Below are 161935 nucleotides of genomic sequence, written 5' to 3'. Positions count from 1 at the left end.
TTCTCGCGCAGTTCCCCGCGCCCCTAAGGATTCAGGCCCCTGCGGGCCTGAAAGGCACGGGGCGCAGCCCCTGCCTTTCAGGGGCGCGGGGAACTGCGCGACCAGCCCCCACCGAACCCGCGCTGGGGTCGAAGGGGCACCGCCCCTTGAGGATGGGACGGGTAGGGGCGGCGGGGGCGAAGGAAAGGCGCCAAGGCACCGCGGGGCCACCCCACGAACCCCTTGGTGAAGCCCCTGCTCCCCATTTGCAGTCGGCCGAATCGCGCTCCGATCACCCCTCGGTAAGCTGACGGCATGACAGGACAAGTGCGTACCGTCGACGGCCGCGTGGCCGGCCGACGAGGGCAGGCGACCCGGCAGAAGCTGCTCGACTGCCTCAGCGAGATGCTCAGCTCGTCGCCCTACCGGGACGTCAAAGTCATTGATGTCGCCCGGAAGGCGGGCACTTCACCCGCGACCTTCTACCAGTACTTCCCGGACGTCGAGGGCGCCGTCCTGGAGATCGCCGAGCAAATGGCCGCCGAGGGCGCCACGTTGACCAGCCTCCTCGAAGGCCGCTCCTGGGTCGGCAAGGCCGGCTGGCAGACCGCCCAGGAACTCGTCGACGGTTTCCTGGAGTTCTGGCGCAGGAACGACGCCATCCTCCGCGTCGTCGACCTGGGCGCGGCCGAGGGCGACAAACGCTTCTACAAGATCCGGATGAAGATCCTGAACTCGGTCACCAACTCCCTCTCGGAGACGGTCGCCGACCTCCAGTCCAAGGGCCGCGTCGACAAGGACGTGAACCCGGCGGCCCTCGCCGGCTCCCTCGTCGCCATGCTCGCCTCGGTCTCCGGACACCAGAAGGGTTTCCAGACCTGGGGCGTCAAGCAGGCCGAACTGAAGCCCAACCTGGCCCTGTTGGTGCACCTGGGCATCACCGGCAAGAAACCCACGAAGTAACGCAGGAGCCCCCGGGCACGCCCCCGGACGCGATTCCTGTCACGCAGACGGCACCCTCACCCGAGGAGTGCCGCCTGCCGCGTTCCGGAGGACACAGACGCCACAGGGGACTCGGGGGCTCCAGCGGGGCTCGGAGGCTTCAGCGGGGCTCGGACGCGCCCTCACCGCCGTACGATCCGAAACACCCGTATCTCCCGGTCCACCCGGGCCTGATACGTCGAGTACGGCGGCCAGAACCTCAGCAACTCCTCCCACGCCGCCACCCGTTCCTCACCGGCCAGCAGATGCGCGGTGACGGGGATGTCCCGCCCCTTCCAGTTGATCTCGGCGTCGGGGTGGGCCAGCAGATTGGCGCTCCAGGCGGGGTGCCCGGGGCGGCCGAAGTTCGACCCGACGAGCACCCAGCTTCCCCGCCCCTCCTCGGGCATACAGGCCAGCGGCGTACGCCGGGGCACCCCGCTCCGCGCCCCGGTCGCGGTCAGGACGACGCCGGGCAGCAGCTGCGCGCTGAGCAGCACCCGGCCCCGGGTGACCCGGTGGACGGCCCGGTCCAGCGCGGGTATGACATGCGGCGCGACCCGGGCGAACGCCGGAGCCGACGACACCTTCTGCACCAGCCGTACGCCCACGCTCTTCACCCCGTCCACCATCCCCACCACGCCCCTCCTCCCACTCCCGCCCCTGCTTCCACTCCCGCTCCCGCCCCCGCTCCCGCCATCAGTCCGACTTCCGCTCCTCGAAGCCATCAGCTCCGCACCTCCCTCTGTCCCCTCTGTTCCCTCGGTTCCCTCTGTTCCTTCTGCTCCCGCCGCGCGCCCGACGCGTCGGCCGTGAACACCCCGGCCACGTCCGCCGCCCGCCCCCGCAGCCGATGCACCGGCCCGAAGAGCGCCTCGTCCCCCGCCGCCCTCTTGAAGTACAGCTGCGCCTCGTGCTCCCAGGTGAACCCGATCCCCCCGTGCAACTGGATCCCCTCCCCAGCGGCGACCCGCAACGCCTCCAGCGCCTGCGCGAGCGCCAGCCCCCCGACCCGCTCATCGCCCCGACCGCCCGCACCACCTACTCCATCGTCGGCACGCCCTCCACCGTCGCCGCCGGGCCTCGCGGCAGCCGCCCAGGCCGCGTAGTACGCCGCCGACCGGGCCGCCCGCACCCCCACATACACATCCGCGAGCCGGTGCTTCACCGCCTGGAACGACCCGATCGGCCGCCCGAACTGCTCCCGCTGCCGCACATACGCGACCGTCCGCTCCAACGCCCGGTCGGCGGCGCCCACGGCCTCCGCCGCGAGCACGGCGGCGGCAGCGTCCCCGACCCCGGACAGGGCCGGCAGCACATCCGAGTCGGTACCGTCCCCCAGCAACTCCCCCTCCACATCCCGGAGTTCGAGTCGAGCGATCGGCCGCGTCTCGTCGAGGGAGGTCTGCCGCACCCGTACCAGGCCCCCACCTCCACCCGTACCCTCCCGCACGAGGAACAACAGCGTCCGCGAGCGGGCGTACCCCCCGGCGTGCGCGGCCACCAGCAGCAGCCCCGCGCTGTGTCCGTCGAGAACCTGCCCGGCCTCCCCGTAGAGCCGCCACCCGTCCCCGACGCGTCGCGCCTGGACACCCCCGGCCCGGCCGCCACCGGCCCAGCCGCCCGCGTTGTCCCCGGTCAGCGCCAGCGCGGTGCCGAGGGCGGCGCCCGGTACGGCGAGGGCCGCGGTGAGGCGTCCCGAGGCGAGGCGGGGCAGCAGTGCGGCGCGCTGCCGCTCGGTGCCGAGGGCCAGGATCAAGGGGGCGACGAGCACGGAGGTGGACAGCAGCGGCGAGGGTGCGAGCGTGCGCCCCAACTCCTCCCCCGCCAGGGCAAGTTCGGTCACCGAGCAGCCGACACCGCCGTATGCCTCGGGGAGGGCGAGCCCCGGCAGCCCGAGCTGTTCGGAGAGGGCGGTCCACAGTCCGCCGTCGTACCCCTCCCCGGCCCGTACGGCGGACCGGACCTCCTCCGGGCCGCAGCGCTTGATCAGCAACTCCCGTACCGTGCGCCGGATTTCCTCCTGCTCGGTGGTGAAGCGGGCATCCATGGGCGGTCCCCCTTCTGCTCCCCCAGTTGCGTCCATCTCGACATCTGACGGTCCGTCATATTAGGCCGGAAGAAACCCGAAGCACAGGGTTACCGGCCCCCGGAACTGATGTACCGTCAGATTCATGACCGCTGCGCCCGCCATGCCCGCCGCACCCGGACCCCGTGGCCGTCATGACGACGTGGCGCACCGCTCAGGCGGCCGAAAGGTCGCGATCGTCGGGGCGGCGCTCTCGGACTGCGGCCGGGTGGACGACGCGACCCCGTACGCGCTCCACGCGCAGGCCGCGCGCCGGGCCCTGGCCGACGCGGGGCTGGAACGCACCGCCATCGACGGCCTGGCCTCGGCCGGCCTGGGCACCCTGGCGCCGGTGGAGGTGGCCGAGTATCTGGGCCTGCGGCCCACCTGGGTGGACTCCACCTCGGTCGGGGGCTCGACCTGGGAGGTCATGGCGGCGCACGCGGCGGACGCGATCGCCGCCGGGCACGCGAACGTCGTCCTCCTCGTCTACGGCTCCACGGCCCGCGCGGACATCAAGGCGGGCCGCCGCACCGGCAACCTCTCCTTCGGGGCGCGCGGCCCCCTCCAGTTCGAGGTCCCCTACGGGCACACCCTGATCGCCAAGTACGCCATGGCCGCGCGCCGCCATATGCACGAGTACGGCACGACCCTGGAGCAGCTGGCCTCCGTCGCCGTACAGGCCCGTGCCAACGCGGCGGCGAACCCGGAGGCGATGTTCCGCACCCCGATCACCGTCGACGACGTGCTCTCCTCCCCGCCGATCGCCGACCCGTTCACCAAGCTCCACTGCTGCATACGCTCCGACGGCGGCGCGGCGGTCCTGCTGGCGGCCGAGGAGTACGTACGGGACTGCCGGCCGGCGACGCCCGTCTGGATCCTCGGCACCGGCGAGTACACCTCCCACACGACCATGTCCGAGTGGCCCGACTTCACGGTCTCCCCGGCGGCGGTCAGCGGGCGCCTGGCCTTCGAACGCGCCGGCGTGCGCCCCTCCGAGATCGACTTCGCGGAGATCTACGACGCCTTCACCTACATGACCCTCGTGACCCTGGAGGACCTCGGCTTCTGCGCGAAGGGCGAGGGCGGCGCGTTCGTCGAGAAGAACCGCCTCACCCTCACCGGCGACCTCCCCGTCAACACCGACGGCGGCGGCCTCTCCGCCCAGCACCCGGGCATGCGCGGCCTCTTCCTCCTCGTCGAGGCCGTACGCCAACTACGCGGCGAGGCGGGCGCCCACCAGATCCACACCCCCACCGGCCACCTGCCCCGCCTGGCGGTCGCCTCGGGCACGGGCGGCTGGTTCTGCTCCTCGGGAACGGTGGTGCTGGGCCGGGGGTGACCTTCCCCGACTACCCGTTCGGGTGAATCGGGCCTGATCAGATCCCCTGGATTAACGCTTGCATTAATTTCCTGCGCATGGCTCAATGGGAAGTGATTCTCGTCGCGGAAGTGGCGACATGGTTCGGTGATCTGATCGAAGCCGACGTTGGCAGCGCAGATCAGGTGGAGGACGCCATCGATGCTCTGGCGCTGCTCGGCCCCACACTCGGCCGCCCGCTCGTCGACCGGATCAAAGGTGCGGAACAGCATCACCTGAAGGAGCTGAGGCCCGGTTCATCCGGCAAGAGCGAGATCCGGATCCTGTTCGCCTTCGACCCGGCACGTCGGGCCGTCCTGTTGGTCGCAGGTGACAAGACCGGTAACTGGCGCGGCTGGTACGACACCAACATCCCGATCGCCGAGAAGCGGTACCAGGATCACATCGCCGAACTGGATACGAGGGAGTACGAATGAGCACCGTCCGCTGGGAGGAAGTCAAGCGCCGAGCCGACGAACGGCGGCGGGCTGCCGGGCTCCCGATGCGATCGGACGAGCAGAAGCGGGCCGACATGGACCAGCTCCTCGCCGAAGTCCGCGCCTACCGGCTCGCCGAAGTCCGACGCGAGCAGGACCTCACGCAGCGCGACATCGCCGATTCCATGGGGGTCTCGACTCCTCGGATCTCCGCGATCGAGAACGGCGAGATCGACCGTACCGAGGTGGCGACCCTGCGGGCCTACGTCCGCGCGCTGGGCGGGGAGCTGCGGGTGGTCGCGGACTTCGGGGACGCCGCGTACACCGTCGGCTGACCCGTGCCCGGTCGGCGTCGGGTTCCGGGTAGGGGCGAGACGGCCGGAATACGAGGCGGGGCGGGAGCGCTGAACCGGGTCGGCAGACGAAGGCGTCCCCGAAGCAGTTCGGAGGAATGGCATGGCACTGTCCCGCAAGGAGCGCGAGGAGTTTCTGGCCGAGGCCCATGTGGCCGCGCTGGCGGTGGACGCCGGCGAGGGGAGGGCGCCGCTGACGGTGCCGATCTGGTACCAGTACGCACCCGGGGGCGACCTCTGGATCATGACCGGATCGGACACCCGCAAGAACCGGCTGATCCAGGCCGCCGGACGTTTCTCCCTGATGATCGACCGGCTCGAACCCACCATCCGCTACGTCTCCGTCGAGGGCCCCGTCACCGACACCTCCCCCGCGACCCTCGACGACCTCCGCGAGATCTCCGCCCGCTACCTCCCGGCCGAAAAGGTCGACGGCTACGTCGACTTCGCCTCCAAGAACCACGGCGAGCAGGTCATCATCCGTATGCGCCCGGAGCGGTGGGTCTCGTCCGATCTGGGCACGGTATGAGACCGTCCCACCCATGCCCATGCCCATGATCGATCCCTCTTCCCGGCCGCAGTCACCCTCCCCTTCCCCCTCCTCCCCTTCGCCGGCGCCCGCCGAGCCGTCCGGGTTCGTGCGGGCCCTGCGCGGGCTGCGGGTCTGGGATCCGCAGGTCAGCGCCCTGCCGCTGTTCGACCCGGCCACGGCTCCCGACGAGCCGGTGTCGCTCTTCGCCGCCTGGTTCGGGGAGGTCGTGGCGGCCGGGGAGGTGGAGCCGCACACGATGTCGCTGGCCACGGCGGACGCGGAGGGCCGGCCGGACGTCCGTACGGTGATGCTGCACGACGTGGACGCGCGGGGCTGGCACTTCGCCTCCCACGCCGGCAGCCGCAAGGGCCGGCAGCTCGCGGCCCGCCCCTACGCCTCCCTCGGCTTCTACTGGCCCCTCCTCGGCCGCCAGGTCCGGGTGCGGGGCCGGGTCACGGTCGAGCCCGCCGAGGTCGCCCACGCCGATCTGCACGCCCGCTCGACGGGTGCGCTGGCCGCGGCCCTCGTGGGCCACCAGAGCGAAGTCCTCTCCTCCTACGAGGAGTTGGAGCGCGCGTCGGAGGCCGCCTGGGAGCGGGCCGAGCGCGAGCCGGACGTGGCTGTGCCGTCGTGGACGGCGTACGTCGTGGAGCCGGAGGAAGTGGAGTTCTTCCAGGGGGACGCGCGACGGCGGCATGTGCGGCTCGACTACCGGCGGGAAGGGGATGGGGAGGGGGAGCGTTGGGTCAGGGAGTTGCTGTGGCCCTGATGGACGTTCGGGAGATCTGAGCGGGTGGTTCGTCAGGCCCGCGGTGGCCCGGTCGCGGGGATCCGGCTGCGGGCTGCGGAGCTACCGCGCGGACGGACATGACGGTGAGTCCGACACGGCACGCGTCGGCTCCGCATCCCAACGCCGTCCCACGGCTTCCCTGTTTCCGCAGGTCGACAGGGGTGGGATGTCCCGCTGTCCCAGGTATGGCGGCAGCTGTTGTCGTCGGGGCCCGAGCGCCCTGGAATCTGTGGACGTCGCGACGTCATCAGGTGAAACGGACGGCGACGCACCTCATTCGACGCACCTCATTCAGCGGGTCTCGGCCTGTCCGGCACAGCGCTGCCCCACCCGCACATGTCACCCGAAACGGCACTCGCAAAGGAACCCATGTGAAGAAGCCCCGTACGGGCCGCGTGATCGCGGCCTCGGCCGTGATGGTCAGCACCGGCGCCCTGCTCCTCGTCCCCGCGTCCGCGGCCTCGGCCACCGAGGACGACTGCGACGGCATCGCCGTCGTCGGTGTCTTCCGAGCTGTCGAGTCCGGAGCCTCGTTCACCTTCAGGGACCGCCGCGTCGAGCTGCAGAACGAGTCGGCGCTCGACCGCTACAGCCGCGCGGAGATCAAGTCCGGGCGCAGGGCCGGCGACCGGCTGTGGGTCGACCGCAGCTTCCGCTCGTTCCCCGACTTCAAGGGCGTCGTCACCGACCAGCAGGCGAAGCGGGACGGCTGGAAGATGTGCGGCCCCTACACCGGCAGCCGCACGCAGTCCGTCTTCAACGCCAACTACGCCGCGCGTGCCTGCGGGGAGTTCGACGGCATCACCAAGTGCGGCAAGTGGTGGGTGGACTGACCTGACCCGGCGTCGGGGCACCGCTGCGGTGCCCCGCCGTGTGACCAGGTCACGCGAGGCCGCCACCCCGTCCCACGTGGACCGGGCGGCGGCCTCGCGGGTCGTGCCGGCACGTTCGTGACGGCCGGTCCCCCGCCCTGGCCGACGGCCGGTCCTCCGCCGTGGCCGACGGCCGGACACCCGGCCCAGACCTCACGCCTTCTCCCACACGGACACATGCTTGGTGCTGTCGTTCGTGAACGGCTCCCCGTTCCACCCCGCCCACCGGTCCCGCAGCCGCATCCCGGCCAGCCGGGCCATCAGATCCAGCTCGGCCGGCCAGACGTACCGGAACGGGATCGACCGGTACACCGGCCGCCCCTCGACGACCGTCAGATGGTGCGACCGCATCCCCTGCGTCGCCACCTCGTACGTGTCGAACCCCAGCCGCGTGGGCCCGACATGGAACGGCACCGCGTTCTGCCCCGGCGGCAGCCTCCGCAGGTCCGGCACCCCGACCTCGATGACGAAACAGCCGCCGGGCACGAGGTGCGCGGCGGCGTTGCGGAAGCAGTCGACCTGGGCGTCCTGCGTGGTCAGGTTGTTGATCGTGTTGAAGACGAGGTAGGCGACGGTGAAGCCGGGTCCGTCCACCCGGGCCGTGGCGAAGTCCCCGATGGTGACCCCGATGTCCGTGCCGCCCGGCTTGGCCCGCATCCGTTCCACCATGGCCCGCGACAGATCGATGCCGTGCACCGGCACACCCCGCCGGGCGAGCGGCAGCGCGATCCGCCCCGTACCGACCCCGAACTCCAGCGCCCGCGCGTCCCCTTCGGCTCCGGGCCCGCCCGCGAGACCGGCGATGAGATCGACAACGGGCTCCACGGCCGCCGGGCCGAACACCTCGTCGGAGGGATCACCGGAGGGGTCGTCGTAGTGCGCGGCGACGGCTTCCCCGAAGTACCCATCCGGATCGTCGACGACCTCGTACCCGTTTCCGTCATCCGTGCCGTTCATCAGATCCCTTCCGGTGCGGGGTCGTCGGCCAGCCGCGCGTGCAAGTGGGCGTCCCTGAAGGCGTCATGGCGCCCCTCGTCGAAGGCCGCCCCGCGCATGATTCCCTCGGCCGGGAACCCGCACAGCTCGGCGATACGGCAGGACGCCGCGTGCCCCACGACATGGTCGAGTTCGAGCCGGTGGATGCCGAGTTCGGTGAAGGTCCAGCGGGCGGCGAGGTCGAGGGCGCGGGTGGCGACCCGGCGGCCACGGGCCTCGGGCAGCACCCAGTAGCCGACGACCGCCCTGCGCATATACGCGTCGATGCCGCTCAGCCCGACCTGCCCGAGGGTCAGCCCGCTCTCCGCGTCCGTGATCCGGAAGGCCACGGTCTTCCCCTCCGCGTCGGACTCGGCCCGCCGCCGCAGCGACTCCCGGGCGCCCTCGAAGCTCTCGTCCCACGGCATGGGCGTGTTCCACCGCCGGAACTCCGGGTCGCCGCGCCCCCGCAACCACGCCTCGACATCCGCGCCGGAGTCGGCGTCCCAGGTACACAGCCGCAGGCCGTGACCGTGCGGCTCGGCGGCGGGTCGCTCATCAGTACGGCTCACGCCCCCATTGAAACGCGCACCCCCTCACGAGCGCGCGCGAAATACGGGCACCACGAAGCCCCCGCTCTCCCGGAACACGACCTCAAGCCCCATCCCCGCCCACAACTCCCCGTCCCCGTCCCCGTCCCCGTCTCCCTCCTCCCACTCCACGACCTCGGTCATCATCCGCGGCCCCTCGACGAGATCGACGACGGCGGCGACGTACGGTGTCCGCTCCCCGAAGGGCGGCAGGTCGTTGCGGTGGACGACGGACCAGGTGTAGAGCGTGGCGTGCCCGGAGGCCTCCTCCCAGCGCACGTCCTCGCTCCAGCAGTACGGGCAGAACTCCCGCGGATAGTGATGCGCGCGCCCGCACCCCGCGGCCCCGCAGCGCCGCAGCAGCAGCCGCCCGTCGGCGGCGGCCTCCCAGTACGTACGGGTGAACCCGTCGGCCTCCGGCAGATCGAACCGCGCGGCACCACCACCGACACCGCTCATGGGAACAGCCCCAGCGCGCTGTCGAGGGACCACGTCTGCCAGGACATCCCGAACAACGCCACCACCGAGATCAGCGCCATCATCGAGTTCTGCCCCTGCTCGGCCCAGTCGTGGATCATCAGCACGAGGTAGAGGAGGTTGAGCAGCAGCCCGCCCACGAGTGCGACCGGGGTGAGAAAGCCGAGGATCAGCCCGAGTCCGAGGGCGAGTTCGGCGTAGACGACGACATGGGCCATCGCCTTGGGCCGGGGCCTGACGACCACGTCGAACCCACTGCGCACCGCCGCCCACCGGTGCTTCTCCGCCACCCCCGCCGCCCACGCGATCCCGGAACCCTCCCGGAACCAGGCCTTCTTGTCCTTGTGCCGCCAACTCTCCAGCCACCACAGCCCGAGCCCGATACGGAGGACGGCCAGCCATTCGGCACCATCGAGCCAGATCGTGTCCATGGACATCGCCCTTCCGCGTCCGCGCGGGTTTCTGACGGTACGTCAGTTCAGCGGATGGGGAGTGCGTACGCAAGGGGGCGGAGCAGCCGACAGGGCCTACGGCACAAACCCGGTCGGCACGGCCCGCCCGTAGAGCTCGTCCAGTCCGACCAGCAGAACCCCGCCCCGCTCCGCCGCGGTGCGCAGCGAGTCGCTGAAGCCCGCGGCGCTGAAGAACGCCGGCCCGCAGTGTTCGGTGTCGAACCCCCGCGCGGTGAGCAACTCACGGGCCCGCCCGAGTCGCTCCAGATGACCGGCTCCCATCACAGTGCCCCACTTCGCTTCTCCCAGGAGGGCGACGGAGGGCCGGCGCCCGCCGGAGCCCGGCTCGACCACGGCCACGTCGACCTGGATCTGCCTTCGGGCGGCCGAGTCGGTCACGATCCCACTGCCGACCTCGCCCCGGGACGCGCTGAGCGACGACCGCCCCGGCCCGATCACGTACTCCCGGCACACAGCCTCGAAATGCGGGCCGGCCACCTGCGCCGCGAACCGCTCGGCCGACTGTCCCCACACCTCCGTGGCCTGACCGCTCTCCAGCCGGGCCCAGGCGGGCCGCATGACGGCCTCATAGAAGTTGATCAGCGGTTCGGTGATGCGGTACTGCGACTTGCCCGTCCGGAAGACGTCGGACTCCCGCGCCAGGAGGTGGCTGTCCTCCAGGACGTTCAGCGGGTGCGAGATGTCCACGGACTTGCGACCGATGTATCCGGCGATGCCACCACGCGTCGAATTGCCCTGCGCCACAGCGGCCAGGACCGAGTGGTACAGGGCGGTGTCCCGGATGTCGGCCTCCTCGGCGAGCAGGTAGCGCGCCTCACGGAAGAGCGGGCTGAACGGCGAGAGGACCGTACGGCAGATCCAGTCGTCGAACGCGCGCAGGCTTTCGGGCACGTCGTCCGCCAGGAACTGTCGGCGGTACGCGGGGGTACCGCCGACGACGGCGTGCAGTCGGGCCGCGAGGGCGGGGTCCTCGGCCACGCCCCAGAACTCCGCGGCGGCTCGGTACCCGAAAGGTCTTACGACAAGTTCGAGCTGAGCCCGGCCTCGGAGGGGGGCCGTGTTCGCCAGCAGTCCGCCCATGACCGACATCGCGGAACCGCAGAGGAGCAGCCGCATACCGCTCGGCCGCGTCTGATGACGATCGATCTCGCGCTGGATGAGGGAGGGGAGCTCGGGGGCGACCTTCACCAGGTAGGGGAACTCGTCGATGACGACGAGACTGAGGGCGCCTCACCCCCTTCTTCTTCGTTCGGGGATGCGAGGCTGAAGAGATAGGAGATGGCGTCGTCCCAGGTCGCGAAGGAGAAGGACGCCGGGGAACCCACGTGCTCGGCCAGGGCGGCGCTGAACTGGCGAAGCGACTCCGTGGCGGTTCCCGCCGTGGCCCCGAAGTAGAAGCCCCCGTGCTCTTCGACAAGGGCCCGCAGCAGATACGTCTTCCCCATCCGGCGCCGACCGCTGACCACCCCGAGCATGGCCTGCGGCAGGGGCCGGTCCACGAAGGCGGCGAGCGCCGCCCACTCGGGCCCACGATCGAACACGTGGGGAGGCTTGACCGACCCGGCTTGACCCTTCACGCCCAGTCCTTAGGAACACACTCCTAAGGACTGCACTCCTTACTGGCCGGGCCATGAGGAGTCCTCTGACCGCGAGTCGCCGACCACCGGACCCTCGCGCGACGCCGAGTGGCTGCCACCCCACACCACACCCCTCCTCCACGTTCCAAGAGACCTACGCCACACACCCCACCCACACCTCCTACAGCCGTGATCAATCCGCAACCAATTCCGGGCTTGACCGAGACCCATCAAGTGAGCGCGCGCATACGCTCAGGCACATGGCCGACTCCAGAGCATCCGAAGGACCCGCGGAATCCGCGGGGTCCGCGGGGTCCCCGGGACCCACGCCCCCCGCCGCCGACCGCCCCGTCTACGTGATCGGCGGCGGCCCCGGTGGACTGGCCGTCGCGTACGCGCTGCGGGCCCAGGGGGTACGGGCCGTGGTGCTGGAGAAGGCGGACGGGGTCGGGGCGTCCTGGCGGCGGCACTACGACCGGCTGCGCCTGCACACGACCCGGCGGCTGTCGGGCCTGCCCGGACTGCCCATGCCACGCCGCTTCGGCCGGTGGGTGTCACGGGACAACGTGGTGCGCTACCTGGAGAAGTACGCCGAGGTGCACCAGCTGGAGATCGTGACCGGCGTCGAGGTGTCCCGTGTCGAGCGGAGCGCCGACGGCACCGGCTGGCTGCTGCGCGCCACCGGCGGCCGTGAGCTGACCGGCGGCGCGGTCGTCGTCGCCACCGGCTACAACCACACGCCCCACATCCCCGACTGGCCCGGCCGGGACTCCTACACCGGGAACCTCACCCACGCCTCGCAGTACCGCAACCCCGAGCCCCACGCCGGCCGTGACGTCCTCGTCGTCGGCATCGGCAACACCGGCGCCGAGATCGCCGTCGACCTCGTCGAGGGCGGGGCCCGGCGCGTACGGCTCGCGGTGCGGACGGCCCCGCACATCGTGCGCCGGTCGACCGCCGGGTGGGCGGCCCAGTACACGGCCGTCCTCGTACGGCGGCTGCCGGTCGCCCTCGTGGACCGGCTCGCCAAGCCGGTGGCGAAGCTCAGCGTGCCGGACCTGTCGGCACACGGCCTGGCCCGGCCCGACACCGGCCTCTACTCCCGGGTGAACGAGGGCTCCATCCCCGTGCAGGACGTCGGGCTCATCGACGCCGTACGCAAGGGGAAGGTCGAGATCGTCGGCCCGGTCGAGGGGTTCGAGGACGGCAAGGTCGTCCTCGGCGACGGCAGCCGGATCGAGGCGGACGCCGTGATCGCCGCCACCGGCTACCGGCGCGCCCTCGAAGGGCTCGTCGGACACCTCGACGTACTCGACGAGCGGGGCAAGCCGGTCGTCCACGGGCCCCGCTCCCCCAAGAACGCCCCCGGTCTGTACTTCACCGGCTTCACCAACCCCATCAGCGGCATGTTCCGCGAACTCGCCCTCGACGCCGAGAAGATCGCCAAGGCGGTCGCCAAGGCGGGCGGGGTCGCCACCCGCGACGCGGTCACGGTACGCATCCGCACGACGCGCTGACCGTACACATCCGTACGGCGCACGCACGCCTGGGCCCGCGGTCGGGCCCAGGCACCACTGTGGGCCGACACCGCAGACCGGCACGGCAGACCGACACCGCCGTACACGTCTGACCGCTCCCCCGCGCGGGTACAACCTCCTTACCGCCGCGTAACTTTGCTCGCACACCCATTCCTGACACAGCGTCAGTTCAGTAGTCTGAAATCTGACGTGTCGTCAGAAACGTGAATGTGTCATCGCACCTGCCATCGCGCCACCGCGTCACGTCACTGAATTGGCTGTCACACAGGAGCGGGCGGACCGATGCTTGGATCAACCCACGGCACCCTCACCACCGACTCCCGCCGGGCCCGGGCCATCGCGTGCGGCGAGCACCCCGCGCAGGTCGTGCACGGCAGGCCCGCCGAGGCCGGCGACCTGGACGTCAGCGGGCGCCCGCTGTATGCCGACGTCCCCGATCTGGACCGGTTCTTCCGCCCGGAGTCCGTGGCGGTCGTCGGCGCCTCGGACGCGGAGGGCCGGCCCAACACCGGGATCACCCGGCAACTGCTCGCCTGGTCGGAACGGGTCGGCGCCCGGCTGCACCCCGTGCACCCCACGCGTGAGTCGGTCTTCGGCCTCCCCTGCGCCCCTTCCGTCGCCGATCTGCCCGAACAGGTCGATCTCGCCGTCCTGCTCGTCTCCGATCCCCTCCCCCTGATCGACGAACTGGCCGAGGCCAAGGTGAAGTTCGCCGTCGCCTTCGCCTCCGGGTTCGCCGAGACCGGTGCGGAGGGCGCCGCCGCGCAGGAGCGGCTGGCCGCCGCCGTGGCCCGCTCCGACGGGCTGCGGCTGCTCGGCCCCAACACCAACCTCAACGCCTTCGAGCGGTTCAGGGAGGACCTCGACGGGCCGGCCATCGCGCTCATCACCCAGTCCGGCCACCAGGGCCGCCCGGTCTTCGCCCTCCAGGAACTCGGCATCCGCCTCTCCCACTGGGCCCCCACCGGCAACGAGGCCGATCTGGAGACCGCCGACTTCATCTCCTACTTCGCCGAACGCCCCGAGGTGGGCGCCATCGCCGCCTATGTCGAGGGCCTCAAGGACGGCCGCGCCTTCCTCCTGGCCGCCGACCGGGCCGCCCGGCGCGGGGTCCCCGTCGTCGCCGTCAAGGTCGGCCGCACCGAGACCGGGGCCCGCACCGCCGCCTCCCACACCGGCAAGCTGACCGGCGCGGACGCGGTCGTCGACGCGGCGATGCGGCAGTTCGGCGTGATCCGCGTCGACGGGCTCGACGAACTCCAGGACACGGCCACCCTGCTGGCCCGCTCCCGCCGCCCCCGCACCACCCCGGGGGCGGGTGAGCCGAGGCCCGAGGGAGTGGTCGTCTATTCGATCTCGGGCGGCACGGGCGCGCACTTCGCCGACCTCGCCACCGAGGCCGGACTGCCCCTGCCCACGCTCTCCGAGGCCAAGCAGACCGAGCTGCACCAGTGGATCCCCGACTACCTGAACGTGGCCAACCCAGTCGACAACGGCGGCCACCCCGTGGGCGACTGGCGCGGCCCCCGCATCCTCGACGCGATCCTCGACGACCCGGCGGTGGGGGTGCTGATCTGTCCCATCACCGGCCCCTTCCCACCCATGAGCGACAAGCTCGCCCAGGACCTGGTGGCCGCGGCGGAGCGGACGGACAAGCTGGTGTGCGTGGTGTGGGGGTCGCCGGTGGGCACCGAGGCCGCCTACCGCGAGACCCTCCTCGGATCGTCCAGGGTGGCGACCTTCCGCACCTTCGCCAACTGCATCACGGCCGTCCGCGCCCACCTCGACCACACCCGCTTCACCAGCGCCTACCGCTCCCCCTTCGACGAGGCACCGCGCTCCCCCTCGCCCTCCTTCCGCAAGGCGAAGGCACTGATGCGGCCGGGGCAACAGCTGAGCGAGCACGCGGCCAAGCAACTGCTGCGCGCGTACGGGATACGCGTGCCGCGCGAGCAGTTGGTGACCAGCGCGGCGGCGGCCGTACGCGCGGCGAGCCTCGTCGGCTACCCGGTCGTCATGAAGGCGTCCGGCGCCCGCATCGCCCACAAGACGGAACTGGGCCTGGTGAAGGTCGGCCTGACCTCCGCGAGCCAGATCCGCGACGCCTATCGCGAGCTGACCGACATCGCCCGCTACGAGGATGTCTCCCTCGACGGGGTGCTGGTGTGCCAGATGGTCGAGCGGGGCGTGGAGATGGTCGTGGGCGTCACGCACGACGACCTCTTCGGGCCCACGGTCACGGTCGGCCTCGGCGGTGTCCTCGTGGAGGTCCTCCGCGACTCCGCCGTACGCGTGCCCCCCTTCGCCGAGGACCAGGCCCACGCCATGCTCGCCGAACTGCGCGGGCGGGCCCTGCTGGACGGCGTGCGCGGGGCTCCCCCGGCCGACGTGGACGCCCTCGTGGAGGTCGTGCTCCGGGTGCAGCGCATGGCGCTCGAACTCGGGGACGAGATCGCGGAGCTGGACATCAATCCGCTGATGGTGCTGCCGAGGGGACAGGGGGCGGTGGCCCTGGACGCGCTGGCGGTGTGCCGCTGAGCGCCACCAAGCCCCCAGCACCGCCTTCACTCCGCGTAAGAAAAGGAGCACCCACATGTCCGCTTCCCCCCTCGAACATCCCGAACATCCAGAAAAATCCCGTAACTCATTGATACTGCACGCCACTGACAACGCCGTCTCGTGGATCACCCTCAACCGCCCCGAGGCGATGAACGCCATCACCCCCGACCAGCGCGAACACCTCATCCAACTCCTCTCCGACGCCTCCGCAGACCCGGCCGTGCGCGCCGTCGTCCTCACCGCGACGGGCCGAGGCTTCTGCGCGGGGGCGGACTTACGGGGCGCGGCGGGTGGTGGCGCATCGGCGAGCGACGGCGGATCGGCGGGCGCCAGTACGGCCGGCGGAGGCAGTTCGACCGGCGCAGGCAGTTCGACCGGCGACGGCGATGGTGGTGGCGGCGATGGTGGTGGTGGGGCGCGGGTGGCCGGTGACGTGGCGCGTCTGATCCGTCTCGGCGCCCAGCGACTCATCGCCGCCGTGCTCGACTGCGAGAAACCGGTGATCGCGGCGGTGAACGGCACGGCGGCCGGTCTCGGCGCGCATCTCGCCCTCGCCTGCGATCTCGTCCTGGCGGCCGAAGAGGCGCGTTTCATCGAGGTGTTCGTGCGGCGCGGCCTCGTCCCCGACGGCGGCGGCGCGTATCTGCTCCCCCGTCTCGTCGGCCCCCACCGGGCGAAGGAGCTGATGTTCTTCGGCGACGCCCTGTCCGCCGCCGACGCGGAGCGCCTCGGCCTCGTCAACCGTGTCGTGCCGGCCCAGGACCTGGAGAAGACGGCCCGCGAGTGGGCCGAACGTCTCGCCGCCGGGCCGACCCGGGCCCTGGCGTTGACCAAACACCTGGTCAACACCTCCCTCGACACCGACCGCGCCACCGCCTTCGCCGCCGAGGCCGCCGCCCAGGAGATCAACATGACGACGGCGGACGCCCAGGAGGGCGTGGCGAGCTTCGTGGAACGACGCGCACCGCGCTACGAGGGCCGCTGACGGCCTCCGGAGAAGCGATGCACGAGGGCCTCTGACGGCCACCACGGGGGAACCGTTACGGGACCGGGCTTCACTTCTGACGGTCCGTCAGTTCCAATGGTGAGGTGATGGGACACGCTGGAATGGCAGCCGCCGCCGTCCGCTATCTGAGGGCGGACCCGGCGGACAGAAGCCGTAGGACGACGCACCCGGAACCGGTCGTCGAAGCGCTGCCGCGCCCCGAGCTGCGCTGCGTCGGCGAGGACGAGCGCGCGCCGGTGGAGCAGGCCGAATTCCGGCGCGTACTGGGCAACTTCGCGACAGGGATCACGGTGATCACCGCACCGCCGTCACCCTCACCGACCGACGGCCCCGACGGCCCCGCCGGCTTCGCCTGCCAGTCGTTCTCGTCCCTCTCGCTCGATCCGCCGCTGGTCGCGTTCATGGTCGGCCGTACGTCGACGACCTGGCCCCGGATCGCCCGCGCGGGCGTGTTCTGCGTGAACGTACTCGGCGCGGACCAGGGCGAGTTGTGCCGGCGCTTCGCGGTGAGCGGCGCGGACAAGTTCGCCGGTGTCGCCCACACCCCGTCCCCCGCCACGGGCTCCCCTCGCCTCACCGGCGCCGCCGCCTGGATCGACTGCGCGATCCACGCCGTACACACCGGCGGCGACCACCTCATCGTGGTGGGCCGGGTGAAGGCACTGGGCACGGACGACGAGGCGACAGGACCGCTGCTGTTCCACAGGGGGCGGTTCGGCGGCTTCACGACCGACTGACCAGGCCGGCATCGACGCGGAGACGCCGCATCGACGCGGAGACGCCGCACCCACGGCTACCCCAGCACCACCCCACCCACGACCACCACGCACAGCACGGCCAGCGCGCCCCACGTCAGGATGGCCGCGCAGGGCTGTACGGGGCGGCCGGCGTCGGCGCGTACCAGGGTGTGGTGGGCCGCCAGGGCCGGGGGCAAGGCCGCCGCGTAGAGCGCGAGGCCGGTGAGGTGCCAGGACGGAACGGCCAGGGCGGGGAGCACCCACAGGGTGCAGGCGGGCGGGATCCACCACCAGGCGGTGCGGCCGGTCAGCTGCCGTGCGGTCCAGTGGGCGAGGTGGAGGGCCGGGAGGACGTACGCCACGGTCAGCACGGTGGCGGCGAACAGGAGGAGCAGGAGCAGCAGCGGGGCGACGGCGAACGCCGTGAAAGCCGCTCCGCCCCCGGGTCCCGCTGCCGTACCCAGGCCCACCAGGAACAGCACGGGCGCACAGCAGCGCGCCCTCCACACCGAGCACCGCCATGGACACCGCCGACGGCGCGGCCCCTTTCCGGACCGCGCCCTCCCCCGTCACCCCGGCCGTTGCCATGTACATCACCAGCACCCCTCCCGCCTACAGGGAGTGTGCCCGGGCCGAAACGGTTGCTCCGCACGGGGTCCCCGCCGCCGAAGCCGCAGGGCGGGGTGAGGTGGGACGGTACGTGGCGGGCCGGGGCGGAGCGGGGTGGGGCGGATCAGGCCACCGCCACCCCCGCCTTCCCCGTCGTCCCCGCCCGTCCCACCGGCCGCCTCCGTATCACCAGAGCCATCAGGGCCGCCGCCGCGCACAGCGCGCCCGAGGCGTACCAGACGACGTCGTACGAGCCGAAGGTGTCGCGGGCGAGGCCGCCGAGGAAGGCGACGAGGGCGGCGCCGACCTGGTGGGAGGCGAGGACCCAGCCGAAGACGATGGCGCTGTCCTCGCCGTAGTGCTCACGGCACAGGGCCATGGTGGGCGGGACGGTGGCGACCCAGTCGAGGCCGTAGAAGACGATGAAGAAGATCATCGGGAGATGGACGGCGGGGGCCAGCAGCATCGGCAGGAAGAGGAGCGAGATGCCCCGGAACGCGTAGTACACCGCCAGTAGCCGTCGCGAGTCGTAGCGGTCCGTGAACCAGCCCGAGGCGATCGTGCCGAGGACGTCGAAGATCCCGATGACCGCCAGCAGCGAGGCCGCCGCCGTGATGGGCATGTGCGCGTCGTGGGCGGCGGGGATGAAGTGGGTCTGGATGAGGCCGTTGGTGGAGGCGCCGCAGATCGCGAACGTGCCGGCGAGCAGCCAGAACGGCCCGGTCCGCATCGCCGAGAACAGCACCCGCACCGCCCGCCGCGCGGCCCCCGGCACCGGCCCCGGCTTCGGCACGAACTCCTTCGCCCCGTACGGCTTCAGCCCCACGTCCGCCGGGTGGTCCCGCAGCAGCAGCCAGACGAAGGGGACGACGGCCAGCGCGGCGAGGGCGACGGTGACGGAGGCGGGCCGCCAGCCGCGCTCCGAGACGATCCACGACAGCAACGGCAGGAAGATCAGCTGCCCGGACGCGGAGGCGGCGGTCAGGATGCCCGAGACCAGGCCCCGCCGTTCGGTGAACCAGCGGTCGGTGACGGTCGCCGCGAAGGCCAGCGCCATCGAACCGGAGCCGAGCCCCACCAGCAGGCCCCAGCAGAGCATCAGCTGCCAGGCCGAGGTCATCCACACCGTCGCACCGGCCCCGACCGAGATCACCGTCAACGCGACCGCGACGACCCGGCGGATGCCGAACCGGTCCATCAGCGCGGCGGCGAAGGGGGCCGTGAGCCCGTACAGCGCGAGATTGATCGAAACCGCCGACGCGATCGTGCCGCGCGACCACTGGAACTCCTGGTGCAGCGGATCGATCAGCAGCCCCGGCAGCGAACGGAAGGCCGCCGCCCCGATGATCGTCACGAAGGTGACGGCGGCGACGAACCAGGCGCGGTGGATACGCCGGGTACGGCGGCCGGACGCAAGGGGGTCGAGGTCGGCGGAGGGGTCGTGGTCGGCGGCGGCACGGGCGTCGTCGGCTGTCTGCGGCATGCCATCAAGAGTCGGACCTGCGCCCCTTCCGAACGAGTGGCCGGAAGGTCAGCATTCGCTAGGATCGGGCCATGCCCGCCGAGCCCAGCGCCGAGCCCACGACCGAGCCCACCACGGAGGCGGGTGCCGAGCCCACGACCGGGGCCGGTGCCGAGCCCACAACCGAGGCCGGTGCCAAGCCGCCCGCCGAAGTCGCCGAGGCCGCCGGTGCCAAGCCCGCTGCCGAGCCGAGTGCCGCTGCCGAAGCGGGCGCCCAGCCTCACCCCCATCCCCATCCCCATCGCCACCGCGTCGTCGTCCTCGCCCTAGACGGCCTGCTCCCCTTCGAGCTGGGCATCCCGCAGCGCATCTTCGGCAAGGCGCGGGACGCGGCGGGGCGGTCGTTGTACGACATCGTCACGTGCTCGATCCGGCCGCCCGGCCCGGTGGAGACGGACGCCGACTTCGCGATCCTCGTCGAGAACGGCCCGGAGACCCTCGCCACCGCCGACACGGTCGTCGTCCCCGCCTCGTACGAGCTGGGCCCGGTCTACGAGGAAGGCGTCCTCACCCCCGAACTGACCGCCGCCCTCGCCCACATCCGCCCCGGCACCCGGCTGGTCTCCATCTGCACCGGCGGCTACGTCCTGGCCGCCGCCGGCCATCTCGACGGCCGCCCGGCGACCACGCACTGGTACCACGCCGAGCACTTCCAGCGGCTCTTCCCGAAGGTCCGGGTCGACGCGGACGTCCTCTTCGTCGACGACGGTGACGTCCTCACCTCGGCGGGCGTGGCGGCCGGCATCGACCTGTGCCTGCATCTCGTACGACGCGACCACGGCACCGGCGTCGCCAACGACGTGGCCCGGCGTACGGTCGTACCGCCGCACCGGGACGGCGGACAGGCCCAGTACATCCAGCGGCCCGTGCCGGAGCCGCAGAGCGCGACCACGACCGCCGCCCGCGCCTGGGCCCTGGCCCGTCTCCACGAACCGATCCAGCTGCGCGACATGGCCGAGCGGGAGTCCATGTCCGTGCGCACCTTCACCCGCCGCTTCCGCGAGGAGGCCGGCGTCAGCCCCGGCCAGTGGCTCACCCAACAACGCGTCGAACGAGCCCGCCACCTCCTCGAATCCACCGACCTCACCATCGACCAGATCGCCCACACCACAGGCTTCGGCACGGCCCAGTCCATGCGCCAACACCTACAGGGCGCCCTGGGAGTGACCCCGACGGCATACCGCCGCACGTTCAGGGCCGCCGGGGCCGCTGCTCCCCCGCTGTCCTGACCGCGCCCCAAAGACAAAGACCACCCGCACCCCGGCGCTCAAAACGTCAGCACCGCCCGAGCCACCCTCCCCTCCCCCGCGTCCTGCGCCGCCTTCGCGAAGTCCTCCACCGGATACGTGGCCGTGACCAGCTCGTCCAGGAGCAGCCGGCCCTGGCGGTACAGGTCGGCGTAGAGCGCGATGTCCCGCTGGGGGCGGGAGGATCCGTACCGGCAGCCCAGGATGGACTTGTCCAGGTAGAGGGAGGAGACGAGGAAGGACGCCTCGGCGGTGGCGGCCGGGACGCCCAGCAGGATCGCCTGTCCGTGCCGGTCGAGCAGGTCGATGGCCTGGCGGATGAGTTCGACACGGCCGACGCACTCGAAGGCATGGTCGGCGCCCGTGGGGAGGATGTCCCGTACGCCCTCCACGGACGGCAGGAAGTGCGTGGCCCCGAACTCCCGCGCCACCCCCTCCTTCTCCGGATTCGCGTCCACGGCGACGATCCGCGTGGCCCCCGCGATCCGCGCCCCCTGCACCACATTGAGCCCGATCCCCCCGGCCCCGATCACGACGACGCTCTCCCCCCGGTCGACGCGCGCCCGGTTGAGCACCGCCCCCACCCCGGTCAGCACCCCACACCCGATCAGCGCGGCGGAGGTCAGCGGAATGTCGTCCGGTATCCGTACCGCCTGCACGGCCTTGACGACCGTCCGCTCCACGAAGGCGGAGTTCGCGGCGAACTGGAACACCTCCCGCCCGCGCCGCGTGAACGGCCGTGTGGGCCGCCCGATGGCCCGGCGGCACATGGTCGGCCGACCCCGGTCGCAGTCGGCGCAGGCCCCGCAGTTGGCGAGGGTGGACAGGGCGACATGGTCCCCGGGCCGGACATGCCGGACCCCCGCGCCCACCGCCTCGACGACCCCCGCGCCCTCATGCCCCAGCACCACCGGGACGGGGAAGGGGATCGTCCCGTCCACCACCGACAGATCGCTGTGGCAGAGCCCGGCCGCCGACACGGCCACCAGCACCTCGCCCGGCCCGGGATCCCGTACGTCCAAGTCGTCGACGACCTCGGCCCGTTCGCCGTCGAACACCACTCCGCGCATGGCTCCACCCCTCAGCTCAGCCTCTCGGCTCCTTCGGCAGACCGAGCACCCGCTCGGCGATGATCGTGCGCTGCACCTCGTCCGAACCGCCGTAGATGGTGTCGGCCCGGCTGAACAGGAACAGATGCTGGAACGGGTCCAGTGCGTACGGCTCCCGCGCCGACCACTCCCGCGGCCCGACCGCCGCCCCCGCGCCCCGCACCTCCATCGCCAGCTCCCCGAGCCGCCGATGCCACCGCCCCCACAGCAACTTGGCCACACTCGGCGCACCCGGTTCCGCGCCCGCTTCCGCCCCGCCGAGGGTCCGCAGGGCGTTCCACCGCATGACCTTCAACTCCGCCCACTGCCGTACGAGCCGGTCGCGTACGACGGGGTCGTCCGCGGCCCCGCTGTCCACGGCGGCCCGTACGACGTCCCCCAACTCCGCCTCGAACCCGATCTGCTGGGCGAGGGTCGACACCCCGCGCTCGAAGCCGAGCAGCCCCATGGCCACCCGCCAGCCGTTGCCCTCGCCCCCGACGACATGCTCCGCGCGGGCGTGCGCCCCGTCGAAGAACACCTCGTTGAACTCGCTGGTCCCGGTCATCTGCCGGATCGGCCGCACCTCGATCCGCCCCGGCTGGTCCATGGGCACGAGCAGCAGCGACAGGCCGTGGTGGCGGCTGGACCCCGCCTCGGTACGGGCCAGCACGAAGCACCAGTCGGCCTCATGGGCGAGCGAGGTCCAGATCTTCTGTCCGGTGATCCGGTACGACGCCCCGTCGTCCGTCCGCTCCGCCTTCGTCCGCACCCCGGCGAGGTCCGACCCGGCGCCGGGTTCGCTGTACCCCTGGCACCACAGTTCGTCCCCGCGTGCGATGGCCGGCAGGAACCGTTGCTTCTGCTCCGCGCTCCCGAACGCGATCAGTGTCGGTGCGAGCAGCTTCTCCCCGATGTGCCCCGAGCGGGTGGGGACGTCGGCCCGCGCGTACTCCTCCGCCCACACGACCTGCTGGGTGAGCGTGGCCGTCCGGTTCCCGTACCCGCCCTCCCCCCACCCGAGCCCGATCCACCCGGCGGCGCCGAGCGTCCGCTCCCAGCGGCGCCGCTCCGCGTGTGCTCCGGCGTGCGCCCCCAGCCAGGCCTTGACCTCCACCCGGAACGCCTCGTCCTCGTCCCCGAACCCGAAGTCCATGCCACCTCCAAGATGACCGCCGTGGTGATGGTGGTGCGTTGCCGAGCGCGGGCCCGGTGGGGCTTCTCGCGCGGTTCCCCGCGCCCCTTAAGGGCCTACGGCCCTTCCGGGCCGAAAAAGCAGGGCTCAGCCCGCTTTTTCAGGGGCGCGGGGAACCGCGCGAGCAACCACGAACCCACCCGCACCCGCCAACGCACCCCAACCCCCCACCCCGTCACGCGTTCGGCCGTTCCCCGGCCGCCGCCGCCCGCGCCATCCCCTCCACCCGCTCCAACATCGGCATCGGATCCACCCCCACGGCCCCCGGCAACACCTCCGCGACCCTCTCCGGCGTCCACCCCCCGTCCGCGTAGGCCGAGCGCAGCTCACGCGGTTGCGCCCACACCGCGATCTTCGGCCCGGCCACCGTGTACACCTGCCCGGTGATCCGCTCCTCCCGGGCCCGGTCCGACAGCAGGTACACCACGAACGCCGCCACGTCCTCCGGCTCACCGATCTCGGTCAGCTCCGTCGGAACCCCGGCGGACATCCGCGTACGGGCGACCGGCGCGACCGCGTTGGCGGTCACCCCGTACCGGTGCAGGCCGAGCGCCGCGCTGCGCACCAGCGAGATGATCCCGCCCTTGGCCGCGCTGTAGTTGGCCTGCGACACGGACCCCTGGTGGTTGCCGCTCGTGAACCCGATCAGGGTCCCGGCGCGCTGCTTGCGCATGACGGCGGACGCGGCGCGGAACACCGTGAACGTGCCCTTCAGATGAGTGGCGATCACCGGATCCCACTCCTCCTCCGTCATGTTGAACAGCATCCGCTCCCGCAGGATCCCGGCGACGCACACGACCCCGTCGATCCGCCCGTACGTCTCGACCGCCGTGTCCACGACCCGCTGTCCGCCCGCCATCGTGGAGATGTCGTCGGCGACGGCGACCGCCTCGCCCCCGGCGGCCTCGATCTCCTTGACGACGGTCTCGGCGACGGAGCTGGTGGGCTCGGAGCCGTCGACGGAGACGCCGTAGTCGTTGACGACGACCCGCGCGCCCTCGGCGGCGGCGCCGAGGGCGACCGCCCGGCCGATCCCCCGCCCCGCACCCGTGACGGCGACGACCTTGCCTGCCAAGAAGTTTCCCACCCCGGCCCCTTCCCCTCACCGCAGTTTCTGACGGACCGTTAGATTCACTCACCGCGATTCTACGACCCGTCAGATACGCCACCACAAGCCCCGGGGAGGCCCGATGTCATCGCCCACGGAGTTCGCCGCGTTCACGGACATCGCCAAGCGTGTGAACAACTGGGGGCGTTGGGGGCCCGACGACGAGATCGGCACCCTCAACCTGATCACCGACGAGGTCGTACGGGAGGCCGCCGCCTCGGTCCGTTCCGGCCGCCGCGTACCGCTCGCGCTGCCCCTCCAGCAGGACGGTGTGCAGACGGGGATGATGCCGGGCCGGGTGAACCCGTTGCACGCGATGGTGCAGATCAACCAGGAGATCTTCGGCCCGGGCACGGTCGCGTGCAGCGACGACGCCGTGACCATGGGGCTCCAGGCGGCGACCCACTGGGACGCGCTCACCCATGTCTCGCACTCGGGCCGGATCTACAACGGCCGCCCGGCGGACACCATCACCCCGCACGGCGGCGCGGCCTTCGCCGGCATCGACAAGGCACGGCACATCGTCTCGCGCGGAGTGCTCCTGGACATCCCGCGCGCCCTGGGCTCCAGCGACGACCGCCTCCCCGGGAATCACGCGGTCACCCCCGAAGACCTGGACGCGGCCGAGGAGTTGGCGGGCACCCGGGTCCGCGCGGGCGACATCGTCCTCGTGCGCACCGGGCAGATCCGGACCTACCTCACGGGCGACAAGCACGCGTACGCGTTCCCGTCGCCGGGGCTCTCGCTCCGGACCCCGGAGTGGTTCCACGCGCGCAATGTGGCGGCCGTCGCCAATGACACCCTGACATTCGAGATCTTCCCGCCGGAGGTCGAGGACCTGTGGCTGCCGGTGCACGCGCTCGACCTGGTCGAGATGGGCATGCCGCAGGGGCAGAACTGGAATCTCGAAGAGTTGTCCACAGCCTGTGGACAACTTGGGCGGTACGACTTCCTGCTCTCGGCGATGCCCGAGCCGTTCGTCGGCGCCACGGGGACGCCGGTGGCACCGATCGCCATCCTGTAGGCCCCCGCCCCGGGGCGGCGAAAGCCCGGGCCGCGGCCGGGCGTTCGGCTGGCGGCGCGCCGCTGCCCGCCCCGAGCACGGCACCGCGCGCCGCCATCCGATCTCGGCGTACCCGCCCCGCCCACCCCCGGGCCCTGTCGGGAGCCGACGCCGAAACACGACCCACGCTCGTCGAGGGCCTCCGGTCCGTCACCGAAACCCTCGTCGTCCCCTCGCGGCGAATCGCTGACCACAAGCGTGATCAAACGGACAGGGCACGTCAACACCCGTTCGGGGATCAGCCAGGCAAAACCGGCGTCGTGGCGGTGCGTACGGAAGCGTGGCCCGGCGCACGGTGCGGGTGTCGCCGGGGGGCGGTACGGCGCCGTGCGCCTGCGCGCAGGCGTGTGCGGCGCGTTCGTTCGTGACCGCGTGCGCCCGATAGCTCGGGGGTGCGGGTCTGTCGTGCGACCGCAGGCCGTACGTGGCTGATCGCGCAGTTCCCCGCGCCCCTGAAGGGGCGCGCCCCCCACTCCGCCCCAACTGTGCGGGCAATCGTGCCGCCAAGGGCGGCACGGGTGGGCGCAGCGGCACCTCGTCACCGCCGAGCAGCGGAACCGACCCCGGCCCACCGCACCTCCGGCCACCAGGAACCCCGGCTAGACCACCTCGTACGCCAGGCTCTCCCGGGTCACCGCCGCGACACCCGTCACCGCGCTGCACGCCGGGTAGACCGCCGGCGCGACGGCGCCGACAGTCGCACCCGGCGCACCACCCGACGCACCGGAGACGCCCACCGCCCCGGCGACCCCCGGCACCACCCGGTCCAGTTCGCACCAGATGCGCTTGCCGACGCCCTCGTAGGACCAGCCCCAGCGGTCCGCGAGGACCTCGACGAGGGCGAGGCCGCGCCCGCCCGTCTCGTCGCCGTCGGCACACCTCGGCGCCGGCGGACACGCGCTGGTGTCGGCGACCTCCAGGCGGACCTTGCCGATCGCGCCGTCACGGAGACCGGACAGCAGCAGCCGCAGCACCGCCGGACGGCCGGTGTGCACGACCGCGTTGGTGACCAGCTCGGAGACGAGGAGGATCAGCGTCTCGGCGAGTGGTTCGTCGTCTCCTATCCCGGACCCGGCGAGCCGTGAACGGGCCCATCTCCGTGCGCGACCCACCTCTGCGGGGTCGGGCCGGATCTCCAGCTGCACTTGAAGCACCTGCACCGCTCACACCATCCGAACCGGCGGACACATCGCCGCACGCCCCTCAGGGGCCACGATCGTGGTCATCTGCTGCCTGGCCGACGCCACCGCCATCGACACCATCGGCACCGGGATCACGGAACGTGATCCCCTTACAGGACAGCATGGTTGACGTACAGTCACCCCAACAAGCGCTTCGGGCATATTCCAGCGCGAAGGAGTACGCATACGGCATACTGTGCGACGCTCATCGCGGGGAGTCGAACAGACCGGGGCGACGAGACTCCGGCCCACTTCACGAGCGCCGCGCACCGCCTCACCCGGGGCCGCCACAGGGGCAACACCGGCTCGGCTCGACCTCGGAACCACTCGCATCCACCAGAAGGTACCGGAGCGGGACACCGACTCCAGGCCGTGACAAGTCACGCCTAGGACACAACACGGTATCAACGCTCGGTAATTCCGGTATGCCACGTTCCGCGACATTCGGCCGGGGCTCTGCCACACATTCTCGTTCCCACCCTGGTCAGCGCGATCAGCCCGCCTCGATCAGCAGTTCCCCCGCCAACAACTCCTCACTCTCCGTGATCGATCCGCCACGTTCCGCCCGCACCCACGCCCGCTTCAGACACAGGTGTACGTCGGCCTCCCAGGTGAACCCCATGCCGCCGTACACCTGGAGACAGTCGCGGGCGCCACGCACCGCCGCCTCGTCGGCCAGCAGCCGGGCCGCCGCGATGTCCACCGGATCGACGGTCACGGCCGCCGCGTACACCGCCGCCCGCGCCATCTCCACCCGCACCAGCAGCTCGGCACAGAGATGCTTGACCGCCTGGAACGCCCCGACCGGCCGCCCGAACTGCTCCCGCGTCCGGGCGTGTTGCACCGCCGCCTCACAGGCCCGGACCGCCGTCCCCAGCTGCTCGGCCGCGGTGAGCAGCACGTAGAGATCATCGGGCCGCACGGAGGAATCGGCCTCCGGCACCCGGTGCAGCGGCGTCAACGGATCGACGGACCGCAGCGCGACGGCCCCGCCCACCTCCCCGACCACCACATCCGCCTCCGCCAGCCACTCGACCAGCCCCCCGCCCCCCACGGCGGTCACGACGACCTCCCCGCTCGCCGCCCCCGGCACCACCCCCGCCGCGAGATGGGTGGCCACCAGCGGCCCGGGCAGCAGCACCCGCCCCGCCTCCTCGAACACCAACACCGCCTCAGGCACCCCGAGTCCGACCCCGCCCTCCCCCTCGGCCACCCGCAGCGAAAAGAACCCCGCCGCCCCCAACTCCCGCCACAACCCCCGGTCCAGCCCACCACCCCCGTCAACAGCGGCCCACAACGCCTCCGCCCCGAAGACCCGCGCCAACACCTCCCGCACGCCGCTCCGCAACACCCGCTGATCCTCAGTGAGTTGAAACCGCACCAGCCATCAGCCCCTTAAAGACCCCGAGCACGACAACGCGCCCTGAAGGGGCGCGGGGAACTGCGCGATCAGCCACGACGCACCCGCACCCGCACCCTCAACAGCACACCCCGAGCTATTAGGCGCCCCAGCCCCCGCCTCACCCCTTCGGCAACCCCAGAATCCGCTCACCCACGATGTTCCGCTGAATCTCCGACGTCCCCGCGGCGATCGTGTACGACAACGAACTCAGCCGATCAAGAACCCAAGGCCGCCCCAGATCAAGCGCCCCCGCCCCCAGAACCTCCGCGGCCACCTCGTACAACTCCTGCCGCACCCGCGAATACCGCAACTTGAAAACCGACCCGCCCACCCCGGGCACCCCACCCGAGACCTCCGCCGCGCTCACATTCCACTGCGTGAGCCGCCACAACGCCCGGAACTCCGCGTTCAGCCGCCCCAGCCGCCGCCGTACGCCGGGGTCGTCCCAGCGCCCGTTCGCCCGCGCCTCCCGCGCGATCTCCCCCAACACCCGTCGGCAGGCGACCACTTCACCCACGAAGGCGGTGCCGCGCTCGAACGACAGGGTCACCATGGTCACGCGCCAGCCGTCGTTCTCCTCCCCCACCCGGTTGGCGACCGGCACCCGTACGTCGTCGAGGAAGACCTCGGCGAACTCGGTGGAGCCGGCGAGGGTGCGCAGGGGCCGTACGGTCACGCCGGGCGCGTCCATGGGCATCGCCAGCCAGGAGATCCCGCGGTGCTTGGGCGCCGAGGCGTCCGTCCGTACCAACAGCTCGCACCAGTCGGCGACTTCGGCGTGCGAGGTCCAGATCTTGGACCCGCTCACCACGTACTCGTCGCCGTCCCGACGCGCGCGCGTCCGCAGCGACGCGAGGTCGGACCCGGCGTCCGGCTCGCTGAAGCCCTGGCACCAGACCTCCTCGCCGCGCAGGATCGGCGGCAGCCAGCGCTCCCGCTGTGCGGCGGTGCCCTCGGCGGCGATCGTGGGCCCGGCGTGCAGCAGCCCGACGAAACCCGCGCCCACGTACGGGGCGCCCGCCTTCTCGGTCTCCTCCAGGAAGATCAGCCGCGTGGTCGGCGAGGCGTCCCAGTGGACGTCGGCGTACCCGGCGTCGTACAGCGTCCGCTGCCAGCCGAGGTCGTACGCGCGCCGCCCCGGCCAGTCGTCCGGCGACGGCTGCGGCGGCAGCGAGGGCAGCGTCTTCGCCAGCCACTCCCGCAGCCGCGCCCGGAACGCCTCCTCCTCCGGTGTGCAGGAGAGATCCATGACCCCGCCCCCCGCCCGGCTACTTGCGAAGGTCGCGGTCGAAGTCCAGGTCGAGCATGCGGATCGCGTTGCCGCGCATCAGCTTGTAGACCGTCTCGTCGTCGAGGCCCTTCACATGGTCGAGGGCGACCTCCTTGGTGTGCGGGAAGGTCGAGTCGACGTGCGGGTAGTCGGTCTCGAAGGTCGCGTTGTCCCGCCCCACGACATCCAGCGAGGCGACCCCGTGCTTGTCGCGGAAGAAGCAGCAGAACATCTGCCGGTAGTAGTACGTCGACGGCGGCTCCGGGATCAGGTCCCGCACCCCGCCCCACGCCCGGTGCTCCTCCCACACGTCGTCCGCGCGCTCCAGGGCGTACGGGATCCAGCCCATCTGCCCCTCGCTGTACGCGAGTTTGAGCGTCGGGAACTTCACCAGCACCCCGCTGAAGAGGAAGTCCATCATCGAGGCCATCGCGTTGTTGAAGGAGAGCGAGGCCTGGACGGCGGGGGGTGCGTCGGGGGAGGCGGCCGGCATCTGGGAGCTGGAGCCGATGTGCATGTTGACGACCGTGCCCGTCTCCTGGCAGACCGCGAAGAAGGGGTCCCAGTAGCCGGAGTGGATGGAGGGCAGGCCGAGATAGGTGGGGATCTCGGAGAAGGTGACGGCCCGGACGCCCCGGGCGGCGTTCCGCCTGATCTCCTCGACGGCGAGGTCGATGTCCCAGAGCGGGATCAGACAGAGCGGGATCAGCCGGCCGCCGCTGTCACCGCACCACTCCTCGACCATCCAGTCGTTGTAGGCGCGTACGCAGGCGAGGGCCACTTCCTTGTCGTGGGCCTCGGCGAAGGTCTGCCCGCAGAAGCGCGGGAAGGTCGGGAAGCAGAGCGAGGCCTCGACATGGTTGAGGTCCATGTCCGCGAGCCGCGCCTTCGGGTCCCAGCAGCCGCGCCGCATCTGCTCCCGGGTGATCCCCTCCAGCGTCATCTCGTCCCGGTCGAAGCCGACGGCCGCGATGTTCCGCTTGTACGGGAACTTCAGGTCCTCGTAGATCCACCAGTCCGTCTGCTGCCCGTCCGGGTCCATCGTGATCTGGTACTTGCCCGCCACGTAGGCGAGTTCGCCGATCCCGGCGGTGAGGGGTTTCGGACCCCGGTCGCGGTACTTCTCCGGCAGCCAGGTGTCGAAGAGGTGCGCGGGTTCGATCACATGGTCGTCGACGCTGATGATGCGGGGCAGTTCGGCCATGGTTCCCCACTCCGTTGCCACTGTTGTCCGATGAGATGAATCTGATGGACCGTCAGATCCTTGCTGAGCAGGTTAGTGGCACACCCCTGGACCGACAAGGCGCTCCGGCCTACGCTCTGGCCGTGATCTGACAGTTCGTCAGCTTCTCTGGCAGGGGGCCGCGCTGTGAACGACACCGCCCACGCACTCGGCACGTCCCGCACCCTCTGGGAACTCCTCACCCGCCGCGCCGACCTCACCCCCGACCGGCCCGTCCTCCTCCAGGACGACCGCACGCTGAGCTTCGGCGAACTGCGCGCCCGGGCCGAGCGGGTGGCGGCCGGGCTGTACGACAGGGGCGTACGCCCGGGCACGGTCGTCGCCTGGCAGCTGCCCACCCGGATCGAGACGGCCCTGCTCTCCTTCGCCCTGGCCCGTCTCGGCGCCGTCCAGTCGCCGGTCATCCCCTTCTACCGCGACCGCGAGGTCGGCTTCGCGCTCCGGGAGTCCAAGGCGGAGTTCTTCGCGGTGCCGGGCGAGTGGCGGGGCTTCGACCACACCGGGATGGCACGCCGGCTGGAGGCGCGGGGCGTCTTCGAGGCGTACGACCGCCTCCCGGACGGCGAGCCCTCGGCACTCCCCGCCCCGCCCGCCGACGGCACCTCCGTCCGCTGGATCTACTGGACCTCGGGCACGACCTCCGACCCCAAGGGCGTCCTCCACACGGACCGTTCGCTGATCGCGGGCGGCTCCTGCCTCGCCCACGCGCTCCGGCTCACCGAGGACGACGTCGGCTCGATCGCCTTCCCGTACGCCCACATAGGCGGCCCCGACTACATGGTGATGCTCCTGCTGTACGGCTTCCCGGCGGTGATGTTCGAGCACTTCGCGCTGCCGGCCGCACTGGAGGGCTACCGCAAGCACGGGGTGACGGTGGCGGGCGGGTCGACGGCGTTCTACTCGATGTTCCTGGCCGAGCAGCGCAAACAGCCGGACGTGCCCGTCATTCCCACCCTGCGCCTGCTCGCGGGCGGCGGGGCCCCGAAGCCGCCCGAGGTCTACCACTCCGTCGTACGGGAGATGGGCGTCCAGCTCACCCACGGGTACGGCATGACGGAGGTCCCGATGATCACGATGGGGGCGCCGGACGACACCGTGGAGAACCTGGCGACGACGGAGGGGCGGCCGCCGGCGGGGATGGAGATACGGATCGCGGACGACGGGGAGGTGCGGCTGCGCGGGGAGGCCGTCTGCCAGGGGTATCTGGATCCGGCGCAGTCGGCGGCGGCCTTCGACGCGGACGGGTTCTTCCGCACGGGCGACCTCGGGCAGGTCACCGACAGCGGGCATCTGGTGCTGACCGGACGGCTCAAGGACGTCATCATCCGCAAGGGCGAGAACATCTCGGCGAAGGAGATCGAGGACCTGCTGCACCGGCATCCGGCCGTCCAGGACGCGGCGGTGATCGGGCTGCCGGACGCGGAACGGGGCGAGCGGGTCTGCGCGGTGCTCGAACAGCCGCCGGGGGCCGGTCCCCTGGCCCTGGCGGACGTCACCGACTGGCTGCGCGCGGAAGGGCTGTCCGTCCACAAGCTGCCGGAGCAGGTGGAGGTGGTGGACGCCCTTCCGCGCAACGAGACCCTGCGGAAGGTGCTCAAGTACAAGCTGCGCGAACGCTATTCATGAGCCATACCCGATCGATGAACCGTCCCCGGTTCATGAGCCGTGGCCGGTTCACGAGCCGTGCCCGATCAGCCGCTCATGGCTACTCGGGGACGGTGAAATAGCGCGCGAACGCCGTCACGACCTCGACCTCGTCCACCTTGCCGTCGGCGTCGCTGTCGAGGGTGGCGGCCGCCGCGGTGGCGACCTCCTCGGGAGCGCCGAGGGCCTTGAGGACCCGGGCGGTCTCCTCGACCGTGGCCCTTCCGTCCCCGTCGGTGTCCGCGACGGCGAGGGCCGCGTGCAGGAAGGGGCGGGCGATCTCGGCGAAACGGTCGGGGTTGTCGCGCAGCCGCTTGACCGCGCCGTTCACGAACTCTTCCCGGGTGATGCGCTGGTCGCCGTCCCGGTCCGCTATTCCGGCCATACCCTGCCAGAAGGCTTCGGCGCCGCCGTACAGGGCCTGGCCCTTGTCCGAGCGGGCGGTGGTGCCGAACTCGTTGAGAACCGCCTTGCTCGCCGCGCTGAAGTCCTCGCGGTCGATCCAGCCGTTGCCGTCCTGGTCGAAGGTGGCGAACCGGGCGGCGATCCTGCGCTCGTACTCGCTGCTGACCATGTCTCCTCGGGCCCGCCTTACGTGATCGTGGGGTGCTTCTCGGACGGAGCGTACGACGTCAGAGGCCCGGGTGGAGCGGGAAAGCGGCGCTTGTACCAAGACTGCGGGAATTCTGGGACAACTGTGTGGCCACTGGTACGCCACCGCGCGGGACGACTCACACACGCGTACTGCTCGTGGGAAGGGTGCCGGGGGGTCACGCCGACAGGGGGTCGGCCTCGTCGTCGGACTCCGGCGCGACCGCCGAGGGGACGTCCGGGTGGACGTCGAAGAGGCGGCGTACGCCGAGGGCGGCGAGGACACGGCTGACGTGCGCGCCCTCGGCGGGGCCGCCGCCCGCGTGGCCGTCGGCGGGGAGGATCAGCCGGAGCCGTCCCCGGCAGGACCGCATCAGACGGCGGGTGGCGACGAGGACGCCCACACCGCTGGAGTCGCAGAAGACGACGCCGGAGAGGTCGAGGACGAGACTTCGGCGGCCGTCGGCCACCGCGTCGTGCACCCGCTGACGGAGCACGGGCGACGTGACCAGGTCCATCTCCCCGGACACGTGCAGCACGGCCCACTCACCGTGCCCGCTCTGCCCACCTTGCCCGTCCTGCTCCCCGTCGGTCACTTCGAACGCCACCGCGATGCCTCTCAGTCGCCGAACCGGAAGCCAATGCACCGCTTCCTGCTTGCGCGGCTGCCCCGCCGTCGTTCCATGAAACACCCGTGGCCCACCGAAAGCGCGTGGTAAGCGAGCCATTTCCGGGGCCTTTTCGGTGCGATTTCCATCGAGTACGGTCACAGGTGATCGACTATTGATCGTGAATGGATCCAACCCGGCCCTGAGCGGTCGGATTCGCACAGATCAGGGCCCTTACGGGGTCGCACAGACATACGAAAGGCGGGCAGACGCCCACGTGGGCGGCATGGAAACGGCTTGCGCCCGAGGTTCATACCACCTCCGGCGTCGCAAGGGGCGCACATTGCCATAAAGGGGCGTGCGCGGTCAGCGGTGCCGACTACATTCGGGGCGGCAGTGCACACAGGCTGGAATCGGGCCGGACCGACAACGGGTCGACGACCCCCCGGTCATCAGGAACGGCGCAGGTACGAGCAGGTGAGGGGGCCGTATGGCGGCGAACGACGCACCGCCCCGCTGGGACCGCAGGATGCAGCAGCGGCTGGCGCGCGGCGAGGCGGCGGCGCTCGGTGAGCTGTACGACCGGTTCGCGTCCCTCGTGCACGGGCTCGCCCACCGCGTCCTCGGCGACGAGCGGGGCGCCGACGGCATCACCCGCGAGGTGTTCCTCCACCTCTGGGAGAACCCCGAGGCGTACGACCCCAAGCACGGCCCCCTGCGTTCCTGGGTGGCGGCGCTGACCCACCGCCTGGCGGTGCAGCGGCTGCGCGCCACCGAGACCGCCGCGCTCGCCCGGGGCGGCGAGGGCACCGCGGAGGAGCTGGAGCGCAAGGTCCACCACGCGTCGGTCGCGGCCCGCGCCGACTACATAGTGCAGGCGATGCCGACCCCGCTGCGGGCCGCCCTGGAGCTGGCCTATTTCCAGCGCCGCGACTACCGCCAGACCGCCACCGACCTCGGCGTCACCGAGGACGAGGCCCGCCGCCGCCTCCGCCTCGGCCTCCAGCTCCTCTCCACCGCCCACGACACCCGCCCCTCCGGCACCCCGCCCGAACCCGGAACCACGACATGACCGACGGCCCGAGCCCGTCCGGGGCATACGACGACGAGCCGGAAGGCCAGACGTCCCACGAGGGGACCGACCGCCCCTCCGCGCCGCCGGGCATGGGCGGGATGCCGGCGACGAACAACGGCGTCGGCGCCGCGGACGGTGGTGGACCTGGGAACGGCCCCGGTGGGCCGTCCGGTGCCGGGCCCGACGGCCCCCGGGGCGGTGACGGCGACGGCGACGGCGACGAACCGGTCGGGCCGCCGCGCATACCGCCGCCGCGTACCTCCGTGGAGGACACCGGGCTGCCGTTGCCGGATCCCGCGCCGAATCCCTCACCGAGTACCTCACCAAATCCCGCGCCGGAGGCGGCAGCACCGTCGGCGCGCCCCGAACCGGTACCGGCTGCCGCTCCCGTCCCTCCCTCTCCCCTCGTCCTGGAGCACCGCGTGCTGAAGGCGCTGCTCGGGGCGTGGGCGTTGGCGGTGTGTTCGGCGGAGGAGGCGTTGGCCGTCGAGGAGCATCTCGGGGTGTGCGGGGGGTGCGCGGACGAGGCGCGGCGGTTGCGGGAGGCCGTGGGCCTGCTGCATCCGCCGGAGAGCCTCGACCTGGACCCGGCCCTGCGCACCCAGGTGCTGGACATCTGTCTGGGCCGCCGCCCGCCGCGCATCCCCGTACCGCGCTGGGCCGCCCCGTACGACGCCGAGACGGCCCGGCTGGACGCGCTGCTGCAGGACATCGGGACCGCCGACTGGCACACGCCCGTACGGCTGCGTTGGTTCGAGGGCGAGGGTCCGGTGAGCCGTCGCACGACCGTCGCCGGGGTCATCGCCCATCTGCTCACCGTCGACGGGCTCGTCGCGGTGGCGCTCGGGCTGGACGACCCGATCGGCCGGCTGAAGCCGGAACCGGAGAGCGGTACGCCCGCCGCGCGCACCGAGGCGTACTGGAAGGCGTCCCACTTCCCGCCCACCCGCGCCCTCCGCGCGCCCTGGCGGCAGCAGAGCCACGACATCGTCCGCACGACGTCCTTCACGGGCGGCGGCCCGGACGACTCCGCCGCCTCGGGTCGCCTCGCGGTCTCGTACGGCGCCTTCGAGCTGCCCCTGCGGGACGCGATGCTCGACCGGGCGTTCGAGTGCTGGATCCACGCGGAGGACATCGCGGAGGCCGTGGACTACCCGTACGAGCCGCCCTCCGGCCGCCATCTGCACGGCATGATCGACCTGGCGGCCCGCATGCTGCCGGTGTCCCTGGCCGAGCGCCGCCGGACCGGGCTCGCGTCCCCGCCCCCGGCCGGCCGCCACCTCGTCCCCGCCGGCGCCCCCGGCCGCAGTCTCCGCCTGGAGATCGAGGGCTCCGGCGGCGGTGAGTGGCTCATCCCCCTGGATTCCCCCGCCGCCCTCGGCTCCGCCGACCACGAGGTGGCCCATGTCGCCCTGGACGGCGTCGAGTTCTGCCGCCTCGCCGCCGGCCACGTACCCCCGGAGGAGGCCGCCGCGGGCCAGGGCGGCGACCGGAAGGCGATCAGGGACGTCCTGTTCGCGGCGGCGGCCCTGAGCCGTATGTAGCCGCCCCCGGAGCGCGGGCCGAGCGGGACTGCCCGCACTGGGAACCACCGGCTCACCCAGGGGCGCGGGGAACTGCGCGATCAACCACGACCGCCCCGCACCCGCCACACAACAGACGCCCCCGAGCTCTCAGGCACCCGAAGGCACCCGAAGGCACCGACTACGCGAACACGACCGTCCGCCGCCCGTTCATCAGAATCCGCCGCTCCGCATGCCACTTCACGGCCCGCGCCAGCGCCTGGCACTCCACGTCCCGCCCGACCGCGACCAGCCCCTCGGGCGTCACCCCGTGCCCCACCCGCTCGACCTCCTGCTCGATGATCGGCCCCTCGTCGAGGTCGGCGGTGACATAGTGCGCCGTCGCCCCGATCAGCTTCACACCCCGCGCGTGCGCCTGGTGATACGGCTTCGCGCCCTTGAAGCTCGGCAGGAAGGAGTGGTGGATGTTGATGATGCGCCCGTTGAGCTGCTTGCAGAAGTCGTCGGAGAGGACCTGCATATAGCGGGCCAGCACGACCAGCTCGACATTCTCCTCGCGCACGATCTCCAGCACCCGCGCCTCGGCCTCGGCCTTGGTCTCCTTGGTCACCGGGATGTGGTGGAAGGGGATGTCGTACGACCCCACCAGCTCGGCGAAGTCGGTGTGGTTGGAGACCACCGCCGCGATCTCCACCGGCAGCGCCCCGATGCTCGCCCGGAACAGCAGGTCGTTCAGGCAGTGCCCGAACCTGCTGACCATCAGGACGATCCGCATCTTCTCGTCGGCCCGGTTGATCTGCCAGTCCATCTGGAAGGAGTCACCGATCGCCGCGAAGCTGGCCCGCAGCTTCTCCACGCTCACCGGCGCCTCCGCCGAGAAGTGGACGCGCATGAAGAACAGACCCGTGTCGTGGTCGCCGAACTGCTGACTGTCCTCGATGTTGCAGCCGGTCATGAAGAGGTAGCTCGACACGGCGTGCACGATGCCCTGCTTGTCCGGGCAGGCGAGGGTGAGGACGTACTGGTCGGCGGGCGCCGCGGCTCGGGTGGACTGCTCGTTCATGCCCGACAGGGTCCCATATGGCGTACCCATGTCGGCAATCGTCCCGAACCCCGGACCACCACCGCCCGCCCGCTCACCCCGGCAGCCGGGCCCTACGCCGCCCGCGTCATGATCCGCAGCACCTCAAGGGTGCGCGGCGGCACGTCCGGGTCCTCCCCGTCACTCACCGAGAGGCGTACGTGGGCCTCGCGCGCGGCCCGGACGGCCTCCGGCCAGGCCTCGTGGTCGACGTACGCGGAGACGGGCGCGTCCGGACCGACCTGGTGCATGATCCGCAGTACGCGCAGCACGGCGGTGTCGACGAGGGCCGCCTCCTGGGCGTCACGGAAGATCGTGCCCACGTACTTCTCGGCGGACCAGTTGTCCAGCCAGGTGTCCTCGACCAGGCGGTACACGGCGTCGGTGACGTCCCCGTACCCGTCGACACCGGCCAGCCAGACGTTCTGCTGGAACGCGGGGTCGGAGAGCATGTGCAGCGCGGAGCGCACATTGCTGCGCCAGCGCCACCACGGCATGTCATTCAGTGGCATGTCGCCCATGGTGGATGAGCGACGCCCGCGACGGGAAGGGGTCTCCGGACCTTGGACGGTCATCGATCGTGCGTTCCTCTCTGAAACCACTCGAAAATACGATCGTAGCTCTTCGCAATTCACCTCCCGGTCACCTCACGTTGACCATCCGTCACGCCCGGGTTGGTGATGTGGCGGAATCGTGCGGAGCCATGACTGGCTTCCAGGCACGACGGACACCTCTGACCACAGGCCTCGCCAAAGGCCTCACCAAAGGCCTGGTCAGAGCCACCACACTGGCGGCGTGTGCGTCTCTGGTCGCCGGTTGCGGGGTCATCCCTGGAGCCACGGGGGGTTCCGGGGACGGCCCCGTCACCATCATGACCTGGGCGCCGGAGAAGACTGCCGCCACCAACAAGCCCGGCATGCCCGCCATGGCGAAGGCGTACGCCCGCTGGGTCAACGCCAACGGCGGCATCAACGGCCGCGAGCTCAAGATCCTCACCTGCAACGACCGCAACGAGACCGTGGCCGCCGCGAAGTGCGCCCGCCGGGCCGCCGACGAGAACGTGATCGCCGTCGTCGGGTCCTACAGCCAGCACGGCCGTTCCTACCTCGCCCCGCTGGAGTCCGCCGGCATCCCCTACATCGGCGGCTACGGCGTCACCGACGACGAGTTCGCCAGCGCGCTGTCCTACCCGGTCAACGGCGGTCAGGCCTCCCTCATGGCCGGCCTCGGCGAGCAGCTCGCCAAGGTCTGCGGGCCGGTCGCCCTCGTACGCCCCGACTCGATAGCCGGAGACCAGCTGCCGCTGCTGCTGGACTCGGGGCTGCGCGCCGGGGGCCACGACAAGTCCGAGGACCAGTTGGCGGCCGAGGACGCGACCGAGTACGGCGGGCACTCCCGGGAGGCGCTGCGGCGGGCCGGCGCCGACCCGGCCGCGCGGGGGTGCGTCGTCCCCGCGCTCGGCGACCGCACCTTCACCTTCATGGACTCCTTCCGCCGGGACCGCGGCGACTACCCGGACGTCCGCACCGGCACCGTCCTCGGCAGCGTCGACCAGACGGTGATCGACGCGACCGGCGGCAAGTCGGGACCGTACGAGGGGTCGTACGTCACCGGCTGGTACCCGGTGGAGACCGACAAGCGGTGGGATCAGATGAAGAAGGTGATCAAGGAGCACGCGTTCGGCGACAACCGGATCGACCCGGCGGACCCGGGCGTGCAGACCACGTGGATCGCGTACACGGTCCTCAAGGCCGCCATCGAGGACCTCGGCGACGGCGAGGTGACCTCCCAGGCGATCCGCCGCGTCCTCGACAACGGCCTGAAGGTCACCACGGGCGGCCTGACCCCGCCCCTCAGCTGGCGCTTCGAAGACCTCATCGCCTCCGCCGGCTTCCCCCGTCTCATCAACCCCGAAGTCACCTTCCAGGTCGTCCGCAAGGGCCAACTGGTCGCCGCGCGGCGGGGGTTCGTGAACGTGGAGAAGACGCTGGTGGAGGCGGACAGCTGAGACGCCGCTCCGCAGCCCGGCGGGACCGTCCCTGAGGAGCGCCGGGGCCACCTTGAGAGCCGCGCGCGGGGGCCGTTCTTGGAGGCGCCGGGGCCGCCGTGAGAGGTGCAGGGCCGTCCCTGAGAGGGCTCGGGGCCGTCCTTGAGGGGCGCCGGGGCCGCCGTGACAGGCGCCGGGTCGTCCTGAGGGGCGCGGGGAACTGCGCGATCAGCCCCCGCCCACCCGCGGACGACCCATCAGGCCGTTACAGCTGAACCGCCTGGCGCTCCGTCAGCCCGTACGTGCCGGCGATCTTGTTCCAGAGTGCGGCGGCCTTGTTCTTCTCGGCGCTGGCGGTGCCGCTGGCCTGGTTGCCGGCCTGGGTCTGGCCGGTGGAGCGGGCCTGGCCCTTCCGGCAGCCCTTCTTGCCGGCCGTCTGGTCGGCCCAGGCGGCGTAGTGGTTGTCGGCGGAGGCGGAGGCCTGCCAGGCCTTGGTGAGCGAGGTGGTGAGGGCCTCGTGGTCCGGCAGCTTGTCGACGGACAGTTCGCCGAGCCGGGTGACCAGGTCCTCGCGCTGCCGCGCCGCGTCCCGCAGATCGGTGGCGGCCTGGCCCAGATTGGTACAGGTCTTGATGTTCGCGACCGCCTTGATCACGCTGCTGCGGCTGTCACCGCTGTCCGCCAGCAGCTTGTCCAGCGCGACCGCCTGCTCCTTCGCCGGGTCGGCCGCCGCGGACTCCGACTCCTCGGGCCCCCCGGTCGCCGCCACGGGCTTGTTCTCGGACGGCGCCTTGTCGTCCCCCGACCCGGCCATCAGGGCACCCGCCCCGATCCCGAGCCCGGCGATCACCACCCCGACGAGCGCGATGAGCGGCACGCGGGATCTCTTGCCACCGCCACCGCCACCGCCCCCGCTCTCCCGTCTCGCGGAGGCCCGGCCGCTGTGCCCGCCGTGCCCGCCATGGCCACCGTGACCGCCATGGCCACCGTGACCACCGGGCCCCTGCGGGGGCTGCGGGGCGGACGCGTCGATCTTCGGCATCTGCCGCGTGGCCCCGGCGGCGGCGTCCGCCCCCGGCCCGTCCCGGAAGAGACTGTCGAACACGTCCGGCTGTTGCTGCTGCGCCCGCTGCTGCCCCGGCGCACCGTACGGCTGCGGCTGGGACCCCGCCTGCGCGGCCACCGGCGGTATGTACTGCGTGGCCTCGGCGTCCGGGTTCCCGACGGGCGCCCCGTGCGGGGGCTGTGCGGGGTTCACGGTGGGCGGCAGGGGTCCGGCGCCGTGGTCCGGCACCCGCCCCAGATACGTCGTCGCGTCGGCCGACGCCTCGGGCGGCAGCGCGCCCGGCCCGACCGGCGGCAGGAACTGTGTGGCGGCCTCCGCGGCGTGCGCCTGCGGAGCCACCGGCGGTATGTACTGCGTCGCCCCCTCGTCCGCCGGCATGGCCGCGGCCGGCGGCACGAACGGGATGTACTGGGTGGCCCCCTCGTCCACGGGCGGCGCCGGTGGCGTGGCGGCCGTCGGCAGCGCCACCTCCCCCGCGACCGGCGGCAACGGCACACCGGAGCCGGCCCCGCCGCCATACCCCTCGCCCCCGTACGACGCCCCCTGAGCACCCTCGGGCGGCAACGGCAGCCCACCCTGGGCGCCGCCGTACTCGCCCTGGCCGCTTTGGGTGCCGTACTCGCCCTGGCCGCCTTGGGTGCCGTACTCGCCCTGGCCACCTTGGGTGCCCTGGACGCCGTACTCGCCCTGACCGCCTTGGCCGCTCTGGGCGCCGTACTCGGCCTGGCTTCCCTGGCCGCTCTGGGTGCCGTACGCCCCCTGGCCGCCCTGAGCGCCGTATCCACCCGGACCGCTCGGGGTGCCGTACGCACCCTGATCACTCTGGGCGCCGTATCCACCCTGCTCGCCCTGGGCGGCGCCGTACCCGGCCTGACCGCCCTGAGCCCCGTACCCGGCCTGCCCACCCGGTGTGCCGTACGCGTCCTGCGTCCCCTGGCCGCCGCCCCACTCCGGCGCGGCCTGCCGCGGGCTGTTCCACTGGTCGGCGGGCGGCTGGGCGGGCGCCGTGGCGTCCTCCTCGGAGCCCCACGGCCGCTGCTGGTCCCACGGCTGGGCCGGGGCCGGCGGCAGCGGTGCCGGCGGCAGGTCGCCCGGATGGAGGGGTGCCCCACCGTCCGAGGGCAGCACGATGCCTTCGCGCGCTTGCCGCGAGGGCTCCTCGCCCTGTCCACTCCGCGTCACCGAGACTCCTACGAATGGGGGACTTCCGGAATCATCGCCTCACGCTACCGGGTCCGAACGACAGCCCGAGCACCACCCGCGCCCGTAGGGGCGCGGGGAACTGCGCGACCAGCCACGACCCACCCGCAGCCGCGAGACAACCGGAGTACCCCACCCGAAGCGCCCTACGCCCCCCGGCGCGGAGCGTTACGCCGCCTGCAAGTCCATCCGCGCCCCGAACTCCCTGACCACCGCCTCCTCCCGGAACGGCTCCAACCGCTGCTGGAAGTCCTCCAGATACTCGGCCCCGCGATTCGACCGCAGCGACCCCAGCAGCTCCACGGCCTTGGTGCCCGTGTGGCAGGCCTGTTCGACCTCCCGCTGCTGCACCTGCGCCGTGGCGAGGAGCACATACCCGATCGCCCGCCGCCGCGCCCGCGACTCGGGATGCTTGGCCAGCGACTCCTCCGCCCGCCGGGCGGCGGCCTCCGCCTGCCCCAGATCCCGGTGGCAGTGCGCCAACTCGTCCGCGAGATAGGCCTCGTCGAAGTGCTTGATCCACGCCGGGTCGTCCCCGGACAACGGGTCCGCCGCCTCCAGCGCCTCCACGGCCCGCCCCGCCGCCGCCTGCGCGGCGCGCGCGTCGCCCATCAGCGCGTGCCCGCGCGCCTCCGCCGCGTGGAACATCGACTCCGCACGCGGTGTGGCCCGCCCCCGCGCCCCTTCCTGCGCCGCGCGCGCCAACTGCGCGATCTCCCGCGGGTTCCCGAGCTGCGCGGCGAGGTGGCTCATGGACGCGGCGAGGACGTAACCGCCGTACGCGCGGTCGCCCGCGGCCTGGGCGAGGCGGAGCGCCTGGATGTAGTACCGCTGGGCGAGGCCGGGCTGCCCGGTGTCGACGGCCATGTACCCGGCGAGTTCGGTCAGCCGGGCGACCGCCGCGAACAGCTCCCGCCCCACCGCCTCCCGGTAGGAGCCCGCCAGCAGCCCCGAGACGACGCTGTTGAGGTAGTGCACGACGACCGGCCGCACATGTCCGCTGCCGTACTGGTGGTCGAGATCGACGAGCGCCTGCGTCATGGCGCGCACGGCGTCCACGTCGGCGAGCCCCACCCGGGGTCCCGCCGAGCGCGCCACCTGGGAGTCGGGGGCGGAGATCAGCCAGTCGCGGCTGGGCTCGACGAGCGCGGAGGCGGCGACGGACGAGCCGGAGAGGAAGTCCCGCCGGCCCACGTCGCTGCGCCACAGCTCGCAGACCTGCTCGATGGCGCCCAGGACGGTCGGCGAGAACTGCAGGCCGACGCCGGACGCGAGGTTCTTGCCGTTGGCCATGCCGATCTCGTCGATCGTGACCGTACGGCCCAGCTTGCGGCCGAGGGCCTCGGCGATGATCGCGGGCGCCCGGCCCCGCGGCTGCTGGCCCCGCAGCCAGCGCGCGACGGAGGTCTTGTCGTAACGCAGGTCTAGTCCGTGCTCCGCGCCGCACATGTTGACCCGTCGGGCGAGCCCCGCGTTGGAGCAGCCCGCTTCCTGGATGAGCGCCTGCAGTCGTTCGTTCGGCTGCCTGGCGACGAGCGGCCTTGCGGCCATGGCGTACCCCCTGTGGCTGTGGTGCCTTGCCCACGCACCGAGTTGACGTGTCCTCAGTGACCGAACCTCATCGCATACGTGTACCCATGTATCGAAAAGATCCGGCCTCGAAGATCAATGCCCCGCCGACATACCGAAGATGCGAGACATGCCAGGATTGCCGGGGTAAACACGGATGCTGTACCCCACACGTGGCTACCCGGCTCACTCCGTGATCCCTCTCGCGCGCCCCCGGCCGTGCACCCATGCGCCCCGGCCCCGTTGACGATGCTCTCCCCCGCGCATGCGACTTCCGTAACCCCTGATGACCGCTAGAGTTGTGTTCATCGTGGAAGAGACCATCGCGGGCCCTGAAGCTGCCCAAATCCCGAAGCAGCGTGGTGAATCGCTGCTGGACACCGCCGTTCGATACGCCGAAGAGCGCCACTGGGACGTGTTCCCGGGGACATGGCTGGAAGCCGTCGACGGGGTGCAGCACTGCTCATGCGGCAACGCGGCGTGCGCGACCCCCGGCGCGCACCCGGCGCGCGAGGACTGGGCGACCCAGGCGACAGGCAGTGCGACCGTCGCACGCCGCCTGTGGTCGAAGCAGCCCACCGCGTCGATCCTGCTGCCGACCGGCCGTACGTTCGACACGATCGACGTTCCCGAGACCTCGGGGCTCCTCGCCCTCGCCCGGATGGAGCGCATGGAGCTGACGCTCGGTCCGGTGACCTGGACGCCGGACCGCCGTATGCAGTTCTTCGTGCTGCCGGGCGCCTCGGCCAAGGTCCCCGATCTCGTACGGAAGTTGGGCTGGTCGCCGCTCGCGCTCGACCTCAAGGCGCTGGGCGAGGGCGAGTACGTGGCGGCTCCGCCGACGCGGTACGGGTCGCGGGGGGCCGTGCAGTGGGCCCGGCGGCCCACGCCTGCGAACCGGTGGCTGCCGGACGCGGAGGAACTGATCTCGCCGCTCGCTTACGCGTGCGGTAGGGATGGGCGGCGGTAGCGCTCCGGACGGCGGTAGCGCTCCGGACGGGGGCTGCGGGTCGGTTTCGCGGCTGCGGGTAGGTCGTGGTTGCTCGCGCAGTTCCCCGCGCCCCTAGAAGCAAAGGACCTGGGGGCGCCGTCTACCGGAAGGAGCACCGGTGTGACTGACGCCGTCGCTGTACGCGTGCAGGGGCTCTGGAAGCGGTTCGGGGCCCAGGTCGCCGTCGCCGGGATCGATCTGGAGCTGCCCGCCGGGCGGTTCATCGGGCTGGTCGGGCCGAACGGCGCGGGGAAGACCACCACCCTGTCGATGGTCACCGGACTGCTCCGCCCCGACCAGGGGTCCGTGGAGGTCGTCGGGCACGACGTGTGGCGGGACCCGGTCGAGGTGAAGGCCCGCATCGGTGTCCTGCCGGAGGGCCTGCGCCTCTTCGATCGCCTCACCGGGCGTGAACTCCTCTCCTACACAGGCCGGTTGCGCGGGCTGCCCGGCACCGAGGTCGACAAGCGGGCTACGCAACTGCTGGACGTCCTCGACCTCGCGGGCGCCCGGCACAAGCTCGTCGTCGACTACTCGACGGGCATGCGCAAGAAGATCGGGCTCGCCGCGGCCCTGCTTCACAACCCCGAAGTCCTGTTCCTGGACGAGCCGTTCGAGGGTGTCGACCCCGTCTCCGCCCAGATCATCCGGGGCGTCCTGGAGCGCTACACCGCCTCCGGCGCCACCGTCGTCTTCTCCTCCCACGTCATGGAACTGGTCGAGTCCCTCTGCGACTGGGTGGCCGTCCTGGTCGCCGGCCGCATCCGCGCCCACGGCCCGCTCGCCGACGTACGGGGTGACGCGCCCTCGCTGCAACGGGCGTTCCTGGAACTGGTGGGCGCGCGTGACCGGGACACCGGCTCGGACCTGGACTGGCTGGGCGGCGGGGCGGCCGGCCGATGAGCGCGCCGGACCCGGCGGGCGCCGCGGACGCCTACGGTGCCGCGGAAAGCTCCGGTGCCGCGGCAAGCTCCGGCGGCGCAGACGGCTCCGGTGCCGCGGACGCTTCGGGTGCCGCAGACGGCTCCGGTGCCGCAGACGGCTCCGGTGCCGCAGACGGCTCCGGTGCCGCGTCGGTGACCTCCGTCCTCGTACGGCTGAAGCTGTCCCTCCTGCGCAACGGACTGCGGCAGTCGGCCGGGCGGCGGGCCGCGTACGTCTTCTCCGCCGTCTTCGTGCTGCTGTTCGCGGCGCTCCAGCTGATCGGGCTGATCGCGCTGCGCGGCGACGAGCACGCGGCGGCCGTGACCGTACCGCTGGTGGCGCTGCTGGCGCTCGGGTGGGCGGTGATGCCGCTGTTCTTCCCCAGCGGGGACGAGACGCTAGACCCGACGCGGCTGGTGATGCTGCCGCTGCGCCCGCGCCCGCTCGTACGGGCGCTGCTCGCGGCCTCCCTGGTGGGCATCGGCCCGCTGTTCACGCTGTGCGTGCTCGTCGGCTCGGTCGTCGCGGTGGCCCGGGGCACGGCCGCGTACGTCACCGCTGCCGTCGCCGCCCCCCTCACCCTCCTGTGCTGCGTCGCGCTCGCCCGGGCGGTGGCTGCCGCCAACATCCGCCTCCTGACCAGCCGTCGGGGCCGCGACCTCGCCGTCCTGAGCGGTCTGCTGATCGCGATCGGCGCCCAGGTCGTCAACTTCGGTGCCCAGCGCCTGGGTTCGTCCGGCCTCGGCCAGCTGCGGCCGGTGGCGGACGTCCTGAGCTGGATCCCACCGTCGTCGGCGCTCGCGGCGGTGCGGGCGGCGAGCGAGGGTTCGTACGGCGTAGCGCTGGCCCAACTCACCCTCTCCGTAATCGCGTTGACGATGCTGCTACGCCTGTGGGCGGGGACGCTCACCCGGCTGATGACCTCCCCGGACGGCTCCACACTCCAGCCCGCCGGTGCGGAGCGGGAGCGGACGCGGTCCACCGGTCTGAGCCGGCTCCTCCCCGCCGGCCGCACCGGCACGATCATGGAACGCAGCCTGCGCTACATCTGGCGGGACCCGAAGACGAAGGCGGCGTGGGTGACCTCGCTCGCCATCGGCCTGATCGTCCCCGTCTTCAACGCCCTCCAGGGCACCGGCTCGATCTACTTCGCCTGCTTCGCGGCGGGGATGCTCGGCATCCTGATGTACAACCAGTTCGGACAGGACACCTCGGCGTTCTGGACGGTCGCCCTGACGATTTCCTCCACCCGGGACGCGTACATCGAACTACGCGGCCGCGCCATGGCGTTGCTGGCCATCACCCTGCCGTACGCCACCTTCGTCACCGTCCTGACCACCGCGCTCCTCGGCGACTGGCCCGCCCTCCCCGAAGCCCTCGGCCTCTCCTTCGCCCTGCTCGGCGCGATGCTCGCCACCGGCGCCTGGTCCTCCGCCCGCTTCCCCTACTCCATCCCCCAGGAGGGCTACAAGAGCGCCGCCCCCGGCCAGGCCGGCCTCGCCTGGCTCTCCATCTTCGGCGGCATGATCGCCGCCGCCCTCCTCTGCCTCCCGGTCATCGCCCTCACCATCTGGCTCCACGCCTCCCCGAACGGCACCTCCTGGACGTGGCTGCTCCTGCCGGTGGGAACGGCATACGGAGCGGTCCTCGCGGAACTGGGACTACGGCTGTCGGCACCTCGGACGGCGGCACGGCTGCCGGAGATCCTCACGGCGGTGAGCAAGGCGTAGCTTGTCGCGCAACGGCCGACCTCGACCCCAATCGGCTGGTCCGGCATCGACGGCACTGACATCATGTACATGCCCTCACAGGTGTGCCCGACCTGCCCATCCCTGTGACGCTTCCACCGCCCACCCGTCAGGAGAACTCTCGTGAAGAAGGACCGCATGACCCCCGGCACACCGCTCGTCATCGGGGCCCCGATCGCCGCCGTCAGCATCCTCCAGGACAACTACGGCGGCGCCGTCTTCGCCGCCGCGTTCTGCGCGGCCGTCTCGCTCGTCCTGCACATCAGGTCCAGCCGCGCCCAGGGGCGTTGAGCGCGGCCCTCGTTTCCGCGCAGTTCCCCCGCATCTCCGACACTCCCCCTCTCTAGGGTGACCGTCATGACTGAGGACACCTTCTGGAATGTCGACGAGGATCACGAGGTGGTCCGGTACGGGGAGTTCGCTCTGACCGTGGTCCGGGCGCCGTTTCCCGGTGGGGCGGGGGTGTTGGCCGCTCATGATCCGGAGCGGGCTCGGGAGTTCGTGGCGGCGTTCGGGACCGTCGACGCCGTGCTTGAGGAGCTCGCTCCCGTGGGTGCGACCGAGGGGGTGGAGTTGGCGACTCGGGCGGATCTGGATGTCGTACGGGTCGGGTGCTGGGGTGGGGTGACCGAGATCGTCGACGCGGCGCTGGGGAACGTCGGGGACGACTTTCCGGTGTGGGAGCAGGCGCGGGCGCTGGCGAAACGGTATCCGGACGCGGTGGTGATCGGGGCGGCCACGGTGGAGCACGGGTCGACGTACGGGGCGTGGGCGGTGCTGCATCCGGACGGGGCGGGTGTGTTCGCCGCCGGGTGGCACGGGGAGGGGGACTGGGACGTCGAAGGGGATGTGCGGGCCGTCGTCGAGGCCTTCGGGATCGACGAGGAGGAGCTCGCGGAGGAGGGTGTCGATCTCGACGACGACGCCGAGGTGTTCGACTGGGACGGGTTCGCGCAGTTCGCGCTCGGGCAGGTGGCGCCGCTGAACCAGGAGGGCCGGACCGTGTCCGTGTTCCGGGTGCGGCACACCGAGGACACCACCTTCGACATGGAGGAAACCTGGCTCGAAGAGTGAAGATCGTCTGCGCGAAGAGTAAGAATCCCGCCGCGAAGGGCTGTTGGGACGTTTCGGGGGCCAAATCGCCTATGTAAAAGGGCCGTTAGGTCACTACGGTGCATGGCTTGGTGGAGGCGCCGCACAGAGCACGGGGGCCCCTGGCGTCCCACCGAGCACAGCACCGGACCAACCCTCCGGGGCCCTCAGGGGGACTACCCAAGTGACTCACCCGATACCCCGCGCCGGGCGGCGCCTGTGGGGCAGGATCGCGCTGGCCCTCACCGCCGCGAGCGTCCTGACCCTGACCGGGCTGCCCGGTCTCCAGCAGGAGGCGGAGGCGGCGCCGAAGCCGGGCAAGCGCTGCGACGAGCTGTTCCTGGGCAAGAAGTACCCGAGGACACCGGCGAACTCCGGGCCGCCCAGCAGCTCCAACCCGTACGACGCGGCGCCGAACGACGAGAACTACACCTTCGACAACCCGGACAAGGCGTTCGACGGCCTCCGGCCGCCCACCGACGCCCAGTTGAAGAAGGCGGGCAAGTCCAGGAAGGCCATCGCGAAGTGGAAGGCCGCCTACGCCGCCTCGGGCAAGCCGGCCGACCGGGCGATGGAGATCTACGCCCGCTACAACGCGCAGCTCAATAAGGCCACCGGGTACAAGGACTTCAACGACTACCTGCGGATCCGGATCATCGGGAACACGGGCAACCGGGTCAAGGGCGACACGTTCGAGGCCCGGATGGTGAAGAAGTACAACATGGTCGGGCCGGACTGGTGGTGCCAGGACCCGGTCCCGTACAAGGACCCGAAGACCGGCAAGACCAAGTACCGGATCGTGGACTTCCGCAACCGGCCCCGGGACTGGAACGTCGAGGGCAAGTCCAACGGCGAGATCCGCAACAACCAGCACCAGGCCGACCGGATCATCGCGCGTCAGCCGGGCAACAAGACCACCTTCAGCACCATCACCGGCGCCAAGACCACGAAGCCGACCATCGACAAGATCAAGGCGTTCGACGACGAGCTGAAGCAGCTCAGGAACACCAACCGCACCCAGGCACGCATCTGGGAGCAGCGCTCCAACGGCATCGAGCGCACCAGCAACCCGAACAACTACACGAACTACGACAAGCGCTTCAACGCCGACCCCCTCAAGGGCGGGCGCGGCCCGATCATCGACGAGGCCCTGCGGTCCGGCAAGACGCCGGAGGAGGCCAAGCGGCTGCAGAAGATGTACGACGCCAACAACGGCAAGGGGTACTTCGGGCGGCCCGGCGGCATCGACTTCTCCTCGCTGGAGATGAACTACGTCGGTGAGCCCGTCAAAGGCAAGGGCCTCGACTACTCGATGAAGGCCGAGTACGTGGCGGACCCGGAGAACAACCCGGGCTGGGGCGGCGACGCCAAGCTGACCATGGCCTCGGACTCCCTCTTCACCTGGCTGGCGCTGACCCCGGACAAGTTCTGGGTCAACCTCAACCCGGACCAGCCGGACACGATCATGGACTCCAAGTTCGCGTCCACCGACGCCGGCCGGGTGCTCCTGGAGGCCGACCTCCAGCTCAAGCACGACTTCTTCAAGGCCCTGGACCCCAAGACCGACCTCGGCAAGCGGGCCTGGGACGGTTTCGCCAAGCGCGACGGCTGGCCCTGCCTGCACTCCCTGCGCAACTGGATCGAGCCCGGCACCGCGAAGGTCCGTGAGCAGGACGGCGGTATCTACATCCTCGACGCCCCGCTGAAGCTCCAGACCGAGCCGATGGACATCAGCACCCCCGGCCCCGGCGGCGCGGGCTGCGACCTGACCAAGGCCGAGACCGACCAGAACGACCGCGTCCTGAAGAACACGATCGTCCCGCTCGTCGAGAAGTGGATCAACACCGGCCCGGACTACGCCGACCTGCGCCGCGTCTACACCTCCCGCGTCGCCGCCGAGTGGATCCGGCAGAAGGACCAGCAGCAGGCCACCGACTACCGGAAGATCATCAACAGCGACGACGTGAGCCGCTGGCCGCTGCGCGCCCCGAACCAGAACTGGAAGAAGACCGACGTCTACGACCGGTACGTCAAGGTCTTCAAGGAGGGCGAGTTCAAGTACGAGATCAGCAACGGGCAGGACGTCTACGTCTACACCGTGGGCGGCGTCGACTTCTCCAAGTCGCCCAAGCGGAACGTCACCCGGGTGCAGTTCGACCTGGAGAACCCCGGCCTGGACGAGACGACGAAGACCAGCGTCCGGACCGTGACGACCTACCGGGACACCGACACGGTCTTCATGGGCGGCAACAGCAACGGCACCCAGCCCGGCCCGGGCGACGAGGACCCGGCACCCGAGCCGACGCCCACCGACTCGGACAAGCCGCGACCCAGCGACACACCACGGCCGAGCGACACCCCGTCGACCCCGGCGCCCGACCCCTCCACCCCCGGCGGCGGTGACCAGCAGTCCCCGCCGGCCAACCGGCCCGACCCGGACGGCGGCCTCGCCGACACCGGCTCCGGCCTGCCCGTCGGTCTGCTCTCGGGCATCGCCGCGGCGGTCGTCGCGGCGGGCGGCGCTCTCGTGTGGTGGATGCGGCGGCGGAGGACCGCGGAGGGCTGAGCGACAACACCGAACAGCAACGAGCAGCAACAAGCAGCAACAACGCCGAGGGGGCCCCGGAGCGATTCGGGGCCCTTTCGCTCGGCCGGAGAAGCTGTCTCGGTCCGAGAACGGTCAGTGAGACTGGTTCAGGCCGAGCAGGGTCGGTGAAACCGGCTCGGTCGGCTCAGTCGGCGAAGCTGTCGAGGAACGGTTCTATCGCCGCGCGCCACGCGTCCGGCTGGTCGTAGTGGACGAGGTGGCCGGCGTCGGCGACCTCGGCGTACTGGCCGTGGGGCAGGACGCGGACCATCTCCTGGGACTCGGCGCGGCCCAGCTCGCCGTCGAGGCCGCGGACGACGAGGGCGGGGCAGCGGACCTGGGTCAGCTCCTCCCAGTGCGCGTCGTACACCCAGGTCTCGCGGGTCTTCAGCATCTGCTCGGGGTCGAAGACGGGCCGCCAGCCGTCGGGGCCCTCGTGCATGGCCTCGGCGTAGAACTCGCCGCGGGACGGGCTGGGGCGCTCCACCCAGGGGTCGTCCTCGCCGAACCACTTGCGGACGTCGGCCAGGGTGGCGAAGGGCAGCGGCCAGGCCTTGAACCAGTTCTCCCACTCGCGCTGCGAGGCGGCGCCGAGCGCGGAGGCCCGCATGTCGCAGATGATCAGGCCGCGCACCAGGTCGGGGCGGCGGGCGGCCAGCTGCCAGGCGGTCAGGGCGCCCATGGCGTGGCCGATGAGGACGACCGGGGCGAGGCCCAGCTGTTCGACGGCGGCTTCGGCGTCCTCGACGTAGGCCTCACGGGTGTACGCGGCCTGCTCGGGCTTGGCGCTCTGGCCGTGGCCGCGCTGGTCGAGTGCGACGGCGCGATGCCGTTCGGAGAGCCAGCGGGCGGTGGGGGCCCAGTGCGAGGCGCGGCCCATGAGGCCGTGCAGTAACAGCACTCCGGGCCGGGGCTCGTGCTCGCCGGTCTTGGGCGGGTCGTCGAACTCCCAGGCGGCGAGACTCACGCCGCCCGCTCCCGTCACGTCGATGCGCCGCACCATTGGCACCCCCCAGACTCCCGCCCGGACCGCTCGCTCCCGCCTCTCGCTCCCGCTTCGAGCCGGCCGGTCCACTCGTCCCAACTGCTGTCGTACCGCTGTTCCGCTGCTGCTTTCGCGTCGCATCTTCTGTCGCTTCCGCTGTCGCTTCCGCGGTGCCCGCGCCCGTACGCTCCGGCCGCCGTCACCGCCGTCACCGCCGTGCGCGCCGCTCGGACGGCGAGCACTTGTGTTACAGCGTGCATATCGGCTGACACGTTACGTGTGGGGTGTGCGCGTCAGTCATGGAACGGGGCACACGACGCCACACCGCACACGTTATCGAATACACATTCGAAGATGCCGCTCTTGGCGGCAACACCCCTCATTCGAGTGACCCCCCTCAAGGATTGCCCACCGCCGCCGAGGGGAGATCTTCAACGGGAGGCGGACCGCTCGGGGAAAACGGTCCGAGGGGAATGACCCTGGGAGCTCGGGGCTCCGGGTCAGCACAGGGGAGGACAGGCCCCGGCGCCACACGGCGCCGGGGCCCTCCTCATGTTCACGGCACATCCGCCCCGCCCCCTCCTCTGCCACCGGAGATCGCCGTCCCGGGCGGCCAAGAGCCCCTCAGGTCATATGCCTCACGCGCAAGCCTCGCACGCGAACGGCCCGCGCGCTGCCATTCGGCGCAGTGAATCTCGGATTCGACGGGATCCCGGACATGGACCCCAATACGTCACAACTTCCCCTCCCACACCGGGAGTTGGCGGGCGATACGGACACCCCTCGACAGGCGCCGATCAGCCGCCGACAGGGGGTGTCATTGGCCGATAACAGGCGGTCGAAATCGGTCGGCCGGTGGGGGGCGACGAGTGCGGATCGGTCGGCGGGCGAGATCGGTCGGTGGGCGAGATCGGTCGGTCGGTGAGGATCGACGGACGGGGTCAGCGCTTGGCGACGAACACGTGCGAGGCCACGTCCGCGTCCAGCTCCGCCGCCTCGCCGCCGCTGCCCACGAGGACACCGCCGGCCGCCTCCGTCACGCTCACCACGGAACCGGGCTGCACGCCCGCGCGGCGCAGTGTGTACATCAGCTGGGCGTCCGTCTGGATGGGCTCGCCGATCCGGCGTACGACGACGGTCTTGCCCTCCGTGCCCGGGTCGAGGTCCGCGAGCGACACCATGCCCTCGTCCAGGAAGGGGTCGGCGCCGTCCTTCTCGCCCAGCTCCTCCAGGCCCGGGATGGGGTTGCCGTACGGCGACTCGGTGGGGTGGCGCAGCAGCTCCAGGACGCGGCGCTCGACCGCCTCGCTCATCACGTGCTCCCAGCGACACGCCTCGGCGTGCACCTGCTCCCACTCCAGGCCGATCACGTCGACGAGCAGGCACTCCGCGAGGCGGTGCTTGCGCATCACGCGGGTCGCCAGGCGGCGGCCCTCCTCGGTGAGCTCCAGGTGACGGTCCGCGGCGACGGACACCAGGCCGTCGCGCTCCATGCGGGCGACCGTCTGGCTCACCGTGGGGCCGCTCTGGTCGAGCCGCTCGGCGATCCGGGCGCGCATGGGGACCACACCTTCCTCCTCCAGCTCGAGGATGGTGCGGAGATACATCTCCGTCGTATCGATCAGTCCGGACATACGTGCCCCTCGATGAGATTCAGCCGGAGGCTTCGACGGCCGTACCGGCTTGCTGCGGCTTGCTGCGCTGGCCCTGGACTCAATTCTTACGCATCCGACTGACAACCGGGTGGTGCCGGGGGAACGACAGCGGTACGACTCCCGCCGGGTGACCGATTTGTGACCTGATGCCCCATTCTTGTCGCCTCTTGTCGCCTCTTGTCGTCGGTGGACTTCGCGGGAGAGCTCGGGGGTTCGGGTGCGTGGGCGGGTGCGGGTCGTTCGTGGCTGGTCGCGCAGTTCCCCGCGCCCCTTAAAAGCAATGGGTCGCGCCCGGAGTCTTTTAGGGGCGCGGGGAACTGCGCGAGAAGCCCCACACACCCGCGGCCGAAAACGCAAAGCCCCCCGGACACCCTCCGCCCATATTGACACCCCAGTGGTCCAGACCTCTAACGTGATCCGCGACACTGCGGGTCGGCGAGAGGGCTGAGGGGTTCACGCATGGACGACGGCACGCTGGGCGGACGATTCCTCGACGCGGCCATCGGCCTCCTGGAGCGCGTGCGGAACGAGGAGAGCGAGACGATCACCGCGGCCGGCGAACTGATCGCGGACACGGTCGCGGACGGCGGCCGGCTCTTCGCGTACGGCGCCGGCCACTCCTCCCTCCCCGCCCAGGACCTCGTCTACCGCGCCGGCGGCCTGGCTCTGATGAACCTGCTGGCCGTCCCCGGCGCCGTAGGCGTCGACGTACGGCCCGCCACCCTCGGCTCGGCACTGGAACGGATCGACGGCCTCGCGACCGCCGTCCTCGACACCAGCCCCCTCCGCGCCGGCGACCTGCTCGTGATCATCTCGCTCTCCGGCCGCAACGCCCTCCCCGTCGAGATGGCCACGCACGCCCGGGAACTGGGCGTGAAGGTCATCGGCGTCACCTCCGTCGCGTACGCCACGCAGACCGCGTCGCGCCACTCCTCCGGCACCTTCCTCAAGGACCAGTGCGACCTCGTCCTCGACTCGAAGATCGCGGTCGGCGACGCGGAACTCACCCTCGACAGCATCCCCGCCCCCTTCGCCCCCGCCTCCACCGTCGTCACCTCCGCGATCCTCCAGTCGGTCATGGCCACCGCCGCCGCCTGCCTCGCGGACCGGGGCATCGAGCCGCCCCTGCTGCGCTCCGGGAACGTCGACGGCGGGCTCGACTGGAACGACCGGGTGATGCGGGAGTACGGCGATCGGATCTTCTACCTGCGCTGACTGAGCCCCGGGATCGTGGGAACGTTGAGAAGGGTGAGGAAGGGTGAGGAGGAAATCCTGCGTACAACGATTTCGTCCAAATCTTGCGTGAACCAGATGTGGGCTGGGTCACGTTCGAGTTGAATGATGGCCAGTGAGCGAACCGACGCGCCGTAGCAGCCGTACATGCGGACGCAACGCAGCCTGCAGGGGGTTCAGGTGAGTGCTTCCCGGCGTAGTGGGACCACCGACGAGCTGGGGCCCGACGAGCCCGAGCGGAACGGTCCGACGGACGAGGACACCAAGGACATCGAGGGCACGGTGAACACCGAGGACACCGAAGGCACCGAAGGCTCCATGGACGTTGGTGGCTCGGATCTCCTCGCCGCCCTGCTGGACGGGATGGACGCGGCCCTGTGCGCCTTCGACGCCGACGGCGTCGTCACCCACTGGAACCGCGAGGCCGAACGGATCCTGGGCTGGAGCGCGGAGGAGGCCGTGGGCCGCCGCGGATTCGCCGGGTGGGCCGTCCGTACCGCCGACGCCGAGGAGGTCGAGGGGCGGCTGATGGCCGCCATGCACGCGGCCGGCCGGCAGGTGCACGAGTTCGCCCTGGTCACCAAGGACGGCGGACGGGTCCTCGTGCGCACCCAGTCCGCCGCCGTCCGCGGACCCGACGGCAAGCCCGCCGGGCTGTACTGCGCCTTCAGCGAGGTCCACGCGCAGATCGACCTCGAACGGTCCATCGCCCTCAGCGAAGCCCTCTTCGAGGACGCGTCCTGGGGTGTCGTCCTCGTCGACGCCGACCTGCGCCCCGCCGTCGTCAACGCCCACGCCGCCCGCGCCCTCGGCATCGGCCGTACGGCGGTCCTCGGGCGCCCCATCGGCGAACTGCTCGCCCAGGGCGTCGAGGAGCTGGAGAGCGCCCTCACCCATGTCCTCGCCGAGGGCGCGCCGCCCGCGCCCGCCGAGATCTGGGTCGGGGTGCGTACCCCCGAGGGCGAGAAGCGGCGCTGCTGGCGCAGTGGCTTCCTCCGCCTCGCCTCGCCGCTCGCCGAGGAACCGGTTCCCCTCGGCGTCGGCTGGCTCTTCCAGGACATCACCGAGTCCAAACAGGGCGAGCAGGAGGCCGCCCTGCTCCGCTTCCGCGTCAACCAGCTCCACCGGGCCGCGCGGGCCGCCGCCGAGTGCGAGGACCCCGGGGAGGCCGCCACGGTCCACCTCGACTTCGCCCTCGCCGGCTTCGCCGACCACGCCCTCATCGACCGCGTCGCCGGCGGCTCCCTCGCCGACGGCGAAGGTCCCGCCCGGCTCGTCCGCGCCGCCGCCACCCCGTCCGGGCGGCCCGGGCCCAGCCAGCTCGCCGGGCACGCCGGCATTCCCGTCCGCTACGGCCATGGCCATCCCGCCCTCCAGTGCGTCGACCGGGCGGGATCGGTGCGCGCGAGCGCCGGTACGGCCACGCCGGAGACGGCTCGCGACTGGGCCACCGGGCGGCAGTGGCCCCCGGACACGGTCCACGCCCTCTGCGCCGTCCTCCGCAGCCGGGGCCGCACGCTCGGCGTCGTCACGTTCCTGCGCAGCGCCGGCCGCACGCCGTTCGAACGCGGCGACGCGCTCTACGCCGAGGATGTCGCCGTCCGTATCGCCGCGGCGCTGGATCTGGAGGCGTTGGAGAGGTCGTCGGAGTAGGGGCGGGGGCGGGATCTCGGGGCGCCCAGGAGCTCGGGGGTGCCTGTTCGTTCGCGGGTGCGGGCTGAGTGTGGCTGGTCGCGCAGTTCCCCGCGCCCCTGATGGGGCGCTCGCTGTACGCGGGCTGCGGATAGGAGGCTCGGCGGAGGGTGCTGGGGCGCCTAGGAGCTCGGGAGTGCTTGTGGGTTCGCGGGTGCGGGTTGAGTGTGGCTGGTCGCGCAGTTCCCCGCGCCCCTGATGGGGCGCTCTCTGCACGCGGGCTGCGGATGAGGTGCGGGCTCGGCGGAGGGCGAGGTGTGGGGCTCGGCGGGCAGCGTTGTGCGGGGCTTGTGGTGGCCGGGAGAAAGGGTTCGCGTCCGTTCTGTGGGGCGGCGGAGAATTCGGGGTATGGCTCTCATCCATCGCACCACCCTGACGCCGACCAAGCTCGAACTGCTGGCCGTCTGGCTGCCCACTCGCCCCTGGTATGTCGGCGGCACCGCCGCACCCGCGCTGACCAAGGCCGGTGGCTTTCGGCTCGACGATCCGGAGGGTGAGGTCGGCATCGAGTTCATGGTGGCCACCGATGCCTCCGGGTCCGCCCCGGTGCACTACCTGGTCCCCCTCACCTACCGGGGCGCCCCGCTCCCCGGCGCCGAGCACGCCCTCGTCGGCACCACGCAGCACGGCGTCCTGGGCGAGCGCTGGGTCTACGACGGCTGCCACGACCCCGTCCTGGTCACCCAGCTCCTGGCCCTCTTCGAGGGCAAGGCCGAGCCCCAGGCCCAGAGCCTCACGGACACCCCGGACCACGAGGTCACGTGGTCGTACGAGGGAGACGGTCCTGTGTCCGTGACCGCCCCCGGTCCCGTCGACACCCCCGAGACCACCGAGCTGCCCCTCCTGCCCACCCCCACCGTCCTCCACCTGAACCGCACCCTCCGGCCCGGCCCCGCCGGCCTCCCCGAGGGCGCGAAGGGGCACGTCACCGGCCACTGGAGCCTTCCGGACGAGACCCGGGTACGGGCGGTGTTCGCCGTGCTGCGGTAATACCTCGGCAATTCCCGCGGAAAATCGCTTGAGCGCCGTCGCCTCGGTTCCTAATGTGGGGCGCACGCCGAAAGGAGGTGATCGGGTACATGTATGAAACCCGGACGCGCGAGGTGGCTGCGGGCTAGCGCCCGTCACCATACTCAGTGCGGTGTCGGACAGCGTGTGATCTGAGCACGCCAGCCGGCCCAATCTCAAGCAGTCACCCGACCCGCAGGCTCGCCGGTACGTCCGGCCGGCTTCTCCGTCCTTGTGGCGGGGGGACCCAGAGTCTGCGGGTCGTCTGCGTTTCCAAGGGCGGAGTATCCTTTCGGCATGCTTCCGATACTCGTTCGACGCCGGCACGTGGACTTCGTGCGCGTCACGAGCATGGGCTGTCGGGCCGACGTCTGAACCCCGGTCACCAGCCCCGTTCCAGCTCACCACCCACGGACGCATCCCATGATCAACATCGCGACGGCCTCGTCGTACCCGCAGTTGCCCATCATCGATCTCTCCGCCGCCGATCGCGGGCCTGCGGCGCGGGCGCTGTTGCACGCGCAGTTGCACAGTGCGGCGCATGACGTGGGGTTCTTCCAGCTCGTCGGGCATGGGGTGAGTGACGAAGAGACCAGGCGGCTCACCGGCGCCATGCGGGAGTTCTTCGCGTTGCCCGAGGCCGAGCGGCTCGCTCTCGACAACGTCAACTCGCCGCATTTCCGGGGGTATACGCGGACCGGGGACGAGCGGACGGGTGGGAGCCGGGACTGGCGGGATCAGTTGGACATCGGGGCGGAGCGGGCGGCGCGGACACCGGGGGCCGGTGAGCCCGCGTACTGGTGGCTGGAGGGGCCCAACCAGTGGCCCGAGTCCCTGCCGGGGCTGCGGACCGCAGCTCTCGCGTGGATCGACCGGCTCGGTTCCGTCGCTCAGCGGCTGCTGCGTGAGCTGCTCGTCTCCATCGGGGCGCCCGCCGATTTCTACGACCCGATCTTCGGGGAGCGGGCCCATCCGCATCTGAAGCTCGTGCGCTATCCCGGGAGTGCCGGGGACGGGGGCGATCAGGGGGTGGGGGCCCACAAGGACTACGGGTTCCTGACCTTGCTGCTCCAGGACCAGGTCGGTGGGCTTCAGGTGGAGCGGGCCGACGGGCTGTTCCATGAGGTGCCGCCCGTTCCGGGGGCCTTCGTGGTCAATCTCGGGGAGTTGCTGGAGGTGGCGACCAACGGGTATCTGCTGGCCACCCGGCACCGGGTCGTGTCACCGCCCGGGGCCACCGAGCGGTTCTCCGTGCCCTTCTTCTACAACCCCCGGCTGGACGCGCGGGTCGAGCCGCTGGTCTTCCCGTACGCCGCCACCGCGCCCGGCGTCACCGACGATCCGGGGAATCCGCTCTTCGCCGAGTACGGGTTCAACGAGCTGAAGGGGAAGCTGCGGGCGCATCCGCTGGTCGCCGAGCGGCATCACGCGGGGCTGCTCAGCCCCGCGTGACCTCCGCCGGGAACGGCTAGCGCGCGATGTCCCCGTAGCCCTCGATCTCCTGGGGGCTCCGGGCGCTCGGGCCCACGTAGCGGGCGGAGGGGCGTACGAGGCGGCCGGTGCGCTTCTGTTCCAGGATGTGCGCCGACCAGCCGGCCGTGCGGGCGCAGGTGAACATCGAGGTGAACATGTGCGCCGGGACCTCGGCGAAGTCCAGGACGATGGCCGCCCAGAACTCGACGTTCGTGGCGAGGACGCGGTCGGGGCGGCGGGCGTGGAGTTCCGCGAGGGCCGCCTTCTCCAGGGCCTCGGCGATTTCGAAGCGGGGGGCGCCGAGGTCGCGGGCGGTGCGGCGGAGGACGCGGGCGCGGGGGTCCTCGGCGCGGTAGACGCGGTGGCCGAAGCCCATGAGGCGTTCGCCCTTGTCGAGGGCCTGTTTGACGTAGGCGTCGGCGTCGCCTGTTCGTTCGATCTCTTCGATCATGCCGAGGACTCGGGAGGGGGCGCCGCCGTGGAGCGGGCCGGACATGGCTCCCACGGCGCCGGAGAGGGCCGCCGCCACGTCCGCGCCCGTGGACGCGATGACCCGCGCCGTGAAGGTGGAGGCGTTCATGCCGTGCTCGGCCGCCGAAGTCCAGTACGCGTCCACGGCCGCCACATGCTTGGGGTCGGGCTCGCCGCGCCAGCGGATCATGAAGCGTTCGACGACGGACTGGGCCTTGTCGATCTCGCGCTGCGGGACCATGGGGTGGCCCTGGCCCCGGGCGGACTGGGCGACGTAGGAAAGGGCCATGACGGCGGCGCGGGCGAGGTCGGCGCGGGCCTGCTCCTCGTCGATGTCCAGGAGCGGCTTGAGGCCCCAGACCGGCGCGAGCATGGCCAGCGCGGACTGGACGTCGACGCGGATGTCGCCCGAGTGGACGGGGATGGGGAACGGCTCGGCCGGCGGCAGGCCGGGGCGGAAGGCGCCGTCGACCAGCAGGCCCCAGACGTTGCCGAAGGAGACATGGCCGACCAGGTCCTCGATGTCGACGCCCCGGTACCGGAGGGCGCCGCCTTCCTTGTCCGGTTCGGCGATCTCCGTCTCGAACGCGACGACTCCTTCGAGCCCGGGTACGAAGTCGGACATCAGACGGCTCCTCTTGATGTGGGCGACAGGGGGACAGGCCGTAGAACGACGGTCCCAGCACCATACGCCTGAGTGCCACTTTTGGGGAGGGTTCGCGGCACTCAGTGCCACTCTCCCACCGCCCCCTCCCTCCCGCCGTTCATACGGCAGGATGACCATGTGAACGATCACGATCCTGCTGTCATGCGCAAGCAGTACCGCGCCGACGGGCTCGACGAGAGCGAGCTGGCCGCTGATCCCATGGAGCAGTTCGCCCGGTGGTTCGGGCAGGCCGCGCAGGAGGGCGCGGTGTTCGAGCCGAACGCCATGGTCGTGTCGACGGCGGACGCCGAGGGGCACCCTGGTTCCCGTACGGTGCTGATGAAGGCGTACGACGCCCAGGGCTTCGTCTTCTACACCAACTACGACTCCCGCAAGGCCCGTGACCTGGCGGAGAACCCGCAGGTCTCGCTGCTGTTCCCCTGGCACGCGATCGCCCGGCAGGTGATCGTGACGGGTACGGCGCGGCGGACCGGGCGGGACGAGACGGCGGCGTACTTCCGGACCCGGCCGCATGGTTCGCAGCTCGGCGCGTGGGCCAGCGCGCAGTCCTCGGTGATCTCCTCGCGGGCCGAACTGGACGCCGCGTACGCGGAGTTGCACGCCCGCTATCCGGAGGGCGAGCAGGTGCCGGTGCCGCCGCACTGGGGCGGTTTCCGGGTCGCGCCGCGGACTGTGGAGTTCTGGCAGGGGCGGTGGAACCGGCTGCACGACCGGCTGCGGTACGTGGCGGAGCCGGACGGGTCGTGGCGGGTGGAGCGGCTCAGTCCGTGAGGTCGGAAGGGCGGCTCTAGTCCGTGAGGTCGGCGGGGCCGCTCAGCACCTCGTCCAGCAGGGACGCCCACTGGGCCACCACCCGGTCGCGGCGGCCGGTGTCGTCGGTGAGGAGGTTGGCGAGGCCGAGGCCCCTGGCCATGTCGAGGAGGCCCTGGACGGTTTCGCGGACGCCGGGGACGGTCTCGTCGGCGCGCAGGAGGTCGACGGCGATGCGGTGGGTCTCGCGGCCGACGCGGGCTTCGAGTTCGGTGACGCGGGGGCGGAGCTGGTCCTCGTTGGAGGCGGCGACCCAGAGGTGGAGGGCGGCCCGGAAGAGGGGGCCGGTGTAGAGGTCGACGACGGCGGCGACGACGGCGCGGCGGTCGGCGGCGCCCTCGGGGAAGAGGGCGCGCAGGGCGAGCGAGCGCTCTTCGGCGACGTATTCGACGGCCGCCGTGAACAGGTCCTCGCGGGTGCGGAAGTGGTGCTGGGCGGCGCCCCGGGAGACACCGGCGCGTTCGGCGACGACGGAGACGGTGGAGCCGGCCCAGCCGTGTTCGGCGAGGCAGGACACGGCGGCCTGGAGGAGTCGCTGCCGGGTGGCCCGGCTGCGGTCCTGTTTGGGGCCGCGATCCACTACCGGATCGGTTTCCGTCATGTTCACAACACCCATCCCGGATCCCGTCTTTCGAGGAAGGCCGTCATGCCCTCGCGGGCGTCGGCGGAGGCGAACAGCCGGGCCGAGAGGCGGGTCAGGTCGTCCGCGTCCTGGTCGAAGTTCTCCAGCACCTTAGCCGTGAGCAGCCGTTTCGTCTCCGCCAGGGCCTTCGGGGAGGCCCTGCGCAGTCCGTCGAGAACGGGGGCGAGTACGTCGTCCACGTCGGCGCCGGACGCCGTCAGCAGGCCGAGGCGGGTGGCTTCGGCGGGGCCGAACTTCTCGCCGGTGAGGTAGTAGCGGGCGAGGGCGCGGGGGTCGGTGCGGGGCAGCAGGGTGAGGGAGATGACGGCGGGGGCGACGCCGATGCGGACCTCGGTGAGGGCGAAGGTGGCGTCGGGGCCGGCGGCGGCGATGTCGCAGGCGCCGAGCAGGCCGAGGCCGCCCGCCCGGACGTGCCCGGTGACCCGGGCGACCACGGGTTTGGGCAGGTCGAGGAAGCGGCGGAGCAGAGAGACCAGGGCCCCCGGGTCGGGTGGGTCGCGCAGGTCGGCGCCCGCGCAGAAGGTGTTTCCGGTGTGGGTGAGGACGACGGCTCGTACGGTGTCGTCCTCGCCACACCGGTCGAGGGCGTCGCGGAGTCCGGCGACGAGGGCGGCCGAGAGCGCGTTGCGGTTGGCCGGGGAGTCGAGGGTGAGGGTGGTGACGCCCCGGTGGTGGACGTGTCCGATCAGTTCTGTCACAGGCGCTCCCTGAGTTCGCGGCGGAGTATCTTCCCGGAGGCCGCGCGGGGCACGTCGGCGATGAAGGTGACGTGGCGGACGCGTTTGTAGGGGGCGACGCGTTCGGCGACGTACATCATGACCTCGCCCTCGGAGAGGTCGCGCGCGGTGGGCCGGCGGACGACGAAGGCGTGCGGGACCTCTTGGCCGTCGTCGTCGTAGTGGCCGATGACGGCGGCGTCGGCGATGCCGGGGTGGGTGACGAGGAGGGCTTCGAGTTCGGCGGGGGCGACCTGGAATCCCTTGTACTTGATGAGTTCCTTGACCCGGTCGACGACGTACAGCCAGCCGTCCGCGTCGATGTGTCCGATGTCCCCGGTGGAGAGCCAGCCGTCGCTGTCGATCATGTCGGCGGTGGCCTGGGGGCGGCCCAGGTAGCCCCGCATGACCTGGGGGCCCCGGATGACGATCTCGCCCTGTTCGCCGACGCCGATGTCCTTGCCGGGGTCGTCGAGGGAGACGATCCGCATCTCGGTGCCGGCGATGAGCTTGCCGACGGTGCCGGGGGGCGCGGTGGCCGCCTGGGTGAGGGGCACGAGGTGGGAGCAGGGGGAGAGTTCGGTCATGCCGTAGCCCTGGACGACGGGCGGCAGGCCGAGACGGTCGGAGCAGGCGGCGGCGAGCCGTGCGTCGAGGGGTGCGGCGGCGGAGAGGATGTGCCGGACCGTGGAGAGGTCGTACCGCTCGGCGGCCGGGTGCTTGGCGAGGGCGAGGACGATCGGCGGGGCGACGTAGAGGTGGGTGATGCGGTACTTGGCGATGGCCGCGAGATACACCTCCAGGTCGAAGCGGGGCAGCACGACGACCGTGGCGCCGAGCCGCAGCGGGGCGTTCATCAGGGCGGTGAGGCCGTAGATGTGGAAGAACGGCAGGACGGCGAGGACGCGGTCGCCGGGGCCGGCCGGCATGACCTCTTCGAGCTGGGCGAGGTTGGTGGCGATGGACCGGTGGGTGAGCATGACGCCCTTGGGGACGCCGGTCGTGCCGGAGGAGTACGGCAGGGCCGCGAGGTCGTTCACCGGGTCGATGCGGACGTCCGGTTCGGGGGCGGCGGAGGCCAGCATGTCGATCAGCGAGCGGTGGCCGGGGGCGCTGTCGCAGACGAAGATCTCCCGTATGCCGCCGACGCGTTCGGCGGCGGCGCGGGCGGTTTCGAGGAGCGGGGAGACCGTGACGATCCAGCTCGCGCCGGAGTCCCGGAGCTGGGTGGCCAGCTCGCCCGGGGTGGCCAGCGGGTGCACGGTGGTGACCGTGGCGCCCGCGCGCGTGGCCGCGTAGAACGCCGTCGGGTAGGCGATCGTGTTCGGGCTGTGCAGGGCGAGCACGTCCCCCTTGCGGACCCCCGCCTCGGCGAACGCGGCGGCCAGCCGCCGGTGGAAACGGTCCACCTGCTCGTATGTGAGGGTCGTGCCGTCGACGCCGTCGATCAGCGCGGGCAGGTCGCCGAACTCGGGGGCGCGGGCCAGGACGGCGTCGTGGATGGGGAGTTCGACGGGCGGGACGTCTGCGTACTCGCTGCGGAACATGGTTCCTCCAAGACGGCCTCGAACAGTCCTAGTCACTCACGGTTCTATAAGGGTCGTTATGGTTCTTACGGTTCTTATAGTTCTTATGGCCCCTATGGTTCCTAATAGGACTTCGGCAGGCCCAGGGTCTGGTGGGAGACGTAGTTGAGAATCATCTCCCGGCTCACCGGCGCGATACGAGACACGCGCGCGGCCGTTATCAGCGAGGCGAGGCCGAATTCGGTGGTGAGGCCGTTGCCGCCGAGGGTGTGCACGGCCTGGTCGACGGCCTTCACACAGGCCTCCCCCGCCGCGTACTTGGCCATGTTGGCGGCCTCGCCTGCCGCCGCGTCGTCGCCGGCGTCGTAGAGGTGGGCCGCCTTCCGCATCATCAGCCGGGCCAGTTCGAGTTCGATGTGGGACTGGGCGAGGGGGTGGGCTATCGCCTGGTGGGCGCCGATGGGCTGTCCCCACACCGTGCGGTCGCGGGCGTAGTCGACGGCCTTGGCGAGGGCGTACCGGGCCATGCCGATGGCGAAGGCGGCCGTCATGATCCGCTCGGGGTTGAGGCCGGCGAAGAGCTGGAGGAGGCCGGCGTTCTCGTCGCCGACGAGCGCGTCGGCGGGGAGCCGGATGTCGTCGAAGGTCAGCTCGAACTGCTTCTCGGCGGCGCGGAGTTCCATGTCGATCTGGCGGTACTCGAAGCCGGGGGTGTCGGTCGGGACGATGAAGAGGCAGGGCTTGAGGGTGCCGGTGCGGGCGTCCTCGGTGCGGCCGACCACGAGGACGGCGTCCGCCCTGTCGACGCCGGAGATGAAGACCTTGCGGCCGGTGAGCAGCCAGTCGCCTGTCTCGTCCTTGCGGGCCGTGGTGCTGATGCGGTGGCTGTTGGAGCCGGCGTCGGGTTCGGTGATGCCGAAGGCCATGAGGCGGGTGCCGTTCGCCAGGGCGGGCAGCCAGGTCTGTCGCTGGGCCTTGGTGCCGAAGCGGGCGATGACGGTGCCGCAGATGGCGGGCGACACGACCATCATGAGGAGGGGGCAGCCCGCGGCGCCGAGTTCTTCCAGGACGATGGAGAGTTCGGTGATGCCGCCGCCTCCGCCCTCGTACTCCTCGGGGAGGTTGACGCCGAGGTAGCCGAGTTTGGCTGCCTCGGACCAGAGTTCGTCGGGGTGGCGGCCCTCTTCGGTGACCGTGGCCATGTATCCACGGCCGTAGCGCTTTCCCAGTGCGGAGACTGCGGCTCGTAGGGCCTTGTGTTCTTCGGATTCCAGGACCGGGGACATGAGGGTGGGCTCCTAAGGGGGAGGGTGCGTCGGTCGTTCGGAGGGTGCGGGTGGGTTGTGGCTGGTCGCGCAGTTCCCCGCGCCCCTTTAGGTGGGCTGGGCTTCGACCATGGCCAGAAGTGCGCCCATCTCCACCTGCTGGCCGACTGTCGCGTGCAGGGCCGTCAGTGTTCCTGTCGCCGGGGCCGTGATCTTGTGTTCCATCTTCATGGCCTCCAGCCAGAGGAGGGGCTGGCCCGCCTGTACCGCTGAGCCTGGTTTCAGGGCTTCCGCCATGCGTACGACCGTGCCCGGCATGGGGGCCAGGAGGGAGCCCGGGGGCTGTTGGGTGGTGGGGTCGGGGAAGCGGGGGAGGGCGGTGAGGGGGGTGGTGTTGACATAGCGGTGGGGGCCGTAGCGCGTGACCTCGAACTTCCTTCGTACGCCGTCCACTTCGAGGACGACGAGGTCGGCGTCGGCGTGGACGACCGTGACCCCGTCCGCCTCCGGCCCCGTGCGGGTGTGACGGTAGGTCGCCTCGTGCTCCTCGCCCGCCATCGCGTAGCGCCTGGTCCGGGGCTGGGAGGGGAGGTTGCGCCAGGCGCCGAAGCGGGGGTCGCCCTCGGTGGCGGCGTCGGCGAGGGCGGCGGCCAGGGCGGCGTGCGGGTCGGGGGCCCCGGTGGTGAGGGCGGGGAGGTGGCGGTCGTAGAAGCCCGTGTCCATACGGGCCGTCGTGAACTCCTCGTGGCGCAGGGAGCGGGTGAGGAGGTCGCGGTTGGTGGTCGGGCCGTGGATCGTGGCGCGGTCCAGGGCGGCGGCCAGGCGGCGGATCGCCTCCGCGCGGGTGGGGGCGTGGGCGATGACCTTGGCGAGCATGGGGTCGTAGTGGACGCCGATGTCGTCGCCGTCGGTGTAGCCGGTGTCCAGGCGGATGCCGTGGGAGGCGCCTTCGGAGAGGGCGAGGCGGTGGAGGGTGCCCGTCTGGGGGGCCCACTCGTGCGCCGGGTCCTCGGCGTACAGGCGGGCCTCGACCGCGTGGCCACGCGCGCGTGGAGGGTCGGCCGGGAGGGGGTGGCCTTCGGCGACGCGGATCTGTTCGGCTACCAGGTCGAGGCCGAACACGGCTTCCGTCACCGGGTGTTCGACCTGGAGGCGGGTGTTCATCTCCAGGAAGTGGGCCCTGCCGGCGGAGACGAGGAACTCGACCGTGCCCGCGCCGACGTAGTCGACGGCTCGGGCCGCGCGTACGGCCAGGGTGTGGAGCTCCGCCGTGAGGTCCTCTGTGAGGGCGGGGGCCGGGGCCTCCTCGATGACCTTCTGGTGGCGGCGCTGGAGGGAACAGTCGCGGGTGCCCAGGGGCCAGATCGTGCCGTGGGTGTCGGCGAGGATCTGGACCTCGATGTGGCGGCCGTTCTCGACGTACGGCTCGACGAAGACCTCGCCGTCGCCGAACGCGCTCGTGGCCTCGGCGCGGGCGCTCTCCAGGGCGGAGGGCAGCTCGTCGAGCCTGCGTACGACGCGCATACCGCGTCCGCCGCCGCCCGCCGCCGCCTTCACCAGCACCGGCAGATCGTCCTCGGTGACCTCGGTGAGGGGTTCGACGCCCATCAGTTCCTTGGCACGGGTCTTGGACGCCATCGCCTCGATCGCCTCGGGGGGCGGGCCGATCCAGGTGAGGCCCGCGTCGAGGACCTGGCGGGCGAAGCCGGGGTTCTCGGAGAGGAAGCCGTAGCCGGGGTGGACCGCGGCGGCGCCGGCGGCGAGGGCGGCCTTCACGATCAGGTCGCCGCGCAGATAGGTGTCGGCGGGGGTCGCGCCCGGCAGCCGTACCGTCGCGTCGGCCACGCGCGCGTGGAGGGCGTTCTCGTCGGCGTCGGAGTGCACGGCGACCGTTCGGATTCCCAACTCACGGCAGGTGCGGAAGATCCGGCAGGCGATCTCGCCACGGTTGGCGACGAGGAGGGTCGAGATCACGTGGTTCCTCATGTTCCTCATGCCCGTTTCATTCCTCATACCCGTTTCGTTCCTCACATCCGGAAGACGCCGAAGCCACCGCGCGCGCCCTCGTAGGGCGCCGTGTGGATCGCGGACAGGCACAGGCCGAGAACGGTGCGGGTGTCGCGGGGGTCGATGACCCCGTCGTCGTACAGCCGCCCGGACAGGAACACGGGGAGCGATTCGGACTCGATCTGCTGCTCCACCATCGCGCGCAGCGCGGCGTCCGCGTCCTCGTCGTACGGCTGCCCCTTCGCCACGGCCGACTGCCGGGCCACGATCGAGAGCACGCCCGCCAGTTGCTGCGGGCCCATCACCGCGGACTTGGCGCTGGGCCAGGCGAAGAGGAAGCGGGGGTCGTAGGCGCGGCCGCACATGCCGTAGTGGCCGGCGCCGTACGAGGCGCCCATGAGGACGGAGAGGTGGGGGACGCGGGAGTTGGAGACGGCGTTGATCATCATCGCGCCGTGTTTGATGATGCCGCCCTGCTCGTACTCCTTGCCGACCATGTAGCCGGTGGTGTTGTGGAGGAAGAGGAGGGGGATGTCGCGCTGGTTGGCGAGCTGGATGAACTGGGCGGCCTTCTGGGACTCCTCGGAGAACAGGACGCCCTGTGCGTTGGCGAGGATGCCGATCGGATAGCCGTGGAGGGTGGCCCAGCCGGTGGTGAGGCTCGTGCCGTAGAGGGGCTTGAACTCGTCGAAGTCGGAGGCGTCGACGATCCGGGCGATGACCTCTCGGGGGTCGAAGGGCGCCTTCAGATCGCCGGGGACGATGCCGAGCAGTTCGTCGGGGTCGTACTTGGGGGGCTGGACCACGTGCGGGTCCGGATCGGCGTACGCCTTGCGGTGGTTGAGGCGGGCGACGACGCGGCGGGCCTGGCGGAGGGCGTCGGGCTCGTCGACGGCGAAGTGGTCGGCGAGGCCCGACACGCGCGCGTGCATCTCGGCGCCGCCCAGCGATTCGTCGTCGCTCTCCTCGCCGGTGGCCATCTTGACGAGCGGCGGACCGCCGAGGAACACCTTCGCCCGTTCCTTGACCATGATCACGTGGTCGGACATTCCGGGGATGTAGGCCCCGCCGGCGGTGGAGTTGCCGAAGACGACGGCGATGGTGGGGATCCCTGCGGCGGAGAGCCGGGTGAGGTCGCGGAAGATCGCGCCGCCCGGGATGAAGATCTCCTTCTGGGACGGCAGATCGGCCCCACCCGACTCCACCAGGCTGATGCAGGGCAGGCGGTTGGCGAGCGCGATGTCGTTCGCGCGGAGGGCCTTCTTCAGGCTCCACGGGTTGCTCGCTCCGCCGCGTACGGTCGGGTCGTTGGCGGTGATCAGACACTCGACGCCCTCGACGACACCGATGCCGGTGACGAGCGAGGCGCCGACCGCGTACTCGCTCCCCCAGGCGGCGAGCGGGGAGAGTTCGAGGAAGGGCGTGTCGGGGTCGAGGAGGAGTTCGATGCGCTCCCGGGCGAGGAGCTTGCCGCGCTTCCGGTGCCGGGCGATGTACTTCTCGCCGCCGCCCGCGAGGGCCTTCGCGTGCTCGGCGTCGAGGGCGGAGAGGCGGGCGAGCATGGCTTCGCGGTTCGCGGTGTGTTCGGGGGCGCCCGGGTCGAGGGCGGAGCCGAGGACGGTCATGGGCGTGTCTCCGCGAGGTCCGGGCGGTGGCGGTGGGCGGTCATGGGCGTGTCTCCGCGAGGTCCGGGCGGTGGCGGTGGGCGGTCACAGGAGGATCTCCGGTATGTCCAGGTGGCGGGAGCGCAGCCATTCGCCGAGGGCCTTGGCCTGGGGGTCGAAACGGGCTTGCGAGGCGACGCCCTCGCCGAGGATGCCGGTGATCTCGAAGTTGAGGGCGCGGAGGTTGGGGAGGACGTGCCGGGCGACGGGCAGGTCGGCCGTCTCCGGGAGGAGTGCGCGGAGGCGGTCGGTGGTGAGGGTGTGGGCCAGCCACCGCCAGGCGTCGTCCGTACGGGCCCAGAGACCGATGTTGGCGTCGCCGCCCTTGTCGCCGCTGCGGGCACCGGCGACGAGGCCGAGGGGGGCGCGGCGGGTGGGCAGCCCGGTCGGCAGCGGGGCCGGGAGGGGTGGCTCGTCGACCGGTCGGAGTACGAGGGTGTCGTCGGCCGGGGGGACGGGAAGCCGGCGACCGTCGTGGAGGACGGCCGTGTGCGGGACGGTGCCCTGGTCGACGTAGGCGGCCTCGAACACCCCGTAAGGGGCGCCCTTTCCGGGTGGGGCCAGGACGTGGAAGCCGGGGTAGCTCGCGAGGGCCAGCTCCACGGCGGCTCCACCGAGGGCGCGGCCGACGGCGTTCTGGTCGGGGTCACGGACGACGACGTGGAGGAGGGCGCTGGCGGTCTCCTCGGTGCGGGCGTCGGGGTGGTCGGTGCGGGCCAGTTCCCAACTCAGGTGCTGGGGAGCGGACTTGGCGGCGGCGAGCGCGGTCTCCAGCTGGTCGCGGACGAGGGCGGCCTTGCGCTCGATGTCCAGGCCGGTGAGGACGAAGGTGACCTCGTTGCGGAAGCCGCCGAGCCGGTTGAGGCCGACCTTGAGGGTCGGGGGCGGGGCCTCGCCGCGTACGCCCTCGATACGGACGCGGTCAGGGCCGTCCTGGGTGAGCCTGATCGTGTCGAGGCGGGCGGTGACATCGGGGCCCGCGTACCGGGCGCCGCCCGTCTCGTAGAGGAGCTGGGCGGTGACCGTGCCGACGTCGACGAGGCCGCCGGTGCCGGGGTGTTTGGTGATGACGGCGGTTCCGTCGGCGTGGAGTTCGGCGAGGGGGAAGCCGGGGTGGCGCAGCCGCTCGGGGGCGTGCTCGTGGATCTCGTGGAAGAAGGCGTAGTTGCCGCCGGTGGCCTGGGCGCCGCACTCCAGGACGTGCCCGGCGACGACGGCGCCCGCGAGGCGGTCGTACTCCCCGGGCCCCCAGCCGAAGTGGGCTGCGGCGGGCCCGGTGACCAGGGCCGCGTCCGTCACCCGGCCGGTGACCACGATGTCGGCGCCCTCCCGCAGACAGGCCGCGATACCGAAGCCGCCGAGGTAGGCGTGGGCGGCGAGGGTGCCGGGGTGCAGGGCGGTGAGGTCGTCGCCCTCGACGTGCGCGACCCGGACGGGGATGCCGAGCCGGTCAGCCAACTCCCTTACGGCGTCGGCGAGTCCGGCGGGGTTGAGGCCGCCGGCGTTGGCGACGATCCGTACGCCGCGCTCCCTCGCGAGGCCGAGGCACTCCTCCAGTTGGCGGAGGAAGGTGCGGGCGTATCCGGCGGTGCGGTCGGCGGGGTTCTTCAGGCGGTCGCGGCCGAGGATGAGCATGGTCAGCTCGGCGAGGTAGTCGCCGGTGAGGACGTCGAGGTCGCCGCCGGTGAGCATCTCGCGCATGGCGTCGAAACGGTCGCCGTAGAAGCCGGAAGCGTTGCCGACGCGCAGCACGCTCACGGGGTGGCCCCCTTGGTTCCCTGGGCTTCCTTGGCCTCCTTGGCTTCCTTGGACTCTCGTCCCGTTCCCGGTGGGCCGGCGAAGGCCTGGGCGATGTCGAGCCAGCGGTCGGCGTCGGAGCCTTCGGCGTGCAGGGCGAGGTCGGCGCGGTGGGCGCGCTGGGTGACCAGGAGGCAGAGGTCGAGGGCGGGGCCGGTGACACGGTCGGTCGCGTCCTCGGGGCCGTACGTCCACAACTCACCGGCCGGGCCGGTGAGTTCGACGCGGAACTCCTCGAACGGCGGGGTGAGTCCGTGCACACCGAAGGCGAAGTCGCGGGTGCGGATGCCGAGGCGGGTGATGTGCCGGAGGCGGTCGGTGGGGGCGATCCGGGAGACGCCCAGTCCGTCGGCGATGTCCAGGCCGTGGGCCCAGGTCTCCATCAGGCGGGCGGTCGCCATGGAGGCGGTGGACATGGGCGGGCCGTACCAGGGGAACCGCGCGCCCTCGGGCGCCGCGCGCAGCGCCTCCTCCAGGGCCGCGCGCCCGGCCCGCCAGTCCGCGAGCAGCTCCTCGGGCGGCTTGCCGGCCCCTTCCTCCGCGCCGCTGTCCACGAAGTCCCCGGGCGAGGTCAGCGCGCTCTCGACCTCACGGGCGAAGGCGGCCTGATCGGTCACCGCCAGCACGGAGGAGTGGTCGGTCCAGGCGAGGTGGGCGATCTGGTGGGCGACGGTCCAGCCGGCGGCGGGCGTCACGAGCCCCCACCGCTCCGGGCTCAACTCGGCCACGAGCAGGTCGAGTTCCTCGCTCTCGGCGTGGAGATCGTCGATCACGGGCGTTGGGTCGGCCATGGGGGGAGCATGGCAGCGGGAACAGAAACAAGCAAGCGTGCTTGGATTTTTGGTGGTGGGTTCGCCGGCCGGGTCGTGGGTTCGACTTTGCTGCGGGGTCGGGGCGGCGGGTTCGGCGGGTTCGGCGGGTTCGGCGGGTTCGGCGGGTTCGGCGGGTTCGGCGGGTTCGGCGGGTTCGGCGGGGGGCGCACTCCTCGCCGTCGTAGCCCTCTCAGAGCTTGCGGGCCGCAGGCGTAAGTTGCAAAGTCGACTACACGCCTGACTTAGTCCATTGCCTTGCACTACCGAGTCGCTCATACTGAACGAAACGCTCGCCCAGACACCTCACCCCTCCGTTCTCCGCTCTCTTGGACGGCCCCCGTGACACGCCCCAGTGCTGACCAGTCCGCACCCACCGCCGCAACGACGACACCACCGGCCGATCTCGCCCCCGGCGGAACCGGCGCCCCCCGCGCCCCCCGCGCTCTGGGCTCCCTCGGGCCGGTGGGGCTGGTGCTGGCCGGAGGGATATCGGTGCAGTTCGGCGGGGCGTTGGCGGTGACGCTGATGCCGCGCGCCGGGGCGCTCGGGGTGGTGACGCTACGGCTCGCGGTGGCCGCGCTGGTGATGCTGGTGATCTGCCGCCCCCGGCTGCGCGGGCACTCGCGTACCGACTGGACCACGGTGGTCGTCTTCGGCGTCACCATGGCCGCGATGAACGGCCTCTTCTACCAGTCCGTCGCCCGTATCCCCCTCGGCCCCGCCGTCACCCTGGAAGTGCTCGGCCCGCTGGCGCTCTCCGTCCTCGCGTCCCGCCGGGCGGTGAACCTGGTGTGGGCCGGGCTCGCCCTCTGCGGAGTCTTCCTCCTCGGCGGAGGCGGGGCCGGTGGCTTCGGCGCCCTGGACCCGCTGGGCGTCGCCTTCGCCCTGGCCGCCGGGTTGGCGTGGGCCCTGTACATCGTCTTCAGCGCGCGTACGGGGAGGCGGTTCCCGCAGGCCGACGGGCTGGCGCTGGCCATGGCCGTCGCGGCGGTGCTGTTCCTGCCGCTGGGGATCGTCGAATCGGGGACGCGGCTCGTCGACCCGAAGACGCTCGCCCTGGGCGCCGCCGTCGCCGTACTCTCCTCCGTCCTCCCCTACACCCTCGAACTCCTCGCCCTGCGCCGCCTGCCCGCCTCCACCTTCGCGGTCCTCATGAGCCTGGAGCCCGCGATCGCCGCGACCGCCGGCTTCCTGATCCTCGACCAGGCCCTCGCCACCACCGAAGCCCTCGCGATCGCGCTGGTCATCGGGGCGAGCATGGGGGCGGTGCGGACGCAGGTGGGACGGGGGAAGGCGCGGCAGGGGAAGGCCGGGGCTTCGGGGTGAAGCGGGGGCTTCGAGGCTAGGCGGGCGCTTCGGGGTGGGGCGGAGGCTTCGACGCGAGGCGGGCGCTTCGGGGTGGGGCGGAGGCTTCGACGCGAGGCGGGCGCTTCGGGGTGGGGCGGGCGCTTCGGGGTGAGGTCTTGCCGAAACGGCAACGGGCTTCGTGACCGGGGCGCGGCCCGACGGAGGATCGGCACGCACTGCTTCGCTCGCCCGCCTCTGCAGGAGGACCCATGCCGCAGAAGACGACCGCCTCCGCCCCCGACTCCGCCGCACTTGGCTCGGCAGCCCCCGACTCCGCCGCCTCAACCACCGTCCCCGCCCCGGCCCCGGGCGCCCGTACGCACCGCCTGGTCCCCTCCCCCGCCGGCCGGATCCACCTCGTCGAGCAGGGCAGCGGGCCGCTGGTGCTGCTCGTGCACGGTTTCCCGGAGTCCTGGTACTCGTGGCGGCACCAACTGCCCGCGCTGGCCGCCGCCGGGTACCGCGCGGTGGCGATCGATGTGCGGGGGTACGGCCGTTCGTCACGCCCCTCGGCTGTGGAGGCGTACCGGATGCTCGACCTCGTGGCGGACAACGTCGCCGTCGTGGAGGCCCTGGGCGAGGAGTCCGCGGTGATCGTCGGACACGACTGGGGCGCGACCATCGCCGCCACCTCCGCGCTGCTCCGGCCGGATGTCTTCCACGCGGTCGCCCTGCTGAGCGTGCCGTACACCCCGCCCGGCGGCCCCAGGCCGAGTGAGGTCTTCGCCCGGATGGAGGGCGGGATGGGAGGCGAGGCGGAGCACGGCACGGCGTCCGAGAAGGAACCGTCCGAGGAGTTCCAGGAGTTCCAGGAGTTCCAGGAGGTCCAGGAGGTCCAGGAGGTCCAGGAGGTCCAGGAGGTCCAGGAGGTCCAGGAGGTCCAGGAGGTCCAGGAGGTCCAGGAGGTCCAGGAGGTGCAGGAGGTGCAGGAGGTGCAGGAGGTGCAGGAGGTGCAGGAGTTCTACGTCTCGTACTTCCAGCGGACCGGCCGGGCCGAGGCGGAGATCGAACCCGATGTGCGGGGCTGGCTCGCCGGGTTCTACGCGGCGCTGTCCGCCGACACCATGCCCGGGGCCGGCGCCCCGGACCCGCACTTCGTCGGCCGTGGCGGGACCTTGCGCGACAGGTTCCCGGCGGACGGCCGCCTGCCGGCCTGGCTCGGCGAGGACGATCTCGACGTCTACGCGGCGGAGTTCGAACGCACGGGCCTGACCGGCGCGTTGAACCGCTACCGGAACATGGACCGCGACTGGGAGGACCTGGCCGGCCACACGGGCGCCCCCATCCCCCAGCCGTCCCTGTTCATCGGCGGCACCCGGGACGCCTCCACGACCTGGCTGGCCGACGCGATCGAGGCCTACCCCGTCACCCTCCCCGGCCTCACCGCCGCCCATCTCCTCGACGGCGCCGGCCACTTCGTCCAGCAGGAACGCGCCGAGGAGACGAACCACCTGCTGACCACCTGGCTCGCCTCCCTGACGGCGGACCGGTAAGGACGACGGTAGCGACCCGTACCGCAGCCCGTACCGCAGCCCCTACTAGCGGGCCACGCCGCCCGGCACGGCGAAGCGAACCGGGATGTACTGGTCGTACAGCCGCTCGTTCGTGGCCGTGAAGTCGGCGCGGGTGACGATCGCGCAGCGCACGGTCTCCCCGCACACCTTGCCGTCGGCGATCTCGGGCCGGAGGTTCAGCGTCGTACGGAACGCGCCGCCCTTCTCGTACGGGAGGGTGGTGTACGTCGAGGGGTTCACCGACCCTGACGCCGTCCGGGATCACGCAGAAGGCGAGGAAGATGCCCTGGGCCCGGTTGTATCCGGCGCCCTTGACCTTGACGGTGGGCCCCGTCGCCTCAGCCTTCCGGCCCCGCCTCGATGGCGAGGGCGATCTCGTAGCGCAGTCGCTGACGCCCCGCCGGCATCACCATGCGGTCGACCTGGAACGGGCGGTGGTCCCGGTCGAGGGTGACCCTCGTCAGGCGGAGCACCGGCTCTCCCGGTGCGGTCCGGAGGGCTTCCCGCTCCTCGGCGTCCGGGTTGTCCGCTGTCACGTCCTCGCGGACGAGGGCGCCGACGTGCCCGAGTTCGGCGAGCAACGTGACTGCCCCGCCGGGGATCTTGGCGGTTCCGGCGAGACGGGTGCCCCGGGCGATGCCGGCCGGGTAGTACGTATCGGTCAGCTCGTTCGGCTGATCGTCGAGAAGGATCAGCCGTCGGCGTACGACGACGGTCTCGCCCTCACCCAGCCCGAACAGCCGCGCGACCTCGGCGGGAGCCGCCACCTCACCGGCGTACAGGATCCGCTGGGTCCCACGCCGCCCCTGGGCCGCCGCGTCCGCACCCCAGGCGTCGCCCTGCCCCTTCTCCCGCGGTGTCAGATACGGCATCGAGGTGCTGACCCAGTTGCCGGCCCAGTTGCCGAGCCCGTCACCGACCCCGTCGCCGACCCCGTTGTTCGCGCTCACGCTGTCCTCCGCATGGCTACGACCGTACGTCGGCCCCCTCGGTCACCGCATCGAGCGGTCACCGCATCGAGCGGTCACCGCATCGAGCGCAGTTCCGGGTGTTGCGTGGTGATGCCCATCGGCTGGAGGAGGGGCGGGGGTTCGGGGCCGGGGTCCGGGGTGGGGGTGGTGTCGGCGGTGGTGGGGTCGAAGCCGGGGGGCCAGCGGGTGTGGGGGCTGGTGAGGGCGCCGGTGAGGCGGGCCTCGGTGAGGTCGGCGGTGGTCAGGTCCGTGCCGCGCAGGTCGGCCAGGCGGAGGTCGGCGCGGTGGAAGACGGCGCCGGACGCGTCGGCCTTGCGGAGGTTCGCCTCGCGCAGATCGGCCTCGGTGAAGTCGGCGTCCCGCAGGTCCGTTTCGACCAGTCGGGCGCCCCGCAGGTCGGCCAGGGTGAGGCGGGTGCGGCGCAGGATCGCGGTCTTGAGGTCGGCGTGGCGCAGGTTGACGGAGACGAGCGAGGCCTGTGTCAGGTTGGCGTGGTAGAGGCCCGCCGCCTCCATGCAGGACCGGTCGAGGTTGACGGCGGTCAGCCACAGCCCGTCGCAGTCGGCCCGGCGCAGATCGGTGACGCTCAGGTTGAGCCAGGACTGCTCCCGGGGCTGGAGCAGCAGCACGCCGAGGCCGGTCAGCGCGACCTGCGCGTCGGCCGTCCGTACCTCCAACGGCATGACGTCGTTGATCGGCGTCTGTGCCGCCGGGGCGTCCGGTCCGGTGGGCGGCCAGGGCAGATGCGTACGGAGATAGGCCGCCAGGATGGAGAGGATCGCCTCGCGGTCCCTCGCCGAGTGTTCCGCGATCCGCCACAGCGCGTGGAGCCCGCCGATGCGTACGTCCACCTTGTCGCTGCCGAGTTGGTCGACCGCCCGGCTGAACCGGTCGGTGACATAGCCCTCCTGCGTCGCGCGCAGACCGTCCTGGCTGACCCGGAGCTGGCGCCAGGTGGCGTACGCGCCGAAGAGAACGGCCAGGCCGCCGATGGCCTGCAGCAGCGTCGTACGGACATCACTCACGGCCTTGAGCCTGTCCCGCGCGTCCACACTCGCCCCGGCGAGATCGTGATCCACCACCGCGCCCGGCAACAGGACGAGTACCGCGCCGACTGCGACGAGACCCGCCAGCCCGAGGACCACCACGGCCGACGCCCGTCGCCTCCCGGACAGTCGGTCCCGCCATGTTCGACGACCCTGCCCCCGGTTCTCCATGGGCACGTGAGCCTAGGCGGCGGGTGAAAACCGATCAAGGTCGGTCAGGGGCCGCGGACACCAACTGCCGCCGCCCGTCGCCATCACCGGACGCTGCTGTTATAACCGGCCCATGATCTACCACGTCGTCTCCCTCGATGCCTGGAACGCCCGACCCGACCAGCCGTACGCCCCCGCGTCGCTCCCGGAGGACGGTTTCGTGCACTGTTCTCCTGACGAGGCGACGACGCTGGCTGTCGTCAACGCCTTCTATCTGGACGCGCCCCGGCCGTTGCACGTGCTCGTCCTCGACGAGGAACTGCTGGACGCCAGGGTGGAGTTCGAGGCCGCCGCGCCCGCTCCGCCGCCGGGAGTCGGGGCGGACGTGCTGTTCCCGCACGTCTTCGGTCCCCTCAACCGTGACGCCGTCGTGCGGATCCTGGAGATCCGGTGGGACGGGGAGGGGCGCGCGGCGGGGCTGACGGCGAGCTAGCGGTTCATGCCCCGCGAGCGGTTCCTGCGGTTCACATCACCGAGAACGCGAACGCCCAGTACACCGCCGTGATCGCGACGCCCAGGCGGATCCTGCGGCGTCGGGGCCAGCCCTGCACCTGAGGGTTCTTGTTCCACCAGTACACGCCCGCGCCCCAGATCACGGTCATCACGAAGCCGATCGGGGTCTGGGTCCAGAACCAGGCCATCACGCCGACGATGGAACCGCCGACGACATGCCCGATCACATGCTCGGCGATGCGGTCCTTCTCGTACTTCTCCTGCTTCCGGGGCGTCGCCTCCCCCGGCGCCGCCACGCTGTTCTCCGGCTCCCCCTCTCCCTCCCCCTCGCGCCCCTTCGCCGTCTCCCCGTCGTGCCGGTCCATGCGCCTCCCTCGCGCCGAGAGCTGGGACGAGACCAACCCGATACTCCCCGTGCATGCGCGAACACGAACGGTCAAGGGGGCGGCGCGCGGGGGCGGTGGCGGGGAGCCCCGGGAGGGCGGGCGCCGGTGCCGTCTCACCCCACGACCTCACCCCACGAGCTCACCCCACGACGTCACCCGGCGACGTCACCCGGCGACGTCGCCCGGCGACCCCGAAGGGCGCATTTCCGGACGTTCTTCGGGGCGATCACCGGGAGGGGGTCCCCGACGGCTCCGCGCGCTCCAGTCCCTCCGCCAGCACCTCCGCCATATGCGACCCCCGCCTCCCCGCCAGCTGTTCCAGCTGTGTCCGGCAGGAGAAGCCGTCCGCCAGGACGATCGTGTCGTCGGTCGCGGCCCGTACCGCCGGGAGGAGTTGGTCCTCCGCGCAGGCGACGGAGACGTCGTAGTGACCCTTCTCGAAGCCGAAGTTGCCCGCGAGGCCGCAGCAGCCTCCGCTGAGGTCGCCGGTGAGGCCGGTGGCGGTGCGGAGACGGCGGTCAGGGGCGTCACCCAGGACCGCGTGCTGGTGGCAGTGGGTCTGGCCGACGACCGGGCGGCCGATGGCGGGCGGGGTCCAGTACGGGGCGTGGCGTTCGAGCGCCTCGGCGAAGGTGATGACGGAGGCGGCGAGCCGGTGGGCCCGGGGGTCGTCGGGGAGGAGTTCGGGGAGGTCGGTGCGGAGCGTCGCCGCGCAGCTCGGTTCGAGGACGACGACGGGGAGGGGCGGCGGGGCGAGGTCCGGGTCCTCGTCCAGGAGCCGCTGCGGGACGGGGGCCAGGAGTACGTCGAGGATGTCGAGCGTGCGGCGCAGCACCGCGCGGGCCTGGTCCAACTGGCCCGTCGAGAGGTACGTCAGTCCGCAGCAGACCCGGCCCTTCCGCGTCGCGAACAGGGCCCTGCCGAGCCGAAGTCGGGTGACGTCGGCCTCCTCGCCCGCCTCCGCCCTCCGCACCCGGGCCGGCTTCCGCTTCATCCGGAACGTCGGCGGCACCATCACCTTCAGCCCGGCCGCCTCCAGCACCCGTAGCGCCGCCTGCCCCACGGACGGCGAAAGGTACTCGGTGAAGGTGTCCGTCCACAGCAGCACCGTCACCGGTGCCTCGTACTCCTCGTACTGCTCGTCCCCGTCGCCATCCTCGTCGTCCTCTTCGACGCCGCCGGGCTCGACGCCCTCGTCGATGCCCGCCCTGGCGGGCCCGAGCGCCTCCTCGAACATGTCCGCCATCTCCTCGGGGCGGAGGGGGCGGCCCAAGTCCCTCTTCTTCCTCTTCCACCTTCTCCGGAAGTCCGGGTCGTCGAAGGGGTCCCCGATGACCGGCTCCTCCCCCGACAGCGCCTCGGCCTCCGCCGCGTCCACCTCGTCCAGCCTGGCCCGCTCCCTGAGCATCCCCCCGTACCACCGCGTGAACGGCACCCTCGCCAGCCGGGGCAGCTCCCGCTCCCCCGCGATCCCGCCCAGCCGCTTGGCGAGCGAGGCCAGGGGACGTACACCCGCGAGGAGGTTGACCAGCCCGGCCGTGCGCGTACGGGCGACCAGGCCGAGCCACCGTGGCAGCCGGCCCATCGCGTAGTGGGCGGCGGGGCGGCGGCGCCCCGCGTAGTGGTGGTGGAGGAACTCCGCCTTGTACGTGGCCATGTCGACGCCGACCGGGCAGTCCGAGCGGCAGCCCTTGCAGGAGAGGCAGAGGTCGAGCGCGTCCCGTACCTCGGGGGAGCGCCAGCCGTCAGTGACGACCTCGCCGGCCAGCATCTCGTGCAGGAGGCGGGCCCGGCCCCGGGTGGAGTGCTCCTCCTCGCCCGTCGCGCGGAAGGAGGGGCACATGACGGCTCCGGACGCCGGACTCACCTCGGTCGTACGGCACTTGGCGACGCCCACACAGCGCCGTACCGCCGCGGAGAAGTCACCGCCGTCGTCCGGGTACGCGAACTCCACCTGCACGGGCTCGCGCGGCAGGACCGTGAAGCGGAGGTTGGAGTCCAGGGGCGCGGGGCGGACCAGCATGCCGGGATTCAGGAGGTCGTCCGGGTCCCAGACGCCCTTCACCCGCTCGAACAGCCGGACCATCTCGGTGCCGTACATGGTCGGCAGGAGTTCGGCGCGGGCCTGGCCGTCGCCGTGCTCGCCGGAGAGGGAGCCGCCGTGCGAGGTGACCAGTGCGGCCAGTTCCTCGGAGAAGCCGCGGAAGCGGGCGATGCCGGGCGGTGTCAGCAGGTCGAAGTCGATGCGGACGTGGATGCAGCCGTCGCCGAAGTGGCCGTAGGGCGTGCCGCGCAGGTCGTGGGCGCGGAGGAGAGCCCGGAAGTCCCGTAGGTACGCGCCCAGTCGGGCCGGCGGCACCGCGCAGTCCTCCCAGCCCGGCCAGGCCTCGCTGCCGTCGGGCATCCGGGTCGCCGTACCGCTCGCGTCCTCCCGGATGCGCCACAGCGCGCGCTGGGCGGCGGCGTCCGTCACCACGAGGGAATCCACAAGCGCGCCGTCGGCCTCCGCCGCGCGGACGATCGCCTCGGCGTACGCCCGGGCCTCGGCGGGCGTGTCGCCGCCCGTCTCCACGAACAGCCACGCCCCGCCGCGCGGCAGCCCGGTCGCGCCCGGCGGGACCAGGTCCGCCGCCATGCCCTCCACGGTCAGCGGGCCGTGCGGCAACAGCCCCGGGGCCGCCTCCGCCGCCGCGCTCTCGTCGGCGTACGCCAGGACGGCGAGCGCACGCGCGCGTGGGGCCTCGACGAGGCGTACGACCGCTTCCGTGAGCACACCGAGCGTGCCCTCGGAGCCGCAGAAGGAGCGGGCCACGTCCGCGCCGTTCTCCGGGAGGAGGGCGTCCAGGGCGTAGCCGGAGATACGGCGGGGGAGGTCGGGGAAACCGGTGCGCAGACGGGCCAGCTCCCGTTCCACCAGCGGGCGGAGGCCGTCCGGCGCGCCTGCCCAGCCCTGCCCGAGCCGACGTACGTCCCCTCTCCCGCCGACCACCGACAGCTCGCTCACGCTGTCCGCCGTCGTGCCCCAGGCGACCGAGTGCGAGCCGCAGGAGTTGTTGCCGATCATGCCGCCGAGGGTGCAGCGGCTGTGGGTGGAGGGGTCGGGGCCGAAGCGGAGGCCGTGCGGGGCGGCGGCCTCCTGGAGACGGTCCAGGACGAGGCCGGGCAGCACGACCGCCGTACGCGCATCCGGGTCGAGGGAGACCAGCCGGTTCATGTGGCGGGTGAAGTCCAGGACCACGCCCGTGCCCGTGGCCTGCCCGGCGATCGAGGTGCCGCCGCCGCGCGCGACGACCGGAACGCCGTGCTCGCGGCACACGGACAGGACGGCCGCCACGTCGTCCGCGTCCCGGGGCGCGACCACGCCCAGCGGCACGCGCCGGTAGTTGGACGCGTCCATCGTCATCAGCGCGCGTGCGGTCGCGTCGAAGGAGACCTCGCCGCGCACGCCCGCCGTCCGCAGAGCGGCCGACAAAGCGCCCCTCAGCTCCCCGGCCCCTGATTCCGTCATGCGTCCCAGGATGCACCCGACCACTGACAGTGACCGCGAAATGACGCGACACCCTGTGGACAGACGGCGCGCCGCTCACCGGGAACGTTGGCTTGATTCCGGAGAGCTAACTTGAAACCGGCCAACCCCCGTCACGAACTCCCATATAGTGACGGCCAATTGAGCACCAAAACGAGCACCGAATCGAGCACCAGACGTCGCTTCTCGTTCAGGGACCGACCGAGTTACCGACTCCAGGAACCGACTGAGTTACCGAGTTCAGAACCGACCGAGGACACCAGCCGATGACCGCGCCCAGCCCCCCTCGCTCACCAGGCGAACGCCCCGCCCTGCGCTCAGTTCTTCCCTTTCCCCTGGTGACCGCCGTGTTCGCCGCGACCGCCGCCGGGGCCGCGGTCGCCCTGGCGCCGCAGTCCGTACGGCTGCCCGTCGCGGGCGGCGCGGGCGGGGCCGCGCTGCTGCTCACGGTCGCCGTCGCGGTCGCCGTGCACGCGCGCGTGTCGGTACGGCTGCTGCGCGCCCGGCTGGACGCCGTCGCCCGGGACACGGGGATGCTGCTCCAGGAACGCGCCCGGACGGCCGAGGAGTTCGCCCAGGAACGGGGGCGGCTGACGGAGGAGTTCGTCCAGGAACGGGCGCGCGTCGCCGCCGAGTTCGCGCGGGAACGGTCACGGCTGACCACGGAGTCCGAACGGGAACGCGAACGGCTGTCCGGCGAACGGGACCGTACGGCGGAGGAGAGCGCCCAGGAACGGGCCATGCTCACCGAACGCGCCAAACAGGCCGAGACCGAGCGCGCCGCCCTCCTCGCCGTCACCGCGAACGTGGCCGGCCGTATGCAGGCCCTCGCCACCGGCACCCTCGCCGATCTGCGGGCCATGGAGGAACGTCACGCCGACGAGGACGTCCTCGCCGACCTCCTCCACCTCGACCACCGCACCGCCCAGGCGGGCCGCCTCGCCGACTCCGTCGCCGTCCTCGCGGGCGCGCGCTCGGGCCGCCGCTGGGCGCGGCCGATCCCCATGGAGTCGATCCTGCGCGGCGCGATGGGCCGTATCGGCGCCTACCGCCGGGTCCGGCTGCACTCCTCCAGCGGGGCCGCCGTCGCCGGCCACGCCGCCGAGGGCGTCATGCACGCGCTCGCCGAACTCCTCGACAACGCGGCCAACTTCTCGCCACCGACCGCCGAAGTCCATGTGTATGTCGAGGAGGTCCCGGCCGGCGCGATCATCTCCGTCGAGGACTCCGGGCTCGTCATGGGCGACGTCCAGCTCCGGCGCGCCGAACGCGCCGTCTCGGGCGAGACGGCCGACCTCACGAGCCTGTCCGGCACCCGCCTCGGCCTCGCCGTCGTCGGCCGCCTCGCCCGCAAGCACGGCCTGCGGATCTCCTTCCGGCCGTCCGCGCGCGGCGGCACGGGCGTACTGATGCTCATCCCCCAGGACGTCCTGGCGAGCACGATCCCCACGACGACGTCTCCCACCACGGCGTCTCCCACGACGACACCCTCTTCGGCGTCGGCTTCCGCGTCCGCATCCGCGTCCGCATCCGCGTCCGCATCCGCGTCCGCTCCCGCGCAGTCGCCGCCGTACGCGGGCGTACGCGCCCCGCGCGACCTGGACACCGAGCCGACGCCGACCCACGAGTTCCCGACGGAGGCGCCTGCCGCCCCCGTCGCCGACCCGGTGGCCGACGCCTTGATCGACTCCCTGCAAGGGTTCGGTTCCCCCTACGGTTCCTCCTCCGGTTCGTCGTCCGGTTCGTCGTCCGGTTCGTGGTCCACCTCGTCGTCCACCCCTTCGTTCAACTCGTCGTTCACCTCGTCGTTCAGCTCCGAATTCGGTTCCGGGAGCGCCGAGTACGGTCACGGCTCGGGCTTCGCCCCCGAGCCCGGCGCCGCCCCCGGCTCTGCGACCCCCGCCGACGAGCCGCCCACGTCCACCGGCTCCCTCCCCCGGCGCCGTCGCGGCCAGTCCCTCGCCGACGCGGAGGCCCGTACCCGGGCGGGCGCCGCCGACGCCGCCGCCCGGACCGAGCGGCCCTCCCGGCCCGCCGAGGACGCCAGCACCGGCGCCGTTCGCTTCAGCAGCTTCCGCCGCGCGGTGCGTGGCTCGGGCGGCCTGGACCAGGCGTTCGTCCAGGGGACGGCCGCGGGAGACGAGAGCTCGACGGGGATGCCGACGGCACCGACGACACCGGGGGCGTCCACCGCCTTGGACCGGTACGCCGCCCCGGCCGACCGACCGACCCCGGCCGGGCCTCCCCTACCGGAGGCCGCCCTCGAACCCGTACGGGATGCCGCCCCGCCCGCGGAGGCCGTAGGGCAGCCGGAGTTGGAGCCGGTACGGGAGCCCGAGTGGGGTGCCGTAGGGGGATCGGCGTGGCAGCCCGGCCCCGAACCCGTATGGGAGGCGCAGTGGGACTCCGGCGCCGTGCGGGAGCCCGAACCCACGTGGGAGCCGACCGAACAGGCCGCGGCCGAGCAGGCGGCAGCCCAACAAGCCGCGGCCGAGCAGGCGGCGGCAGCCCAGCAGGCGGCGGCCGAGCAGGCGGCACTCCAGCAGGCGGTGTGGGAAGCGGACGCCGGCAGAGAGCTTCCGTGGGCGCCCGAACCCGTACGCGAGGCGAGGTGGGAGCTGGATCCCGTACGGGAGCCGGCCTGGGAACCCGTACGGGACACCCGCCCCGACCCGGACGACGGCACCTCTCCCGCCGTCTTCCCCTCCTACCCGGCGCCGGGCCAGTACCCGGATCCGGAGCCCGACCCGGCCGGCGAGCGGCCCCCCGCCCCGGACCCGCGCACGCACCCCCACCTGGAAGGCGACCACACCCCATGACCGGCACCGGTATCGGCACCACCGCCGACGACAGGCTCACCTGGCTCATGGAAGGGCTGCTGGAACGCACTCCGGGCGCCCGGCACGCGCTCGTCCTCTCCCGGGACGGCCTGCGGCTGTGCCGTACGCCCGAGCTCTCCGTCGACCGCGCCGACCAGCTCTCCGCGATCGCCGCCGGCATCCAGTCGCTGTCCCACGGGGCGTCCCTGGAGTTCGGGGACGGCAGCGGGGGCGTGCGCTCGGCGATGGCGGAGTTCTACGGCGGGGTCCTGTTCATCGTGGAGGCGGGCGAGGGCGCGCATCTGGCCGTGGTGACGGACGAGGAGGCGGACGCCGGACTCGTCGGACACAACATGAGCGAGCTGGTCGAACAGCTCGGCGAACACCTGAGCGCGAAACCGCGCCACCCCACGGGCACGGCGACAAGCCCGGCGAACGGCACGGCGACGAGCCCGGCGAACGGCACGACCACAGGCCCCGCGACCGGTACGACCACGGCTACGACGACGACCGCGGCTACGGCTCTGGCGCCCCGTACGTCATGAGCCGGCCCGGCAGGGACGACCTGCCCGACCGGCTGTACACGCTCACCGGGGGGCGCAGCAGGTCCGCGCCCGGGACGCCGTTCGACCTGGTGACCCTGGTGGTCGCGGAGAGCCAGCCGGTGCCGGGCATGCAGTCGGAGCATGTGGCGATCCTGCGGCTGACGGAGCGGCCGACGGCGGTGGTGGAGATCGCCGCCGAGCTGCGGCTGCCGGTGAGCATCACGAAGGTGCTGCTCTCCGACCTCCTCACGGCGGGCCGGGTCAGTGCCCGGCATCCGAACCAGGCCACGCTGGTCGATCTGGACATTCTGGAGCAGGTGTTAGTTGGACTTCGCAATCTCTGAGAACGGCGACGGCCACGCGGTCGCCATGCCCGCGCGGGCGACCGCGCCCATGCCGGAGCCCGCGCCCGCGCCCATCCCGGAGCCAGCGCCCGCGCCCGCCCCCATGCCCGTACCCCTCTTCGGTGCGCGCTTCCGGGGCGAACCGGCGGCCCTGTACCAGGAGTTGCGGCGGGAGCACGGCGAGGTGGTGCCCGTGCTGCTCGACGGGGGCGTACCGGCGTGGCTGGTGCTCGGCTATCGCGAGCTGCACCAGGTGACGAGCGACCCGGAGCTGTTCAGCCGGGACTCCGGGCTGTGGAACCAGTGGCCGAGCATCCCGGCCGACTGGCCGCTGCTCCCGGTGATCAGCCCGGAGCAGCCGTCGGTCCTCGGCACGGTCGGCGAACGGCACCGGCAGCGCGCCGCGCTGATCGGGGAGGCGCTGGAGGCGGTCGACCCCCTCGAACTGCGCGGCCACGCCGAGCGGTTCGCCGACGAACTGATCGACGCGGTGTGCGGGGTGGGGTCGGCGGACCTGGTGGCGCAGTACGCGGCACCGCTGCCCGTCCGGGTCCTCGCGTACCTCTTCGGTTTCCGGGAGGAGCACGGTCCCGGGCTGGTCGCGGCGCTGAACGACATCCTCGACGGCCAGGACCGGGCGATGGCGGCGGAGGGGTATCTGCGGACGGCGATGGCCCGGCTGGTGGCGGAGCGGCGGCAGCAGCCCGGGGACGATGTGGTGTCCCGGCTCCTCGCGAACGCGCGGGCGTACGAGGTGACGGTCGAGGAGGTCACCCACGATGTGATGGTGATGCTGGCGGTGGGGCACCAGCCGACCGCCGACTGGATCGGCAACTCCCTCCGTCTGATGCTGACGGACGAGCGGTTCGCGGCGTCGCTGTTCGGGGGGCGCAGCAGTGTGGCCGAGGCGATGAACGAGGTGCTGTGGGAGGACGCGCCCATCCAGAACGCGGCCGGTCGGTGGGCCACGCGGGACACCCGCCTCGGTGGGCGGGTCCTCCGTGCGGGTGACCTGGTGCTGCTCGGGCTCCAGGGGGCCAACTCCGATCCCCGCGTCCGTACGCAGGGGGCCGGGCTCACCGGGGGCAACAACGCGCACTTCTCGTTCGGGCACGGCGACCACCGTTGTCCCTTTCCCGCCCAGGAAACCGCCGAGGTCATCGCCCGAACAGGTATCGAGGTCGTCCTCGACCGCCTTCCCGACCTGGACCTCGCGGTCCCGACCTCGTCCCTGACCCGCCGGGCGTCGCCATGGCTGCGGGGGTTGGTGGAGCTGCCGGTGCGCTTCACACCGGGGCCGGCCCGTGGCGCTTGAACCAGGCCCTTTTGTCGCCCCCGCCGCCCCTACCCGTCCCATCCCCCAGGGGCTGCGCCCCTTCGACCCCCTTCGCGGCAGACGGTTCGGGGTGGGTGGGCAAGCGCGCGCCCGGTGGGGCTTCTCGCGCAGTTCCCCGCGCCCCTGAAGATCCAGGCCCCTGCGGGCCTGAAAGACCACGGCCAGCGGGCTTGGAAGGCAACGTGCCGACGACCTGAAAGCCGACGATGCCCCGGGTTGCAAGGCACCAGTGCCGCGGCCTGAAGGGCGACAGGGCTGCGGATTGAAAGGCGCCGGGGTTGCGGGTTGGAAGTCGACAGGGCTGCCGGTTGGAAGTCGCCCGGGCTGCGGGTTGCAAGTCGCCCGGGCTGCGGGTTGAAAAGCATGGGGCGCAGCCCCTGTTTTTCAGGGGCGCGGGGAACTGCGCGAGAAGCCCCACGCACCCGCAGTCGCCCTCCCACCCGAACCCCCGAGCTATTAGGCACCCCGCACCCGCACCCCGTCACCCCGCACCCCAACACCCCGTCTCACCCGACGGACGACGTTTCACCCACGTTTCCCGAAGCCGATAGGCTCGCGCCCGTGGCTGATATCCAGATCCCCGCTGACATCAAGCCCGCCGACGGACGTTTCGGCGCGGGCCCCTCCAAGGTGCGGACGGAGGCGCTGGACGCCCTGGCCGCCACCGGCACCTCCCTGCTCGGCACCTCCCACCGCCAGGCCCCGGTGAAGAACCTGGTCGGCCAGGTCCGTGAGGGGATCCGCGAGCTGTTCTCCCTCCCCGAGGGCTACGAGGTCGTCCTCGGCAACGGCGGCTCGACGGCCTTCTGGGACATCGCGACCCACGGCCTGATCGAGAACAAGAGCCAGCACCTGACCTTCGGCGAGTTCAGCTCGAAGTTCGCCAAGGCCGCGAAGCTCGCCCCCTGGCTCGCCGAGCCCACGGTCGTCTCCTCCGACCCCGGCACGCACCCGGAGCCGTCCGCCGAGGCGGGCGTCGACGTCTACGCCTTCACCCACAACGAGACGTCCACCGGTGTCGCCGCCCCGCTGAACCGCGTGGCCGGCGCCGACGAGGGCGCCCTCGTCCTCGTGGACGCCACCTCCGGCGCCGGCGGCCTCCCCGTCGACATCGCCGAGACCGACGTCTACTACTTCGCCCCGCAGAAGTCCTTCGCCTCCGACGGCGGCCTCTGGATCGGTGTCTTCTCACCGGCCGCCATCGAGCGCGCCGAGCGGATCCACGCCTCCGGCCGCCACATCCCGGAGTTCTTCAGCCTCCCCACGGCGATCGACAACTCCCGCAAGAACCAGACGTACAACACCCCGGCCCTCGCGACCCTCTTCCTGCTCAACCAGCAGCTGGAGTGGATCAACGGCCAGGGCGGTCTGAGCTGGTCCACGGCCCGCACGAAGGACTCCTCGACCCGGCTGTACACGTGGGCGGAGGAGAGCAAGTACGCGAGCCCCTTCGTCACCGACCCGGCCAAGCGGTCCCAGGTCATCGGCACGATCGACTTCTCCGACGAGATCGACGCCGCCGCCGTCGCCAAGGTCCTGCGCGCCAACGGCATCGTCGACACCGAGCCCTACCGCAAGCTCGGCCGCAACCAGCTCCGCGTCGCCATGTTCCCGGCGATCGACCCGGCGGACGTCGAGGCCCTCACCAAGTGCGTCGACCACGTGATCGAGAAGCTCTGAGTTTCACGTCGTCCCGCTGACCGCCGTCGGCGGGACGGACCTGCCGAACGAGGCGCGTCCCGGGTCACCCAGGTGACCCGGCCGGCCCCCTCAGGCCGCCACCGGCTCCGCCGCGAGGAACCCTTCCACCGCCTCCCCCGCGCGGCGGTCGAACTCGGCGTACTGTGCCTCGCGTTCGGCTCCCACGATCGCGTCGCCGACCAGCAGATTGCCCTCGGCGTCGATGCGCTGGGGGCGCTCCTCGGCGTCGGGGAGCAGGGCGACGGAGGAGTGGGCGAACCCGCAGTAGTAGGCGATGCCCTCGCTCAGGTTGGTCTCCAGCACGGCCCGCATTCCCTCCGTGCCGGGGTCGTCGGAGGTGACACCGGCCAGGCCCAGCCACAGCATGCGCTTGCCCGCCAGGCGAGGCTTGCTGCGTCCGTAGGCGAATCCGTAGTTCCACACGCGATCGATCCAGCCCTTGAGTAGGGCGGGCACGCTCTGCCAGTACACGGGGAACACGGCGACGACGACATCGGCGTCGAGAACGCGCCGCATATGGGCCCGGACTTCGTCCGAGTACGGCTTCTCCCGGTCACCCCAGTCGGGCTGGTCCGCCACGTTCATCCGCGGGTCGAATCCCTCGGCGTGCAGGTCGAGCAGGTCGACGACGTATCCGGCGGTCTCGAGTCGCGCGACGGTACGGCGGGCGGTGTGCGCGGTGAGGGAATCGGTGCGGTGGTGCGCGACGACCACAAGGGCGGTCCTGGCTGCGTTGTCGAGCTGCGACATGGTCTCTCCTGACTGGTCCCGGTCGGTTCTGCCGGTCGGTTCTTCCGGTCGGTTCTGCCGGTCCAGTACACCCGTGATCGATTGGATGATCCATGGGAGAAAAGCTCCGACACATAGGAGTTCGTCTACGCTGGCATCCGTGGATCCCTTGAGTTCTCTGCTCAGTGGCATCCGGGCCGAGGGCTCGGTCGTCACTCACACCGTGCTCGAAGCGCCCTGGACCATCCGCTTCGCCGACGGCGCCCCGCTCGTCATGGTGAGCGTGCTGCGTGGCGGCGGCACCCTGCTGCTGCCCGACGGCACCGAACGGGCGGTCGGCGTCGGCGACACGGCCATCGTGCGCGGCCCCGACCCGTTCCACCTCGCGGATCGGTCGGCCTCCGGCAACCGCCCCCATGTCGAGTACGAGATCGCCTGCTTCACACAGGACGCCGCATGCACCGCCCAGGACCTCGGCGGCATCCGCTGGGGCAACGATCCGGACGGAGCGACCGCACTGATCGTGGGCGCCTACCGCGCGTCGGGCCATCGCCAGCAACGACTGCTGCGCGCCCTGCCACCCGTCCTGGTGATCAACGAGGACGCCGAGGTCTGCGCACAGCTGGAGACGGCCGCCGTCGACGCCGCCGGGCGCTCGGCCGGCTCGCAGGCGCTGATGGACCGGCTCCTGGACTGGGCCCTGGTGTGCACGCTGCGCACCTGGTTCGAGCAGGCCGGCTCGGACGCCCCCGACTGGTATCGCGGCCTGGCCGAACCGATCCTCGGCCCCGCCCTCCAGGCCTTCCACGCCCGGCCCTCCCGGACGTGGACGGTAGCGGCGCTCGCCGCCGAATCCGGCGTCTCCCGGGCGCTGTTCGCCAAACGCTTCACCGAGGTGATGGGCCGCCCGCCGCTGACCTACCTCACCGAATGCCGCATGGACGAGGCCGAGGCACTCCTGGCCGACACCGACTTCGCCATCGCTCAGATCGCCAAGTCCGTCGGCTACGCCGATGCCTTCGGCTTCAGCGCCGCTTTCAAACGCCATCGGGGCCTGAGCCCCAGCGTCTTCCGCGCCGCGGCGTCCTGACGCCGCTACGACGCCGAAGGGCGCCCGGCAGCAAGTGCCGGGCGCCCTTCTCATCGCCGTACGAATCGCCGTACGAGGTGTTACTCAGGCAGGCATGCTCAGCCGCGGAAGCCGAGGATCCCGTGCAGGGTGTCGCCGCCCGTCACGGCCGGTCCCTGGGTCGAGCTCAGCGTCGACTGGGCCGAACCCTCTTGCGCGGCCGCCGGCTTCGGGTCGGGCAGCTTCTTGCAGGTGGCGTCGACGGTGCCCTTGCCGCGCGGCACCTTGCCGTTGGTGAGGTAGGTGGCCAGGTACTTGTCGAGGCAGCTGTTGCCGCTCAGCGAGATGCCGTGGTTGCCGCCGCCCTGCTCGACGACCAGGCTGGAGTTCTTGAGCAGCTTGTGGACGGTGACGCCGCCCTGGTACGGGGTGGCCGCGTCGTCCGTCGCCTGGAACAGCAGCACCGGGGGCAGCTTGGAGTTGGCGACGTTCACCGGCTTCAGCGACTTGGTCGGCCAGAAGGCGCACGGCGCATTGTACCAGGCGTTGTTCCAGGCCATGAACGGCGCCTTCTTGTAGACCGCCCAGTTGTCCTTGGTCCACTTCTTCCAGTCGCGCGGCCAGGCGGCGTCACGGCACTGCACCGAGGTGTAGACGCTGTAGCCGTTGTCACCGGAGGAGTCGACGGCGGCGAAGTTCTGGTACGCCTCGACCAGCGGGTCGGCGTTCTTGTCGCCCACGTAGGCGGCGAACGCCTCGGCGAGGAAGGGCCAGTAGCCGTTGTAGTAGCCGCCGGGGAGGAAGGTGTCCTCCAGCTCGGAGGCGCCCACCTTCACCGAGCCGCCGACCGGCTTCTTGGCGAGGGCGGCGCGCATGGCGTACCACTTCGCCTCGATCTTCTTCGCGTCGGTGCCGAGCTTGTAGGTGGCGTTGTTCTTGGCCACCCACTTCATGAACGCCTTGTGCCGCTTGTCGAAGGCGTAGTCCTGGTCGAGGTTGTCCTCGTACCAGACGCCGGTCGGGTCGACGATCGAGTCCAGCACCAGACGCCGTACGCGCTCAGGGTACAGCTTGGCGTAGACCGCGCCGAGGTAGGTGCCGTACGAGTAACCGAAGTAGTTGATCTTCTTCGCGCCGAGGGCCTTGCGGATCGAGTCCAGGTCCTTCACGGCGCTGATCGTGTTGATGTGCGGCAGGACGTCCTTGTACTTCTTGCCGCAGGCATCGGCGAAGGACTTGGCGCGCGAGATGTTGGCCTTCTCGATCGCGGCCGTGCTGGGCACCGAGTCCGGGCGCACCGGGTTGAAGTAGCCCGGCTTGCAGTTCAGGGCGGGCTGGCTCTTGCCCACGCCGCGCGGGTCGAAGCCGATGACGTCGTACTGGGCGGCGACCTTCTTGGGCAGCGAGGCCGCGACGAATCCGGCCAGCGTGAGACCGCTGCCGCCGGGGCCGCCCGGGTTGACCAGGAGCGGGCCCTGGTACGTCTTCGAGGTGTGCGGCACGCGGGACAGCGCCAGCGTGATCTTCTTCCCGCCCGGCTTCGCATAGTCGAGCGGCACCTTCACCGACGCGCACTGCAGCGTCGGGTAGTTGTCCGTGGCGCACTTCTTCCAGGCGACCTTCGCGACGGCGGCCTGCACGGTGTTCGCGGCGGGCGACCCGCTCGCGTGGGCGGGAACGGCGATGACCGTCCCCGCCAGAACAACACCTGCGCCGCACAGCACGGCTGCGCTTCTTCTCATGGAGTTCTCTCGCAACGGTGAGGGGGGTTCAGGACCGCGAGGTACGCGGCCTGTGCCGCATGGTTCCGGAAGAGCACGCCACACAAGAACACATTCGACCAAGACTTGACCGAATTGAGTCATTGCTTATTCTCAAACCCCGCACAGAAAGGGGCAGTCGTACCAATCCGGACCATGCTCTCCCACCTGTGCCGTTCCCGTCCCCTTCTGTACGTAGGGACTTCAGTGATTTCCCCGATGGATTCCGCGCCGCGCGTTGCGATGGTGGTGGCGCCGCCGGCCATAGAGGGCCGGTGCGCTCAGGGGAGAGAACGTGGATCTGGCGCGGACAGGCAAAGGCGTTCGCGCGGCGAGCTGGGGTACAGGTGTGGTGCTCGCCCTCTGCTCACTGGCCGGATGCGGCAACGGTGACGAGAAGGCGTCCGCCGCGGGTGTGGGCAAGAGCACCCCGACGGCGACCGCCGAAGCGACGAAGGGGCCGGGCGACTACCGTCCGCCGACCGACCTCCGCTCGGCACTCGACTTCGGCCCGCCGGCCGACGCCATCGCTCCCAACGACGGGCCCCCGAAGGGCAAGCGGACCGGCGCCGATCCGGCGACGGGCAGCGGCGCCGCCTGCCTGCAGCCCTTCGGGAAGACCGGGTCGACGGCGCAGGGCCGTACCGTCGTCTACTGCACCGCGTGGAAGAACGTGACCACCGCGGTCAAGCACTACGAGTACATGGAGCGCTCGGTGTCGAAGGCGGCCCAGGGCCCGGTGGCGCAGGTGCCGGATCTCGGCGACGGGGCCTTCCGCCAGGAGAGCGTCGAGGAGGCCGCGGTGTTCCCCAGCGACCTCCGGCTGGTGGTCCGGGACAGCAACCTGGAGTGCGAGGTCCAGGTGCAGAGCAAGACCCTCCTCACGGATCAACAGGTCATCGCGGCCTGGCCGTCCATGGGGGGGGAGATCGTCCAGGCACTGCTGCCCGAGCTGCGTTCCTGACCGGCGGCGGAGCGGACGGCCAGGCCGTGCGCCCGCGTTCGACGGGGATGCCCAGCAGCCCCCGGGCACCCCCACCTCCTGCCGCACCACTCCCGTGGACGCACCACTGATGTGGACGCACCACTCACGTGGCCGCGCAGGTCACACTCGGCGCACCCCCGCCCCCAGGCGCACCCCCGAAGCCGAAGCTCGCCGAACCGCCCGCGGCGACCGCCCCGTTGTGCGCCGCGTTGGTCGCGGTCACCGTCGCCCCGCTCTGGGTGTGGGACGCGTTCCACATGTTCGTCACCCGCTGGGAGCCGGGCCAGGTCCAGGTCACCTTCCAGGAGCTGATCGCGGTGGTGCCGGTGTTGGTGACCTTGACCTCGGCGTTGAAGCCGCCGCCCCAGTCGTTGGTCACCGTGTACGTGGCGGCACAGGCGGCGGTGCCCGGACCGCCGGGGTCGCCCGGATCACCGGGGTCGCCGCCTCCGCCGCCCGGGAAGCCCGGGGCCTTGATGCTCGCCAGATAGCCGTCCTTGACGGTGTCGACGGTCTGCCAGTCGTCCTTCAGGATGCCGCCGGTGTCACCGGAGTTGGGGTTCCAGGACCAGAAGGTCCAGTGGAAGGAGTCGTTGCCGTGGGCGGAGGTCGAGCGCAGATAGGTGACCAGGGCCGCCAGCCACCGCTGGTCCACGGTCGACTGGAGCGTCGTACCGAACTCGCCGACCCACACCGGCGCGATGTTCTGCTTGAAGATGTAGCCCCAGTACCTGTCCCAGATTCCGGGCATGTTGGCGGGGAAGGACGGATCGCTGAACCAGCTCTGCTGGGCGACGCTCGTGGCGTAGTCGTGGGCCGAGTACACCACCCGGTTCGCGACATCCAGCTGTACGGGGTACTGGGCGACGCCCATCAGGTTGCCGCCCCACCAGCCGGAGACGCCGTTGTACGTCTGGACGCCCTCGACGAGGATCAGCAGCTCGGGGTTGACGGACAGGACCGCGTTGCCGGCACGCTGGGCGGCCAGACGCCAGTCCCGGGCCGTGTCGCCGCAGCCCCAGCAGGCGGGGTCGTGGGGCTCGTTGTGGAGGTCGATGCCGACGACCGTCGAGTTGCCCTTGTAGCGGGTGGCCAGCGCCTTCAGGTTGGTGATCCATGTCGTCTCGGGGACGGCCGAGGTGTACCAGAGCGCCGACTGCCCCGCCGCGTCCGGGCGGTGGCGGTCGAGGATGATCTTCAGGCCGCTCTGACCGGCGTACGCGACGATCCTGTCCAGGACCTGGAGCGAGGTCAGGCCCCGCAGGTCGGCGTTCTTGCCGTCGGAGTGGTTGACGCTGTCGGGCATGGTGCCGGGCTTGAGGATGTCGTCGCTGTAGGGCATCCGGATGGTGTTGTAGCCCAGCGACTTCATCTGGTCGATCATGCTCTTGTAGTCACGGGCCCAGAGGCCGTGGGTGACGTGGTTGGCGGTCTCGAAGCCGAACCAGTTGATGCCGGCGATACGGACCGACTGGCCGGACGCGTCCAGGATCTGACGCCCGCTGGTGTGCCAGTAGCCGGCACCGGCCGCGGCGGCGCCGACCTCGGCCGCGCCCGCCTGAGGCGCGGTGGCCGCCCGCGCGCCACCGGTCAGGGGCAGCGCCAGCACGGCGGCGGCCGCGCACAGGGCGCCCAGGGTTCTCCGTAAGCTGCGGAACATGTCGCTGCTTCCTCCTCGGGAGGCGCGGGCCCGGAACCGGGTGGGAGCGCTCCCACCACCCGCACCACCCATGGAAGACAGGTCACATGAACACGTCAAGGCGTCCGGCATCACCTGATACACCGGACGCCCCGACACATCCCGTCACCGACGCGCCTCACCCGCACACATCACCGACGCACGTCACCGGCGCACAGCACCAGCACACGTCACCGACGCGTCACCGGCTCAGCCTCTGGAACCTCCGCACCGCCAGCGGCAGGAAGATCAGCGTCAGTACCGCCGGCCACACCCCGGCCATCAGCACCGCGTTCTGCTCGATCCAGGAGTCACCGCCCACCGGCGTCCCGAACAGCTCGCGGGTCGCCGCGGCCGTGGAGGAGACCGGGTTCCAGGCGGCGATCCAGCCCAGCCAGTCGGGCATGAGCTGCGGGGCGACGTAGATGCTGGAGATCATGGTGAGCGGGAAGGCGACCGCGAAGAGACCGCCCGCCGCCTCCGGGTTGGGGACCAGGAGGCCCAGCCAGACACCGATCCAGATCAGCGCGAAGCGGAGCCAGAGCAGCAGGCCGAACGCGGCCAGGAAGCCGAGGCCCGCGTCCGGGCGCCAGCCCATCGCGAAGGCCGTCAGCATCATGATGGCCAACTCGGCGCAGGCGGCGAGAAGATCGGTCACCCCCCGCCCCGCGACCACCGCCGACGGCGCCATCGGCATGGAGCGGAAGCGGTCGATGACGCCCTTGGTGGAGTCGTAGACCACCAGCGTCGCCGTGTTGATGAAGCCGAAGGCCATCGTCATCACGAACATGCCCGGCATCAGGAAGTCCCCGTAGTCCCCGCCGCCGGGCACCTTCACGGCACTGCCGAAGACATAGCCGTACAACAGCACGGACAGGATGGGAAAGCCCAGCTGCCAGGCGATGTTGATCGGCTGGCGCTGGTAGTGGGTGAGGCCGCGGCGGACGACGTTCCAGACGTCGGCGAGCAGCCAGTACGTACGGCCGCGCGCGCTCTGCACCTCCAGGTCGACGGCGCGCGAATCCACGGTGCTCGCACTCATACGGCGACCCCCTTCTTCTCCGTCTTGGTCTCGGCCTTGGTCTTGGTCCTGGTGTCGATCCCGGTCTTGGTGTCGATCCCGTCGGCCTTCTCCGTGCGGTGGCCCGTCAGACGCAGGAACACATCGTCCAGGCTCGGCCGGCGCAGGCCGATGTCCTCGACCCGTACGCCCTCGTCCTGGAGGGTGCGGGCCACCTCGGTGAGGGCCGAGACGCGGTCGGTCACGGGCGCGTGGACGCGCAACTCCGTGTCGTCCGACTCCGGTTCGCCGTCCGAGACGCGGGCGACGACCTTCACCGCGCGCGGGATGTCGGCGCGCTCGGCGACGACGACCTCGATACGGTCGCCGCCGACCGCGCTCTTCAGCCCGTCCGGGGTGTCGTCGGCGATGGCCCGCCCCTGGTCGATGACGGTGATGTGCGAGGCGAGCCTGTCGGCCTCCTCCAGATACTGCGTGGTGAGCAGCACGGTGGTGCCGCCCGCCACCAACGCCCGTACGGATTCCCAGACTTCGCCCCGGCTGCGCGGGTCGAGACCGGTCGTCGGCTCGTCCAGGAAGAGGACGGCCGGGGCGAGGATCATCGAGGCGGCGAGGTCGAGCCGGCGCCGCATACCGCCGCTGTACTTGCCGACACCCTTGTCGGCGGCGTCGCTGAGGTCGAACTGGTCGAGCAGCTCGACGGCGCGCGCCTTCGCCCGCTTCCCGCCCAGATGGAACAGCCGCCCGAACATCTCCAGGTTCTGACGGCCCGTCAACACCTCGTCCACAGCGGCGTACTGACCGGTGAGACCGATCCTGGCCCGCACCTCGCGCGGGTGCGCCGCCACATCGAGCCCGGCCACCGTCGCCCGGCCACCGTCCAGACGCACCAGCGTGGAGAGGATGCGTACGGCGGTGGTCTTGCCCGCGCCGTTCGGGCCGAGCAGGCCGTGCACCGTGCCCTCGCGGACGGTGAGGTCGAAGCCGTCGAGCGCGCGCTTCTCCCCGTACCGCTTCTCCAGCCCCTCCGCCCGCACCGCGTATCCGTCGCCGCCTCCGGCGCCGTTTCCGTCGCTCATGGGTCCCCCTTCCGACTACAACTGAGTACACCGTACCCGATTTCGCGTACGACGTACCCAGTTTTTCCGCGAGGACCTAAACTCGGGTGCATGACAAGGGGCAAGGGCCAGAGCGGTACGGACGAGGACGCGAGCGGCGGTCGTACCGGTGGAAGGGGCGAGGGCGGGCGCGACGGCAGGGGCGTCGGCGCCGTCGGCGGCGGTACGGAGTCCAGCGGCAGCGGTGACATCGTCCGCACGCTCCATCTGCTGTGGGACACCGGCCCGCGCCCCAGTCGCGGCCCCAAGCCCGGACTCACGCTGGACCGGGTCGTGGAGGCGGCCGTCCGGGTCGCCGACGCGGAGGGGCTGCACGCCCTCTCGATGCGCCGGGTCGCCACCGAACTGGGCACCGGCACCATGTCCCTGTACCGCTACATCCCCGGCAAGGCCGAACTGCTGGACCTGATGCTCGACCACGTCCAGCGGCCCTCCGAGAACCCCGCCGACCTGGGCGACGGCGGCTGGCGGTCCGCCCTGGAGGCCATGGGCCGCGCGACCCTGGCCCTCTACCGCCGCCACCCCTGGCTGCTCCAGGTCAACCAGTCCCGCCCGGTCCTCGGCCCGAGCGCCCTGGACGGCATGGAGAAGGTCCTCTCCCGTATCAAGTCCATGGGGCTGACCGACCCGGAGCTGATCTCCGTGATCATCGCCGTGGACGGCTATGTCGTCGGCGCCGTCCGTACCCAGCTCTACCAGCAGGAGGCGGAGCACCTGTCCGGCCTCACCGACGCGGAGTTCTGGCAGGTCCAGGCGCCGGTCCTCACCGAGCTCATGTCCTCCGGCCGTTACCCCCTGCTCGCCGGCCTCTCGGACGACGCCTTCGGCACGGACTTCGACCACTTCGAGTTCGGCTTGCAGCGCCTCCTGGACGGGCTGGAGGTGTTCGTCGCACGGCGGGGCGGCGGGGCGGCGGGATGACACCGGGCACCGTTCCCGGTGCCCGGGCGCCTGGTGCCGGGCGGCTCAGGACGACGGCCGGCGCAGCAGCCTCTTGAAGCCCCATACGACGACGACCGCCCCGGCGACGGCGAGGGCGCCGACCTTGAAGGTGGAACTGGTGCCGTCGCCGTCCGCGCCGGTGGTGCCGGAGCCATTGCCGTCGCCGTCGGAGGACGAGGAACCCGAGCCGCCGCTCCCGGAGCCGCCGCCGGGCACGTCCCGCGCGACGACCGAGCTGCCCGACCCCTCACTGCCGTACATGATCTTCGAGCCGTCGTTCTCGAAGGTCACCGACTCCCCCTGCCGCTGCAGGGGCACGCTCAGCCGCTCGGCCTTCTTGATCTTGCCGCCGTTCCAGTCGTAGAGGATGCCGCCGAAGTACGCGCGCAAGGCGAGCCGCTTGCCGTCCGGTGAGAACGCGCCGTCGGTGACCTCCAGATCGGGCACGGCGGCGACCTTCTTGAACACGTTCGTGCCGGAGGCGGACAACTCGGCCGGTCCCTCGTACAGCGACCCGCCCGCCTCGTTCTTGTCCGCGATGTAGACCCGCCCGGTCTTCGGATGCACCATCAGCGCCTCCGCGTCCCGTGCCCCGTCCTCGTACTTCACGACGTACTGCGTGGCCTTGACCGTCTGGTCCTTCAGCTCCTTCGGCTCCGGCAGCTCGTAGATCCAGACGTACGCCCAGGTGCCGCCGAGGTTGTCGCCGATGTCGCCGACGTAGAGCTTGTCGCCCGGGCCCATGGAGATGGCCTCCACGTCCCGCGGGGTGCCGACGCCCGTCAGGGTGACCGTGGCGACCGTCTCGCCGGTCTCGCTGTCGACGGCGTACAGGAACGCCCCGTCGTCGCTGTCGTTGTGGGTCCAGTAGACCCCCGGGTGCTGACGCGACGCGGCGAGACCGCTCGACTCGGTGATCCGCGGGTCCTTCATCGTGAACCCGTCGTCATCGGCGACCGCGGGCGCGGCCGGGAGGGCGGCGAGCAGAACCGCGGCGAGACCGGCGAAGCCGGCGCGGAGCCGGTGGCGGGGGGAGGGGAGGGGGCGACGGCGCATGGGCCAAGCCTGCCATCTCGCTCCGCTGGGTGGGGTGGGGAGCGCCGTGGGTGGGCTGCGTGTGGTCGGGTGCGGGTCCGGTGGGGCTTCACGCGCAGTTCCCCGCGCCCCTGAAAAGCCGGGGCTGCGCCCCGTGCTTTTCAACCCGCAGCCCCGTCGCTTTTCAACCCGCAGCCCCGTCGCTTTCAGGCCGGCGGGGCCGTGGTCTTTCAGGCCCGCAGGGGCCTGAATCTTTAGGGGCGCGGGGAACTGCGCGAGAAGCCCCACCGGAGCCGCGCCCGCCAACCGACCCGAACCCCCGAGCTCTTGGGCGCCGCGTGGCAAGGTTCACAGGGCCGGGTGGGGCGACCGGGGCCTACCAGCCGGTAGGCATCGTTCATGATGAGCGCATGCTCAGGTTCATGCCCGTAGGCGACTCCATGACGATCGGAAGCGCCGGCGAACACACATGGCGCTTCCGCCTCTGGCAACACCTGCGCACCACCCACCACGGCTCCTTCAAGATCGTCGGCCCACGAGAGACGCTCTACGACAAGGCCCTGGACACCCCGACGTCGTACGAGTACGCCGACACCGACCCCCGTTTCCCCCGCGCCCACCTCGCCGGCTGGGGCGAGGGCTGGCTCCACATGGCCCCCCTGATCGCCGACGCGGTCCGCGTCCACCGGGCCGACATCCTCCTCGTCTCCCTCGGCCTCATCGACCTCGGCTTCTACACCAACGCCGAGCAGACCGCCGAGAACACCCGCCGTTTCGTCGAGGCCGCCCGCGAGGCGAACCCGCACATCCGCATGGTCCTCCTCCCCGTCACCCCGAACGTCCGCGCCGAGTCCGACGCCTCCTTCGCCGCCCAGGTCGCCCGCTTCAACGAACTCCTCGCCAAGACGGCCGCCGACCTCGACGAACCCCGCTCCCCGCTCCTCCTGGCGTCCCCGCCCCTCTCGTACGACATCCACTGGGACACCTACGACGGCACCCACCCCAACGCCTCCGGCGAACACAAGATCGCGGCGACCTTCGCCAACGCGATGCACGAGGCGTGGGCGCTCGGAGGCCCGTACGAACAGGCGTAGCCGCCGCACCCGTTCCGCCCGTCGTGTCCTCGTCACCGTGCGTATCGTTGTACTGCGCGGCCGTCTTCGATCGAGGGGCGGCCGGGGAGGAACGCCACGATGACCGTCCTTGAAGACAGGATCGCGATGGCCGAGAGCGACAACACGCGCCAGCTCGACGAGATGTTCGAGCGGCTCGAGAAGATGCCCGTCCCCGAGGGATACAAGGTAGAGATCGTCGAGGGGACCGTCTACATGTCGCCGCAGCGGGACATTCACTGGCAAACCATTCGCACGATCCTCTGGGCGCTGGAGGATCGCTTCGGACGGGACGCGACGGTGTTCTCGGACGTCCGCATCGACTTCCCCGGCCGTCTGAACGGCTACTGCCCGGACGTGGCAAAGCTGTGCGACGACGCCGAGAAGAACACCGAGGGCCGCTGGCGCCACCAGGACATCGAGTTCATCGCCGAGGTCATCTCCACGGACACCGCCAAGAACGACTACGGCCCCAAGAAGACCGCGTACGCCCTCGCCGAGGTCCCCGTCTACCTGATCGCCGACCCCTACGTGGGAAAGTGCCGGCTGTTCACCCAGCCCAAGGACGGCGACTACGTCAGCGACCTGTCCGTCACCTACGGCGGCGACGTCGACATGACCTCCACCCACCTCGGCCTGATCCTTCCGACCGCCAAGTTCCCCCGAGGCTGACGGCGTCTCCCCCGCACTCCAGACTCGGGCGACCCGCGCTTGATCGGCCGCCCCCCACCCGCTTGGATGACCCGGTCGAACGGCACGCTGACGAACACGGGGCGGGGTGGGCATGGCGCGAGCCGGGCAGGACCGTGGGCTGGGGCGCGAGTTCCGGTGGCTGTGGGCGGCGTACACGGTCAGCGCGTTCGGTACGCGGCTGTCGTTCGACGCGTTCCCCCTGATCGCGGTGCTGGTCCTGGACGTCGGCCCGACGGAGGTCTCCGCGCTGGCGGCCACCGGTCTGGCGGTGGGCGCGGCGGTGGCCGTACCGCTCGGCCCCTGGGTGGAGTTCCGCCGCAAGCGCCCGGTGATGATCTCGATGGACCTGGTCCGCTGCGCGGCCCTGCTGACCGTCCCGGCGGCCTACGCCCTCGACCTGCTCACCTTCCCCCAGCTTCTCCTGGTGTCCGTGGTCGTCGCCGTCGCCGACATCACCTTCACCGCGGCGAGCGGTGCCTTCCTGAAGTCCCTGGTCCCGCCGGAGCACCTCGTGGCCGCCAACGGCCGCTTCGAGGCCACGACCTGGACCACGACCATGCTCGGCCCGCCCCTGGGCGGCGCCGCGATGGGCCTCTTCGGCCCGGTCGTCACCCTGCTGACCGACGCCGCCAGCTACCTGCTCTCGGCAGCGGGCGTCCGAGCGATCGGCCGTACCGGTGAGAAGGCCGAGAAGCCCCCCGCCGACCCGCCCGAGCCCCTCGCGGAGCCGACCGACCCCTTCCCCGACCCGCCCGAGCCCCTCACCGACCCGCCCGGACCCCTCACCAAGCCGGCGGCGCCGAGCGGCACCCCCCGTCTCCGCCCCGGCGACCTCCTCGACGGCTGGCGGTTCATCCTCGCCGACCCGGCCCTGCGCCCCCTCTTCCTGAACACCGTCCTGGTCAACGCCCTGATCATGGCGCCCGCGCCCGTGCTGCTGATCCTCATGGTCGGCCAACTCGGCTTCGCCCCCTGGCAGTACGGCCTCGCCTTCGCCGTGCCCTGCGCCGGCGGTCTGATCGGCTCCCGCCTCTCCCGTCGCCTGGTCGACCGGCACGGTCACCGCAGGGTCGTGTGGACCGCCGGAACACTGCGGGCGTGCTGGGGAGTGGGGCTGGCGTTCATCGGCCCCGGCCCGGCCGGTCTCGTCCTCGTCATGGCCGTCGAACTGGGCCTGATCGTCTGCATCAGCGTCTTCAACCCCGTGATGGCCACCCAACGCCTCACCCGGACCCCACCGGACCGCGTCGCCCGCACCCTCACCGCCTGGTCGGTCACCGGCAAACTCGTCACCGCCGCCATGACGGCCCTCTGGGGCGTCCTCGCCGCCCTCACCACCCCCCGCACCGCGATCGCCGTCGCGGGCCTCCTCCTCCTGGCGACCCCGCTGCTCCTGCTCCCCTACCGCCGCCGCCCGCAACGGGCCTCACCCCTCACGGACGACGACCAGGACCAGCGGGACCGGCAGAACCCCCAGCCCCTCCCGAAGAACTGACCCGAGCCCGGCCCGGCGGTCAGAACCTCACGTCGCCGGTCAGAACATCGTGTTGTCGTTCGCCGAAGTCGCCGGTACGTCCTGGAGCACGTCCCAGTGTTCGACGATCTTCCCGTTCCGCACCCGGAACAGGTCGAGGACGGCCTGGCCGCGCTCGCCCGGTGCGTTGACGTAGTGACTGTGGACGGCGACGAGATCGCCCTCGGCGATGACGCGCTTGCGCGAGACGGCGAGGTCGGGGAACTGCTGGAAGTAGGCGCCCAGACCGGCCCTGACTCCCGCCACCCCGTCGGGGATGTTCGGGTTGTGCTGGTGGTACTCGGGACCCCAGTACGTGTCGAGCGCCGACAGGTCCTTCCGTACCAGCAGCCGGTCGAAGGCCTTGGTCACCAGCTTCTCGTTGTACGAGGTCAGCCACGCCGGTCCCGGCTCGCTGGTGCGCGGCCGGCTGACCGTGGAGAACATGTCGTTGCCGTTGGCCGAGGATTCCGGCACCTCCTGGGCCACGTCCCAGTGCTCCGCGATGCGCCCGCCCTGGAAGCGGAAGATGTCGAAGACGGCGGAGCCCCGGGTGCCGGGGGTGAGCACGACGTTGGAGTGCACGAGGACGAGGTCGCCCTGCGAGACGACCCGCTCGATGTCGTACACAGCGTCCGGGAACTGCCCGCTCACCACCCCCGCGAGCCCCTTCAGCGTCTCCGCCCCGTCCGGCGCGAGCGGGTTGTGCTGGATGTAGTCCGGGCGTACGTAACGGTCCACGACCGCCGTGTCCCCGTCCTCGAACACCCCCTTGAGGACCCGTACGGCGACGGCCTTCTGGTAGTGGCCGACACGCGAGGCATCGCCGTACGGGCTCCGCTCGGCGACCGCCGTCGGTGCCGCGGCGGCGGGTACGACGGCGACGGTGGAGGTGAGTGCGACGGCCGCGAGGACGGCGACGAGCGCGCGGCGGGCAGGCGTGGTGGGGGTCACGATGCTCCCATCGGAGGGTGGCGCTTGAAAGTTCAAGCTCATACTTACCGAAGGAAAGCACTAACCACCAGTTAGCGTCAAGATCTTCTCCGCCAGGACGCCCCCGCATCCGCCCGCGCTTGCCTAGAGCGCACTCCAGCGCCTTGGCTTGGGAGTCATGAAGTACACACAGCTCGGACGCACAGGACTCAAGGTCAGCCGCCTGGTCCTCGGCACGATGAACTTCGGTCCGCAGACGGACGAAGCGGACAGCCACGCGATCATGGACGCGGCGCTGGACGCGGGCATCAACTTCTTCGACACGGCGAACGTGTACGGCTGGGGCGAGAACAAGGGCCGCACCGAGAGCATCATCGGCAACTGGTTCGCCAAGGGCGGCGAGCGTCGCGACAAGGTCGTCCTCGCGACCAAGGTCTACGGGAACATGGCGGCCTCCGCCGACGCCTGGCCCAACCACGACAAGCTCTCCGCCCTGAACATCCGGCGGGCGGTGGACGCGTCGCTCAAGCGGCTCCAGACCGACTACATCGACGTCTACCAGTTCCACCACATCGACCGGGCCACCCCCTTCGAGGAGATCTGGCAGGCCGTCGACGTACTGATCCAGCAGGGCAAGATCCTCTACGTCGGCTCCTCCAACTTCCCCGGCTACAAGATCGCCCAGGCCAACGAGATCGCCTCCCGCCGGGGCGGCACGATCGGCCTGGTCAGCGAGCAGTGCCTCTACAACCTCGCCGAGCGCCGCGCCGAGATGGAGGTCATCCCGGCCGCGCAGGAGTACGGCCTCGGGGTCATCCCCTGGTCACCGCTGCACGGCGGCCTGCTCGGCGGGGTCATCAGGAAGGAGGCCAAGGAAGGCCGTCGCAGCTCGGGCCGTTCCGCCGACGCCCTCGCCGACAGCGCCGTACGCGCCCAGGTCCAGGCGTACGAGGACCTCCTCGACAAGCACGGCATCGAACCGGGCGAGGCCGCCCTCGCCTGGCTCCTGACCCGTCCCGGTGTCACGGGCCCGATCGTCGGCCCCCGTACGGCCCAGCAGCTCGACTCCGCGATCCGCGCGGCCGACCTGGACCTGAGCGCCGAGCTCCTGACCTCCCTGGACGAAATCTTCCCGGGCCCGGGCCCGTCCCCGGAGGCCTTCGCCTGGTAGGCCCCGTCAGGGGCGCGAGGAACTGCGCGACAAGCCCCCACCGGGCCGCAGCCGGCGAACAACGCGCAGTTCCCCAGCTCCACCGCACACGACGGCTACTTACCCACCGCCGCCGCGAGAGCGACAACCACGAACATCAGCACAAGCACACCGGCCATGATCCGGTTACGGGTCTTCGGGTCCACACCACCGAGCCTAACCGCCCGCCCCCGGCCCCCTTCAGACGGCCCCGGCGGTCAGCGCCCAGCGGTCCACCACCTCGTACCGCGGCTGCTCCCCCGCCACCCCGGACGTCGGCAGATTGCTGCGCACCAGCGCGAGGTCGGCCACCGTCCACGTACGCCCGGCGAACGAGTTGAGCACGGCGACGTACGGCCGTACGTCGAGGTCCTCCCGGCTGCGGGCCACCGTCAGATGGGGCGTGTACCGGCGGTGCTCCCCCATCGGCACCCCCGCCTTGCGGGCCGCCGCCTCCGCCCGGTCGGCCAGCAGCCGCAGGGCCCCGAGGCCCCCCTCGGCCCCCGCCCACAGCGCCCGCCCGTGCCCGAACTGTCCGCCGCCGCGCACCGCCAGCGGAAACGGCCCGCTCCGCCCGGCGGCCCGCTCCAGGCGCCGCGACAATTCCGGTACGACGTCCTCGTCGACCTCCCCGTAGAACGCGAGCGTGAAGTGCCAGCCGGCCGGCACGGTCCACCGCAACCGCTCCGCCCCGACCAGCCCCTTCAACTCCCCGATGACCAGCCCGAGTTCATCGACGACTTCATCGGGCGGCAGCACAGCGGCGAACAGTCTCATGCCGCCACCCTCCCAGAGCACCGGATCACCCACGACCCCCGCGCCCCGAACCCCGCGCCCCGAAAGGGGCGCGGGGAACTGCGCGACCAACCACAACACCGCCGCACCCGCCCACCGACGCACCCCGGCACCCCCGTAGGCGCCACGGCACCGCAGGCACCAGCACCGCAGACGCCACGGCACCGCAGACATCTCGGCACCCCCAGCGGAGCGCCACGGCACCCCCAGCGGAGCGCCACCCCTCGGTCAGACGGGCACCGACTTCTGTTCCTCGGCCCGCTCCTGGGACAGGACCCGCACCCGTGGATGCCCCTGGTTCCACCCCACCGACAGCCGCAGCCCACCGGCCCTGACGAGGACGAGACCCACGACGACCGCGGCGGCCGTGGCGACGACACCGCCGGCGGCGAAGCCGATCCGCGCGCCGTACGTGTCGGTGGCCCAGCCGGCGACCGGCGCGCCCAGCGGGGTGCCGCCGAGGAAGACCATCATGTAGAGGGCCATGACCCGGCCGCGCATCGCGGGGTCGGTGTTCATCTGGATGGCCGTGTTGGTGGTGACGTTGACCGTCAGGCCGAACATCCCTATCGGGACCATGAGCAGCGCGAACATCCAGTACGCCGGTGCCAGCGCGGCCACGATCTCCAGCAGGCCGAAGGCGAGCGCGCCCCCGATCAGCACCCGCAGACGGGCGGTGCCGCGACGGGCCGCGAGCAGGGCGCCTGAGACGGAGCCGACCGCCATGAGCGTGTTGAAGAGGCTGTACGAGCCGGCGTCCGCGTGGAACACGTCGTCCGCGTACGCCGAGAGCCAGACGGGGAAGTTGAAGCCGAAGGTGCCGATGAAGCCGACGAGGACGATGGGCCAGAGCAGTTCGGGACGGCCGGCCACATAGCGCAGGCCCTCGCGGAGCTGGCCCTTGGCGCGGGGGGCGCGGCGCACGGGGTGCAGGTCGCGGGTCCGCATCAGCAGCAGGCCGGTGATGGGGGCGATGAAGGAGAGGCCGTTGTAGAGGAAGGCCCAGCCCGTGCCGACGGTGGTGATCAGCACACCGGCGACGGCGGGGCCGACCAGACGGGCCGACTGGAAGTTCGCCGAGTTCAGACTGACCGCGTTCTGCAACTGCTCCGGCCCGACCATCTCCGACACGAACGACTGGCGGGCCGGGTTGTCGATCACGGTGGCCATGCCCATGGCGAAGGCGGCCACATACACGTGCCACACCTGGACGTGTCCGGAGAGCGTCAGCGCGGCGAGCGCCAGCCCCGTCACCGCCATCGACGTCTGCGTGAGGAACAGCAGCCGCCGCTTGGGGAACCGGTCGACCAGCACCCCGCCGTACAGCCCGAAAAGCAGCATCGGCAGGAACTGCAAGGCCATCGTCACGCCGACAGCCGTCGACGACCCCGTCAGGCTGAGCACCAGCCAGTCCTGCGCGATCCGCTGCATCCAGGTGCCGATGTTCGACACCACCTGCCCGAGAAAGAACAGCCGGTAGTTCCGCACCCGCAGCGACCGGAACATGGAAACACGCTCCCGAGGGGCGGGGGTCTCCGGGGCTTCGGGGGCCGCCGCGGCGGAGTCGAGGGTGATCGCCGAGGCGTCCACACCCTCGGACGGACCCGTCGCCGAACCGGCGGCATCCCCGTTCGCCGAGCCGGCGGTATCCGGCGGCGCTTCCCGTACGTCCGGGATGGGCGGGGGCTTGTGGGCGGGTGGTGGTGCGGGGACGGAAGCTGCTCCGGGGCCCGTACTCAAAGGGGGTCGCCTCCTTGCGTGAAACGCGTGCATGTCGTGCGGTTGCGTAAGCCTCACCGCTCCTGTTCTGTCTGCTGGTTTTCGGGTCGGCCCATGCCCGCCCCCTGGCGGCGCACGGGCTGTCGGCAGGGGCGTACCGGCGGCCGATCGGGCGTGTCCCCACAGCCGAGGCGCACACGGCGGCCGGGCGCCGGGTCAGAGATGCGCGAGCCTCTCCAGCACCGGCGCGGCCGTCCGGAGCGCGGCCCACTCCTCCTCGTCGAGGCCCTCGACCAGGGACGCGAGGAACGCGTTGCGCTTGCGGCGGCTCTCCTCGAGCATCGCCTCGGCCCGCTCGGTCTGGGTGACCACCTTCTGCCGCCGGTCGTCGGGGTGCGGCTCCAGCTTCACCAGCCCCTTGCTCTCCAGCAGGGCGACGATGCGGGTCATCGAGGGCGGCTGCACATGCTCCTTGCGGGCCAGTTCACCGGGGGTGGCCGTGCCGCAGCGGGCGAGTGTGCCGAGCACCGACATCTCGGTCGGGCTCAGCGACTCGTCGACCCGCTGGTGCTTGAGCCGACGGGACAGGCGCATCACGGCGGAACGGAGGGCGTTCACAGCGGCCTCGTCGTCGCCATGGTTCAGGTCAGGCATGTTCTTTAGCGTAACTCATTACCCTAGCTAAAGACCACCGGAACTCCACAGCCGTGCCCGTGAGCCCCGCCACTCACGCCCGTTCCGGCCCCCAGATCACTCATATGAGTGACTAGTACGCAGAACATGACACGACAGAGCGGAGCACACCTGACCCTCGTACACATGGGGACCACTGTGCTCAGCCTGCGGATAGACGAGGAGCTGCTCGACCGGCTCCGGACCCACGCGGCGAAAAGGGGAATGAGCGTCCAGGACTATGTGATCGGGACGCTCATTCGGGACGACTTCGACGAGCGGTTCCAGACCGCCGTCGACGAGACGGAGAAGTTCTACGGGGTGACGTGAGCGACCCGGGCGCCGGAAGGAACCCGGGCCCCGCTCACGTCAGCCCCAGGGCCGGCATCAGGTAGTAGAAGCCGAAGACCGCCGCCACCACGTACATCGCGACCGGAACCTCACGCCCACGGCCCGCCGCCAGGCGCAGGACGACGAAGGTGATGAAGCCCATGCCGATGCCGTTGGTGATCGAGTAGGTGAACGGCATCATCACCATCGTCACGAAGGCCGGGATCGCGATCGTGTAGTCGGCCCAGTCGATCTCGCGGACGGAGTTCGCGAGGATCAGGAACCCGACCGCGAGCAGCGCCGGGGTGGCCGCCTGGGAGGGGACCATCGTGGCGACCGGCGTGAGGAACAGCGCGAGACCGAAGAGGGCCCCGGTGACGACGTTCGCGAAGCCGGTGCGCGCCCCCTCGCCCACCCCCGCCGTCGACTCCACGAAACAGGTCGTGGCGGACGAGGAGCTGGCACCACCGGCCGCGACCGCGATGCCGTCGACGAACAGCACCTTGTTGATGCCCGGCAGCTGACCGTCCGCGTCGGTCAGCCTGGCCTCGTCGCCGACGCCCATGATCGTGCCCATCGCGTCGAAGAAGCACGACAGCAGGACCGTGAAGACGAAGAGGACACCGGTCAGCACCCCGACCTTCGCGAAGCCGCCGAACAGGCTGACCTCTCCGATCAGCCCGAAGTCGGGGGTCGCGACCGGGTTGCCGGGCCACTTCGGCGTCGTCAGGCCCCAGGAACCGGCGGGCAGCTTGGCCACGGCCTCGACGATCACCGCGAGCAGCGTCATCGCGACGATCGAGATCAGGATCGCGCCCGGCACCTTGCGCACGATCAGCGCGAGCGTCAGCAGCGCGCCGAGCACGAAGACGAGCACCGGCCAGCCGTTCAGATGCCCGGTCGCGCCCAGTTGCAGCGGCACGGTCGTGTGCGCGGCGTCCGGGATACGGGTGACGAAACCGGAGTCCACCAGCCCGATCAGCATGATGAACAGACCGATACCGATGGAGATGCCCTTGCGCAGGCTCAGCGGCACGGCGTTCATGACGCGCTCCCGCAGCCCCGTCGCCACCAGCAGCATCACGATGAAACCGGCCAGCACGACCATGCCCATCGCGTCCGGCCACGACATACGCGGCGCGAGCTGGAGGGCGACGACCGTGTTCACCCCGAGGCCCGCCGCCAGCGCGATCGGCACATTGCCGATGACACCCATCAGGAGCGTGGTGAACGCGGCGGTGATCGCGGTCGCGGTGACCAGCTGGCCGTAGTCCAGCTGATGCCCGTACATGTCCTTCGCGCTGCTCAGGATGATCGGGTTCAGCACGATGATGTACGCCATCGCGAAGAAGGTGGCGAAACCGCCCCGGATCTCGCGCGACAGCGTGCTGCCGCGCTCCGTGATCCGGAAGTAGCGGTCGAGGGAGCCCTGCGGGGACATACGAGACCTCATCCCCAACGGACAGAGCGAACGCCCTCGCACCATTGGAGTTTTCTACGAACAGAAGTAGCCAATCAGAAACCGTTTCAGTATGAACATACATTGCGCGGAAGGCCATCTCCGCGCGTAGACCCGCGCGCCTCGTAAGCTGTGCCCCATGGCGAAGTGGATCCCCAAGCACGAGGCACCGGAGCCCCTGGAGGGCCCGATCGTGCCGACCATCATCGGCGGCACGATCCTGTGGCTCGTCCTCTTCGTCGTCCAGCTCCCCTTCTACGGCTGGTTCGAGGACCACGGGCACACCTGGTGGGTGTGGACCTGCCTGGCGGGCGGCGGGCTCGGGTTCATCGGCATCTACTACGTCCGCAGACGCGACGCGGCGATCAAACGGGACGCGGCACGTGCGGCTGCCGCCGAGTCCGGGGCGGCCGATGTGACGCCGGTCGAGTAGGCACCCTCCGCCGGGGCCGGCCGATCCGGAGGGTCGTGTACGACCACGGCATCACATCGCCCCTCCCCCGTCCTCCTGTGGTCGGATCTTTCCCGCACTCGGCGGGTGAACCCCCAAATCCGCACGTACCGTCGAATGCATGACGCACATCGACGCGGGTACCGACCTCGACCCTGTGCACCCCACCACCGCCCCGGCACCGGCCCACCCGGGGCGGGCGCGTGGGCTGACGGCCGCCGAGGTGGCCGAGCGGGTGACCCGCGGCGAGGTGAACGACGTACCCGTGCGGAGCAGCCGCTCCATGGTGGAGATCGTCCGCGCGAACGTCTTCACCCGGTTCAACGCGATCATCGGCGTGCTCTGGCTGATCATGCTGTTCGTGGCGCCGTTCCAGGACAGCCTGTTCGGTTACGTCATCCTCGCGAACACCGGCATCGGCATCATCCAGGAGTGGCGCGCGAAGAAGACCCTCGACTCCCTCGCGGTGATCGGCGAGGCGAAACCGACGGTCCGCAGGGACGGGGTCGCCGCGCCGGTCGGCACCTCCGACATCGTCCTCGGGGATCTGATCGAGATCGGACCGGGCGACAAGATCGTCGTCGACGGCGAGTGCGTCGAGACCGACGGCCTGGAGATCGACGAGTCGCTGCTCACCGGCGAGGCCGACCCGGTCGTCAAACAACCCGGTGACCAGGTGATGTCGGGCAGTTTCGTGGTCGCGGGCGGCGGCGCTTTCACCGCGACGAAGGTGGGCCGGGAGGCCTACGCGGCGCAGCTGGCGGAGGAGGCGAGCCGCTTCACGCTCGTCCACTCGGAACTCCGCTCCGGTATCTCCACCATCCTCAAGTACGTCACCTGGATGATGGTCCCGACCGCGATCGGCCTGATCATCAGCCAGCTGATCGTCAAGGAGAACGACTTCAAGGACTCCGTCGCCCGCACGGTCGGCGGCATCGTCCCGATGGTCCCCGAGGGCCTCGTCCTGCTCACCTCCGTCGCCTTCGCCATCGGGGTGATCCGCCTCGGCCGCAAGCAGTGCCTGGTGCAGGAGCTCCCGGCCATCGAGGGCCTCGCCCGCGTCGACACCGTCTGCCTCGACAAGACCGGCACCCTCACCGAGGGCGGCATGGACGTCACCGAGCTGCGCCCCCTCAACGGGACGGACGAGTCGTACGTACGCAAGGTCCTCGGCGCCCTCGGCGAATCGGACCCCCGCCCCAACGCCTCCCTCCAGGCCGTCATCGACGCCTACCCGGACAGCGAGGACTGGCGCTGCACCGAGTCGCTGCCCTTCTCCTCGGCCCGCAAGTACAGCGGCGCGTCCTTCGGCGAGGGCGGCGGCGAGTCCAGCACCTGGCTGCTCGGCGCCCCCGACGTCCTGCTCCCCGAGGACGACCCGGCCCTCACCGAGACCGAACAGCTGAACGAACAGGGACTACGGGTGCTGCTGCTGGCCCGTGTGACCCGGGAGCTGGACGACCCGGAGGTCGCCCGGGACGCCCACCCCACCGCCCTCGTCGTCCTCGAACAGCGGCTGCGCCCCGACGCCGCCGACACCCTGCGCTACTTCGAGGAGCAGGACGTACGGGCGAAGGTCATCTCCGGCGACAACGCGGTGTCGGTCGGCGCGGTGGCCGGAAAGCTGGGCCTGACCGGCGAGGTCGTCGACGCCCGCCGGCTCCCCGCAGAACGCGACGGGATGGCCGAGGCCCTGGACTCCGGCACCGTCTTCGGCCGCGTGACCCCGCAGCAGAAGCGGGACATGGTCGGCGCGCTCCAGTCCCACGGGCACACGGTCGCGATGACGGGCGACGGTGTGAACGACGTCCTGGCCCTCAAGGACGCCGACATCGGTGTGGCGATGGGCTCGGGCTCCGAGGCCACGCGCGCCGTCGCCCAGATCGTCCTCCTCAACAACAGCTTCGCGACACTGCCGTCGGTGGTCGCGGAGGGCCGCCGGGTGATCGGCAACATCACGCGCGTGGCGACCCTCTTCCTCGTCAAGACGGTCTACTCGGTGCTCCTGGCCGTCCTGGTGGTCTGCTGGCAGGTGGAGTACCCCTTCCTCCCCCGCCATCTGACGCTGCTCTCGACCCTGACGATCGGCGTCCCGGCGTTCTTCCTCGCCCTGGCCCCCAACAAAGAGCGGGCGAAACCCCACTTCGTCCGACGGGTCATGCGGTACGCGATCCCCGGCGGGGTCCTGGCGGCCCTGGCCACCTTCGCCACGTATCTGATCGCCCGTCACCACTACGCGGGCGAGGGCGCGTTGGAGGCGGAGACCAGCGTCGCCACCCTCACCCTCTTCCTGATCTCCATGTGGGTGCTGGCCATCATCGCCCGCCCGTACACCTGGTGGCGTCTGGGCCTGGTCGCCGCGATGGGCACCGGCTTCCTGGTGGTCCTCGTCGTGCCCTGGCTCCAGGACTTCTTCGCCCTGCGCCTGGTGGGTACGACGATGCCGTGGATCGCGGTCGCCATCGCGGCCGGGGCCTCGGCTGCCCTGGAGTTCCTGTGGAGGTGGGTGGACCGCCGCTTCCCCGCGTAGAACGCGGGGCCCGCGAAGGACGTACGGCCCATGTAGAACGTACGGCCCGCGTCGGAAACCGGACGCGCCCGGCCGGCGTCCTCGCCTCTGACCGACCTCGTCGAGGCCGTGCCGTCGCGTCACCCGCGACGAGCGCACCGGGAGGCGGGACAGGAAAGGGGAGACAGCCCATGAACCCGGATCCGCGGGTGGAATTCCACGCTCCGTGCGGACATGTGATCTCGGCTCCGGCCGACCGGGTCGGGCAGGACGTCCGTTGCCCGCACTGCCACCAGGTGGTCCGGGTCCCGTCGCCCGACGTCCCGTACGCCTCGGCGGTCCCCGTGCCGGCCGGCGCCGTCGAGCCGCCCGCCCTGACCACCCTCTATGTGACCGCGCTGATCGGCGGCCTCCTGAGCGCCGGTCTCGTCTATCTGGTCCTGTTCGACGAGTTCTCGGAGACCGAGCTGGTCTCGATCACACCGCTGTGGTTCTTCCCGATCGTCTTCGGCCTGTACGGCTTCGCCTCCCAGCGGCTGCTGCGCTACATCTCGGGCGGCCGTGCGAGGACCCTCGGCGAAGCCGCCCGTGTCTCCCTCGACGTGGCCGGGCACTGGGCGGCCCTGGTGCTCTTCCCGTTCCTGGTGCTGAAGTGGCGCAGTTCGCTGCTCGTGTCGCTGGCGGCGGCGCTTTTCTGGGCCGTGCTGCTGAGGCTCTTCTTCGCCCTGCTCTTCCCGAGCCTCTGACAGCACGGCCCGCCCTGCTCACGTCACCGCTGCGGGCGCTACCTCACGTCGACGTAGTCACCCGTGGCGCTGACCGGTGCCGTCGTCGTCACGCCCGCGTAGCTGAAGCGCCAGTAGCCGTCGTACGTGGCGGTGCCGGTGGCCCTCACATTGCCGGAGGCGTCCGAGTAGACCGTCCTGACCGTGGTGTACGTGCTGGTGCCCGCCTTGCGGAACTGCAGCTTCACCGGCTGCTTGGCGAAGGCCTTGTAGGTGTGGCTCTGCCAGTCCGCGCGGGTGAGCTTGCCGGTCGCGGTGACGGTCTTGCCCTTGGTGACCGGCTCCGGCCCGGCGTTGACGGTCAGCTTCGCGATCCGCTGGACGAGGGTGGAGGCCAGTCCGCCCTGCTCCTTGTAGCCGATCTTGCTGTAGTCGAGGTTGTCGCTCGTGGGGTCCTGGCCGTTGAACGCGATGGCGTCGGCGCCCGCCTTCCAGGTCCCGGCCTGCGAGTTGAGCAGGTCGCCGTCGCCGGGCCGGATGTCGATGGTGCCCGTGCAGCTCGCCGTCGTCGACGTCACGACCTTGCAGGTGGCGAAGTCGTCGCCGAAGAGCTGCGGGGTGGCGTCGTCGCCGAAGGTGCCGTGGTAGAGGAAGGGCTCGGCGAAGAAGTCCTTCGCGGTGACGTCGACGCCGGAACCGTGCGTCAGCGTGAACGACACCGGGGTGCTGACGGTGCCGCCGACACCGACCTTGACGGACTTGGCGACCTTGAAGTTCGAGAAGCCGACGTTCAGCGTGTACGGCTGACCGCTCGTCGCGGCCGAACCGGCGGCCTGCGCGGACGGCACGGCGAGGGCGGAGAAGGCCAGGGCGCCGAGGACGGCGGCCGCGGTGGCTCTAGTGCGCATATGTTCCCCAGGTGGAGAAAGAGTGATCGTGGGGCCAGTCGGCCCGGATGATCAGAACACGCGTTCCCCGCACTTACCGGATTCTTTCGCCCACCTCTTACGAAAGTCCGAATCCCGCCTTACGGAAAGACAGAAGGACGGATCGACGGAACGACGGAAAGGGCGCCGGCCCCGGGGATCCCGGAGCCGACGCCCACACCTCTTACCGCTTGCCGCGTGCCTACTTCACGTCGACGGCGTCGGCCGCCGACGTCACGGCGGCCGTGCCGGCGCTGCCCGCGAAGACATAGCGGTACGTGCCGTCGACGGTCGCCTTGACGGTGGTCTTCAGGGCGCCCGTGGAGGACGACTTGACCGTCTTGACGTCCTTGTAGGTGGACGTGCCCTTCTTCTTGAACTGCAGCTTCACGGGCTGGCCGCCGTACGCCGGGGTCTTGTTGGTGTCCCAGTTGGCGCGGGTCAGCTTGCTGGTGACCGTGAGGGTCTTGCCCTTCTTGACCGGCTCGGGGGTCGCGTTGGCGCCGGCGAGCTTCGTCTCGCGCTGGAGCTTGGCGGTGCCGAGCTTGCCCTGCCAGGTCTCGCCCAGCAGTCCGTTCACCTCGTCGCCCTTGAAGGCGAGGCCGCCCACCTTCCAGGTCTTGGCGTAGGAGTTGGCGAGGTCGCCGTCCTCCGGCCTGATGTCGATGAGCGCCTTGCAGGTGGCGGTGGTCGCGGAGGTGGCCGTGCAGGACGCCGCCTTGTCGCCGAAGAGCACCGGGTCCTCGAAGACGTCCACCACGGAGGTGGGCATCGACTTCAGGTACAGGAAGGGCCCGTGGGCGAAGTCCTTGGCCGTGATGTCGACGTCCGCGCCGTGCGTGAGCTTGTAGGTGACGGAGACCGAACGGTGCTTCTTGGCGCCGACGACGATCGGCTTGCCGCCGTTCACCTTCATCGCGGAGAAGGAGACATCGAGGTCTCCGACGGTCGCGTCGGCGGTGGTGGCCGCGCCGAACGCGGACCGCTCGGCACCGGCGGAGGGGACCCACGCCCGGTCGTCGGCCTGGGCGGCCGGGACGGCGAAGGCGGAGAGAGCGAGGGCGCCGGAGACGGCGACCACGGTGGCTCGGATACGCATGCGTTCCCCCGTTGGTGAGTGGGGCCCGATGGTCGTCCTCACATGGGCCCGGGGTTGTCGCGGGTCCGTCGACCCGCGTGATCTGTGCGGCAGGGGGACGCGCCGGGGTGAACCGGCGCGTCCCCCTGCTTCCCGTCGCGGCGCGATGCCGGCCGGGAGGGGTGAGCCCTGGGGCTCGCCGCTTACTTCACGTCGATGGCGTCGGCCGCCGAGGTCACGGCCGCCGTGCCCGAGCTGCCCGCGAAGACGTAGCGGTAGGAACCGTCGGCGGACGCCTTGACGGTGGTCTTCAGGGCGCCCGTGGAGGACGACTTGACCGTCTTGACGTCCTTGTAGGTGGACGTGCCCTTCTTCTTGAACTGCAGCTTCACGGACTGGCTGCCGTACGCCGGGAACTTCTCGGTGTCCCAGTTGGCACGGGTCAGCTTGCTCGTGACCGTGATGGTCTTGCCCTTCTTGACCGGCTCCGGAGAGGCGTTGGCGCCCGTGAGCTTGGTCTGGCGCTGGATCTTGAAGGTCTTCGCCGGGTCCTTCTTGACGAAGTCGGCGTCGTTGGCCGCGGCGAGCGCCCAGACCTTCCAGGTGCCGGCCACGGAGTTGATCAGGTTCTGCTGCGTCTCGACGGTGAAGCTCGCCTTGCAGGACGCCGTCGTCGCGTTCACCTTCTTGCAGGTGGCGAGGCTGTCGTCGTTGCCGTTGGCCACGGCGCCGCTGTCGGCGGTCTCCAGGCTCGCGCCGTGGTACAGGACCACGGTGACGTCCTTGAGGCTGACGCCCGAGTCGTCCGAGGCGGTGAAGGAGACCGTGAAGGTCTTCTTGCCGGAGCCGACGACGACGGCCTTACCGCCGTTGACCACGACGTTGGAGATCTTCGTGTCCCCGGCGGTCGGAGCGGCCTGCGCGGCCGGGGCGACGAAAGCGGTCAGGGCCAGGGAACCGATGACGGCACCCACGATGGCACGCTTGTTCAATGCATTCCCCACGTGGAAGGGATCTCGCGGACGATCGGTCGCGCGGGACCCGGTTCAGATCCGATGAGCCGGCCGGCTTCCAAGAGTCCTTCCAGAAGTCCCGGAGAGTCGAGTGACTCCCGCGACTTCTGTGACTCCTGAGAAAGCCGTCGGCTCGGGGGATCAGATCCACGAGGGGGGCGAATGGTTGTACGAGTTTTGCGCTTCCCGTGAAGATGTTGCCCAGATCACAGTGACCTCGCGCGCAACCCACGGCGGCGCTCAGTCGAACCAGCGGTCCCGCGCCAGCTCCGCCGTCCTGGACGGGTCTTCGAGCAGCGCGGCCACCTCGAAGCGGCGCGGCCACTGACCCGCCGCCCAGGCCAGCCCGGCGGCGACCCCCTCCAGCGTGGCGGCGTGCAGGACGCCGTCCCGGGTACGGCGCCAGTCCAGCTCGACACCGTCGACGACGAGCTCCTCGTGCTCGAAGTACGAGGCGGGGGTGGCCGGGCCGAGCAGGACCCGCACCGACTCCGGCACGTCGTGTTCCGTGCCCTCGGAGTCCACGTCCCCGGTGACCGACTCGCTGAGCCGCCGCACCTGGAACAGTTCGGCCAGCTCGGCGGCGCGTGCCGGCCGTACGGGGAGCAGGGGCACCCCAGAGGTGAAGGGCAGCAGGTCGGGCGAGTCGACGACCACGGCGTCGGCCGCGTCCACGACGGTCACCTCACCGTCCACCACCGCCCGCACCTCGTCCGGCAGGGTCACCTGTTCGGGGTCGAGGTCGGCCAACGCGCTGTACAGGCCGTGTAGTTGGGCGGCGGCCACGGGAAGGTCCGGGTCGGCCAGGCGGTCCAGCAGCTCGGCGGCGCCGCCCGGTTCGTCGAGGAGCGCGGCCACCGAGGTGCGCACGCCCAGCGCCCGCAGGACCTGCTCGTCGTCGAAGCCGGTGGCGTCGGCCTCGTCGTACAGACCCCGCAGCAACGGGTCGCCGCCGGCCGCGAGGAGGCCCGCCGGGCGGCGGCCGTCGAGGACGGGGTGCCCGCGCAGCCACCAGGCCGTGTAGGGGCGTACGACCTCGTGCGTGCCGTCCGGGAGCAGCACGCGCACCGGCTGGACGAGGGCGTCGCGCAGCGGCGGCTTCGCGAGCAGGGCGAGCGCCTCCGGCCAGCGGTCCTCGTCGACGAGGTCCAGGTCGCGCACGGCCACGATCTCCGTCGCCACGGGCGGCACGGGGCTGTCCGGGAAACGGTCGAGGATGTCCTCGGACCACACGTCCACCGCGTCGAGCAGCCCCGGGTCGTCGGGTTCGGCGAAGTCCCCGTCACGCGGCTCCAGTTCATCCGGGTCGAGGACGACGTCGGTGGCGCGTACGAGGGCGAAGTCGGCCAGGACTCCACAGGCGGCCAGGGGCCGTTCGCCCCAGCGGTCGGCCAGTTCGGCGTCCACGAAGGCGAGTTCGTCCTCGCGGATGACCCGGGCGAAGGGGCTGCCGGGGAGGACGAGTTCACCGGCGGGCGCCAGTTCGCCGTCCTCGTCGGGCAGGGCGAGGGCGCCGAGCCAGGGTTCGTCGCCGGGGTCGAGGGCCGCGTCGCGGACCAGGGCGAGGACGAGGTCGGCCAGTTCGTCGGCGTCCGGCCGTCCGTCCTCCTCGTCCCAGACGCCGCCCTCGTCGTCCAGGGACGCGGCGACGGCGGCCCGCACCTGCGGGGTGGTGAGCACGGCGCGCGGGGTCGCGGGCAGGGCGCCCAGTTTCTCCAGGAGCGGGTGCGCGGCGTCCGGGTGCGCGACCTTCAGGCCGAGACGGGCCAGTGTCTCGGGGGCCGTCTGCGGCCCGTCGGGGGTCGGCAGGAGCACCTGCCGGGGGCCGATGGTCGTCCGCCCGTCCGCGAGCGGGACCGGGAGGCCGGACAAGCGGTCCGGGTCGACGCCGGCGAGGCTGTCGTAGAGCCGCCGCCACCAGTCGGGCGCCTTCTCCAGCCCGGCGAGCCGGTCGATCACCTCGCCCAGCGGCAGGCGCGCGACACCCAACGTACGCAGCTCGGCGCGCCGTTCGAGCCCGGCGGGCAGCAGACTGGGGAGCACATCGGCGAGGACCCGTACGGTGTCGGCGCCCGCCCCTTCGACGACCTCGGCGTCCCGGGGGCGGAGGGCGGCTGGCATCTCGTCCAGCTCGTCGTCGGGTTCGGGGGTCACCGCGCGCGGCAGGAACGCCGTCCGCGGCAGCCGCTCCAGGATCGCCTGGCGCAGGGCGCCGTCCAGCTCGCCCTTGCCCAGCGGGCCGGGCACGAGGTCGATGATCCCCTCGCACACCGGCTCCCAGTCGGCGAGCAGCCCCGCGTACGCGTCCGCCGCGCGTTGCACGAGGAAGTCGGTGAGCGGCCCGGGCGCGGCGTGCCGACGGGTCGTGTCCAGGGGGAAGGAGGCGATGAGCAGCGCGGGCACGCCGAGGGCCTCGTCGCTGGGGGTGGGCGCGTGCACGACGGCGCTGGTACGCGGCCGGACCGGCTCCCCGTCGGGCCCGGTCGGTACGGCCCAGGTGACGGACCAGTACGGCCGCAGCCGCTCCTCGACGGGCCGGTCGGCGAGCAACGCGCCCTCGACCGTCCCGTGTTCGGCGGCCGTACGCCAGCGCGTGACCCCGTCCCGGGAGTCCTCGACGACGACGTACGCCCCCTCCACGCGCCGCCGCAGCGTCCGCGCCTCACCGGTGCCGACCTCGATGACGACCTCGTCGAGGCCGGGCAGGGCGAGGAGCAGCGCGTCGTCGACCGCGTGCAGCAGCCGCTCGGCGAGATCGGCTGCGGCGGTGTCGCGCAGCGGCAGGATGACGACGGTGTCGTACGTGTCCGGGGCGGTCCCCTCGGCCGCGAACGGCAGCCGCAGCAGCGGCACATGGCCGTCCCGGCGGCGGATCTCGTCCCCCAGGCCGGGGCTGTGCCGGGCGGTGTCGGCGGCGAGCAGCCGGGCCTCGGCGAGCGACCAGCGGATACCGCCGTGGCGCCCGACGACGGCGGGCTCGTCGGTGACGGCGAGCACGGCGGCGAAACCGACGCCGAAGCGGCCGACCGCGCCGTCGTGGCCGCCCGGGGTGTCCCGCTTGGCGGAGGCGCGGAGCGTGGACAGCGACTCGACGCCGCCCGCGTCCAGGGGGGCGCCGGTGTTGGCGGCGACGAGGACGCCGTCCCGGAGGGTCAGCCGCAGCCGTCCCGGGACCTTGGCGCGGGCCGCGGCGTCGGCGGCGTTCTGCGCCAGCTCCACGACGAGCCGGTCCCGGTAGCCGCCGAGGACGAGGTCCTCCTCGGCGTTGGCGTCCTCACGGAACCGGGCCGGGCTGGTAGCCCAGGCGTCGAGCACGCCCCGCCGCAGCCGAGCCGTCCCGAACGGGTCCGCACCCTCGGCCGCCGGCCGCACGAACTTGCTCACGGTCACTTCTTCCTGTCGCCTGATGGCACGAAGGTACCGCGTCGCTGCGCTGCGTGAGCCGGGCGCCCAGGGGGGTGGGGGGTAGCTGGTACGTGGGCGGGTGCGGGTGGGTGGGGGCTGGTCGCGCAGTTCCCCGCGCCCCTTAAAAGCATGGGGTGAGCCCGGGTTACCTAAGGGGCGCGGGGAACTGCGCGAGAAGCCCCACCGGGCCCGCGGCCGCCGACGAACCCGAACCCCCGAGCTATGAGGCGAACCCTCGCCCCGCCTTACGAATGCCCGAGATCCGCCTCGGCCTCGGTCTCCTCCACCCCCACGGACACCGACCCGGAGTCGGGAGACGGCCGCAGCGGGAAGGGATCCACCCGCGTCTCGTCCAGCCGCGGCGGCGCCGGCCGGGGCGGCGCCGGCATGACCGCCGCCTCGGAGTGCCCGCCACACCCGTACGTCAGCGACACCATCCGCCCGTCCGCCGGAGCGAACTCGTTCGCGCACACCCCGAAGGCCTGCCCCAGCGACCCCCCGATCGGCACAAGGAATCCACAGCTCACACACGCGGCCGGCGCGGCCTGCGCCATCGCGGTCTTCGCCCCGAACCCCTCCTCCCACCGGTCCGCGGCCGTGTGCAGCCCGTACCGGGACAGGACCCGCGCCCGCCGCATGCCGAGTTCCTCGGCGACCGCGGCGATCGACCCACGGGTCGGCGCGAACGGCAGATTCGCCGGCACCCCACCGGTGACCTCGGCGTCCTCCGCCTCCACCAGCTCGGCCATGTCGTGCGAGACCGGGGAGTTCGGCAGCGGCTCGTCCTCGCCGGAGTAGCCGGGCTCCAGCCGCAGATCCTCGGCGTCCGTGGGCAGCAGGTCGCCAGGGCCCATGTCACCGGGCCGGAGCCGCTCGCTCCACGGCACCCACTCCGGCGCGAGCAGCGCGTCGGGGCCGGGCAGCAGGACGACCTCGTCCAGCGTCACGAACTTCGCCCGTGAGGCCCGGGCGACGGTGACGGCCCAGCGCCAGCCCCGGTAGCCCATCTCCTTGCACTCGAAGAAGTGCGTCACGACACGGTCGCCCTCGGAGACGAGCCCCGCGTGTTCACCCACCACGCCTGGCGCGGCGGCCTCCTCGGCGGCGGAGCGGGCCAGGTCGACGGCCTCGGCACACAGGCGGTCGGGGGTGCGGCTTCGCGTTGTCGCTGCGCTCACAGGTATCGCTTCTCTCCTACGCCGTCTCACGAGTGCGCCTCCCTCGGCGGGGGGTGCGGACGGAGCGGACCAGTGGGCCGCGTCGACGTCCGCGCCCGATCGCACTCGGGCGCACCTATGTCATCCATTCTGCGGGATGAACGAGAGGCGCGCGGCCGAGAACAACCGCCGCAGGCGCGCTATGCACGCTACCTTCTCCCGGGCTCCACGCCCACACCGACGTTACGGTTCCGCGATTCCGCTGCGCTCGGCCTGGGCCGGAGCGGGTGTCTTCGGGGGCCGGACAAGCGGTGTCGGCTGTTGGCGGGAAAACGCCGTGGCCTGCGGCCCGGCCCCGCGAGAGAGCTCGGGAGGCGGGGTCGTCGGGCGTCCGCGGGTCCGGTGGGGCTTCTCGCGCAGTTCCCCGCGCCCCTGAAAACCCGGGGCTACGCCCCACGCTTTTCACCCCCGCAGAACCGTCGTCTTTCAGGCCCGCAGGGGCCTGGAGCTTTTAGGGGCGCGGGGAACTGCGCGAGAAGCCCCACGCACCCGCAGCCACCCACACACCCAAGCCACCCCACCCCCCAACACCCACCCACCCACCCTCGCCCAACACACACCCCCACCAGCCATCCGAGCGGTAAACCCGCTACACCCCCCGTCTTCGGGGCACTATGACGAGGTGACCGGCGCCGAGCGGAGCGGAGCGCGCGGATCGGGTCGGGTGACCGGCGCCGTCCGCTCGGTGGGCCGCGCCCTGCACCTCCCGGTCACCGGCCCGGCCCGAGGCATCCGCAGGGCCACCCACGCACACGGCGCCGGCGAATCCGGCCTCGGCAAACTCATCGAACTGCACGGTGTGAACGGCGCCGGCGACGTGATGATCACCGTCTCCCTCGCCTCCACGGTCTTCTTCTCCGTCCCCACCGACGAGGCCCGCGGCCGAGTCGCCCTCTACCTCGCCATCACCCTCGCCCCCTTCGCCCTCCTCGCCCCCGTCGTCGGCCCCCTCCTGGACCGCCTCCCGCACGGCCGCCGCGCCGCGATGGCAGGCGCCATGCTGGCCAGGGCCTTCCTCGCCCTGATCCTCGTCGGCGCCGTCGAGACCGGCGGCATCGAGCTGTACCCCGCCGCCCTGGGCGTCCTGGTCGCGTCGAAGGCGTACGGGGTGGTCCGCAGCGCGGTCGTACCCCGGCTGCTCCCGCTCGGGTTCTCCCTGGTGAAGGCCAACTCCCGGGTCACCCTCTGCGGTCTGCTCGCCACCGGCGTCGCCGCGCCCATCGGCGCCGGACTCCAGGCGCTCGGCCCGCGCTGGCCGCTCTACGGCGCCTTCGTGATCTTCCTCGCGGGTACGTTCCTCTCCTTCACGCTCCCCTCGAAGGTCGACTCCGCGAAGGGCGAGGACCGGGCCCTGCTCGCGGCCGACCCTGAGCATCTGCACGGCCCGCACCGCAGCAGCACCCTGAAACGGCCGGGCCTGCGGACGGTCGGCCCGGCGGTCACGCACGCGCTCGTCGCGAACGCCGCCCTGCGCTGTCTCTCCGGCTTCCTGATCTTCTTCCTGGCGTTCCTGCTGCGCATCCACCCGCTGAACGGCCAGAGCGCCGCCGTGTCGCTGGGCATGGTCGCCGTGGCCGCCGGTACGGGCAACGCGCTGGGCACCGCCGTGGGGGCGTGGGTGAAGCAGCGGTCGCCGGAAATGATCATCGTGGCCGTCGTCGCCGTCGAACTCGGAGTGGCGATCACGGCGGCCCTTTTCTTCGGCTGGTTCTTCGTCGCGTTCCTCGGCGCGGTCGCCGGGTTCTCGCAGGCCCTGTCGAAGCTGTGCCTGGACGCCCTGATCCAGCGCGACGTCCCCGAACTCGTGCGGACCTCCGCCTTCGCCCGCTCCGAGACCCTGCTCCAGATGTCCTGGGTGGTCGGCGGCGCCATCGGTATCGCTCTCCCCCTCAACGGCACCCTCGGCCTCTCCGTGGCCGCCGCGATCGTCGCCGTCGGCTGGCTCACCACGGTCCGCGGCCTCCTCTCCTCCGCCCGCCACGGAGGGGCGCCCCGCGCCCGCGTGGCCTGACCGAAGGCCCCGCCGACCCGGCACGCCGTACCCCACGTAGGGGCACCCCCGGGCACGCCAGATAGCCTTCGCCCATGACCTTCCCGCGTTCCCGTCGCGCCGCAGCCACTCTCGGCGCCGTTTCCGCCGGACTTCTCGTCCTGTCGGCCTGCGATGAGCCGACGCCGATGGCGACCGTCACGATCGGCACCGACTCGATCAGCGCCGAGGCCGCGTGCTACCGGACCCTCGATGCCGCCGGGGCCGCGGAGTGCGCGAAGGAGAAGCCCTCCAAGTCCATCGAGCTGCCCTCCGACGAGACCCTGCGCATCGGTGTCGACCCGGAGATCGCGGACAGGGGCTGGACCCTGTGGATCGACGGACAGCCGGCCCTCAACGAGACGTTCACGAAGACGTACAAGTCCTTCGAGAACCCCGGCCTCTTCGCCGCCCAGCCCGGTCAGCCCAAACAGAAGTCGCTGACGATCAGCATCGTCGAGCAGAACGAGGCGGGGTCGGAGATCAAGGGCGTGTGGAACTTCGAGCTGAAGAACCCGGACGCCTGATCCCCGGCCGCCGCGCATGCGCATCCTCGTAGCCACCGCCGTCCCCGCCGAACGGGACGCGGTGGCACGAGCGCTTCCGGGCCCCGCCACCGAGACCCGCCTCCCGGCGGCGACCCTCCACGGCTTCCGTACGCCCCCGCACGACTACGACCTCCTCGCGGCCGGTGTGGGCCCCGCCCTCGCCGCCGCCTCCGTCGCCGGCGCGCTGACCGCCGCCGTCCTGGAGGGCCGGCCGTACGGGCTGGTCGTGTCCGCCGGGATCGCGGGCGGTTTCCAGCCCGAGGCGCCCCTCGGCTCGCTCGTCCTCGCCGACGAGATCACGGCCGCCGATCTGGGCGCCGAGACCCCGGACGGCTTCGTCCCGGTCACCGACCTGGGCTTCGGCACCGTCACCCACCGCCCGCCGCCGCATCTCGTACGGGCCGTCGCGACCGCCACCGGCGCCCGTACCGGCACCGTGCTCACCGTCTCCACGGTCACCGGCAGCGCCGCGCGCGCGACCGCCCTGCGGGACCGCCACCCGGGCGCGCTGGCCGAGGCGATGGAGGGCTTCGGGGTCGCCGAGGCCGCCGCCGCGCACACCACGCCCGTCCTCGAACTGCGCGCCGTCTCCAACCCCGTGGGCCCGCGCGACCGCGCGGCCTGGCGCATCGGCGACGCGCTGACCGCACTCACCGAGGCCGTCGGGAAGCTGACGCCCGTACTGGAGAGTTGGGACCCACATGACCCCCATGAGCCCCATGACGCCCCTGAGCTCTGAAGCGCCGAACGACCCGCTGCGGATCGCGTACTCCCCCTGCCCCAACGACACCTTCGTCTTCGACGCCTGGGCCCACGGCCGGATCCCCGGCGCGCCCGCGCTCGACGTGACGTTCGCGGACATCGACATCACCAACGGCATGGCCGAACGCGGCGACCTCGACGTACTGAAGGTGTCGTACGCCGTCCTGCCGTACGTCCTCGACGACTACGCGCTGCTGCCCTGCGGCGGTGCGCTCGGGCGGGGCTGTGGCCCGCTGGTGCTGACGCGGGAGCCGGGCACGGACCTCACCGGCCGTACGGTGGCCGTGCCGAGCGAGCGGTCGACGGCGTATCTGCTCTTCCGTCTCTGGGCGGCGGACACCCTGCCCGGCGGGGTCGGGGAGATCGTGGTGATGCCGTTCCACGAGATCATGCCGGCCGTCCGGGACGGCAAGGTCGACGCCGGTCTCGTCATCCACGAGGCCCGCTTCACGTACCAGAACTACGGCCTCCACAAGCTCGCCGACATGGGCGAGCACTGGGAGGACACCACGGGCCTGCCGATCCCGCTGGGCGCGATCATCGCCAAGCGCTCGCTGGGCGCGGAGACGCTGACCGGGCTGGCGGAGACGATCCGCGCCTCCGTCCGCGCCGCGTGGGACGACCCCGCCGCCTCCCGCCCGTACGTCCTCGAACACGCCCAGGAGATGGACCCGGCCGTCGCCGACCAGCACATCGGCCTGTACGTCAACGAGTTCACGGCCGGCCTCGGCGAGGACGGCTACGCGGCGGTCAGGGGTCTGCTCACCCGCGCGGCGGCCGAGGGACTGGTACCGCCCCTCGGCCCGGACGCGCTCGAATTCCCTTGAGAACGGCTGGAGTCGGCGGCCCTAGACGTCCAACTGGTCGGCGACGGCGCGCAGCAGACCCGCGATCTTCTTGCCTGCGGGGCGGTCGGGATAACGCCCCCGCTCCAGCATCGGCGTGATGTTCTCCAGCAGCGTCGTCAGATCCTGCACGATCGAGGCCAGCTCGTCGGGCTTCTTGCGCTGCGCGGCGGCGACCGAGGGGGCCGGCTCCAGGATCGTCACGGAGAGGGCCTGGTCGCCGCGCTGACCCGCGACGACTCCGAACTCGACCTTCTGGCCCGGCTTCAAGGTGTCGACACCGGCGGGCAGTACGGAGGAGTGGACGAAGACGTCACCGCCGTCGTCGCGGGAGAGAAAGCCGAAGCCCTTCTCACTGTTGAACCATTTGACCTTGCCGGTAGGCACGTCTGTCCTCGTCCTCGTACTCGTCGGGAAAATGCGTCTGAAAGGTGTTCTCGGTGTGTGCAAACCGCTCTGGACAGCACTACAGCGGGTCGTCGGACCCGCCGGTCCCCAGCCTATTGGTCCGGGGGCGGGTGACAAGACGTCGGCCGACTGTTCCCTCGCGCTGGGAACTACCCTGGTCGGGTGCGTGACAAAACCCAACCGAATTCCGCCGAACCCGGTGACCGGCTGATCCGTGTCGGTGCCATCGTCTTCATCGTCGGCGCCGTGGCCACACTCGTCACCGTGGCCCCGCTGTTCCTCGGAACGACTCCATTCCCCACCTTCATGTTCGTCCTGAGCATGCTGATGGGCGTCGGATTTCTCATCGCCGGCGCGGGAGTCCTCCAGTCCGTCGCGGCGGGCCGCAGAAGGGCGCGCGAGGCCCGTTCCTAACTGCTGATGTGCGGCTGCTGTCGGTGGTAGGTCCTGAGCCACTCCGGGAACGCGGTCAGATCCGTGAGGACGACATCGGCACCGGCCTCGCGCAGCTCCCGCTCGTCGCAGGGCCCGGTGGCGACGGCGACCGAGTACGCTCGCGCGCTGCGGGCGCCGCGTACGTCGCCGGTGTGGTCGCCGACGTACACGCTCGCGCCGTGCTCGCGCAGCGCCTCCGCCTTGGCCTCCGCCCACAGGTCGCCGACCAGTTCGTCCGGCTCCATGCCGAGGTGCTCCAGGTGCAGCTTGGCGTTGGGCTCGTACTTGGCGGTGACCACGATCGCCCGGCCGCCGGCGGCCCGGACCGCCGCGATCGCCTCCGGCGCGCCCGGCATCGCGGGGGTCGCGGCGATCGCGATCGCCGGGTACATCTCCCGGTAGAGGTCCGCCATCCCCGGGATCTCCGCCTCCGGGAACCAGTACGCCAGCTCCTCCGCGAGCGGCGGCCCCAGCCGCGTGATCGCCAGATCGGCGTCGATGTACGCCCCCGTCCGCGCCGCCAACGCCACGTAACAGGCGTGGATCCCCGGCCGCGAATCGATCAACGTCATGTCGAGATCGAACCCGACGGTCAACACGCGAGAAGTCATACCGCCCATTGTGAGCCGGGGCGGGTGTCCGGCCGGGGGAGGGGGTGGGGGGGGCGGTTCGTCGGCGAGTGCGGGCCCGGTGGGGGCTGATCGCGCAGTTCCCCGCGCCCCTAAAAGATCAGGCCCCTGCGGGCCTGAAACCGACGGGACTGCGGGCTGAAAAAGCAGTGGGCGCAGCCCCTGCTTTTTCAGGGGCGCGGGGAACTGCGCGAGAAGCCCCACGCACCCGCACCCACCCACGCACCCAAACCACCCCCCACCCCCAAACAACCCACCCACCCCCAACCACCCCACGGGGTCGAAGGGGCAGCGCCCCTGGGGATGGGACGGGTAGGGGCGGCGGGGGCGAGGAAAAGGGCAGGTCAACGGGGGCGTTGGGAGCGCCAGAGGAGATACAGGGCGGAGGAGACCGCGGCAACCCGAAGCATCCACGGCCACGCATCACTGAGCGCATCGCTCATATGCCCCTGAGCAATGGGCTCCCCCCACCTCCCCTCATTACGCCCCCACAACCACACGACCCCACCCCCGGCCACCACCCCCGGAATCCCCATGACCGCCCACTTCGACTCCGCGGGAGTCAACCGCCGCGACAGATAGGCGATCAGCCACCCCAGCCCGAGCGGCACCAGACTCCCCATCACGGCCCCCGCCACCAACAACACGGCGGCCAGCAGCAGGAGCGGATTGCTCCACCCCCCACCGGAGCCCCGCAACCGGGGAAGGGACAACCGCCGACGCCGCCCACCCTCCTCCGAGACGACCGCCGGAGCGACCTCCTCCTCGACCGCCCCCCGCTCCCCCCGCCCCTCCCCCGCCGCCTCCACCGGCGGCGGCGGCTTCAACAACTCGGGAATCTCCACACCCCCGACAAACCCCGGCACGGAGTCCCCGAGCCCGAACCCGATGTCCCCGCCCCCGGGCACCCCACCCCCACCGACCCGCCACCAGTCGGGCTGCGCGTCCCCGTCGCCCAGCTCATGCAGCGGAGCGAGATGCGGCGGAGCGGCCCCACCCCCCACCGACGGCGGCGACACGCCATCGGCGGGACGCGGCCGCGGCACGACCCGCCGCAGCCCCTTGGACAACCCCTTGGCCCGCTCCCCGGCGCCCCCGGCGTCCCCCGCACCCTCCGCGTCGCCCTCACCCCCACCACCGGTCACCCGCTGCACGGGCACGGCGGCGGCAGGCGGCTCCGGTACGTCACCGGGCGCGCCCGCACCCTCGACGACCTCGTCCGGGGTGCCCAGACGGGCGATGATGCGCCGTACGGCGGCCGGGCTGTCCACCGGCGCCTTGGCCCGCCGCCGGTCGATCTCGTCCCGCAGCCCCGACACCAGCCGCATCCGCGTCGCCGACGGCAACTGCCGCTGCTGAGCCAGATCACCGACCCGGCTCAGATACTCATAGACGACCTGGTCGCTCTCAATCCCCACGAAGCCCCTCCGGGGTTGGCGCGCGTACTCCCCTGACGGTATCGCTTCCGAGCGCGGTCCTCGGGGGCCGAGCGGGGGTCGGATCCGTTGCTCGGCGCTTCCGAGGCGCCGCCGCGCCCACCCGCCCCCAACGGCACGACGACGAGAAGGGGCGCAGCCCCCTCCAGGGGCGCGGGGAACTGCGCGACCAGCCCCCACCGACCCGACACCGACACGACGACCCGCAGCCACGACGACGAGAGGGGGCGCAGCCCCCTTCAGGGGCGCGGGGAACTGCGCGAGAAGCCCCACCGACCCGCAGCCGCCCGAACACACGCACCCCCGAGCTACTGGGCGCCCCGGTCCGGCGCAGCCCCTCCGCTACGGTTGGCCGGATGAGCACCGAGGAGCACACCCCCACGGAGACGGCGCCCGCCGGTGGAGCCCCCCGTTCCCTGGCGGAGGCGCTGCGCGGGCGGGACGACCGTTCGCTCGCCGTGCTGCTCCGGGCCCGGCCGGACCTCATCACGCCCGTGCCGACCGACCTGACCCAGCTGGCGACCCGGGCGGGGACGCGTGCGTCGGTCGTACGGGCCCTGGAACGCCTGGACCGGTTCGCCCTACAGACGGCGCAGGCCCTGGCCGTGGCGTCCGACCCGGCGCCGTACGACGAACTCGCCTCCCTGCTGGCCGGTGACGACGCGGACCCCGCCGTCACCGCCGCGCTGCCGCACGCGCTCGGCGCCCTGCGGGACCAGGCCCTGGTGTGGGGCCCCGACGACCGTCTCCGCCTCGTCCGCACGGCCCGTGAGCTGCTCGCGCCCTCCCCGCAGCACCCTTCCCCGACCGGTCTCGGCCCGACCGTCGCGGAGGCCACGGCGGGCATGTCGCCGGGGCGGGTGCAGGAGATCGTCGTGGAGGCGGGCCTGGCGAGCACGCACGACTCCGTGTCGGCCGTCACCGCGCTCGGCGGGCTGTTCACCGACCGCCGCCGCATGGCCGCGCTGCTCGCCACCGCGCCCCCGGAGTCCCTGGACGTCCTGACCCGGCTGGTGTGGGGGCCGCCGTACGGCCAGGTCACCGCCGCTCCGGCGGCGCATCTGCGCTGGCTCCTGGACCGGGGGCTGCTCCTGCCGACCGCCCCGGGCACGGTCGTCATCCCCCGTGAGGTCGCCCTGCATCTGCGGTCGGGCCGCGCGCACCGGGAGACCCGGCCCGTGCCGCCGCCCGTCGAGGCGTCGGCCACGCACCGTCCACAGGTTGTGGACGCGACGGCGGCCGGACAGGCGTACACCGCGCTGGCGACCGTGGAGGAGCTGCTGAAGGACTGGGACGAGGGCGGGCCGGGCGTCCTGCGCGCGGGCGGGCTCAGTGTGCGGGACCTGAAACGGACCGCGGTGGCCCTCGACATGCCCGAGCCGGTCGCCGCCTTCTGGATCGAACTCGCCTACGCCGCCGGGCTGTTGGCCTCGGACGGCGAGGCCGACGAACGGTACGCGGCGACCCCCGCGTACGACGAGTGGCTGGAGCTGCCCGCCGCCGAGCGCTGGGCGCGGCTCGCCTCGGCCTGGCTGACGGCGACCCGTACGGCCGGGGTGATCGGCGAACGGGACGCCAAGGAACGTACGTTGTCGGCGCTGGGCCCGGGCCTGGACCGTTCGGCCGCGCCCGAGGTCCGCCACCGGGTCCTCGCACTGCTCGCCGGGCTCCCGGAGGGCACCTCGGCCACCCCCGACTCCGTCCTGGCCCGCCTCCACTGGGAACGCCCCACCCGCGGCGGCCAGCAGCCCCCACAACAGCAGCAGGCCGCGCAGCCCCGCCAGGCCGACGATCTGCGGGCCCGGATCGCCCGGTGGACCCTCTCCGAGGCCGAGACGCTCGGTGTCACCGGGCGCGGTGCCCTGTCCTCGCACGGCCGCGCGCTCCTCGGTTTCCCGCCCGAGGCCCCGGCCACCGCCGACCTGCCGGAGACCCCCGGCGACAAGCTCCCCGCCCACCACGTCCCGCTGCCGCACCCTCCCGCGCCCGCGCTCACCGCCTCGCACGCCCCCGACCCCGTCGCCGAGCAGGCGGCGGCCGCCTCCCGGGCCGCGCGGCTGCTCGCGCCGCTGCTTCCCGAGCCGCTGAACCACGTCCTGTTGCAGGCGGACCTGACGGCCGTGGCGCCCGGCCCGCTGAAGCGTCCGCTGGCCGACGCGCTGGGCGTCCTGGCGGACGTGGAGTCGAAGGGTGGCGCGACGGTGTACCGGTTCACGCCGGGGTCCGTGCGCCGGGCGCTGGACGCGGGCCGCAGCGCCTCCGATCTGCATGACTTCCTGACCGCCCACTCGCGTACGCCGGTCCCGCAGCCGCTCGCCTATCTGATCGACGACGTGGCCCGGCGCCACGGTCATCTGCGGATCGGCGCGGCGTCGGCGTATGTGCGCTGTGACGACGACGCGATGCTCAGCGAGATCCTCGCCGACAAGCGGTCGGGGGGGCTCGGGCTGCGGCGTCTGGCGCCGACCGTGCTGGCGGCCCAGGCGGACCCGGCGACGCTGCTCGACGGGCTGCGGGCGATGGGGTACGCGCCGGCCGCCGAGTCCGCGGAGGGCGATGTCCTGATCACCCGGGCCCATGCCCACCGCACCCCGCCCCGTACGGCCCCGGAGCCCGTCCCGGACGGTCCCCCGGCCCCGGACGACACGCTGCTGGGCGCCGCGATCCGGGCGATCCGCGCCGGTGACCTGGCCTCCACCACGCCCCGCAAGGCGACGGCCGGGGACCCGGCCCCGTCCGGCGCCCTGCCCCGTACGGGCTCCGCCGAGACCCTGGCGACGATGCAGGCCGCCGTCCTCACCGGCGAGGCCCTGTGGATCGGTTACGTCAACGCCGAGGGCTCCGCCAGTCAGCGCGTCATCGCCCCGGTCCGGGTCGAGGGCGGTTTCGTGACGGCGTACGACCATACGGCGGACGAGGTGCGGACGTTCCCGCTGCACCGGATCACGGGCGTCGCGGAACTGGCGGACGACCCGACCTGAGCGCCGGGCCGTCCCACTCGTCCCCCGGCCCGCTCACCGGTCCGGCCGAGTTGATCAAACCGTCGCTCGCCCATCACCCGTTCGGGCGTACGCCGGAGTTCATGCAGGCCACCCGGTCATTTCACCCCGATGGGCGGTCGCGGACGGGGGCGCGCATCGGGCCGGGGCCGGCGGGGCAGCCACCCTGTGTCCGATCGAGATCGACTCCTGCGCTCGAAAGGCCCACACGTACGCATGCGCCCCCTCGTCACGCTCGTCTCCGCCGCCGTCGCCGTCGCCCTGGTGGGCGCGCTCGCCTCCCCCGCCGCGGCCAACCCGCCCCTGCCCCTTCCCGAACTCGGCACCCTGGTCGGCGACAGCATCACCCTGGAAGGACCCCTGATCCAGAACGTCAGCCTCCTGAAGTAGCGCGCCGCAGCCGGTAGCTGTCCCCTTCGAGACGGACGATCTCGGCGTGGTGCGCGAGGCGGTCGACCATCGCCGGGGCGGCCCCGCCGAAGATCTCCTCCCAGCGGCCGAGCGGGCGGTCGCTGGTCACGACCAGCGAGGCCCGCTCGTAGCGGTGCGCGATCAGCTGGAAGAAGAGCCGGGCGGTGTCCGCGTCGAAGGGGAGATAGCCGACCTCGTCGACGATCAGCAGGGGGCAGGCGTCGAGCGCGGACAGTTCCTCCGCCAGCCTGCCCTCGTCCCGTGCCCCGGCCAGCCGTGCGGCCCACTCCGTGGCGGTCGCGAACAGCACCCGGTGCCCGGCGTGGCAGGCCCGTACGCCGAGCCCGATCGCCAGATGGGTCTTGCCGGTGCCGGGGGCGCCGACGAACACCACGTTCCGCCCGGTGGAGACGAAGTCCAGCGTCCCGAGCCGCGCCAGCAGCCGCCGGTCGAAGGAGCGCGGGTGCCCCTCGTCGAACTCCTCCAGCAGCTTCCGCGCCGGGAACCCGGCCGCCCGCACCCGGCCCTCGACCCCGGCCTCGGCCTCGTGCGGCACGCGCCGGGCCTCGTACTGCACGAGCCGCGTCCCGCCCTGCGTGAACCGGGTCTCGTAGGGGGAGACCCGGCTCTCGTAGGTCACGTAGTTCTCGTACGAGGTGGCCTGGGCCGGGATCGGCAGCGGCGTCCGCAGGAGAACGGGGGCGGCGGGCTCCCTCGACCGGGCCGGTGCCGCCGGCTCGACCGGCTCCATCGGCTCGACCGGGTGCGTCGGCTCCGTGGGTTCCGTCGGCCGGCGGGGGCCGTGCGGGGGCCTCGGGCCGTCGGGCGGGCCGGTGTGGGAGCCGTGGTGGGAGCCGTGGCCCTTGTCCTCGCGCAGCATCGGTCCCGACATGTACGCCAGGAGCACCGCCGAGGCGATGAAGGCCATGTGGATCACCGTGCCCCACAGCAGCGCGTGGTGCGAGGTGTGGTGGACGTCCACGAACATCTGGAGCAGATGGACGGAGGAGATGCCCACGATGGCGGTGGCGAGCTTGACCTTCAGTACGTTGGAATTGACATGGGAAAGCCATTCGGGCTGGTCGCGGTGGCCCTGGAGGCCGATGCGGGAGACGAAGGTCTCATAGCCGCCGACGATGGTCATGATCAGCAGATTGGCGATCATGACGACGTCGACCAGCTTGAGCACCGCGAGCATCACATAGGTCTCGGTGGCACTGCCGCTCACGCACCGGACGATTAACGTCCACAGTTCGTTGAAGAACTTGTAGACGTACACCCCCTGTGCGGCGACCAGACCGAAGTACAGCGGCGCCTGGAGCCAGCGGGTGGCGAACAGGGCGTAGCCGAGCGTGGTGCCCTGCGGGGAGACGGACGGGGTGACCGGATCGGCGGGGTCGGCCGGGATGGGTGGCTGCACGGTTCGCCATTCTTCGGAACCATTGCCGCAAATCTGAATTCCCGCCACTCAGGGGAATGAATAGACATTCAATAACACTGGTGAACGTGGGCGGGATCGCACGGGCTGGCCCGCCGCGAGAGCCCGACGATCAGGCACACTGGACGTTTGGCCGAAGCGCCGAAGAGCCCACGACGACCGGGGACGTGCACAACGCCCCCGCACTCCGGTCCGGGCCGTATCGAAAGGGTGTCGTGCGGTGAATGGTCCCCTCATCGTCCAGTCCGACAAGACGCTGCTCCTGGAGGTCGGCCACGAGCAGGCGGACGAGTGCCGTCGGGTCATCGCGCCCTTCGCCGAACTGGAACGGGCACCCGAGCACATCCACACCTACCGGGTGACCCCGCTCGGCCTGTGGAACGCGCGGGCCGCCGGGCACGACGCCGAGCAGGTCGTGGACGCGCTGGTGCAGTACAGCCGCTACCCGGTGCCGCACGCGCTGCTCGTGGACGTCGCCGAGACGATGGACCGCTACGGCCGCCTCACCCTCTCCAAGCACCCGGTGCACGGGCTCGTCCTCACCACCACCGACCGGCCGGTGCTGGAGGAGATCCTGCGGTCGAAGAAGGTCACCCCGCTCGTCGGCGCCCGGATCGACCCGGACACCGTCGCCGTGCACCCCTCCGAGCGCGGCCAGATCAAGCAGACCCTGCTGCGGCTGGGCTGGCCCGCCGAGGACCTCGCCGGGTACGTGGACGGCGAGGCGCACCCGATCGAGCTGGCCGAGGACGGCTGGGCGCTGCGCCCCTACCAGAAGCAGGCCGTGGAGAACTTCTGGCACGGCGGGAGCGGTGTGGTCGTCCTCCCCTGTGGCGCGGGCAAGACCCTCGTCGGCGCCGGGTCCATGGCCCAGGCGAAGTCGACCACCCTCATCCTCGTCACCAACACCGTCTCCGCGCGGCAGTGGAAGCACGAGCTGGTGAAGCGGACGTCGCTGACCGAGGAGGAGATCGGCGAGTACAGCGGGACGCGCAAGGAGATCCGGCCGGTCACCATCGCCACCTACCAGGTGCTGACGACCCGCCGGAAGGGCGTCTACCCGCACCTGGAGCTGTTCGACTCCCGCGACTGGGGTCTCATCGTCTACGACGAGGTGCATCTCCTTCCCGCTCCGGTCTTCAAGTTCACCGCCGATCTGCAGGCGCGCCGGCGGCTGGGGCTGACGGCGACGCTCGTCCGGGAGGACGGGCGTGAGTCGGACGTGTTCTCCCTCATCGGGCCCAAGCGGTTCGACGCGCCCTGGAAGGAGATCGAGGCGCAGGGCTATATCGCGCCCGCCGACTGCGTCGAGGTCCGGGTGAACCTGACCGACTCCGAGCGGCTCGCCTATGCCACCGCCGAGCAGGAGGAGAAGTACCGCTTCTGCTCCACGACCGCGACCAAGCGGAAGGTGGCCGAGGCGATCGTCCGCCGTTTCGCGGGGCAGCAGATCCTCGTCATCGGCCAGTACATCGACCAGCTCGACGAGCTGGGCGCCCATCTGGACGCCCCGGTGATCAAGGGCGAGACCAGCAACGCGCAGCGCGAGAAGCTCTTCGACGCGTTCCGGCAGGGCGAGATCAACGTCCTGGTGGTGTCGAAGGTCGCGAACTTCTCCATCGACCTCCCGGAGGCCACGGTCGCCATCCAGGTCTCCGGCACCTTCGGCTCCCGCCAGGAGGAGGCCCAGCGCCTCGGCCGCGTCCTGCGCCCCAAGGCCGACGGCCACCAGGCCCACTTCTACTCCGTCGTCGCCCGCGACACCATCGACCAGGACTTCGCCGCCCACCGCCAGCGCTTCCTCGCGGAACAGGGCTACGCCTACCGGATCATGGACGCGGACGAGCTGCTGACGGAGGGCTGACGGGGCTGAGCAACAGGTCACCGGGGGTACCCGCGCTCGGTTCGGCCGTCTGCTCCTGGTGATGCCGCGGATCTTCGACGACACGGACATCCTGCTGCCCGAAGAAGGCTGAGGCCGCCGACGAGGGCGGAGAAGGGCTGAGCGGCAGGATTGATCGCCCCGTGGGCCGGCCCGGGGCTCAGCGGCGTACGTCAGGTGGGCCGGGGCTCACCGGCGGCGTATGCCCGCTTCCTCCGCGTACTCGCCGAGGACGATGACGCCGAAGGCGGCGCTCGCGAAGACCTTGACGGCGCGGAGGGCGTCGGCGAGGCGGTGGCGGTTGTGGTGGTCGTCGAGGCCGGTCGCGCCGGGCGGCGAACCGGGTCGGCCGGAGGCCGATGCTGGGATGAAGGTCGCTGCACTCATGTATCCATGGTGGATCGTCCGCCTTTGGATGACATCGGTCTGCGGAGTGAACCCGCTGAGCCCCCGGCTCCCCCTCAGGTCCGGCCCACCCCTAATACCCACGACGTACGGGCCCCCTAGGGGGTACCGGGAAATGCGTTGGCACCCGCCCCCTCCCTTCACCTACACTCTCCGCTCTTGCCCGCCTCCCGTTCGTGGAGCGCCGCCGACCGGACGGAAACCGGCCGGCCACCGCCGCCCAGGCGAACTCGCTCTCAGGCACACCCTTAGGTCCCGTAGGCCACCGGAGGCACCCCCTTGCCCGCGCACCCCGACGACCCCGCGCCCAGCGCCGTCCTCGATCCCGCCGACCCCACCGACCCCCTCTCCCGCGAGCGCGCCCACCTCACCGCCTCCCGTTCCGCTCTGCGTGCCATGCGGGAGGACGTGGAGGCGCTGGACATCAAGGACGTCACCGCGAACTGGGTGAACGCGGAGGTCCTGGCCCGCCAGATCGAGGAGCGGATCAAGGCGCTCGCCGACCTGAGCCACACCCCGCTCTTCTTCGGCCGCCTCGACTATCTGCACGCCCCCGGCGCGGACCGGGCCGAGGGAGCGGAGGGGGAGCGGTTCTACATCGGGCGGCGGCACGTCCACGACGCCGACGGCGATCCGATGGTCATCGACTGGCGCGCCCCCGTCTCCCAGCCCTTCTACCGGGCCTCCAAGACCGACCCCCTGGACGTCGGCCTCCGCCGCCGCTTCGGATACACCGGCGGCGACCTCACCGCGTACGAGGACGAGCACCTCTCCGACCCCGCCGAGGCGGCGGCCACCAGCAAGCTGCTCCAGCAGGAGATCGAGCGCCCGCGCGTGGGCCCGATGCGGGACATCGTGGCGACGATCCAGCCGGAACAGGACGAGATCGTCCGCTCCGACCTCGCCGGCTCCCTCTGCGTCCAGGGCGGCCCCGGCACCGGTAAGACCGCCGTCGGCCTGCACCGCGTCGCCTATCTCCTCTACGCCCACCGCGAGCGCCTCGCCCGCACCGGCACCCTCGTCATCGGGCCGAACCGCTCCTTCCTCCACTACATCGAGCAGGTCCTCCCGGCGCTGGGCGAGTTGGAGGTCAAGCAGGCGACCGTCGACGACCTCGTCGCCCATGTCGAGGTGCGGGGCGCGGACGAGGCACCGGCCGCCGTCGTCAAGGGCGACGCCCGGATGGCCGAGGTGCTCCGCCGGGCCGTCCGCTCGCACGTCACCATCCCCACCGAGCCCGTCATGGTCGTACGGGGTTCACGTCGCTGGCGCGTACCGGCGTACGAACTCGAAAGCATCGTGCGGGAGTTGCTGGACCGGGAGATCCGCTACGGGGCCGCCCGCGAGGCCCTGCCGCAGCGGATCGCGCACGCCGTGCTGGTGCAGATGGAACGGTCCGGGGAGGCGCCCGACGACCGGGTGCAGGACGCGGTGGCCCGCAACGCGGCCGTGAAGGCGGCCGTCAAGGCGATCTGGCCGCCGGTCGACCCCGCCAAGCTGGTCCTGCGCCTCCTCTCCGACGCGGACTTCCTCGCCGCCCACGCGGACGGGATCCTCACCGAGGACGAGCAGAAGACGATCCTGTGGGCGAAGCCGGCGCGGAGCGTGAAGTCGGTGAAGTGGTCGGCCGCCGACGCCGTGCTCGTCGACGAGGCCACCGACCTCGTCCAGCGCACGCACTCCCTCGGGCATGTCGTCCTCGACGAGGCGCAGGACCTGTCGCCGATGCAGTACCGGGCGGTGGGGCGGCGCTGCACCACCGGTTCCGCGACCGTCCTCGGCGACCTCGCGCAGGGCACGACGCCCTGGGCGACGCGGAGTTGGGAGGAGGCGCTGACCCATCTCGGCAAGTCGGAGGCCCATGTGGAGGAGCTGACGGCCGGTTTCCGCGTCCCGACCGACGTCATCACGTACGCCTCCCGCCTCCTCCCCCACATCGCCCCCGGCCTCACGCCGGTCGCGTCGGTCCGGGAGAACCCGGGCTTCTTCGACGTACGGCCGAGCACGGACGACGCCCAGGACGCCCAAGTGGTCGCCGCCTGCGCGGAGTCGCTCCGCAACGAGGGTTCGACCGGCCTCATCGCCGCCGACGCCCGCGTCCCCGCCCTCGCCGAGGCGCTCACGGCGGCGGGCATCGGCTACCTGGCACCGGGCGAGGAGACCACGTACGAGACCCGCCTCACCCTCGTCCCGGCCTCGCTCGCCAAGGGCCTTGAGTACGACTACGTGGTCCTGGACGAGCCGCAGGCGGTCGTCGACGGCGAACCCGACGAACGGACGGGCCTGCGCCGCCTGTACGTGGCGCTCACGCGCGCGGTGTCGGGCCTGATCGTGACCCACTCGGCGCCGCTGCCGGCGCAACTCGTGCAGGCCCTGTAGGCCCTGTAGGCCCTGTAGGCCCTGTAGGCCTAGGTCCCGCCCGGGGTGTCCGGGTCGGCGAAGTGGAACGGGACCGAGAGGTGGGCGGCCAGGGCTCTGCCGCAGCGGTCGGCGGCCACCGCCGACGGGTGGCCCCCGGCCCGGTCCCCCTCCTCGCCGAGGTACCGCTCGGCCGTCCCCCAGTAGATGGTGGCCAGCGGATGCTCGCCCTCGGGGTCGGCGGTGACGGCCCGCAGGTTGACGAACCAGTCGTGGACCGTGTCGCCGTCCCACTCCGCCTCGATCGCGACGACCCGGCCGGGGCATCCGGCGGCGAGGGCGGCCAGGGACTCCGGGTCGAGGGGGCTGTCGGGGGTACGGGCTACGCGGTCGCCGTGGTGGAGGTAGCGGTCGTGGACGACGTGTTGGGCGTCGTTCAGCCCCAGGCCCAGGGCGCGGCCGACGCTGAAGACCACGTGGATGGCCTGGAAGCGGGCGTCCTGGAGGACGTATCCGTCGACCTGTTCACGGATGCCGGCGGGCAGCAGTTCCCAACACGAGGATGTGTCGGACGTGTTCATGCCGCCAAGCTACGGGAACGCGAAGGCCCCCGGCGACCGAAAAGGTCACCGGGGGCCGCTCACCGCTTACGTACGAGTTCCGCCTACTTGAACTTGTTGCTGGTCGCCAGGTAGACCTGCTTGGCGTTCTTGCCGAGGCGCGGCCCGGTGATGAACGTGGAGCGGTCGCTCAGGGAGTTGTTGGAGACCAGGTAGGTGCGGCCCTTGTAGGTGGTGAACCAGGGGCCGCCGGAGGCGCCGCCGTTCATGGTGCAGCCGACCATGTACTGGGCCGGGTAGTCGCTCGGGTAGCTGTAGCCGAGGACGAAGCGCTTGGTGGCGCCCTGGCAGTGGAACATCTTCGAGCCGTCGTACGGGGCCTCGGCCGGGTAGCCGCGGACCTTCATGTTCTTGACCTTGTTGGCGGCGGGGGCGTTGAACCACACCGGCAGGGCCGAACCGAGGCGCTCCTCAAGGGACTTGGAGCCCTTCTCCGGCTTCACGTGCAGGACGGCGTAGTCGTACGCGGCGGCCACGGTGCCCTCACTCGCGGCGCCGCCCTTGATCCAGGTGCCGGAGGTGGTGGCCCAGTCGGCCCAGGCGATGCCGTACGGGGAGACGTTGCCCGCGCGGTAGTTCTTGGACGCCTGGGCGATGTTCAGCTTGCCCGTGTTGTTGAAGGACGGGACGAAGGCGATGTTGCGGTACCAGCCGCCGCCCTTGCCCGCGTGCACACAGTGCCCGGCGGTCCACACGAGGTTGGACTTGCCCGGGTGCGCCGGGTCCTTCACGACCGCGGCGGAGCAGACGCTCGACCCCTGGGGCGTGGTGAAGAAGAGCTTGCCGACCGGCGGGGCGTACTTGTGGTAGGTCGCCTTGACCTTGGCGGCCTGCTGCTTCTTGACCTTGCCGTCCGGCAGCCAGACCTGGGTGGTCTTGCCCGATCCCTTCGAGGTGTTGCCCGCCTCGGCGATCGCGGGCAGCTGGGGCAGGTTCTCCTTGGCCTCGGCGATGCGCTCCGGCGTCCAGAAGTTCTCGATGTACGGGTTGGCGAAGTCCTCCGCATCGGAGGCCCAGTCGCCGCTGAAGTCCTGCCAGCCGCCGTTCTTCCACTTCCGCAGCGCGTCACCGGTGAGGTCGGTGGGCACGCCCTCCGGGAGCTTGAAGCCGCCGACGGTCGTGTCACCGCCGCTCTCGTTCTCGCCGGTGTCGACGGCGTCGCCCGCGTCCGCCTGGGCGGTCGTCGAGTCCGAGGCCTTCGCCCCGTTCTCCTCGGTCTTGCTACAGGCGGTGGTGGTGACCATGATCGCGGCGATCACGGCGGCGGCGGCCGTGAGGCCGCGGCGACGTAGACGTATGTGTGGCATGGAGCTCGTCCCCCGTGTGACTGAAACCTTGTCATGCCCTCGCTTAGCGGGGCGGAGACAACTATGCACGCGGGCGGGGACGGAATGATCTCCGAGGCGGCCCTCGCGGCGACTTCGCACAAAACACCTACGTGGCGGATATCTACCTGTGATGTGACGTCGGGTTCGCGGCGCCCGGCCCCCTGGGGCAACTCACAGGGTCTTCACATTGATTGATTCTTCATCACTCCGACACCTCCCGACACTTGCGCACTACCCACGGGTAAGGCGAACCTGACCTGCGCATGTCACCCCCACATCGGCATCCCCCCGCCGCGGTCCACCAGGAGGACGCAGTGAAGACAAGCTCCCGCATCGGCAGATCCGTGCTCACCGTCGGCGGCGCGCTCGCGCTGGTCGTCGGCGTCGCCGGCAGCGCGTACGCCGCACCGCCGGCCGCGCTGCCCGCCAACGCGGAGGCGTTGGAGACGACCTGGCAGCCGGCCTACGACTACGACACGGACGGCTGTTACCCGACCCCCGCGATCGGCCCCACGGGCACGGTCAACGGCGGTCTGAAGCCCACCGGTTCACTGAGCGGCGACTGCCACGACCAGTCGGACCTGGACAACACCAACGGCTACTCGCGCTACAAGTGCAACAACGGCTGGTGCGCGATCATGTACGACCTGTACTTCGAGAAGGACCAGGCGGTCGCGGGCAGCGGTATCGGCGGGCACCGGCACGACTGGGAGCACGTGGTGGTCTGGGTGCAGGACGGCACGGCGCGGTACGTCTCGACGTCCAACCACGGCGGCTACACCGTGCACGCCGCGTCGTCGGTGCTCTGGTCCGGCACCCACCCCAAGATCGTGTACCACAAGGACGGCATCAGGACGCACTGCTTCCGCCTCGCGGGCTCGAACGACGAGCCGCCGGAGAACCACGAGGGCACGTGGCAGTACCCGCCGCTCGTCGGCTGGAACGGCTACCCGTCGACCGCCGTCCGCGACACGCTCGTCTCCTACGACTTCGGCAGCGCCAACTTCGGTTTGAAGGACGGCAGTTTCGCGTCCAACCTCGCGGCGGCCATGCCGTCGGGCATCTCGTTCAACCCCAACGCGTAACCCCTGCGGGGGGCTTGGCCGGGGGTGCGTGGGGGTGGGTGGGTGCGTTGTCGGGTGCCGGCCCGGTGGGGCTTCTCGCGCAGTTCCCCGCGCCCCTGAAAAGCAGGGGCTGCGCCCCATGCTTTTCAGCCCGCAGCCCCGTCGCCTTTCAAGCTGACCCGTCACCTCTCAGCCCCCGGCCCCGTCGACTTTCAGGCTGGCGGGGCCGTCGACTCTCAGGCCGGCGGCCATCGTCTTCCAGGCCCGTGGGCCGTGGTCTTTCAGGCCCGCAGGGGCCTGAATCTTCAGGGGCGCGGGGAACTGCGCGAGAAGCCCCACCGGGCCGCACCCGACAACGCACCCCCGCGCGTCAGCGCAAAGCGGTTGCGCGGGCCGGGCGCGTGTCCAAGGCCGAGCGCCATTCCCGTACGGCCTCGGCCGCGACCGGTGCCGCCCACCCCCCGGGGCGGGCCGCGCCACCGATGTGGAAGGCGTCGACGCGGGCGGCACGCAGGCGAGGGAGGTGGTCCAGGCGAAGACCACCGCCGACCATCAGGCGTTGCGTGTAGCCGGGGTCACCCCGCCGCGCCGCCTCCGCCAGCAGCACGGGCAGCCCGTCGTCCACCCCCACCCCCGACCCCGCCGTCAGATACGTGTCCAACCCCGGCAGGTCCGCCAACTGCTTGCGCAGGGCGTCCCGGTCGGCGGCGCGGTCGATCGCCCGGTGGAACGTCCACGCCCGCCCGTCCAACTCGGCCACCACCCGCTCCACGGCGTCCAGATCCGGCCCGCCGTCCTCCCCGAGGAACCCCAGCACGAACTCCTCCGCCCCGGCCGACCGCATGTCGCACGCGACCCGCACCAACGCGTCCACACCACCCGCCGCGAACCCGTCCGCCAGCCGCAGCATCACCCGTACCGGGATGTCGACGGCCGCCTGCACCTCCACGAACGTCGCGACCGTCGGCGTCAGCCCGTCCGCCGCCATATCCGCCACCAGCTCCAGCCGGTCGGCACCTCCGGTCTGGGCGGCGACGGCGTCCTCGGCGTCGAGGGCGATCACCTCCAGAAGCGCGCGCGTGGTCATGGGGCCCCTTCCGTCGGGCTACACGTGACGACAACAGGTCTAGTCCAATTTAACAACAACCCGGGGTGTTGGACGCGATCGTCACGGTTCGCACGCGGACGACCACTGTCCGCATCTACCCTGCTTTGGGCGCCGTTCAACAAGACCGGTCGTGCGAGAGGGAGTTGCCCATGCCGAAGCCGAAGACTCTCGACCCGTCCCAGTCGACCCGTGCGATGTACGGCGCGGAACTCCGCCACCGGCGGGAAAGGGCCGGGCTGTCCCAGGAGGAGCTGGGAGCGGCGATGTTCGTCAGCGGGTCCTTCGTGGGCCAGTTGGAGGCGGGGATCCGACGGATGCGTCCGGAGTACGCGAAGTCGGTGGACGAGATCCTGGAGACGGACGGGTTCTTCGTACGGAACCTGGAGGCAGCGCGGGAGTCGCCCTACCGTGCGCACTTCGCGGATGTGGTGGAGCTGGAAGGAGTGGCCGTCACGATCAAGGACTGGGCGCCGACTTCCGTACCCGGCCTCATCCAGACGCCGTCGTACAACCGGGCCGTGATCCGGGCGTACGACCCGCTCGTGTCGGAAGACGTCGTCGAGGAGCGAGTGGCGTTCCGAAAGGCCCGAGCCCACATCTTCGACAGTCCGACGCCGCCCCTGTACTGGGCGATCATCGACGAGGTCGTCGTACGGCGTCAGGCGGGCAGCCCGGCGGTGATGGCCGAGCAGCTCCGCCATGTCGCCGGCATGATCCGGGGCAACCGGATCATCGTCCAGGTGCTGCCCATCTCCGCGGGGGTGCACGCCGGGAACGCAGGCATCATCAAGTTGATGACCTTCAGCGACGCCCCTCCGATGGTGTACTGCCAAGGGTCCGAATCCGGGCGCCTGTTGGACGATCCGGCCGTGTTCGCCCGCTCTGCGCTGACCTACGATTTGCTCGGGGCCGCGGCGATGTCGCCTGACGCGTCCCTCGCGCTGATCGAACAGGCGGCCAAGGAGTACGCGGATGCGGACCGCACCCGATCTGAGGACCGCGACCTGGCGTAAGAGCAGTTACAGCGACGGCGCCGGCGACGAATGCGTCGAAGTCAGCGCCGCTCACCCCGGCCTCGTCCCCGTCCGAGACAGCAAGAACCCCGCCGGTGGCGTCCTCGTGTTCCAGGCCGCCGCATGGTCCCGCTTCGTGGGGGGCGTGAGGCGGACGGGCGAGTAGGTCACGTCCGATCGCCCAGACGAACCTGAGTAGGCGTACTCAGGCGCAACGCCTGACACTCCGCGACCGTCTTCCATGAGCGAATCATCGACGGTTCCAGGGGTGGGAGAACTGTGCTGCGGTACAGAAGAAGTATGGGTGCGGCCATGGTCGCCGCACTGGTCACGACATGTCTCACGGTGGCGGGGGGCGCTTCGGCAGCCGGGTCGGGAGCCGGGACCGGGTCGGGCGGGACGAGGGCAGGCGCGGGGGCCGGGTCCGTCGTCACACTGATATCCGGCGACCGGGTGCACGTCGACGCCGAGGGCCGGGTGACCCGCGTCCAGCCCGGCGAGGGCCGCGAGGGCATCCCGATGTCCGTCCAGCGGACGGGCGACGAGACGTACGTCCTGCCGGCCGACGCGCTCCCCCTGATCGGGCGGGGCACGGTGGACCGTCGGCTGTTCAATGTGACGGGGCTGCTCAGGGCCGAGTACGACGACGCGCACCGGGCGACGGTGCCGCTGATCGTCTCGTACACGAAGAACACGGAGAAGCGGGCCACCGCGCGGGCGGCGATCGCGGAGGCGGATGTCCGCGTGGGCCGCGAACTGCCCGCTCTCCGGGGTGAGGCGCTGACCGCGCCCAAGAGCGGTGCGGCCGAGGTCTGGGACGCGCTCACCGCGGCCGACCGCCACGGCGGGCAGGCCCTGACGACGGCTCCGGGTGTCGCCCACGTATGGCTGGACGGCCGCCGCAAGGCCGCCCTCGACAAGAGCACGGCGCAGATCGGCGCCCCGACGGCCTGGCGGGCCGGGTACGACGGTAAGGATGTGAAGGTCGCCGTACTGGACACCGGTGTGGACGAGACGCATCCCGACCTCAAGGGCGTCGAGATCGCCCAGAAGGACTTCTCGGGTTCGGGCGGCACCGTCGACCACGTCGGCCACGGCACGCATGTCGCGTCGACCGTCGCGGGATCGGGGGCCAAGTCCGGCGGCACGCACAAGGGGGTCGCGCCCGGTGCGCGGATCCTGGACGCCAAGGTGCTCGACAACGCGGGGTTCGGCTCGGACTCCGGCATCATCGCGGGCATGCAGTGGGCCGCCGACCAGGGCGCCAGGATCGCCAACCTCTCCCTCGGCGGCGAGGACTCGGTGGCGAACGACCCGCTGGAGGCCGCCGTCGACCGTATATCCGCCGAGAGCGGCACCCTCTTCGTCGTCGCGGCCGGCAACGAGGGCCCCGAGGCGACGACCATCGGCTCCCCCGGCAGCGCGGCCTCCGCGCTCACCGTCGGCGCGGTCGACCGCAAGGACGGCATCGCGGAGTTCTCCAGCGTCGGCCCCACGGCCGACGGCTCGCTGAAGCCGGACCTCACCGCTCCGGGCGTCGGCATCGTCGCGGCGAAGGCCGCCAAGGGTGTCGAAGGCACCCCGGCCATCCCCGGCTATGTCTCGATGTCCGGTACGTCGATGGCGACCCCGCACGTGGCCGGCGCTGCGGCGATCCTCGCGCAGCGGCACCCGGAGTGGAGCGCGGAGCGGATCAAGCGGGCGCTGACCTCCGCCACCGAGCCCGGCGCCCGTCTGTCGCCGTTCCAGCAGGGCACCGGGCGGACCGACCTGGCGCGGGCGCTCACCCAGACCGTGAGCGGCGAGCAGGCTTCGGTGAACCTCGGCACGCAGCTGTGGCCGCACGCCGACGACAAGCCGGTGACCCGCCGGATCACCTACCGCAACGACGGCCCGCAGCCCGTCACCCTCGACCTGTCGACGGAGACGACGGGGCCGAAGGGCAAGCCCGCACCGGCCGGTTTCTTCACCGTCGGCGCCGACCGGGTCACCGTCCCGGCGGGCGGCACCGCGGGCGTCGACCTCACGGCGGACACCCGGATCGGCGGCCAGGACGGCGTGTTCGCCGGGGTGCTCGTCGCCCGCGCGACCGAGGGCGGCCAGCGCGTCCGTACCTCGTTCGCCGTGCAGCGCGAGTCGGAGGCGTACGACCTCACCCTGAAGTACGTCGACACCGAGGGCAGGCCCTCCCAGTCCGGGACGCTGGTCCTCGGCCAGAACGTCGACCTCCAGCTGGACCCGTACGACACCGACGGCGACGGAGTCGCCAAGACCCGTGTGCCGAAGGGGACTTACCTTCTGGAGACGCTGGTCCGGACCCCCAAGGGGGCGCAGGACCGCCCGGACCTCGCGCTGATGGCGCAGCCGAAGCTCACCGTCTCCAAGAACACCACGGTGACGTTCGACGCCCGCAAGGCCAAGCCGGTGGACATCACCGTGCCGGGGTCCGCCAAGAGCGTGCAGACGTTCGTGAGGTACTCCCTGGAGAGCGGTCCCTTCTTCCACAACTCGGTCTGGCAGTCGGACTCCTTCAAGGGGTTCCGTACCGGTCATGTGGGCGGCACGCTGCCGGCGAAGGAGCTCGGCTCGCAGGTCGCCGGTATCTGGCAGAAGGGCAGTACGACGTACAACCTGGTCTACGACCGCGGCGGTTCGCTGTTCACCGGGCTCACCCGCAAGGTCGCCACGAGTGAACTCGCCCTGGTGAAGCTGGGGATCGGCGCCTCCGTCAAGAACGCCAAGGGCGCGATCAGCCCGATCTGGGAGACGGCCTCGGGGGCCGGGTACGAGTCGGTCAGCAAGCCGTTCGCCCTGCCGGCCACCGCGAAGACCTACGTCACCGCGGCCAAGGGGATCAAGTGGAGCTTCAGCGCCGGTCAGTTCCGGCCCGGAGCAAGCGGCGAGCTCGATGTCTTCGTGGCGGAACCCGGTTCCCGGACCTACCGGGCCGGGCAGACGTACACGCGGACGTACAACGTCGGTGTGTTCAGCCCGAAGATCGACGAGTACAACACCGCCCGGCGCTGGGGCAATGAACTCAGCGTCTGCATAGGGGAGTTCGCGGACGTCTCCGGGAACTTCGTCGAGTCGGCGACCACCGGGCAGCGCGCCGTCGTCACCGTCGACGGCAAGAAGCTCATGGACGCGGCGGGGCCGCTCTGCCAGGACATCGACGGTCTGCCGTCCAGGTCCGCCAAGTACCGGATCAGCACGGACTCGACCCGCTCCACGAAGGTCGCCGGTGTCACCACCCGTCTCGTCGCGGCCTGGACCTTCACCTCGAAGAAGACCACGGGTGACGACTACAAGAAGCTGCCGCTCTCGTCGGTCCGCTTCGCCCCGAAACTGGACCTGTCCAGCAGCGCGCCCGCCGGCCGCGGGTTCACGGTCCCGCTGACCCTCCAGGGCCCCGCGGCCAAGAGCCTCAAGTCCCTCACCGTCCAGGTCTCCTACGACGGCGGCAAGAAGTGGTCCAAGGCCCCGGTCACCACGAAGAAGGGCGAGCGGAGCCTCAAGCTGAACCACCCGAAGAAGGCCAAGTCGGTCTCCTTCAAGGCGAAGCTCACGGACAAGAGCGGCAACACGTACGACGTCACCGTGGTGAAGGCGTACCTGCTGCGGTAGCCGTCACCACAGACGCGGCCGGGCTCAGGCGTACAGGTTGAGCTCGGCCTCGGTCGCGCCGGCCAGCTCGTACGACGTACCGGCGGGCGGGCGGCGCCCCGAGTAGAGCCGTACGAGGGTGGTGGCGTCGCCGAGGTAGCGCGCGGGCGGCGCCTCACCGCTCGGGGCGCCGAGCAGCAGGGGCTCGTCGGTGTCGTCGAGGTCGGCGTGCAGCGGGCGGGTCCCGCGCGCCCGGGTCAGGTGGGTCAACAGCTCGACCGCCAGGCCGAGTTGGGAGCCACCGTACGCCCCGGGCAGGTCCCAGGCCTCGCGTACGTCACCGGCGTGCACCCACTCCCCGAGGGCGACCCCGTCCAGCGCGCCACCGGCGTCGGCGATGACCGGGCCCGCCTCGGTCATGCCCCGCTCCAGCTCGTCCACGATCCGCGCGACGGGCCACTCCGCCCGCTCCGCGATGTCCCGGTCGTTGGACTCCGGACTGAACACGCCCTTCTCGAAGCGCCCCTCCACCACCCGCGACAGCGCGGCCGAGGAGTGCGCCAGCACATCCCGCACACTCCACCCCGGACAACAGGTCCCCGCCCCGAAGTCCCCCTCCGGCCGCTCCCGCAACAGCGGCACCAGCACGTCACGCTCACCGGCCAGCAGCCGCGCGGGGAGTCCGGGGTCCCGTACGTCGTGTGTATCAGCCATGGTCGTCATGGGATCCACGCTAGGGGGAGGGGCACAATGTGTATATGCCGTCCGAGCCCGACCCCGCTCCCGATCCCGACCACGGCGCCGACGCCGTCGACACCCGGCGGGAGGCCCTGCACTACCGCTGGCTGCCCGCGCTGCTGTCCGCGCGGGACGGGGCCTGCTACCCCGACCCGTTCCCGTTCTCCGAGAACCTGATCGAGCGGTGGGCGGAGCCGCAGCGGAAGTACCACACCCTCGACCACCTCACGGCGGTGCTGGACCGCGTCGAGGTGCTGGAGGACCACGCGGCGGACCCTGACCTCGTACGCCTGGCCGCCTGGTTCCACGACGCCGTGTATCAGCCGGAGCGGTCGGAGAACGAGGAGCGGTCGGCCCGGATCGCCGAGCGGGCGCTGACCGAGGCCGGGGTGCCGGAGGCGAAGGTCGCGGAGGTCGCCCGGCTGGTGCGCCTCACCGTCACCCACGACCCGGCCGACGACGACCCGAACGGGCAGGTGCTGTGCGACGCGGACCTCGCGATCCTGGCCTCGGAGCCGGACGCGTACGCCGCCTACGCCGCCGCCGTCCGCGAGGAGTACGGGTTCGTGCCCGACGACGCCTTCCGGGCGGGCCGGGCGGCCGTACTGCGGCAGCTTCTCGACCTGCCACGGCTGTTCAGAACGCCGTACGGCGAGCGGGAGTGGGAGGGCCGGGCCCGCGAGAACCTGCGGTCGGAGCTGGCCGCACTCACGGTGGACTGACGGCGGGCCAAGCCGGTTGCCCGTCCACGTCGGGGAATGCGACCCCTTGACCGCCTGTTGCCCTTGAATATGTCCTCACCCGCCGCTCCCTCGCCCGACCATGCCCGCTTCCGGATACCCCTCTCCGTCTACGTCCTCGGTCTCGCCGTCTTCGCGCTCGGGACCAGCGAGTTCATGCTGTCGGGGCTGCTGCCGCCCATCGCCGAGGACATGGGCGTGTCCATTCCACGGGCAGGGCTGCTGATCTCGGCGTTCGCGATCGGGATGGTGATCGGGGCGCCGCTGCTGGCGGTGGCCACGCTGCGTCTGCCCCGGCGGACGACCCTCGTCACCCTGATCCTGGTCTTCGGCCTCGGACAGATCGCCGGAGCCCTCGCACCCAACTACGCCGTCCTCTTCGCCTCCCGCATCGCGAGCGCGCTCGCCTGTGCCGGGTTCTGGGCGGTCGGCGCGGCCGTGGCCGTGGCGATGGTGCCGGTGAACGCGCGGGCCCGGGCACTGGCCATCATGATCGGTGGATTGTCGATCGCGAATGTGCTGGGCGTGCCGGCGGGGGCGTTCCTCGGTGAGCACTTCGGGTGGCGGTCGGCGTTCTGGGCGGTGGCGGTGGCCTCCGCGATCGCGCTGGTCGGCGTCGTCACGCTCGTCCCGGCCATCCCGCTGCCCGCCGAGCGGCCCCGGCTCGCCCGGGAGGCCCTGATCTACCGCGACCGGCAGGTCTGGCTCTCGATCGCCGTCGTCGCGCTCGCCGCCGGTGGCGTCTTCTGCGCGTTCAGTTACCTCGCGCCGCTGCTCACGGACGTGGCGGGGCTGGACGACGGCTGGGTGCCGACGGTGCTCGCGCTGTTCGGGATCGGCGCGCTGATCGGCACGGCGGTCGGGGGCCGGGTCGCGGACGCGCACCTCTTCGGGGTGCTGCTCAGCGGAATCACCGCCTCCACCGTCTTCCTCGTGGCCCTGGCGCTGCTCGCCCAGTACGCCGTCGCCGCCGTCCTCCTCTCCTTCCTCCTCGGGGTGTCCTGCTTCTACACCGCCCCGGCCCTCAACGCCCGCCTCTTCAACGTCGCCGGCGCCGCCCCGACCCTCGCCGGTGCCACCACCACCGCCGCGTTCAACCTCGGCAACACCGGTGGCCCCTGGATCGGCGGCGTCGTCATCGACGCGGGCCACGGCTTCGCCGCCACGGCCTGGGCGGGCGGCGCCATCACCGCGGCCGCCCTCGCCACCACCGCCGTCTCGCTCCGCCTCCACCGCCGCACCCGGGCCTCCCGCCTCGTGGCCAGGGCCCCCGTCGGTGAGACCGCCGTAAATCCGGTACGTACGGACGTCTGACCCCGCCTATTCTCGCGGCCATGCGACCAATGGGCGGGGAACAGGTACGGGAAGCCGTCGAGCACTGTCTCGCGGTGCTGGGGACAGTGCTGGACCAGGACTGGGAGGGCGTGAAGGCGGGCCGGCTGGAGTGGGACTGCCGGCAGACCGCCGAACACATCGCGCTGGACCTGATCGAGTACGCGGGGCAACTGGCGGGGCGGCCGACGACGCGCTGGGTACCGTTCGAGCTCGATCTGTCGGACTGCCAGGGGGACGAGGCGAACGCCGACCTCCTGGAGGTGATCCGGACGATGGGCGCCCTGCTCTCCGCCGCCGTCGCCGCCACCCCGCGCGAGGTCCGCGCCTTCCACCCGTACCCGTTCCGCGCGGCCGACCGCGAGGGCTTCGCGGCGATGGGCGTCACCGAGGTGCTGCTGCACACGCACGACATCGCGGAGGGCCTCGGTCTCCCGGCATCCGCCTCCGTACCGCCGATCGAGCTGTGCGAGACCGTCCTCGCGCGCCTCTTCCCGTACGTCAGGCCCGGTGACGACCCCTGGGCGACGCTGCTGTGGGCCACCGGCCGGGGCGAGCTGCCGGGCCGCGCGCCCGTGACGCGGTGGCAGTGGAACAACCCGCTGCACATCGACGCCGAGCGGATCGTGCTCCAGGGCGTCCATCCGGCCGCCGCGGCCGATCTCGCCGAGGACGGCACCGGTGGCTTCGACTGGATCGTCGGCGGGCCCGTCGAGGGGACGCGGATCGGGGCGGGCCTGGTGTTCCAGGCGTACGAGGCGGGGGTGCACCGGCCGGAGTGGGGCATGTTCGCGCTCGTGCGCAAGGAGGACGGGCTCGCCGTCGGCGCGCTCGGCTACCACGGCGCCCCGGACGAGGAGGGCCGCGTCGAGATCGGCTACGACCTCGTCGAGGGGGCGCGCGGACGCGGTTACATGACCGAGGCGCTGGGCGCGCTGACCGGCTGGGCGCGGGAGCGGGCCCGGGAACAGGGGGACGTACAGTCGCTGTTCGCGGTCGTCGAGAAGGCCAACTCCCTTTCGCAGGCCGTCCTTTCGCGGTCCGGATTCGAGAGGGTGAGCGAGGACTGGGGCGACGGGGAGCACGGGGAGCAGTTCGCGTACGAACTCCGTCTGCGCGCCTGACGTACGCCGGGCCCAACAGTTCCGGTTTCTCGCGGTTTCCCCTGTCCCGGGCGCTGTCGCGGTCCCGATAATTCGGTCACAGCGGCGCGAATGCCGTGAGCGCGGGCGCGAAAGCGTCGCACGCGCTCGCGCGCATCGGGGGATCGGGGGATCACGATGACTCAGCACGGCCCGAACAGCCCGAACGGCCCCGGCACCCCTCCCCCGCCCCCGCCGGGGCCGCCCCTGCCGGACCCGGACGCCGACCACGGGCGCCGCAGCGTACGCATCGCCGTCATCAGCCTGATCGTCAGCAGCGTGCTCACGGTCGTGGGCTTCGTGGTGACGGCGGCGACCTCGGGCAAGGGCGGCTCGGACGGCGGCACGACCGCCGGCGGCAGCGTGACCGGCGGCACCGGCGACAAGAAGGTGGACGCCCACACCGGCGGCACGACGGGCTCGACGGACGGCGGCTCGACCGGCTCGACCGGCTCGATCGGCTCGATCGGCTCGATCGGCTCGACGGACGGTGGTACGGACGACACGACCACCACGGGCGGCACGGGCGGCGGCACGGACGACACGACCACCACCGGCGGGTCGGACCCCGACGACGACACGGGGGCCGGCGACGGCCTCACCACCGCCGAGCGCGACCTGCGCGACTCGCTCAACGAGAACCAGTGGACGCGCGAAAGCTGCGTGAGCGAGATCGCGCCCGGCTCCGACGCCGCCGTGACCTGCACGGTGACCACGGAGAGCATCACCACCGGCCCGGTCACGACGAAGGCGAGCGTCGCCGTGTACCCGTCCAGGAGCAAGCAGCAGGAGGTCTACCGGGCCTACGGCGGCACCCTCCAGGAGGGCGACTGCTCGCAGATGTGGAACGTGCGCGGTTCCTGGTACGAGTCGGACTCCGGCGACCCCACCGGCGACATGTCCTGCTACACACCCAACGGCACCCAGTACGTCATCGTCTGCACCTACTACGACCGCGACGCGATCTTCCAGGTCATGGGCAGCGACCCGGCGGCGCTCATCACCTGGTGGAAGGGACTGGAACCCGTCTTCGTCGACTGACCGGGCAGACCCGACCCCTCACGCCGAAGCCCCCCTCCGCTTGGGCCTGCGCAGCCCCGCCCCGGTCAGCCTCCGCAGCAGCTCCTTCGAGCCCACCTCCACGGCCCCCGCCCGCACGACCTCCTCGTAGCGGTGGGACGGGATGTCGTAGTGGTCGCGCTCGAAGGCGCGCTCGGGGATGCCCAACTCCCTCGCGAAGCCGTGCAGTTCGTCGAAGGAGACGTCGCTCACGAGGTGCGACCACATACGCCCGTGCCCCGGCCAGGTGGGGGGATCGACATAGAGGGTCATGAGGACAGCGCCTCGCCCAGCGCCCCGACCGCCGCGACCCGTACCCCCGCCTTGTGGCACACCCACTGCGGATCGGGCCCCAGCTCCGGTTCGACGTCGAGCGCGTGCGGGTCGCCGCCGTCGCAGACCGGGCAGAGGGGCCAGCGGCCGTACCGTTCGAGCAGGGCGTCCTGGACGTCCTGGGCGACGAGCCCGGCGACGTACGGCGCACCCTCCGGCCACTGCTCGACCCACCACCGGCGCTGTACGACGGAGTCCTCGACCATCGAGACGACATCGGCCTCGGCGACCTCGCCGGACGCCAGGTCGGCGAGCACGAGGGCACGGGCGGCGTGCAGCGCCTGCTCAAGGGGGCCGAGGGGACTCGCGGGGTCACTGCTGGGACTCATGCAATCCATTGTGCGGCCCTTGACCATACGGCCGGACAGAAAATATCTTTCAAGATGTGAGCGATGACGTGAAGGAAATTTTCGCACCTCTCCCGGGAAGGGCCGCGAACACCCCGCCCGCCCCCGCCGCGCTCGCGGCGAAGGTGCGGACGCTGGCCCCTTCCATGACACGTTCCATGCAGCGGGTCGCGGAGACCGTGGCGAGCGACCCGGCGGGCTGCGCGGCGCTCACGGTCACCGGCCTCGCCGAGCTGACCGGCACCAGCGAGGCGACGGTCGTCCGCACGGCCCGCCTCCTCGGCTACCCCGGCTACCGCGACCTGCGCCTCGCCCTCGCCGGCCTCGCCGCCCACCAGGAGTCGGGCCGCGCCCCGTCGGTCACGGCCGACATCGCGGTCGACGACCCGCTCCCCGACGTGGTCGCCAAGCTCGCGTACGACGAGCAGCAGACCCTCGCGGACACGGCGGCCGGACTCGACATGGCGCAGCTCGGCGCGGCGGTCGGAGCGCTCGCCGGGGCCCGCCGCATAGACATCTACGGTGTCGGGGCGTCCGGACTCGTCGCCCAGGACCTCACGCAGAAGCTGCTCCGCATAGGGCTGATAGCCCACGCGCACAGCGACCCGCATCTCGCCGTCACCAACGCGGTGCAGCTCCGCGCGAAGGACGTGGCCATAGCGATCACCCACTCCGGTTCGACGGGCGACGTCATCGAACCGCTGCGGGTCGCCTTCGACCACGGGGCCACGACGATCGCGATCACCGGCCGCCCTGACGGGCCGGTGTCCCAGTACGCCGACCATGTCCTGACGACGTCCACGGCCCGGGAGAGCGAGCTGCGACCGGCGGCGATGTCGTCCCGGACGAGTCAACTGCTGGTGGTGGACTGCCTGTTCATCGGCGTGGCCCAACGGACGTACGAATCGGCGGCGCCCGCGCTGTCCGCGTCGTACGAGGCGCTGGCCCACCGCCATCGAACCGGAGGACCGTCACGGTAGGGGGCACCACGCCCCGTGGGGGTTGTGCCCCGTCAAGGGGCGCGGGGAACTGCGCGACCGACCACAACGCACCCGCAGACAACCACGGTCTGTCTGCCCAAGGCACAGCCGCACCGCCTCGCACGGAATGAGTCACCATGCCCACTTCCCCCAACGCCTCCGCCCTCCCCAACCACCTCTCCGTGCGCGCCGAGTTGGAGTCGCTGACGACGGAGGCGTTCCGCCCGGAGCTGGCCGACATCGATCAGCTGCCGACGCTCGACATCGCGAAACTGATGAACGCCGAGGACGCGACCGTGCCGACGGCGGTGTCGGCTCAGCTGCCGCTGATCGCGGCGGCGATCGACGCCATCGCGGAGCGGATGGCCCGGGGCGGCCGGCTGATCTACGCGGGCGCGGGCACGGCGGGCCGGCTGGGGGTCCTGGACGCGTCCGAGTGCCCGCCGACCTTCAACACGGCCCCGTCCCAGGTAGTGGGCCTGATCGCGGGCGGCCGGGACGCCATGGTCACCTCGATCGAGGGGGCGGAGGACTCGGCGGAGCTGGCGCGGGCCGACCTCGACGCACTGGGGCTGACGCCCGACGACACGGTGGTGGGCGTCTCCGCGTCGGGGCGCACGCCGTACGCGGTGGGCGCGGTGGAGCACGCGCGCGCGGCCGGCGCGCTGACGGTCGGCCTGTCCTGCAACGCGGCCAGCGCGCTCGCGGCGGCGGCCGATCACGGCATCGAGATCGTCGTCGGGCCCGAGCTGGTCACCGGCTCGACGCGCCTCAAGGCGGGCACGGCCCAGAAGCTGGTGCTCAACATGCTCTCGACGGTCACCATGATCCGCCTGGGCAAGACCTACGGGAACCTGATGGTCGACCTCCGGGCCACCAACGACAAGCTCCGCGCCCGTTCCCACCGCATCGTCGCCCTCGCCACGGGCGCGACGGACACCGAGATCGAAACGGCCCTCACCGCCGCGAACGGCCAGGTCAAGCACGCCATCCTCACCATCCTGAGCGGCGTGGACGCGACCACGGCGGCCCGCCTGCTCACGGAGAACGAGGGCCACCTGCGGGCGGCCCTGGCGGCGGCGATGCGGTGAGGCGCCCCCGGAGCAGGCGTCACAGGGCCGACGAGCCCAGCGGGTGACCACTCACGCGCGGTGGACCTCCTTGTCCGCGCGGTGAGCTGCCTCGGCCCCTTCGATGTCCCACGTGGTCGAGCCTGCCCTTCGGAAGGGTTGTCAGTGGGGTGTGGCACGGTGGTGGGGATCGCTGGTGTCTTTGTGGCGCCCGCCCATGTCATCCATGTCGACCATGCCGTCCATATCTCCCAGGGAAGGACCGAGCTCGTGAACCACGCCCAGCTCACCGCCCTCGGCCGTGCCCTGCGTGTCCTCGGGGAACACGGCGACGCGCTGAACGCCGACACGCCGGACGCCCGGCTGCACGAGGTGAAGGCGGACATCAGACGAGCTCTGGAGCTGCTCGACGAGACGGTCACGGCCGCCGCGCCGACGACCCGCTGCGCCGAGCATCCGCACGGCCCGGTCGACGAGGAGGCCCCCGACCGCTGCCTCCTCTGCGAGACCCGCCGCCGCTCCGCCCGCCGCACCCAGCTGAACGACAGCTACGGCCCTCCCCGCCCCACCGGCCCCGCCACCCCGACCCCGTCCCGCTACGGCGTACGGGACGACCGCCCCGAGCCCCAGCAGCGCTGGCTCCCGGAGGCGTGGAACGGCCAGGTCTGGCAGCTCTGCGGCACCCCCCGCCGCGACCGCCGCGAGGCCGAGCTGTATCTCGCCGCCCAGCGCCGGGGCCCCCGCCCGGCCATCGCCTACCGCCTGGTCCAGGAGTTCACCGACTACGACGTGACGCGTATCTGGGGCGAGCCGGTCCGGATGGACATCGAGCCGATGGGGAACGTCTGAGCGAGCCGCGCGACAGGCCACAGCCGACCGGCCCCTGCCGCTCAGCCGACCGGGAGGGTCGTCACGGAGGACACCGTCAGGCGTACGGGGAGGGCGCCCGTGTTCAGGTTGGCCGCCAGTTCCTCGGCCTCCCGGCGGGTGAAGCTGCCGGAGATCTGTGCCTCGCCGCCGGTGATCGCGGTGTTCACGGCGGGGGCGGAGACGACGGTGCCGTCGAGGACGATGGCGAACTGGTTCTGCGGCGCGGTCTGTCGGGCCAGCCGACCGGTGATATCGGCGAACTTCGCCCCGCCCGCCGAGGTGAACTCCAGCGCCACGAACCAGCCCGACCCCAGCTCCGGGTCGACGTCCGCCTCCGCGTCGGACACCTCCGTGCCGGACACGGCGACGGGGCCGAGTTCGTACGAGTAGAGGGCGCCCTGTGCCTCCCCGCACGCGGTCAGCGGCCGCGACGGGGGCGGCGACGGTGACGCCTCCACGCCCGTCCGGCACGTGGCCTCGTCCGCCGTCGGCGTCTGGGTCAGCACCGGCCGGAACGCCAGCTCGGCCGGCGCCCCGAGGGACTTCAGCGACTCCCGCCGGTCGGCCGGGCCGGTCACCGTGATCTGCCGCTTCTCCTCGACCGTCACCTCGACGCCTCTGAGCCCGGCCGCCTCCGCCCGGTCCCGTATCAGCTCGGCGGCCCGTTCCAGGGCCGTAGCGCTCACGGGCTCGGCGGCCCCGAACGTGACGAGGGCTCGACCCACCCCGGAGCGATCCGAGGCGGAGGGCGAGGCCGCCTTCGTACCGCGCGGCCCGTCCGACGACCCCGCCGCCTTCGAGTCACCGCCCGAGCCGCCACCGCACCCGCACACCAGCGCGACCAGACACACCAGCCCGAGCACTCTGCACCGCATAGCCGTCCCCCGCCCCTCGATCCGTGACCGTCAGCGTGGCACGGATATCGCACAAAGGGGACACCCTCACCTCAACACGGCAGCCGCCCCTCCTCGTTGACCTGCCGCACCCGGGCCCGCAGCACCTCCCCCGGGGCGGCCTCGCGCAGCGCGTCCGGCGGACAGTCCCACTCCCGGCCGCCCCCGACCCGCCGCAACTGCACGTAACCGCCCTCGCGGCCCATCACCTCACCGAGCCGGCCGTCCCGTACGTCCACGGCGTACGACCGCTGCGGAGCGGTCACGTCTCCGCCGCCTTGCGCAGGACGGCGGCGAGGTTGGCGGCGACCTGGAGGTTGCAGCGGCCCAACTCGACGAGGGGGTACGGCAGTTCGCTGGCGGCGCTGACCGGGTCGACTCGCAGGGAGGGCAGCACGATCCCGACTCCGCGCAGGGCGTGATCGAGCTGCTCCACGGCCTCCTCGGTCGACCGCACCCTGGTCCGCGATGTCGCTGCCGCTCTGTTCTTCACGTCCGCTTCCTCCACGCTGGGTTTCCGATTCACCACACAGCGTGGCGGAGGGGCATCTAGCCTGGCCAGATACGACGCCCCAACATGGGGTCTGCTGGACAGGGAGCGCTGTGGCCATGCCAGGACCGAAGGATCTGGACCCGTCGTCGTCACCGCGGGCCCTGCTGGGCGCCGAGCTGCGCCACGCGAGGGAGCGGGCAGGGCTCAGCCAGGAGGAGCTGGGCCAGCAGCTGTTCGTGAGCGGTTCGTTCGTGGGCCAGCTGGAGTCGGCCGTGCGGCGCCTTCAGCCGGAGATCGCGCGGCTGATCGATGTGGCCCTGGAGACGGGGGACTTCTTCCTACGGAACTGCCAGGCCGCCGCCAAGTCCAAGTACCCGGAGCACTTCGCCGAAGCGGCGGAGGCCGAGACGGAGGCCACCGAGATCAGGGAGTACGCGCCGCTGCTGATCCCGGGCCTGCTCCAGACACCGAAGTACGCGCGAGCCGTCTTCCGCGCGTATCAGCCGACGGCACCGCAGAGGGTGATCGACGAACTGGTGACGGCCAGGATGGAGCGCGTGCACATCCTCGACGATCCAGCAGATCCTTTGTTGTGGGTGGTCCTGGACGAGGCCGCGCTGCGCCGTGCGACGGGCGGGGCCAAGGTGATGGCAGAGGCTCTACGCCACATCGCCGGGATGATCCGCCAGAGCCGGGCGATCGTGCAGGTGCTGCCGTTCAACTCCGGCGCCCACGCGTCGATGGAGGGCTCCATCAAGCTGATGGACTTCACGGAGGCACCGCCGCTGGTCTACTACGAGGGCGTCGGCACCGGACGACTGGAGGACGACCCAGCCACGGTCCGCTATCAGCGGCGCACCTTCGAATTCCTCACCGCCGCCGCGCTCCCACCAGAGAACTCCCTGGTCATGCTCGAAGCGATGGCTCAGGATTACGAACATGAGGAGCATTCCTGACTTTGACCTGGACGCGGCCACTTGGCACAAGTCCAGCTACAGCGGCGGCAGCGGCGGCAACTGCCTGGAGGTCGCCCGCTGGCGCAAGTCGACGTACAGCGGCGGCGACGGCGGCAACTGCCTCGAAGTTGCCGTCAGCCACCCCACCCACATCCCCGTGCGCGACTCCAAGAACCCCCTCGGCCCGAAGCTCGTGTTCCGGGCGGAGAGCTGGGCCGCGTTCGTCGAAGACCTCAAGCAATAGGCCGGGATCTGACCTACATGGCTCCTACCTTGAAGCCATGAACACCACCCAGAACGCCCCGACAGCCACCCCCACCCCGACCACCGGCGAGCGCGCCGACCTGCTGGAATCGCTGGCCAAACACCGCCACTTCCTGCGCTTCACCACCAACGGCCTCACCGACGAGCAGGCCGCCCGGCGAACAACCGCCAGCGAGTTGTGCCTCGGCGGCCTGATCAAGCACGTCACCTCCGTGGAACGCAACTGGGCGGACTTCATCCGGAACGGCTCCGCCGTGATGCGCGACTTCACGGCCATGACCGAGGCCGACTGGGCCAGTCGGGCCGACGAGTTCCAGTTGCTGCCCGGCGAGACGCTGGCCGGTGTGCTCGCCGAGTACGAGAAGACGGCCGGGCAGACGGACGAACTGGTCGCCACCCTGCCCGACCTGAACGCCTCTCACCCGCTGCCCAAGGCCCCGTGGTTCGAGGCGGACGCACACTGGTCGGCCCGGCGGGTGCTGTTGCACATCATCGCGGAGACGGCCCAGCACGCGGGCCACGCGGACATCATCCGGGAGTCCCTGGACGGCGCCAAGAGCATGGGCTGACGCGCGGGCCGACCGGTCCCGAAGCTCAAGCCGCCAGCCCCGAGCCCTCTTTTCAAGGAATGGGAGGTGGGCCTCAACCCACCCTCCCACCCGGCGAGTTGACTTGACGCATTCGACTTGCCACGCACCGTGACGATGCTGATAACGTGCGCGCAGACGAAACAGCCCCCGCCAGGTGCTACCAACACCTGCGGGGGCTTGACCTACGAGATCGGAACAAGCGATCCCATGGCTGATGCCAACCTTAGTGCTGCCTCCCTGCCCGCGCACCCGGTACCCGGCCCTCCGCGCCCCCATCCCTTGGCCAACCCCGGCTACGGGAAGCGCACCACCCCCGGCCAACACCCCCGCAAGGCCCACGACTTCACGGGCCTCCTCCCCCGCGAAGCAGCCATCGCCGCGTACATCGACCGCCTCCCCGAGGGCGCCGACATCTCCGTAAAGACGCTGGCCAAGGAACTCCCGTACGGACAGTGCGCGCTCCGGACGGCCCTCAACAGGCTCCAGGACGCCGGCCATCTGCGCCGGGGCCGGGAGCACCTGACCGCCGAGTCGGGCAGTTCCCGCTGGATCACCCGATCGTGGTGGTCCCGGACGGCCCGGAACGACAGTTGGTGGGCGAGGTTCACACGGGGCGACGTACCGCAGGAGCCGGAACAGGAGCCGGAGCTGTCGCGGGGGCCGGAGCCATCGCGGACGCCGGGGACGGCACCAACCCGCCGCCGCGCCCACATCCTCCTGGCCGCCCTGGGCCGGGAGACCCCCGCGCTGTCCCTCTCCGAGGCGGACTGCGCGGCGCTGGCCCCGCTGCTGCTGCCGTGGTTCGAGCGCGGCGCGAGCGACGAGACCGTGCGGCACGCCCTGACCTCGGGCCTGCCGACCCCGGTCCACAGCCCGGTGGCCATCCTCCGCACCCGCCTGATCAGCAAGCTCCCCCCGGAACAGGCCCCCGCCCCCGACCCCGTACGCCCACCCCTCCGCATGCTGGAGTGCGCCAAGTGCCGCACCCCGGGCCGTCCGGAGGCCCTGCCGGGCGGCACCTGCGCCACCTGCCGAGGCGAACGCGCCCCCGCGCGCGACAACGCGCCCCTCTCAGCCGCCGAGGTCCACACCCACGCGGCCCAGATCCGTGCGGCGATGTCACGACAGCCACGAGAGAGGACACCCGTATGACCGCTCCTACGGTCCGACGGCATCACCCCAGGGCACGATGGAAGGGAGGAGGCGACGCCATGACCCCCAGCACCGCAGAACGCCCGCAGATGCCCGTCGAGGACTTCGAAGAACTGGCCGCCGCAGCCCCCCGGCACGTACGGCTCGAATTCGTCGACGGACGCGTCCGCACCAAGGACCCGCTCAGCGTCGAGGACTTCGAGGAACTGGCACGGCGGGCACCGGAGACCGTCCGGCTTGAGTACATCAACGGAAAACTAGAGGTCAAGGCAGTGCCGGACGGCAACCACCGCTCGATCTACCTCTGGCTGGTGCGCCAGTTCCTTCTCCACTGCCCCGACCTTGATCTCGCGCCCGAATCAGGCGTCAAGGCCGAGGCATATCGCAAGGGGCGAGCCCGCACCGACGCGGTGCTCGTGCCGGTGGACCATCTCGTCGGGCACGGCGAGTGGTCCGAGACCGACGGCATCCTGATGGCCCTGGAGATCACCTCCCACGACCGCGACACCGACCAGCGCGACCGAATCGACAAGCCCATCGGCTACGCGGCAGCCGACATCCCCGTCTACCTCCTCATCGACCGCGAAGACAACACCGTCAAGGTCTTCAGCGAACCCAAGGACGGCCGCTATCAGCAGGTCGTTTCCCACCCTTGGGGCGCGACCGTCGAGCTGCCCGCCCCCGTCAGCATCACCCTCAAGACCGAGAAGCTCAAGGACTACGCCTGACACAGGCCGGGGCCGGGCCCCCTCCTGGACCCGACCCCGCCTCAAAAGTCGGCTCAGCTGAGCGAGCCCAGCGCCGCCGGCTCGAAGGACTTCAGCTCGCCGAAGCGGCCGTCGAGCACCTTCGCCGCCCACTCCGGGTCCTGGAGCAGCGCGCGGCCCACGGCGACGAGGTCGAACTCCTCGGCCTCCAGCCCGTCCAGCAGGTCGTCGATGGCCTTGGTCGACGAGCCCTCACCGGCGAACGCGGCGATGAACTCCCCGTCCAGGCCGACCGAGCCGACGGTGATGGTGGGCTTGCCTGTGAGCTTCTTCGTCCAGCCCGCGAGGTTCAGCTCGGAGCCCTCGAACTCCGCCTGCCAGTAGCGGCGCGTGGAGGCGTGGAACGCGTCGACACCGGCCGCCACGAGCGGGCTCAGCAGCGCCTGAAGCTCCTCGGGCGTCTCGGCGAGGCGCGCGTCGTACGCCTCCTGCTTCCACTGCGAGTACCGGAAGATGACGGGGAAGTCGGCGGACACGGAGTCCCGTACGGCCGCCACGATCTCCGCCGCGAACTTCGTACGGGCGACGAGGTCACCGCCGTAGGCGTCCGTACGGCGGTTGGTGCGCTCCCAGAGGAACTGGTCGATCAGGTAGCCGTGGGCGCCGTGGATCTCGACGCCGTCCATGCCGATGCGCTCGGCCTCGGCGGCGGACTTGGCGAAGGCGGCGATGACCTCGTCGATGTCGGCCTGAGTCATGGCCCGGCCGCCCTCGGCCTCGGTGCCGTCGACGCGCAGCCCGGAGGGGCCGAGGACCGGGGCCTCGGGGAAGAGCTTGCCCTGCTGCCGGACGGTCCCGATGTGCCACAGCTGCGGCACGATGGTGCCGCCCCCGGCGTGCACGGCCTCCGCGACCTTCGCCCACCCGGCGAGCTGCTCCTCACCGGCGAACCTCGGCACCCCGTCCAGGTCCCCGGCCGTCTCGTGCCCGACGTACGTCCCCTCGGTCACGATCAGACCGACCCCCGCGGCGGCCCGACGCCCGTAGTACGAGGCCACGTCCGCCCCCGGCACACCACCGGGCGAGAACACCCGCGTCATGGGCGCCATGGCGATCCGGTTCGGAACGGTCAGCCCGTTGATCGTGACGGGCCGGGACAGGATCTCGGCGGCACGGGAGGTGGAGGCGGCGGAGGTCGTGGAGGCGGTGGTCACGTGGGGACTCCTTGAAGGGGAGAGGGGATGACTGGATGCCAGGCGGTATGCATTCCATGCACACGCATATAGCGTCCTCTCGCACAACCGCCCCGCCCGCCCCGGAATTCCGCGACCCCGCCCCCGCCCACTGTGACCCCGGACACGCCCGAGGGCGGCACCCCCCGCGTCCAGGGGGTGCCGCCCTCGGTACTGAAGGACGGTGATCGACCGGGGTGACCCGGGGTCGATCAGAAGTCCATGTCACCGCCCGGCATACCGCCACCGGCGGGCGCGGCGGACTTCTCCGGCTTGTCGGCGATGACGGCCTCGGTGGTGAGGAAGAGCGCGGCGATGGAGGCGGCGTTCTGCAGAGCGGAGCGCGTGACCTTCGCCGGGTCGATGATGCCTTCGGCGATCATGTCGACGTACTCACCGGTCGCGGCGTTCAGGCCGTGGCCGACGGGCAGGTTGCGCACCTTCTCGACGATGACACCGCCCTCGAGACCGCCGTTGACGGCGATCTGCTTGAGCGGGGCCTCCAGGGCGAGCCGCACGGCGTTGGCGCCGGTCGCCTCGTCACCCTCCAGGTCCAGCTTCTCGAAGACCGAGGAGGCCTGGAGCAGGGCCACGCCACCACCGGCGACGATGCCCTCCTCGACGGCCGCCTTCGCGTTGCGAACGGCGTCCTCGATGCGGTGCTTGCGCTCCTTGAGCTCGACCTCGGTCGCGGCACCGGCCTTGATGACGGCCACGCCGCCCGCGAGCTTCGCCAGGCGCTCCTGGAGCTTCTCGCGGTCGTAGTCCGAGTCGCTGTTCTCGATCTCGGCGCGGATCTGGTTGACCCGGCCGGCGACCTGGTCCGTGTCACCGGAGCCGTCGACGATCGTCGTCTCGTCCTTGGTGATGACGATCTTGCGGGCGCGGCCCAGGAGGTCCAGGGTCGCGTTCTCCAGCTTGAGACCGACCTCCTCGGAGATGACCTCGCCGCCCGTGAGGATGGCGATGTCGTTCAGCATCGCCTTGCGGCGGTCACCGAAGCCCGGGGCCTTGACGGCGACGGACTTGAAGGTGCCACGGATCTTGTTGACGACCAGGGTCGACAGGGCCTCGCCCTCGACGTCCTCGGCGATGATCAGCAGCGGCTTGCCCGACTGCATGACCTTCTCCAGGAGCGGGAGCAGGTCCTTGACGTTGGAGACCTTGGAGTTGGCGATGAGGATGTAGGGGTCCTCGAGCACCGCCTCCATGCGCTCCATGTCGGTCGCGAAGTACGCCGAGATGTAGCCCTTGTCGAAGCGCATGCCCTCGGTGAGCTCAAGCTCCAGACCGAAGGTCTGCGACTCCTCGACGGTGATGACGCCTTCCTTGCCGACCTTGTCCATCGCCTCGGCGATGAGCTCGCCGATCTGGGTGTCGGCGGCGGAGATGGAGGCCGTGGAGGCGATCTGCTCCTTGGTCTCGACCTCCTTGGCCTGGTCGAGCAGCGCACCGGAGACGGCCTCGACGGCCTTCTCGATACCGCGCTTGAGGGCCATCGGGTTGGCGCCGGCGGCTACGTTGCGCAGGCCTTCGCGGACCAGCGCCTGGGCCAGGACGGTCGCGGTCGTCGTGCCGTCACCGGCGACGTCGTCCGTCTTCTTCGCGACTTCCTTGACCAGCTCGGCGCCGATCTTCTCGTACGGGTCCTCGAGCTCGATCTCCTTGGCGATGGAAACACCATCGTTGGTGATCGTGGGGGCGCCCCACTTCTTCTCGAGGACGACGTTGCGGCCCTTGGGGCCGAGCGTCACCTTGACGGCGTCCGCGAGCTGGTTCATGCCGCGCTCGAGGCCGCGCCGTGCCTCCTCGTCGAACGCGATGATCTTGGCCATGTGAAGTGGTCCTCCCGGACAGGGGGTGGATTTCTCCGGACCGTGCTGGCGCCCGCGACGGACGGCTCGCCGGCCTCGTGGTTCCTTGCCCCACATGGCCTGCGGGCCTCACCGACCCGATCCTCGTTGTCACTCTCACCTTCAGAGTGCTAACGCCAATGATTAGCACTCGGCATGGTCGAGTGCAAGCGCCTCTCGATGATCCGCAGGTGAACGCGCCCCTGCGCGCCCCCGCACGCGACTCCCGCCGGCACCCGTCCGGCCCCGGCCGCGCACACGGACACGGACACGGACTCGGGCAAGGACTCGGGCACACAGAAGGACCCGCACCCGTATGACGGGGTGCGGGCCCTCCTTGAAGAACGAAGAACGTCGCTGCGTTGAAACCCGGCGCGTTACTTCAGCCGGCCGCGAGTCGGACCATGTCCGCCTGCGGCCCCTTCTGACCCTGCGAGATCTCGAACTCGACCCGCTGGCCCTCTTCCAGGGTGCGGTAACCGTCCATCTGGATCGCGCTGTAGTGGACGAATACATCCGCACCACCGTCGACCGCGATGAAGCCGTACCCCTTCTCCGCGTTGAACCACTTGACGGTGCCCTGAGCCATGCCTAACTCCCCTATTACTGGCCCTTGCACAGATCCACACTTCGCGGATCCGGGTCAGACCTCACCCCCCAACGGTTGGGGGTGTGCGCCGGAACGCGTCGACCGCGGCCGAATGTATCTGTCCAACTGCCCTCTGCAACAGGTCAATCGGACGAGAATTCTGGACACGACCGGTCGGGAATGTACGAACAATTCGCCCGAATTCAGGGCAAGTCGGGCCCCACAAAAGGCACGAAATACGCAAAAGGCCTGCACAGTTTGGCTACTTCATATAGGGCGTGCGGCGCGCTCACATATGCGCCCGGCATGAAATCACTACGGCGATCGGACCGGGTTCCCCAACTCTACAGTGCTCAACCATAGAGAATTGCCCCCTCCGCTTCTCTCACGGAGGGGGCAATTCGATGAACTCTCGGTAATCAAAGTTACCGACGGTTACTACCGACGGGTACTGACCGGGGGTCAGCCACCGGCGACCGCGGGAATGATCGACACACCCGCACCGTCCGGCGTGGCCGTCTCCAGCCCCTGCTCGAACCGGACATCATCGTCATTCACGTACACATTCACGAACCGCCGCAACTTGCCCTGATCATCCAGAACCCGGGCGGCGATCCCGTTGTGGTTCTTCTCGAGATCGGCGATGACCTCGGCGAGG

Annotated in this window: 142 protein-coding genes and 2 pseudogenes (1 of these 144 cut by a window edge); 72 read left to right on the top strand and 72 right to left on the bottom strand. The window is 71.5% G+C overall.

The features are described from left to right. Nucleotides 1-294 precede the first annotated feature (294 nt). A complete protein-coding gene (locus ABT147_RS18335) occupies nucleotides 295-942 on the top strand; it encodes a TetR family transcriptional regulator (RefSeq protein WP_351407104.1) in 648 nt (215 codons plus the stop codon). A 161-nt stretch (nucleotides 943-1103) separates the two neighbouring features. Here the strand turns inward: ABT147_RS18335 and ABT147_RS18330 are convergent, their stop codons facing one another. Together ABT147_RS18330 and ABT147_RS18325 are read right to left on the bottom strand one after the other, a co-directional pair. Beyond that, nucleotides 1104-1592, bottom strand: a complete 489-nt coding sequence (locus tag ABT147_RS18330) for a nitroreductase/quinone reductase family protein (RefSeq protein ID WP_351407147.1) — start codon at nucleotides 1590-1592, stop codon at nucleotides 1104-1106. Nucleotides 1593-1687: 95 nt separating this feature from the next. Next, complete coding sequence (locus ABT147_RS18325; protein WP_351407101.1) at nucleotides 1688-3010, bottom strand: acyl-CoA dehydrogenase family protein; 1323 nt, start codon at nucleotides 3008-3010, stop codon at nucleotides 1688-1690. A gap of 142 nt (nucleotides 3011-3152) precedes the next feature. Here ABT147_RS18325 and ABT147_RS18320 point away from each other — a divergent pair, with 142 nt between their 5' ends. The 6 genes from ABT147_RS18320 (at nucleotide 3153) to ABT147_RS18295 (ending at nucleotide 7333) form a co-directional block, all read left to right on the top strand. Beyond that, the gene (locus ABT147_RS18320) at nucleotides 3153-4370 is read left to right on the top strand and encodes a thiolase C-terminal domain-containing protein (RefSeq protein ID WP_351407144.1); all 1218 of its coding nucleotides are present in this window, start codon (nucleotides 3153-3155) and stop codon (nucleotides 4368-4370) included. A 77-nt stretch (nucleotides 4371-4447) separates the two neighbouring features. After that, a complete protein-coding gene (locus ABT147_RS18315; RefSeq protein ID WP_351407099.1) occupies nucleotides 4448-4825 on the top strand; it encodes a type II toxin-antitoxin system RelE/ParE family toxin in 378 nt (125 codons plus the stop codon). Next, complete coding sequence (locus ABT147_RS18310) at nucleotides 4822-5160, top strand: XRE family transcriptional regulator (RefSeq protein ID WP_351407097.1); 339 nt, start codon at nucleotides 4822-4824, stop codon at nucleotides 5158-5160. The genes ABT147_RS18315 and ABT147_RS18310 overlap by 4 nt, the downstream gene beginning before the upstream one ends. A gap of 121 nt (nucleotides 5161-5281) precedes the next feature. After that, nucleotides 5282-5707 (top strand): pyridoxamine 5'-phosphate oxidase family protein, encoded by a 426-nt coding sequence (locus tag ABT147_RS18305; RefSeq protein ID WP_351407094.1) that lies wholly within the window; start codon nucleotides 5282-5284, stop codon nucleotides 5705-5707. Between the two features lie 25 nt (nucleotides 5708-5732). Further along, entirely contained in the window at nucleotides 5733-6479 is a 747-nt protein-coding gene (locus tag ABT147_RS18300; protein ID WP_351407142.1) for a pyridoxine/pyridoxamine 5'-phosphate oxidase, read from the top strand. A gap of 392 nt (nucleotides 6480-6871) precedes the next feature. Beyond that, the gene (locus ABT147_RS18295) at nucleotides 6872-7333 is read left to right on the top strand and encodes a hypothetical protein (RefSeq protein ID WP_351407092.1); all 462 of its coding nucleotides are present in this window, start codon (nucleotides 6872-6874) and stop codon (nucleotides 7331-7333) included. 192 nt (nucleotides 7334-7525) lie between these two features. Here the strand turns inward: ABT147_RS18295 and ABT147_RS18290 are convergent, their stop codons facing one another. The 5 genes and pseudogenes from ABT147_RS18290 to ABT147_RS18270 form a co-directional block, all read right to left on the bottom strand. After that, nucleotides 7526-8329, bottom strand: a complete 804-nt coding sequence (locus tag ABT147_RS18290; RefSeq protein ID WP_351407090.1) for a class I SAM-dependent DNA methyltransferase — start codon at nucleotides 8327-8329, stop codon at nucleotides 7526-7528. After that, nucleotides 8329-8919 (bottom strand): GNAT family N-acetyltransferase, encoded by a 591-nt coding sequence (locus ABT147_RS18285; RefSeq protein WP_351407087.1) that lies wholly within the window; start codon nucleotides 8917-8919, stop codon nucleotides 8329-8331. The genes ABT147_RS18290 and ABT147_RS18285 overlap by 1 nt, the downstream gene beginning before the upstream one ends. A 24-nt stretch (nucleotides 8920-8943) precedes the next feature. Continuing rightward, complete coding sequence (locus ABT147_RS18280) at nucleotides 8944-9396, bottom strand: Zn-ribbon domain-containing OB-fold protein (protein WP_351407085.1); 453 nt, start codon at nucleotides 9394-9396, stop codon at nucleotides 8944-8946. Continuing rightward, on the bottom strand, nucleotides 9393-9845 hold the full coding sequence (locus ABT147_RS18275; protein ID WP_351407083.1) for a DoxX family protein: 453 nt from the start codon (nucleotides 9843-9845) through the stop codon (nucleotides 9393-9395). The genes ABT147_RS18280 and ABT147_RS18275 overlap by 4 nt, the downstream gene beginning before the upstream one ends. A gap of 96 nt (nucleotides 9846-9941) precedes the next feature. Further along, nucleotides 9942-11332 (bottom strand): annotated as a pseudogene (locus ABT147_RS18270) (AAA family ATPase). A gap of 392 nt (nucleotides 11333-11724) precedes the next feature. On the opposite strand from ABT147_RS18270, the gene ABT147_RS18260 reads away from it, so the two are divergent. The 4 genes from ABT147_RS18260 (at nucleotide 11725) to ABT147_RS18245 (ending at nucleotide 17304) form a co-directional block, all read left to right on the top strand. Beyond that, nucleotides 11725-12981: a flavin-containing monooxygenase gene (locus ABT147_RS18260; protein ID WP_351407077.1), complete on the top strand. Its 1257-nt coding sequence runs from the start codon at nucleotides 11725-11727 to the stop codon at nucleotides 12979-12981. A 303-nt stretch (nucleotides 12982-13284) separates the two neighbouring features. Continuing rightward, on the top strand, nucleotides 13285-15540 hold the full coding sequence (locus ABT147_RS18255; RefSeq protein ID WP_351407075.1) for an acetate--CoA ligase family protein: 2256 nt from the start codon (nucleotides 13285-13287) through the stop codon (nucleotides 15538-15540). Between the two features lie 55 nt (nucleotides 15541-15595). Continuing rightward, nucleotides 15596-16546: an enoyl-CoA hydratase/isomerase family protein gene (locus ABT147_RS18250; protein WP_351407073.1), complete on the top strand. Its 951-nt coding sequence runs from the start codon at nucleotides 15596-15598 to the stop codon at nucleotides 16544-16546. A 107-nt stretch (nucleotides 16547-16653) separates the two neighbouring features. Then, the gene (locus ABT147_RS18245; RefSeq protein ID WP_502983107.1) at nucleotides 16654-17304 is read left to right on the top strand and encodes a flavin reductase family protein; all 651 of its coding nucleotides are present in this window, start codon (nucleotides 16654-16656) and stop codon (nucleotides 17302-17304) included. 56 nt (nucleotides 17305-17360) lie between these two features. Here ABT147_RS18245 and ABT147_RS18240 read toward each other — a convergent pair whose 3' ends face one another. After that, nucleotides 17361-17786 (bottom strand): hypothetical protein, encoded by a 426-nt coding sequence (locus ABT147_RS18240; protein WP_351407071.1) that lies wholly within the window; start codon nucleotides 17784-17786, stop codon nucleotides 17361-17363. 251 nt (nucleotides 17787-18037) lie between these two features. Next, nucleotides 18038-19396, bottom strand: a complete 1359-nt coding sequence (locus ABT147_RS18235) for an MFS transporter (RefSeq protein WP_351407069.1) — start codon at nucleotides 19394-19396, stop codon at nucleotides 18038-18040. 71 nt (nucleotides 19397-19467) lie between these two features. On the opposite strand from ABT147_RS18235, the gene ABT147_RS18230 reads away from it, so the two are divergent. Next, nucleotides 19468-20664 carry a GlxA family transcriptional regulator gene (locus tag ABT147_RS18230; protein ID WP_351407067.1) on the top strand — a complete coding sequence of 399 codons (1197 nt, stop codon included), beginning with the start codon at nucleotides 19468-19470 and terminating at the stop codon, nucleotides 20662-20664. 38 nt (nucleotides 20665-20702) lie between these two features. Here ABT147_RS18230 and ABT147_RS18225 read toward each other — a convergent pair whose 3' ends face one another. From ABT147_RS18225 to ABT147_RS18215, 3 genes are all read right to left on the bottom strand, one after another. Then, a complete protein-coding gene (locus ABT147_RS18225) occupies nucleotides 20703-21752 on the bottom strand; it encodes a Zn-dependent alcohol dehydrogenase (protein ID WP_351407065.1) in 1050 nt (349 codons plus the stop codon). Between the two features lie 16 nt (nucleotides 21753-21768). Beyond that, nucleotides 21769-22926 (bottom strand): acyl-CoA dehydrogenase family protein, encoded by a 1158-nt coding sequence (locus ABT147_RS18220; protein WP_351407063.1) that lies wholly within the window; start codon nucleotides 22924-22926, stop codon nucleotides 21769-21771. A 214-nt stretch (nucleotides 22927-23140) separates the two neighbouring features. Then, nucleotides 23141-24052 (bottom strand): SDR family NAD(P)-dependent oxidoreductase, encoded by a 912-nt coding sequence (locus ABT147_RS18215; protein WP_351407061.1) that lies wholly within the window; start codon nucleotides 24050-24052, stop codon nucleotides 23141-23143. A gap of 103 nt (nucleotides 24053-24155) precedes the next feature. On the opposite strand from ABT147_RS18215, the gene ABT147_RS18210 reads away from it, so the two are divergent. Next, nucleotides 24156-25097 carry a cyclase family protein gene (locus tag ABT147_RS18210; RefSeq protein ID WP_351407059.1) on the top strand — a complete coding sequence of 314 codons (942 nt, stop codon included), beginning with the start codon at nucleotides 24156-24158 and terminating at the stop codon, nucleotides 25095-25097. A 638-nt stretch (nucleotides 25098-25735) separates the two neighbouring features. Here ABT147_RS18210 and ABT147_RS18205 read toward each other — a convergent pair. From ABT147_RS18205 to ABT147_RS18190, 4 genes are all read right to left on the bottom strand, one after another. Further along, nucleotides 25736-26281: an ATP-binding protein gene (locus ABT147_RS18205; protein ID WP_351407137.1), complete on the bottom strand. Its 546-nt coding sequence runs from the start codon at nucleotides 26279-26281 to the stop codon at nucleotides 25736-25738. Nucleotides 26282-26810: 529 nt separating this feature from the next. After that, complete coding sequence (locus tag ABT147_RS18200; protein WP_351407057.1) at nucleotides 26811-27698, bottom strand: acyl-CoA dehydrogenase family protein; 888 nt, start codon at nucleotides 27696-27698, stop codon at nucleotides 26811-26813. A gap of 139 nt (nucleotides 27699-27837) precedes the next feature. After that, the gene (locus tag ABT147_RS18195; RefSeq protein ID WP_351407055.1) at nucleotides 27838-28968 is read right to left on the bottom strand and encodes an acyl-CoA dehydrogenase family protein; all 1131 of its coding nucleotides are present in this window, start codon (nucleotides 28966-28968) and stop codon (nucleotides 27838-27840) included. A gap of 19 nt (nucleotides 28969-28987) precedes the next feature. Continuing rightward, complete coding sequence (locus ABT147_RS18190) at nucleotides 28988-30193, bottom strand: amidohydrolase family protein (protein WP_351407053.1); 1206 nt, start codon at nucleotides 30191-30193, stop codon at nucleotides 28988-28990. 165 nt (nucleotides 30194-30358) lie between these two features. On the opposite strand from ABT147_RS18190, the gene ABT147_RS18185 reads away from it, so the two are divergent. Further along, nucleotides 30359-31858: a class I adenylate-forming enzyme family protein gene (locus ABT147_RS18185; RefSeq protein WP_351407051.1), complete on the top strand. Its 1500-nt coding sequence runs from the start codon at nucleotides 30359-30361 to the stop codon at nucleotides 31856-31858. A gap of 79 nt (nucleotides 31859-31937) precedes the next feature. On the opposite strand, the gene ABT147_RS18180 is transcribed toward ABT147_RS18185, so the two are convergent. Continuing rightward, nucleotides 31938-32450, bottom strand: a complete 513-nt coding sequence (locus ABT147_RS18180) for an EF-hand domain-containing protein (protein ID WP_351407049.1) — start codon at nucleotides 32448-32450, stop codon at nucleotides 31938-31940. A gap of 196 nt (nucleotides 32451-32646) precedes the next feature. Beyond that, entirely contained in the window at nucleotides 32647-33081 is a 435-nt protein-coding gene (locus ABT147_RS18175) for an STAS domain-containing protein (protein WP_502983110.1), read from the bottom strand. Nucleotides 33082-33565: 484 nt separating this feature from the next. On the opposite strand from ABT147_RS18175, the gene ABT147_RS18170 reads away from it, so the two are divergent. Both ABT147_RS18170 and ABT147_RS18165 read left to right on the top strand, forming a co-directional pair. After that, a complete protein-coding gene (locus tag ABT147_RS18170; RefSeq protein ID WP_351407045.1) occupies nucleotides 33566-34147 on the top strand; it encodes a sigma-70 family RNA polymerase sigma factor in 582 nt (193 codons plus the stop codon). Then, nucleotides 34144-35694 carry a zf-HC2 domain-containing protein gene (locus ABT147_RS18165; RefSeq protein ID WP_502983106.1) on the top strand — a complete coding sequence of 517 codons (1551 nt, stop codon included), beginning with the start codon at nucleotides 34144-34146 and terminating at the stop codon, nucleotides 35692-35694. Before ABT147_RS18170 ends, ABT147_RS18165 begins: the two co-directional genes overlap by 4 nt. 160 nt (nucleotides 35695-35854) lie before the next feature. Here ABT147_RS18165 and purU read toward each other — a convergent pair whose 3' ends face one another. Both purU and ABT147_RS18155 read right to left on the bottom strand, forming a co-directional pair. Then, nucleotides 35855-36736, bottom strand: coding sequence for a formyltetrahydrofolate deformylase (gene purU, locus ABT147_RS18160; RefSeq protein ID WP_351407043.1), 882 nt, complete (start codon nucleotides 36734-36736; stop codon nucleotides 35855-35857). 92 nt (nucleotides 36737-36828) lie between these two features. Further along, nucleotides 36829-37329, bottom strand: a complete 501-nt coding sequence (locus ABT147_RS18155; protein WP_351407041.1) for an SCO4402 family protein — start codon at nucleotides 37327-37329, stop codon at nucleotides 36829-36831. A gap of 128 nt (nucleotides 37330-37457) precedes the next feature. Here ABT147_RS18155 and ABT147_RS18150 point away from each other — a divergent pair, with 128 nt between their 5' ends. Then, complete coding sequence (locus tag ABT147_RS18150; RefSeq protein WP_351407039.1) at nucleotides 37458-38762, top strand: ABC transporter substrate-binding protein; 1305 nt, start codon at nucleotides 37458-37460, stop codon at nucleotides 38760-38762. 244 nt (nucleotides 38763-39006) lie between these two features. Here the strand turns inward: ABT147_RS18150 and ABT147_RS18145 are convergent, their stop codons facing one another. Further along, the gene (locus ABT147_RS18145) at nucleotides 39007-40989 is read right to left on the bottom strand and encodes a hypothetical protein (protein WP_351407037.1); all 1983 of its coding nucleotides are present in this window, start codon (nucleotides 40987-40989) and stop codon (nucleotides 39007-39009) included. 186 nt (nucleotides 40990-41175) lie between these two features. Then, nucleotides 41176-42558, bottom strand: a complete 1383-nt coding sequence (locus ABT147_RS18140; protein ID WP_351407035.1) for an NsdA family TPR-like regulatory protein — start codon at nucleotides 42556-42558, stop codon at nucleotides 41176-41178. 328 nt (nucleotides 42559-42886) lie between these two features. Here ABT147_RS18140 and ABT147_RS18135 point away from each other — a divergent pair, with 328 nt between their 5' ends. The 6 genes from ABT147_RS18135 (at nucleotide 42887) to ABT147_RS18110 (ending at nucleotide 49897) form a co-directional block, all read left to right on the top strand. Continuing rightward, a complete protein-coding gene (locus ABT147_RS18135) occupies nucleotides 42887-43546 on the top strand; it encodes a bifunctional DNA primase/polymerase (protein WP_502983105.1) in 660 nt (219 codons plus the stop codon). 141 nt (nucleotides 43547-43687) lie between these two features. Further along, a complete protein-coding gene (locus ABT147_RS18130; RefSeq protein WP_351407033.1) occupies nucleotides 43688-44470 on the top strand; it encodes an ABC transporter ATP-binding protein in 783 nt (260 codons plus the stop codon). Then, on the top strand, nucleotides 44467-46221 hold the full coding sequence (locus ABT147_RS18125) for a transporter (protein WP_351407031.1): 1755 nt from the start codon (nucleotides 44467-44469) through the stop codon (nucleotides 46219-46221). Before ABT147_RS18130 ends, ABT147_RS18125 begins: the two co-directional genes overlap by 4 nt. Nucleotides 46222-46362: 141 nt before the next feature. Beyond that, entirely contained in the window at nucleotides 46363-46530 is a 168-nt protein-coding gene (locus tag ABT147_RS18120) for a hypothetical protein (RefSeq protein WP_351407029.1), read from the top strand. Between the two features lie 66 nt (nucleotides 46531-46596). Then, a complete protein-coding gene (locus ABT147_RS18115; protein ID WP_351407027.1) occupies nucleotides 46597-47313 on the top strand; it encodes a DUF6333 family protein in 717 nt (238 codons plus the stop codon). A 202-nt stretch (nucleotides 47314-47515) separates the two neighbouring features. Continuing rightward, a complete protein-coding gene (locus ABT147_RS18110; RefSeq protein ID WP_351407025.1) occupies nucleotides 47516-49897 on the top strand; it encodes a hypothetical protein in 2382 nt (793 codons plus the stop codon). 166 nt (nucleotides 49898-50063) lie between these two features. Here the strand turns inward: ABT147_RS18110 and ABT147_RS18105 are convergent, their stop codons facing one another. Then, nucleotides 50064-50921, bottom strand: a complete 858-nt coding sequence (locus ABT147_RS18105; RefSeq protein WP_351407023.1) for an alpha/beta fold hydrolase — start codon at nucleotides 50919-50921, stop codon at nucleotides 50064-50066. A gap of 923 nt (nucleotides 50922-51844) precedes the next feature. Then, entirely contained in the window at nucleotides 51845-52537 is a 693-nt protein-coding gene (locus ABT147_RS18100; RefSeq protein WP_351407021.1) for an iron-dependent transcriptional repressor DtxR, read from the bottom strand. A 480-nt stretch (nucleotides 52538-53017) separates the two neighbouring features. On the opposite strand from ABT147_RS18100, the gene ABT147_RS18095 reads away from it, so the two are divergent. The 4 genes from ABT147_RS18095 (at nucleotide 53018) to ABT147_RS18080 (ending at nucleotide 57943) form a co-directional block, all read left to right on the top strand. Beyond that, complete coding sequence (locus tag ABT147_RS18095) at nucleotides 53018-53773, top strand: SIS domain-containing protein (RefSeq protein ID WP_351407019.1); 756 nt, start codon at nucleotides 53018-53020, stop codon at nucleotides 53771-53773. Nucleotides 53774-53971: 198 nt separating this feature from the next. Beyond that, nucleotides 53972-55444 carry a PAS domain-containing protein gene (locus ABT147_RS18090; protein ID WP_351407017.1) on the top strand — a complete coding sequence of 491 codons (1473 nt, stop codon included), beginning with the start codon at nucleotides 53972-53974 and terminating at the stop codon, nucleotides 55442-55444. A gap of 387 nt (nucleotides 55445-55831) precedes the next feature. Continuing rightward, nucleotides 55832-56473, top strand: coding sequence for a maltokinase N-terminal cap-like domain-containing protein (locus tag ABT147_RS18085; protein WP_351407015.1), 642 nt, complete (start codon nucleotides 55832-55834; stop codon nucleotides 56471-56473). A gap of 441 nt (nucleotides 56474-56914) precedes the next feature. Beyond that, on the top strand, nucleotides 56915-57943 hold the full coding sequence (locus ABT147_RS18080; RefSeq protein WP_351407013.1) for an isopenicillin N synthase family dioxygenase: 1029 nt from the start codon (nucleotides 56915-56917) through the stop codon (nucleotides 57941-57943). Between the two features lie 16 nt (nucleotides 57944-57959). On the opposite strand, the gene ABT147_RS18075 is transcribed toward ABT147_RS18080, so the two are convergent. After that, nucleotides 57960-59060 carry a citrate synthase 2 gene (locus ABT147_RS18075; protein ID WP_351407011.1) on the bottom strand — a complete coding sequence of 367 codons (1101 nt, stop codon included), beginning with the start codon at nucleotides 59058-59060 and terminating at the stop codon, nucleotides 57960-57962. 183 nt (nucleotides 59061-59243) lie between these two features. Between ABT147_RS18075 and pdxH the strand changes: the two genes are divergently transcribed. Next, on the top strand, nucleotides 59244-59873 hold the full coding sequence (pdxH, locus tag ABT147_RS18070) for a pyridoxamine 5'-phosphate oxidase (protein WP_351407009.1): 630 nt from the start codon (nucleotides 59244-59246) through the stop codon (nucleotides 59871-59873). Between the two features lie 16 nt (nucleotides 59874-59889). Here the strand turns inward: pdxH and ABT147_RS18065 are convergent, their stop codons facing one another. The 8 genes from ABT147_RS18065 to ABT147_RS18030 all read right to left on the bottom strand — a co-directional run bounded on the left by ABT147_RS18065 (nucleotide 59890) and on the right by ABT147_RS18030 (nucleotide 70321). Continuing rightward, the gene (locus tag ABT147_RS18065) at nucleotides 59890-60528 is read right to left on the bottom strand and encodes a TetR/AcrR family transcriptional regulator (RefSeq protein WP_351407007.1); all 639 of its coding nucleotides are present in this window, start codon (nucleotides 60526-60528) and stop codon (nucleotides 59890-59892) included. Next, nucleotides 60516-61253: an enoyl-CoA hydratase family protein gene (locus tag ABT147_RS18060; RefSeq protein ID WP_351407005.1), complete on the bottom strand. Its 738-nt coding sequence runs from the start codon at nucleotides 61251-61253 to the stop codon at nucleotides 60516-60518. The genes ABT147_RS18065 and ABT147_RS18060 overlap by 13 nt, the downstream gene beginning before the upstream one ends. Next, complete coding sequence (locus ABT147_RS18055) at nucleotides 61250-62818, bottom strand: 4-coumarate--CoA ligase family protein (protein WP_351407003.1); 1569 nt, start codon at nucleotides 62816-62818, stop codon at nucleotides 61250-61252. The genes ABT147_RS18060 and ABT147_RS18055 overlap by 4 nt, the downstream gene beginning before the upstream one ends. Before the next feature lie 101 nt (nucleotides 62819-62919). Next, nucleotides 62920-64083, bottom strand: coding sequence for an acyl-CoA dehydrogenase family protein (locus ABT147_RS18050; protein ID WP_351407001.1), 1164 nt, complete (start codon nucleotides 64081-64083; stop codon nucleotides 62920-62922). Nucleotides 64084-64170: 87 nt separating this feature from the next. Next, nucleotides 64171-66036 carry an acetyl/propionyl/methylcrotonyl-CoA carboxylase subunit alpha gene (locus ABT147_RS18045; RefSeq protein ID WP_351407130.1) on the bottom strand — a complete coding sequence of 622 codons (1866 nt, stop codon included), beginning with the start codon at nucleotides 66034-66036 and terminating at the stop codon, nucleotides 64171-64173. A 53-nt stretch (nucleotides 66037-66089) separates the two neighbouring features. Further along, nucleotides 66090-67694, bottom strand: a complete 1605-nt coding sequence (locus tag ABT147_RS18040) for an acyl-CoA carboxylase subunit beta (RefSeq protein WP_351406999.1) — start codon at nucleotides 67692-67694, stop codon at nucleotides 66090-66092. 84 nt (nucleotides 67695-67778) lie between these two features. Continuing rightward, nucleotides 67779-69491, bottom strand: a complete 1713-nt coding sequence (locus ABT147_RS18035; RefSeq protein ID WP_351406997.1) for an acyclic terpene utilization AtuA family protein — start codon at nucleotides 69489-69491, stop codon at nucleotides 67779-67781. Further along, a complete protein-coding gene (locus ABT147_RS18030) occupies nucleotides 69488-70321 on the bottom strand; it encodes a TIGR03084 family metal-binding protein (RefSeq protein ID WP_351406995.1) in 834 nt (277 codons plus the stop codon). The genes ABT147_RS18035 and ABT147_RS18030 overlap by 4 nt, the downstream gene beginning before the upstream one ends. A gap of 360 nt (nucleotides 70322-70681) precedes the next feature. Here ABT147_RS18030 and ABT147_RS18025 point away from each other — a divergent pair, with 360 nt between their 5' ends. Beyond that, nucleotides 70682-71668, top strand: coding sequence for an EamA family transporter (locus tag ABT147_RS18025; RefSeq protein ID WP_502983104.1), 987 nt, complete (start codon nucleotides 70682-70684; stop codon nucleotides 71666-71668). Nucleotides 71669-71898: 230 nt separating this feature from the next. After that, nucleotides 71899-73182, top strand: a complete 1284-nt coding sequence (locus tag ABT147_RS18020; protein ID WP_351406993.1) for an alpha/beta hydrolase — start codon at nucleotides 71899-71901, stop codon at nucleotides 73180-73182. Between the two features lie 45 nt (nucleotides 73183-73227). Here the strand turns inward: ABT147_RS18020 and ABT147_RS18015 are convergent, their stop codons facing one another. The 3 genes from ABT147_RS18015 to ABT147_RS18005 form a co-directional block, all read right to left on the bottom strand. Next, nucleotides 73228-73443, bottom strand: coding sequence for a hypothetical protein (locus ABT147_RS18015; RefSeq protein ID WP_351406991.1), 216 nt, complete (start codon nucleotides 73441-73443; stop codon nucleotides 73228-73230). Nucleotides 73444-73541: 98 nt separating this feature from the next. Continuing rightward, nucleotides 73542-74075, bottom strand: a complete 534-nt coding sequence (locus tag ABT147_RS18010; RefSeq protein ID WP_351407126.1) for a GntR family transcriptional regulator — start codon at nucleotides 74073-74075, stop codon at nucleotides 73542-73544. A gap of 152 nt (nucleotides 74076-74227) precedes the next feature. Continuing rightward, on the bottom strand, nucleotides 74228-75319 hold the full coding sequence (locus tag ABT147_RS18005; protein WP_502983109.1) for a pentapeptide repeat-containing protein: 1092 nt from the start codon (nucleotides 75317-75319) through the stop codon (nucleotides 74228-74230). Nucleotides 75320-75503: 184 nt separating this feature from the next. Between ABT147_RS18005 and ABT147_RS18000 the strand changes: the two genes are divergently transcribed. Continuing rightward, nucleotides 75504-75863: a DUF952 domain-containing protein gene (locus ABT147_RS18000; RefSeq protein ID WP_351406987.1), complete on the top strand. Its 360-nt coding sequence runs from the start codon at nucleotides 75504-75506 to the stop codon at nucleotides 75861-75863. 31 nt (nucleotides 75864-75894) lie between these two features. On the opposite strand, the gene ABT147_RS17995 is transcribed toward ABT147_RS18000, so the two are convergent. Beyond that, nucleotides 75895-76248, bottom strand: a complete 354-nt coding sequence (locus tag ABT147_RS17995) for a hypothetical protein (protein ID WP_351406985.1) — start codon at nucleotides 76246-76248, stop codon at nucleotides 75895-75897. A 247-nt stretch (nucleotides 76249-76495) separates the two neighbouring features. Next, entirely contained in the window at nucleotides 76496-79777 is a 3282-nt protein-coding gene (locus ABT147_RS17990; RefSeq protein WP_351406983.1) for an FAD-binding and (Fe-S)-binding domain-containing protein, read from the bottom strand. Nucleotides 79778-80061: 284 nt separating this feature from the next. On the opposite strand from ABT147_RS17990, the gene ABT147_RS17985 reads away from it, so the two are divergent. From ABT147_RS17985 to serC, 5 genes and pseudogenes are all read left to right on the top strand, one after another. Then, nucleotides 80062-82614 (top strand): sensor histidine kinase, encoded by a 2553-nt coding sequence (locus ABT147_RS17985; RefSeq protein WP_351406981.1) that lies wholly within the window; start codon nucleotides 80062-80064, stop codon nucleotides 82612-82614. Then, nucleotides 82611-83018 (top strand): annotated as a pseudogene (locus ABT147_RS17980) (roadblock/LC7 domain-containing protein); the annotation flags it as partial. The gene ABT147_RS17985 and the pseudogene ABT147_RS17980, both read left to right, overlap by 4 nt. Nucleotides 83019-83155: 137 nt before the next feature. Further along, on the top strand, nucleotides 83156-83503 hold the full coding sequence (locus ABT147_RS17975; RefSeq protein ID WP_351406977.1) for a DUF742 domain-containing protein: 348 nt from the start codon (nucleotides 83156-83158) through the stop codon (nucleotides 83501-83503). A gap of 49 nt (nucleotides 83504-83552) precedes the next feature. Continuing rightward, nucleotides 83553-84818, top strand: a complete 1266-nt coding sequence (locus ABT147_RS17970) for a cytochrome P450 (RefSeq protein WP_351407124.1) — start codon at nucleotides 83553-83555, stop codon at nucleotides 84816-84818. A gap of 582 nt (nucleotides 84819-85400) precedes the next feature. Next, nucleotides 85401-86519, top strand: coding sequence for a phosphoserine transaminase (gene serC, locus ABT147_RS17965; RefSeq protein ID WP_351406975.1), 1119 nt, complete (start codon nucleotides 85401-85403; stop codon nucleotides 86517-86519). A gap of 90 nt (nucleotides 86520-86609) precedes the next feature. Here the strand turns inward: serC and ABT147_RS17960 are convergent, their stop codons facing one another. Continuing rightward, nucleotides 86610-87290, bottom strand: coding sequence for an NAD(P)H oxidoreductase (locus tag ABT147_RS17960; RefSeq protein WP_351406973.1), 681 nt, complete (start codon nucleotides 87288-87290; stop codon nucleotides 86610-86612). A gap of 139 nt (nucleotides 87291-87429) precedes the next feature. Between ABT147_RS17960 and ABT147_RS17955 the strand changes: the two genes are divergently transcribed. Next, nucleotides 87430-88359 carry an AraC family transcriptional regulator gene (locus ABT147_RS17955; protein WP_502983103.1) on the top strand — a complete coding sequence of 310 codons (930 nt, stop codon included), beginning with the start codon at nucleotides 87430-87432 and terminating at the stop codon, nucleotides 88357-88359. A gap of 98 nt (nucleotides 88360-88457) precedes the next feature. On the opposite strand, the gene ABT147_RS17950 is transcribed toward ABT147_RS17955, so the two are convergent. Next, nucleotides 88458-90080, bottom strand: a complete 1623-nt coding sequence (locus ABT147_RS17950) for an alpha/beta hydrolase (RefSeq protein ID WP_351406971.1) — start codon at nucleotides 90078-90080, stop codon at nucleotides 88458-88460. A 367-nt stretch (nucleotides 90081-90447) separates the two neighbouring features. Here ABT147_RS17950 and ABT147_RS17945 point away from each other — a divergent pair, with 367 nt between their 5' ends. Next, nucleotides 90448-91062 carry a hypothetical protein gene (locus tag ABT147_RS17945; protein WP_351406969.1) on the top strand — a complete coding sequence of 205 codons (615 nt, stop codon included), beginning with the start codon at nucleotides 90448-90450 and terminating at the stop codon, nucleotides 91060-91062. Nucleotides 91063-91186: 124 nt separating this feature from the next. On the opposite strand, the gene ABT147_RS17940 is transcribed toward ABT147_RS17945, so the two are convergent. The 3 genes from ABT147_RS17940 to ABT147_RS17930 form a co-directional block, all read right to left on the bottom strand. After that, the gene (locus ABT147_RS17940; protein ID WP_351406967.1) at nucleotides 91187-92743 is read right to left on the bottom strand and encodes a cellulase family glycosylhydrolase; all 1557 of its coding nucleotides are present in this window, start codon (nucleotides 92741-92743) and stop codon (nucleotides 91187-91189) included. A 220-nt stretch (nucleotides 92744-92963) separates the two neighbouring features. After that, nucleotides 92964-93803: an ABC transporter permease gene (locus ABT147_RS17935; RefSeq protein ID WP_351406965.1), complete on the bottom strand. Its 840-nt coding sequence runs from the start codon at nucleotides 93801-93803 to the stop codon at nucleotides 92964-92966. Continuing rightward, nucleotides 93800-94861, bottom strand: coding sequence for an ATP-binding cassette domain-containing protein (locus tag ABT147_RS17930; protein ID WP_351406963.1), 1062 nt, complete (start codon nucleotides 94859-94861; stop codon nucleotides 93800-93802). Before ABT147_RS17930 ends, ABT147_RS17935 begins: the two co-directional genes overlap by 4 nt. Before the next feature lie 90 nt (nucleotides 94862-94951). Here ABT147_RS17930 and ABT147_RS17925 point away from each other — a divergent pair, with 90 nt between their 5' ends. Then, nucleotides 94952-95821 (top strand): TetR/AcrR family transcriptional regulator, encoded by an 870-nt coding sequence (locus ABT147_RS17925; protein WP_351406961.1) that lies wholly within the window; start codon nucleotides 94952-94954, stop codon nucleotides 95819-95821. Between the two features lie 45 nt (nucleotides 95822-95866). Here ABT147_RS17925 and ABT147_RS17920 read toward each other — a convergent pair whose 3' ends face one another. Further along, a complete protein-coding gene (locus tag ABT147_RS17920) occupies nucleotides 95867-96898 on the bottom strand; it encodes a WD40 repeat domain-containing protein (RefSeq protein ID WP_351406959.1) in 1032 nt (343 codons plus the stop codon). Between the two features lie 389 nt (nucleotides 96899-97287). Here ABT147_RS17920 and ABT147_RS17915 point away from each other — a divergent pair, with 389 nt between their 5' ends. The 3 genes from ABT147_RS17915 (at nucleotide 97288) to ABT147_RS17905 (ending at nucleotide 100177) form a co-directional block, all read left to right on the top strand. Then, a complete protein-coding gene (locus tag ABT147_RS17915) occupies nucleotides 97288-97971 on the top strand; it encodes a GDSL-type esterase/lipase family protein (RefSeq protein ID WP_351406957.1) in 684 nt (227 codons plus the stop codon). A 99-nt stretch (nucleotides 97972-98070) separates the two neighbouring features. Further along, on the top strand, nucleotides 98071-98661 hold the full coding sequence (locus ABT147_RS17910; RefSeq protein ID WP_351406955.1) for a Uma2 family endonuclease: 591 nt from the start codon (nucleotides 98071-98073) through the stop codon (nucleotides 98659-98661). Nucleotides 98662-98773: 112 nt separating this feature from the next. Further along, nucleotides 98774-100177, top strand: coding sequence for an MFS transporter (locus tag ABT147_RS17905; RefSeq protein ID WP_351406953.1), 1404 nt, complete (start codon nucleotides 98774-98776; stop codon nucleotides 100175-100177). A 39-nt stretch (nucleotides 100178-100216) separates the two neighbouring features. Here the strand turns inward: ABT147_RS17905 and ABT147_RS17900 are convergent, their stop codons facing one another. Then, on the bottom strand, nucleotides 100217-101149 hold the full coding sequence (locus ABT147_RS17900) for a nuclear transport factor 2 family protein (RefSeq protein ID WP_351406951.1): 933 nt from the start codon (nucleotides 101147-101149) through the stop codon (nucleotides 100217-100219). 157 nt (nucleotides 101150-101306) lie between these two features. On the opposite strand from ABT147_RS17900, the gene ABT147_RS17895 reads away from it, so the two are divergent. Beyond that, a complete protein-coding gene (locus ABT147_RS17895; RefSeq protein ID WP_351406949.1) occupies nucleotides 101307-102299 on the top strand; it encodes an aldo/keto reductase in 993 nt (330 codons plus the stop codon). Between the two features lie 219 nt (nucleotides 102300-102518). On the opposite strand, the gene thpR is transcribed toward ABT147_RS17895, so the two are convergent. The 3 genes from thpR to ABT147_RS17880 form a co-directional block, all read right to left on the bottom strand. After that, nucleotides 102519-103094 carry an RNA 2',3'-cyclic phosphodiesterase gene (gene thpR, locus ABT147_RS17890; protein ID WP_351406947.1) on the bottom strand — a complete coding sequence of 192 codons (576 nt, stop codon included), beginning with the start codon at nucleotides 103092-103094 and terminating at the stop codon, nucleotides 102519-102521. Between the two features lie 246 nt (nucleotides 103095-103340). After that, the gene (locus ABT147_RS17885; protein ID WP_502983102.1) at nucleotides 103341-104852 is read right to left on the bottom strand and encodes an MFS transporter; all 1512 of its coding nucleotides are present in this window, start codon (nucleotides 104850-104852) and stop codon (nucleotides 103341-103343) included. 195 nt (nucleotides 104853-105047) lie between these two features. Next, complete coding sequence (locus ABT147_RS17880; RefSeq protein ID WP_351406945.1) at nucleotides 105048-105485, bottom strand: MarR family winged helix-turn-helix transcriptional regulator; 438 nt, start codon at nucleotides 105483-105485, stop codon at nucleotides 105048-105050. 126 nt (nucleotides 105486-105611) lie between these two features. Between ABT147_RS17880 and ABT147_RS17875 the strand changes: the two genes are divergently transcribed. After that, nucleotides 105612-105833, top strand: a complete 222-nt coding sequence (locus ABT147_RS17875; RefSeq protein WP_502983101.1) for a ribbon-helix-helix protein, CopG family — start codon at nucleotides 105612-105614, stop codon at nucleotides 105831-105833. 34 nt (nucleotides 105834-105867) lie between these two features. Here ABT147_RS17875 and ABT147_RS17870 read toward each other — a convergent pair whose 3' ends face one another. Continuing rightward, nucleotides 105868-107274 (bottom strand): NCS2 family permease, encoded by a 1407-nt coding sequence (locus ABT147_RS17870; protein ID WP_351406941.1) that lies wholly within the window; start codon nucleotides 107272-107274, stop codon nucleotides 105868-105870. Nucleotides 107275-107431: 157 nt separating this feature from the next. Here ABT147_RS17870 and ABT147_RS17865 point away from each other — a divergent pair, with 157 nt between their 5' ends. From ABT147_RS17865 to ABT147_RS17855, 3 genes are all read left to right on the top strand, one after another. Next, entirely contained in the window at nucleotides 107432-107725 is a 294-nt protein-coding gene (locus tag ABT147_RS17865) for a DUF2530 domain-containing protein (RefSeq protein WP_351406939.1), read from the top strand. A gap of 139 nt (nucleotides 107726-107864) precedes the next feature. Beyond that, nucleotides 107865-110273: an HAD-IC family P-type ATPase gene (locus tag ABT147_RS17860; protein WP_351406937.1), complete on the top strand. Its 2409-nt coding sequence runs from the start codon at nucleotides 107865-107867 to the stop codon at nucleotides 110271-110273. 170 nt (nucleotides 110274-110443) lie between these two features. Continuing rightward, a complete protein-coding gene (locus tag ABT147_RS17855; RefSeq protein WP_351406935.1) occupies nucleotides 110444-110998 on the top strand; it encodes a hypothetical protein in 555 nt (184 codons plus the stop codon). Between the two features lie 38 nt (nucleotides 110999-111036). On the opposite strand, the gene ABT147_RS17850 is transcribed toward ABT147_RS17855, so the two are convergent. The 5 genes from ABT147_RS17850 to ABT147_RS17830 form a co-directional block, all read right to left on the bottom strand. After that, entirely contained in the window at nucleotides 111037-111885 is an 849-nt protein-coding gene (locus ABT147_RS17850) for a hypothetical protein (protein WP_351406933.1), read from the bottom strand. 220 nt (nucleotides 111886-112105) lie between these two features. After that, nucleotides 112106-113002 (bottom strand): hypothetical protein, encoded by an 897-nt coding sequence (locus ABT147_RS17845; protein WP_351406931.1) that lies wholly within the window; start codon nucleotides 113000-113002, stop codon nucleotides 112106-112108. A gap of 182 nt (nucleotides 113003-113184) precedes the next feature. After that, the gene (locus tag ABT147_RS17840; protein WP_351406929.1) at nucleotides 113185-113973 is read right to left on the bottom strand and encodes a DUF5707 domain-containing protein; all 789 of its coding nucleotides are present in this window, start codon (nucleotides 113971-113973) and stop codon (nucleotides 113185-113187) included. A 261-nt stretch (nucleotides 113974-114234) separates the two neighbouring features. Beyond that, nucleotides 114235-117378 carry a sacsin N-terminal ATP-binding-like domain-containing protein gene (locus ABT147_RS17835; protein WP_351406927.1) on the bottom strand — a complete coding sequence of 1048 codons (3144 nt, stop codon included), beginning with the start codon at nucleotides 117376-117378 and terminating at the stop codon, nucleotides 114235-114237. Between the two features lie 266 nt (nucleotides 117379-117644). Beyond that, nucleotides 117645-118577, bottom strand: coding sequence for a DUF3027 domain-containing protein (locus ABT147_RS17830; RefSeq protein ID WP_351406925.1), 933 nt, complete (start codon nucleotides 118575-118577; stop codon nucleotides 117645-117647). 703 nt (nucleotides 118578-119280) lie between these two features. Between ABT147_RS17830 and ABT147_RS17825 the strand changes: the two genes are divergently transcribed. The 4 genes from ABT147_RS17825 (at nucleotide 119281) to ABT147_RS17810 (ending at nucleotide 122782) form a co-directional block, all read left to right on the top strand. Next, the gene (locus ABT147_RS17825) at nucleotides 119281-120627 is read left to right on the top strand and encodes an MFS transporter (protein ID WP_351406923.1); all 1347 of its coding nucleotides are present in this window, start codon (nucleotides 119281-119283) and stop codon (nucleotides 120625-120627) included. Nucleotides 120628-120701: 74 nt separating this feature from the next. Next, nucleotides 120702-121172, top strand: a complete 471-nt coding sequence (locus ABT147_RS17820; protein WP_351406921.1) for a hypothetical protein — start codon at nucleotides 120702-120704, stop codon at nucleotides 121170-121172. A gap of 16 nt (nucleotides 121173-121188) precedes the next feature. Beyond that, complete coding sequence (locus tag ABT147_RS17815) at nucleotides 121189-121932, top strand: futalosine hydrolase (protein WP_351406919.1); 744 nt, start codon at nucleotides 121189-121191, stop codon at nucleotides 121930-121932. Next, nucleotides 121913-122782 carry a 1,4-dihydroxy-6-naphtoate synthase gene (locus ABT147_RS17810; protein ID WP_351406917.1) on the top strand — a complete coding sequence of 290 codons (870 nt, stop codon included), beginning with the start codon at nucleotides 121913-121915 and terminating at the stop codon, nucleotides 122780-122782. Before ABT147_RS17815 ends, ABT147_RS17810 begins: the two co-directional genes overlap by 20 nt. 21 nt (nucleotides 122783-122803) lie before the next feature. Here the strand turns inward: ABT147_RS17810 and ABT147_RS17805 are convergent, their stop codons facing one another. Then, entirely contained in the window at nucleotides 122804-123187 is a 384-nt protein-coding gene (locus tag ABT147_RS17805; RefSeq protein ID WP_351406915.1) for a cold-shock protein, read from the bottom strand. 183 nt (nucleotides 123188-123370) lie between these two features. Between ABT147_RS17805 and ABT147_RS17800 the strand changes: the two genes are divergently transcribed. After that, a complete protein-coding gene (locus ABT147_RS17800; protein ID WP_351406913.1) occupies nucleotides 123371-123622 on the top strand; it encodes a hypothetical protein in 252 nt (83 codons plus the stop codon). Here ABT147_RS17800 and ABT147_RS17795 read toward each other — a convergent pair. Then, nucleotides 123619-124254, bottom strand: a complete 636-nt coding sequence (locus ABT147_RS17795) for an HAD family hydrolase (protein ID WP_351406911.1) — start codon at nucleotides 124252-124254, stop codon at nucleotides 123619-123621. The genes ABT147_RS17800 and ABT147_RS17795 overlap by 4 nt on opposite strands. 362 nt (nucleotides 124255-124616) lie before the next feature. After that, on the bottom strand, nucleotides 124617-125690 hold the full coding sequence (locus ABT147_RS17790; protein ID WP_351406909.1) for a hypothetical protein: 1074 nt from the start codon (nucleotides 125688-125690) through the stop codon (nucleotides 124617-124619). A gap of 374 nt (nucleotides 125691-126064) precedes the next feature. Here ABT147_RS17790 and ABT147_RS17785 point away from each other — a divergent pair, with 374 nt between their 5' ends. Further along, nucleotides 126065-128689, top strand: a complete 2625-nt coding sequence (locus ABT147_RS17785; protein WP_351406907.1) for a helicase-associated domain-containing protein — start codon at nucleotides 126065-126067, stop codon at nucleotides 128687-128689. 234 nt (nucleotides 128690-128923) lie between these two features. Next, nucleotides 128924-129097: a hypothetical protein gene (locus ABT147_RS17780; RefSeq protein ID WP_351406905.1), complete on the top strand. Its 174-nt coding sequence runs from the start codon at nucleotides 128924-128926 to the stop codon at nucleotides 129095-129097. Here the strand turns inward: ABT147_RS17780 and istB are convergent. Next, entirely contained in the window at nucleotides 129081-130538 is a 1458-nt protein-coding gene (istB, locus tag ABT147_RS17775; RefSeq protein WP_351406903.1) for an IS21-like element helper ATPase IstB, read from the bottom strand. The genes ABT147_RS17780 and istB overlap by 17 nt on opposite strands. Before the next feature lie 238 nt (nucleotides 130539-130776). On the opposite strand from istB, the gene ABT147_RS17770 reads away from it, so the two are divergent. Beyond that, nucleotides 130777-132420, top strand: a complete 1644-nt coding sequence (locus ABT147_RS17770) for a DNA repair helicase XPB (RefSeq protein WP_351406901.1) — start codon at nucleotides 130777-130779, stop codon at nucleotides 132418-132420. Between the two features lie 207 nt (nucleotides 132421-132627). Here the strand turns inward: ABT147_RS17770 and ABT147_RS17765 are convergent, their stop codons facing one another. Continuing rightward, a complete protein-coding gene (locus ABT147_RS17765) occupies nucleotides 132628-132825 on the bottom strand; it encodes a hypothetical protein (RefSeq protein ID WP_351406899.1) in 198 nt (65 codons plus the stop codon). A 297-nt stretch (nucleotides 132826-133122) separates the two neighbouring features. Between ABT147_RS17765 and ABT147_RS17760 the strand changes: the two genes are divergently transcribed. Further along, nucleotides 133123-135222, top strand: coding sequence for a HelD family protein (locus ABT147_RS17760; RefSeq protein ID WP_351406897.1), 2100 nt, complete (start codon nucleotides 133123-133125; stop codon nucleotides 135220-135222). A 29-nt stretch (nucleotides 135223-135251) separates the two neighbouring features. On the opposite strand, the gene ABT147_RS17755 is transcribed toward ABT147_RS17760, so the two are convergent. Both ABT147_RS17755 and ABT147_RS17750 read right to left on the bottom strand, forming a co-directional pair. Continuing rightward, nucleotides 135252-135782 carry a hypothetical protein gene (locus ABT147_RS17755; RefSeq protein WP_351406895.1) on the bottom strand — a complete coding sequence of 177 codons (531 nt, stop codon included), beginning with the start codon at nucleotides 135780-135782 and terminating at the stop codon, nucleotides 135252-135254. Between the two features lie 83 nt (nucleotides 135783-135865). Further along, the gene (locus ABT147_RS17750; protein WP_351406893.1) at nucleotides 135866-137128 is read right to left on the bottom strand and encodes a trypsin-like serine peptidase; all 1263 of its coding nucleotides are present in this window, start codon (nucleotides 137126-137128) and stop codon (nucleotides 135866-135868) included. A 284-nt stretch (nucleotides 137129-137412) separates the two neighbouring features. Between ABT147_RS17750 and ABT147_RS17745 the strand changes: the two genes are divergently transcribed. Continuing rightward, nucleotides 137413-138234, top strand: coding sequence for an NPP1 family protein (locus ABT147_RS17745; protein WP_351406891.1), 822 nt, complete (start codon nucleotides 137413-137415; stop codon nucleotides 138232-138234). A gap of 349 nt (nucleotides 138235-138583) precedes the next feature. Here ABT147_RS17745 and ABT147_RS17740 read toward each other — a convergent pair whose 3' ends face one another. Beyond that, a complete protein-coding gene (locus tag ABT147_RS17740; protein WP_351406890.1) occupies nucleotides 138584-139300 on the bottom strand; it encodes a copper homeostasis protein CutC in 717 nt (238 codons plus the stop codon). 170 nt (nucleotides 139301-139470) lie between these two features. On the opposite strand from ABT147_RS17740, the gene ABT147_RS17735 reads away from it, so the two are divergent. The 3 genes from ABT147_RS17735 (at nucleotide 139471) to ABT147_RS17725 (ending at nucleotide 143958) form a co-directional block, all read left to right on the top strand. Continuing rightward, nucleotides 139471-140334, top strand: coding sequence for a helix-turn-helix domain-containing protein (locus tag ABT147_RS17735; protein WP_351406888.1), 864 nt, complete (start codon nucleotides 139471-139473; stop codon nucleotides 140332-140334). After that, nucleotides 140294-140500 carry a DUF397 domain-containing protein gene (locus tag ABT147_RS17730; protein WP_351406886.1) on the top strand — a complete coding sequence of 69 codons (207 nt, stop codon included), beginning with the start codon at nucleotides 140294-140296 and terminating at the stop codon, nucleotides 140498-140500. The genes ABT147_RS17735 and ABT147_RS17730 overlap by 41 nt, the downstream gene beginning before the upstream one ends. 287 nt (nucleotides 140501-140787) lie before the next feature. Then, nucleotides 140788-143958: a S8 family peptidase gene (locus ABT147_RS17725; RefSeq protein ID WP_351406884.1), complete on the top strand. Its 3171-nt coding sequence runs from the start codon at nucleotides 140788-140790 to the stop codon at nucleotides 143956-143958. 24 nt (nucleotides 143959-143982) lie between these two features. Here the strand turns inward: ABT147_RS17725 and ABT147_RS17720 are convergent, their stop codons facing one another. Further along, nucleotides 143983-144660 (bottom strand): maleylpyruvate isomerase family mycothiol-dependent enzyme, encoded by a 678-nt coding sequence (locus ABT147_RS17720; protein ID WP_351406882.1) that lies wholly within the window; start codon nucleotides 144658-144660, stop codon nucleotides 143983-143985. A 35-nt stretch (nucleotides 144661-144695) separates the two neighbouring features. On the opposite strand from ABT147_RS17720, the gene ABT147_RS17715 reads away from it, so the two are divergent. The 4 genes from ABT147_RS17715 (at nucleotide 144696) to ABT147_RS17700 (ending at nucleotide 148930) form a co-directional block, all read left to right on the top strand. Continuing rightward, on the top strand, nucleotides 144696-145397 hold the full coding sequence (locus ABT147_RS17715; RefSeq protein WP_351406880.1) for an HD domain-containing protein: 702 nt from the start codon (nucleotides 144696-144698) through the stop codon (nucleotides 145395-145397). A gap of 114 nt (nucleotides 145398-145511) precedes the next feature. After that, a complete protein-coding gene (locus ABT147_RS17710) occupies nucleotides 145512-146729 on the top strand; it encodes a Cmx/CmrA family chloramphenicol efflux MFS transporter (protein WP_351407117.1) in 1218 nt (405 codons plus the stop codon). 29 nt (nucleotides 146730-146758) lie between these two features. Then, a complete protein-coding gene (locus ABT147_RS17705) occupies nucleotides 146759-147871 on the top strand; it encodes a GNAT family N-acetyltransferase (RefSeq protein WP_351407115.1) in 1113 nt (370 codons plus the stop codon). Between the two features lie 156 nt (nucleotides 147872-148027). Further along, the gene (locus ABT147_RS17700; RefSeq protein WP_351406878.1) at nucleotides 148028-148930 is read left to right on the top strand and encodes a hypothetical protein; all 903 of its coding nucleotides are present in this window, start codon (nucleotides 148028-148030) and stop codon (nucleotides 148928-148930) included. Nucleotides 148931-148948: 18 nt separating this feature from the next. Here ABT147_RS17700 and ABT147_RS17695 read toward each other — a convergent pair whose 3' ends face one another. Together ABT147_RS17695 and ABT147_RS17690 are read right to left on the bottom strand one after the other, a co-directional pair. Then, the gene (locus ABT147_RS17695) at nucleotides 148949-149221 is read right to left on the bottom strand and encodes a DUF4031 domain-containing protein (protein WP_351406876.1); all 273 of its coding nucleotides are present in this window, start codon (nucleotides 149219-149221) and stop codon (nucleotides 148949-148951) included. Then, nucleotides 149218-149610 carry a DUF8819 family protein gene (locus ABT147_RS17690; RefSeq protein ID WP_351406875.1) on the bottom strand — a complete coding sequence of 131 codons (393 nt, stop codon included), beginning with the start codon at nucleotides 149608-149610 and terminating at the stop codon, nucleotides 149218-149220. Before ABT147_RS17690 ends, ABT147_RS17695 begins: the two co-directional genes overlap by 4 nt. A 56-nt stretch (nucleotides 149611-149666) precedes the next feature. On the opposite strand from ABT147_RS17690, the gene ABT147_RS17685 reads away from it, so the two are divergent. The 3 genes from ABT147_RS17685 (at nucleotide 149667) to ABT147_RS17675 (ending at nucleotide 152527) form a co-directional block, all read left to right on the top strand. After that, entirely contained in the window at nucleotides 149667-150608 is a 942-nt protein-coding gene (locus ABT147_RS17685) for a MurR/RpiR family transcriptional regulator (protein WP_351406873.1), read from the top strand. Nucleotides 150609-150745: 137 nt separating this feature from the next. Further along, nucleotides 150746-151699, top strand: a complete 954-nt coding sequence (murQ, locus tag ABT147_RS17680) for an N-acetylmuramic acid 6-phosphate etherase (RefSeq protein WP_351406871.1) — start codon at nucleotides 150746-150748, stop codon at nucleotides 151697-151699. A gap of 249 nt (nucleotides 151700-151948) precedes the next feature. Then, the gene (locus tag ABT147_RS17675) at nucleotides 151949-152527 is read left to right on the top strand and encodes a hypothetical protein (protein ID WP_351407112.1); all 579 of its coding nucleotides are present in this window, start codon (nucleotides 151949-151951) and stop codon (nucleotides 152525-152527) included. 41 nt (nucleotides 152528-152568) lie between these two features. On the opposite strand, the gene ABT147_RS17670 is transcribed toward ABT147_RS17675, so the two are convergent. From ABT147_RS17670 to ABT147_RS17660, 3 genes are all read right to left on the bottom strand, one after another. Next, nucleotides 152569-153423 carry a preprotein translocase subunit SecD gene (locus tag ABT147_RS17670; RefSeq protein ID WP_351406869.1) on the bottom strand — a complete coding sequence of 285 codons (855 nt, stop codon included), beginning with the start codon at nucleotides 153421-153423 and terminating at the stop codon, nucleotides 152569-152571. 71 nt (nucleotides 153424-153494) lie between these two features. Beyond that, nucleotides 153495-153707 (bottom strand): hypothetical protein, encoded by a 213-nt coding sequence (locus ABT147_RS17665; protein WP_351406867.1) that lies wholly within the window; start codon nucleotides 153705-153707, stop codon nucleotides 153495-153497. Further along, a complete protein-coding gene (locus tag ABT147_RS17660) occupies nucleotides 153704-153934 on the bottom strand; it encodes a hypothetical protein (RefSeq protein ID WP_351406865.1) in 231 nt (76 codons plus the stop codon). The genes ABT147_RS17665 and ABT147_RS17660 overlap by 4 nt, the downstream gene beginning before the upstream one ends. A gap of 116 nt (nucleotides 153935-154050) precedes the next feature. Between ABT147_RS17660 and ABT147_RS17655 the strand changes: the two genes are divergently transcribed. From ABT147_RS17655 to ABT147_RS17635, 5 genes are all read left to right on the top strand, one after another. Beyond that, nucleotides 154051-154890: a helix-turn-helix domain-containing protein gene (locus ABT147_RS17655; RefSeq protein WP_351406863.1), complete on the top strand. Its 840-nt coding sequence runs from the start codon at nucleotides 154051-154053 to the stop codon at nucleotides 154888-154890. Then, complete coding sequence (locus tag ABT147_RS17650) at nucleotides 154874-155134, top strand: DUF397 domain-containing protein (protein WP_351406861.1); 261 nt, start codon at nucleotides 154874-154876, stop codon at nucleotides 155132-155134. Before ABT147_RS17655 ends, ABT147_RS17650 begins: the two co-directional genes overlap by 17 nt. A gap of 37 nt (nucleotides 155135-155171) precedes the next feature. Further along, on the top strand, nucleotides 155172-155723 hold the full coding sequence (locus ABT147_RS17645; protein WP_351406859.1) for a DinB family protein: 552 nt from the start codon (nucleotides 155172-155174) through the stop codon (nucleotides 155721-155723). A gap of 228 nt (nucleotides 155724-155951) precedes the next feature. Continuing rightward, the gene (locus tag ABT147_RS17640; RefSeq protein WP_502983100.1) at nucleotides 155952-156896 is read left to right on the top strand and encodes a hypothetical protein; all 945 of its coding nucleotides are present in this window, start codon (nucleotides 155952-155954) and stop codon (nucleotides 156894-156896) included. Nucleotides 156897-156955: 59 nt separating this feature from the next. Then, a complete protein-coding gene (locus ABT147_RS17635) occupies nucleotides 156956-157624 on the top strand; it encodes a Uma2 family endonuclease (protein WP_351406857.1) in 669 nt (222 codons plus the stop codon). 53 nt (nucleotides 157625-157677) lie between these two features. Here ABT147_RS17635 and ABT147_RS17630 read toward each other — a convergent pair whose 3' ends face one another. The 4 genes from ABT147_RS17630 to ABT147_RS17615 all read right to left on the bottom strand — a co-directional run. Continuing rightward, nucleotides 157678-158817, bottom strand: coding sequence for an NADH:flavin oxidoreductase (locus tag ABT147_RS17630; RefSeq protein WP_351406855.1), 1140 nt, complete (start codon nucleotides 158815-158817; stop codon nucleotides 157678-157680). A gap of 230 nt (nucleotides 158818-159047) precedes the next feature. After that, nucleotides 159048-160670 (bottom strand): chaperonin GroEL, encoded by a 1623-nt coding sequence (groL, locus tag ABT147_RS17625; RefSeq protein WP_351406853.1) that lies wholly within the window; start codon nucleotides 160668-160670, stop codon nucleotides 159048-159050. A gap of 400 nt (nucleotides 160671-161070) precedes the next feature. Continuing rightward, entirely contained in the window at nucleotides 161071-161277 is a 207-nt protein-coding gene (locus tag ABT147_RS17620; protein WP_005486335.1) for a cold-shock protein, read from the bottom strand. Nucleotides 161278-161739: 462 nt separating this feature from the next. Beyond that, on the bottom strand, nucleotides 161740-161935 hold the 3' portion of the coding sequence (locus ABT147_RS17615) for a MoaD/ThiS family protein (RefSeq protein WP_338897549.1). Its footprint extends 80 nt past the window's final position; 196 of the gene's 276 nt are visible here — the last part of the coding sequence; the start codon falls outside the window, past its right edge; it ends in the stop codon at nucleotides 161740-161742.

This window comes from Streptomyces sp. NPDC001868, from assembly GCF_040297125.1.
GTDB lineage: Bacteria > Actinomycetota > Actinomycetes > Streptomycetales > Streptomycetaceae > Streptomyces.
Note: the sequence above shows the minus strand (reverse complement) of the source record. Positions and strands in the feature narration are given on the sequence as shown.

What these genes read in the sequence shown, in the direction of transcription:
- ABT147_RS18335 (WP_351407104.1), top strand. Translation starts at nt 295, where the DNA reads ATGACAGGACAAGTGCGTACCGTCGACGGCCGCGTGGCCGGCCGACGA.
- ABT147_RS18330 (WP_351407147.1), bottom strand. Translation starts at nt 1,592, where the DNA reads ATGGTGGACGGGGTGAAGAGCGTGGGCGTACGGCTGGTGCAGAAGGTG.
- ABT147_RS18325 (WP_351407101.1), bottom strand. Translation starts at nt 3,010, where the DNA reads ATGGATGCCCGCTTCACCACCGAGCAGGAGGAAATCCGGCGCACGGTA.
- ABT147_RS18320 (WP_351407144.1), top strand. Translation starts at nt 3,153, where the DNA reads ATGCCCGCCGCACCCGGACCCCGTGGCCGTCATGACGACGTGGCGCAC.
- ABT147_RS18315 (WP_351407099.1), top strand. Translation starts at nt 4,448, where the DNA reads ATGGCTCAATGGGAAGTGATTCTCGTCGCGGAAGTGGCGACATGGTTC.
- ABT147_RS18310 (WP_351407097.1), top strand. Translation starts at nt 4,822, where the DNA reads ATGAGCACCGTCCGCTGGGAGGAAGTCAAGCGCCGAGCCGACGAACGG.
- ABT147_RS18305 (WP_351407094.1), top strand. Translation starts at nt 5,282, where the DNA reads ATGGCACTGTCCCGCAAGGAGCGCGAGGAGTTTCTGGCCGAGGCCCAT.
- ABT147_RS18300 (WP_351407142.1), top strand. Translation starts at nt 5,733, where the DNA reads ATGATCGATCCCTCTTCCCGGCCGCAGTCACCCTCCCCTTCCCCCTCC.
- ABT147_RS18290 (WP_351407090.1), bottom strand. Translation starts at nt 8,329, where the DNA reads ATGAACGGCACGGATGACGGAAACGGGTACGAGGTCGTCGACGATCCG.
- ABT147_RS18280 (WP_351407085.1), bottom strand. Translation starts at nt 9,396, where the DNA reads ATGAGCGGTGTCGGTGGTGGTGCCGCGCGGTTCGATCTGCCGGAGGCC.
- ABT147_RS18275 (WP_351407083.1), bottom strand. Translation starts at nt 9,845, where the DNA reads ATGGACACGATCTGGCTCGATGGTGCCGAATGGCTGGCCGTCCTCCGT.
- ABT147_RS18260 (WP_351407077.1), top strand. Translation starts at nt 11,725, where the DNA reads ATGGCCGACTCCAGAGCATCCGAAGGACCCGCGGAATCCGCGGGGTCC.
- ABT147_RS18255 (WP_351407075.1), top strand. Translation starts at nt 13,285, where the DNA reads ATGCTTGGATCAACCCACGGCACCCTCACCACCGACTCCCGCCGGGCC.
- ABT147_RS18250 (WP_351407073.1), top strand. Translation starts at nt 15,596, where the DNA reads ATGTCCGCTTCCCCCCTCGAACATCCCGAACATCCAGAAAAATCCCGT.
- ABT147_RS18245 (WP_502983107.1), top strand. Translation starts at nt 16,654, where the DNA reads ATGGGACACGCTGGAATGGCAGCCGCCGCCGTCCGCTATCTGAGGGCG.
- ABT147_RS18235 (WP_351407069.1), bottom strand. Translation starts at nt 19,396, where the DNA reads ATGCCGCAGACAGCCGACGACGCCCGTGCCGCCGCCGACCACGACCCC.
- ABT147_RS18230 (WP_351407067.1), top strand. Translation starts at nt 19,468, where the DNA reads ATGCCCGCCGAGCCCAGCGCCGAGCCCACGACCGAGCCCACCACGGAG.
- ABT147_RS18225 (WP_351407065.1), bottom strand. Translation starts at nt 21,752, where the DNA reads ATGCGCGGAGTGGTGTTCGACGGCGAACGGGCCGAGGTCGTCGACGAC.
- ABT147_RS18220 (WP_351407063.1), bottom strand. Translation starts at nt 22,926, where the DNA reads ATGGACTTCGGGTTCGGGGACGAGGACGAGGCGTTCCGGGTGGAGGTC.
- ABT147_RS18210 (WP_351407059.1), top strand. Translation starts at nt 24,156, where the DNA reads ATGTCATCGCCCACGGAGTTCGCCGCGTTCACGGACATCGCCAAGCGT.
- ABT147_RS18195 (WP_351407055.1), bottom strand. Translation starts at nt 28,968, where the DNA reads ATGGATCTCTCCTGCACACCGGAGGAGGAGGCGTTCCGGGCGCGGCTG.
- ABT147_RS18190 (WP_351407053.1), bottom strand. Translation starts at nt 30,193, where the DNA reads ATGGCCGAACTGCCCCGCATCATCAGCGTCGACGACCATGTGATCGAA.
- ABT147_RS18180 (WP_351407049.1), bottom strand. Translation starts at nt 32,450, where the DNA reads ATGGTCAGCAGCGAGTACGAGCGCAGGATCGCCGCCCGGTTCGCCACC.
- ABT147_RS18170 (WP_351407045.1), top strand. Translation starts at nt 33,566, where the DNA reads ATGGCGGCGAACGACGCACCGCCCCGCTGGGACCGCAGGATGCAGCAG.
- ABT147_RS18165 (WP_502983106.1), top strand. Translation starts at nt 34,144, where the DNA reads ATGACCGACGGCCCGAGCCCGTCCGGGGCATACGACGACGAGCCGGAA.
- purU (WP_351407043.1), bottom strand. Translation starts at nt 36,736, where the DNA reads ATGAACGAGCAGTCCACCCGAGCCGCGGCGCCCGCCGACCAGTACGTC.
- ABT147_RS18155 (WP_351407041.1), bottom strand. Translation starts at nt 37,329, where the DNA reads ATGACCGTCCAAGGTCCGGAGACCCCTTCCCGTCGCGGGCGTCGCTCA.
- ABT147_RS18150 (WP_351407039.1), top strand. Translation starts at nt 37,458, where the DNA reads ATGACTGGCTTCCAGGCACGACGGACACCTCTGACCACAGGCCTCGCC.
- ABT147_RS18140 (WP_351407035.1), bottom strand. Translation starts at nt 42,558, where the DNA reads ATGGCCGCAAGGCCGCTCGTCGCCAGGCAGCCGAACGAACGACTGCAG.
- ABT147_RS18125 (WP_351407031.1), top strand. Translation starts at nt 44,467, where the DNA reads ATGAGCGCGCCGGACCCGGCGGGCGCCGCGGACGCCTACGGTGCCGCG.
- ABT147_RS18115 (WP_351407027.1), top strand. Translation starts at nt 46,597, where the DNA reads ATGACTGAGGACACCTTCTGGAATGTCGACGAGGATCACGAGGTGGTC.
- ABT147_RS18105 (WP_351407023.1), bottom strand. Translation starts at nt 50,921, where the DNA reads ATGGTGCGGCGCATCGACGTGACGGGAGCGGGCGGCGTGAGTCTCGCC.
- ABT147_RS18100 (WP_351407021.1), bottom strand. Translation starts at nt 52,537, where the DNA reads ATGTCCGGACTGATCGATACGACGGAGATGTATCTCCGCACCATCCTC.
- ABT147_RS18095 (WP_351407019.1), top strand. Translation starts at nt 53,018, where the DNA reads ATGGACGACGGCACGCTGGGCGGACGATTCCTCGACGCGGCCATCGGC.
- ABT147_RS18085 (WP_351407015.1), top strand. Translation starts at nt 55,832, where the DNA reads ATGGCTCTCATCCATCGCACCACCCTGACGCCGACCAAGCTCGAACTG.
- ABT147_RS18080 (WP_351407013.1), top strand. Translation starts at nt 56,915, where the DNA reads ATGATCAACATCGCGACGGCCTCGTCGTACCCGCAGTTGCCCATCATC.
- ABT147_RS18075 (WP_351407011.1), bottom strand. Translation starts at nt 59,060, where the DNA reads ATGTCCGACTTCGTACCCGGGCTCGAAGGAGTCGTCGCGTTCGAGACG.
- pdxH (WP_351407009.1), top strand. Translation starts at nt 59,244, where the DNA reads ATGCGCAAGCAGTACCGCGCCGACGGGCTCGACGAGAGCGAGCTGGCC.
- ABT147_RS18065 (WP_351407007.1), bottom strand. Translation starts at nt 60,528, where the DNA reads ATGGGTGTTGTGAACATGACGGAAACCGATCCGGTAGTGGATCGCGGC.
- ABT147_RS18055 (WP_351407003.1), bottom strand. Translation starts at nt 62,818, where the DNA reads ATGTTCCGCAGCGAGTACGCAGACGTCCCGCCCGTCGAACTCCCCATC.
- ABT147_RS18050 (WP_351407001.1), bottom strand. Translation starts at nt 64,083, where the DNA reads ATGTCCCCGGTCCTGGAATCCGAAGAACACAAGGCCCTACGAGCCGCA.
- ABT147_RS18040 (WP_351406999.1), bottom strand. Translation starts at nt 67,694, where the DNA reads ATGACCGTCCTCGGCTCCGCCCTCGACCCGGGCGCCCCCGAACACACC.
- ABT147_RS18030 (WP_351406995.1), bottom strand. Translation starts at nt 70,321, where the DNA reads ATGGCCGACCCAACGCCCGTGATCGACGATCTCCACGCCGAGAGCGAG.
- ABT147_RS18020 (WP_351406993.1), top strand. Translation starts at nt 71,899, where the DNA reads ATGCCGCAGAAGACGACCGCCTCCGCCCCCGACTCCGCCGCACTTGGC.
- ABT147_RS18010 (WP_351407126.1), bottom strand. Translation starts at nt 74,075, where the DNA reads ATGCCGTATCTGACACCGCGGGAGAAGGGGCAGGGCGACGCCTGGGGT.
- ABT147_RS18000 (WP_351406987.1), top strand. Translation starts at nt 75,504, where the DNA reads ATGATCTACCACGTCGTCTCCCTCGATGCCTGGAACGCCCGACCCGAC.
- ABT147_RS17995 (WP_351406985.1), bottom strand. Translation starts at nt 76,248, where the DNA reads ATGGACCGGCACGACGGGGAGACGGCGAAGGGGCGCGAGGGGGAGGGA.
- ABT147_RS17990 (WP_351406983.1), bottom strand. Translation starts at nt 79,777, where the DNA reads ATGACGGAATCAGGGGCCGGGGAGCTGAGGGGCGCTTTGTCGGCCGCT.
- ABT147_RS17985 (WP_351406981.1), top strand. Translation starts at nt 80,062, where the DNA reads ATGACCGCGCCCAGCCCCCCTCGCTCACCAGGCGAACGCCCCGCCCTG.
- ABT147_RS17975 (WP_351406977.1), top strand. Translation starts at nt 83,156, where the DNA reads ATGAGCCGGCCCGGCAGGGACGACCTGCCCGACCGGCTGTACACGCTC.
- ABT147_RS17970 (WP_351407124.1), top strand. Translation starts at nt 83,553, where the DNA reads ATGCCGGAGCCCGCGCCCGCGCCCATCCCGGAGCCAGCGCCCGCGCCC.
- ABT147_RS17960 (WP_351406973.1), bottom strand. Translation starts at nt 87,290, where the DNA reads ATGTCGCAGCTCGACAACGCAGCCAGGACCGCCCTTGTGGTCGTCGCG.
- ABT147_RS17950 (WP_351406971.1), bottom strand. Translation starts at nt 90,080, where the DNA reads ATGAGAAGAAGCGCAGCCGTGCTGTGCGGCGCAGGTGTTGTTCTGGCG.
- ABT147_RS17940 (WP_351406967.1), bottom strand. Translation starts at nt 92,743, where the DNA reads ATGTTCCGCAGCTTACGGAGAACCCTGGGCGCCCTGTGCGCGGCCGCC.
- ABT147_RS17935 (WP_351406965.1), bottom strand. Translation starts at nt 93,803, where the DNA reads ATGAGTGCGAGCACCGTGGATTCGCGCGCCGTCGACCTGGAGGTGCAG.
- ABT147_RS17930 (WP_351406963.1), bottom strand. Translation starts at nt 94,861, where the DNA reads ATGAGCGACGGAAACGGCGCCGGAGGCGGCGACGGATACGCGGTGCGG.
- ABT147_RS17925 (WP_351406961.1), top strand. Translation starts at nt 94,952, where the DNA reads ATGACAAGGGGCAAGGGCCAGAGCGGTACGGACGAGGACGCGAGCGGC.
- ABT147_RS17920 (WP_351406959.1), bottom strand. Translation starts at nt 96,898, where the DNA reads ATGCGCCGTCGCCCCCTCCCCTCCCCCCGCCACCGGCTCCGCGCCGGC.
- ABT147_RS17915 (WP_351406957.1), top strand. Translation starts at nt 97,288, where the DNA reads ATGCTCAGGTTCATGCCCGTAGGCGACTCCATGACGATCGGAAGCGCC.
- ABT147_RS17910 (WP_351406955.1), top strand. Translation starts at nt 98,071, where the DNA reads ATGACCGTCCTTGAAGACAGGATCGCGATGGCCGAGAGCGACAACACG.
- ABT147_RS17905 (WP_351406953.1), top strand. Translation starts at nt 98,774, where the DNA reads ATGGCGCGAGCCGGGCAGGACCGTGGGCTGGGGCGCGAGTTCCGGTGG.
- ABT147_RS17895 (WP_351406949.1), top strand. Translation starts at nt 101,307, where the DNA reads ATGAAGTACACACAGCTCGGACGCACAGGACTCAAGGTCAGCCGCCTG.
- thpR (WP_351406947.1), bottom strand. Translation starts at nt 103,094, where the DNA reads ATGAGACTGTTCGCCGCTGTGCTGCCGCCCGATGAAGTCGTCGATGAA.
- ABT147_RS17880 (WP_351406945.1), bottom strand. Translation starts at nt 105,485, where the DNA reads ATGCCTGACCTGAACCATGGCGACGACGAGGCCGCTGTGAACGCCCTC.
- ABT147_RS17875 (WP_502983101.1), top strand. Translation starts at nt 105,612, where the DNA reads ATGACACGACAGAGCGGAGCACACCTGACCCTCGTACACATGGGGACC.
- ABT147_RS17870 (WP_351406941.1), bottom strand. Translation starts at nt 107,274, where the DNA reads ATGTCCCCGCAGGGCTCCCTCGACCGCTACTTCCGGATCACGGAGCGC.
- ABT147_RS17865 (WP_351406939.1), top strand. Translation starts at nt 107,432, where the DNA reads ATGGCGAAGTGGATCCCCAAGCACGAGGCACCGGAGCCCCTGGAGGGC.
- ABT147_RS17860 (WP_351406937.1), top strand. Translation starts at nt 107,865, where the DNA reads ATGACGCACATCGACGCGGGTACCGACCTCGACCCTGTGCACCCCACC.
- ABT147_RS17855 (WP_351406935.1), top strand. Translation starts at nt 110,444, where the DNA reads ATGAACCCGGATCCGCGGGTGGAATTCCACGCTCCGTGCGGACATGTG.
- ABT147_RS17850 (WP_351406933.1), bottom strand. Translation starts at nt 111,885, where the DNA reads ATGCGCACTAGAGCCACCGCGGCCGCCGTCCTCGGCGCCCTGGCCTTC.
- ABT147_RS17845 (WP_351406931.1), bottom strand. Translation starts at nt 113,002, where the DNA reads ATGCGTATCCGAGCCACCGTGGTCGCCGTCTCCGGCGCCCTCGCTCTC.
- ABT147_RS17820 (WP_351406921.1), top strand. Translation starts at nt 120,702, where the DNA reads ATGACCTTCCCGCGTTCCCGTCGCGCCGCAGCCACTCTCGGCGCCGTT.
- ABT147_RS17815 (WP_351406919.1), top strand. Translation starts at nt 121,189, where the DNA reads ATGCGCATCCTCGTAGCCACCGCCGTCCCCGCCGAACGGGACGCGGTG.
- ABT147_RS17810 (WP_351406917.1), top strand. Translation starts at nt 121,913, where the DNA reads ATGACGCCCCTGAGCTCTGAAGCGCCGAACGACCCGCTGCGGATCGCG.
- ABT147_RS17795 (WP_351406911.1), bottom strand. Translation starts at nt 124,254, where the DNA reads ATGACTTCTCGCGTGTTGACCGTCGGGTTCGATCTCGACATGACGTTG.
- ABT147_RS17785 (WP_351406907.1), top strand. Translation starts at nt 126,065, where the DNA reads ATGAGCACCGAGGAGCACACCCCCACGGAGACGGCGCCCGCCGGTGGA.
- ABT147_RS17780 (WP_351406905.1), top strand. Translation starts at nt 128,924, where the DNA reads ATGCGCCCCCTCGTCACGCTCGTCTCCGCCGCCGTCGCCGTCGCCCTG.
- ABT147_RS17765 (WP_351406899.1), bottom strand. Translation starts at nt 132,825, where the DNA reads ATGAGTGCAGCGACCTTCATCCCAGCATCGGCCTCCGGCCGACCCGGT.
- ABT147_RS17755 (WP_351406895.1), bottom strand. Translation starts at nt 135,782, where the DNA reads ATGAACACGTCCGACACATCCTCGTGTTGGGAACTGCTGCCCGCCGGC.
- ABT147_RS17750 (WP_351406893.1), bottom strand. Translation starts at nt 137,128, where the DNA reads ATGCCACACATACGTCTACGTCGCCGCGGCCTCACGGCCGCCGCCGCC.
- ABT147_RS17745 (WP_351406891.1), top strand. Translation starts at nt 137,413, where the DNA reads ATGTCACCCCCACATCGGCATCCCCCCGCCGCGGTCCACCAGGAGGAC.
- ABT147_RS17740 (WP_351406890.1), bottom strand. Translation starts at nt 139,300, where the DNA reads ATGACCACGCGCGCGCTTCTGGAGGTGATCGCCCTCGACGCCGAGGAC.
- ABT147_RS17735 (WP_351406888.1), top strand. Translation starts at nt 139,471, where the DNA reads ATGCCGAAGCCGAAGACTCTCGACCCGTCCCAGTCGACCCGTGCGATG.
- ABT147_RS17730 (WP_351406886.1), top strand. Translation starts at nt 140,294, where the DNA reads ATGCGGACCGCACCCGATCTGAGGACCGCGACCTGGCGTAAGAGCAGT.
- ABT147_RS17720 (WP_351406882.1), bottom strand. Translation starts at nt 144,660, where the DNA reads ATGACGACCATGGCTGATACACACGACGTACGGGACCCCGGACTCCCC.
- ABT147_RS17715 (WP_351406880.1), top strand. Translation starts at nt 144,696, where the DNA reads ATGCCGTCCGAGCCCGACCCCGCTCCCGATCCCGACCACGGCGCCGAC.
- ABT147_RS17705 (WP_351407115.1), top strand. Translation starts at nt 146,759, where the DNA reads ATGGGCGGGGAACAGGTACGGGAAGCCGTCGAGCACTGTCTCGCGGTG.
- ABT147_RS17700 (WP_351406878.1), top strand. Translation starts at nt 148,028, where the DNA reads ATGACTCAGCACGGCCCGAACAGCCCGAACGGCCCCGGCACCCCTCCC.
- ABT147_RS17695 (WP_351406876.1), bottom strand. Translation starts at nt 149,221, where the DNA reads ATGACCCTCTATGTCGATCCCCCCACCTGGCCGGGGCACGGGCGTATG.
- ABT147_RS17690 (WP_351406875.1), bottom strand. Translation starts at nt 149,610, where the DNA reads ATGAGTCCCAGCAGTGACCCCGCGAGTCCCCTCGGCCCCCTTGAGCAG.
- murQ (WP_351406871.1), top strand. Translation starts at nt 150,746, where the DNA reads ATGCCCACTTCCCCCAACGCCTCCGCCCTCCCCAACCACCTCTCCGTG.
- ABT147_RS17670 (WP_351406869.1), bottom strand. Translation starts at nt 153,423, where the DNA reads ATGCGGTGCAGAGTGCTCGGGCTGGTGTGTCTGGTCGCGCTGGTGTGC.
- ABT147_RS17655 (WP_351406863.1), top strand. Translation starts at nt 154,051, where the DNA reads ATGCCAGGACCGAAGGATCTGGACCCGTCGTCGTCACCGCGGGCCCTG.
- ABT147_RS17650 (WP_351406861.1), top strand. Translation starts at nt 154,874, where the DNA reads ATGAGGAGCATTCCTGACTTTGACCTGGACGCGGCCACTTGGCACAAG.
- ABT147_RS17645 (WP_351406859.1), top strand. Translation starts at nt 155,172, where the DNA reads ATGAACACCACCCAGAACGCCCCGACAGCCACCCCCACCCCGACCACC.
- ABT147_RS17640 (WP_502983100.1), top strand. Translation starts at nt 155,952, where the DNA reads ATGGCTGATGCCAACCTTAGTGCTGCCTCCCTGCCCGCGCACCCGGTA.
- ABT147_RS17635 (WP_351406857.1), top strand. Translation starts at nt 156,956, where the DNA reads ATGACCCCCAGCACCGCAGAACGCCCGCAGATGCCCGTCGAGGACTTC.
- groL (WP_351406853.1), bottom strand. Translation starts at nt 160,670, where the DNA reads ATGGCCAAGATCATCGCGTTCGACGAGGAGGCACGGCGCGGCCTCGAG.
- ABT147_RS17620 (WP_005486335.1), bottom strand. Translation starts at nt 161,277, where the DNA reads ATGGCTCAGGGCACCGTCAAGTGGTTCAACGCGGAGAAGGGGTACGGC.